Genomic DNA, 230,686 nt, shown 5'->3' on the forward strand with positions numbered 1-230,686 from the left:
CATCTGGGGGAGGCGGATGTGTCCGACCTGGACGTGCTCGTCGACAGGTTGTTGAGGAGGACCGCCTCCACCGGGTACCGGACCGACGACATCGCCCTGCTGGCGCTGCTGCACACGGCGGGCGGGGGGCCGTCCTGACCGCCGCGAGCCGCCCGGTCAGGCGTTCCGCTCGGGCCCGAGCACGCCGGGGGCGGTGGTTCCGGGTGGCAGGCTCCCGGTGCCGGGGGTCCGGTCGGCCTCGGCGGCGTCCGCGAGAGCCTCCGCGGCGGCCTCCGCCGCCTCGGCGGAGTCACTGGCGGCCCGGGCCGCGGTGTCGTCCTCGGACACCTCGCGGGTGGCGGGCGATCGGGGCAGTGACTCGGTGAAAGCCCGCGACACACCCTGGAGAGCGGAGGTGATCTCGCTGGGGATCACCCAGAAGTTGTTCCCGGAGCCCTGGGCCAGCTGCGGCAGCGCCTGCAGGTACTGGTAGGCGAGGAGCTTGGGGTCGGGGTCGTTGCGGTGCACGGCCTGGAACACCTCGTCGATGGCGCGGGACTGCCCCTCGGCCTCCAGGATGGCGGCGGTCCGGTTGCCCTCGGCACGGAGGACGGCGGCCTGCTTGTCGCCCTCGGCGGTGAGGATCTGGGACTGGCGTTGGCCCTCGGCCCCGAGGACGGCGGCGCGCTTGTCCCGTTCGGCGCGCATCTGCTTCTGCATCGCGTCCTTGATCGTCTGGGGCGGGTCGATGGCCTTGATCTCCACGCGGTTCACGCGCAGTCCCCACTTGCCGGTGGCTCCGTCGAGCACGCCGCGCAGCTGGCTGTTGATGGTGTCCCGGGAAGTCAACGTCTTCTCCAGGTCCATCGACCCGACCACGTTGCGCAAGGTGGTGACGGTCAGCTGTTCGACGGCCTGGAGGAAGTTGGCGATCTCGTAGAAGGCGGCTCGGGCGTCGGTCACCTGGAAGTACAGCACGGTGTCGATCTCGACGACCAGGTTGTCCTCGGTGATCACCGGCTGCGGCCGGAACGACACCACCTGCTCCCGGAGATCGATCACGGGGTGCACCCGGTCGATGTAGGGGATGACCAGGTTGAGCCCGGGTGTCAGGGTCCGGTGGTACCGACCCAGGCGCTCGACGTTGCGGGCGCGGGCCTGGGGAACGATCCGGACAGCGCGTACCACGGTGAAGATCGCGAACAGTGCCACGATCAGACCGGCAAGGAAGAACGCCGAGAATTCCATGTCCTCAGTCCCGGGGGTAGACGAACGCGGTGGTGCCGCTGATCTCGATGACGTCGACGGTCGCGCCGGCCGGTATCACCAGCGTCTCGTCGTACGCGCGGGCCGTCCACTCCTCGCCGTCGATCCTGACCAGCCCCTCGTTTCCGGAGACCTCCGACAGGACGAGGGCGGAGCGGCCGACGAGGGCCTCGATCCCGAACCTCGTCCCGGAAGGTCTCAGCGCGCGCACGGCCGCGGGGCGGACGAACAGCACGGTCACGGTGGCCACGGCGGCATAGACCACCAGTTGCAGCGGCAACGGCAGTCCGACGGCCGCGAAGACGGCGGTGACGAGGGCCGCCACGCTCAGCATGCCCATGGCGGCCGTAAGCGTGAAGACCTCCGCCACGGCGAGCACCGCCGCGACGATCAGCCAGATCACCCACAGGTCCATGACATGCCTTTCCTCACCGGAGCCGGTGAGCAAGCGGGGCCCGTCCCTCCATGATGCGGCGACCGGCGCCGGGCGTCCAACGGCGGCGACTCCGGGCAGGGTCCGCGGGCGCGGTCATCCGCTCCGCCGGTGGTCGGCCCGCTCGCCTTCCGTTCCGCCCTTGTCCTCCGCCCGGCGCACCGAGCAGTGCAGCGAGTCCTTCCGCACGTCGACGACGACGGTGTCCCCGGGGCCCGCCTCGCCGCCGAGCAGCAGGTCGGCCACCCGGTTGTCGAGTTCCGCCTGGATGGTCCGGCGCAGCGGACGGGCGCCGAACTCGGGACGGTGGCCGTGTGCCAAGAGGAGCTTCCTCGCGTCGTCTCCGACCTCCAGCGCGACCCCCTGCGCCCGCACCCGGTGCTCGCTCCCGACCAGAAGGTGGTCCAGGATCGCGGAGAGGTCGTCCTCCGTGAGGGCGTGGAAGACGATGACGTCGTCCACACGATTGAGGAACTCGGGCAAAAAACGCCGCCCCAACAGCTCCTTCAGTTCGTCCTCGATCGCGGAGGTGTCGCCGCGGTGGTCGAGGATCAGACGGGCGCCGATGTTGGACGTCATGACGACGACGCAGTGCCGGAAGTCCACCGCGCGGCCCTGGGCGTCGGTGAGGCGACCGTCGTCGAGGATCTGCAACAACGTGTTGAAGACGTCCGGATGGGCCTTCTCGATCTCGTCGAACAGCACCACGCTGTAGGGCTGCCGGCGGACCCTCTCGGTCAGCTGACCGGCCTCCTCGTGGCCGACGTACCCGGGAGGGGCCCCGACGAGTCTGGCGACGGTGTGCCTCTCCTGGAACTCGCTCATGTCGAACCGGACCACGCGGTCCTCCTCGCCGAACAACACATCCGCGAGGGTCTTGGCGAGTTCGGTCTTCCCGACCCCGGTGGGGCCGAGGAAGAGGAAGGACCCCACCGGCCGACCGGGATCGCCCATGCCCGCCCTGTTGCGGCGGACCGCCCGCGCCACCGCCGTCACCGCCTCGTCCTGGCCGACGATCCGGGTGTGCATCTCCTCCTCCAGTCGCAGCAGCCGCTCCCGCTCCCCCTCGGTCAGCTGGGCGACCGGAATGCCGGTGCGCCGGGAGACGACGTCCGCGACGTCGGCGGCGGTCACCGCCACCACGCCCTCGCGTCGCTCCTCGATTCCGGCCAGTTCGCCCTCCGTCTCGGCGATGTCCCGCTTGATCCGGGCCGCCTCCTCGAAGTCCTCCGCGCGCACGGCCTGCTCCTGCTCCCTCCGGAGCATCGCCACCCGGTCCTGTCGACGCACGACCTCCGTCGAGCGGCCCGCGCCGCGCAGCCGCACCCTGGCACCGGCCTGGTCCATCACGTCGATGGCCTTGTCCGGCAGGAAACGGTCGCCGATGTACCGGTCGGCCAGCCTCGCGGCGGCTGCCAGGGCGTCGTCGGCGAAACGGACTTGGTGGTGGGCCTCGTAGGCGTCGCGCAGCCCTTCGAGGATGGACACGGTCTCCTCGACCGTCGGCTCCGGCACCAGCACCGGTTGGAAGCGACGCTCCAGGGCGGCGTCCTTCTCCACGTGCCTGCGGTACTCGTCGATCGTCGTCGCCCCGACCACGTGGAGTTCGCCACGCGCGAGCGCCGGCTTGAGCATATTGCCCGCGTCCATCGACCCCTCGCCGGTGGCGCCGGCGCCGACGACGGTGTGGAGTTCGTCGATGAACAGGACGATGTCGCCCTCGGCCCGCCGGACGTCCTCGATGACCCGTTTCAGGCGCTCCTCGAACTGCCCCCGGTACTGTGCCCCGGCCACCATGGCGGAGAGGTCCAGGGAGATCACCCGCTTGCCCTTGAGGGTCTGGGGAACCTCCTCCGCGACGACGCGCTGGGCCAGGCCCTCGACGATGGAGGTCTTGCCCACCCCGGGCTCGCCGATGAGCACCGGGTTGTTCTTGGAACGCCGGGACAGGATCTCCACGGTCTGTTCGATCTCCGCCGCCCGACCGACGACCGGATCGAGTCCTCCCGCCCTGGCCTCCTCCGTCAGGTCCCGACCGAATTCCTCCAGCGCGGTGGCCGGCTCGTCCCCGGTCGTGGCGCGGTCGTCCGCGCGGGGTGAACGGTCCGCGGCGGCGGCCAGCAGCGCGGGGTCCTGACCCTCGGCCCGCAGCAGCCGCGCGGCCCCGGATTCCTCGGCCGCCAGCAGCGCCCCCAGGATATGCTCCGGGCCGATGTAGGAGGCCCCCGCCGCCCTGGAGCGGGCGTAGGCGGCGCGGAGGATCCGTTTGGCGGCCGGTGTGAGACCCGGTTCCGCCGAGGGCTCGATCGCCTCGCGTGGGAGCACGCCGGTGATCCGCGAGGCGAGCGCGTCGGGATCGACGCCGGCGCGGGCGAGCAGGCCCCGGGACGGCTCGACTCGGGTCGCGGCCCACAGCAGATGCTCGGTGTCGAGATCGGTCGTGCCGTCTTCGACCGCGCGTCCCGCCGCCTGGCCGAGCAGTGCCTGCGCCGAGTCGGTCAGCAGCCGCCCGATGGGGACCCGCTGCACGGCCGGCGGGGAGGATGCCGGCGACATTCCGAAGAAACGATTCAGCATCTCGCTGAACGGATCCGAGGAGCCGAATCCGAGCGGCGGCATCGACATGGGTTCTCCCGGTCCGAGTACGTGTCTTCCACGACACCTCCGGGAACGGTCGCCCGCAAGCCGGGCGGCGGTGGCGGCGCCGCGGCCCGGGGGCGAGCACGGCGGGGCCTCGTGGGCACTCACCGCTCCGCGTGGTGGAAAGGGGTCTCCGCGTCCCGATCCCGGACCAGGGGGCGAGGCTGCGCGCGCAATTCCGGCAGCAGTCGACGCAGGTCCCCGAGGAGCAGGTCGGCCAGGTCGATCGAGAAGCCGTTCCGGCAGACGATCCGGCACACCGCGAGGTCCTCCCGGTGTGGCGGGAAGGTGTACGCCGGGACCAGCCAGCCGTGCTCGCGCAGTCCCCGGGACACGTCGAAGACGTCGAAGGCGGTGACGTCCGCTGCGGTGGTGAAGGTCAGGACCGGCAGTGCGTCGCCCCGGGTGAGCACCCGGAATTCTCCCAGGGCCGCGATGCCGTCGGCCAAGGCGCCCGCCACGTCCCGCGAGGCCTGTTGGACGTCGCGATAGCCCTGGCGGCCGAGCCGCAGGAAGGTGTAGTACTGCGCGACGACCTGCGCGCCCGGTCGGGAGAAGTTCAAGGCGAACGTCGGCATGTCGCCGCCGAGGTAGTTCACCCGGAAGACCAGTTCCTCGGGGAGGGACCGCCGGTCGCGCCAGAGGACCCAGCCGACTCCGGGGTAGACCAAGCCGAACTTGTGGCCGGAGGTGTTGATCGACGCCACGCGCGGGAGGCGGAAGTCCCAGCACAGGTCGGTGTCGAGGAACGGCGCGACCATGGCCCCCGAGGCCCCGTCGACGTGCACGGGGATGTCGAGGCCAGTGCGCTCCCGCAGGGCGTCGAGTCGGTCGCAGAGATCGGCGATCGGCTCGTAGGAGCCGTCGAAGGTGGAACCCAGCACCCCGACCACGCCGATGGTGTTCTCGTCGCACAATCGTGCGGCGGCCTCCGGGTCGATGTGGAACCGATCCCCCTCCATCGGCACGGTCCGAGCCTCCACCTCCCAGTACGTGCAGAACTTGTCCCAGCAGACCTGCACGTTCACCCCCATGACGATGTTCGGGCGTGCCTCACGCGAGGGATAGCGGTGGGAGTTGCGCGCGACCCAGCGCCGTTTCAAGGCCATGCCGGCCAGCATGCACGCCTCGCTGGAACCGGTGGTCGAGCAGCCGACGGCCTCGGCGGGGTCGGGGGCGTTCCACAGATCGGCGAGCATGGAGACGCATCTCCGCTCGAGTTCGGCAGTGCGGGGGTACTCGTCCTTGTCGATCATATTCTTGTCACGGCATTCGGCCATCAGGGTGTCGGCCTGGGGCTCCATCCAAGTCGTGACGAAGGTCGCCAGGTTCAGCCGCGCGTTTCCGTCCAGCATGAGTTCGTCGTGCACCAGCCGGTAGGCGGTCTCGGGTGCCACCGGCGCGTCGGGCAACCGGTGCGCCGGTGGGGCCTCGGTCATCCCGGCGGCTGGGTTCGCCACCGTGTGAAAGGGGTTCGCGGCGAGCCCGCGCCCGGCGCTGCCCTCGGGAGTGCCGTGAAACAGAGGTGACATGGTGACGTCTCCCCGATACTCGTCGGAGCCGACCGTCGGCCGGCCGCACTTCCGCCTGGCGGCGGCAAGCCCGTCCCCGGGGCCGACCGGGCGCCCCGCCCGGCCCGGTCACGGACGGCCGCCGCCACGCGCGGCTTTCGCCTCACCATCGTCGGGCATCCGCCGGCCGGCCGCTCGCGCACGGACCCCGTCCCAGGCACCGTCGACGCCAGGGGAGGGAGGCGGCTGAGCACGACCGCCACCCGGTTTCACCGTCGCCGGGGGTGCGAGTCCGGCGGCCAACAGCGCGATCAGGGCCAGGCCGAAACCGAGAATCTGCGAGAGGCCGAGGGTCTCACCCAGGAACAGTCCGCCGAGGGCCGCCACGAGCGGGGAGAGGAGCACCAACGGGGCCGACGCGCCGATCGGCAGCCTGCCCACCCCGCGGAACCAGAGGACGTAGGCGAGCAGTCCGCCCACGCCTCCCAGCCAGAGATAGCCGAGCGTCGCCCCGAGGTCGATCCCGGACGGCACCCCCTCGACGATCGATACCAGGGGAAGCAACAGCACACCTCCGAAGGAGAGTTGCCACCCGGCGAGAGTGAGCGCGCCCACCCCGGGGGGTCTGCCCCAGCGCTTGGTGAGCACCACTCCGGCGGCCATCGCGGCGGTACCGGCGAGCCCCGCCGACACCCCCACCGCGTCCAACCGGGCCTCCGGGCCGAGGACGACGAGCCCGACGCCACCCGCTCCGAGTACCCCCCATCCGAGGTGTCGAGCGGCAGGACGTTCGCCGAGGAGCACGACGCCCATGCCGGCCACCAGAAGGGGCTGGATCGCCCCCAGGGTCGCCGCGACACCGCCTGGCAGTCGCTCGGCGGCGATGAACAGGAATGGGAAGAAGGCGCCGATGTTGAGCGCGCCGAGTACGGCGGCCTTCCACCACCAGGCTCCTCGGGGCGGTGTTCGCGTGATGGCGAGAGCGAGGAGTCCGGCCGGAAGAGAACGCAGCAGCGCCGTGAACAACGGTCCGGGCGGGAGGAGTTCGGTGGTCACCGCGTAGGTCGTTCCCCAGGAGAGGGGGGCTACTGCCGTGGCGGCGAGGAGGGTCGCCCGCTTGGGCAGGGAGGCGCGCTCGGTGTCCGGAGCGCCGTGGGGATTCGAGGTCCGCATGCCGCGAGTCTCGCGGCACGGATTCATGCACACAACACATGCTTGCGATGGCAACCATGAACAAGAACGATGGGCGGATGGATCTCCAACAGATGCGCTACGCCGTGGCCCTCGCCGAGACCGGGAACTTCACCCGGGCCGCCGAACGCTGCGCCGTGGTGCAGTCGTCGCTGAGTCACCGGATCGCCGCACTGGAGAAGGAACTGGGAGTCCGCTTGTTCGCCCGGTCCAGCAGGCGCACCGAGCCGACGAAGGCGGGTGAGGTGTTCGTCTTCCGGGCGCGTGAATGCCTCGCCGCCGCCGAGCGGGCCGCGTCCGACACCGCCGAGGCCGCCGGGGTGGTTCGTGGCCGGCTGGTCGTCGGGGTGATCGTGACGACGGCGGCGGTCGACGTGCCGGACCTGCTCCAGAGATACCGCGCGCGCCACCCGGACGTGCGGATCGTCCTGCGCTCCGCCCCCAGCGACACGTTGGTCGCCGCCGTCCGTCGGGGCGAGCTGGACATCGCCTTCGTCGGTCTCCCCGAGGGCGAAAGGCCCTCCGGGGTGGAGACGGTGGTGCTCGACCGGGACGCGCACGCCCTCGTGGTACCGACCGGGCATCGATTGGCGGAGGCCGATCGGGTGACCCTACGGGAGATCGCCGGGGAGACGTTCGTGGACTTCGTGGACGGCACCCCGGCACGGGTCCAGTCGGACCGCGCCTTCGCATCGGCGGGTCTGACCCGGCAGGTGGCGTTCGAGGCCGGCGCGGTCGATCTGATCGTCCGACTCGTCGAGCGCGGTATGGGTGTGGCGTTGCTGCCGTCGGCGTTCGTACGTCCGCCTGACAGAGGGCGGTCGGGTCTGGGACTCGTCCGCCTCGCCGACGGTCCTCGTCGTGTCGAGTACCTGGCGTGGAGCGGTTTCAACCTCAGTCCCGCCGCCCGCGCGATGCTCGGGGTGCTCGGTGTGCGTCGGGCGAGCGCCGGCAACGAGGGGGGTGACGTCCACTCCTCCTCTCCGGAGGGTGTCGACGTCAGTCGGGCAGGTGGGCCTCGGGATCGTCGGGACGGTGGTCGGGGAGCGACGACTGGGCGGTCGCCTCGTGGTGCAGGCGAAGGAACTCCAGATGCCGCTCGTACTGGTCGAGGGCGTCGGCGATGAGTTGCTCGCGGGTGTAGCCCATCACGTCATAGCCCTGGTTGCCTTCGGCGAGTTGGATCTCGAAGCGGACGTAGGAGTCGTGGGTGCTGACCGACTTGGTGGCGAAGCCGGGGGTCGGCGTCTCGACCGGCCACACCCGGTACACGAACGTGTCCGCCGGGCCGATGGGGGCCTTGAGCCCGACGTGTGGGAGGCCGTTCTCCTCGTCGGTTCCCTCCAGCAGTTCCGCGGCGGCTCCTTGAGCCCGCAGTTCCTGCACGACGTCCTCGAAGGCGGGGCGACAGACATCGTCGACGAAGCGCGTGGCCGCCCGCCGCCCGGGGAAGGCCATGGCGCGCGCCAACCGGGTTCGCCAGTTGCGGGTGCCGGCGGGGCCCGCGTGCGGTGTGCGTCCGGACAGGGAGGCCGGCAGCGTGGTGGCGAGGGCCTCCTCGCGCATCCGCTCGGTGCGCAAGGCCAGGTAGAGACCCGCCATGATGAGGAACATCACGAAGGAGAACGGCAGCCCCATGATGATCGTGGCGTCGGTGAGCGCCTGCACCCCGCCGACGATGAGCATGGCGAGGGTGAGCAAGCCGGTCGTCAGTGCCCAGAAGATGCGCAGCCACGGTTTGGCGTCGGTGACCGGGGTGGGGAGGTCGGAGCTGAGGTTTCCCATCACCAGGGCGCCGGAGTCGGCGGAGGTGACGTAGAGCAACAGACCGACGAAGGTGGCGAGCCCGGCGCTGAACAACGCCCCCGGGTACTGTTCGAGCAGCCCGTAGAAGCCCTGTTCGGGAGAGGTCATGGCGGTCTCCCCGAACCCGATGTCGCCGTCCTGCACGACGAAGAGGGCGCTGTTGCCGAAGACGGCGAGGAACACCCCGGTGAACAGGAAGGGGATCACGAGCGTGGCCGCCACGAACTCCCGCAGCGTTCGACCTCGGGAGATCCGGGCCAGGAACAGCCCGACGAACGGGGCCCAGGCGATCCACCAGGCCCAGAAGAACAACGTCCAGGCGTCCAGCCACTCGGTCGGCTGGTCGTAGGCGAAGGTGTTCAGGGTCATGGAGGGGAAGCGGCTGATGTAGTCCCCGATGTTCTGGACGAGAGCGTTGAGCAGCCGGAACGGCTCGCCGACGACCAGGATGAAGAGCATCAGCAGGACGGCCAGCAGGACGTTGAGCTGGGACAGGCGTCTGATTCCCTTGTCCACGCCCGCGACCGCCGACACGGTCGCCATGACCACGGCTACGGCGATCAGGCCGATCTGGGCGGGGAGCCCCTCGGGTACGTCGAAGAGGACGTTCAGACCGTAGTTGAGCTGGACCACGCCGATGCCGAGGGACACCGAGATCCCGAACACGGTACCGATGATGGCCGCCAGGTCCACGGCGTCCCCGATCCGGCCGTGCACCCGTCGCCCGATGATGGGGTACAGGGCGGACCTGATGGCGAGGGGCAGACGGTAGCGGAAGGCGAAGTAACCGAGGACCATGCCCATGAGCGCGTACATCGCCCAGCCGGTGATGCCGTAGTGGAACAGGGTCCAGACCACCGCCTGCCGTGCGGCCTCGACGGTGGCCGGGTCGCCCTCGGGTGGCGCGAGGTAGTGGCTCACCGGGCCGGCCACGGAGAAGAACATCAGGTCGATGCCGATGCCCGCGGCGAACAACATGGCGGCCCACGCGAACAGGCCGTAGTCCGGCTTGTAGTGCTTGGGGCCGAGCTTGACGGTGCCGTACTTGGAGACGCCGATGAACAGGACGAAGACCAGGTACAGGGTGGCCGCGAGGAAGTAGTACCAGCCGAACCAGTAGGAGATCTTGTCCACGGCCACGCCGATGGCGTCCTCCGCGCCCGCGGGTGTGACGATCGCCCAGACCGAGATCGCCAGGATGAGCACGGCCGAGCCGATGAACACCACCGGCTTGAGGGTGCCCGAACCCGTCGGGGCGGCGATGTCCTCCGGCACCGCCTCCGGCTCCGCCTCGCCGCCCTGGCCGCCTGCAGTCGACAATGCCATGCTCCTTGTTCGCCGGGACGAGGGCGTCGGCCCGCCCGGCTGCGACGGGTCGGAAGGGTCCGTCATCGGGCCCGGGACACCGGGCGCGGTGATACGGCAGTCTCCTGGGGATCTCCCGACCCGTCCAGCACCCGCCCGGGATGGGGCCGGCGTGTCGGAGCCGGTTCGGCCGGTGACCGGGAGCCGCGGCCCGGACTCCGGGGCCCCGGGTCCGCCTCCCGGGTCGCGCGCGTACTCGGGGACGGCGACGATGGTGAAGTCGCCGTCCACGTCCCGTCGCGTGGGACGAGCGCGGCGGACCGACCTCGCACACCGGACAGGGAGCAGCCTTGGTGAACGTCGTCGTCGGCGTCGACGGCTCCGCGTCGAGCCTCACGGCAGTGGACCAGGCCGCCCGGGAGGCCCGGATACGGCGGGCGGGACTGCGGGTGGTGCACGCCGCGGGTCGCCGGCCCACCGAGGACGCCGACCGGATGGTGGGCGACGCGGCCCGTCACGCGCGGAGCGTCGCCCCGGAGGTGGAGGTCTTCGAGGTCGTCGTGGTGGGCTCGCCGGTGGAGGTCCTGGAGGCCGAGTCGCGGACGGCGCGGTTGGTCGTGATCGGTTCCCGGGGCGCCGGGGGCTTCATCGGCATGGTGCTGGGCTCGACGGCGGTGTCGCTGGCCGCCCACAGCCGTTGTCCCGTCCTCGTGGCGCGAGGGGATCCGACCGGTTCCGGGCCGGTGGTCCTCGGTGTGGACGGCTCCCCCGTCGGCGAGCCGGCGGTGGACTTCGCCTTCACCGAGGCCTCCCTGCGCGGATCGGCGATGACGGCCGTGCACGCCTGGTTGCCGGAGTACGCGCCGGTCGGTTCCGGGGTGGAGAGCGCCGAGAGGCTGCTCGCCGAGTCCCTCGTGGGACATGGGCAGGAGCACCCGGACGTGCAGGTCCGGCGCGAGGTGGCCAGTGGTGAGACTCGGGAGGTGCTGATCGACAGGAGTCGGGAGGCTCAGCTCGTGGTCGTCGGAGCACGGGGGCGCGGTGGCTTCGCCGGGATGCTGCTGGGCTCGGTGAGTCAGGCGCTGTTGCTCCACGCGCACTGCCCCGTCGTGGTCGTGCGGGGGCGGGAGGGCGGACACGGCTGACCCGGTCGGGGGGCTCGCTCGACGGCGCGCGGCACCCGACGCGCCGTCGCCGGAGTGCGGCGCCGGAACCGCTTCCCGCGCTCCGTCGGGAGGCGAGATTCGGTGACGGCGCCGCGTCGACCGCCGTCTTCAGGACTGCGGTCGCTTGCCGTGGTTGGCCGCGTGCTTGCGGCGGGCCTTCTTCTTGCGGCGTCGTTTCGAGGACACGAGGGCCTCCGGATTCTCTCGCCTTTCCGTACCGCTTCCACGTAATCGCCGCGCGCACTCGGGCGCAAGCCGAAGCGGCGGGGGGTCGTCGGATCCCGGAGTCGGGGCGCCCGGCGGGCCGAGCCCGAAAGGCCCGTGTCCGGGTACGAAGGCTCCGGGCGGACCCCCGCGCGGCATGGGGCCCCGGTCTCGGGGACGGGTGCGAAGCGCGTGACGCGAGACCTCCCCCGGACCGGGAAGCGCTACCGAGGGGAGTCCGACCCGTGATCGGGGCGCGTCACGAAGAGCCGGAGGCGAGGTCGCCGTCCGCCTTGCCGATGGTGCCCCCGAGCACGTCGCGCAACTCGGGAAGACGCTCGCGCTCGGCGCTGACCACCCAGCGCGGACCGACCAGATAGGTGGCGTCGTAGACGGCGGCCTCGGCCAACCAGGCCCGCTGATAGCGCTCCTCCGGAAAGGTGGTGATCAGGTAGTCGCCCTCGGGGTCGTGGCACACGCCCTCGCGCAGTTGCTCCGCCTCCACCCGGACGGTGGCCTCGCAGCCCGCGAGCCCGGCGATCACTTCGATCCTCGCGGGCGCGACGACCCCGCCCGACGCCCCGGCAGGAGCCGAGGACGAGGGAGAGGCCGCGGCGGACGGATCCCGCTCGCCTCCCCCGCACGCGGCGACCGACGCTGCCAGAACCGGCACCGCCGCCACGGCGAGGACGTGGCGGAGGGACGCGAGGGCCCTGCCCGGGGCCGGAGATCCGGAGGGTCGGGAGGGCGGCTCCCGGAACATGTCACTCCTTCGCGGGTCGGGACGGCGGGTGCTCCGCCGAGGGGGACGACCGGCCGCCGTCGGTCGAGGGCGCGGGGCCGCCGGGCTCGGTGGTGCTCGATGGCACGTCCGGCTCCCTCGGGGGGCTTCGGTCGTCCGCGCGGGGGCCACGAAGGGCGCGCAGCACGACGAATCCGGCGGCCACCGCGAGCAGGACCACCCCCACGAGGAGGGCCAGGGTCGCGGTTCGACCGACCCCCGCCGCCTCTCCGACGGCCCCCGGCGGAGGCAGGTCCCGCCCCCGGCAGTCGGCCGCGGGTTCGGTCTCGGCCGCGTCCTCGGAGACGGCGAACCGGAAGGCGCTGTCCTGCCGATCGCCGTCCACCGAAGTGACGGTGTACGCCAGCGTGACCACCCCGGCGCTCAGCGGGTCGACGGAGGCGCAGACCACGGAATCGCCCACCACGACGGGGCGACCCACCCGTATCGGGGCTCCGTCGGCCCCCGTCAGTGTGACCTCGGGCGTGCTGCCGGACGCCAGACGGCCGAAGGTCAGGGAAAGGACGTCCGTTCCCACGGCGGACCGCGCGCCGGGACCGGGGGCCGCGTCCTCGAGAGAGGTGTGGGCGGCGGCCGGTGCGCCGCCCAGGAGCAGCGCGCCCGAACACCCCAAGGCGACGAGCGCGGCCCTCAGAACTCGAAGTCCGCGCATGCCAGGCGGTTGTCCATCGCGGCGTGAGGGTGAACGACGAGTGCGACCGCGTCATCGCCGGTGCGTCGGGCGTTGTTCACCGTGGTCGTGGCCGCGCCGGACTCGTCGGCGGTGAACATCAGGTGCACCTCGTTGGGCGGCGTGGTGGCGCCGCCCTTCTCGAACTGGAAGTGGTCCCCGCCGTTGTCGGTGGAGCAAGACCTCTCGTGCAGATGCGCCATGTACGCCTCACCCGGTTCGAGGCCGGTGAGGGAGACCGTCACTGTGGTGCCCTCCGTGCTCTGGGCCAGCCACGCGGTGCCCGCCACGTCGTCCATGCCGGGCGGTCGGGTGTCGAGCGGTTCGAGGGTGGCCTCGACGAGTTCGGCGTCGGGGAGGCGGTTCGCGGGGGTGGCCGAGGGGTCGCCCATCGCCGCGCCGTCCATGCCGTCCATGTCCCCGCTGTGCCCGGAGTGCGGGGAGGACGAGGCGGTGGCCGTCCGGTCCTCGGAGGACGACGCTGATTCGGCGGAGTCTCCGCCGCAACCGGCGAGAAGCGCGGCGGTCGCCGCCGTGGCGCAGGCGACGGCCAGGCGCGTCCGGGACGGCACGCGGCGCATCGGGGGAGGGATCGGTGAATGGCGAGACATGGAGAGAACTCCCGATCGGTGGGACGGATAAGCGTGTCGGCCTGCCTCGGGGCGGACCGGTGGTCGCCCGCTTCGCTTCGGAAAGCCGGGATCCGGGTCCGCTGGGACACCGGAAGGAGACCGCGTCGACGAGGCAGGACGACTCGCTGGAGCCAGACGCCTCCGAGGCGGCCCTCTACGGACCACGACGTGGCCGATCGGGGGGCGACGGTGGCCACCCGTCCCGTCGTCTCCGGGCGTTCCGGGCATCGGGCGACTCCTCAGGACCTGCGTGCTTCCCGTCCCTTACGGACGGAGGCGCGGACGTGTTCACGGTCGCGCGGACCGATCGCGGCCCACGCCGACCCTCTCGCCGTCACGATGTCACCTCCACGGTCTCCTCCACGGTGACCTGGTTCCCCTCGGAGACCAGTACCGTCGCCCGCATCGTCCAGGTACCGGCGAACGGGAGGTCGAGTGTATCGCCGCCCCAGTAGCCGCGTTGGTCGACGAGTTCGGCGTCGAGCGGACCGACCCCACGCCCGGGATGGGTGAATTCCAGGCGGAGTCGGGGCACGGCCACCAGGCTTCCGTCCCCGCCGAAGACCACGGCCTCCACCACGTTCCTGCCGACCCGTCCGGGCTCCAGCGTGACCTGGACTCGGCCTCGCCCCTCGACCGAGCCCGTGTCGAAGGGGATCACCGTCAGATCGACGTCCGGCCTGCCGGGTACCGCGGACGGCACGAGGGCCGACTCCGCCGACCGGCCCGGCTGCGTACCGGTCAGGACCGCCGTCACGGCCAGCACCAGGAGTCCGATCACCGACTCGACCAGTACCGACCGACGCAACTCCCGCGCGACGTCCCCCCGTGGCCCGCTCTCGCTCGGGACGCCCGTCGGCTCGGGAGACGCCCCGTGCGAGCCGCGCTCCCCCGCCACCCGCCCTCCGCCGGCCCCGACGAAGGCGGGTGACGGCGCCGGTCGCGCGGTCCGACGCAACCGCTCGGACCAGCTCCGGGACGCGGACGCCACGACCAGCATCAGCGCGACGGCGGCGGTCTTGAGGGCGAGGAGCCGACCGTAAGGGGAGGCGAAGGCGTCCCAGGAACCGAGACCACGCCAGGCCTGATAGACCCCCGTGACGGCCAACACGGTCACGGATCCCAGGGCGATCCGCGAGAAGCGTCCCACCGCCTCGGGTCGGAGACGATCGGACGGCGCGCCCGGACGCAGCGTGTACCACAGAGCGACCAGACCACCGGTCCAGACGGCCGCCGCGACCAAGTGGACCACGGTCGACACCACGGCGGCCGGCACCTGGATCCCGGCCGCCGCGTGGTCGGTTGCCGCCCAGGTCGAGGCCAGGGCCACGCCGAGCAGGGTCGGCGGCGCGACCGCGGCCGGCAGTCCCGTGCGCCATGTCGGCGCGAATCTGGCCAGGGCGGCGATCGACAGCAGCAGGGCCAGCCGACACGCCAAGGCGATCCCCGGCCGGCCCTCCAGAGCCCGGCCCAGGGACGTCGGGTCGAGGATGCCGGTCACACCGGTCCCGTCGGTGTAGGGACCGCGAAGCGACAACCGCGCCACCGCCGCCGCCGCCGACACCCACCAGCCGACCACGGCGAGCCGCCGAAGCGAACGGACCGCCGACGCTCCCGGTCGACAGGCCGACACGAACACCACCGGTCCGAGTAGCAGCGAGAGGCCGACGTACCCTCCGTGGCGCGCCACCGTGTCCAGGAAAGCCACGGTCCCGTCGACCGCCGGTACCGCGTCGGCCGGGCCCGACGGGGCGGATGGCGCGCCGACGGAGAAGGAGAAGAGCCCCGAGATGGCGTGTCCGTCCGCCGACAGAACTCGCCAAGAGACCGTGTACGTACCGTCCTGGAGCCCCCCCGTCAGGGGAACTCGCGCGGTGTCCGGCGCTCCGGCCACGTGCGCCGGGTCGCCGGCGGTGACCGGTCGGCCGTCGGGGTCGAGTACCCGGACCGAGTCCTCGGCCAACTCGACGGGCTCGTCGAACTCGACGGTCACCTGCCGTGGAGCCGACTCCACCACCTCGCTCTCCCGCGGCTGGCTGCCCGTCGGAACCGCGTGCGCCAGGGCGGTCCCCGCGCCGACGGGCAGCCAGGCGAGGAGGAGGGCCACCACCGTCAGGACCCGGCCGGGCCACCCACGGCCGGGGGGCCGGCGTCGTCGCCCGTGCGGCGCCCGCCTCCCGGCCGGTGGGACCGGCGCCTCCGGGCGGGGTCGACGGGGCGCGGCCCGGCCGACGGTCGCCCGCGTCTCCGGACCGCGTCGGCCGTCGGGCCGCCGTGGTGGTGTCTCGCGACGGTGGTGGATCTCGCTCTCCTCGTCTCTCACCCGCTCGTTGATACGGCCGCCGGGGACTCCGTGTTCAGCGACAGGAACGCCCCGTGTCCTGGCGGGGTGTCGGTGCGGCAGGATGACCCCCATGAGCGTAGTCAAGATCAACGTACTGACCGTTCCCGCGGAGCAGCGGGAGATTCTGGAGCGTCGCTTCGCCTCGCGCGCGCACGCCGTGGAGGGTTCCGACGGCTTCGAGTGGTTCGAACTGCTCCGGCCGGTCGAGGGCACCGACACCTATCTCGTCTACACCCGTTGGCGGGACGAGGAGTCCTTCCGGGCCTGGATGGAAGGGCCGATGAAGTCGGCGCACCAGGGGACCGGGGAGCGTGGCGGCGAGCGACCGGCCCCGGCGGCGAGCGACTCGCGGCTGTGGTCCTTCGAGGTGGTGCAGCAGGCCGCGCCCAAGAGCGCCTGAGGTCCCGCCGTCGGGGTGCCCGGGTTCGGCGGGAAGAGCCCTCCTCCCGGGTCCCCGGGAGGCGCCGACGCGGGCTCGGGCTCTTCGGCGGTCGCGTGTCGCCGCCGATTCGGGTCCCGCCGTCGGGGACTCCGGCGTCGCGCGGGTCGCGTGGCCGCCGACGCGCCGGGGGCCGCCGGACGGGGAACCCGCGGGACGGAGGCGTAGCGTCTTCGACACGGTCGGTCTCCCGGGAGCGGTCCGAGGAGTTCGACGCGCGCGGATCGGCGAGGACGGCGGGCACGGCGACCGAAGGGTGACCAGCATGTCGGTGAGGGAGGTCCCCGGTCTTCCGGGCGCGACGGGGAACCCCGGGTGCCCCGTCGCTTCCCACAACGAGTGGGATCCGCTGGAGGAGATCATCGTCGGTCGGCTCGAAGGCGCGACGATTCCGGCGAGTCACCCCGTGGTGTCCTGCAACATCCCGCCGTGGGCGGCTCGGCTCCAAGGGCTGGCGGCGGGTTTCAAGTATCCGCGCCCTCTCGTCGAGCGAGCCCGGCGGGAACTCGATGGGTTCGTCGCGCTGCTGGAATCCGCGGGGGTGACGGTACGACGGCCGGACGCGGTGGATCACGGGAGGCGCTTCGCGACCCCGGACTGGAAGTCGCGGGGTTTCTGCAACACCTGTCCGCGCGACAGCATGCTGGTGATCGGCGACGAGATCATCGAGACCCCGATGGCCTGGCCGTGCCGGTATTTCGAGACGCACTCCTACCGTTCGGTGCTCAAGGACTACTTCCGGCGGGGGGCTCGCTGGTCCGCCGCCCCGAAGCCGCAACTCACCGACGCCCTCTACGATCCTGAGTTCACGGTTCCCGGTGAGGGAGAGGAGATGCGTTACATCCTCACCGAGTTCGAACCGGTCTTCGACGCGGCGGACTTCGTGCGGGCGGGGCGAGACCTGTTCGTCACCCGAAGCAACGTCACCAACGCCATGGGGATCGAGTGGGTGCGTCGGCACCTCGGTCCCGGCTACCGCGTCCACGAGGTCGAGAGTCGCTGCCGCACCCCGATGCACATCGACACGACCCTCGTGCTGCTGGCGCCGGGCAAGGCTCTGGTCAATCCCGAGTACGTGGATGTCGATCGCCTGCCGGAGGTCCTCCGATCCTGGGACCTGCTGATCGCCCCCGAGCCCGATCCGATCGACGACAGACTGCTCAGACTGGCCTCGCTGTGCGGGAAGTGGCTCAGCATGAATCTGCTCGTGCTCGACGAGCGGCGCGTGATCGTGGAACGCCATCACACGGGCATGATGCGCGCACTGGAGAAGTGGGGATTCGAGCCCATCCCGTGCGACCTTCTCCACTATGCCCCGTTCGGCGGATCCTTCCACTGCGCGACGCTGGACGTCCGGCGCCGGGGGACACTGGAGTCCTACTTCGACTGACGCCTCCTCCCGTTCTCCGGGGCACTCTCGGCGCACTCTCGGCACGCTCTCGTGGGCGGGGCGGGCCCGGCGATCGGATTTCGCCAATCGGGCTGACGAACACCGGTCTTGACGTTCATTCACCAGTTCGACCGGTGATACGATCAGCGCGTTTGCGGAGCGGGCGGACGACTGAACGACGACCTGTCCGACTTCAGGGGCAGCCCGGACGGCGATCCCGGTGCGGGCGGTCCGCGACCGCCCGCATTTGACGGGAAGACAGAAAGCCGGCCGTCAGTCGCCTGAAGAGAGTCTTATGACGGAATACATAGAGAACCCCCTGCCCTGGGTTCTCCTCTTCGCCCTCGTTGCCACCACCGCCCTCGTCGTCCGCCAGCGCCGGGCGGCGCGCACGTTGGAGCACGAAATCCACCGCCTCAGGGAGCACTACACAGAGCTTGAGAACGACTACGGAAAGTCCGTGCGTTCGGCACAGGAGCGGGCCGAGGAGGAGACCAAGACGGTTCTGAAGTCCGCCATGCGGACCCTCCAGGGCCTCGCCGCCGAACAACAGTTGGTGCTCTCACGACTTCAGAACAAATACGGTGATTCGGCGATGCTCCAGGATCTCCTGGACATCGACCACACCAACTCGCAGTTCGGGCGGCGCGCCCAGTCCATCGCCGTGTTGTGCGATGGTTGGCTGGGTGGAAGGCGTGACACCGCTTCGGTCTACGACGTGGTCCGCAGCGCGCAGGGCCGAATCCGCCATTTCCACCGAGTGGACATCCTGTCGCAGGTCGACTTCGGCATCACCAGCCGCGCGGTCGAACCGGTCGCGCTCACCCTGGCCGAACTCCTCGACAACGCCACCAGTTACTCCAGCCCGGACACGATCGTCGAGATCAACATCCGGACGGTGCCGAAGGGCATCTGCGTCGTGGTCGACGACGCCGGTGTGGGCATGAGCGAGGAGGAGCGGGTCCGAGCCCAGCGGTTGCTCTCCAGCGAGCGCGCCTCGGGCGTCGCGGGCCTCGGCAACCCTCCGCAATTCGGCTTCGCCGTCATCGGCATCCTCTGCGAGCGCTTCGGCTTCGAAGTGTCCGTGGACACCTCCTCCCCCTACGGGGGCGTGCGCGCGGTCGTGCTGCTGCCGCACGAACTGCTCACCGCGATGCCCGAGGCGAAGGCTCCCGCGCCCTCCGCCCCGGCAGCCGTCCCGCACGGGCCCGAGAGCGGTCCGGAGCCCGCCACGGTGACGACCACGACCGCCGACGGCCTGCCGCGACGGCGCCGCAAGCGGCCGATGGCCATCGTGCCCGGGACCGGTCCCGCCCCACGTTCCACCAGTCGCTCGGGATCGGAACAGGCGCAGGTCATGGCTGCTTTCCAACGCGGCACGCAGTCCGGCCGGACGGCCCCGGCACACGACGCGGATCAGACGAGCAGCACCCCCGGTGCAAGCAGCGAAGGACATGAGGTCTCGTGAACGACGATCTGTCATGGATGCTCGACAGCGCCTTGGAGATCCCCGGCGCCCTGCACGCGGTCCTGATCTCCGCGGACGGGCTGTTGATGGCCCGGACCAAGGACTTCGGCAAGGACGACGCCGACCGGGTGGCCGCCGCGATGAGCGGGGTCCAGTCCCTCAGTCGCACGCTCGGGTTCTTCTGCGAGGACCCGACACAACGGTGGCGCCAGACACTGGTCGAGTTCGACGGCGGCTGGGTCTTCCTCATCTCCGCCGGAGACGGCGCCTACCTCGGAGTGTCCGCCTCGCAGGAGGTCGACATGGCCGACATCACCTTCCGGATGCAGCAGTTGGTCGCGCAGCTCGGCAAGGAACTGACCACACCGCCCCGCGAGAACCTCGGCGCCCGCTCATGACCGGCCAGGACGCCTGGGACCCCGAGGCCACGGAATTAGTCCGCCCGTACGTCATCACCCGGGGACGCGACCTGCCCGACGAGGCACAACTGTCGTTGATCACGCTGGTGACGGCGGCTCCGGAGCCCTCACGGCGGCCGACCAGACTCTCCCCCGAGGAGCGCGAGCTGCTGGAGCTGTGCTCGGCCGGCTACCTCTCGGTCGCCGAGATCGCCGGGCACACCCGGCTGCCCCTGGGCGTGGTGCGGATCCTGCTCGCCTCTCTGACGGAGGGCGGCCATCTCGTCACCCGTCCGCCCGTGGCGCGTGCCCGCCTCGCCGACAAGGAAATCCTGGAGGAGGTACTCAATGGTCTCCGCGCCAAGTTTGGGTGAGCGGGCCTACGTCCGCGGCGGGGCGACGCAGACCGCTGTGAAGATCCTCGTCGTCGGACACTTCGCGGTGGGCAAGACGACGTTCATCGGCTCGATCTCGGAAATCGAACCGCTGTCCACCGAGGAGACGATGACGCGCGCCGCGGAGTCGGTCGACGACCTCAAGGGCGTCCGCGGCAAGACCACCACGACGGTGGCCATGGACTTCGGACGACTGACCATCAGCGACCGAGTGGTCCTCTACCTGTTCGGAACACCCGGCCAGCAACGCTTCGTCCAGATGTGGGAGGACATGGCTCGCGGAGCCCTCGGGGCCTTGGTCCTGGTGGACCCCGATCGGTTGGCGGACTCCTTCCCGGTGATCGATCTCATCGAGCACTACGGCCTGGACTACGCCATCGCGGTCAACCAGTTCGCCGACTCCCCGCCTCGGGACGAAGGCGCCCTGCGCGAAGCGCTGGACCTCCTCGAGGACACCCCCGTCGTCACCTGCGACGCGCGTGACGAGGCGTCCTCGGCCACCGCCCTCACCACGCTCGTCCGCTACCTGCTGGACCGCGCCCACTAGGAACTGAGAACAGACATGGACGCACACGACAACTCCCCCGCTCCACCTCCCGGATGTCCGGCCCACGGGCCGGGCGTCAGGGTGCCCCTGCACGGGCCGGAGTTCGCCGCCGACCCGCAGGCGTACTACGCGTACCTGCGCGAGTACGGTCCCGCGGCCCCGGTGGAACTCGCCCCCGGAGTGGAGGCGACCCTGGTCACGGACTACGCCTCGGCATTGCAGTTGCTGCAGGACTCCTCCTCCTTCCGCAAGGACGCCCGTCGCTGGCGGGCCTTCCAGGAGGGCAAGATCGGCGCCGACAGCGCCGTGGCACCGCTGCTGGCGTACCGGCAGAACTGCATGTTCTCGGACGGGGCCGAGCATCTGCGCCTCCGGCAGGCGGTGACCGACAGCATGGCGCGGGTGGACGCCCGCCGGCTGAGCCGGAGCACGGAGCAGATCTCCGGCTACCTGATCTCGCAGTTCCGCGCCAGGGGGTCGGCTGACCTGCTGGGCGACTACGCCAAGCAGCTCCCGCTGTTCGTCTTCAACGAACTCTTCGGCTGCCCGGCGGGCATCGGGGACCGTGTGCTGTTCGGCATCTCCGGCATGTTCGACGGAGTCAACGCCGACAAGGCGACGGAGGTCCTCTTCGATGCCGTCCGGGAGTTGGTGGCGCTCAAGCGCCGGCAACCCGGAGAGGACGTCACGTCGTGGATGATGCAGCATCAGGCCAAACTCAGCGACGAGGAGATGGCCCATCAGCTGGCGCTTCTCCTCGGCGCGGGGGCGGAGCCGCTGCGCAACCTCATCGGCAACACCCTGCACCGACTGCTGACCCACGACCGGTACGCGCGCGAGGGCGGCCTGATCGACGAGGCACTGGACGACACCCTCTGGGAGAACCCGCCGATATCCAACTACGCACCCCACTACCCGGCGAGCGACATGGAGTTCGCCGGACAACGGCTCCAGGCCGGCGACCTGTTGCTGGTCAGCTTCGCGGCGGCCAACACCGGTCCGGTGCTGAGTGCCTCACGCGAGGCCGGGAGCAACCGCGCTCACCTCGCCTGGAGCGCCGGCCCGCACGCCTGCCCCTCCAAGGAACCCGCACGGCACATCTGTGTCACCGCGATCGAGAACCTGCTCAACGAGCTGCCCGATATCGAACTCGCGGTTCCCGAAGACAGCCTGACGTGGCGTCCGGGGCCCTTCAACCGGGCCCTGTCCATGCTGCCGGCCAGGTTCACACCGTTGCAGCCCTCGCGCGGGCAGCGACAGGAACAGGACACCGCCGGGGCACAGCGGAGCCGGAGCGCGGAGACGCCGACGGCTGCGGGCCGCGGGGGGATGTGGAGCTCGTTCCTCAACTGGCTGACCCGCTGAGATCCACGACACCCTCCCGACTGGACCGCCTCCACACGGCGGTGGGCCGCGGAGGGTGATCGGCACAGCGGATTTCGAGTTGCTACCCGACACGAGGAGGTGTCGTGGACCACATATCCACGAACGCTGCCATCCGGGCGCGGAGTTCATCGGCGTCCGATCCTTCACGCCGTCGTCCCTCGCCCGGCGCCGCCCGATGAACGGGGCGGCCCGCCGAGCGGGGGCCGAAGCCGTGACTCTCGGCGATCACACCGGTGGTCAGTTGCGACGGTTGTGCGAGGTGGCCGGGCTCTCCGCCGACGACGCCGGGAGCTACGCCCGGCTCCTTGTCGACGTCCTGGGTCCCGTCGCGGATCGGCCGCTGACCATGCCGCCGCCGAACCGGACGTTCCTCTCCGACGACCACACGCCGGTCGAGTTCTCCCTGTCGTTCCGGCCTGACGCCGATCCGACCGTGCGCGTCCTGGTCGAACCCGGATGCGGTGCGGACCACCTGCTCGAAGCGGGTCGGGTCGGTCTCGCCCAGGTACAGGCGATGGCGAGACGCTGGGGATTCTCGACGGCGCCACTGGACGAGGTCGGCGACCTCTTCCTGCCGGACACGCCACAGGGTGCGTTGGCCCTCTGGTGCGCACTGGAGTTGCCACCCGGCGGTGTGCCGCGGGTCAAGGTCTACCTCGACCCGGCCGCCTCGGGGGCTGAGCACTCCGGCGCCACTCTGCGCGAGGCGCTCCGCAGGCTCGGACACCTGCGGGCGTTCGAGAGCCTCCCCGAGGCGGACGGCTACCCGTTCTTCGCCCTCGACTTGGGAGAGTGGAGCGAACCGCGGGCGAAGGTCTACCTGCGTCACGAGGGCCTGACGGCAGGTCGCTTGGGCCCGTTGGTGCGGTGTGCCGGGGGGGGTGAGGAGCGGGCGATGGTGGAGTTCTTCCGCGCGGCCTCGGGTATCGAGGAGCCCGACGCCGGTCTCACCGGACGGCCCGGCCTGTCCTGCCACGCCTTCACCGACGCGGGCTCGGCGGGGCCGAGCGGATTCACGCTCCACGTCCCGGTGCGGGACTACGCCCCGCACGACTCCGAGGCGCTGGCGCGGGCGGAAGGCGTCCTTCGCGACCAGGGGATCGACGGCGACCCGCTCGCCCGGGCCCTGGGTGCCCTGACCCCTCGGCGGCCGGAGGACGGGGTGGGGCTGATCGCCTATCTCGCGCTGGCCCACCAGCGGGGCCGGACACCTCGGGTGACCGCCTACGTGTCCTCGGAGGCGTACGCGGTGACGCCCCCGACCGAGAGAGCATCGCTCGCCGCAGCTGCGGGCTGAACGAGAGGGCCACACCCGAGGGGCTCCCGGCGAACGCGCCGGGAGCCCCTCGGCGTCAGACGACCGGCACCTCGTCCAACTCGGCCAGGTAGGGGCGCACGTCGACCTGGATGGAGGAGTTCGGCGACCGACCGTACCGCTCGGTCACGCCCGCCAGGTAGGCCGCGATCTCCTCCCGCATCTCCGCTTCCTCGGGCAGTTCGGCCTCGCCCGACACGACACCGGCCAGCCAACGCGCCTGGGCCTCGACCAGACGGGTGATGGCACCGACCGGCCTGACCAGGCCGGCGAAGAAGAGCCCGGGGTGCCCGGGGGAAACGACTCGCCGGTACAGCTCCACCCGGCCGTCCTCGCCCAGGGGACGGGCGTCGGGCAGGAAGGGGAAGGAAAGACGGAAGCCGGTGCAGTAGACGACCGCGTCGGCCTCGACGGCGCTCCCGTCGGTGAACACCACGCGGTCGCCGTCGAAGGAGGCGATGCCGGGGCGGGGGGTGACAGCGCCGTGCCTGACGCGACTGAGAATCTCGTCCGAGATGGTCACGGCGGAGGAGAAGATCGGGTGATCCGGCTCCGGCAGGCCGTAGTCCGCGAGCCGGCCGCGCGCGACGAGCAGCGCCTGTTCGACGAACTCGCGCTGCTCCGCGATGGACATCGTCGCCCACCAAGGCGCGTCGGCGATCTCGTCGAGGGACATCCCGAACAGTTGCTTGGGGACGATGTGCAGGCCCCGGCGGACCGAGAGGACCGTGCGCTCCGCATGCCTGGAGAGGTCGGCGGCGATGTCGACGGCCGAAGCGCCGAGCCCGACCACGACCACGCGCCGGCCGGCGAACTCCGCCCCGTCGTGGTAGTCGAGCGAGTGCAGGATCCTCCCGGTGAAGCCGTCGGCCCCCGGGGGCAACGGGTCGGGAAGCGCGGGCTCGGAGTGGTGGCCCGCCGCCACGATCACGAACTCGAACCGGCGCGACCGTTCGTCGCCGTCGGGGCCGCGGCTGACGACCGTCCACACGCCATCGGGCTCCCGCCGTACCGAGACGACCTCGGTACCCAATTCGACTCGGTCGGCTACCCCCGCCCATCGGGCGAAGGAGCCCAGGTACGCGGCGAACTGATCGTGTCTCGGGTAGAGCGGGTAGTCCTCCGGCATCGGGTAGCCGCTGTAACCGGTCAGCTGGCGGGCGGTGTTCAGGTGGAGCGTGCGGTAGCCCGGCCCTCTCTCGCCGGCCGCGGGTTGTCGCCAGATGCCTCCCACATCGGGGGCCTTCTCCAGACACAGGTAGTCGATTCCGCGCTCTCCGAGCGCACGGCCCACGGCCAGCCCCGACAACCCCGCACCGATCACACACACACGCACAGCTTCTCCCGGGCACACACGCGATCATCCCCCGTCAGGCAGGTCCCTGCCCATCGGCACACCCTCGCACACCAGTTCCGGCATCGTACCGATGTCTCACACCTCACCGGCGCGCCGCCCGGGCGAAGAGCCGCGGCCCCGCCTGCCTCCGTCGTCGGAGCCGGGTCCGCGGCAGGCGGTGTCAGCCGATCTCGACCAAGAGGTCGCCCCCCTCCACCTGTTGCACCCGATGAACGGCCACGCGCCGCACGGTGCCGGAGACCGGAGCGGTGATGGCCGCCTCCATCTTCATCGCCTCGATCGTGGCCACCGGGACCCCCGCCTCGACCGTGTCCCCCTCGGTCGCCGTCACCGTCACCACACCGGCGAAGGGCGCCGCCACATGACCGGGGTCGGCCCGGTCCGCCTTCTCGGCGACCGGCACGTCCGAGGCAACGGAGCGGTCCCGAACCTGGATCGGCCGCAACTGGCCGTTCAACGAGGCCATCACCGTCCGAACCCCCCTCTCGTCGGCCTCTCCGACGGCCTGAAGCTCGATCAGCAGCCTTACGCCCGCCTCCAGGTCGACGGCGTACTCGACGCCCGGCCGCAGCCCGTAGAAGAAGTCCTTGCTGTCCAACACGCTGGTGTCTCCGAAAGCCTGCCGGTGGCCCTCGAACTCGCGGGTGGGGCCCGGGAAGAGCAGTCGGTTCAGGGTGAGTCTCCGCTCCTTGGCGAGCCCCGCGCGCTCCTCCGCCGTCAGATCGGGCACGGGGGCGGGCTCCGCCCGACCACGCAGCGCCCGGTCCCGCAGTGGCTCGGGCCAGCCACCCGGCGGCGTGCCCAACTCGCCCCGCAGGAAGCCGATGACCGAGTCGGGGATGTCGTACCGTTCCGGCGCGGCCTCGAAGTCCTCCGGGGAGACACCCGCGCCCACAAGGTGGAGGGCGAGATCACCGACCACCTTGGAGGACGGCGTGACCTTCACCGGACGACCGAGCATCCTGTCCGCCGCCGCGTACATGGCCTCGATGTCCTCGAAACGGTCGCCGAGGCCGAGGGCCACCGCCTGGGTTCGCAGGTTGGACAGCTGACCCCCCGGGATCTCGTGGTGGTAGACCCGGCCCGTCGGCGAGGCCAGGCCCGCCTCGAACGGCGCGTACACCTTGCGCACGGCCTCCCAGTACGGTTCCAGATCGCCGACCGCCTTCAACGACAGACCGGTGGAACGCTCGGAGTGGTCGGTGGCGGCGACGATCGCCGAGAGGGACGGCTGCGAGGTGGTTCCCGCCATGGAGGCCACCGCGCCGTCCACCGCGTCGACGCCCGCCCGGGCCGCCGCCAGGTAGGTGGCGAGTTGCCCGCCCGCGGTGTCGTGGGTGTGCAGGTGCACCGGAAGGTCGAACTCGCGGCGCAACGCGGAGATCAGGGTCTCCGCGGCGGGGGCGCGGAGCAGTCCCGCCATGTCCTTGACCGCGAGGACGTGAGCGCCCGCCTCGACGATTCGCTCCGCCAGACGAAGGTAGTAGTCCAGGGTGTAGAGCCGCTCGGAAGGGTCGGACAGGTCGGAGGTGTAGCAGAGGGCCACCTCCGCGACGGCCGACCCGGTCTCCCGGACCGCGTCGATGGCCGGGCGCATCCGGTCGACGTCGTTCAGGGCGTCGAAGACACGGAAGACGTCGATTCCGGTGGCCGCGGCCTCCTGGACGAAGGCGTCGGTGACCTCCGTCGGGTAGGGGGTGTACCCCACCGTGTTCCGGCCGCGCAGCAACATCTGGAGACAGATGTTGGGCACGGCCTCACGCAGCGCGGCGAGGCGCTCCCAGGGGTCCTCGGCGAGGAAGCGCAACGCGACGTCGTAGGTGGCGCCGCCCCAGCATTCGAGCGAGAGCAGCCCGGGCAGCGTGTGGGCGACGACCGGGGCCACGGCGAGCATGTCCTTGGTGCGCACCCGGGTCGCGAGGAGAGACTGGTGCGCGTCGCGAAAGGTGGTGTCGGTGACGGCGAGGTCCGGCGACTCGCGCAGCCACCGGGCGAATCCCTCGGGTCCGAGTTCGGCGAGCCGCCGGCGCGATCCCACCGGCGGCTCGCCGTCCGGCACGGTGGGCATCTTCTCGGTCGGGTCGACCGACCGAGGGCGTTCCCCGTGGGGTCGGTTGACCGTGACGTCCGCGAGATAGGTGAGCAGCTTCGTTCCGCGGTCGGCCGAATGACGGGCCGTCAACAGCTCGGGGCGTTGCTCGATGAACGCCGTGGTGACCCGTCCGGCCCGGAAGTCCGGATCGTCGAGGACCGCTTGAAGGAAGGGGATGTTGGTCGCCACCCCGCGGATGCGGAACTCCGCCACCGCCCGTCGGGCGCGCCCCACTGCGGTGTCGAAGTCCCTTCCCCGACAAGTCAGTTTGACGAGCATCGAGTCGAAGTGCGCCCCGATCTCGGATCCGGCGTGTGTGGTCCCCCCGTCCAGCCGGATGCCGGAACCGCCGGGCGAGCGGTAGGCGCTGATCAGCCCGGTGTCCGGGCGGAAGCCGTTGGCGGGGTCCTCGGTGGTGATGCGGCACTGCAGCGCCGCGCCTCGCAGGGTGATGCGGTCCTGGGCCAGACCGAGATCGGCGAGGGTCTCCCCGGCGGCGACGCGCAGTTGCGCCTGGACCAGATCGACGTCGGTGACCTCCTCCGTCACCGTGTGTTCGACCTGGATGCGGGGGTTCATCTCGATGAAGACGTGGTTTCCCTCGCGATCGACGAGGAACTCCACGGTGCCGGCGTTGCGGTAGCCGATGTGGCGGGCGAACCTCACCGCGTCGGCGCAGATGCGGTCCCGCAGCGCCGGGTCGAGTCCGGGCGCGGGCGCCAGTTCGATGACCTTCTGGTGCCTGCGCTGCACCGAGCAGTCCCGCTCGAAGAGGTGGATTACCTCCCCCTCTCCGTCCGCGAGGATCTGCACCTCGATGTGCCGGGGCTCGACGACGGCCTTCTCCAGGAACACGGTGGCGTCCCCGAAGGCCGAGGCGGCCTCCCGGGAGGCCGCCTCCACGGCCTCCCGCAGTCGGGCGGGCTCCTCCACCCGGCGCATGCCGCGCCCGCCGCCGCCGGCGACGGCCTTCACGAACACGGGGTAGCCGATCTCTTCGGCGGCCCGCGCGAGTTCGTCGGGGTCGGTGGAGGGCGCCGAGGATCCGAGGACCGGGACACCGGCGTCCCGTGCCGCCGCGACGGCTCGGGCCTTGTTCCCGGTCAGCTCCAAGGTGTCGGCGTCGGGGCCCACGAAGGTGAGACCCGCCTCGGCGCAGGCGCGCGCCAGGTCGGGGTTCTCGGACAGGAAGCCGTACCCCGGGTACACCGCGTCCGCTCCGGCCCGCAGGGCCGCCCCGACGATCTCCTCGACGGAGAGGTAGGCCCGCACGGGGTGCCCAGGGCTACCGATCTCGTACGCCTCGTCGGCCTTCATCCGATGCAGTGAGTTGCGGTCCTCGTGGGGAAAGACCGCGACGGTTCGGGCGCCCAGCTCGTACCCGGCCCGGAACGCGCGAATCGCGATCTCCCCGCGATTGGCTACCAACACCTTGCGGAACATCGGTTGATCCCTTCGGCCTGCGGCTGACGGAAGCACCATCGTGTCGGTGCCGCCGCGACTCCGCCATGTGAGTCGGGCCACTCTTCGCGTACCGGTACGCGACCGCGTCGCCTCTGCCGTCCGGGGGACACGGGCGGCGCTTCCGAGAGTCGCGGAGTCCGGCACGGAAGCCATGGGGTATCGGCGGGACGAGACGGAGGTACCGATGGCCGTCGGCAAATCGCTTGGCCCGATGCTCGGCGCACTCCTGTGCGTCGGGGTGTCGGCGGTGGGATGCGCCCCGGCTCCCGGTGCCGGCACGGACTCGACCACGACGGGGAGGGTCCTCGGGGCTCCCGGCCCCCCGGGCCCCGGGACGCGCGCGCCGTCCGGCACCGGGGCACTGCCCGGGGTGGGGCCGTTCACCCGTTCCCGACTGCCCGCGGACACCCGACAGGTGTTCGTGGTGGCGGGGGCGACGGTCGACTCCTCGCGCTCGCACGGCGTGCTCTACGAACGCGACGACCGGTCGCGCTGGCGCGCGCGAGGCGGTCCGTGGCCCGTCCACAACGGTCTGCGCGGGTGGACTCACCGACACCATGCGGGTGACCTGCGCAGCCCGATCGGCGTCTTCGGGCTGCGCGACGCCGGCGGCAGACTGCCGAATCCCGGTGGACGCCTCCCCTACGACCAGGACCCCGCCTTCACCATCTCCGGCACCGGGCATCTCGGCGAACCCCTCGCCGGCTCCTTCGACCACGTGGTGGCCATCGACTACAACCGTGTGCCGGGACGCTCGCCGCTGGACGGGGCGCGCCCGATGGGCACGGACCGGGGCGGGGGAATCTGGATCCACGTCGATCACGAAGGCCCCACCAGTGGCTGCCTGTCGTTGCGTCCGCGGGACATGCGGGAGCTGTTGCGGGCGCTGGACCCGGTCGCGCGCCCGGTCGTCCTGATGGGACCCGGCACGGAGCTCGCCCGGTAGCGGGGCGCGACATGGCGGTCCGGGCACGCGCCCGGCGCGGTCACCCGCCCGTCGGGCGGACGATCGCCACCGGGCAGTGCGCGTGGCGCAACAGGGCCTGGCCGACCGACCCGAGCACGAGCCCGGCGAGCCCGCCGCGACCTCGCGTCCCCACCACGACGAGACCCGCCGCCGCGCTCTCCTCGACGAGCGTCGTCCGGACCCGCCCGCGCAGCAGCCGGCTGCGGGGTGCCACGTCCGGATGGCGCCTGGCGGGCGCCGCGAGCGCACGCTCCAGGACCCGCTCCTCCTCGTCGCGGAGTCGAGCCTCGTCGTAGGTCACGAACGGGGGGTCCGCCGGCCCGTCGTAGACGCGCGAGGTGCGGGTGTTCCACACATGCGCGGCGACCAGGTCGGCGCCGCGCAGGGAGGCCTCGTCGAAGGCGAACTCGACGGCGGCTCGTCCCTCCGGGGAGCCGTCCACGGCCAGGAGCACCGTCCCGTCCGGTTCTCCCTCCTCTCCCTCGTCGCGCACCACGAGGAGCGGGCCGCTTCCGCGGGTGGCCAGTCGGAGGGTCGTCGAGCCGAGCAGCAGACCCGCGACGGCGTTGCGACCGCGGGTGCCGGTGACGGTGAGGGCCGCCTCTCGGGACTCGCTCTCCAGCACGGCCCGGGCCTCTCCGGCCACGGTCTCGCCTACGGTCGCCACGCCGGGCGCGGCGACCCGGGCACGCCGTTCGGCCGCCGCGAGGCTCGCGTCGGGCGCCCGGCGCGGCGCGTCGGAGGGCGGGCGCCGGAGTCGGGGACGGGCGGCCGAGCCAGGCTCACCGACCGCGTGGACGAGCCGCAGGGCCGTGCCACGCAGCCGGGCCTCGCGCGCGCCCACCTCCGTGGCGGCCAGGCTGGAGAGCGAGCCGTCCACGCCGACGACCACCGGCTCCGTCACGACGACACCTCCGGATCGCGCGGGGCCGAGCGACGATCCCGGTGGGCGGCGCGCCCCGCCGCCCCTCCAGGGTCCCTCTTCCGGGCCAGGGTCGCACGGCCGCCACCCTCCCGCCGGTGGACAGACCCCGTCGGGACCGGGCCGAGCGACGTGGTCGACCGGTCAGGAGATGTCGAACCGGTCCAGGTCCATGACCTTCGCCCAAGCCGCGACGAAGTCCCTTACGAACTTCTCCCTCGCGTCGTCGCCCGCGTAGACCTCCGCGATCGCCCGCAGCTCCGAGTTGGAGCCGAAGACGAGGTCGGCGCGGGTGGCGGTCCAGCGGACCTCTCCTGTGGCGTCGTCCCTGCCCTCGAACGTCGTCCGGTCCTCGGAGGTCGCCTTCCAGGTCGTGCCGAGGTCCAGGAGGTTGACGAAGAAGTCGTTGGTGAGCCTGCCCGGGGTGGTCGTGAGCACGCCGTGGCGCGACCCGCGGTGGTTGACCCCCAGCACTCGCAGCCCTCCGACGAGCACGGTCGTCTCCGGGGCGCTGAGCGTGAGGAGATTGGCCCGGTCCAGGAGGAGGTACTCGGCGGGGAGGCGGTTGCCCTTGCCGAGGTAGTTGCGGAAACCGTCGGACGTCGGCTCCAACGCGGCGAAGGACTCCACGTCGGTCTGGTCCTGCGCGGCGTCGACCCGCCCCGGGGTGAAGGGCACCTCCACCTCGACGCCCCCGTCGCGGGCGGCCTTCTCCACGGCCGCGCAGCCGGCCAGCACCAAGAGGTCTGCCAGCGAGATCCTGCCGGGGCCCGTGTCCGCCTCGTCCCGGAGGTTCTCCAGCGTCCGCAGCACGTTCGCCAGTTCCTCCGGGTCGTTCGCCTCCCAGCCGCGCTGCGGCTCCAGACGGATCCGGGCGCCGTTGGCGCCGCCACGCTTGTCGCTCCCCCGGAAGGTCGACGCCGACGCCCAGGCCACGCCGACCAGCTGCGCCACGGTGAGACCGGAGTCGAGGATCCTCGTCTTCAGCGCGGCGATCGTGGCGGCGTCCATCGGCCGGCCCTCGGGCTCGGGCAGCGGGTCCTGCCAGAGGAGGGTCTCCTCGGGAACCTCGGGTCCGAGGTACAGGGACTTCGGACCCATGTCCCGATGCGTCAGCTTGTACCAGGCGCGAGCGAAGGCGTCCGCGAACGCCTCGGGATCGGCGTGGAAGCGGCGGGCGATCGGTTCGTAGATCGGGTCGTAGCGCAGCGAGAGATCAGTGGTGAGCATGGTCGGACGGTGCTTTCGGGCGGGATCGAAGGCGTCCGGGACGATCTCCGGGGCGTCCTTGGCGATCCACTGGTGGGCGCCGGCGGGACTCCGCGTGAGTTCGTACTCGTACTCGAAGAGGTTCTTGAAGAAGCCGTCGCTCCAGCGAGTGGGCGTGGCGCTCCAAGTGACTTCCAGACCGCTGGTGATGGCGTCCTTGCCGGCCCCCGTCCCGTGGGTGCTGCGCCACCCGAGCCCCATCTGCTCCATCGGGGCGGCCTCCGGGTCGGGTCCCACGGCGTCGGCCGGCCCCGCCCCGTGGGTCTTGCCGAACGTGTGGCCGCCGGCGATGAGGGCCACCGTCTCCTCGTCGTCCATGGCCATGCGGCGGAACGTCTCCCGGATGTCGCGGGCAGCGGCCACCGGGTCCGGGTCGCCGTTGGGTCCTTCCGGGTTGACGTAGATCAGGCCCATCTGGACCGCGCCGAGCGGGTTCTCCAGCTCCCGGTCGCCGCTGTAGCGTCGGTCGTCCAGCCAGGCGGTCTCCGGGCCCCAGTAGACGTCCTCTTCGGGCTCCCAGACGTCCTCGCGGCCACCTCCGAAGCCGAACGTGCGAAAGCCCATCCCCTCCAGGGCCACGTTGCCCGTGAGGATCATCAGGTCGGCCCAGGAGATGCTCCTGCCGTACTTCTTCTTGACCGGCCACAGCAGCCGCCGGGCCTTGTCCAGACTCGCGTTGTCCGGCCAGCTGTTGAGCGGTGCGAAACGCTGCTGCCCGGACCCCGCTCCGCCGCGACCGTCGCTGACGCGGTAGGTGCCGGCGCTGTGCCAGGCCATCCGGATCATCAGGGGACCATAGGTGCCGAAGTCGGCGGGCCACCAGTCCTGCGAGGTCGTCAGCACCTCTGCGATGTCCCGCTTGACGGCCGCGAGGTCGAGTGCCAGGAACGCCTCGGCGTAGTCGAAGTCCGCGCCCAACGGGTTGGCGACGGCCGGGTTCTTGGCGAGGATCTTCAGATTGAGCCGATCCGGCCACCATTGGTGGTTGCCACCGCCCTGTGTGGGGTGGGGGGCGCGGCCGGGCGCGACCGGGCATGGCCCGTTCGCACCGTCGTCCTTGGCATCGGTGACGATGGCGTCGTGGTTCTCTGACATGGTGTTCCGTTCCTTCCGGGGTGGTACCGGGACGCCACGCTGGGCGACACCGGCTGGTCGCTCCGCTCAGGTGCCGCGATCGGTGGAACAGACGGGGCGGGGGGAAGGGCCGGCGCGGCGGATCCGTGACCCCGCTTCCCCGGGATCGTCCTCGGCCCGGTCGGATGGCCTCACTGCCCTCATGACAGCGAACCTAGTGTGTGGAACCGGTCGACTCAAGGAAACCGGCGCCCCACCGGGATGTCCCCGCGGCGCGGCCACCGATCGCGCCGGCCGTCAGGCCTCGAAGACGGCGACCCGGTCGAGACCGGCCTGGCGCAGTGTCCGGTGGACGCCGCGGTCGGCGCCCCTCACGACCAGGGCGACGGGGCGAGGGGTCGTGGTGACGGCGCGCAGTACGGCGTAGGCGCAGGCGAGGTCGAGGCGGTCGACGCGGGCGGTGTCCAGGACCCATGAGGGGGAGCAGGCCAGTCGCGGGTCGAGCAGGAGTTCCTCCAGCTCGCGCAGGACGGAGGGACCACTCAGGTCGCCCGCCAGCATGAGGACGGCGCGCTCCCCGCCCGCCTCGGCGATCCAGGCCGTGCCGGCACCCGCGGGCATGTCCTGAGTCATCGTGGTCTCCTCGGTGCGCGCCGGGCGACGCGATACGCGCGGCCCGAGCCCCATTGTGGCCGTGCCCGGCGCCGAAGGCACGGCGAGGACGGCCGAGTGCCATGGGCGCGGCACTCGAGAGGCGACGGCTCCGGAGAGGTACGAAGTCGCGCCGCCGCCGGTCCGGCACCTCTCCAGGGGGCGTGGCGTGCCGCTCCGACGGGAGCCGCGGAGCCCGGAGTCGGGGGGAGGCGTGTGTGCCCCGGGCTGGTCAACTACCGTTCTCCGCAGAGGATCACGCCCGGTAGTGGAGGACGACGCATGGCGGACGGAACGGTGTCGAGCGAGCTGCGCGACAGGATCAGGACGGATCAGGCACACACGGCCCGGATCTGGAACTACTGGCTCGGGGGGAAGGACCACTACCGCGTCGACCAGGAGGCGGGAGACCGGATCCGGGAACTGCACCCCGGTATCGGCGAGTACGCGCTCGCCGATCGGAAGTTCCTGGGTCGCGCGGTGCGGCACCTGGCGGGCGAGCGCGGAATCCGCCAGTTCCTCGACGTCGGCACCGGCCTGCCCACCGCGGACAACACGCACGAGGTGGCACAGCGCATCGCCCCGGACTCACGCGTCGTGTACGTCGACAACGACCCGATCGTCCTCGCCCACGCCGAGGCCCTCCTCACCAGCAGTCCGGAGGGCAGGACCGACTACCTGGACGAGGACCTGCGGAACACCGACGCGATTCTCGCGCACGCCGGACGTACGCTGGACCTCGACCGGCCGGTGGCCCTGATCCTGCTCGGCGTGGTCATCTTCGTGGACGACGACTCCGAGGCCCGAGGCGTCGTCCGGCGTCTCCTGGACGCGCTGCCCGCCGGCAGCCACCTCGTCCTGTCGCACACCGTCACCCGACCGGACATGCCGGACGTGGACGCGGCCGTCTCCTTCTGGAACGAGCACGGCACTCCCCGCCTCACCCAGCGCACGCCGCAGGCCGTCGAGCGGTTCTTCGACGGCCTGGAGCTCCTCTCCCCCGGCGTCGTCTCCTGCAACCGCTGGCGCCCCGAACCGGGCGACGATCCGATGCCGGCCGAGGTCGCGATGTTCGGAGGGGTGGGCCGCAAGCCGGGCGGGGAGCCACTGGGGTGAACCGGCCGTGCGGGGGCTCCGTCCCCGCACGGCCCGGCGGCCACCGCTTGGAGGTCAGTCGACGAGCGCCGCGAGCACGACCTCCCGCGCCTCCTCCCGCACCCGTCGGAGGTGGTCGGGGCCCAGGAAGGACTCCGCGTAGATCTTGTACACGTCCTCGGTTCCTGAGGGCCGCGCGGCGAACCAGGCGTTCTCGGTGCACACCTTGATGCCGCCGAGGGGCTCGCCGTTCCCGGGCGCACGACCGAGCACGGAGGTGACCGGCTCTCCGGCCAGGACGGTGGCGGTGACGTGCTCCGGGGAGAGCCGCGCCAGTCGGGCCTTCTCCTCACGGGACGCGGGGGCGTCGGTGCGAGCGTAGGCCGGGGTCCCGAACCGCTCGGTCAGGGCGGCGTAGTGGCTGCTGGGCGTCCGACCGGTGACGGCCGTGATCTCCGCCGCGAGCAGGGCCAGAACGATACCGTCCTTGTCGGTGGTCCAGACCTGCCCGTCCTTGCGCAGGAACGACGCCCCGGCGGACTCCTCACCGCCGAACCCCAGCGTCCCGTCGGCGAGCCCGTCCACGAACCACTTGAATCCGACCGGCACCTCGACCAGTCGACGGTCCAGGTCGGCGGCGACGCGGTCGATCATGCCGGACGAGACCACGGTCTTGCCGACGGCGGCGTCGGCAGGCCAGCCCGCCCGGTGGGAGTACAGGTAGGAGATGGCGACGGCGAGGTAGTGGTTGGGGTTCATCAGGCCCGCGTCGGGGGTGACGATGCCGTGACGGTCGGCGTCCGCGTCGTTGCCCGTCGCGATGTCGAACCGCTCGCGCCGGGCGATGAGCGAGGCCATCGCGTGCGACGAGGAGCAGTCCATGCGGATCTTCCCGTCCCAGTCCAGGGTCATGAACCGCCAGGTCGGGTCGGTGAGCGGGTTCACCACGGTCAGGTCGAGCCGATACCGCTCGGCGATCCTGGCCCAGTAGGCGACGGACGCCCCTCCCATCGGGTCGGCCCCGATCCGCACCCCGGCCGATCGGACGGCCTCCAGATCCAGCACCTCGTCCAGCCTGCCGACGTAGCCGTCGAGGAAGTCGTGTCGCCCGGTCGTGGGCGCCGCGAGCGCCCTGGGGTACGGCACCCGCCGCACGTCCTTCAGACCGCCCGCGATGATCTCGTTGGCCCGGTCCTGGATCCAGGAGGTCGCCGCCGAGCCCGCCGGGCCGCCGCTGGGCGGGTTGTACTTGAATCCGCCGTCGGCCGGAGGGTTGTGGGAGGGAGTCACGACCACTCCGTCGGCCAGGCCCCGGTCGCGTCCGCGATTGTGGTCGAGGACGGCGAGGGAGACCGCCGGTGTGGGGGTGTAGCCGTCGGCGGCGTCGATCAGCACCGTGACCTCGTTGGCGGCGAACACCTCCAGCGCCGTGACCCGGGCGGGCTCGGACAGCGCGTGGGTGTCGGCGCCGAGGAAGAGCGGACCATCGGTGCCCCGCGCGCTCCGGTACTCGCAGATCGCCTGGCTGGTCGCCGCGATGTGGTCGTCGTTGAACGCGGCGGCGAGCGACGAGCCGCGGTGGCCCGATGTCCCGAAGGCGACTCTCTGCGCGGGCTCGGCGGGGTCGGGACGCAGCGTGTAGTACGCCGTCACGAGCCGGGCGACGTCGATCAAGTCCTCGGGTCCGGCCGGCTTGCCGGCGCGCTCGTGGTGCATGGGCCAGCTCCTCCTCGTCGATGGTCCGGTGGCGGGCGATCCCATCTTCCCCCGATCCGGGGGCGGGGTCGCCCCGCCCCGGACGATCGACGTGGGCGAGGGCGTCGCTCGAGCGTGGGCGCCGTCGCTCAGTGGGCGCAGGCACTGCCGCGCGGGTGTGACGCGCCGCCCGGCGCCCCGTCCCTCGGGTCCCGGTGGGCGGGCGACTGTCGGACCGCCTCCCAGTACGCCTCCCGCAGCGAAGGGAAGACCGCGTCCAGCTCCGCCGGGGTCCGCGTGGCGACCAGGAGGCGCACACCGATGGGGTCGCCGTGCAGCCGGCGGACCGCGACGTCGGGTCGGGGCGGCGGGCCGGGGCGGCACACGGTCACGGCCTCCCCGGCGGCCACCAGGGACGCGGCCGTGTGAGGGTCGCCGTACAGGACGCGCGGGGCGATACCGGCCGAACGGAGGACGCGCTGGAGTCCCTCCCACTCGCCGTCGACGGTGGGGTCCACCATCCAACGGTCCGCGGCCAGGTCGACCAGGCGGACCGTCCTCCGGGCGGCGGTCGGATGACCGACGGGGACCATCACGGACCGCGGTTCCCTGTCGACCAGCACCCGCACGCACAGGCCTTCGGGGACGCGCAGCGGGAAGCCCTCGACCTCGTGTACGAAGGCCACGTCGAGCCGACCCTCGGCGACGCCGCCGAGCAACGCGCCGCCGGACACGTCCATCCGGAGGGTGGGGTCCTCTCCGCGTTCCCTGAGCCGACGCAGCCAGCCGGCCAGGGCATCGCTCGCCGTGGCACCGACGCGAGGTGCCACCTCCCCGCCGTTCGAGGCGGCTCGTGCCTCGTGGACCAGGTCCCGTAGGTCGGCCAGCAGGGGCCGGGCCCGACCCACGACCGTCCGCCCGAGCGGTGTGGGTCGGCAACCGGTTCGCTCCCGGATGAACAACGCTCCGCCCAGCGCTCGTTCGATCCGGCCCAACTGGTGGCTCAACGTCGGCTGCGAGACGCCCAGGAGACGAGCCGCACGGTGCAGGCTCCCGGCCTCGGCGATGGCGCAGAGCGCGCGCAGATGCCTCACCTCCAGCTCCATGCCGGGAGCGTAGGACCGAACACACCTTCGCGCCAGATGAACAAAAGGCGGCGGAACAGAGCGAGTTGAGCACTCCGGACGAACCTCCGCCACGAGTGATCGGTGATCCCGATCCCCGTTCGCCATCATCCCGGAGGCCGGACAGGCCCTTCACACTCACCGGTGACGACTTCTCTCTCCCCCCCCACACCCAAGGAGTCATCGATGCGTCTTCCCCTGCCCGCGTTCGCCGCGGCCCTCGGACTCGGCCTGGCCGCTACCACTCTGGGCACCGCTCCGGCCGCGACCGCTCCCGAGACGGCGGCACCCGGAAGCCCGACCCAGTACGCGGCCTACAGCCCCTCCGCCGTTCCTTCGGACCCGGAGGCCCGGGACACCGAGGCGTTCTTCGAGGCGGTGCTGGAGTCGGTCGCCGAGAAGCGGGCCGCCGCACCCACGTCGGACGCCTCCGTCACCGTGTACTACAGCGCGAGATACGCGCCGAGTTTCCGCACTCAGATAGCGCGCAGCACCCAGATCTGGAACGGCTCGGTGACGAACGTGCGGCTCCAGGAAACCACCTCGGGGGCCGACTTCGCGTACTACGAGGGCAATGACCCCCGGGGCTCCTACGCGGCCACCGACGGTCGAGGCAACGGCTACATCTTCCTCGACCACCAGCAGAACCAGGTGTACGACTCGACCCGGGTCACCGCCCACGAGACCGGACACGTCCTGGGGCTGCCCGACCACTACAGCGGCCCCTGCAGCGAACTGATGTCCGGGGGCGGCCCCGGAACCTCCTGCACCAATCCCTACCCGGACGCCGCCGAACGGGCCCGGGTGAACCAGCTGTGGTCCGCCGGATTCACCGAGGCACTGGACAAGGCACTGGAGAAGTCCGAGCGCCGCTAGGGACCGGGACGCTCGGGGCGCGAGACGGCCGGAGGGTCGCCTCGCGCCCCATGCGCCACCGCTTCCGGCAGGGCCCCTCTCCGCGGCGGGTGCCCGCCGGTAGCGCGCTTGGCGGACCCTCCCACCGGTCGCGGCGCGCGGTCCACGACACGACGGGCTACGTTGGTGCCACACGGCCCGGGGGCCGCCGCACTCCTCGCAGCCGTCCCAGGACCGCCACCGAGGAGCGCTTCCGTGACCCGGTATCCCCACCGTCCGCGCGCCGCGTGGCGGCGGCTCGCGGGAACCGCCCTGGTCCGACACGGACGCGAGCTGGAACTGCTGCACCGGGCGATGGGTTTCGCCACGCTCGCGCTGGTCACCCTGGCCCCGCTGCTGATCGTCGTGGCCGCCGCGGACCCCCTCGGACGCGGCGGCTTCGCCTCCTGGCTCGCCGACGGGATGGGCCTGTCCGGGCGTTCCGCTCAGGTTCTGACCGACATCATCAGCCCGCCCCCGGACGTCATCGGGACCACCAGCGTGTGGGGCGGGCTGGCGCTCGGGGTGTTCGGGGTCGCCTTCGCCGCGAGCGTACAGAACGGCTACGAACGGATCTGGGGCCTGCCCTCGGGTCCCTGGCACCGTGTGTGGCGGCAGTTGACCTGGGTGGCGGCCCTCACGGCCTACCTCTATCAAGAGGTGCAGACTCGTACGGCGTTGGACGGATCGGCCCGCATCGCCCTGTCCACGGCGACCGGTCTGCTGTTCTTCTGGTGGGCGCAGCACTTCCTGCTGGGTGGACAGGTCCGCTGGCTCGACCTCCTGCCCGGTGCGCTGGCCACCATGGTGGGGCTGGTCGGCCTGCGCGGCTTCTCCTACCTGGTCTTCACCCCGCTCATCCTGGACAACGCGATCAGCTACGGAGCGGTGGGCATCGTGCTGGTGGTGGAGTCGTGGTTCATCGGGGTCGGTTTCGTGGTCTACGGGGGCGCCCTCGCGGGGCGGTGGTTCTGTGAGCACCACTGGTGGCCGCGCGCCCGGACCGGATGAGCGCGACGCGGTCGCCGGAAACCCCGACCCTCGCGCCGACTCCGTTGGGCACGGCGACACATGACGCCGTACCATGAGCCGGCACCACTCGGTTGACCGACCGCCCCGGACGCTGGAGCCCGCCTTGACCACGGACCCTTCCCGGCCCCCCAGGATCGACACCGGAAAGGCCCATCCGGCACGCGTGTACGACTGGCTCCTCGGCGGCAAGGACAACTACCCGGTCGACGAGGAGGTGGGGCGGAGGCTGCCGCCGGAGGCCCGTACCGGTGCGCGGCAGAATCGCGCCTTCATGCGGCGCGCCGCCGCACACCTGGCGGAGCGAGGCATCGACCAGTTCCTGGACGTCGGGGCGGGCATCCCCACCGAGCCGAACCTGCACCAGGTCGTCCAGCGCGCCGTCCCCGCCTCCCGGGTGGTATACGTCGACAACGACCCCATCGTGCTCCGTCACGCCGAGGCCCTGCTGGTCAGCCATCCCGACGGGGCCACCGAGTACGTCCTCGCGGACGCCCAGGCACCCGACGAGATCATCCGTCAGGCCGGACGGGTCCTCGACCTGCGGCGCCCGGTGGCGCTCTCCCTGATCGCGCTGCTGCACTTCCTGCCGGACGACGAACGGGCCGGCGCCGTCGTACGCGAGTTGGTCGGGGCCCTGGCGCCGGGCAGCCACCTGGTCCTGACCCACGGGGCGTCCGATCTGAATCCGGAACTCGCCGGGCGTGCCACCGCCCAGTACGCGCGGGCGGGCATCCGCCTGGGTCTGCGCGCCCGGGATGAGGTGGCCTGCTTCTTCGACGGGCTCGACCTGCTGCCTCCGGGGCTGGTGACGACGACGGAATGGCCCACGCCGGAGGAACGTTCCGCCGCACCGGAGAACAGCGGTGTCTACGCGGGAGTGGCCCGCAAGCCCTGAGCCTCCGCCCCGCGCGCCTCGCCGACGCGTGACGGCGAGGCAGTCACGCGGGGCCCGTCCCCCTTCCCCGGGGCGAGGACCGGAGCCGGCCACCTGGGGCGGGCTCCGACTCGGCCCTGCCGCGCGGGGGCGGCTTGTGGCGGGACCGACCGGTCGCGGCCGGTGTCCGAACGGCCGACCGGGCCGTCCGCCCGGGTCGGCCCGCCACACCTGACCGACGGGTCCGTTCGACGCCGCCGAGGCCTCGACCCGGCTACCGGCGTCGCCACACGGTCCGGCGGGCGCGTCGACGACGGCGGCGGGAAGGCCGGATCTCCTCCGTCCGTCGGCGCGCGGCGGGCCCCGAGTCAGGGGGCGGGACCGGGGCGGGACGTACGGAGGGACATCGGCCCTGGACGGTACGTCAAGTTACTCAACCGTAATCCGCTCGACGCTACCCACGGTAACTCCTGTGCGGTTACGGTCCCGTAGCCCCCACAAGAACGACCCACCCCACCCCCATGGACCGTGGACGACGGTCCGCACCTCCCCAGGAGCTCCCCCATGCCCGCACGCTCTCGTCTGCTCGCCTCGGCGGTCGCCGCGACCCTCGCCGTCGGCGCTTTGGCCGTCCCGGCGACCGCGGCCGACGGTACGGCCGCCGTGGTCTCCCGCGGCGTCGAGATCCCCGCCTTCTACACCCCGCCGGCCACCCTGCCCGCCGACGACGGCACCCTGGTCCGCACCGAGCCGCTCACCCTGGCCTTGTCCGGCCTGAGCGGGGTCCTGCCGGGCGAGGCGACGCGGTTGATGTACAAGTCGACGAACTCCAACGGCGACCCGGTCGCCGTGACCGGCGCCTACCTCGAGCCGACCGAGCGGTGGACCGAAGGCGGCCCGCGTCCGCTGGTGGCCGTCGCGCCGGGCACCATGGGGCAGGGCGACCAGTGTGCCGCCTCGATGGGACTGGAACGTCCGCTCACGATGAACGGCCAGACGATGTCCGTCGGTTACGAGGACGTCGTGATCCACCGGCTGCTGTCCGACGGGATCGCGGTCGTCCTCACCGACTACGTCGGTCTCGGCGCCACCGACCGCCTGCACACCTACGTCAACCGCGTCGACGGCGCACACGCGGTCCTCGACGCCGTGCGCGCGGCCCGCTCCCTGGAGTCGGCGTCGGTCACCGACGCCTCGCCCGTGGGCCTGTTCGGCTACAGCGAGGGAGGGGGGGCCACCGCCGCGGCGGCGGAGCTCCAGCCGTCCTACGCCCCGGACGTCGAACTGGCCGGAACCTATGCCGGCGCCCCGCCCGCCGACCTGGCGGAGGTGACCGAGGGGATCGACGGCGGCAACCTGGCCGGCGCGCTCGCCTGGGCCTTCAACGGCTTCCTGGAGAGCGACCCCACCCTCCGGGAGGTAGCCGACCGTCAGTTCAACGCCACGGGGATCGCCGCGCTGGAGGACCTCGCCGGGATGTGCGTCGGCGACGCCGTGCTGGGGTATCGCTCCACGCGAAGCTCCGAGTGGACGACGTCCGGGCAGCCGGTGAGCGAGGTCATCCGCGACGAACCCGCCCTGCGGGCCTTCGTGGAAGAGCAGCGACTGGGAACCCTGAAGCCCGCCGGCCCCGTCCGGGTGGCCACCGGCATCGCGGACGACCTCGTCCCGCACGCGCAGTCACGCGACCTGGCCGTGGACTGGTGCGACAAGGGCGCCCAGGTGACCTACAAGGCGATCCTCGTCCCCGGTGTCGGCAACGACCTCCTCGACCACGTCTCGCCGCTCCTCGCCGACCAGGGTTCCGCGCTGGACTGGCTCTCCGACCGGCTCGCGGGCGAGAAGGCCGGCTCCAACTGCTGGACGATGCGCTTCCAGCCGTGACCCGGCCGCCGGGGCTTCTCTCCCCGGCGGCTCGGCGGGTCCGCGCCGGCCAGGACACGGACCTCGCCACCGGGTCTCCCCGGCGCCGGCCGCTCCTTCGCCACCCCACAGGAGGAAGGGGCGGCCGGCACCGGGTCGTGGCACGCTGTGCGGAGTCACGATCACGTCGCGAGGGCACCCGCCCCCGCGCCTGGCGGTCCGCTCCCAGGGCAGCCACGACCGACCGTGGCGTCCCGCCGTCGTGCCAAGGCCCGGCACGGACAAGACCAGGAGAGCCCGCCCTTGACCGACGAGAAGTCTCCCGCCGCACCGGGCGACGCGTTCTGGAGGGAGCGCCGCCTCTGCTTCCTGACGACCCTTCGGCCCGACGGCACACCGCATCTGACGCCGGTAGGCGCCACCTACGACCCCGACGAGGACCTGGTTCGCGTCATCACCGACGGCCGAAGCCGCAAGGTCGGGCACATCCGCTCGGCGTCGGCCGCCGGCCGCCCGGCTCACGTCGCCGTCGGCCAGGTGGACGGCCGACACTGGTGCACCCTGGAGGGAACGGCGGTCGTCCGGGACGACGCCGCGTCCGTCGCCGAGGCGGAGCGCCGCTACCGCGAGCGGTACCGGCAGCCGAGGGTCAATCCCGATCGCGTCGTCATCGAGATCAGCGTCACACGCGCCCTGGGAACCCTCGTCCCCTCGGGTTGGTGACGCTCAACGTCAGGGTCTCGGCGACCGTCCCTCCTCGATCCGCCTCGGCGTGGTCGGGTGCCGGGGGGTGCGGCACGGCCGGGGCGCCCTTCGCCTCGGGCGGAGGGCGCCCCGGCCGTGGGCGGCCCGTCAGCACGGCGACGTGGCCATGATCTCCTCGAAGGACGCCATGCAGTCCGGACAGTGCCGGGCCCGCTCGCCGTCGGTCGCCGCGATCCTTTCCCGAAGCATCTGCCCACACAAGGTGGCCGCGGCCTGTTTGGCCATCACGTGCCACACCAACGCTCCGCCCGACTTTTCCGGGCCCACGCACATCTCGTACATTCCGGCCTCCCGGACTGGACGCCGCTGCCACTCCCCAGGAGACACCGGCGCGGCCGTTCACCCGTACCGCTCGACGGCCATTCGGGTGACCGCCGCCCCGCCGCGCGAACGGGGTCGCCGCCGGATCGGCCCGGATCGCCCCGTCGGGCGGCCCGGCGCCGAGGCGGGGTGGTCACCAGGCCGGGCTTGGGGTCGTCGGCCGCCGGACGGTCTCCGCCGCGTCCCTCAGATGGAGGGCCACGGCGACAAGGGCTCGGAGCGCCGAGGGGCGCAGGCTCTGAGCGGTGTCGGCGGCCAGTACCAGCAGGCAGGAGGCGGCCTGTTCCACGACGGCCACGGGAAGCGCGAAGTCGTGCGCGTCCGCGCGGCGAAAGGCGCGCCAAGGAGCGCCGGCGCCGTCGATGGCGCGCTGTACGGCGCGCTCCAGATGCTCGGCGGCCTGCTCGCACACGGCGGCGGGCAAGGTGATGGTGGGATGGAAGGCGGAAGCGGTCATGTCCTGATGCGTCCCCCGCCGCCGCGTGTCCGCCACGGCGGCCGTCCGGTTTCACCGGGTCGGCGGGGTGGTCGCGCCGGAACCGGCGGGTGCCGCCGTCCGCGGCGACCGGACGCCGTGCCGGACCCGCCGTCGCCGCCGTGGGCGGTGGGTCAGCCGCCGTCGAGGCGCGACCGGAGCAGTCCCTTGCCCATCTCGGCTCCCTTGCGACTGTCCGCCTGCGCCTTGCGGAACAGCTCCACGACCTCGGTGTCCCGTTCGCGTTCGGCGTCCTCGATGTAGGTCTCCAGGCGCAGGGCGTTGTCCAGACACGCCTCGACGTACCAGATGAGGTCGTAGTCCCTGTCCCGGGTTCCGGTGACGTCGCCGGTCTCGGTGGCGCTGGCCATGCGGGCCTCCTCGGATCGCTGTCCTCGCTGGCTTCGGAGCGATCGGGTACCCGCCGCGCGGACGGGCCACACACCTCTCGTTCCCGAGGCACTCCGTCCGGAGGCGGGCGGTCCGGGACGCTCCCGGGCCTGCCGTCGCCGGCCGCCCGACGGCGCGACGGGAGGGCGGGTACGGGCCGATGCGCCGCCGACCCGGGGTGGGCATAGGCTCGGGCGATGGCCAAGTACTTCGACGTGCACCCCGACAACCCTCAACCGCGACGCGTGGCGCAGATCGTCGCCGGTGTCCGTGACGACGCGTTGATCGCGTATCCGACGGACTCCTGCTACGCCCTGGGCTGCCGGCTGGGCAGCAGGGACGGTGTCGACCGCATCCGGACGATCAGACAGTTGGACGACCGGCACCACTTCACATTGGTTTGTCAGGACTTCGCGCAGCTCGGCCAGTTCGTCCGCGTCGACAACGACGTCTTCCGAGCGATCAAGGCCGCCACGCCGGGCCGCTACACCTTCATCCTGCCCGCGACCCGTGAGGTGCCGCGGATGCTGCAGCACCCGAAGAAGAAGACCGTCGGCGTGCGCATCCCCGACCACGTCCTCGTCCAGACGCTGTTGGCCGAGTTGGGCGAGCCACTGCTGTCCAGCACGCTGCTGCTGCCCGGCGAGGAGGAACCGATGACCCAAGGCTGGGAGATCAAGGATCGCCTCGATCACCTGCTCGACATCGTGGTCGACTCGGGGGACTGCGGCACGGAGCCGACCACCGTGGTCGACTTCTCCGGGGGGGAAGCGGAGGTGGTCCGACACGGCGCGGGAGACCCGGCGCGCTTCGGGTAGTCGCCCCGGGAACCACACGCCCCCCTCCGCCGTTCGGGCGAACATCACCGGCCGGACGCGTGCCACGTGGCCGGGCTGTCGACACGTCACCCGTGGAGCTGCCGCTTGTCGCACCGATGCTCGCCACGCCCGGCCGTCTTCCCCCGACCGCCCAGGACGCGCGCTGGGCCTACGAGACCAAGCAGGACGGCATCCGGGCAGTGGTCTACCTGCCGGGTGACGGCACGGTCCGCCTGCGCTCGCGCTCGGGGCGGGATATCACGGCGGCGTATCCGGAGCTGGGCGCGCTGGGCGCCGCCCTCGGCCCGCTCGACGCCGTTCTCGATGGGGAGATCGTGGTCCTCGACGTGCGTGGGCGAGCCGACTTCCAGGCGCTCCAGTCCCGAGCGGGCCTCGGCCGGGACCTCGCCAGGGTCGCGCGGAGAGCGGCCGAGACCCCGGTCCACCTGGTGCTCTTCGACGTGATGTTCCTGGCGGGCCGCTCGCGGATCCACCACTCCCACACGCGAAGGCGGGGGCTGCTGGAGGAACTCGACCTGCGCGGGCCGTTCTGGTCCACTCCGGCGGCGTTGGTGGGCCACGGCGCGGAGGCCTTGCGCGTCACCCGCGAACACGGTCTGGAGGGCCTGGTCTGCAAGCGCCTCGACTCGCCCTACGAACCGGGGGTGCGATCGCGTTCCTGGATCAAGATCAGGAACACGCGCACCGAGGACGTGGTGATCGGCGGCTGGCTGCCGGGCGGAGGGAGTCCGTCCGGACGACCGGGCGCCGTCCTCGTGGGCCGACGCGAGTCGGGACGGCTCCGCTACGCCGGAAGCGTGGGTACCGGCTGGAGCGACGCCGAGCGGGCCGAACTCGGGGCGCTGCTGCGAGCCGCCTCCACCCACTCCTGCCCCTTCGATCCGGCCCCGACCGTGCCGGGCGCTCGCTGGGTGGTGCCCCGGCTGCTCGCCGAGGTCCGCTTCGTCTCCCACACCCGGGCGGGGCTGCTCCGTCAGCCGTCCTGGCTGCGACTGCGTCCCGACCTGGCGCCGGAGGATTCGGAGCGCCGCGCGCCGCGCGCGTCCGAGTGACGCCCGTCACCACCGGGGACGCCGAACGCCGGCGCCCCCGAGGCCACGCTCCCCTCCTCCACGCGGACGCTTCAGCGGCCACCGTCGGCCCGGTCCCGGAGAAAGGCGCTCACCTGGTCGACCAGCCCGCTGTCCCTGGCCGGGCCGCCGGCGGTGCCCGGGAGGGGAAGATCCAGTCCGACACCCCCCACCCACAGCCATCGTCCGGTCCACACATCGTCGACGCGCAGTTGCACCTGAACGTCGAGCCGACGCAGTCCCTCGTCGGGACCGGCCGCGTAGAGCACAGCCGTGGCGCGACGGAGTGGATGGACCTCGAAACCCTCGATGAACCTGGAGTTCCGCCAGTCGACGAACGCGCTCTCGCCGTCGGCGCCCACCCGGACGTCCACCTGCCCGTCCTCCAAGTGGACACAGGCGCGCCGCGCGGCCCGGTTCTCGACCGTGACCCGGAGACGGAAGTACCGGAGACCCTCGGCGGCGTCGTCGCGGCCGTGTGGAGGATCGCCCAGGTCGACGCCGTGCACACGGAGCCGTAGACCCGGGTGCTCGTCGCACTCCTGCCAGTCCCCGACCACGTTCGGCTCGTACACCCCGCACCTCTCGCCCTCTCGACGCCGTTCCTATCGGCGCCTTCGGCGCACTGTCAAACGCCCGAGAGGCGCCCCATGGGAACGCCGGGCGACGATCAAGCGATGCCCAGCGGAAACCCGCGGCATCCCTCCGATCGACCTCCGGGAGCGTGCCGCACATCACGCGCCCCACCGTGACCGCGCGGCCCCTCCCGGTCGGCGCGGACGGCGGGGCCACGCGCGGGGGCCGGACGGACGGCGAGTGGTGCCTCAGGGGGGCGGGGCCGCCGCGGTCGAGAGCCGGGGCACGGCCGCCACGCCCGTGGGTCGCACGGTCCGCACTGGTCCGTCCGTGCAGTTCCGACGCCGTTTCGCTGGTGCCGTCGGGGTACTCGCCAGGCGCTCGGGGCCCTGGGGACCGGACACTGGTGGGGTACCGGTGGACGCCGGTGGACGCGACCAGGACACGCAGGCGACGAACGGAGATGACCGACAACATGAACTCACCCGCCGGCCCGAGGACGAAGCATCTGGTCTCCACGCGGTCCGTCTACGGCGCCCCCTGCTGGGTGAGCCTGACCAGCCGCGACCTGGCGGCGACGGAGGAGTTCTACTCGGCGGTGCTGGGGTGGAGGTGGCGACCCGCCCGGCTCGGCGACCGGTTCCGGATCGCGCTGGCCGGCGACACCCCCGTGGCCGGGATCGCCGCCGTCGCGACGATGTGGCACATGGCCGTGGCCTGGACCCCGTACTTCGCCGTGAACAGCGCGGACCAGGCGGCCGCCCGGGTCTCGGAGCGGGGTGGCACGGCGGCGGTGGGGCCGATCTCCCTACCTCCCGGAAGGGCGGCGCTGCTGGCGGACCGGGACGGGGCCGCGTTCGGGGTCTGGGAGGGTGAGCTGTTCACCGATTGGGAGACCTGGCGGCACGCCCAGCCGGCGTTCTTCCGGCTCCACACCCGTGACGCCCTCGCCGCCGCGATCTTCTACGGCGAGGTGCTGGAGTGGGCGACGGACACACCGGGCTGCTGCGAGGTCCACTACGAGGGGAGCGAGGTGGTCCTCCGCAGCCGCGGCGAGGTGGTCGCGCGCATCGACTCGGGCGCACTGGAATCGGCCCCGGACCCGGCGGTTCGCCCCCATTGGCAGGTCCACTTCCACGTCGAGGACATCGAGTCCTGCGCCCGCGCGGCCGAGGCGAACGGCGGCAGCGTGCTGGTCGAGGACGACCTGGAGGTCGTCCTCCGCGACAGGGACGGCGCGCAGTTCACCGTGACCGGTCGGGGCGCCTGAACGGCCCCTCGGTGTCGGCGCGCCCGCTCGTTGGACGGCCGAGGAGGGTCAGACCGCGCGCCTCGACGGTGAGCGAGGCGCCGGCCTTGTGTTCGCTCCCGTCCCCGGCCCCGTCTCCGTCCGCCGCCGTGTCCAGCAGCGCTGTCCAGCACTCGCCGTAGAGAGGGTCGGGCAGCCGGAACTCCACCGGCTCCCAGTGTCCGTTGAACAGGAGCAGGAAGGAGTCGTCGACCACGGGGCGCCCCCGGGCGTCGGGCTCGGTGATGGCGTCGCCGTTGAGGAAGGCGGCCACCGCCCGCGCGTCCCCCCGCTGCCAGTCGGCGTCGCTCATCTCCCGCGCGTCGGGCCGCAGCCACACCAGATCGGCGAGCGGCCCCCCGGCACGGGGGACGGACTCCCCGCGGAAGTGGCGTCGGCGGCGGAACACGGGGTGAGCGGCGCGCAGCGCGATCAGTCGACGGGTGAATTCGAGGAGTCGGCGCCGTTCTTCGGTCGACGTCCAGTCGACCCAGGACGTCTCGTTGTCCTGGCAGTAGGCGTTGTTGTTGCCACGCTGGGTGCGCCCCAGCTCGTCGCCGTGGCAGAGCATGGGGATGCCCTGCGACAGCAGGAGGGTGGCCAGGAAGTTCTTGTGCTGTCGCTCTCTCAGGAGGAGGACTTCCGGATCGGTCGTGGGCCCCTCCGTGCCGCAGTTCCATGATCGGTTGTGGGTCTCTCCGTCCCGGTTGTCCTCACCGTTGGCGTGATTGTGCTTGTCGTCGTACGACACGAGGTCGCGCAGCGTGAACCCGTCGTGAGCGGTGACGAAGTTGACGCTGGCGCGGGGGCGACGTCGACTGTGCTCGTACAGGTCGGAGGAGCCGGTCAACCGGGAGGCGAACTCCCCGAGCGTGTGCTCGGTCCCGCGCCAGAAGTCGCGCACGGCGTCGCGGTAGCGGCCGTTCCACTCCGACCAGAGCGGCGGGAAATTGCCGACCTGGTATCCCCCCTCGCCCACGTCCCAGGGCTCCGCGATCAGCTTGACCCCGCTGATCACCGGGTCCTGCTGGATGAGGTCGAAGAACGCCGACAGGCGGTCCACCTCGTGGAATTGCCGGGCCAGGGTGGCCGCCAGGTCGAAGCGGAAGCCGTCCACGTGCATCTCGGTGACCCAGTAGCGCAGCGAATCCATGATCAATTGGAGGACGTAGGGGTGCCGCATCAACAGGCTGTTGCCGGTGCCGGTGGTGTCGTAGTAGTGCTGCCAGTCGCCGTCGACCAGTCGGTAGTACGAGGCGTTGTCGATGCCCCGGAACGACAGGGTGGGACCGTGTTCGTTGCCCTCCGCCGTGTGGTTGTAGACGACGTCGAGGATCACCTCCAACCCGGCCGCGTGGAGGGTCTTGACCATCGCCTTGAACTCGGCGACCTGCCGACCCGGGGTCCGCTGCGCGGCGTACCCGTCGTGAGGGGCGAAGTAGCCGATGGTGTTGTAGCCCCAGTAGTTCGACAGACCCCGGTCCAGCAGCGCCCCGTCGTGCACGAACTGGTGCACCGGCATCAGTTCGACGGCGGTCACCCCGAGCGAGGTCAGGTGATCCACCACGGCGGGGTGGGCCAGACCCGCGTAGGTCCCGCGCAGTTCCGCGGGCACGGCCGGGTGGGTGCGGGTCAGGCCGCGCACGTGCGCCTCGTAGACGACGGTCTCCGCGTAGGGACGACGGGGAGGGCGGTCGTCTCCCCAATCGAAGAACGGGTCGGTGACCACCCCCAGCATGGTGTGCCCGGCGCTGTCGGCCGGGTCGGGGCCGCCCGGCGTCCGCTCGTACAGGGACGGATGGTTGTCCACCCGGCCGTCCGTGGCACGGGCGTAGGGGTCCAGCAACAGCTTGGCGGGGTTGCAGCGATGCCCGGCGGAGGGGTCCCACGGACCGTGAACCCGGTAGCCGTAGCGCCGACCGGGGCCGACCCCGGGCAGGTAGCCGTGCCACACGAACCCGTCGACCTCCGGAAGGGGCACGCGGGTGTGGGTGCCGCCGTCACCGACCAGGATCAGGTCCACCCGCTCGGCCACCTCGCTGAACAGGGCGAAGTTGGTGCCCTGGCCGTCGAAGGTGGCACCCAGCGGGTAGGGGTGACCACGCCATACGGACGCGACCCCACCGTCGGACCGGTCCACCGTCATCGGGCCTCCCCCGACGCTCCCCCGCCCGCGCGCACGGTCGGACCGGTGCCCGCGAGTTCGGCCATCGGACCGGACCCTCGGGGCACGGTGAGGCCTTCCCGGGCGATGGGCCCCGGCGCCGCGCAGACCAGCGGGACACGCTCGCCGGACCGGGCACGCTGGGAGAACCAGACGACCCGGCAACCCGCGCCGGTGGCACAGCACCCCCACCCGTCGCAGGTCGCGGCCAGGTGGCGGAGGCACTCCCGCAGACCGGGATCGGGCCGCAGCACGTGGTCCTTGCCGCCGAAGGCGGTGATGAGATGCTGGCCGCTCCACCACATCTCCACGGACGTGCTCTTGTCGCGAGCGTGCTCGTCGATGGCTCGGAGCAGCATCTCCGCGCCGCCGCACACGGTGTCGACCAGATTGTCCAGGCCCCAGAACCTGAGGCGAGCCGCCAGAATGCGCCTGACCTGGGAGACCCGGTCCGGACTGACTTCCACGTCGAGGTGGTAGTAGCAGGGCACTGCGGTCTTCATCGTCCTGTGCTCCTCACCGCGCCGCCCCGTTCCGTATGCGCCCGTCACTCTCTCGAGACCGGACACGGAACGTGAGCACTCGTTGATCCTGAGTGACTCCAGCGTGAGAGCGGTAGCCCATTCGTGCAACACGAGCCCCGGGGCAACCGTTCATTGAAAACCCAACAGGACGCTCCGTGTCCGACTGTGCACCATGAGTGCAGGAGTCGATCGTTCGGATCGCGTCCCGCAAGGGACCGCCGCGTGCCTCGGGCCTCCGGACCGGTCGGTGGGGTCCGACCTCCCGGCGACGCACCGGCGCCCATCGCCGGAGGCCGAGCCCCCGCGGCGTGGCGTGATCCGCCGGCCGGGCCTCGACGCCCGGCCCCGAGCACGTGCGGAGGTGGGTGGCGATGGGCGGCACCGAGGAGATCGGGCGTGTGGTGGTGGTGGATGTGGCTCCGGTGGTGTTGGGGGGGCGGCGGCCGGCGAAGGCGGTGGTGGGGGAGGACTTCGAGGTGTCGGCGACGGTGTTTCGGGAGGGTCCGGACGTGGTCGGGGCGGGGGTGGTGTTGACCGATCCGGAGGGTCGGCCGGGTCGGTGGGTTGCGATGCGGGAGGTGGGGGCGGGCTCGGACCGGTTCTCGGCCTGGGTGTCGGCCGGGGTGGTGGGGGACTGGTCGTTTCGGGTGGAGGGGTGGAGTGATCCGGTGGCGTCGTGGTGGCGGTCGGCCGGGGCGCGGTTGGGGGCGTGTCCGGGGGAGGCGTGGTTGGTGTGGGAGGAGGGGGCGCGGTTGTTGGAGCGGGCGGCGGTGGGGGTGCCGGAGGGGGAGGGGCGGGGGCGGGTGCGGGCGGTGGCGGAGGCGTTGCGTGCGAGGGCGGGGGGCGGTGCCGGGGATGGGGGTGGGGTGGGTGGGTGTCTGGAGGCGGTGGAGGAGTTGTTGGTGGGGGTGTTGGGGTCGTATCCGTTGCGGGAGTTGGTGTCGTGTTCGGAGTCGTTGCCGTTGCGGGTGGAGCGGGAGCGGGCGTTGTACGGGGCGTGGTACGAGTTCTTCCCTCGTTCGGAGGGGACGCGGGGGTGTGCGCACGGGACGTTGCGTTCGGCGCGTCGGCGTCTGCCGTGGATCGCGCGGATGGGTTTCGACGTGGTGTATCTGCCGCCGATTCATCCGATCGGGCTCACGTGTCGCAAGGGGCGGGGGAACACGTTGACGGCGGGCGAGGGGGACGTGGGGGTGCCCTGGGCGGTGGGGGGCCTCGAGGGCGGGCACGACGCGGTGCACCCGTCGTTGGGAACTCTGGAGGACTTCGAGGGTTTCGTGGCGTGTGCCGAGAAGTTGGGGTTGGAGGTGGCGTTGGACTTCGCGTTGCAGTGTTCGCCGGACCATCCCTGGGTTCGTCAGCGCCCGGGGTGGTTTCGCAGGCGGGTGGACGGGTCGGTGGCGTTCGCGGAGAATCCGCCGAAGCGGTACGAGGACATTTTTCCGTTGGATTTCGATGCGGATCCGGAAGGGATCGTGGCGGAGTCCTTGCGGGTTCTGCGGTTTTGGATGGCCCGGGGGGTGCGGATCTTTCGGGTGGACAATCCGCATACCAAACCGGTGGTGTTCTGGGAGCGGGTACTGGAGGGGATCCGTCGGACGGATCCCGATGTGGTGTTTCTTGCGGAGGCGTTCACGCGGCCGGCGATGATGCGGATTCTGGCGCAGATCGGTTTTCAGCAGTCGTACACATATTTCACCTGGCGTGACAGCAAGGCGGAGTTGACCGAGTACGCGACGGAGTTGGCTCGCGACAGTGCACACTATCTGCGGCCGAACTTTTTCGCCAACACTCCCGACATTCTTTCGTCGTACTTGCAGCGCGGTGGTCGGCATGCCTTCGAGGTGCGGGCGGTGTTGGCGGCGACATTGTCGCCGAGTTGGGGAATCTACAGTGGTTTCGAACTGTGTGAGAACATTCCCGCCGGGCCGGATTCCGAGGAGTATCTGGACTCGGAGAAGTATCGACTCGTCGCTCGTGATTGGGAGGCCGCCCGGCGTGAGGGGCGGGACATCGTCGACTTGATCGCCCGGTTGAACGCGCTGCGTCGGGCGCATCCGGCTCTGCGTCACCTGCGCAACCTGCGTTTCCATCACACCGACAACGACCGGATCATCGCCTACAGCAAGCGCCGCGGCGACGACACCGTTCTCGTGGTGGTCAACCTCGACCCCCACCACGCCCAGGAGGCCACCCTCGCGCTGGACCTGCCCGCTCTCGGCCTGCCCCACCCCCACCCCCAGCCCGGGCATCGGGAGGCCGGGGCGCCGCACGAGGCGACGTCGGCGAGGGGCTTCACCGTCCACGACCGGCTGACCGAGCAGACCTTCCACTGGCACGGCGACGACTACGTCCGCCTCGACCCGGAGCACACCCCCGCCCACATCCTCCACATCCCCCCACCCACCGACCACGACCACGGCCACGACCACGGCCTCACCGGCCGCCACGACGCCCGGGACGTCACCCCCACCCGCGGCGACACCGCGGGCAGCCAGAGCGGAGCGGAGCGCCCATGACCGTCAACGACCCCGTGCCCGACACCTTCGAGGACACCCCCGCACACGACCGGGACCCGGACTGGTTCAAACGCGCCGTGTTCTACGAAGTCCTGGTCCGTTCCTTCCAGGACAGCGACGGCGACGGTATCGGCGACCTGAAGGGGCTCACCTCCCGCCTGGACTACCTCCAATGGCTGGGGATCGACTGCCTGTGGTTGCCTCCCTTCTTCACCTCCCCCCTGCGCGACGGAGGCTACGACGTCGCCGACCACACCGCCGTCCTGCCCGAGTTCGGTGACCTCGCCGATTTCGTGGACTTCGTCGACGCCGCCCATCAACGCGGCATCCGCGTCATCATCGATTTCGTCATGAACCACACCAGCGACCAACACCCCTGGTTCCAGGAATCACGACGCGATCCGACCGGCCCCTACGGCGACTACTACGTCTGGGCCGACGACGATCACCGCTACCCCGAAGCCCGCGTCATCTTCGTCGACACCGAGGCATCGAACTGGACCTACGACCCCCAACGCGGCCAATACTACTGGCACCGATTCTTCTCCCACCAACCCGACCTCAACTACGACAACCCCGCCGTCAGGGAAGAAATCACCGCCGCACTCAAATTCTGGCTCGACCTCGGCATCGACGGATTCCGCCTCGACGCCGTCCCCTACCTCTACCAACAAGACGGCACCAACTGCGAGAACCTGCCCGCCACCCACCACTTCCTCAAACACATCAGAAAAGAAATCGACACCCACTACCCCGACACCGTCCTCCTCGCCGAGGCCAACCAATGGCCCGAAGACGTCGTCGACTACTTCGGCGACTACCCCAGCGGCGGCGACGAATGCCACATGGCCTTCCACTTCCCCGTCATGCCCCGCATCTTCATGGCCGTCCGTCAGGAATCCCGCCACCCAGTCTCCGAGATCCTCGCCAAGACCCCCACCATCCCCACCCGCTGCCAATGGGGCATCTTCCTCCGCAACCACGACGAACTCACCCTCGAAATGGTCACCGACGAAGAACGCGACTACATGTGGGCCGAATACGCCAAAGACCCCCGCATGCGCGCCAACATCGGAATCCGCCGCCGCCTCGCCCCCCTCCTGGACAACGACCGCAACCAAATCGAACTCTTCACCGCCCTCCTCCTCGCCCTCCCCGGCTCCCCCATCCTCTACTACGGCGACGAGATCGGCATGGGCGACAACATCTGGCTCGGCGACCGCGACGCCGTCCGCACCCCCATGCAATGGACCCCCGACCGCAACGCCGGATTCTCCTCCAGCGACCCCGGCCGACTCTTCCTCCCCACCATCATGGACCCCGTCCACGGCTACCAGGTCACCAACGTCGAAGCCGCCATGTCCTCCCCCGCCTCCCTCCTCCACTGGACCCGCCGGATGATCCAGATCCGCAAACAACACCCCGCCTTCGGCCTCGGCACCTACACCGAACTCCCCTCCACCAACCCCGCCGTCCTCGCCTTCCTCCGCGAACACGACGACGACCTCGTCCTCAGCGTCAACAACTTCTCCCGCTTCGCCCAACCCACCCAACTCGACCTCACCCCCTACACCACCCGCCACCCCATCGAACTCTCCGGCGGCGTCCGCTTCCCCCCCATCGGCGAACTCCCCTACCTCCTCACCCTCGCAGGCCACGGCTTCTACTGGTTCCGGCTCGCACGAGCGGCCTCCCCCGCGGACCGCAGGGCGTAGGCGGCACCGGCCGAGGAAAGGACGCGCGTCACCATGCCGAAGACCGTTTCCCCTCGCCCGAGGCCCACGCCGTCCCACGACCCGATGGAGTCGCTCGACGGCCTGCTGCGCGAGTGGCTGCCCCGGCAGCGCTGGTTCGCGGGGAAGGACCGACCCGTCACGGACCTCTCTCTCCTGTCGACGACGGAGCTGTTCCCGGGCTGTCTGCACCTCCTGGTCCAGTCGGGGCCCGGTCCGGTACCCGACAGCGGGCTCCCCACCGGGGACTGCTACCAGCTTCTGCTCGGCATACGCGAGCGGCCCTCGCCCCGCCTCGATCGCGCGCTCGTCGGAGAGGCACGGCGAGGACCGCTGTCCGGTCTCACCGTCTACGACGCCCTGCACGACCCACGTTCGGCACGGTCGCTTCTGGAGCGCCTGCGACACGCCGGCAGCGCCGGCCCGCTGCGCTTCGAGAACGATCCGTCGCTGACGATCCCCACCGCGCTGCCCCCCCGGCTGCTCGACGCCGAGCAATCCAACTCCTCCCTGGTCTACGGGGACCGGCTCATCCTGAAGCTCTTCCGCCGTGTCCAACCCGGCGTCAATCCCGAACTCGAGGTCACCGGCGCGCTGGCGCGGCAGGGCTGCTCCCGGGTACCGGCGCCGGTGGCCTGGTTCCGCACCACCCACCCCTACGGGGCGACGCTCGGAGTACTCCAGCCGTTCCTCAGCGGAGCCGCCGACGGGTGGGCACTGGCCCTGGAGGCCCTGGCCGCCGGAGACGACTTCACCTCCCAGGCGGAGGAGTTGGGGAGGGCGACCGCCGACGTGCACCTGGCTCTCGCGTCGGCCTTCCCCGGGGGTGCCCGCGCGGCCCACGAGCCCACCGCGCGAGCGATGTCCGAGCGGCTGACCGCGGCCTCGCACTGTGTTCCGGCCCTCAAGCCGTTCGTGCCCGGCCTCCGCTCGGCGTTCGCTTCCCTCGAACGTGGCGAGCCGGGGCCGCCGGCCCAGCGCGTCCACGGGGACCTGCACCTGGGTCAGGTACTGCGTGCCGGGCGCGACTGGTTCGTCATCGACTTCGAGGGCGAGCCGTCGCGACCTCTGACCGAACGTCGTAGCGCCCACTCCCCTGTGCGGGACATCGCCGGCATGCTGAGGTCCTTCGACTACGCCGCCCGGCAGCGCCGCCCGTGGCGCCCGGAATGGGCGCGCCGCTGCCGCGAGGCCTACTGCGCCGGGTACGCCGGCCGAGCCGGCTGGGACCCTCGGCGTGAAGACGGCCTGCTGCGCGCGTACGAGACGGATCGGGCCGTGTACGAGGTGTTGTACGAGGCCAGACACCGGCCCGACTGGCTTCCCGTACCCATGGCGGCGATCGAACGACTCGCCGAGAGAGGAGAGTGACCCCGTGGCGCTCCACGACACCTCGTCCACCGAGCCGTCGGGTCCCGTGTCGGCGGAGCCTTCCGGGCGCAGTCCGGCACCCCCGCTCGCGCCGGAGGACCGGGAACGGCTGCTGACGGGGGCTCACCATGACCCTCACGCACTGCTGGGCGCCCATCCGGTGCCGGGCGGGGTCGTCTTCCGGGCTCTTCGCCCCTTCGCCGAGGCCGTGTCGGTGCGGACGGAGGACGCGAGGCACGACCTGGTGTCGGAGGGGGACGGACTCTTCTCGGCCCTGGTCCCCCTCGACGGGGTGCCCGTCTACACGCATCTCGTCGTCTACGGCGAGGACCGACGGGAGCTGCACGATCCGTACCGCTTCCTCCCCTCGCTGGGCGATCGGGATCTGCGCCTGATCGGCGAGGGCCGTCACGAGGAGCTGTGGCGGGCGCTCGGCGCACGTCCCCTGACCCACCAGGGCGTGGCCGGGACCCGCTTCACCGTGTGGGCGCCGAACGCCCTGGGGGTGCGGGTGGCCGGGGACCTCAACTTCTGGGACGGCACAGCTCACCCCATGCGTTCCCTCGGTGCCACGGGGGTGTGGGAGCTGTTCCTCCCGGGCGTCGAGGAGGGTGCGGTCTACAAGTTCGAGATCACGGCGCGCGACGGCCGTCGGTTCCTCAAGGCCGATCCCATGGCCCGCGCCGCGGAGCCGCCGCCGCGCACGGCCTCCGTCGTCACCACCGGCCACCACCGGTGGCGCGACCAGGACTGGATGCGCCACCGCGCCGACACCCCCGCCCACGAGGCGCCGTTCTCCGTCTACGAGGTCCACCTTCCCTCCTGGCGTCCGGGCCTGGACTACCGACGGCTCGCCGAGGTCCTGCCCGCCTACGTCCGGGATCTCGGCTTCACCCACGTGGAGTTGATGCCCGTCTCCGAGCATCCCTACGACCCGTCGTGGGGCTACCAGGTCACCGGATACTACGCTCCCACGGCCCGGCTCGGCGGCCCCGACGACTTCCGCCACCTCGTCGACGCCTTCCACCGGGACGGCATCGGCGTCATCCTCGACTGGGTGCCCGCCCACTTCCCCAAGGACGAGTGGGCCCTGGCCCGCTTCGACGGGGAACCCCTCTACGAGCCCGCCGACCCGCTGATGGCGGAACACCCCGACTGGGGCACGCTGGAGTTCGACCTCTCCCGCACCGAGGTGCGCAACTTCCTGACCGCCAACGCCGTCTACTGGTGCCGGGAGTTCCACATCGACGGCCTCCGGGTCGACGCCGTGGCGTCCATGCTCTACCTCGACTACTCGCGTGCTTCCCACCAGTGGCGCCCCAACGAAAACGGCGGCAACCAGAACCTCGCCGCCGTCTCCTTCCTCCAGGAGATGAACAGCACCGTCTACCGGTGTTGCCCCGGGGTCGTCACCATCGCCGAGGAGTCGACCGCCTGGGACGGGGTCACCCGGCCCGCCCACGTGGGCGGTCTCGGTTTCGGCCTCAAGTGGAACATGGGCTGGATGCACGACACCCTCCAGTACCTCGCCCGGGACCCGGTGTACCGCGCGCACCACCACCACGACATGACCTTCTCCATGGTCTACGCCCACACGGAGAACTACCTGCTGCCGATCTCCCACGACGAGGTGGTCCACGGCAAGCGCTCCCTGGTCTCCAAGATGCCCGGCGACTGGTGGCAGCGCCGCGCCCATCACCGGGCGTACCTCGCCTACATGTGGGCCCATCCGGGCAAGAAGCTCCTCTTCATGGGACAGGAGTTCGCCCAGGGGGCCGAGTGGTCGCACGAGGCGGGACCGGACTGGTGGCTGCTGGACCCGGCCTACCCCGCGGAGCCCGACCATCGAGGGGTCCAGGACCTGGTGCGGGACCTGAACGCCCACTACCGCCGCGCGCCCGCGCTCTGGCGGCGGGACACCGACCCCGCCGGATTCCGTTGGGTCGCGGCCGACGCCGCCGACGACAACGTCCTCGCCTTCCTCCGCCTCGACACGCACGGCGCCCCCGTGCTTGCCGTCTCCCACTTCTCCCCCGTCGTCCGCGACGACTACCGGCTCGACGTTCCCGCGGAGCACCCTTCCTGGCGCGAGGTGCTGAACACCGACGACGCACGGTACGGCGGCACGGGCGCCACGCGTCCGCACACCCTGCGTGCCGAGGACGGCCGTCTCCGCCTCACCCTGCCTCCCCTCGCGACGATCTGGCTCACGCCCGCCGACGAGTGACGACGGGGACGTCGACGCGTCGATCGGTGCCACTCGGCCGACATCCGGGCCTCGGGCCGGCCGTGCGGCGGGCCGTCCCGGCGCGCGGAGCCGGCCACGACCGCGGCGACTTCTCCCGTCCGTGCCCCCGAACCCGCTCCTTCGGCTACATTCGAGCCCCGCCGATGACGCTGCTCATCGGATCCGTCACTCCCCGTACCCGTCAGGAGCCGCGTATGCGCGACGCCGCACCGGCCACGCCGGCCGTCCCGCCCCTGACCGGAGGGCTCGCGGACAAGTTGTTCGAGACCGGTGCTCGGCGGCCCGAGCTGGCCCTCCTGGCTCGTCGCACCGGTGGCCCCGACGGTCCCTGGCGGGAGATCGCCGCCCGCGAGGTCCGGGATCAGGTGGTGGGGCTGGCGCGGGGCCTGATGGCGCACTCCATCGCGCCGGGGGACAGGGTCGCCGTCATGGCCCGGACTCGGTACGAGTGGACGGTGTTCAGCCACGCCCTCTGGGCCGTGGGTGCCGAACTGGTGCCGGTCTACCCGACCTCCTCGCGCGAGCAGGTCGAGTGGATCCTGCGGGACGCCGGCTGCGCGGCGGCGCTCGTCGAGGACGAGCGGGGTGTGATGACCGTCGGGTCGGTGTGCGGGTCGCTCCCGGCCCTGCGACACATCTGGCAGATGGACGCGGGTGCGATGGAGGAGCTGGTGGCGCGGGGGGAGCGCGTTCCACCGGCGGCCGTGGAGTCGATGCGTCGCCTGGTGCTTCCCGACTCCACCGCCGTGGTGGCCTACACCTCGGGCACCGGCGGGCGGGCCCGGGGCTGCGCGTTGAGCCATCGCGGCCTGGCCGATCCGTGCGACACCCTGCTGGCGGGCTGGGGCCACACAGCCGCGGAGCCGGGTGGGCAGGGCGCGGTCCTGGCCTTCCTGCCCTTCGCGCACGTCTACGGGCTGATGGTGCAGAGCCTGTGCGTCCGGGGCGGCCTGTTGTTGGCGCACGAACCGGAGATGACCGACCAGGCGCTGTCCGGCGCGCTGCGAACCTTCCGACCGACATACCTCTACGCCGTGCCCTCGCTCCTGGAACGGATTTACAAGAACTTCCTGGGCGCCGCGCGTCGGTCCGGTCGCGAGGCGCTGTTCGAGCGCGCGGCGGAGACCGCCAGGGAGTTCGCGGCCGCTCGGGAGGGGTCGCGGCTCACGGGCGGAGCGGGGCCGGGTCTGGACCTCAGAGTTCGGCATTCCCTGTACGAACGGACGGTCTACCGGCGGCTGCGGTCGACGTTGGGCGGCAGGGTGCGCCGGGCGACCTGCGGGGGGTCGGCACTCAGCCGGGAGCTGTCGCTCTTCTTCGAGGGGATCGGCATCTACGTCCACGACGGGTACGGCCTCACCGAGACCGGCGGCGGGGTCACGATGCAACCGCTGGGCCGGGAAAAGTCGGGAACCGTCGGGCGACCGTTGCCGGGCACGGAGGTGCGGGTGGCCGACGACGGCGAGGTCCTGCTCCGGGGGCCGTCGGTGTTCCAGGGGTACACGGGTCACAGCGCGGGGACGACGGGGACCGTGCTGCGGGACGGCTGGCTGGCCACCGGGGACCTCGGCCGAGTGGACGAGGAGGGATACCTGACGATCACCGGGCGCAAGAAGGACGTGATCGTCACCAGTGGCGGCAAGAGCGTGGCGCCGGCTGCCCTGGAACAGCGGCTGCGGATGCATCCGCTGGTCCACCAGGCGGTGCTGGTGGGAGACGACCGGCCGTGTGTCGGGGCCCTGATCACCCTCGACCCCGAGTTCCTGAAGCACTGGAGGGCGGGGCAGACCCTGCCGGGCGATGCCCCGGCGCGGGAGGCCCGAGAGGAGAGCGCCCTGCGCGAAGAGGTCGCCCGTGCGGTCGCCGCCGCCAACAGCATCGTGTCACGCGCCGAGTCCATCCGCGTGTTCCGGATCCTGCCGCGCCCTTTCGACATCGCCGGGGGGCTGCTGACCCCGTCGCTGAAGCCGCGTCGTGACGCGATCGCGCACACATACGCCACCGAGATCGACGCGATGTACGCCGCCCGTTCGCGTGGCCGCCCGGGTGTGGCACACGACGATCCGCGACGGTGGGAGGACACGGGGAGCCTGTTCCGGCCGTGACACCGGGTGGCCGCCCCCTGCCGGCGGCCCGGGCCGGGGCGCTCTCGACTGGCGCGAACCGCGTCGGCACGATGGGATCGAGGGGGTGCCGGGCCGCGGCCCCGGGGCACACGGAGGGTGTGTGAAGCTCCCGTGGCCGCAGCGAGGGAAGGACACGCCGTGACACGACCCAGGATTCTGGTGGTCGGCGCCGGTTTCGCCGGCGTGGAGTGCGTCCGCCGTCTGGAGCGTCGGCTCTCCCCGCACGAAGCCGACATCATGCTGGTCACCCCGGTCTCGTACCAGCTCTATCTGCCGTTGTTGCCGCAGGTCGCCTCTGGCGTGCTGACCCCCCAGTCGATCGCCCTCTCGCTGCGACGCAGCCGGCGGTACCGGACCAGGATCGTCCCAGGTGGCGCGATCGGTGTCGACCTGGAGGCGCGAGTCTGCGTCGTGCGGACCATCACCGACCGCACGATCGACGTCCCCTACGACTACATCGTGCTGGCTCCGGGCAGCGTGACCCGCACCTTCGACATCCCCGGCCTCGGCGAACACGCATACGGCATGAAGACCCTGGCCGAGGCCGCGTACATCCGCGATCACGTCATCACCCAACTGGACCTGGCCGACGCCAGCCAGGACCCAGAGGAACGGGCCTCCCGGCTGCGGTTCGTCGTCGTCGGCGCGGGCTACGCGGGAACGGAGACCGCCGCCTGCCTCCAGCGGCTCACCCACGCCGCGGTCAAGCGCTACCCGCGTTTGGACCCACGGTTGATCAAGTGGCATCTGATCGACATCGCCCCCAAGCTCATGCCCGAACTGGGCGAGAAGCTCGGGACGAGCGCCCACGAGATCCTGAGCCGACGCGGCATCGAGATCTCCCTCGGGGTCACGGTCGACCGGGTCGGGGACGAGGAGGTCGTGCTCACCGACGGGCGGGTGGTCCCGACCCGGACGCTCATCTGGACCGCCGGTGTGGTCGCCAGCCCGCTGATCGCCACCCTGGGAGCGGAGACCGTGCGAGGGCGCCTGGTGGTCACCCCGGAGCTGGTCGTGCCGGGCCACCACGGGGTGTTCGCCCTCGGCGACTCCGCCGCGGTGCCCGATCTGGCCAAGGGCGCCGAGAGCGCCGTCTGTCCGCCGACCGCGCAGCACGCCATGCGCCAAGGGCGGGTCGCCGCGGCCAACATCATCGCGACCTTGCGCCACCAGCCCCTGCGTCCCTACGAGCACCGGGATCTGGGACTCGTCGTCGACCTGGGTGGCACGGACGCGGTCTCCAGGCCGCTGGGGGTGGAACTGCACGGCCTGCCCGCCCAGGCGGTGGCCCGGGGCTACCACTGGTCCGCGCTGCGGACCGGGGTCGCCAAGGCCCGGGTGATGACCAACTGGGTGCTCAACGCCATGGCCGGCGACGACTTCGTCCGCACCGGCTTCCAGGCCCGCCGCCCGACGCGGCTGAAGGACTTCGAGTACACCGACGCGTACCTGACCCCCGAGCAGGTGCGGGAGCGTGTGGAGAGGGCCGGTCGCGCCGCCCCGTGACCCGGACTCACGGCTCGGCCGACGCCGTGACATGCTGGGACGTGGATCTCTGCGGCTGACGGAGCGGACGGAAGCGAGCAAGACGGCGTGAGGGCAGGCAGGCGCCCGGGGCGGACCCGGCTGCGGGACCGCGTCGCCGCGTCGGATCCCGGTCTGCTCCGGCTGATAGCCGGGCTCCGCACGGTCGGTGCCATCGCCCTGACGCTGGCCGTACTGGCCCCGTTCGGGGTCGGCGTGGCTCTCCTGGTTGCCGGGGCCATGACGGCGATGACGGCGACGTTCGCCATCAAGGACAAGCAACGACGGGCGCAGGCGGCGACCCTGGCCCTCGGTCTGCCGGTGGCACTGGTCTCGGTGACGCTCGGGGCGGTGCTCTCCGCGCGAAACGTAGTGGGCGGCGTCTTCTTCGTCGTCCTCATCTTCTTCGCCGTATACGGACGCCGCTTCGGCGACCGGGGCACCGCGCTCGGGTTGATCTGCTTCCAGGTCTACTTCGTGTCCCTCTTCGTCGAGGCGTCGGTGGCGGACCTGCCCGGGTTGTACGCGGCGATCACCGCCGCGTTCGCCGCCGGCGCGTTGATGCGGTTCGGCTTCGTGCCGGCCACCCCCACGGGTGTGCTGCGACGCCTGCGGCAGGCCTTCCGGGCCCGGCTGGCGCAGTTGATCGAGGCACAGATGCACCTCCTGGAAGCCGACGCCGACGACATCGACGCGGTCCTCGAGGAAGTACGGGACGGGAACGCGCGGCTGCACGAGACCGCGTTGATGATCCAGTCCCGGCTGGAGGAGGGGACTCGCGACCCGGCCGCCGCCCGGTTGGTGCAGCGACGGATCGCCGATGCCGAGATCGCCGCGGAGCGGCTGGGGCTCCTGCTGCTGAGGGCCCGCAGCGCCGAACGCGCGGACACCCTGACGCTGCACCTGCCGGGGGCTCCCGCACCCTCCATCGCCCTGCCGGCGGCGGGGGACGAGGCGACGGCACTGCTCCGCCGCGAGTTCGGCGCCTTGCGGGCCCTGGTGGTCGTCCCGCCCACACAGGCTCGCGGAACGGCGCTCTCCCAACTGCGCAACCGACTCCTCGGCTACCGTGACGAGGAGAATCTGCCCGTCGCGCTCCCCGCCGTCCAGGACGTCCTGCGCGGGTTGGGAGAGGCCGCGCGGGCCGTCATGGGGCTGCGGATCGCGTTGGAGGGGCCGCAGGACGAATCGGACGACTCCCCCTCCACGGCCCGCTCGCGCGAGGAACTGGACGCCGAGGACGCGGCGATCGACGCCGAGGCCGACACGCCCGAGGACGAGCCGACCGGGTTGCGACGACCGACCACGCGCGCGGCGATCCAGGTGACGATCGGGTCGTCGCTCGCGATCGTCGGCGGCGAGATGCTCTCCGCCCAGCGGTGGTACTGGGCGGTCATGGCCTGCTGGATCGTGTTCCTGAACACGGCCTCCACCGGCGAGATCCTGGTCAAGGGCTACCGGCGTGTCCTGGGAACCCTGTTCGGGGTGGTGGCGGGCATCGTGTTGGCCGGGCTGGTCGGCAATCGGGCCTGGCTGGCCTTCGCCCTGGTCCTGGTGTTCGTCTTCGCGGCCTTCTACACCGCGCCGCTGTCGTACACGCTGATGTCCTTCTTCGTGACGGCCATGCTGGGGCTGCTCTACACCCTGCTGCACACGTACAGCCTCGACGTGCTGCTGCTGCGGATCGAGGAGACGGTGCTGGGGGCGGCCTGCGGGATCCTCGCGGCGGCGGTGGTGCTTCCGGTGCGCACCGACAGGCGCACCGACGAGTTGCTGGTGACGGCCCTGGAACGCCTGGGCGAGGTCACCGAGGCCGCTGTCGACCAGCTCAGCGGCGACCCGGCGACGGACTTGTTGGATCGGGCCCGCGACCTGGACCAGGCGCTCGGCGACTTCCGCGCGGCCACGCGTCCCCTGACCCACCCGATCACGCCGCTGCGAACCCGGCGCGACACGGCGCGCTACGTGGTCGCGCTGTTGGAGACCTGCGCCTACCACGCACGGGCCCTCGCCGCCACCGCCGAGTTGCTCCCCACGCACCCCTCGATCGCCGCGGACCCGCGCCTTCGCGGCGCGGTCCAGCGAACCGTGCGCAACATCGAGACCATCGCGGCGCGCCTCGACGGCGGCTCCTCTCGGGCCGAGGTCGAGACCGGGCCCAGCATCGCCTCGCTCCTCCGACCGGAGGTGTCGGGGACACCACGCTACGGCAGGGTCACCGGTCGGGTGCTTCGCCACTTGGAGCGCCTCGACGAGGCCGTGGTGGGCCTGGCCCGACCCCTGCGGGTGCCGGTGGCGGCACCCGAGCGCTGAGAAGAGGGACCCGATGTCCGGACGGCGGGCGTCCGGTGGCGCCGGGCGTGCTCGCCGACCCGGGGTCGGGGGTGGAGGCATTGGCCCCGGGCCCTAGAAGTCCGTCGGCAGTCCGCTCGCCGCGGCGATCCCCCGGAGCTCCTCGTTCCTCCGGTGCCGCTCGCGGAGGCAGTCCGCGATGGCGCCGAGCCGGTCCGGGTCGGCGGCCGTGGCCGCGTCGGTGACCACCCTGACGGGGCCGGTCTCCTCCGTGTCGATCTCGACGACCTCGTTGTCGAGTCGGCCGGTCACGGCAGTGGCGACGACGAGCGCCGCCTCGTCGCGGACCACCTGGGGCAGCGCGTCGGTGTCCGCGCCGTCCAGCGAGAAGTCGATGGTGGGCAGCCGGTCCTCGTCGAGGGCCCGCAATACGGGCTCCACGACCCTGAGCAGGAGCCCGTAGTCCTCGGTCTCCATGCGGATCCGCAGCAGACCCAGGTAGACGTCCACGGGACGGCCGTCGGGCGGGATCTCGTGTGCGTTCATCGTGGGCGTGTTCCCCTCCCGTCGTGGATCAGGCCTCCTCGACGTCACGTGGACGAGGATCGGGCCCCATCGCCTCGTCGCGCACCAGGGCGCAGCTGCGGTTGATGAGCCGGGACACGTGCATCTGCGAGATGCCCAGCCGCTCCGCAATGCGGCTCTGTGTCATGTCCTCGAAGAAGCGTAGGTAGAGGATGGTGCGTTCGCGCTCGGGCAGGCGGCGCAGCCCCTCCTTCGCGGACTCGCGGTCGACGACGACGTCGTAGGCGGCGTCGGCCCCCCCGAGGGTGTCGGCGAGGTTGTACCCGTCGTCGCCGGTCGACAGTTCGGCGTCGAGCGACAGGGTGCTGAAGCTCTCCAGGGCTTCGAGGCCGGCGGCGACCTCTTCCTCGCTCAGCCCGGTCCTCTCGGCCAGGTCGGCCGGCGAGGGCTCGGGGCTCCCCGGGGTCTGGGCGAGCTCGCGGCGAGCCACCCGCACCTTGTTGCGCAGTTCCTGCACGCGGCGGGGCACCCGGAGCGCCCACATGCGGTCCCGGAAGTGCCGCTTGACTTCTCCGGTGATGGTGGGCACCGCGTAGCTCTCGAACGCCCCCCGGGCCGGGTCGAACCGGTCGACGGCCTTGACCAGCCCCAGCGCCGCCACCTGACGCAGATCCTCGACGCTCTCCCCCCGATCCCGGAACCGACCTGCGATGCGATGGGCCATGGGCAGCCAGGCGGTGACCAGCTCGTCACGGACGGCGTCGTACTCGGGGCCTTCGGCCAGCCCCGCCAGCCGGTCGAAGAGCGCGGCGGTGTCCGGGGCGTCGTCGTGCCTGCGTCGACCGGCCCTCGGGGGTGGAGGGGTCCCGGTCGAGGCGTCGCGAGTCGCGGGTGTGTCGATCAGCATGCGGATTCGCCTCCCATGAACGGTGGCGTCTCAGGACACTCCGCGGGAGCGGCCGACCGGTGCGCTTGGCCGCCGAGCGGCGCCGCCGCTCCCGCTCCCGCGCTTCAAGCCTGGTCGCGAGGTGTGAAGACCCCGCGCGACCACGGCGAACCGGACTTCGCCTCACCCGCCGGAGGCACTCCGGCGGTACCACCACCGTCCTTCGGCGGCGGCCGGACGGCAAGTCGAGCCCCCCGCGGCGCGGCGCCCCGGGCGGGACGTCCCCGCGCCGAGGTGCCCCAGACCGCCACTGCCGTTGAAATGGAGGGAGGGGAAGCCCCGGCACCGAATCCTCGGCTTCGTTCCCCCCGACCGGGGTCGGGGCAGCCGCGAAGGAAAGCCACGATGACCAAACCGATCAAGCTGCTCACGGCGCTGCCTCCGCACCAGCGTCACCGGCTGACGGACCTGGCCCGCGAGGTGGCCTTCCCCGAGGACGCCCACATCTTCGAGGCGGGCGAGCCTGCCGACCGCTTCTGGGTGATCCGCTCAGGCGCGGTCTCCTTGACCCAGCGGACCGGAACGCCGCGCCCAGTCACCGTCGCGGGCCTGGGACCCGGCGATCTGCTCGGCTGGTCCTGGCTCTTCCCGCCCTACCGATGGGACTTCGGCGCGGAGGCGTTCAGCCCGGTGCGAGCCCACGAGTTCGACGCCGAACGGGTCCTGGCACTCTGCGAGGCGGAACCGGACGTCGGCCTGGTGCTCGTGCGTTCCGTCGCCGAGATCCTCGCACACCGGCTGGAGGCGACCCGGGGCAAGCTCATCGAGCAGTACGCGCTGCACCGGCACGACCCGGCGTGAGGTCCCACGCCGACGACCGAACGTGCCGCGGGTCCCGTTCGACGGCGTCTTCGCGCCACGGGCACCGGGCTCGGGCGTCCCGGGGGTGACCTCTCACGCGGTCAGCCGAGCCGCCGCGCGGCCCGCCGCACGGCCGGAGAAGAGACAGCCACCGAGGAAGGTGCCCTCCAGCGCGTTGTAGCCGTGTACTCCACCACCCCCGAAACCCGCCGCCTCCCCTGCCGCGTAGAGCCCCTCCACCGGGTCGCCGTCGACGTCGAGGGCCCGGGATTCCAGGTCGGTCTGGATCCCGCCGAGCGACTTCCGGGTGAGCACGTGCAGCTTGACACCGACGAGGGGCCCGGCGTCGGGGTCCAGGATTCGGTGCGGGGCGGCGACTCGGCCCAGGCGGTCGCCGATGTACCGACGGGCGTTGCGGATGCCCTGGATCTGCGCGTCCTTGCTGTAGGGGTTGGCCAGTTGGGTGTCACGTGCCTGGATCTGTCTCCGGATCGAGGCTGCGTCCAGGAGTGGCTCGTCGGTCAGTGTGTTCATCCGGCCGACCAGTTCGTCCAGGTCGGGCGCGGTGACGAAGTCCGCTCCGCGGCGGAGGAAGGCCTCCACCGGCGCTGGAGCACCCCCGCCCAGGATCCGATCGCGGAGGAACGCGATCCGGTCCTTGCCGGTGATGTCCGGGTTCTGCTCCGATCCGGAGAGGGCGAACTCCTTCTCGATGATCCGTCGGGTGAGGACGAACCACGAGTGGTCGTGCCCGGCCAGGTCCTGCCGGGTCCGAAGGTGACGCAGCGTGCCGAGCGTGTCGTAGCCCGGCAGGCAGGGATCCGGCAGGCGGCGACCGAGGGCGTCGAACCACATGGAGGAAGGCCCCGGCAGGATGCGGATGCCGTGTCCGGGCCAGATCGGGTCCCAGTTGCGCAGGCCCTCCGTGTAATGCCACATGCGATCGCGGTTGACCAGCCGGGCGCCCGCGGCCTCGCTGATGTCCAGCATCCGTCCGTCGACGTAGGCGGGCACACCGGTGACCATCTCCCGCGGGGGCGTGCCGAGTCTCTCGGGCCACAAGCGCCGGATGGTGTCGTGGTCGGCGCCGATGCCCCCCGAGGCGACGATCACCGCCTGCGCGGTCAACTCGAACGAGCCGATCACGACGCGACCGGAGGCGACGCCGCGCGGCGAGTGATCCTCGGCGAGCACGCTGCCGCGGACGCCCCGTGTGGCGCCCTGGTCGACGACGATCTCGTCCACCCGGTGGCGGTGGTGGAAGGTCAACAGACCGTCCACCACCGCCTGCCGGGCGGAACGCGCGAAGGGGGCGACGATGCCGGTGCCCGTGCCCCAGGCGATGTGGAAGCGGGGCACGGAGTTGCCGTGCCCCGCCGCGCGGAGATCGCCGCGTTCGGCCCAGCCGACGGTGGGGAGCAGGGTGATGCCGTGCTCACGCAGCCACGAACGCTTCTCCCCGGCCGCGAAGTCCACGTACGCGCGTGCCCAGCGAACCGCCCACGAGTCCTCGTCCCGGAGTCGGTCGAACCCGGCGCTCCCTCGCCAGTCGTTCCAGGCCAGCTCGGGGGAATCGCGGACGCCCAGGCGTCGCTGCTCCGGGGAGTCGACCAAGAACAGCCCGCCGAACGACCAGAACGCCTGCCCTCCCAGGTTCGCCGGGTTCTCCTGTTCGACCAGCGCCACACGGCGGCCCCGGCGGGTCAGCTCGTGAGCGGCGACGAGGCCCGCGAGGCCTGCTCCCACCACGATGACGTCGGCATCCATGGCGACGGTTCCTTCCTCGTCTGGCGACCGCTCCCCGGCGAGGCGCCGCGGGGCGGACCGCTCGGCGCGTGGCGAGAGGCCGTGTCGACGGGACGGCGCCGGCTGTCCGAGGCGAACGGGAGAACGCCTCGTCGGATGGTCACGGTCCTGCTCCTTGGGCAGGGAACGTAGCCGATGGTGGGCCCCGGGAGGAAGAGCCGCCCCGTGCCGGCCACCCTCGACCATCCTTAATCAAACGTTTTTTCGAATAGCGGGTACGCTGTCCCCATGTCCACGCACCACCTCCAGGGCTCCCTGTTCGACCAGTCCGACGACCCGCGTCCGACCTCCCTGGCCGGTATACGCCGCACGTCGCTCGGCGCGGGTGCCTGGATCGACGTGCTACCGGCCTGGCTCAGCGGCTCCGACCGGCTGTTCACCACGCTCGCCGAGGAGGTGCCGTGGCGGGCCGAGCGGCGCGCCATGTACGAGAGGGTCGTCGACGTGCCCAGGCTTCTCGCCTACTACGGCGCGGGCGAACCGCTGCCTCATCCGGTACTCGACGAGGCCCGCGAAGCGCTGACGGCGCACTACGCCGGGGAGTCGGGCGAGGCCTTCGCCACCGCCGGGCTGTGCCTGTACCGCGACGGGCGGGACAGCGTCGCCTGGCACGGTGACCGGATCGGCAGGGGCGCCCGGGAGGACACCATGGTGGCCATCCTGTCCGTGGGCGCCCCCCGTGACCTGCTGCTCCGCCCCTCGCGGGGAGGGGCGTCGCCGGTCCGACGGTCGCTGGGCCACGGCGACCTGATCGTCATGGGCGGCTCGTGCCAACGCACGTGGGAGCACTGCGTGCCCAAGACCGCGCGCGCCACGGGCCCGCGGATCAGCGTACAGTTCCGGCCGCGCGGCGTGCGCTGAGCCGGCGACGGCCCCCGGGAGGGGGACCGACACGTCGGTCCCGCCGCCGGGCCACCGAGACCGACGCGATCAGACATGCGGAACCACGGCGACCGGACAATCCGCGTGGTGCAGGACCCCGTGGGCGACCGAGCCGACACGGGCTCCGAGCGCCGTCCGGCGCGCCCGCCGACCGACCACCAGGAGTTGCGCCCGGCCCGACACCGAGAGCAGGACCTGGCCGGCACTGCCCATCTCCACGTGTTCCACGACCGGCACGTCGGGGAAGCGCTCGCGCCACGGCCGCAGCGCCGCGGCCAGCGCCCGCTCCTCAAGAGGCTCCAGGCCCCCCGCCTCGTCGAGCAGCTTCAAAGTGGCCTGGTTGTAGGCGTAGAGCGGTGGCAGCGTCCAGGCACGGACCGCCCTGACCGCGGCGCCTCGCGAGGCGGCGGTCTCGAAGGCGAACCGCAGGACGTCCGCGCTGTCCTCGGGCTCGCCGTGCTGCCCGACGACGATCTCGTGGCCGGCCACCTCCCCCTGGGCCCTGTCCCCCGCCCTCACCAGGACGACGGGACGCGAGGTCTCCGCGATCACCTGCCGGCCTACGGAGCCGAGCAGGAAGCCGACGAGGCCGCCGTGCCCCCGGGAACCGAGCACCAACGCGGCGGAGGCGGACGCCGCGGTCACCAGGGTGTCGACGGTTTCCCCTTCCAGGACGTCCACCGACACCTCGAGACCGGTGTGGCGCTCGACGACCGCCCGGACCGACTCCGTCACGACCCCCAGCACCCACTCCTCCTGGGCGTCCCGATCTCCGAGGCCGGCCTGGTCGAGTGGCTCGAATCGCCAGGCGTGCACCACGCGCAGGGGCGTGTCACGCCGAACGGCTTCCCTGGCGGCCCAGGCCAGCGCGGCCAGACTCTCCTTCGAACCGTCCCACCCAGCCGTGATCGGGCGCGTCATGGAGATCCTCCCTGTGTACGGTCGATGCTGCCCCGACAGTCTTCCCCACACCGTCCCCGCGGTTGCCGGAGGGTGCGGGTCGTCGCGGGATCCGCGTCGACGCCGGGATCGAGAGCGGGACCGCGTTGAACGCTCCCCGGACGGCCCGCCGTACACCTGGAGGAACCGGAGACGACGGTCGCGAGCAAGGGATGGCCATGGACAGGGCGCGTGCCTCGGCAGACAGGTGGGTCGCGGGACGGTATCGGCGCCTCCAGGTGATCCACCAGGAGGACAACCTCGTCTCGTGGTCCGGTGAGGACGCCGAGACGGACCGTCCGTGCCTCGTCCAGCGAATCGAGTTGGCGGAGCACTTGGGCGCGCGAGGGGCACGGGAGGCGGCGGAGCGGGTCGTGGAGGCGCACCGGAGGGTGGGTGCGCTGTGCCCGAGCGGAGTGGCCACGGTGATCGACGCCATGGTGGAGGACGGCTCCCTGTGGGTGGTGACCGAGTGGGTACGCGGCACGCCGCTGAGTGAACTCCTTCTGGAACGAGGCAGACTCGATCGCCCCAGAGCCGCCCGGATCGGACTCGGCGTCCTCGACGTGTTGGAAGCGGCCCACGAGGCGGGCGTCACCCATGGGGAGCTGAGTCCGGGGCAGGTCTTCGTCCAGGACGGGGACCGCGTGGTGCTCACCGGCTTCGGGACGGCCGGGACCGGGTCCCGCCCCCGCCTCACCGCCCCGTCCTATGCCGCCCCCGAACAGGTCAGGGGCGAAGTACCGGGACCGGCTGCCGACTTGTGGGCGTTGGGCGCGATCCTGCACGCGACGGCACGAGGACGTCCGCCCGCCTCCGAACGGAGCGGGCCCGGCGGCTTCGACCGGCCGAGGCCGAGCGTGTGGCCCGGGGCGTGGGGCAGGGCGGTTCGGCGGACGCTCCGCCCGGACCCGCGTGACCGGCCGGACCACGAGACGGTCCGCGCAACCCTCCGGCGGGTGGCGATCGGGGATGGCCCCGGTCCCTCGACCACCCGGTCCCGGGCGCACGACCCCTGTGCTCGGGCGATCCCGGCGGACGGTCGACGCGGCGGCCGGGCGATGCTCGCCGGCACCGCGTTGGCCGCGGGCACGGTGACCGTGGTGGTGTTGGCCACGGCCCACGGCCTGCCACGCTCCGATGGCCCCGCCGCACCCCTCCCGCCTCGATCGTCCGCGCCGGCCTCGCCCGAGGTGCCCGGCACTCCCGGTCCGGATTCCGCGGCGCCTTCGCCCGGGGCCGAGTCGTCCCCGGGGGTTCCCGCCGGTTTTCGGACGTACACGGCCCGGGAGGGCTTCTCGGTGGCCCTGCCCGAGGGGTGGCGGCGAATCGACACGCGGCGGGTGTCCGACCTCGCGTACCGGATCGTGTTCGGGACCCGAGGGGACCCACGCACCCTGGCCGTCACCCACAGCACTCGTGTGGGTCCCGACCCGGTGGCCGTCTGGCGCGACGACGTGGAGCCGGGACTGATGAGCGCGTCCGGCTACGACAGGCTGGGCGAGATTCGGGCAACGACCCACCAGGGCCGACGGGCCGCCGACATGGAGTGGCTCGCGGAGGTCGACGGCTCGCGGTTCCGGACCTTCGGCCGCGGTTTCCTGATCGGCGAGGGCCGCGGCTTCTCGCTTCGCTTCACCGCGCCGGCCGGCGACTGGCGGGAACCGGCCAACGAGGGGGCGCTCGCCACCTTCCTTCGGACCTTCCGGGAGCCGGGCGGCGGCCCGAGGTGAGGCACGTCGTCGTCCGGCCCGGCGAGCGCCGGCCCGGACGTGGCCTTACCAGCGGGCTTCGACCTGCTCGCGGATCCGCCGGTCGTAGAGATCGCCGATGGCGGTGACGGTTCGCTCGGGCAACGCGGGCAACAGGGCCGCCCGCGCGTTGGCCCGGGCCTGTTCCGCGTTGCGCGCGCCGGGGATCACGGTGGTGACGCCGGGCTGCCCGACGATCCAGCGCAGCGCCAGTTGGGCCGGGGTGTAGCCCTCCGGAGCGAGGGAGGAGAACTCCGCCGCGGCCCGGACGCCGGTCGCGTAGTCGACGCCCGAGAAGGTCTCCCCTTGGTCGAAGGCCTCGCCCTTCCGGTTGAAGGCCCGGTGGTCGTCGGCGGCGAAGACGGTGTCCTCGGTGTACTTCCCCGAGAGGAGGCCGGAGGCCAACGGCACCCGGGCGATGACGCCCACCCCGGCCTCGACGGCGGCGGGCAGCACCTCTCGCAACGGCTTCATCCGGAACGGGTTGAGGATGATCTGCACGGAGGACACATGAGGCCGGGCGATGGCGGTCAAGGCCTCGGCACACGTCTCGACGCTGACACCGTAGGCGGCGATCCGCCCCTCTTCGACGAGGGTGTCGAGCGCGTCGTACACCTCGTTTCGGGAGTAGACCGGGGTGGGCGGGCAGTGCAGTTGCACCAGGTCGAGGGTGTCGACGCCCAGGTTCCGGCGCGAGCGGTCGGTCCAGGGGCGGAAGTTGTCCAGGACGTAGTTCCCGGGGATCTGCTCGACGCGCCGCCCCATCTTGGTGGCCACCGTCACGTCCGAGCCCCGATGGTCGCGCAGGAACGTCCCGATGGTCTCCTCGCTGCGCCCGTCGCCGTAGACGTCCGCCGTGTCGAAGAACGTCACGCCGGCGTCGGCGGCTGCCCTCAGGACTCCCAGGGCCTGCTTCTCGTCGACGGCGCCCCAGTCCGCCCCCAGTTGCCAGGTGCCCAGGCCGATGACCGACGCCCGCCTACCCGACCGTTCGAATACTCGTTGTTCCATGGGGCGCAGTCTGCCACCCGCCGCCGCCGGCCTCCGGTGCCGACTCGCGAGTCGGTGCGCGGCGGCGAAGCGGCCGGACCGCGTGTCGACCCTGCAGCGCGCCGGGAGCCACCTCGTTCCCGGGCTTTCGAAGCGCGCCCTATTCGACGGCGACGCGCCGACAGGCCGGGTGGCCCCACCCCACGTCGTTCCTCGCGATGAGCTCGCCCGCGCCGTAGCCGCTCCCGCACGCGCAGCGCCCCGGGAACTTCGCCTTGATCGTCCGCGACGATCCGCCGCTCTTTTCCCCTCCGCCCCGTCGGCGCTCTCCGCCCTTGGGCGGGTTCTCCGAGGCGGGGGGCGGCGGCGATTCGAGCGCGCTGCCCGCCGGCTCCTGCGTGACGGCGGCCCGGCCGGCGGCCCGGTCGGCGAAGTCGTTGAGTCGATCACCGTCGACCTGGTGGGCTCGGACATAGCGGAACTCGACGGCCCGGTCGGCGAGCAGCCCGTCGATGGCCACCACCAGTTCCCGATTGGCGACGGGTTTGCCCGCGGCGGTCCGCCAGCCGTTGCGTTTCCAGTTGGGCAACCACGTGGTGACGGCCTTCATGGCGTACTGGGAATCCATCCGGACCTCCAGCGGCACCATGGGGTCGGTCGACGCCAGCAGCCGCTCCAACGCCGTCAACTCGGCGACGTTGTTGGTGGCGGAGCCGAGGGGACCGGAGTCCCAACGGACCGGATGCTCGTTCTCGTCCGCCACGACCCAGGCCCATCCGGCCGGCCCGGGATTGCCCTTCGAGGCCCCGTCGCAGGCGGCCACCACACGTTCGCGCATGGCGCCGATGATGCCACGGAGGAGGATGCGTCCCCGACCCGGACGGACATCGGCGGGGAGAGTGAGTACGGCGGACCACGACGGGCCGCTGTCCCAAGAGCCGCCCGCGCGAGATCTGCGTGGGCTGTCGCCGCGAGAACATGGTCACCTACCGCACGGCCGGCGGCGAGGCGCTCCGCTCCTCCTGCGGCGCCACGCACCACCCTGTCCCGAATGCGGACGGACCCAGCGCCCGCCGCCGGCGCGTCACACAGGCCCGGGTAGACGGCGTTCGCGCGTACGTCATCCAGGTGGTCCGGCTGCTCAACTGGCTCCACGCGCGAGGAGTCGCACTCAGCTCGTGCACCCAGGACCTTCAGGACGTGTGGTTGGACGACCACCCCGCCCGCAGCCCCCGCGTCAACGGCTTCCTCGTCTGGACCAGCCGCAAGGGTCACACCCGGAAGCTGACCGTCGAGATCTCCGCCTCGGTTCACCGGGCAGCTCATCGCCCAGGACACCCGGTGGCGCCTGGTCGACCGGCTTGTTCACGACGAGGAGATCCCCGTGGCCGACAAGGCGGCCGGACTCCTTGCCCTGCTGTTCGCCCAGGAGCCGTCCCGCATCATCGCCCTCGCCACCGGCCACATGGACATCAACGGTGACGAGGTGACCCTTCGGCTCGGCAGGGTCCCCGTCCGGATGCCACCGCCTTTGGACGGCTACCTCCGTACGCTCCACTCCGAAACGATGGCCCGGGACACCGCCGCCGAGCGCCGGCTGTTCCCTGGGCGCCTCCCCGCACAGCACCTCAGCTCCAAGCGGCTGGCCAGCCGCCTCCGGCCCCCCGGCGTCCGACCGCGGGGCCCGGAACACCGCCCTGATCGAGCTAGCCTCCGAGCCGCCAGCGGTCGTCGTCAGCTGCCTGCTCGGCACCACCAGAACACCGCCGGCACCTGGCACCGTCTCGCCGGCCAGGACCATACCTACGCCGCGGACATCACCCGCCGACAACAATCCACACTTCTCTGAATTCAGGATTCTATGTACTGTCGTGGCGTGCTCACACTCGCCGCTGACATCGAGGTGCCGGCGCGGTTCGGCCGCGCCCTCGCCGACCCCATCTTCTGCCACATCCCGCTCACCCTGCACGAGGCACCGGCCTACCCCGCCGACCTCGCCGACGCCCTGGAGATCTCCCGGACCCGGCTGTCGAACCACCTGGCCCGCCTGCGCGACCGCGGCCTGGTCGTCACCGTTCCCGACGGCCGGCGTACCCGCTACGAACTCGCCGACGAACGTCTCGGCCACGCGCTCGCCGCCCTGCGCACGGCTGTGGTCGCCGTCGAGGACGACAAGACCTGCCCAGACGCCACCGAGAAGGGCTGCTGCTGAATGACCGCGATATCCCTCGGCCCCAGCCCCGCCCGCCGTGACACCCTCACCCGGCGCATACGCCTCCTCGTCGCCGCGACCATTGCCTACAACGTCATTGAAGCGATCGTCGCCATCACCGCCGGCGCCCTCGCCTCCTCCACCGCACTGATCGGTTTCGGCCTCGACTCGGTCATCGAGGTCTCCTCCGCCGCGGCCGTCGCCTGGCAGTTCTCCGCCCGCGACCACGCCGTCCGCGAAGGCCGCGAACAGCGCACCCTGCGGATCATCGCCGTCTCGTTCTTCGCGCTCGCCGCCTACGTCAGCATCGACTCCGCCCGCGCACTGACAGGCACCGGCGAAGCCGACCACTCCATCCCGGGTATCGTCCTCGCCGCGCTTTCCCTGGCGATCATGCCGTTCCTCTCCGCGGCCCAGCGCAAAACCGGCCGTGAACTCGGCTCCGCCTCCGCCATCGCCGACTCCAAGCAGACCCTGCTGTGCACCTACCTCTCCGCCGTGCTCTTGGTCGGCCTGCTGGCCAACCTCCTGCTTGGATGGTCCTGGGCCGACCCGGTCGCCGCCCTCGTCATCGCCGCCATCGCCGTCAAGGAAGGCCGCGACGCCTGGCAGGGCAAGGGCTGCTGCGCGCCTACCGCTCACGCCCCTGCCGCGACGACCGAAGGAACCTGCGGTTGCGCAGAGGGCTGCAGCCGCTGACGACCTTTCCCGAGGTCGGTCCGGGTGCTTCGGGCCGACCTCGGCGCGTCTATCGCACAACTTCCGATAGCCGGAACCACCAGCGTCTACGTCCACAGCCCGGGCGGGTCCGCGCACGCGGGGCTCGCCGTCTACGACACCATGCGGTTGATCCCCCACGACGTGTCCACGCTGGCCCTGGGGTTCGCGGCGAGCATGGGGCAGTTCCTGGTCACCTGTGGCACACCGGGCAAACGCCACGCGTTGCCGCACGCGCGGCTGATGATGCACCAACCCTCGGCGGGCATCGGGGGCACGGCCTCGGACGTCGAGATCCAGGCGGTCCATCCGGAGTTCACCAAGCGGACGATCGAGCGGATCACGGCCGATCACACCGGTCGTTCTCCGGAGACCATCGCGCGGGGCGGGGACAGGGACCGCTGGTTCACCGCCGAGCAGGCCGTGGAATACGGGCTCGTCGACAAGGTGACGGACTCCCTCGCGGACCTGCGCCCCGCGGCGTCGCGCCGGCGGATGTGACTGTGACGATGTCCTACACGATTCCGCACGTCGTGGAGCGGACCCCGCGAGGCGAGCGCTCCTACGACGTGTTCAGCCGGCTGCTGTCCGAGCGGACCGTCTTCCTCGGCACGGAAATCGACGACGTGGCCGACGTCGTCGTCGCCCAGCTCCTCCACCTGGAGTCGGCGGCCCCGGAGACGCTGCGCGCGGACATGGACCGGGACAAGGTCCTGACCGCGCCGGAGGCGGTGGCCTACGGACTGGCCGACGAGATCCTCGAATCGCGACAGACGGGAGGCTGATCACGTCGTCGCCCCGGCCGGGCCGGCCGGGGCGACGACGGCGTCAGGCAGCCAGGCAGAGCGCCTCGGGGCGACCACGCGAGGCGACGGGGCGGGAAGCCCGGAGAGGGGCGACACGCGGAACGAGCTCGACGTGGGCCCGGAGCAACAGGTCACCCAGGTTCAACCCGAGCCCTCGGGCGGCGGCGGCGAGCACCTCCGAAGACGCCTCCTTGCGTCCCCGCTCGACCTCGGAGAGGTACGGCATCGAGATCCGGGCGGCCTCCGCGACGTCCTTCAGCGTCCGCCCTTGGGCGAGGCGCTCCCGGCGCAACACGCCGCCGACGAGGTCGCGCCAGAGCGGCTCTCTCGTCCCGGGCGATTCGCTCGGCTCGCGGGGACCGGGAGCCGCGGGCGACCGGGGGGCGGATCGAAACGGCGTGGTGGTGGACACCGGTGGGGACTCGGCTGGTTTCACGGTTCGACTGGTCACCTCCTCAGCCTAGGAGCGTCGCCGCGCCCCGCACCGCGCACCGCGTTTCGCCGTCGGAAGAACACGTCGGTTCGCCTGAAACAGGCGCACGAAGCCGAGAGAATTCGCGGACATAAACAGTCATAACGGAATTCTCGTTCTCAATCTCCGCACGTTTTCGGCCAGTCGGGAGTTTCGCGGGCATGCGGCGCCCGGGTCGGGGTATCCGGACCGCGAAGGACCTCGTGAGACCGAATCGTGACGTAGCGTGGGAGAGGGAGTGGACACCGCCGTGATCCAGTCGCAGGTACAGGTTGTCGGGGAGACCGCCGAGGCCGGCACGGGCGGCGGTCCCCTCCCGGACGTCCGGGACGCCCGGGCCGTGGCACCCCGCGACGCGCGGGAGTTGTCGCGTCACTTCTTCCGGCGGTTGACGGAGCTGGAGGAGGGCACGCACGAGTACCAGTACGCGCGCAACACCCTGATCGAGATGAACATGTCGCTCGTCCGGTTCGCGGCCGGACGCTTCCGCGAGCGCGGGAACGACATGGAGGACATCGTCCAGACCGGGATGATCGGCCTGATCAAGGCCATCGACCGGTTCGACCTCTCTCGGGAGGTCGAGTTCACCTCCTTCGCACTGCCGTACATCATGGGCGAGATCAAGAGGTTCTTCCGGGACACCACCTGGGCGGTTCACGTACCGCGTCGACTGCAGGAGCTGCGCGTGGACCTCGCGAAGGCCCGTGAGGAGCTGGCAGGTCGGCTGGACCGGGAGCCGACGGTGTCCGAGCTGGCCACCTTGATGGACATTTCCGAGGACGAGGTGATCGAGGGGCAGATCGCCTCCAACGGCTACAACTCCTCCTCGCTGGACGCGGCGCTGACCGGGGACGGCCCCGAGGGTGGGGAAGCCGTGCTCGCCGACTTCATCGGCGTGGAGGAGGACGGGCTGCGGCTGGTCGAGGACTTCCACGCGCTGGCCCCGCTCATGGCGGAGTTGAGCGACCGAGATCGCCGCATCCTCCATCTGCGCTTCGTCGAGGAAGCCACACAGGCGGAGATCGGCGCGCGGCTGGGCTGCTCGCAGATGCACGTGTCCCGGCTGATCCGCCGCATCATCGGTCGGCTGCGCGAGGGGATGCTCGGCGAGTTGGGCGCCGCCTGACGGTCCGACGGGTGTCGGGTGGCGGCCGGTCCGGGCCGCCACCCGTCACCCGTCGAGCGTCATGACCGCGCGCACCCGCTTCCCCACGGGCACCCGCTCCACCGCCATGTCCGCGACCAGAGCCCGCACGATCTCCAGGCCGTGCCCGCCGATCCGCTCGGGATCGCGAGGGTAGACCTGCGGCACGACCCCGCTGCTGTCGTAGACGCACACCGAGACGGCGGCGTCGGTTCCCTCGAGCTCCAGGATGTACGGTCCCTCGCTGTGCCGGTCGGCATTGGTGACGAGCTCGCTGACCACCAGCAGCACCGCTCCGTCGACCCGCGGACCGATGGCGGCGCACCACTCCGTCCTGAGCTGGTCCAGGAACGCGGAGGCGAAGGCGCGCGCCTCGGCGATGCTGCCGGGCTCGCCGGTGTAGTGTGCCGCCCGCCGTAGCGGTTCCACGGGCACGTCGAAGCCAGTCGATGTCACTGCCCCGTCCAAGTGCTCGATCACTGCTCTTCTCTCTCGGTACCGACCGACCGGAGTCCGTCGCATCACTCTGGTACCCCGGGCTCGGTCGGTCAGTCCCCCGCTGCCACAGTGCGGGGAGCGTCACACTCCGGGAGTGCGTCCGCGAGGGCCGCCGGAGCGGAAGAGTACTGGCCCGCGAGGATCTCGGGCGGTCCACCCGGGGCACGGCTTCGGGTGCGGAACCGGGCGGAGCGCGCCGGGTCGCCGCGGTCGGAGGGGGTCCGCGAGGACCGGCGACCCGCCGCTCGATTCCCCAGTGGGGGCCACACGGACGGCCCTGTCGGCGGGCGGGGCGCGCCCGCCGTGCTTAGCGTGGCCCCGTGAGCCCACCGACCTCGCCGGCGACCGCCGCTCCGCGCTCCCCCGGCCGCGGCTGGCCACAAGCCGTCGGGGCGGTCCTCGCCGGGTTGTTGGCCATGGCCGTCGTCGCCGGCCTCGGCCTGTGGGCGGCCGGCGCGACGGACCTCCCCGACAACGCCTTTCCCCGGGTGGTCACGGCGACCATGGTGGCCTCCGTGGGCGGAGTGGTGAACGGATCGGGGGAGGCGGGCGGCCTGGTCGACACCGAGGCGTCCCTGACCGTGATCCCCCTCTCCGTCACGTTGACCGGAGCGCTGGTGATCGGCTGGGGTTTCCTGCGACCGCTGCGCCACCGGACCCGGGCCGAACCGGGCGTGGCGGCGGTGTGGGCGGCACGGCTCGGTGCTCTGTGGTTGATCGCGCTGATCGGCTTGTCCTTGGCCGCCCGACAGACCTTCGACGTGCCGTTGGAGGAGGCCGGGCCCGCCGACCTCGCCGACTTCTTCGGCATCGAGCCGACAGTGGGATTCGCGGCCGACGTCCCCCTGTCGGTGCTGTTCGGACTGCTGTGGCTCGCCGGGGTGCTGGTTCTCGCCCTGTTGGTCTCCCGCCGGGCACCTCTGCCGGCGTCCCTGGCGCGTCTGGAGACGACGGTGCGGCCCGTCGCCTACGCGATGGTGGCGCTTCTCCTTGCCTGCGTGGCCATCGGCGTGGTGATCGGGTTGGTCGTGGCGGGGACGCGGGGCCATCCGACGCGGACCCTCGCCGTGCTGCTCCTGGGATTGCCCAACGTGGTGTGGCCCGCGCTGACGATCGGCATGGGCGCTGCCTGGGACGGGCACGTGGACGGGCCCTTCGCGCTGCCGCTGCCGCACATCCTGGACGAGGCGCTGCGCGGTCCGGGTACCTCCACGCTCGACCTGGGCACGCTGGCGCAACAGGACGGCCGGGCCTGGTGGCTGCTGGTGGTCACCGCGGTGCTGCTGCCGGCGGCCGGGGCGGTCACGGCCGCCCGTACCCCGGGCCGGCCGTCGGCCTGGCGAAACGCCGTCCGCATGGCGGTGGCACTGTTCCTCACCGTACTGATGATCTGCTTGATGGGGCGGATCAGCGCCGACTACGGGTTGTCGGTGTGGGGCATCGGGGACCTGGAAGGAGCCCTGTCCGGGGACGTCTTCCTGAGCCCTCGGGTCTGGCGGGCGCTCGGCCTGGCCGTGGTGTGGGGGCTGGTGGCCGGCTTCGTGGGGGCGCTGCTCGTGCGGGCACGGCTGCGGCGGAGCCGCGACGGGATCGCCGAAGGCCGACCCGACTGACGGCGCCGGGATCACGGAACGGGGCGACGGGAGCCGAGGCGCCGCCGGCCGCCGAGGTCACCGCCGCATCACCTCGGGCTCGTGCCGGCGGAGCAGCCGGGACACGACGAAGGCGAAGACCGCGGACAGCGCGACGAGCATGCCGACGTCGAGCAGCCAGGTGCCGGCGGCGTGCTCGAACAGCGGGTCGGCGGTCCGCTCCCCCGGGGAGATGCTGCCCAGTCCGATGGTGCCGGCCATCGCCCCCAACGCCCACCGGGCGGGCACCAGCCAGGACAGTTGCTCCAGGCCGGGCACTCCGTCGAGTTTGAGCAGGGCACCGCAGAAGACCACCTGGACGATGGCCAGCAGGACCAGCAGCGGCATGGTCACCTCCTCCTTGCGCACCAGGGCGGAGACGAGGAGGCCGAGCGTCATCGCGCTGAAGGCCAACAGGGCGACCGCGATGGTGATCTCCAGAAGGGGCGGCAGCAGGACCCCCCGACCGTCCGGCGCGCTGAGATCGACGCCGAGAAGGGCGACCAGGGTGAGGACGACCGCCTGGACGACGGTGATGCCGCCCAGGACGATGATCTTCGACATCAGGTACGCCGATCTGGACAGGCCCACCGCCCGCTCTCGCTGGTAGATCACCCGCTCCTTCACCAGTTCCCGGACCGCGTTGGCCGCGCCGGTGAGCACGGCGCCGACGCAGAGGATCAGCAGCGCGTTGATGGCGGTCTGCTGGGTGAGCCGCTCGCCGGCGAGCGCGCGACCCATCGCGCCCATCACGAAGGGCAGCGCGATCATCACCGCGAGGAAGGTGCGGTCCGCCGCGAGCACGGAGGTGTAGCGGCGCACCAGAGTGCGTACCTGGCACAACCTGCTGTGCGGCCTGGGCGGTGGGTCGATCTCGACCGGGCCGGCGCGCGGGCGGTGCGGCTGTCCGTCCTCGTCGGCGACGTAGCGACGGTGCAGCGCCGACTTCGCGAACGTGCCCGCCCAGTCGCGTTCCCGGTCGGTCTCGAACGCCTCGAAGGCCTCCGGCCAGTGCGCGAAACCGAGGAACGGCAGGGCCCGGTCCGGAGGGCCGTAGTAGGCCACCCGGCCTCCGGGTGCGAGGACCAGCAACCGGTCGCAGACGTCCAGGTTGAGCACGCTGTGGGTGACGACGATGACGGTGTGTCCGTCGTCCGCCAGGCTCCGCAGCATGTGCATCACCGAGCGGTCCATGCCGGGGTCGAGGCCGGAGGTGGGCTCGTCGAGGAAGAGGAGGGACGGTTTGGTCAGCAGTTCCAGGGCGACGCTGACCCGCTTGCGCTGCCCTCCGGACAGGCTGTGCACGGGTTGCTCGGCACGTTGGTCCAGCCCCAGTTCGCGCATCACCTCATCGACCCGCGCCAGTCTCTCGGCCTTCGCCGTGTCCTGGGGGAAGCGGAGTTCCGCCGCGTAGGAGAGGGCGCCGCGGACGGTCAACTGCGTGTGCAGGATGTCGTCCTGCGGTACCAGCCCGATGCGCTGACGCAGTTCCGGGTAGTCGTGGTAGAGGTCCCGACCGTCGTACAACACGGTGCCCCGGTCGGCCGGTCGTTGACCGGTGAGGGCGTTCAGCAGGGTCGACTTCCCGGCCCCGCTGGGCCCGACGACGGCGAGCAGGCAGTCGACGCCCACGGGGAAGGAGACGCCGTCGATCAGTGTGGTGACGCCGCCGTCGACGGCGACCGTGAGGTCCTGCACGTCCAGGGAGATGTCGCCGGTGTCGACGTACTCCCTGAGCACCTCCCCGACCAGGCTGAAGTCCGAGTGCCCGATGCCGACGATGTCACCGGGCCCGACCAGCCCCGCGGCGACGCGGAGTCCGTTGAGATAGGTGCCGTTGTGACTGTCGAGGTCGAGGATCTCGAACGTGCCGTCGTCGAGCGCCCGGAGTTCCGCGTGGTGTCGCGAGACGGTCAGATCGTCGACGACGAGGTCGTTGTCGGCGGTGCGACCGATGCGCACGGTACGGCTGGGCAATGGTCGCACATGGGCGGGGCGCCGGTAGGTCGAGGTGAGCGCGGGCCTGGACACGGCGGCGAGAGGTGGCTGATCGGGGGGATCGGCCAAGGCGATCCGCGGCCCGTCGGCGGGGCTGCCCAGGCGCAGAACGCTTCCGGGGCCCACGTCCCCCACGTCGATCCGGCGCCCGTCGGCGTAGGTGCCGTGGGCGCTGTGCTGGTCCCGGACCGTCCAACGGTCCCCCTCGGCGCGCAACACGGCGTGATGCCAGGAGACCCTGTCGTCGTCGATGACGACGTCGCCCTTCGGATCACGCCCGACGCGGTAGTCACGACTCGGACTCAGCACGGTGGATCCGGTGTCGGTCTCGAGGACGAGTTCGGGCGCGGAAGGCGCGCCCGGTAGCTCAGCCATGGGGAGATTCTACCGATCCGCACCCCTGTGCGCCCCCGCGCTCTGGCCGACGACCCGGAGGTGGACCCGACAGCGCGGAGCGGACGGCCGCCCTCGCGCCGGCCGGAGGGGCGCGAGACCGCCCCTCCGTCTACGTCCCGAGGAGGGCGTCGATCCGGGCCAGTTCCTCGGCCTCGAAGTCGAGGTGGCGGACGGCCCTCACGCTGTCCTCAAGCTGGTCGGGACTGCTGGCGCCGACCAGGGCGGACGTCACGCGACCGCCGCGGAGCACCCAGGCCAGGGCCAACTGCGCAAGCGACTGTCCGCGCGACCGGGCGAGCTCGTCCAGCTCTCGCAGTCGCGGGACCAGATCGGTGGTGAGGGCCTCGGGCGTGAGGGAGGGACTGTCGCCGGCGGCTCGCGAGCCCGGTGAGACCCCGTGCAGGTAGCGGTCGGTGAGCAGCCCCTGCTCCAGCGGCGAGTAGGCCACGGAGCCGATCCGGAGTTCGTCGAGGGCGTCGAGCAGGCCCTCCCGCTCGGGGCGCCGGTCCAGCATCGAGTAGCGCGGCTGGTGGACCAGGAGGGGGGTGCCCAGGTCCGCGAGGATCCGGGCGGCCTCGCGGGTCCGCGCCGCGGAGTAGTTGGAGATCCCCACGTACAGCGCCTTGCCACTACGGACCGCCGAGTGCAGCGCGCCCATCGTCTCCTCCAGCGGAGTCTCCGGGTCGGGTCGGTGGGAGTAGAAGACGTCGACGTACTCCAGGCCCAGACGGCGCAGGCTCTGGTCGAGAGAGGCCAGCAGGTACTTCCGCGACCCGCCGTCGCCGTACGGGCCCGGCCACATCGGATGGCCCGCCTTGGTGGAGATCACCAGTTCGTCGCGGTACGCGGCGAAGTCCGTCCGTAGCGCGTCGCCCAGAACGGACTCGGCCGCCCCGGGCGGCGGGCCGTAGTTGTTGGCGAGATCGAAGTGGGTGACACCCAGGTCGAAGGCCCGGCGCAGGATGGCCCGCTGGGTCTCGGCGGGGCGGTCCGGGCCGAAGTTGTGCCACAGACCGAGGGAGAGCGCGGGGAGTCGCAGACCGCTGTGCCCGGCACGCCGGTAGGGCAGTCTCGTGTGTCGGTCGGGGTGGGCGGAGTACAACGCTGCTCCCTGGGAGTCACGAGCTGGACGGTGATCGGCGGCGACGCGGAGGCGGTCGCACCGCGCGGAACGGTCGGCAGGACCGGCCGGCGACGGCCCAGTGTGCCTCGTCCGGCGGGCGTGGGTCCACCGGTGATCGAATCGGATCGCGGACGGACCTCGCCCGCCGGAGCGAGGCGCGGCGCCCCCTCCGTGCTCTCGGACGGGAGGGGCGCCGGCGGGGCGGGCTCAGAGCACGGTGGCGTATCCCGGCAGGACGACGTCGCGGATGAGTGCGTTGCGCTCGTCGAAGGGGGCGAAGGCGCTCTTGAGCGCGTTGACGGTGACCGTCCGGAGGTCCTCCGCGGTCCAGCCCGCCTCGTCGACCAGGAGCGACATCTCGCGGGTCATCGTGGTGCCGGAGACCAGTCGGTTGTCCGTGTTGAGGGTGACCCGGAAGCCGAGATCCTTCAGAGCGGTGATCGGGTGCTCCGCCACGGAGGTCGCGGCGCCGGTCTGAAGGTTCGACGTGGGGCACATCTCCAGGGCGATCCGGCGGTCGCGGACCCAGCCGGCCAGCCGGCCGAGCTTGCCGGCGGTCAGGTCGGGAATGTCGTCCGTGATCCGCACGCCGTGGCCGATGCGTTGGGCCCCGCACACCTGGAGCGCCTGATGGATGCTGGGCAGGCCGTGGGCCTCCCCGGCGTGGATGGTGAAGGGCACGTTCGCCCGGCGCAGGTGCTCGAACGCGGCGAGGTGGTCGGCGGGGGGATAGCCGTCCTCGGCGCCCGCGATGTCGAAGCCGACAACGCCCGCGTCACGGAACGCCACCGCCAGATCGGCCGCCTCGCGGACGCGGTCGAACATCCGCATGCCGCACAGCAGGGTGCCGACCCGCACGGGCGTGCCCGCCGCCGCCGCCTTCGCCATGCCCGAGGCCAGTCCCTCCTGGACCGTCTCGACGACCTCGGCCAGGGTCAGCCCGCCCTTGAGCATCAGTTCGGGGGCATAGCGGACCTCTCCGTAGACGACGCCGTCGGCGGCGAGGTCCAGGACGTACTCCTCCGCGGTCCGCAGCAGGCCCTCACGGGTCTGCATCACGGCGAGAGTGTGCTCGAAGGTCGCTATGTAGCGGACGAGGTCTCCGGAGTTGGCTGCCTCGTAGAACCAGGCGGCGAGTTCGTCGGCGTCGGAGGTCGGCAGAGTGTGGCCGACGGCCGAGGCCAGTTCCACCACGGTGGCGGGGCGCAGGCCGCCGTCGAGGTGGTCGTGGAGCACGGCCTTGGGCAGGCGGCGCAGAGTCTCGGTGTCGATGCGGGCGTCGGTCGTCATCAGCGGGGCGTTCCTCGTGTGGGTCGGGTGGCGGAGGGTCAACGGGCGGGCTGGAGGAGATCCCAGCGGTTTCCGTACGGGTCCTGGAAGACGGCGACGACGCCGTAGGCCTCGTGGCGGGGCGCCTCCAGGAAGGTCACACCGGCGTCGGTCATCCGGGCGTGGTCGCGGGCGAAGTCCTCGGTGTGCAGGAAGAAGCCCACGCGCCCGCCCGTCTGGTCGCCGATCCGGGCACGCTGTCGCTCGTCGCCGGCGCGGGCGAGCAGCAGCGAGGTGCCGTTCGCCCGACCCTCGGGTCGCACGACGACCCAGCGGGACCCGTCCGGTCGGGGGGTGTCCTCGGCCAGCCTGAAGCCGAGGGCCTCCGTGTAGAAGCGGATGGCCGCGTCGTAGTCGTCCACGACGAGGGTGATCAGGGCGATATGGGACATCGATACCTTCCGGGACGGGTGGTTGACCGGAGAGGTTATACGTAAAACTTGCGCGATGCCAGTCCCGCCCCGTCCATGCCTCCCGCCTCGGCGTTCACCCGCCCCCGGCCCACGGGGCGGCGACCCCGCGCGACTCCCCCGGCGAGGCCGCGCAAGGATCGGCCGCGCCGCGCGTCGACACCCCCGCCTGTCCGGACGCACGGGGGCGATGGGTGAACCCTCACCCTGAACCTCAGCTTGAGCCCACTTCGAAATAAGGGGCGAATAAGCGCATACTGGTCATGTGCGGCCTTCGTCGCACGCGTCCTCAGGGCGGTGGGCCCTGCCTTTCCGAAGGAGACGACTCATGGCCAACGTCTCGCACTCCAAGGGAGATCTCTCCAACCATCCCGACGCCCGCGAGATGCGGGCGCGCTACGCCCGCATGGTTCGCGGGCGCGACGTGGCGTTCGTGGACGGGCCGGTGTTCCTGCTCGGCCTGTACTGCGCCGTGTCCCCCTGGATCCTCCACTACACGGCCAGTCAACCCGCGCTGGTCACCCACAACCTGATCATCGGTATCGCGATCGGGTTGATGGCCCTGGGCTTCACCAGGGCACCGGAGCGCATGTACGGCCTGAGCTGGGCCATGAGCGCGATCGGTGTGTGGATGATCATCTCGCCCTGGATCGTCGGCACGAGTCCGGACGCCGGGGTCGTGTGGAACAACGTCGTGATCGGAGCCTTGGCCGTACTGTTCGGCCTGGTCTGCGCCGCGACGGCGGCGAGAAGCACCCGGGAGACTTGACATCCTCTCCCCCCGAGGGGGTGGATGCCCGCCTACCGGTCCTTCGCTTCGTCACCGGACCGAGGCCCGGCGCACCGCGGACGGACACCGGTAGCGGCTCCGGGAAACGACCGGGCGAGCGGCCGGCCGCCCACAGGGCACGGCACGCTCGCCCGGTCACTCGTCTCCCGCCCTTCCCTGGCACCGCGCCGCCGGGGGTCCGTGAAGCTCCCGGAGGCAGGCATCCCGGGTGGCCCTTATGGTGGCGGGGCGCCGATCTCCCGTCCGGGACGGGGCGGCGCACTGGAGGCGTCGATGCGACTCAAGCCGCCGTTTCGGTCCACTCTCAGCCCTCTCCCCGTGACCGTCGCGCTCCTTTCGCTCCTCCTCGCGACCGGGCCTCCCTCGCTCGTCGCGGCTCATGGGAAGACCTCCGATCCGCCACCGGACCTCTCCCGCTTCTACGCGCAGGGGATCGACTGGGTCGAGTGCCGCAGCCCGGACATGCCGGACGACATGCGGTGCGGCACGGTCACCGTGCCCCTGGACTACGCCCGACCCGGTGCCGGGTCCCTGAAGCTCGCCCTGGCCCGACAGCGGGCGACCGGACCGTCGCGCGGGTCGCTGCTGCTGAACTTCGGCGGGCCCGGCGGCTCGGGTGTCAGCGCGCTCGCCGTCTCGTCGGACGCCTTCATGCACCTCACCAAGGGCTACGACGTGGTGAGTTTCGATCCCCGAGGCGTGGGACGGTCGTCGCCGGTGAGCTGCGGGCCCGCGTCCGCGCGGATTCTGGAGGCGACCGCCGGGGACGCCGAGCTGGACGATCCGGAGGACACGATGCGGCGGCTTCGGAGCGCCACCGCCGAGTGCGAGCGGCACTCCGGGCCCGTGCTGCCGCACGTCGGCACGGTGAACGCCGCGCGAGACCTCGACGTCATCCGTGCCGCCCTCGGCCACGACAAACTCGACTACCTCGGCTTCTCCTACGGGACCCGACTCGGCGCGGTATACGCCAAGCGGTTCCCCGACCGTGTGGGCCGGATGGTATTGGACGGGGTGGACACGCTCACGGAGTCACTCGCCGAACAGGGGCTGACCGGAGCCCGAGGGCAACAACGCGCCCTGGAGCACTTCCTCACCTGGTGTGTGCGGGAGGTCGGCTGCGCGTTCGGTCGGGACGCCCGGGAGGCGCGTCGGCAGGTGGTCCGCCTTGTCGAAGCCCTGGACGAGGACCCCCTGACGACCACCTTCGGCGGACGGTTCACCGGGCAGGACCTGGTCGGCGCCCTGGGACAGGCACTGTACGGCCGGGAGCTGTGGCCCCTGCTCTCGCGGGCCCTGGCCCACTTGATCGAGCGCGGCGACCCGAGCGCGCTGGAGGGCTTCGTCCCCGGCGGTGTCGCCCTGCCCGGTCGCGTCGACCCGGGGAACGACGGCGAGCTGACCGAGCCCGAGGAGATCCCCCGCGACAACCTGCCCGCCGCCCTGATGGCGATCAATTGCGCGGACGACCCCGACCGGCCGAGTGCCGAGCGGGTCGCGCGCTCCCTGGACGGACTCCGCGACCGATACCGGAAAGCGTCGCCCGTCTTCGGCCCGTACCGCCTGGCCCAGGTGCTGATGTGCCACGGCCGCCCTCGGGGGACCGACTACATCCGGGAAGAGGTCAAGGATCTGGACACCCCGCCGATGTTGTTGGTGGGCACCCGAGGCGATCCGGCGACACCCTACCGGTGGACCGTGCAGACGGCCCGACGCCTGGGTCCGTCCGCGGTGGTGCTGGACAACCGGGGCGAGGGTCACACCGGCTACTTCTCCTCCGAGTGCGTGCACAGGAAGGTCGACGACTTCCTGCTCTACGGCTCGCTGCCGCCCGACGGAAGCTCCTGCGGAACGCCAGAGGCGGCGGAGGACGGGTCCGGCGACGGCGCGTGAGCGGCGTCCGTCCCTCCCCGGGCCGGGCACACCGGCCCGGGGGCCCGTCGTCCGCGCCACGGACGCGACCGCGCGCTACTCCACATGCCTGACGGACCCATCGGACCTATCGTGCTGACATGGAGCACGACTTCACTCCCGCGGCCCTCACCGACCTGCGGCGCCCCCGCCCCTACCCGGCGGTGACCGTGCTGACGCCGACCCACCGGCGCGGACGCGACGCCACCCAGGACCGACTCCGACTGCGTCACGCGGTCTCCGAGGCCAAGAGACGGATAGCGACCGACCCCGCGGTCGACCGGGAGCGGCGCGTAGACGTGACGCGCCGGCTCGACCGGGCGCTGGCCGAGGTCGACCCCGCTCTCGCGGAGGACGGCCTGGCGCTCTTCGCCGCCCCCGGGGAGCACCATGTGTGGGCTCTGTCACGCACCGTGCCCGAGCGCGTGGTGGTGTCGGACACCTTCCTGACGCGCAACCTGGTGGCCGCGCACACCGCGGACCGGCCCTACTGGGTGTTGGCCGTCTCCGCGGCCCGGGTCAGCCTCTGGAGCGGCACGCCGGACCGGGTCGTCGAGGCACGCGTGGCGGGCTTCCCGGCGACCCGGCCCCGGGAGGACTTCGACCCCGAGCGGCGGGAACGCATCGGCGACGCGCCCAGCACCTTCCGGGAGGAGGGGACCCGCCGGTTCCTCCGGGAGGCGGACGCCGCGCTCGGCGGGGTGCTCCGACGCCATCCGCGTCCGCTGTACGTCACGGGCCCGCGAGCGGCGCTCGCGCAGCTCGACGGGGCGGGCGTCTCGGCCCGGGGCGCGGTCCACATACCGCACGGTGGGCTGGCCCAGGGGCCGGCGGAGGCGGTGTGGCAGGCGGTCCGCCCGCTGATCGCCGCCGAGGAATCGCGGTCCGCCGACGCCGTGGCGAGGGAGTTGGAGTCCGCGCGTGGGCGGAGGGACTTCGCGGCCGGCGTCGACGAACTCTGGCAGAGCGCGCGATCGGGCCGGGTCCGACTGCTGGCGGTGGAGGAGAACTACCGGGCCACGGTGGTCGACGCCGGCGACCACCTGGAGCCCGCCGAGGCGGACGACCCCGGTGTCCGTGAGGACATCGTGGACGAGATCGTGGAGCGGTGTTTCGACACGGGTGCCGACATCCGCTTCGTCCCCGACGGCACGCTCGGCGAGAACCACGGCATCGCCGGCGTGCTGCGGTACTGAGTCCCGGACACGGGTACCGGGCCGTGCGGCCGGCGCACGGCCTCCGCCCCGCGCACACGACCCGGCGCCCCTCCACCGGCCGCGGACGGGGACCGCCGGCGCGCGGTCGGGTCACGCGGTGGCGGTGCCCGTCGGCCCCCTGTCCTCGGGAAGGGCGAGCCTGATCTCGTCACGCAGTTCCCGAATCCTCGGGTAGTCGGCGTACTCGGCGGTGAGTCGGTACATCTGGCGAAGCCGGTCCCAGGTTCGGTGGGAGGAGTTGGAGCCCATCGACATCAGGGCCAAGCGGGCGTAGCGGTCGGCCTGTTCGGGGTCGTCGGCGATGAAGCAGGCCGAGGCCATGGAGAGGTGGTCGAAGATCTTCGACCGCTCGCGTCCGTCGACCCGCAGCGCCAGGGCCTTCTCCGCGTAGTGCCTGGCCTGCGTGGCGGCTGCCGGGTCGTGCTCGGCCAGGGTGCGGTAGGCGAGCGCCTGCATGCCGTACAGATCCTCGTCCTTGAAGGTCTGCATCCAGTCCGGCGGCTCGCCCTCGCCCCGGTCCGAGACGAACAGGTCCTCGGCCCGGCCCAGGGTGCGCCGCATGGCCTGGCCCTTGCCCATCGAGGCCTGGGCCCAGGCCTCGATGGTGTGGAACATCGCCTCGGTGCGCGGCAGCAGCACTCCCGATCCGGACACGGCGAGCTTCATCAGGTGCAGGGCGTCGTCGGGGCGTCCGAGGTGCACCATCTGGCGGGCCGCGCGGGAGAGAGCCTCCCCGGCGCGCGGTCGGTCCCCTCCCTCGCGGGCGGCGTGGGCGGCGATCAGGAAGTACTTCTGGGCCGTGGGTTCCAGGCCGACGTCGTGGGACATCCAACCCGCCAGGACGGCGAGGTTGGCCGCGACACCCCAGAGACGGCGCTGGAGATGGCCGGGGTGGTGGTAGGCGAGCATGCCGCCCACCTCGTTCAGCTGGCCCACCACCGCCTTGCGTTGGAGTCCGCCACCGCGGGCCGCGTCCCAGGCGCGGAACACCTCGACGGAGTGTTCCAGTTCCTCGATCTCCTGCGCCCCGACTGGCGCGGCCTCGTAGCGGTCGAACCCGACGTGGTCGGCCGCCTGCGCGGATCGGTGAGGGTGTGTGGTGTCGACGGCCCGAGTCGGATCGGCGTGGAGCCAGTCGTGCATGGCGTTGCTGAGTGCTGAGCCCGCGGCGAGCGCGGCGCCCGCGCCCACCAAGCCGCGTCGGTTGAGCATGAGGTCCATTCCCGTGAATTCGGTGAGGACCGCGGCGGTCCGCTCGGGCGCCCAAGGCACTCCGTCGGGATGCTCGTTGCCGGCTCCCCGCCGGTTTCCCGGGCGCCCGTGCCTGACCAGACCGAGATCCTCGATGGTCACGACACGGCCGAGACGCTCGGTGAACAGGGCCGCCAGCACCCTCGGCACCGGATCTCGCGGGATCTCTCCCATGTCGATCCACCGCCGTACCCGTGAGGTGTCGGTCGCCAGCTGGGGGTGGCCGATGGCCGCCGCCTGCCGGTTGACCATCCTCGCGAGCTCGCCCTTGGACCAGCCGGCCAGGCCGAACAGGTCCGCCAGGCGGGTGTTTGGTCGTCTGCTCACGTCAAGCCCCCAGGTTCTCGGCTGGGTTGACAGTAGCCCGGCCGTGGGGGGCCGGGGACTATTCGCCAGGGTTCGCCAGGGTTCGCCAGATGGTGTGCCACGGCGGGAGGGGTGTCGGGTAGGAACGCGCCACCCCGACCCGGTCGCCGCGGAGCATTCCCCAGGATGCGTCGGCGGGGACAGGGTCCGGGGCGCGCGCCGCACGTCACCACCGCAGGCACACGAAGGGATCCGCCCCGCCCATGTACGCAACCTCGTCCCCCGTGTCCGCCCCGTCCCGGTCGTCGCACGCCCGTCCGGCGGGCAGCGGTCCCTATCTCGCCCCGGCCCGTCCGGCCGCCCCGGTGATCGGGACGGGGCGCCCTCGGAACAACGGAGCCGTCCCCGGCGACCCCTCGCTCGGCGGCAGGATCGACCTGTCGGGGCCGCAGGGCGCCCAGGTACGCGCCGCGGTCGCCTCGGTGCAGCGTGTCTGCCCCGAGTTCACGCCGGTGCAGGTGTTGCGGCGCAGTGGGCGGTCCGTCCTGCTGGTCGGCACCACCGGGCGCGGCACGGCCGTCGCCAAGTGCTTATCGGACCACTCGCCCGCCTGGGCCGACCGGATCCGCCACGAGATAGCGGCCTACCGTTCGTTCGTCCGGCACCGGCCCCCGGTGCGCGTACCGAGGCTGATCGCGGCGGATCCGGAGGACTGCGCACTCGTCGTGGAACGCATGCCCGGCCGGGTGGCGGCCCTCCACCGGCATCCGGCGGAGGCACCGCCACGCCCGGACATCCGGACGGCGCTCGGCGCGATCTGCCGGCTGAACGCCTGGCGCCCCCCGGCGGGGACCTTCGGGGCGCCCCTCGACTACGCGGAGCGGATCTCCCGCGACCACGAACGGGGCCTGCTCACCGATCGGGACCTCGGCGATCTCCAGAAGCTGCTGCGCGGCATCGCGCGGGCGGGTGGTCGCCACGGCATGGGGCAGTTCTGCCACGGCGACGCCTTGCTGTCCAACATCCTGCTCTCCCCCGCGGGCCCGGTGCTGTTGGACTGGGAACACGCCGGTTGGTACCTCCCCGGCTACGACCTGGCCACGCTCTGGTCGGTGCTCGGGGACGCGCCCTTGGCGCGCCGTCAGATCAGCCAGATCGCACAGGCGTCCGGTCCCGCAGCCCGAGACGGGTTCCTGGTGAACCTGATGCTGGTGCTGACCAGGGAGATCCGGACGTACGAGATGGCGGTGCAGCGAGCCTCGCGGGAGTCGGTGGCTTCGGCGCCGCCCGGGGCGTTGCCCTCCGGAGAGGAACAGAGGTTGCTGCTGCGTCGGTTGCACGACGACTGCCAGACGGCCCGTAGCGCGGTACGGGCGGCGGTCGGCACCCGCTGACGTCGCGAGCGGCCAAGCGATCGCATCCACTGGCAGGGAGCCGGCGAGAAGGGACACCGATCGGTCCGGGTCTCCCCGCCCGTGCGACGCGGGGCCTTCCTCCCGGCCGCGCCTGGCCGGACCGCTCACGCCGGGGGCGTTTCGTCCCTCACACCTGCTGGAACAAGTCCGCGGGGAGCGGCTTCAACAGGGTGTACAGGTCGTCGGTGATGGGGCGGTCCCAGGCGGCGATGGTCACCAGCACGCCGTCGCTTCGGTCGAACTGCACGCAGGAGATCCGCCCCTCGGAGAGTTTGATCTTGCGGACGACCAGGAGGTTGTCCCCCTGCATCACGGGAACGTCCTCGGTGTCCACGACCGTGATCTCCTCGTCGTTCTCCAGCGCCGACAGAAGCTGGAACACCTCGAACGGAGGTTCCCCCTCGGACAGGTCCCGGGCGGGAGAGCCCTCCGGCAGGTTTCCGATGATCATCGCGGGGCCGCGCCCGCCGAAGAGGTCGTAGCGCAGGAAGACGCCCTGGCAGCTGCCGTCGGGGGCGGGGAGCAACCCGGCACCCAGGTTTCCGGGCCAGTCCCCCGGGTCCATGGCCAGGACATCGAAGTCGGGCCCGGCGGGGGTGGCACTGCGGCGGCGGAGGAACGACATGCCGCCATGGTACGTGGGCGAAGCGGCACGCCGGCGTGCGGGCGGCGCACTCACCGGCAGCCCTGCGGGGCGCATGCGCCCCCAAGACGCCGAGTGCGCCTCCCCGAACGAGTGAGCCTCGTCCCAGGGCTGTCACTCCTCCGCCGGCGCGAGCGGGACCACGGCGGCGGGGCAGGCCGCGTGCAGCACGACGGCCTGGGTGACCGAACCCATCATGCGAGCGGGTGCGAGGAACCGACGGCGGTGCCGCCCCACGACGACCAGGGCCGCCCCTCGCGACGCGGCGACCAGGTGCCCGGCCGCGCCCCCGGGGGCGGCGTGAACCTCGACACGGACGTCGGGACGGCCCGCGCGGTGGGAACTCAGAAAGCCGTCGACCAGGGCTCGCGTCTCGTCCTCGGCGACGGTCTCGTCGATCATGGGCGGGATCATCTGTCCCGGCGCCACCCAGGGCTGCACCGGTGCGGGATAGGCACTGACGACGTGCAGTGCCGCGCCCAGCATGTCGGCCTCGGCGAAGGCGAAGTCGAGGACGGCGTCGTCCGGGCCGTCCGTCGGCAGGCCGACGACCACCCTCGGCCCGGCGCCCGGGGAAGACTCCTCGGGCTCCTCCTCGGAGGGGCGGGGGACGACGACGACCGGGCAATCGGCGGCCCGCGCCGCGGCCAGCGAGGTGGACCCCAGCAGCAGACTGGCGAAACCCCCGCGCCCTCGGGACCCGAGCACCAGGAGGCCGGCCCCCGCCCCCAGCGCGGGCAGCACGGTCGAGGCGGGACCGTCCATGCCGACGTACTCGACGGCAAGGCCCCGCGACGATCGGGCCGACCGGTCGCGCGCCTCCTCCAGCACCGGGTCCGCGTAGGTCTCGGGCGGGGCGACGGCGAGGATCTCGGGACGTCCCCCGCCGGGGTACTGGCGCACGTGGACGACGCGCAGCGGGGCCGTGCGCCGACGGGCCGCATCGCGGGCCCAGTCGAGGGCGCGCAGACTGTCGTCCGAACCGTCCACCGCGGCGATGACCGGCAGGGTGCTCATGAGTTCCTCGCTTTCGGAAGGGACCGTTCCCTCACGGCACCAGCGTCGCCCAGACAGCGTCACGAGGGGGGCGCGGGGATCGCGTGTCCGGGAATCCGGCGCCGACAACGCCCGGTTCAGGCGAGGTCCTCCCGCCGCACCCGCACTACACGGCAGGGGCGACTCGGGCGAGCGCGCACGCCGGCCCTCGCGGCCGGCCGGGGACGCGGGCGAGCGCGCTCCGAGGCGTCGGCGGATCGTGCGTCAGCTCGTCGGGGGCCTGTCGCCGACCAGCCAGACGGCGAAGAACTGGGACCCGCCGCCGTAGGCGTGCCCCAGGACCCTCCTGGCCCCGTCGACCTGGTGCGCCCCGGCCAGCCCCCTCACCTGGAGGGCGGCCTCGGCGAACCGGATCAGGCCGGAGGCGCCGATGGGGTTGCTGGAGAGCACCCCGCCGGACATGTCGACCGGCAGTTCCCCCTCCAGGGCGGTGGCCCCCGACTCGACGAGTCGCCAGCCGTCCCCCGGATCGGCGAAGCCGAGGTTCTCCAACCACATCGGCTCGTACCAGGAGAAGGGGACGTACATCTCGACGGCGTCGATCTCGCGCCGTGGGTCCGTGATCCCCGCCTGCCGGTACACGTCCGCCGCGCAATCGCGTCCGGCCCTCGGCGAGACGAAGTCCTTGCCGGCGAAGAGGGTGGGCTCGCTGCGCATCGCGCCGCCGAGCAACCACGCGGGGCGCCGAGGCGACCGACGCGCGCCGAGGCGGTCGGTCAGGAGCAACGCGCAGGCGCCGTCGGAGGAGGGGCAGGTCTCCGAGTAGCGGATCGGGTCCCACAGCATGGGCGAGGCCCGCACCCGCTCCAGAGTGAGCCCGGGCTCGCGGATGTGGGCGAAGGGGTTGCGGAGGGCGTTGACCCTGTCCTTGTGGGCGACCAGGGTGCCCACGGTCGGCGGGGCCCCGCTGCGGCGGATGTAGGCGCGCACGTGGGGGGCGAAGAACCCGCCGGCTCCCGCCAGCAGGGGTTGTTGGAAGGGAACGGGCAGGGACAGTCCCCACATGGCGTTGGACTCCGACTGCTTTTCGAAGGCGACCGCGAGGACGGTGCGGTGCGCCCGCGCCGCCACGAGATCGGCGGCGACGAGAGCGGTGGAACCGCCGACCGACCCGGCCGTGTGGACCCGGGTCACGGGTTTGCCCACCGCGCCGAGGGCCTCGGCGAGGTACAGCTCGGGCATCATCACGCCCTCGAAGAAGTCCGGCGCCTTCCCGATGACGACCGCCTCGACGTCGGCCCAGGTCAGCTCTGCGTCGGCCAGGGCACGCCCGGCGGCCTCGCGGACGAGCCCGGCGATCGACACGTCCTGGCGGGCCGCGGCGTGCCGGGTCTGACCGATGCCGACCACGGCGACGGGCTCCTTGCTCATCGGAGGTCCCCCTCGACGACGGCGACCAGGTTCTGCTGAAGGCAGGGGCCGGACGTGGCGTGGGCGAGGGCGCGGTCGGACCGGCCGCGGTGGACCCGCGTGGCGGCCTCGCCGATCCTGATCAGCCCGGCCGCCATCAGAGGATGGGCGGCGAGGGCGCCCCCCGAGGGGTTCAGGAGGACGTCGTCGCCCAGCCGGAGGGCTCGTCTCAGCACGATCTCCTGGTGGGAGAAGGGGGCATGCAGCTCCGCCGTGTCCACGGGGCGGTCGAAGGCGCCGGCGCGTTCCGCCGCTAGTCGGGTGGACGGGGAGTCGGTGAGGTCGCGGAGCCCGAGGGCGTGGGCCTCGACACGGTGGTCCACCCCACGGATCCAGGCCGGCCGTTCGCACAGCTCGCGCGCCCGGTCGCCGGCGGCCAGGATCAACGCGGCGGCTCCGTCGCCGACGGGCGGACAGTCACCGGTGCGCAGTGGGCGGACGACATAGTCGCCCCGGGGCACGTCGCCGGAGAGCTGGGCGTGAGGGTTGGCGACGGCGGCGGCACGGTTGCGGGTCGCGACGGCGGCGAGCCCCCGCTCGTCGACCACGCCGGCGTCGATCAGGGCCCGTGCCTGGAGGGCCGCCAGGGAGACGGAGTCCGGCCAGAGCGGAGCGAGGTAGTACGGGTCGAGTTGGCGGGTCAGGATGTCGCGAGGCGATCCGGCGGAGGACTTGCCCCAGGCGTACACGAGCGCGGTGTCGGCGGCTCCGGTGATCAGCTTGATCCACGCCTCGTGGAACGCCCAGGCGCCGTCGGTCTCCACATGGGACTCGGCGATGGGCGGCCAGGCGCCGACTCCGTCGAGGGCGAGGGTGAAGGAGAAGGGTCTGCCGGCGAGATAGTCGCTGGAACCGGAGCAGGTGAACCCGATGTCCGCGGTGCGCAGTCCGGTGCGCGCCAGCACGGCGTGCAGCACGGGCATGAGCATCTCGACCTCGGAGACCTCCTCGGTGGCGCGTCGGTGCGGGGTCTGCGCGAAGGCGACGACGGCGACGTCCCGGGCGGGGCGCCGGGCCCCGGTCACCGGCGGTCCCGGTGGGGGTCGTGGTCGGCGTCGGGTTCGCCGGTGGGCCGGTAGTGGTCGGGGTGGAGGCTGCCCGGGGTCCACACCGGCTCGACGCGCATGCCCATGCGCACCCGGTCGTGGGGGACGCCGCCGACCCTGCCGTGCAGAGGGAGATCGGCGCCGTCCAGCGCGATGTGCGCGTAGACGTAGGGCACCTCGATGTCGGAGTTCGCCGTGTGCGTGGCCTTGATGTTGACGACGCAGAAGGTGGTGACCGTGCCACGCGGACCCACGTCGACCTGTTCGGCGGTGGCGATGCCGCAGGTGGGGCAGGCCCCGCGGGGCGGGACGTACACCTTGCGGCAGGAGGGACAGCGTTCCCCGACGACCCGCCGCTCGGCGAGGGCGGCTAGGTGGGCGCCCAGTGCCCGGCCGGGAGTGTAGGTGTAGTCGAGCCGGGCGGGCGCGAGGATGCCGGTCACGGGATCGGCGAACACCCCGCTGTGTCCCGTGGTCGGCGCGGGCGGCCCGTCGTGCGGTACGAAACAGGCGATGTCGGTGATGGCTCCGCGGCGTTCTACGGCCCAACGGACGCGGACGCGCAGGCCGGTGCGGACGGCCTCCGGTCCGGGCGCGTCCAGGGCGTGCAGCAGCCCGGTGTCGGCGCCGTCGAGGCGGACGAGCACCCAGGCGAAGGGTGTGGCGAGGGGCTGGCCCCGGCGGGGATCGGGGTTCCACGCCCAGGTGGTGACGGTGCCGGTGGGTGCGACCTCGACCAGGTCGCGGATCTCTTCGGCGGATTCGGGGTCGTACTCGGCGGGCGGCACCAGGACCCGTCCGTTCGCCGCGCGGGCGCCGAGCAGGACGCGGTCGCGCAGGCCCGTCAGGAAGGCGCTCTGGACGGGGCCGAGGGAGCGGGTGAAGGGGAACTCCACGGTGAGCGGGGCCTTGAGGATCTCGGGCATGCGGAACCCTCCTGGCGGGTCAGGCGCGCCGGTAGACGGGCGGGCGTTTCTCCGCGAACGCGAGGGCTCCCTCACGGGCGTCCGCCGAGGCCAGGACCGTGCGGCCCCGAGCCAACTCCATCGCGAGGGCGGCGGACTCGGTGAGCTCGGCGGCCTCGTAGACGGACGCCTTGACCGCCTCGACGGCGAGCGGCCCACAGGAGTTGATCCGCTCGGCGATCTCCATGGCCCGGTCGAGCGCGGTGCCGTCCGGCACGACGTGCCCGATCAGACCGATGGCGGCGGCCTCCCGAGCCGAGTAGGGGCGTCCGGTCAGCAGCATCTCCAGGGCGTGGGTCCGAGGGATCTGGCGTGGCAGCCTGACGGTCGAACCGCCCAACGGGAACAGTCCGCGCCGGACCTCGTACAGACCGAGGACCGAGGACTCCCCCGCGACCCGGATGTCGGTGCCCTGGAGGATCTCGGTACCGCCGGCGACGCAGACGCCCTCGACGGCGGCGACGACCGGTTTGCGCGGGCGGTGGTGGCGCAGAAGGGCCTTCCAGTACAGGTCCGGGTCGGCGGTGAGGCGTTCGCGGTGGTGATCCTCGGCCGGAACCCCGCCGGCGAGCGCCTTGAGGTCCATCCCGGAGCAGAAGTCGCCCCCGGCTCCGGTCAACACGACGGACCGGACGCCGTCGTCCGCGTCCGCCGCCAGCCATCCGTCGTGGAGACCGATCAGCATGGGCACGGACAGGGCGTTCTTCGCCTCCGGTCGGTCGAGTGTCAGGACCAAAGTGGCCCCCTCTCTCCGCACGGTGAGGTGTCGCGTCCCGCCCATCGGCGTCTCCCGTCCGTCGTGCGCCGGCCCGAACGACAACAGGGTGCAGGAGTCCCGGTCGGGGTTCAAGAGTTTGCTGACAGGTAGTCAGATTTCTGGTGGTCGACTCTTCCCTCTTGCGCCGCCGTTTGCTCAGATGGCCCCGACCGGGATCGGCCGAGGAGGGAGGAACGGTGGAGTACAACCTTGCCGACCTGTTCGAGTCGGTCGCCGACGTCGTGCCGGACCGCGAGGCCCTGGTGTACGCCGACCGACCGGGCACGGGCACCGAGCGGCGACTCACCTATGCCGAGCTCGACCGGGCGGCGGACCGCCTGGGACACCACCTCCTCGACAGCGGGGTACGCCCGGGGGAACACGTCGGGCTCCAGCTCCACAACGGGGTGGAATACCTGCAGAGCCTGCTGGGCTGCCTCAAGGCCCGGATCGTGCCGGTCAACGTCAACTACCGATATGTGGAGGACGAGCTGGCCCACCTGTACCGCGACGCGGATCTCGCCGCCCTCGTCTTCGACGGGGAGTTCGCGGGCCGGGTGGCGGGCGCGGCGGCGCGAGCGTCACGCCCGCGGCACCTGATCCGCGTCGGGGCGCCCCCGTCGGGCGAGGACGGCCCATCCGCGGTCGCCTTCGAGCGGGCCGAGGCGGGGGCCGGCACCGATCGCGGGTTCGCGCCGCGCACGGGCGACGACCCGTTCATCGTGTACACCGGCGGCACCACCGGGATGCCGAAGGGCGTGGTGTGGCGGCAGGAGGACCTGTTCTTCGCCGGGCTCGGCGGCGGCGCGCCCACCGGGACGCCCGTGGCGCGGCCCGAGGAGGTCGCGGAACGCGTCGCGGCGGGCGCGCCGGGACTGACGTTCCTCCCGGCCGCGCCGCTGATGCACGGGACGTCGACGCTGACCGTCTTCGTCGCCTTCCACCTCGGGCAGCGGGTCGTGCTACGACCCCGCTTCTCGGCCGGGGAGACCTGGCGGGCGGTCGAGAGGGAGCGGGTCACCAGCGTCTCCCTGGTGGGCGACGCGATGCTGCGTCCCCTCCTGGACGAACTGGAGGGCGGGTCGCGGGGAGTCGACACCTCGACGCTGCTCGGCGTCTCGTCCTCGGGGGCGATCCTCTCCGAGACCGTGCGGCGGCAGTTCGGGAGGCTGCTCCCCCACGTGTCGCTGCTGAACAACTTCGGGTCGTCCGAATCGGGTTTCAACGGCACGGCGATCGAGGGCACCGGGGCCGACTTCCGGATCCGGGTCAACGCCCGTACCCACGTCCTGGACCCGGTGACCCGACAGCCGGTGGTGCCGGGCGCCGTCGGCCGGATCGCCCAGCGAGGACACGTGCCGGTCGGCTACTACAACGACCCGGCGAAGACCGCGGAGACCTGTTTCGAGCGGGACGGCGAACGGTGGGTCCTGCTGGGCGACCTCGCCACGGTGGACGACGAGGGGGTGGTGACCGTCCTCGGCCGAGGGTCCCAGTGCATCAACACCGGCGGCGAGAAGGTCTTCCCGGAGGAGGTCGAACAGACGCTCAAGGCCCACCCGGACGTGTACGACACACTGGTCGTCGGCGTCCCCGACCCCCGGTGGGGCCATCGCGTGGCGGCGGTCGTGCAACTGCGCGAGGGCGCCGCCCCGCTCTCCCTGGCGGAGGCGCAGCGGCACTGCCGAACCCGACTCGCCGGGTACAAGGTCCCCCGGCTCTTGGTCGTCACCGGTGTCGTCCGACGCTCGCCCAGCGGCAAGGCGGACTACCGGTGGGCACGTGAGACCGCGGTGGCCGCGGAGGAGTGAACGACTCCTCCGTGCCGCCGAGTAGCGCCCCGGCGTGTGGGAGCGGGTGCTCCAGGCGGCCGACCTCCTCTACACGCCGATCCTGGGGATTCTCTTCGCCGTCACGCCCCGCCCTCGTCCGGACGACGACGCCCGCACCCGCCCTGTCGACCACGCGATCGGCGGTACGCCGCTTGCCGGAGCCGTTCTGTTGATCAGCGTTCAGCGGGCCCGGATGGCCGGACCCAGGCCCCCGGACCGGACGCGCGTCTCGTGTTCGCCATCCTGGCGCCTCCGCTCGTCGCCCGCGGCGCGCGGCTGGAACGCCGGCGCGAGAACTCCCCTCCTCGGGATGGATCGCCCGCCGCGACGTGGCGATCGGCCTGCCGGGAAGGAGAGGCGCAACTGCGACGGCCGGCTGCTCGACCGGCGCCGTACCGACATGCCGTTTCCGGCCGGTCGCGGTGGTCCTCGACGAGGATTCTCGACAGGCCGCGTCGACGAACGCCGGCGGCGACGCCGGTCGTGCTTCGGCATGACGTCACGCCCGCGCCCGGGCCCGGATCGCGCGCGCCACCCGGTTCACAGCTTCACCAAGGCGGTTCACAGCGGATCCGCAGCCTGGCTGACTACGTTTCGCGGCCATGGCACGGCATCGAGCACCGGCACGCTCCCACGCGCGCAGTACCCTGGCCGCGACCCTCACCGTGGTTCTGATCATCGTCGCGGCGGCGGTCGTGGCCACGCGCCGGGCGTGGCCGGAGGAGGCACGGGTGGGCACGGAGGAGACGGTCGGCCGCAGCCAACCGGCCTCGGCGACCCCCACGCCCTCCGGCCCCACCCCGGACGAGCGGTTGGCCGAGGCGCTCTCGTCGGTGACCTCGGACGCCCCGGGTCGTGTGGCGGTGTCGGCCGTGGACGTCGAGACGGGTGAGGGCGCCGCTGTCGGCGACGAGGTGGTGTTCGCGACCGCGAGCATCGTCAAGGTGGACATTCTGGCGGCGTTGTTGTTGCGGGCCCAGGACGACGGGCGGTCTCTGACGCCGCAGGAGGAACAGTGGGCCCAGGACATGATCCGCTCCAGCGACAACGCGGCGGCGAGCGCGCTGTGGGACGTGATCGGCGGCGCCGAGGGGCTGACGGCGGCGAACGAGCGGTTCGGGCTCACCCGGACCACGGCCGGTGCCGAGGGGTTGTGGGGACTGACCGAGACCACCGTCGAGGATCGTCTGCTCCTGCTGCGGGTCGTCCTGACCGACTCGTCCGAGCTGAACGCGTCCTCGCGTGCCTACGCGCGGGAGCTGATGGGCACCGTGGTGGACGGGCAGGACTGGGGGGTCTCGGCTGCCTGCGACGAGGCGGGCGAGGCGCTGCTGAAGAACGGCTGGCTGCCTAGGACCGAGACGGGACTCTGGGTCGTCAACAGCTTCGGCCTGGTGGAGCGGGACGGCCGTCGGTTGCTCGTGGCCGTCCTCAGCGACGGACAACCCGACCAGGAGGTCGGCATCGACCTCGTCGAGACCGTCGCCGAGCGGGCGGCTTCCGTGGTCGTGGCGCTCTGAGGCGCAGTGGCCGGCGGTCACCCCGGGCGGAAGCGCTCGCGCAACCGGCGCTTGTACAGCTTGCCGTTGGGGTCGCGGGGCAGCCGCGCCACGAACTCGACCGCTCGGGGCCTCTTGTAGCCGGCGAGGCGGGCGGCGCAGTGCCGGAGGATGTCCTCGGCCAGTGCCGGGTCGGCCGCGTGTCCCTCCTCGGGTTCCACGAAGGCTCGGACCTCCTCTCCCCGATCCTCGTCGGGGGCGCCGACGACGGCGGCGTCGGCGACGGCCGGATGCGCGAGCAACACGGCCTCGATCTCGGCCGGGTAGACGTTGACCCCGCCCGAGATGATCAGATCGATCTTGCGGTCACGCAGGAAGAGGTACCCCTCCTCGTCGAGGTACCCGAGGTCGCCGACCGTGAAGTAGTCGCCGACCCGGCCGTCGCGGGTCTTCTCCGCGTCCTTGTGGTAGGCGAAACCGCCGGTGGTCATCCTCATGTAAACGGTGCCCACGCGTCCCGGGGGGAGCGGCTCGCCCTCGTCGTCGAGGACGGCGATCTCGCTGATCGGCCAGGCCCGCCCCACGGTGCCGGGCTTCCTCAGCCAGTCGCGCGCCGTGGCGAAGGTCCCGCCGCCCTCGCTGGCGGCGTAGTACTCCTCCACACACGGACCCCACCAGTCGATCATAGCCCGTTTCACGTGTTCCGGGCAGGGGGCGGCGCCGTGGACGGCGTGCCGCATGGAGGACAGGTCGTGACGTTCCTTGACCTCGTCGGGCAGAGCCAGGAGGCGGTGGAACTGGGTGGGGACCATGTGGGTGTGGGTGCAGCGGTACCGCTCCACGAGACGGAGCGTCTCCCGCGGGGTCCACTTGTCCATCACCACCACACGGTGCCCCAGGTGCAGCGAGGCCGCGGCGAACTGCAGCACCGCCGTGTGGTAGAGCGGCGAGCAGACGAGGTGGACGTTGTCCTCGTGGGGGCGGATGCCGAAGATGCCGAGGAATCCCCCCAGGTGGGTGTCCTCGGGCACCGCGCCCGGCAGCGGGCGGCGGACGCCTCGGGGACGGCCGGTGGTCCCGGAGGTGTAGTTCATCACCCAACCCAGGGTGCGGTCCGGCGGCGGGGCGTCGGACCGCCCGGCCCCCAGGTCGCCGTAGGGGCGAAACCCCTCGGCCTCGCCGCCGACGAGGTGGCGGCGCGCCGGGGGAAGCCCCGCGGCGTCGGCCGCCTCCCGCGCGGTGTCGGCGTACCGCGCGTGGGCGACGAGGAGCCCGGCTCCGGAGTCGGCCAGGATCCAGGCGACCTCCGCGCCCACGAGGTGGTGGTTGATCGGGACGAGATACAGCCCGGCCTGGGTGGCGGCCAGGTGCGCGGTGAGGAACTCGACCCCGTTGGGCAGGATCACTGCGAAGGCGTCGCCGCGACGCACTCCGGCGGCCCGCAGGCCGCCCACCAGACGGTTGGCCTCCGCGTGCAGGCGACCGGCCGTCACCTCGGTGCCGTCGGGCGCGACGAGTACGACACGCCCCGGGTCCTCGGTCGCCTGAGCCCAGAATCCCACCGTCACGAGGGCTCACCCCTTCCCGCCGCGCGGTCGACGCGTGCCACCGCCCGCTCGAAGCCCCGGGTGAGGTCGTCGAAGACGGCCCGGACGCTCCGCTCCTCGGTCATGCGACCGACGATCTGCCCGACGGGCGTGCCAAGCAGGGCGTCGACCTCGTATCGCTGGACGCGTGAGACGGCGTCGGCGACGAGCAGCCCCTGCAGGGGCATCGGCAGCGTGCCGGGCCCACCCGGGTCGTCCCACGCCTCGGTCCACGCGGTCCGTAGCTGGCGAGCCGGTTTGCCGGTGAGCGCGCGGGAGCGGACGGTGTCCCCGGAGCCCGCCGCGAGGAGCTTGCGAGTGAGTGCGGGCGAACCGAGGGTGGCCTCCGTTGTCGTGAGCCACAGCGAACCGAGCCACACCCCTTGGGCGCCCAGCGCCAGGGCGGCGGCGATCTGTTCGCCCCCGCCGACTCCGCCGGCGGTGAGGACGGGCAGCGGGGCGACCGCCTCGACCACCTCCGGGGTGAGCACCATGGAGGCGATCTCGCCGGTGTGTCCGCCCGCCTCGTAGCCTTGGGCGACCACGATGTCGATGCCCGCGTCGCGGTGCTTGCGGGCGTGCCGGGCGCTCCCGGCGAGTGCCGCGACGCGCACGCCGCGCTCGTGGGCGCGGGAGACGACGTCCGGGGGCGGGGCTCCCAGGGCGTTGGCGAGGAGGCGGACGGGGTAGTCGAAGGCGACGTCCACGTGGCCCCGGGCCACGTGCTCCATCCAGCCGGTGATCCGCCACCCGGGGGCCTGACCCGGGGGTGCCTCGGGCACGTCGTGGCGGGCCAACAGGTCCTCGACGAAGCGCCGATGCCGCTCCGGGATCATGGCTTCCACCTCCGCCTCGGTCACCCCCTCGACGCGGGCGGCCGGCATCACGACGTCCAGTCCGTAGGGGGCACCCCCGGTGTGCGCGTCGATCCAGTCCAGGGCGCGTCGGAGCTCGTCCTGACGGGTGTAGCGGACCGCACCGAGCACTCCGAGGCCACCCGCGCGGCTGATGGCGGCGGCGACGGCCGGGAAGGGCGTGAACCCGAGGACGGCGTGCCGGATTCCGAGTGTGTCGCTCAGTTCCGTCTGCATGGCGGCAGGATGCCGCAGCCCACCGGACGACGGAAGACCGATGCTGACACCTCATCAGATGATCTAGGGTGCGTCCGGTGGACCGAGCCTCCGACACGCGACTCCCCGGGGGCGGTCCCACCGTGAGGGGGCGTTCCGGGCGATACTCACACCCCCGACCTGGAGGCACCTCGATGGCGGACGACGCGGCGCGTGGGCCCAGTCGCCGGAACCTGGGGGCGCTGGCGCTGGGCGGTGCCCTCTGCCTCGCCCCCCTCACGGCTCTCCCGGCCGCGGCCGATCCCGGTCCGCCACGCCGGACGACACTCCGCTACGGCTCGGCCCGCCGCGCCGGTCTGCTCGACACGCGGTTGCGGGAACTGGTCGCCGCGGCGGTCTCGTTCCTGGGCCCCTCCCCCGAACATCCCTGGTACGCCGGGGCCGTCCTGCTCGCCGGCCGCGGCGGCACCGTGGCGTTGCACCGGCCGATCGGGATGGCGGTGCGCTATCGGGCGTACGACGAGAAGACCGACAGCGGGATCGAGTTCCCGCCCGGAGAGCGGATCCCGACCGCCCGGGACACCGTGTTCGACCTGGCGTCGCTCACCAAGCTCTTCACCTCGCTCCTGGCGGTGCAGCAGATCGAACGGGGTCGGCTCCGGCTCACGTCGCCGGTAGCCGCGTACCTCCCGGAGTTCGCCCGGGGGGGCAAGTCGGACGTCACCGTCCTCCATCTGCTGACCCACACCTCCGGGCTGCGCCCCTGGATCCCGCTGTACTCGGCCCCCACTCGCGAGAAGCGGATCGGGATGGTCCTCGACGAGGAGCCGACCGACCCCCCGGGCGCCGTCTACCGGTACTCCGACCTCAATCTCGTCGCGCTCCAACTGGTGCTGGAGCGCACGACCGGGCGAGGACTGGACGTTCTGCTGCGCGAGGGGATCACCGGCCCCCTCGGCATGGGGACGACGCGCTACAATCCGCCGGCCTCCTGGCGGCCGAGGATCGCCGCGACGGAGGACGCCCGCGGCCCCTGGTCCGGACTGGAACGCGGACTGGTCTGGGGCGAGGTCCACGACGAGAACGCCTTCTCCCTGGGCGGAGTGGCGGGCCACGCCGGGATCTTCTCCTGCGCCCGGGACCTGGCCGTGCTCTGTCGGACACTGCTCAACGGCGGATCCTACGGCCGCGCCCGCATCCTCGCTCCCGCCTCGGTGGCACAGCTGTTCACCGACTTCACCACGGAGTTCCCCGGGCACGGCCACGGCCTCGGCTTCGAGCTCTACCAGCACTGGTACATGGGGGCGATGGCCACCCCTCGCACCGCCGGGCACACCGGGTTCACCGGCACCTCGCTGGTCCTGGACCCGACCACCGACACCTTCCTGGTAGTGCTGGGCAACTCGGTCCACCCGGTCCGCTCCTGGCGTTCCGGGTCCGCGCCGCGAGTGGCCGCCGCCGACCGGCTGGCCCGCGCCGTCGCCGTGCGCCCGCCGGGGGGAGGGGCCGCCTGGTTCTCCGGGATGGCCGGCCCGGCGACGCTGGCCCTGCCCCCGCTGGACACCTCCGGGGGCGGGGCCACCCTGCGGTGCGCCCTGTGGTGGGACACCGAACCGGACTTCGACTTCGTCCTGGTGGAGTCGAGCTCCGACGGCGGAACGTCGTGGCGGGCGGTGCCGTTCACGACCGAGCGCCCGGGGTCGGCGCCCCGGGAACACCCCGACGGTACGGCCGGCGGGTACGCCGGCCGGGTGTGGCACCGGCTCGCCGCTCGGCTCCCCTCGGCCTCCGGTCTGGCCCTGAGGTGGAGGTACGTCACCGACCGGCGGCTCCACGGGCGCGGTGTCTACGTGGACGCCGTCCGGGTGGACACCTCCGGGCGCACGCTCTTCGACGAGACCCGGCCGGCGGACGCCGCCCGCGTCACGGCGGCCGGTTGGGTCCGCTCGATCGACTGAAGCCAGGCTTCCGCCCGCGCGGAACCCGGGCGATGCGGCTCTCGCCGCGTCAACTCCCGGTGCGTTCGAGGACGGCCATCGCCGCGTTGTGTCCCGGCACCCCGCTGACCCCGCCGCCGCGGACCGCTCCCGCGCCGCACAACAGCACGTTGGGGTCGTCGGTCTCCACACCCCAGCGTCCCATGCCGGGCTCCGCGTAGGGCCAGGACAGGTCTCGGTGGAAGATGTGACCACCGGGCAACCCCAGATCGCGCTCCAGATCAAGGGGGGTACGGGCCTCGACGCAGGGACGGCCCAGCGCGTCCGTGGCCAGACAGTCCGCCAGCGGTTCGGCCAAGTGGGCGTCGAGTTGGGCGAGGGTCGCCCGCAACAGGTCTTCGCGCACGGCGTCGTTGTCAGAGACGAACAGTCGGGCGGGCGTGTGGAGGCCGAACAGAGTCAGGGTGTGGTGGCCCCGCAGGGCGGGGTCGGGACCGATCACGCTCGGATCGGTGAGCGAGTGACAGTAGAGCTCCGAGGGCGGTCGCGTCGGCGGCTCGCCCGCCGACGCCCGGGCGTGGGCCTCGGCCAGTTGCGCGTATCCCTCGGCGACATGGAGGGTTCCGGCGAAGGCCTCGTGTGGGGCGACGGAGTGGTCGCGCGGCCGAGGGAGCCGGGTGAGGAGCATGTTCACCTTCAGCTGCGCGCCCTCGGCGGGTTCGGGCGCGGGGCGGCCGGTCAGCGCGGCCAGCTCCCGGGGCGAAGCGTTCACCAGGACGTGTTCCGCCGCCACGACCCCGTCGGCGTCCGCCGTGCGGTAGGCCACCTCCGCGGTCCGGCCGTCGGTGTCCACCCGCACCACCTCGTGGCCGGTGGCGATCACGGCCCCCGCGGAGCGGGCCGCCTCGGCCAACGCGTCGGTGAGCGCGCCCATGCCCCCGACCGGCACCTGCCAGGCGCCGGTGCCGCCGCCGATGACGTGGTAGAGGAAGCACCGGTTCTGCCGGAGCGACGGGTCGTGGGCGTCGGCGAAGGTGCCGATCAACGCGTCGGTGAGGACGACGCCCCGGACGAGGTCGTCGTCGAAGTGCTCCTCGATCGCGGCTCCGAGCGGCTCCTCGAAGAAGGCCCGCCACGCCGTCTCGTCGTCGACGCGCCGCCGAAGCTCCGCCCGGGAGCGAAGCGGCTCGGTCAGGGTCGGGAAGACCCGCTCCGCGAGCCTCCCGGTGCGGGCGTGGAACCCTCGCCAGGCCGCGTACTCGCGGTCGGAGCCGGTCAGGAGGGCGAAGGACTCGCGGGTCCGCGCCTCGCCTCCGCCGACCAGCAGGCCGGTGGGACGGCCCCGCCGCACGACCGGGGTGTAGGAGGAGACGGCTCGCGGCCTCACCCGGAAGTCGAGGGAGAGGTCCCGTACGATCTTGTCCGGCAACAGACTCACCAGGTAGGCGTATCGCGACAGGCGCGCGTCCACACCGGCGAAGGGGCGGGTCGAGACGGCGGCGCCGCCGGTCCGCCCCGAGCGCTCCAGCACCAGCACGGCCCGCCCCGCGCGGGCCAGGTAGGCGGCTGCCACCAGGCCGTTGTGACCGCCACCGACGATCACGACGTCATAGCCACGGGTGCCCGGGTCCTCGGCCATGGCCCTTGATAGCACGCGGCGAGACGACGCCGCCAGAACGCCTTCGCCGCCGGGTCGCCCCTCCCCGGAGCCCGGCGACCGCGACGGCGGACGCCCCCGGCCCCGGGCGGGCGGCGGCCCGCCGGGCCGACGAGACACACCCCGGGTGCGGGATGCGCGACCGGGTCGGCGCCGGGGGCTAGATTCCCGCCATGGACGGAGCCACCTGCGTCGTGGACGCCCTCGCGGCCGAGGGAGTCGATCGTCTCTTCATGGTCCCCGGGGGCTTGAACGATCCGTTCATGCCACCGATGACCGGGACCCGGGGTGTCCGCACCCTCGTCGCCGCCCACGAGGGTGGAGCGGCGTACATGGCCGACGGCTACGCCCGGGCGTCCGGGCGGCTCGGAGTCGCCTTCGGCATCGGTGGGCCGGGGGTCACCAACATGGTCACGGCACTCGCGGCGGCCAAGGCCGACCGATCCCCGCTCCTCGTCGTCAGCGGCGAGGTCGCGACCGGGACCGAGGGGCGTGGCACCTTCCAGGACGCCAGCGGGGCCGCCTTGGACGACATCTCCGTGCTGCGCCCGGTGACGGCGCGCAGCCTGGGTGTGAACGCCCCGGAGAACCTCCGCCCCCACCTTCGGGCCGCGGTGCTCACCGCCTTGCGCGAACGGGCCCCGGTGCACCTGTCGCTTCCGCTGGACGTGCAGCGGAGCCGCCAGTCGGGGGCGTGGACGCCGCTTCCCGAGGCCGCGTACCGGCCGCGGGTGATCGACCGGGCGGCCGCGGACGCCGCTCTCTCGGTGTTCTCGTCGGACACCACCGGTACCCCCGTCGCGAACGTGGTCTTCCTCGCGGGTCCGGGGGTGGGCCACTCGGGCGCGGAGGCGGCGTTGATCGCCGCGGCGGAGCGCTTCGAGATCCCGATCGCGACCACCCTCGGCGGGAAGGGACTGGTTCCGGAAGACCATCCGCTCGCGCTGGGGGTCTTCGGCTACGGCGGCTCTCGCTGGGCGACGGAGGCGATCCTCGATCCCGCGGTCGCGGTCCTGATCGTCGTCGGTTCGGGGCTGACCCAGCGGGACACCCTGAACTGGGACCCGAAGATGCTGCCGTCGTCCGAGCTCATCCACGTCGAGTCCGATCCGGCCCTCATCGGGCGCACCTGGCCGTCGAGTCGTCCGGTGACCGCCGGCCCGGCGGTCTTCCTCGATCGGCTGGCCCGCGTCGATGGGCCGACCGCCGTCGGGCTGGAGGCGGGGCGCGGCGAACGCAGGGCCTTCCTGCGTGAGGTGCGTGCCCGCGGACCCCGGACCTACGGGACCGCGGACACCGGCAGCGACGCCGAGCCGATGCACCCGGCCCGCCTCCTGACGGAGGCCCGCGCCGCCAGCCCCCGGGGCACCGTCCTCGCCGTGGACTCCGGCGCGCACCGCGCCTGGTGCTCGCAGTACTGGCCCAGCCATGGCGGCGGCGACTACGTGTCGCTGACGAACCTGGCCCCGATGGGCGGGGCCATCCCCCTGGGGATCGGCGCGAAGATCGCGCGTCCCGAGCGTCCGCTGGTCGTCGCCACGGGTGACGGCTGCATGTTGATGCACGGGATGGAGTTGCACACGGCGGCCCGCTACGGTGTCCCCCTCGTGGTGCTCGTCTTCGACAACCACGCCTACGGGAACATCTGGTACCGGGCCGAGCGGATGGGTGCCGGTCCGGAGGAGCTGACCGACATCCCGGGCCTGTCGTGGCCGGAGTTCGCCCGCTCGATGGGCGCCTCGGGGGTCGCCGTCACCACGCCCGGGGAGGTGGGCGAAGCGGTGGCCCACGGCCTGACGCTGGACGGCCCGTTCCTGATCTCGGCCCGGATCGACAAGCGGTTCCCCACGCCCGTCGCCCCGTGGCGCGAGGCCGTGGCGGAATGGGAGGACAGCCACTGATGGCCGTGCTCCCCGACCCCGTTCCGCACGCCTCCGCCGAGGTCCGGGCCGAGATGGCACGGATGGCCGGCGTGCGCGGCCACGCGGACGGCCGCACCCGGCTCGCCGAGGTCTACGTGGCGATGTTCAACAATCCCCCGGTCGCCCGGGCCGTCGGCGGGCTCGGGGAGCTGCTGCGGTTCGGCGGCGTACTGCCGGACGACCTCCGCGAGACGGCGATCCTGCGCCTGTCCGCGCGGCGTCGTTCGGACTACGAGTGGGCGCACCATGTGCGCCCCGCCCGCCAGGCGGGTCTGACTCCGGCCCAGATCGAGGCGCTCGCCGACGCGGGCGTGCCGCCGGGGCTGGGTCCGCGACGGCGCCGGGTCGTCGAGACGGTCGACCACGTGGTGGAGGACCGGGAGATCCCGGAGGACCTCCAGTCGGCGCTGGTCGAGGACATCGGGGTCGCGGGGGTCGTGGAGGTCGTCGCCCTCTGCGGGGTCTACGCGCTCATGGGCTACATGACGACCGCCTTCGCCGTGGCGGTCGAGCCCGGTCTCCCGACACCTCCCTGGCGGGCGGGGGAATCGTCCGCCTGATGCCGGGGACGGCCGACGGGTAGGGGGTGCCCCGGCGCGGTCTCGTGGCCTACCCGCCGGCCGCCGCTCACCCGGCGGCGGTCCTGCGGGCCTCGCGTCGGTCCGCGACGAGCAGGGCCAGGGCGGGGATGAGGGTGAATCCGTAGATGGCGAGCAGCCAGCCGAAGGAGTAGGCGAAGGCGTCGGGGGTCAGGCCGTCGAACCGTTGCGCTGCCCGGGTCAGGACCACCGTGCCCACGGCCAGTGCCACGGACCCCCCGATGCGCTGGATGAGGTTGAGTTGCGAGGAGGCGTCGGGGATGGACTCCGCGCGGATGGACTGGAAGGCCCTGGTCATCGCGGGGACGATGGTCAATCCGGTGCCCAGGCCCCGGACCGCGAGACTCACGCAGAGCAGGAGATAGGGCGTGGTCGAGGTCAGGCCGGTGAGCGGCACGGTGGCGACCATGGTGAGCACGACGCCCACGATGACGGTGCCGCCCCCGCCGATCCGCCGCATCAGGACCCGGCACAGCCAGGACGCCGTGACCACGCCGATGCCGCCCGCGGACATCAGGAGTCCGGTCGTCACGGGCGTCTCGCCCCTGGCCGCCTGGAAGTACAGCGGGATGAGCATCATCGGCGAGTACAGGACGAAACCCAGGCAGAAGATGTTGACGGCGGCCGTGCGATAGACGTGGTGGGCGAACAGGCGCACGTCCAGCAGGGGGAAGGGCGCGCGCAGTTCGCGGACGACGAAGACCACGCCGCTGACCGCGGCGAGCGCCAGGGGGACGAGCAGGTTCGGCCGCAGGCTCCACGCGATCCCGGCGAAGGCGTGGACGGCGAGGACCGTGGAGACCGTGAAGGTGGCGGAGGAGAGCAACCCGACGACGTCCAAGGGCTTGGCCCGCCCGGCCCGCCGAGGATCGTCGGCGACTCTCCGCAGGGTCACGATCAGGAGGGCGAGGCAGATCGGGACGCTGACCGCGTAGACCGCGCGCCAGCCTCCCGCCTGGACCAGCAGTCCTCCGATGGTCGGTCCCAGCAGCGGACTGATCAGCATGACGCTGCCGTTGAGACTTTGGACGCGGCCCAGTCGCTCACGGGGAACGCCCCGGGTGAGGAGGATGGTCGACGCGGGGACGAGCACGCCGGCGGCGGCTCCCGACACGGCGCGGGCGGCGATCAGCTCGGGCAGCCCCTGGCTGAGCGCGCAGGCCACCGAGCCCAGCATGAACAGCCCGGTGGCCGCCGCGAAGACGCGTTTGACGCCGAAGCGGGTGGCCAGCCAGCCCGTCGCCGGCATCAACGCGGCGAGCGCGATGAGGTAGGTGGTGACCACCCACTGGACCTGGCTGATGCTGCCCAGGTGGGCGGCTGTGTCGTGGAGGGACACGTTCACGATCGTGGTGTCGAGCAGGGCCAGGAAGTTGCCGGTGATCGCCACGGCGAAGGTCAGGCGGTTGGGGGCGGGCGGCGGCGGGGACGTCTCGGGTTCTCCCGTAGCCGAGGGGGCGCCGTCCTCGTCGGGCGGGGCGGGCCCGGTCGGCGACGGCTCCGGTCGCTCTGCTTCCGCACCCGCCACCGGACCGGCACCGGACTCGGGGGGCGCCGAGGGGGAGCCGGTCTCGGGGTGGGTGGAGGAGCCGGGCGCGAGGGGGGGACCGGGGGTCGCGGGGGACGCGGCCGAGCCGTTGGGCTCGGCGTCGCTCTGTTCGGTCGTCGACATACGGGGACGTCCTTCGGGGTCCGCGGGGGCCTGGGCGGGGTCAGTTCGCACGGCCCAGCTCGTCCTCGACGGCGTCCAGGAGGGCTTGCGCCGCCGTGCGCGCGCCGGGTCGGTCTCGGCACGCCAGGGTGAGTTCGGTCGCTTCGCCCACCTGGCAGGCGCTCAAGAACATCTCGACGTAGGGCACGAGCATGGGCAGGGTGTAGAAGGTGGTGGTCCGGAACGCCTCGGTGCGCAACGCGTCGATGTCGATCGTGCCGTGATCGGAGACGATGGCCGTCCCGGGGAAGCGGGAGCCGTCCGGCGCCCGGGCCTCGCCGATGGTGTTGGCGAAGGGGTTGTTCCTTCGGAAGTCCCGGCTGAGGGAGGCGACCTCGCGTTTGCGGACCAGGGCCCGGAGCAGCTCTCCGTGGAGTCGCCTCCAGTCGTCGTCGCGGTGGAAGTCCACCACCAGTTGGGCGGTGAGGTTGGCGCTGGAGCGCACCGAGGGGTCGTGCCGCCGCAGGTCGACGGGGACGATCAGTCTGCCCCCGTCGCCCGCGACGTGCCGGGAGAGGACGGCCGCCACTCGGGCCGTGACCGCGGGAGGGTGCCCCGCCGTCCGCCGTCGGATCCAGAGGGGGGTCCGCCCCGGCGGGCCGGTGCCGAGCAGGGCGGGCTGTGGTGCCAGCCGTCGTGGCGGGGCGACGGCGGCCACCGGCCCGGCGGCGGTGCGGAAGTGGCCGTCGTCGGTCTCCGAGGGGGCGCCGAGGGGCTCTTGGCCGCGCAGGACGCGGAAGACGTCCTCGATCCACTGACGGAGTCCGCGCCCGTCGGTGACGATGTGGCTGGCACGTACGACGAGGCGGGAAGGGGTTCCCGAAACGATTCCGACCTCGCAGACCGGGCCGGTCACGACGTTCAGGTCCCGATGGAAGAACGGGTCGTCGAGGTCCGTGGACGCGGGGAGTTCCACCACCGGGGGGTAGGGGCCGTCGGCGCGCCAGGCCGCGGCCCGTCGGCGGACGGCCAGTCCCGGGTTGGCCTGTGTGGCGAGGCGCACGGCCGCGCGCAGGGTGTCGAGACCGATGCGGCCCTCTCCCTCCACGACCATCTGGATGAGTTGGGGGCACCCGGCCGCGCCGGCGGTGAGGTAGCCGCGTTCGATCTGGGAGATGCGGCGGGTGTAGGGCCGTCGGGCCGGGGGGGCGGTGGTGGCGTTCATCGTGGGTCCAGGGTGGTCGGGTCTTCGGTGCGGGTGACCGGCGCGGTGGGGGACGGCCGCCACCACCACCGGATCCGCGCGCGCCGGGCGCAGACCAGAGCCAGGTGCGTGCCGGAGGCGAGGGTGGTGGAGCACACCAGGTAGGGGTGGGTGTCGATGGGGCGCCATCCGGGTGTGCGCTTGGGCAGGCGCACCCCCGCGAAGGTCTCCTTGGTGAGCGCGGAGGCCTTGATCAGTGCCTCGCACTCGCCGAAGTCCCGCAGGTCGGCGGGGCCCGGCCGGTCGAGCAGGGCGCCCAGCCACCGCAGTGCGCCGGGCCGGTCGCGTTCGTCCTGGAGGTCCACTCCGACGTGCGGGCCGGTGGACCTGGCCACGACGGCGAGGGCGCCGCAGTGCGACACCGAGAGCCGGGTGCCGAGCGCGGGCACTTCCCAACGCAGATGGCGGTCGCGTACGAGGTCTCGGGGGTTGACGGTCGCGTCGTCGAGCACCTCCAACGCGTCGATGATCAGTGAACGGCCGGAGGGGGTCGTGGGGCGTCCCATCCGGTCGCGTGGCGCGTGGGGGTGACGGGTGATCAGGCAGTCGATCACCGGCTCCGCGCGGCGGGTGCCGGGTCGGGCCGCGCGTGGGGCGGCGCCTTGTCGCGGGCTCACGCCTGCCGGGCGCGCCGGGTGTGCTGTCGAGTGGTGCACGCTGTACCTCCGTGGCCGGTCGCTTCGGCTCCGGCTCGGTGCCCTCGGTGCCGGGCCGAGGGCACCGGTCAGGACGCCGGGTCCAGGACGGCCGCCGCGTAGCTGCCGCCGTAGGCGAAGCTGGAGAGCAGGATCGGTCCGGGCAGGGGGGCGCCTCCCAGGGCGGCCACCAGGCCCAGCGCGGCGGCGCTGCCGTAGGTCTCGCCCAGGAGTGCCTTGGGGGTGGCCACCGGGCGGTCGGCGAGGCCGGCCAGGCGCAGGGCACGCGCCTCGGCCGTGTCGACGAGACCGAAGCCGGAGGCCGCCGAGACGACGGTGCCGATGTCCTCGGCGGCGGCGCCCGCCTCGCGCATCGCCGCGCGGAGCGCGCGCGCCCATGCCTCGCCGTCACGGCCGATCCTGCCGATGCCGACCGGTTCCCCTGCCGCGCCGAACCCTCGCACCCTGGCGAGGGTGTCCGCGCCGCGCGCGGCGGCGGCCTCCGCGCTCTCCAGCAGGATCGCTGCGGCTCCCTCGGTGAGGACGGTGCCGGTACGGCCTCCGGGGACGACCCGCGGGCCGCCGGCGTATCCGGGAAGATGGGCCTGGGCGGCGAGGACCTTGTGGGGGAACTCGTCGGCGACCACCACCATGATCCGCTCCGCGGCCCCCCGGGCGACGACCCGGGCCGCCAGGTGCAGGGCGAGGAGGGAACTCGTCCCGCCGTTGGCGATGGTGGCGGTGTAGCCGCGGTACCGGTGCAGCATCGCCACGTGTCCGGCCGCCGCGTTGACCACGGTGTTGGCGAAGAGCGCGGGGTTGGCTCCGGCGATGCCGTGGCGCAGCACGCCCTCGTGGAACTGGAGCACCGAGGTGTAGGGGCCGTAGCCGGTGGCGAAGACGATGCCGGTCGCCTCCGCCTCGGCCCGGGAGGGTTTGCCGTGCCTGCCGTACAGGTCGGCGACCGCGGCGGCGGCGAGCAGGCTCAGGGGGTCCATCCGACGGGCACGGCTCGGGTTGATCGCGCGAGCCGCGGCCGAGGCGTCGACCCGCCCGATCGGCACGTCGCCGACGCCGTCGACGTGTTCTCGTCCGGTGTAGCAGGGGCGTCGGTCGCCCAGGGTGGCGATCAGGCCCGCGGTGTCGGCGGCGTCGCCGGCCAGTCCCGCCACGCCCGTGACCACGACCTCGTGGCGCGGTTCCCGCCTGGGGGTCCCCGCGCCGACGCGACCGGGACGGTTCAGGACCACCGAGGCGTTGTTCCCGCCGAACGCGAAGGAGTTGGACAGCACGACGTCGGCCGTGCCCTCTCTTCCGGCGTCCGGCACGATGTCGAGGCCGGAAGGGGCATCCAGTCCACGGGTGTTGATGGTCGGCGGCAGGACGCCGCGGTCGATCGCCAGGGTGCTGACGACCGCCTCCACGGCACCGGCGGCGCCGAGGGTGTGTCCGACGATCGACTTGGTGGAGCTGACCGGCGGGATGTCGGGGCCGAACAGCTTCTTGACCGCCTTGGGTTCCGAGGAGTCGTTGGCCGGGGTCCCGGTCCCGTGCAGGTTCAGGTAGTCGACGTCCTCGGGGCCGAGTCCCGCGGTCCGGAGCGCCTGGTCCATGGCGGCGCAGGCGCCCTTGCCGCTCGGGTCGGGCGCGGTCTGGTGGTGGCCGTCGCAGGTCAGCCCGTAGCCGCCCAGTTCGGCCAGGACGCGTGCCCCGCGCCGCGCGGCGCCCTCGGCGGGTTCGAGCAGCACGAAGGCGGCTCCCTCCCCGAGGGTCAGGCCGGTGGAGGCCGACATCGGGGAGCAGGGTTCGGGGTCGAGGGCGCCGAGTGAGCTGAACCCGTAGGCGGACAGGGAGGCGAGCGGGTCCACCCCGCCGCACAGGACGTAGTCGACGTCCTCCCGCCACAGGAGTTCGGCGGCGTAGCCGAGGGCCACGGCGCTGGCCGCGCAGGCGTTGGAGAGCACCACGCGGGGGCCGCGGAGATCGAATTCGGCGGCGATGTGGTCTCCCACGCAGGGCAGCACGGAGGCGGCGGCCCGGGGGGCGTCGACCTCGCCCGCCCGGACGAAGTCGGCGTGGACACCCTCCAGCGTGGGCATCGCGCCCAGGCTGGAGCCGACGACGACGGCGACGCGTTCCCGGTCGACCGTGGACAGGTCGAGGCCGCTGGTCCGCAGGGTCTCGCGGATCGCGGTGGTCGCCAGGGCGTAGCAGCGGTCCAGGTGCTCCGGCTGCTCCCCGGTGATCATGCCCGCCCAGTCGGTGAGCAGTTCGGAGGTGTCGAACAGCGTGTTGGCGCGGATGCCGGGGACCCCGGCCACGATGGAGGACCAGCACTTCTCCAGGTTCTCCCCGGCCCCGGTGATCAGGCCCAGGCCGGTCAGGGCGATGGTGGGGGCGGCCATCACGAGATCCTCGTCGTCAGGGAGCGGGCGACGACGCGCGGGAGGGTCACGGTGGCGAGAGGACGCTCGTCGCCCCGCTCGTCGACGGCGGCCAGGTCCAGGCCGGGAACCCAGAACGGCGCGTCCAGGAGGGCGTACACGAGTTCCTCGTCCCGGTCGGCGGAAGGGGCCTGCCACAGGACGGTGCCCACGGTCTCACCGGCCGCGCGGACGGCGGTGCCGGCCGCGAACCGGCCACCGGCCGGCGAGACCAACGCGGTCAGTCGCGTCCCCTCGGTGGTCGGTCGTTCCAGTCCGTTCGAGCCGCGGAAGTCGCCCAGGCGGCCCCAGTCGACCATCCACGAGAGGTCGGCCCGGTCCACCGTCAGTCCGGGGAATCCCTCGGCGCACTGCGCCATGCCCGCCTCGGCGCGCACCCGGTCGAGCCCGTCGCGGCCGACCTCGTTGCCGCCCTGTTCGGCGACCGCAGCCGAGACCGCCTCGTGGGCGGCCTCGGGAGCGTCCGAGAGCAGCAGGTATCCGTACTCTCCGGTGGATCCCACCCGCGCCATGTGGGCGACGGCGTCGGGCGCGCCCGGCACGGTGGCCTCCGTGACCGCGTGCAGGGGCAGGCCCGAGATGTCGAAGTCGACGAAACCGGCGGCCACCGCCCACGCGGCGGGGCCCTCGAAGGCGACGGCGCCACGCCCCTCGGGCTCGACCTCGACGGTGACGCCAGGCGGCACCTCGGCGCCTTCCAGGTGGGCGCGGATCTCCTCGGCGGTGACGCCGGTTCGCGGTATCAGCCAGGAGTCCTCGCCGACCTCGCAGTGCAGCAGGATCGCGAACGGCGTCCCGTCGTCGCCCAGTGCCAGCGCCTCGCGGACGGTGTCGGGCTCCACGAAGTCCGCGGACTTGGTCAGCAGGGTGTCCAGCAGGGACAGCCTGTCGTCTCCGGTCAGACGCACCAGCGGCGCGTCGATCCGGTAGGCGCCCACGGAATTCCGGACGGTGGCGTAGTCGTCCGCGGCGGTGCGGGGGGTGGCGTCGATGGTGGTCATGGGGTTTCCCTTCGGAACGGGGGTGTGGGGGCGGGTCGGACGACGGGTTCGTCGTGGACGGACAGGTGCCAGGTGCTCTCCCGGCCCACCGGGGACACGCAGCCGATGAGGAGGCCGGAAGGGGTGGAGCGGATGGTGATCTCGCTGCCGTCGGGCAGACCGGGCGAGGGGCGGCAGTCCAACCAGCCGCCGTCGGAGAGACGGACGGCGGCGGTCGTGGCCCACACCTGCCGGAAGTCCGACGAGGGCAATTCCCACCGCGCGCCCGCCGAGTCGAGCACGACGGAGGTGCGGCGGGGGGTGTTGGGGGTGATCCACAGGACGACGTCCGCGTCCTCCTCCCCGTCGCGGTGCCCGGGGGTGCGCACATCGACCCGGAGGGGTTCGGCGGGGTCCTCGGGCGCGTCGATCTCCCAACCCGCGCCCGATCGCGGGCAGCGCAGGCCCAGGGGTCGGGTCTGCTCCCAGGCGGCCCGGGACACTCCCCAGCCGAGCCCGGTGGACCGGTCGAACCGCGGACGCTCGGTGGTCACCCACATGCTCGCGGACCAGTGGGGGTTGCAGGCGAACGCGCGGGCGCGCGGGCCGGGCCCGCGCAGGACCCTCGTCGTGCCCTCCGTCCAACGGGTCACGCCGCCGACGGACGCCGCGACGTCGACCCCGCGGCGCCCGGGCCGGGCGGAGGCGCGGGCGGCGGGTGGCGCGGGGGCGACACGAGTGGCCGGGGCCGGCGTCGCCGGGACCGGGCGAAGGACCGTGCGCAGCCGGGCCACCCCGTCCGCGCCCGGTTCCAGGGACCGCTCCAGCAGGGTGCTGTGGACCAGCCGCACCGGCTCGCTCACCGGAAGCCGGATCTCCGTCCTCGCTCCCCGCCACACCAGTTCGCCGCCCGGCGCGACCTCCTGCGACGCCGCCGGCACCTCGGAGGCGTCGCGGACTCCGACGCCGAGGCCCAAGGGGTGTCGGCGTCCGTCGGGATGGGCGAAGACACCCTGGCGGAGACCGACCGTCTGGAAGAGCCGCCCCGGCGGGGTGGCGAAGTAGAAGTCCTGCCGCAGGACCCCCTCGTCGTCGAGGCCGACCGTGCCGACCAGGCGCTCGTCGCCGGATCCCTCGGTCACGCGGACCCCGCCCGGCACCCGGACGACGTCCAGGTCCCGCGGCGCTCCCTCGCGCCACCCGGCCCGACGACCGGGCCAGGTGGAGACGAACACGGGGCCGCGGTGCCCGTCGTGCCACACCCGGACCGTCGCGTCCTCGGTGTCCACGTCGCAGACCAACTCGCCGGCCGCGAACCGGTACGGAGCGGACCGTCGCGGCGCGCGGACCCGGTACGGGGGTTCCGCCGGGCGCAGGGCCCGGGCGGTGCCGTCGGGACGGACCAACACGGCCTCGCGGACCGCCCCGCGGTCGACGTCCACGCTCGCCTCGATCCGGAACTCCCCGAGCAGGAGGGCGTAACGGACGGTGCGAACTCCGTCGACCGGGCGGACGTCGGAGAGCAGGTCGCCCTCGCCGGACTCCACGAGCGTCGCGAAGCTGGTGACCTGTCGCAGGGCCGCCCGTGCCTCCTCGTCGAGGTCGGGGACCACGCTGCGCAGGACGAGCGGAATGTAGTTGTGCAACTCGACGTTGCCGTCCTCCCCCGGGGTGGTCGGGCCGACGGAGACACATCCGACCCGCCGGTAGAGGCGGAAGGCGACGGCGTTGGCCGGATCGACGGTGAGGCGGAGGACGAGGCAGCCGGAGCGCATCATCCACTCGACCGCCTCGGTGAAGAGTCGGCCGGTGAGGACCCCGTTGCGATAGGCCGGTGCGACGAAGAACATGTCGGCGATCAGCTCGCCGGCGCGGGCGGACCTGCGTCCGGTGTTCCCGAACAGTCCGAAGGTGCCCACCACGCGTCCCTCGTCGACGGCGACGAGGAACGTGCCCGTGTCGCGGTCGGCGAGTTCGCGCGCCAGTTGCTCGCCGGTCACGCCGCCCGCCACGGGGTTGGGGTTGTCGCGGTGGCGGTTGAAGAGGTCGGCGATGCCGGTCGCGTCGCCCTCCTGGTACGGGCGGATCGTCGGGGACATCCCACACCTTCCTGTCGTCGTTCGGATGCGTCCGGGTGGACCTTCCGGGCGGGGCTCTCCCGCGCCCCGGTCCGGCGTCGGAGGGGTCCGGGCGACCGGGGTCCGGTCGCCGGAACGCCCCCCTTCGCGATGGGCGGAGCCCTCGCGGACGGCCCTCAGCCGCGTCCCGTGGTGACCACCAGCGAGCCGGAGGCCGCCGTTTCCCGGTCGACGCTCGCGCGGACGGTGACGCGGCGAAGTCCGCCGAGCCGTTCACCGAGCGTGGCCTCCAGGGTCAGCCGGTCCCCGGGCACGACGAGCCGGGAGAAGCGCATCCGGCTGATCGAACCCAGGTAGCCGACGTTCCGCGAGACGTCGGACGAGTCGGTGTCCGACCCCGCCGACTCGATGATCTCGGCGACGTAGACGACCGCCACCAGTTGGGCCATCGCCTCGACGATCATGACTCCGGGCATCACCGCGTGGTCCGGGTAGTGCCCCGCGAAGTACGGCTCGTTCACCGAGACGCTCTTGACCCCTCGGCCGGACACCCCGGGGACCACGTCGTAGGCGCGGTCGATCATCAACATCGGCCAGCGGTGCGGCAGCATCCGCTTGATGTCGTCGCAGGAGTAGTCGCGCGTCCTCGCTTTCGGCGCCTCGCGCGCGGGTCCGCCCGGCGCGGAGGCGACGACCGTCACGGCCGCGCCTCGCGCGCCTCGACGAAGTCGACCAACGCGTTGACGGAGCCGAACGCCTCGAAGTCGTCGTCACTGATCAGGACGGCGTACTCGCTGTTGACCATGACGACGATCTCCAGGGTGTCCAGCGAGTCCATCTCCAGGCCCCGCCCGAAGAGCGGTTGGTTGTCCGAGACGACGGCCGGCTCCACGTCCAACCCCAGACGATCGATGATCATCGACTTGATCCTCATGTTCTTCTCCAGGCGCGCCTGTGCGCGGGCGCGGACTTCGTCGAAGGTGGCTACGGACACGGGAGGCTCCCTCTGTTCGGATGTGATGGGACGTCAGTGCGGTCTGGGGTGGGCTAGACGGGGATCATTCCGCCGTCGACGGTGAGCACCTTTCCGGTGATGTAGGAGGCGCCGGCACCGGCAAGGAAGGCGGCGGCCTGGGCGACCTCCTCCGGCGTCCCCATGCGCCCCATGGGGATGTCCTGCTGGGCCCGGGCCCGATGGGCGGGCGAGAGCCCCTTCACCATGTCGGTGTCGACGAACCCCGGCGCCACGACGTTCACCCGGATTCCGCGGGCGGCCACCTCGTAGGCCAGGGTCCGGCCGAGGGCGATCACACCCGCCTTGCTGGCGGCGTAGTTGGCCTGCCCCGCGCGACCGGCGATGCCGCTGGTGGAGGAGACGAGGACGATCGCCCCGCCGCCGACGTACATCAGCTTGGTCGCCTCGCGCGCGGTGAGGAACGAGCCGGTGAGGTTGGTGTCGACGACCTGCCGCCACTTGGCGCCGCTCATGGCGGCCAGGTGGCCGTCGGCGGTCACTCCGGAGTTGAGGACGGCCACGTCGAGCGTTCCCCAGGCGGCCCTCAGCTCCTGGTACATCGCGGTGACCTGCGCCTCGTCGGAGACGTCGGCCCGGAGCAGCAGGCAGTCCCGGCCGAGGCCCCGGATCCGGTCCGCCACCTCGCCTGCCTTGTCGGCGTGGGAACGGTAGTTGACGGCCACGTCGCACCCCTGTTCGGCCAGGGTCACGGCGACGGCGGCGCCGATGCCCCGTGATCCGCCGGTCACCAGGGCCTTCGCACCCTCGACGAAGGGGCTCCGCACGGCGCTCACGTCGTCTCCCCCGTCAGCGTCGAGGTGACTCGGTGTGGCCCGGGGGCGAATCCGTCGACCTCGACGCCCAGCCCCTCCCGTACGGCGTGGTCGAGAACCGACCGCGCCACGGCGAGGTCGAGGACGCCCAGGCCGAAGGGGGAGAAGACGATGGTTCCGCCGGTCGGCGGAGTAACGGCCCCCTCCAGGACGGAGGCGATCTCGGTCCGGACGAAGTCCCTTGACCCGCGCAGCTGTTCGGCCCGATGGAGGGAGGTCTGTTCCCGGACTGCGTGGTCGATGTCGTCGACCACGTTGTGGGAGGCGAGCACGGATTCCGCGGCGAGATCCCGCAGCGACAGGTGGAGGATCACCTGACCCTCCGGGCGGTCCGGGTGGGCGGCCAGATCGAGCCAGTAGGTCGAGTCGGTCGTGGCGACGCTCACCGTGGCGGCGCGAAGCGCGGCGGAGACGTCGCCGGTGCGGAAGCGGATGCCCGGGTGCGTTCGGCGCAGCTGAGTGGCGAGCACCTCGGCGCGCTCCGGGACGACGTCCTGCAACAGCACCGTCTCCAGGTCCGGATGGGTCACGGCCAGGAAGGTCATCACGCGCTGGTTGATCGTCCCGCATCCGACGAGCGCCGCGGTACGGGCCTCCCGATCCCCCCGGAGGGCCGCTCCGGCGAGGGCCGCGCTCGCCGCGGTCCGCGAGGCGGAGATCCGGCTCGCCTCCAGCAGCGCGACCGGGTACCCCGTGTCCAGGTCGTTGAGGACCTGGACGGAGGAGGCCCGTTGCAGCCCCCGGTCCACGTTGCCGGGGAAGGACGAGATCCACTTCAGGCCCATCACGGGCTCGGGGCCGCCCAGGTAGGCGGGCAGGGAGATGACGCGGGAGCCGGTCGGCTCGGGCGGGCGCAGGAACCCGGAGAACGGAACTCGCGAACGGCCCTCGCCGTGCAGGAGGTAGGCGGTGCGCACCGCTTCGAGGACGGCGGACTCACGGCCCGTCAGAGCCGCCTCGACGTCGTCGCGGTTGAGAATCCTCATGCCTGGTTCACTTCCTGTTCGGGGTGGAGCGGGCGGCCGTCGGCGGACCGGAGGTGGGTGTCCACCCAGGAGTCGGAGTAGATGGTGTCGAGGTAGCGGTCCCCCCCGTCGGGCAGCACCGCGACGCACCTCGCGCCCGGTTCCATCCAGGACGCGGAGCGCTCCAGGGCGCTCACCACGGCCCCGGAGGAGCCTCCGGCGAGAATGGACTCGCGGGCGAGGAGTCGACGACAGCCGCGCACGCAGTCGTCGTCGCCGACCCGGATCACCCGGTCCGCGAGGTCGGGTCGCAGCAACGGCGGCACGATCGCCGCCCCGTGCCCGGGGATGAGCCGCCGGTGGCGGGGGTCCCCCTGACCGGTCGGACCGAAGATCACGCTTCCCACGGCGTCGACCGCCACCACCTTGGTGGTCAGACCGTTCTCCCGGCAGTAGTCGGCGCAACCCCTGAGCGTGCCGGTGGTGCTGGTGGCGAGGAAGAGGTAGTCGGGTGCGCCGTGCAGCGCCTCGCAGATCTCGCGCATCGTGTGGTGGTGCGCGAGGGCGTTGCACTCGTTGGCGTACTGGTTGGGCCAGTAGGCGTCGGGAAGGTCACGCAGCAGCGCGCGGACCCTGGCGATGCGGGCCGGGAGGAACTGGCCCGTGACGGGGTCGGGGTCGACGACTTCGACCCGTGCGCCGTAGGCCCGCATGATGGCGATGTTCTGCCTGGTGGCGTTCGGGTCCACCACGCAGGTGAAGTCGATCGAGTGGAAGTTGCAGAGTTGTGCGAGCGCGATCCCCAGGTTTCCGGAGGACGACTCGACGACCGTGGAGACCCCGGGTAGGACCTTCGCCGTCCGGATGGCCTCCTCCAGCATGGACTTGGCGGCGCGGTCCTTGATGCTCCCGCCGGGGTTGAACCGCTCGCACTTGCCGTACACCTGGAAGCGGTCGGGTGGGAAGAGTCGGTCGAGGGCGACGAGCGGTGTCCCGCCGATCGTCTCGGTGATGTCGCCGATCGTCGCGGTGACGTCGCCGATCGTCGCGGTGGTCTCAGGCTCCAGGGGGCCGCGCGCGGCGGGGACGGCCGATTCACCTCGGGTTGCCAGGCTCATTCCGACACCTTCCTGCTGATCTGCAGACGCAGTTCGCTGACGTAGCGCTCACCGTGGGAGTCCGCCAACCAGGAGTCGTCCGGGTCCGGCAGAGGTTCGCTCAGGACGACGGTCGCCTCCGGGTCCTGCCGGAGGGCGGCGCGGACGGTCGTCGCGAAGGACCGCACCAACGTCGGGCTGGTGAGGTCGACGAGATAGGGCTTGGTCTCCGCCTGGAACTTCACGAAGAGGCGGTCCGGCAGGGAGGCACGGGCGCGCCAGTCGCGGACGGCCAGGTAGTCGCGCTCGGCGTCCGCCTTCTCCGGCAGGCCGACGTCCGCGAGCCGCGGGCGCCAGGTCTCCCGGAAGAGCACCAGGTCGTCGAGGGTGACCCGGGGAGCGTGCGCCCGGTCGAGTCCGATCTTGAAGGCGTCCGCGGCGATGATCGAGATCGGCACTCCGAGGAGTTCGGCGATGTCGCGCTCGCGGCCGTCGGGCGTGGTCGCGGTGACCGTGCCCTCGCTCTCGCGCAGAGTGATGGACGCGGCGGGGTCCACCCGGGCACGGTCGTCGAACGGGGCCCGGGTGAAGCCGATCAGTCGATCGGTCGTCCCGACGTGCGCGGGCACCACCCGCCCGCTGTTGCGGATCCAGTCCACGGGCAGGAGCGGCACCAGGCGCCCGCCACCAAGGGCGGAGTTGACCTTGTCGCGGAGCGGGGGATCGTCGGTGGTCCAGGCCAGCGAGCTCGGGTCGAGGGTGGCCAGGCAGGCGTGGAGTTCACCCAGAACGGTGATGTAGGAACCCTCGTTGACGGCCGCGACGGACGGCGCCGCGATCTGCAGGTCCGGGCTGTGCAGGGCGAGGTGAGGGGAGCGCACCGGTCCGGTGGCGAAGGCCACCCGGGCCCGCCCCTGGATCTCCGCCACCGAGAACCGCATCCGCGTGGGCAGTTCCGCCGCCGGGTCCACCCCCAGTGTCTCCTGCCACTTGCGGGCCAGCTCGGCGGTGGCGACGCGCACCGGCGTCGGGTGGTCCCCCCAGAACAGGTTGAGCACCCGCGGCCACACGTCGGCGAGTGTCACGACGCCGACGGCGGAGCGGGGCGCGGCGGCACGGACGAGACCCGCCACCTCCGCCTCGACCAGCTCCGCCAGCCGGTTGCCGAACCAGTCGGCCGCGTCGGCCACGAGGGCCAGGGGGCGGGCGATGCCGTCGATGAAGTCGCGCCCCAGGTCCATGCGGCAGTCCCGCAGGGAGTCCTGGTAGCAGAGGGTGCGCCCGGCGTACATCTTGCCCTGCTCCCGGGAGGCGGCCCGCCCCGTGGTCCGGTGGAAGTAGGCGTCGAGTCGGTCGAGGGACTCGGCCAACTCCTCCGCGGTGGAAGAGCCGTCGATGGCCTCGCGCAGCCCGTCGAGCTCGGCCAGGACCTCGCGGAAGCGGGCGAGGAGAGTGGGGTCGCCGACACCCGCCACGCGCCTGCGCAGCACCGCCTCGGCGCGGACGTCGACGGGGATGTTGGCGTCCCAGGTGACCACGCGCTGCCGCACGAGCCTGGCCAGGGCCTTCTCCACCCGTTCCCGCGCCGATGCGGCGTCCCAGCCCGTCTCCTGGGCGATGGCGTCGGCGCTGCGGTCTCCGTCGGCGAGACCCAGGACACGGGCGTCGTCGTCCCGGAGGCGGATCGTCCGCCCGCCCGCCAGGACGAGCCGGTCGCCGTCGAGGTGCACGTCGGCCCGGAGCATCGGGGGGAACCACCAGCGGGCGCCCGGCTGGGCGACCATCCAGTCGCCGAGGGCGGCCACGGCCCAGCGCTCGAAGGACGTGTGGCGCTCCCGCGTCAGCGCGGGACCGTGCTCGACGTCCACGGCGCGCCGGCCCTGTCCGACGGTCATCCACGCGCCGGGGCCGAAGAACCCGATCATGTCGGCCTTGGCGCAGTAGCGGAGCCAGTACATGGCGATGCCGCGTTCTCGCCGGCGCCGCCTGCTCGCGCTGCCGCGTCCCTCGACGACCGAGTCCAACACACGGTAGATCGTGCGGTTCTGCCAGGCGACGGCACGGCGGAAGTCGCCGTCGGCCGCCAGATCGGCCAAGGCCCGCGACTCGGCGTCGCTGTCGGCCCGGTAGGCGGCGTGGAAGGCCTCCGTTCCGTCGGTCCCGACCCGATCGGCCGACCGCGCGGCGCGTGGACCGCCGAGGATTCCCAGGCCGGACACGGGGAAGCCGGCACCGCGCAGCAACCCGACGTCCCAGACCCGCCAGTCGCTGTCGCCCAGCGGATGGGCGGGGGCGAAGTCCACTCGGTCGACCGTGCGGGCCGGGGAGACTCCATCGGTCATGACGCCACCTCCCTCAGGGCGGAGGACAGCCGGGCGACGCCCGTCGCGATCCGCTCCCTGGGCACGTGGCTGAAGCAGAGCCGCAGGCGATCGGAGGGACCGCCGTCGACCTCGAAGTGGGTGCCGGGGACGAAGGAGACGCCCCGCTCCTCGGCCGTCGCGAGGAGGCGGGCGGTGTCCAGGCCGCCGCGGTGACGCAGCCACAGGTAGAAGCCGCCCCGGGGCCGTCGCCACGTCCAGTCCTCGCACGAGCCGAGCTCGCGCTCCAGGGCGTCCGACATCAGCGCGCAGCGCTCGCGGTAGCGGGCACGGTAGCGGTCGATCAGCTCGGTCCAACCGTGTCCGGTGTGGAAGGCGGCGATGGTGGCCTGTGCGAGCGCCGAGGGCGAGAGCGTCATGACCTCCGCGGTGCGCCGCAGCGCGGAGACCCACGCGGTCGGCGCGGCGATCCACCCGCAGCGCAGCCCCGGCGCGAAGACCTTGGAGAAAGTGCCGAGGTAGACGACGCGTTCGGGGGCGATTCCCCGCAGGGCCGGGGTGGTCTCGCCGTCGAAGCCGAGCAGCCCGTACGGATTGTCCTCGATCACCAGCAGGTCGAGTTCCTCGGCGACCGCCAGCAGTTCGCGACGCCGGTCGAGGGGCAGGGTGGCACCCGTCGGGTTCTGGAACGTGGGGTTGCAGTAGACCAGTCGCGCCGTGTGGCCGTCGCGCCGGAGTTGAAGAATCGTTTCTCTAAGGCCGTCCGGCGACAGGCCTCCCGCGTCCTCCGGTATCGCGCGCGGTCGCAGGCCCGCCGTGCGGAAGGCGGCCGATGCCCCGGGGTACACGGGGGCCTGCACCAGCACCGTCTCCCCCGGCGTCCCCAGCGCCAGCCCCGCCGCCATCAGTCCCATCTGCGAACCGCTGGTGGGGATCAGGTCGTCGGCCTCGGCGCCCGCGCCCTCCCGGGCCATCAGGTCGACGATCGCCGGCACCAGCGCCCGGGCCACGTGTGGCGTGCTGTACTGAAGGGCGACCTTGCCGCCGAGCCGCACCAGCCGGGACAGCCGCCCGGAGATCGCGTCCACGGGCAACACGTCCAGATCGGGCAATCCGCCGGCGAAGGGGATCAGGTCCCCTCCGCGCTCGAACAGCCGCGGCATCTCGACCGAGGGGCGCGCTTCGGTCCACATCGCCCTCAGCGCCCCGTCCCCGCGGCCACGCGCTCCTGGACCGCGCGCCACAGACCCTCCGGCGTGGCCTGGGCGGGGTCCGCCAGCACGCGCGGGTCCAGTTCCACCTCGAACTCGTCCTCGACCGCCATCAGGAGGGCGACGGTCCTCAGCGAGTCCACGCCCAGCAGCGCGAGGGGGGTGTCGCGATCGGTCACCGTGACGGAGCAGGTCCGCTCCACGAGGCGGTCAAACTGTGACTGGTTCATGGGAAGTCCCGGTCTGTGCGGAAGGGGCGATGTCGTGTTCTCCGGCCGTCGCGGCACACAGGCGCCGCACGGCCTCGCGATCCGGCTTGCCGTTCGCGGTCAACGGAACGTCCTCGATCAGGACGATCCGATCGGGCATCCGGGCCCGGTCGAGGAAGCGCGCGAGCCTCTCGCGGACCTCCTCCGGTCTCAGGGCGGTCAGCACCGCCAGCCGCAGCGGCGCGTCCTCGTCCTCCGGTCGGAGCGCCACGGCGGCGGTCACCCCGGAGATCCGTTCGGCGGCGTCCTCGATCTCGGTGAGACCGATACGGACACCACGACGCTTGATCATGTCGTCGTCGCGACCCACGAAATAGAGCAGGCCCTCCTCGTCTAGGTAGCCGCGATCGCCGGTGCGCAGTTCGAGCGAGCCGTCGTCGCGGCGCGCGTAGCGGTTCTGGCGTTCCAGGGGCAGTCCCCAGTAACCGTCCATCACCGTGCTCCCCCACACGACGATCTCTCCGACCTCCCCTGGGCCGAGGGCGCTCCCGTCCGCCGCGACGACGCGCACGTGGTCGCCGGGGATGGCCCGGCCGACGGACCCCGGATGGGTGGCGTACTCGGCCGGGTCGAGGATGGAGATGCGCTGGCACTCCGTCATGCCGTACATGGAGGCGAACACCGACCCGGGAAAGAGTTCCAGGAGTTCGGCGACGACCGCCTGCCCGGGGCGCGCCCCCGTGTTGGTGAACAGTCGCACGGCGGTGGGCCGGCGCGACCTGCGGCGCAGCAATGTCAGCATCTGGGCCAGGGACGGCACCAACGGCACCACCGTGACGCCGTGTCGCTCGATCGTGCTCAGCAGTCCCCGGTCGCCCTCCCGGTCCGCGAGCACCAGGGTGGCACCGTTCAGCGCGCACAGGAGCGCCTGGTAGAGCCCGTAGTCGAAGGAGAGCGGCAGCCGGCACAACACCACGTCGTCGGCGCGGTAGCCCAGGCGGGCGTCGACGGCGCGGGTCGCCGCGAGCATCTGCCGGTGAGGGCAGACCACGCCCTTCGGCCGCCCCGTCGTTCCGGAGGTGTAGATCAGCACGGCGATGTCGTCGTCCGTGACGGAGCCGACGTGGTCGTCGGCCGGGAAGCCCCCGATCTCCCGCCGGGCGCGATCGACCTCGACGGTGCGTGTCGCCCGGCTCCCGGCCGCGGAGCCGCAGATCGCGAGCCCGGCCGAGCAGTCGCGGACGACGTGGGCGACCTGGTCGTCGGTCAGTTCCGGATGCACCGGGACGAAGACCGCGCCGAGGCGCAGGGCGGCGTGGAAGACCGAGAGGAAGGTGGCGTCGTTTCCTCCCGCGTACACCACCCGGGCTCCACCGGAGACACCCTGGGCACGCAGCCATCCCACCGCCCGGTCGACCCGCTCTCCCAGGTCGCGGTAGGTCACGACGCCGCCGTCGGGGTCCACCACGGCGGGGTGGTCGGCTCGGTCGATCCTCGCGCGCGCGAACAGGTCACAGACCGGCATGGGTCGCTCCTTCCGTCGGGCGGGCCCCGTTGAGCCGCGCGCGGACCCTCCGCAGGTCGCCGGAGGTGTTGACGGGCACCACGCGCAACTCGGGGAAATGGCGCCGCACGATGTTGCCGAGCGTGCGGGAAGGAGGAAGAGCCACGGTCGTCTCCGGGGCCGTCCGCGCCAGCGCCGACAGGCACAGGTCCCACCGCACCGGACGCACGACCTGGTCCACCAGGCGCCGTCGGATCGTCTCCGGGTCGACGACGGACTCGCCGTCGGCGTTGGACAGGTACACGCCCCGGGGGCGTCGGAACGGCATCGCCGCCGCCGCCTCGGCCACACGCCGTCGGGCGGACTCCATGTGGTGGGTGTGGAAGGCCCCCGCCACCTTCAGTGGCGCGACCGTGCTGCCAGGCGGTGGTTCCGCCGCCAACAGCCGGAGATCCTCGGTCCGTCCGGCGGCCACGATCTGACCGGCCCCGTTGAACGTGGCCGCGGTGAGACCGCGTTCGGAGATCGCCCGGACCACGGCCGCCTCCTCCCCGCCGACCACCGCCGCCATCGACGTCGGGGCCGCGTCACAGGCGTCCGCCATGGCACGCCCGCGGATGGCTGCCAGCCGGACGGCGTCGGTGGGTTCGAGGACGCCCGCGTACACGGCGGCGGTGATCTCGCCGACGGAGTGGCCCACCGAGAGCGTCGCCTCGTCGACGACACCGTCGTGGGCGAGCAGTCCGACGGCCACCAGCAGGGGTTGGGTGTTCTCCGTCCGATCGATCTCCGCGGGCGAGGCCCGGGTCCCCAGGTGCGCCAAGTCGAGGTCGGCGGCCTCGGACCACACGCGGATCCGATCGGCCGACTCCGGGTCACGCAGGCGTCCGGCCAGCATCCCGGGGGTCTGGGAGCCCTGTCCCGGGGCGATGAAGGCAATCACCAGCTCTACACCCTCTCGGTGGGGGTCTGTGAGGGACCCGTCGCGCGGTCGGCGAACGGTTCCGCGCGGGGCGGCGGTCCTCGTGGCGGTGGGGAAGGGGCTACGCGCGGCTCGTGCTCCGGGCGAAGCGTCGGATGGCGATGAAGGAGAAGGCGGCGAGCCAGGCGAACAGGTTGAACACGGCCCCGGCCAGGCTCATGTGCTCGCCGCTGAAGGCATAGCCGTCGGTGAGGGCGTAGCGGGCGAGCGTCGACACCCCGTACATGGGGGTGTAGCTGGAGATCTGGAGCATCGTCCCGCTCAGCGGGATGAAGAGGTTGCCGAGGAAGGCGAGGGCGGTCATCGTCAGACCCGGTACGTGCGTGACGGTGTCGGGCTTGAGGGCGAGGCCCATGGCGATGCCGAGCGCGGCGAAGACGGCGGAGCCGAGCCAGGCGACGAGCAGCGCCGTCACCCACACACCGGCGTCGGCGCGCGCTCCGGTCAGGAAACCCAGCACACCGATGATCGCCACCGGCACGGCGGCCATCACCACCGAGCAGAACACCTTGACGAAGAGGTACCCGGGTGGGGCGAGCGGGCTCAGGGCGATCGTGCGCATCCAGCCGGTGGACTTCTCGATGGAGATCGTCGCCGAGGAGCTGATGGCGGCCATGGCCGCCCCGTACACGGCCAGCCCTGTCATCATCCAGGCGGCGAAGTTGCCGTGCGCGAGGGTGCCTCCCTCCGGCCCCGTACGGAACAGCGCCAGGTACAGGACGGCGGGCAGCAGGATGGTGAAGATCGTGGTCTGCCGGCTGAACCGCCTGCGGAGCTCGAAGAGGACGAAGGTGAGGTTCACGCCGCCCAGCGGGGAGGCCGGTGCTTCGGGGGCGGATGTGTCGAGGGTGGTCATCGCCGGTCTCCTCGGGCGGTGCGATCGTGTTCGGTGATGGCCAGGAAGGCGTCCTCGAGGCTGCGCGGTACCACCTCGATCTCCCTGGCGGACGTGCGGTGGACGAGCAGCCGCACGACGGCGTCGGAGTCGGCGCAGTCGAAGACGTACCGGTCGCCTCGCACGGTGTGGGAGCGGACCTCGGGGGAACCGGCGACCAGGGCCGCGTCCGGGCCGGTCATCACGGCCGAGACCGTGCGTCCGCTGATGGCCGACCTGATGGTGGCCACGGAGCCGTCGGCCACGACCCGACCTCGGTCGATCATCACGACCCGGTCGGCGAACTGTTCGGCCTCCTCCACGTAGTGGGTGGCGAACATGACGGTCGTGCCGCGCGCGGCGTCCTCCCTGACCGCCTCCCAGAACTCCCGGCGTGCCACGACGTCCATCCCGGCCGTCGGCTCGTCCAACACCAGGAACTCGGGGTCGGAGAGCAGAGCGAGGGCGAAGCGCAGCCGCTGCTGCTCTCCCCCGGAGCACTCGGCGACCCGTCGACGTCGCAGCCGGGCGATGCCCGCCCTGCGGATGGCACGCTCCGGATCGGCGTCGGGGTGGAGCGAGCCCAGCATCCGCACCGTGGCCTCCACGGTGAGGTCGGGCAGGAGCCCACCCGTCTGAAGGACCGCGCCGACCCTTCCCGAGCGCACGGCCTGGCGGGGGGCCTCGCCGAAGAGCCGGGCCTGTCCGGAGTCCGGCGGCACGAGCCCGAGCAGGATGTCGATGCTGGTGCTCTTGCCCGCGCCGTTCGGCCCGAGGAAGGCCACGACCTCGCCTCGTAGAACGCGCAGGTCGAGACCGTCCACGGCGGTGACCTTCGCGCCCTTGGTGTCGATGTAGCGCTTCGCTATCGCGCTCAGGACGGCGACCTCGGACGCGGTCGTCCGCCGCGGTTCGGGGCGAGACTGGGTATGGGCCGTCATCAAAGTCTCCAAAACTGGGTAGAGTTGCCTCGCGGCGATTCGCCATGGACCTTTGCTTCAGCGATCTACCCGGCGCCGGTCCGGCGAAGTTCCTGGATCACGTGCGACACGGCGGGCGGAAGCGACGACTCCTCCCGCGCCCCTCTCGCCCCCGAGGCGGTGGGGATCGAGGATCGGGGGGCTCCCGCCCCTGTCGGCCCCCCGGCGGGACACACCACGCCGTCGGAATGCTGGACTCTCATGGGCACCTCACCTCGCGCTCCGTCTTCCTCGGACGCCGCCCCGCCGTCGCCCGGACCCGCGACCGGCCGGAGCCGAGGACCCCCGAAGACCCTCGCGTCTCGCGACCCGCCGGAGCCGGGCGGGCGCCACAAGGGGACTCACCTCGACGTTGGCGGCTGCGAAGGTCGACCGTCACTCTCTCGGATGACCTCGCGTTGACGAACGTATCCGGGAAATTCGGCCATATCGACAAGGGAAAGGTGCGGAGATGGCAAAGCGCTTGCCTGTTCGCTCCGTGTAGGGACCGGGACGCGACAACGGTCGCCCCGTGGCCGAACCCGCGGGACGGCACGCGGCGCGCCGGGAATCTCCACCGAGGGGCCCAAAGATCCGACCCCGCCGAGGGCACGGCGCTCACCGGCGGCCCCCTCCGGTGAGGTTCACGCCTGGTTCACGGCACTCCCCTCATCGACCTCACGAGGCCGCCCGGACACATGTGACAGACGGGAGCCATGCGCATGATGTCCGTATTCCGCGGGGCGCGGTCGCCTGCCAGGCACGGTGGAAGGGCGTCTCGGGCATGGACGCGTGGCGTCCGTCGCCGCGGATGGCTGTCGCCTCGGGAGAGGGGCGGCTCACGGTGAGTGGGCCGGTCGTGGTCGGTCGATGCGGTGGCCTGCGCCGCGTCGTCGGCTTCGCCGTTCGACCGGGCGCCGAGTCGGGCCGGCCCCGGCCGGGTGCCAGGGGCGGTCCCGAGGCCGGCAGAGCCGGCCGACCCCGCCTGTACGGCTTCGCGGGGCGGGCGGGGTCCAGCCCCCGGCGGCGATCTCGGCGTCCGGCCGCGCCGGGGGGCGGGCCCGCCCGTGTCGGCCTCGCGATCGGCCCGTTGGATCACCCTCGCCGCGTCCGGCCGGCGTCTGCCACCGGAATCGCCGACCCGGGCGCGAGGAGGAACCGCCTCGATGCGCTCACCCCGCCCACGCCCGGATCGGGAGCCTCAGCTGTAGTCGCCGGCCGAGTAGGTGAGTTCGTAGGAGTGGCTGTACAGCTCGATGATGTTGCCGAAGGGGTCCTCGCAGTAGACCATCCGGTAGGGCTTCTCACCCGGGTAGTAGTACCGCACCGGCATGCGCTGCTTGCCTCCCGCCTCCACGATCCTGGCGGCCAGGCCCTCGACGTCCGGGTCTTGTACGCAGAAGTGGAAGACCCCGGTCTTCCAGTACTCGAAGTTGTTCTCCGGGTCCTCGGAGTTGGGGAACTGGAAGAGTTCCACCCCTACCCGGTCGCCGGTCGACAGGTGAGCGATACGGAACGACCCCCATCCGGCACCGAAGACGTCGGTGCACATCACCCCGATGGGAGAGTCGTCCTCCTCGACGAGCGTCGGAGGCATGATGACGTACCAGCCGAGGACTTCGGTGTAGAAGGAGACAGCACGCTCCAGGTCGGGCACGCTGATGCCGATGTGGGAAAAGGTGCGGGGGTAGACGGATCCCTGCAAGGCGACCTCCGTGGTACGTGGTTTCGGTCCCCTCGCCCTCCGCTTCCGGGGAGGGCGCACGGGCGACCGCCTTCACTGTACCCACGGCTAGCGCCGGACGGCCGAGCCACGCCCCCCGTCGGCGTCGGGAGCGCGTCGGCGGCGGGCCACGAGGGTGCGGGGGCGACCGGCGCGGCGGTGAACGGCGTCGACGACGCGACCCACCCGCCCGACGGGGCGGCTTGCCTCCCGACCTCCTACTCGCCGCCGGACGGCCGCCGGCCTCGTCGGACACCCGACCCGGGAGGAGCCCTCCCACGCCGGAACGCGCTCACGCGGGTGGCGAAGTCGGTCACCCGGGCCCCGGACCCCGCGACCCACCGAGGTGGGTCGACCGCCACCGCCCAGGACGGACGAGGTCACCTCCTGGGGGCCGAGCACGGGCCGAGCCGCGTGGGTCACCTTCGCACGCGCGGCATGCCCAGGCCGATCCACGCGATGATCTCCCGCTGGATCTCGTTGTTGCCGCCACCGAAGGTGAAGATGACCGCGGAGCGGTAGCCGCGCTCCAACTCGCCGCCGAGGACCTCCCCGGCGGAGCCCTCCTTGAGAGGACCCGCCGCGGCGAGGATCTCCATGAGCCACGCGTACGCGTCGCGGCGCGCCTCGGAGCCGTACACCTTGACGGCGGACGCGTCCTGCGGGGTCAGGGTGCCGTCCTCGACCGCCCCGACCATACGCCAGTTCAGCAGCCGCAGCGCCTCCAGCCGGGTGTGCGTGCGCGCCAGGAGACGGCGGACCCAGGGCAGGTCGACGACCCGCCGCCCGTCGGAGAGCACGGTCTCCGAGGCCCACCGTCGCACGTCGCGCAGGGCGCGGACGGCCATGGTGCCGTGGGCGGCGAGGGTGACCCGCTCGTGGTTGAGCTGGTTGGTGATCATGCGCCAGCCGGCGTTCTCCTCCCCGACCCGGTTGCCTACGGGGACCCGGACGCGGTCGTAGTAGGTCGCGGCGGTGTCGTGTCCGGCGAGGGTGCGGATGACGGTGTACGAGTAGCCGGGGGCGCTGGTCGGCACCAGGAGCAGGGTGATGCCGCGGTGGGCGGGCGCGGCGGGGTCGGTCCGCACGGCGAGCCACACCCAGTCCGCGGTGTCGCCGTTGGTGGTCCAGACCTTCTGCCCGTCGACCACGTAGGTGGCGCCGTCGCGGACGGCACGAGTGCGCAGCGAGGCCAGGTCCGTGCCGGCGCCGGGTTCGCTGTAGCCGATGGCGAAGTCGATCTCGCCGGAGAGGATTCGTGGCAGGAAGAACGACTTCTGCTCCTCGGTGCCGTATCGCATGAGCGTGGGACCGACCGTGTTGAGCGCCATCAGCGGCAGGGGGACGCCCGCCTGGGCGGCCTCGTCGAAGAAGACGTACTGCTCGCCGGCGCTCAGCCCGCGACCGCCGTACTCCGTCGGCCAGCCCACGCCGAGCCAGCCGTCCGCGCCGAGTCGACGGATCGTCTCGCGGTAGTACCTCTTCCGGCGCGCCGGGTCCGGCGGTAGGTCCGCCGGCTCCGGCGCCAGGTCGGCGAAGTAGGACCGCAGTTCGCCGCGCAGCCTTCGCTGCTCGGGCGTGTGGGAGAGATGCACGGCACAGCCTCCAGGTCCCCGGCACCGGTCACGTCGGGCGCACACGGTAGGGCGCGGCGCGACAAGGGGGAAGGGACGCGCGGTGGTCCGTCGCCGGCGGAACGGGGATCGGTGGCGAACGGGAGGGGCGGGGCGCGTGGGCGGAAGGAGACGGGGAACCGATGCCCACGGGCGCGGCGCGCGGGTGACCGGCGCGGCCCCAGGGCCGATACTGCTGGTGTGGGAGTACCGTCGGCGGCCGGGCGACGGCGCTGCCGGGTTTGATGTCGTCGCGCGTGGGCCCGGGAGGCACCCGTGAAGATGTTGATCAATGTCCCCGAGACCGTCGTGGCGGACGCCCTGCGCGGGATGTCGGCCGCCTATCCGGAGCTGACGGTGGATGTCGCCAACCGGGTGATCGTGCGACGCGACGCCCCGGTCGCCGGCAAGGTCGGGCTGGTGTCCGGTGGGGGGTCGGGGCACGAGCCGTTGCACTGCGGGTTCGTCGGCCCGGGCATGCTCTCGGCGGCCTGTCCCGGGGAGGTGTTCACCTCGCCCGTGCCCGACCAGATGGTGCGCGCGGCGGCGGCCGTCGACAGCGGGGCCGGCGTGTTGTTCGTGGTCAAGAACTACACCGGGGACGTGTTGAACTTCGGCATGGCCGCCGAACTGGCCGAGGACGAGGGCGTCCGGGTCGCGACGGTGCTCGTCGACGACGACGTGGCCGTGGAGGACGGTCTCCACACGGCCGGGCGGCGCGGCACCGGGGCCACGCTCTTCGTGGAGAAGATCGCGGGGGCGGCGGCCGACGAGGGGCAGCCACTGGAACGGGTGGAGGCCACGGCCCGTCGGGTCAACGAGGTCTCGCGCAGCTTCGGGGTCGCGCTGAGCGCGTGCAGCACACCGGCCCGGGGCGGCCCCGCCTTCGACCTGCCCGCCGGATCGCTGGAGATGGGGGTGGGAATCCACGGCGAGCCCGGCCGCGAGCGGCGGCCGATGATGACGTCCGGGGAGATCGCCGAGACCGCCGTCGACGCCGTCCTGGCGGATCTCGACCCCCGCGGCCCGGTGCTGCTCCTGGTCAACGGCATGGGAGGCACGCCACTGCTGGAACTCCACGGCTTCCACGCCGAGGTACGGCGAGTCCTGGAGCAGCGCGGGGTCCCCGTCGCCCGCGTCCTGATCGGGAACTACGTCACCTCGCTGGACATGGCGGGCGCTTCGGTGTCGCTGTGCCGACTCGACGAGGAGCTGCTCCGGCTCTGGGACGCTCCGGTGAGCACCCCCGCCCTCCGCTGGGGCAGATGACCTCCGGCCCCGTGCCGAGCGCCGTGAAGCCCGCCCGCCACGCCGTCCGACCCCTACCGCACAGGAGTCCCCGTTGTTGGACGCAGCCTTCTTCCGCCGTTGGATGACGGCGACCGCCACCGCCGTGGAAAGGGAGGCCGATCGGCTCACGGCGCTCGACGCCCCCATCGGCGACGCCGACCACGGCACCAATCTCCGGCGGGGCTTTCGGTCCGTCGCCGCGACACTCGACGAGCGGGCACCCGACACGCCGGGAGCCGTTCTGGTGCTGTGCGGTGGGCGCCTCCTCGCCACCGTCGGGGGTGCCGCCGGGCCGCTGTACGGGACACTGCTGCGCCGCGCCGGAAGGGCGCTCGGGGACGCGCCCGAGGTGGACTCCGAGGAACTGCGGGTGGCGCTGGGCGCGGGGGTGGAGGCGGTGCGGGCGCTGGGCGGTGCCGCCCCCGGCGACAAGACGATGGTGGACGCGCTCGAACCCGCCTTGGAGGTCATCGGCGAGTCGTTCGCCGAGGCGGGGCGGGCGGCCGAGGCGGGGGCACGGGCCACGATCGGGATGCGCGCCCGCAAGGGCCGGGCGAGCTACCTGGGCGAGCGCAGCGTCGGCCACCAGGATCCGGGGGCCACCTCGGCGGCTCTGCTCGTGGTCGCCCTCCGGGACGCCGTGGAGGCGGGCGATGAGTGAGGCCCCACCGGTCGGGGTGGTCCTGGTGTCGCACAGCGCCGAGGTGGCGCGCTCCGTCGCCGATCTGGCGCGCGCCCTGTCGGGCGGCGGGGCCGACGTCCCGGTGGCGGCGGCGGGCGGTGCGCCCGGTGGCGGCTTCGGCACCAGCGCGGACCTCGTGACGGCCGCCGCGGCGGAGGTGGACCGGGGGGCGGGGGTGGCGGTCCTCGTCGATCTGGGCAGCGCGGTGTTGATCGTGAAGGCGCTTCTGGCCGAGGAAGGCGAGTTGCCCAGGGGAACCCGTCTCGTGGACGCCCCCTTCGTGGAGGGAGCCGTCGCGGCGGTGGTCACGGCGAGCGCCGGCGCCGACATCGACGCGGTGGAGGCGGCGGCACGCGAGGCGCACTCCTACCGGAAGCACTGAGCGGCGGAGGGGAAGCGCACCCGACCGGGCGCGGTGCCGATGCCCCGGGGTCCGTCGGGCGCGGTCGGCCAGGGGTCAGTCCGGGGGCGACGGATCCACCCGAGCGGGACCGGACAGATCCGCGACCTCGCCCAGGGCGTGCCGCAGCCACTCCGTCCAGAAGGTCTCCAGGTCGATGCCCGCGCGCAGCACGAGATGGCGCAACCGGTCCTCGGCGCCGTCCCGACCGGGCGGGAAGTCCCGGTCCTCGATCTCCCGGTACTCGGCCAGGCGGCTCTCGTGCAGTTCCAGATGGCGGCGAAGATCGGACTCGATGCCTCGGGTCCCGACGACGGCGGAGGCCCTCAACCGGAGCAGCATCGGGTCCCGGAGGGGCTTGGGTTCCTGCGCGGCGGCGGTCCAGCGGGCGAGTTCGGCGCGACCGGCGGGCAGGACCTCGTAGGCCTTCTTCTGGCCGCGCGCCGGCTGTTCCGGGGAGAGCGCCCGGATCAGGCCGTCCGCCTCCAGCTTTCCCAGCTCGCGATAGATCTGCTGGTGGGTCGCCGACCAGAAGTAGCCGATCGACCGGTCGAAGCGGCGGGTGAGTTCGAGTCCCGAGGAAGGCCGCTCCAGCAGGGCGGTCAGGATCGCGTGCGGGAGTGACATGGGCTCATCCTAGGGACGGGCGGCTCCGGGGGCGGGCCGGCGAGAAGGGCCGGCCCGCCCCCGGCGGGCGGTGCGGCTACAGCGCCGCGGCCACCTCGGTGCCCTGCTTGATCGCGCGCTTGGCGTCCAGTTCGGCGGCGACGTCGGCACCGCCGATCAGGTGGACCCGGCGGCCGGCGGACCGCAGCTCCTCGTACAGCTCGCGGCGAGGCTCCTGCCCGGTGCACAGCACGATCGTGTCCACCTCCAGCACCCCGCTCTCGCCGTCGACGGTGAGGTGGAGTCCCGCGTCGTCGATCCGGTCGTAGGCGACGCCGGCGACCATGGTGACGCCCCGTTGCCTGAGTTCGGCCCGGTGGATCCAGCCGGTGGTCTTGCCGAGTCCGGCGCCGACCTTGGTCGTCTTGCGTTGCAGCAGATGGACGGAGCGCGGCGACGCCGGCCGCTCGGGCGGGGTGAGCCCGCCCGGGCCGCGGTGTTCCATGTCCACGCCCCAGTTTCTGAAGTACGTCGGCGGGTCCTCGTGGGCCCGGTCGCCGACGTCGGTGAGGTACTCGGCGACGTCGAACCCGATGCCGCCCGCGCCCAGCACGGCCACCCGGTCGCCGACGGGTGCCTCGCCGCGCAGGACGTCCAGGTAGCCGACGACCCGGGGGTGGTCGACCCCCGGGATCTCGGGGACCCGGGGGGTGACGCCGGTGGCGACGACCACCTCGTCGTATCCGTCCAGGTCGGCGGCGGTCACCTCCTGGCCCAGACACAGCCGGACGCCGTGGGCGTCGAGCCGGTCGCGGAAGTAGCGCAACGTCTCGTCGAACTCCTGCTTGCCGGGGACGAGGCGCGCCACGTTGAGCTGGCCGCCGATCTCGCCGGCGGCGTCGAAGAGGGTGACGTCGTGGCCACGCTCGCCCGCTCCGACCGCGCAGGCGAGCCCGGCCGGCCCCGCCCCGACGATCGCGACGCGCTTGCGCGTGCGAGTCGGGGACAGCACCAGCTCGGTCTCGTGGCAGGCGCGGGGATTGACCAGGCAGGAGGTGATCAGGCCGCTGAAGGTGTGGTCCAGGCAGGCCTGGTTGCAGCCGATGCAGGTGTTGATGGCCTCCGGGCGCCCGGCGGCGGCCTTGGCCACGAAGTCGGGGTCGGCGAGCATCGGGCGTGCCATCGAGACCATGTCGGCCGCGCCCTCGGCGAGCAGGCTCTCGGCCAGTTCGGGGGTGTTGATGCGGTTCGTGGTGACCAGCGGCACCGAGACCTGGCCCATCAGCCGCCGGGTGACCCAGGTGTAAGCCCCTCGGGGCACCGAGGTGGCGATGGTGGGGATGCGGGCCTCGTGCCAGCCGATACCGGTGTTGATGATGGTGGCGCCGGCCGCCTCGACGGCCTTCGCCAGCGTGATCACCTCGTCCAGCGTGGAACCGTCCGGCACCAGGTCGAGCATGGAGAGCCGGTAGATCAGGATGAAGTCCTGCCCGACGGCCTCGCGTACCCGCCGGACGATCTCCACGGGGAGGCGCATCCGGTTCTCGTACGGGCCTCCCCAGCGGTCGGTGCGGCGGTTGGTGCGCGCCGCGATGAACTCGTTGATCAGGTAGCCCTCGGAGCCCATGATCTCCACGCCGTCGTATCCGGCGTCGCGGGCGAGGCGGGCGGTTCGCGCGTAGTCGTCGATGGTGCGTTCGATCTCGGCGTCGCTGAGTTCACGCGGGGGGAAGGGGCTGATCGGCGCCTGGAGCGGGCTCGGGGCCACCAGGTCGGGATGGTAGGCGTAGCGGCCGAAGTGCAGGATCTGCATCGCTATGCGACCGCCCTCGGCGTGTACGGCGTCGGTGACGACGCGGTGCCGGGTCGCCTCGGCCTCGTCGGTGAGCTTGGCGCCGCCCTCGTAGGGCCGACCCTCGTCGTTGGGTGCGATGCCACCGGTGACGATCAGTCCCACGCCGCCCCGGGCCCGGGCGGCGTAGAAGGCCGCCATGCGCTCGAACCCGCGCTCGGCCTCCTCCAACCCGACGTGCATGGAGCCCATCAGGACCCGGTTGGGCAGCGTGGTGAAGCCCAGGTCGAGCGGGCTCATCAGGTGGGGGTATCGACTCATCTGGCCCTCCGTGCGCGGTGTCGTTCCTCTGTTGTAGAGGACCGAACCCTGTTTTGCAACTAGTTGCAAAACAGGGTTCGCGCAGATCCGGAGCGGTGCTCAGCGATTCTCCAACCGCACGTGCAGCTCGCGCTCCTGATCCCCGGAGACCGAACCCACGTCACGCACCGTGAACAACCCGTCGAGGGTGCTGCGAAACCTCTCGATGGCCCAGCAGCCCCCCTGGGCGTCGGCCTCCACCGAGGCGGCGAGCGGCGACGGCCGCGCCGCTTCCGGTCGGGCGTCGGTGACGTCGAAGGTGCCGAGCCAGACCGTCGGCCGCACCTCGTGGAACTCCCGAGGCACGTCCTCGGGCCGGCGGTCGCAGGAGTAGCGCGCCCGCAGCGCGTCGAACACGATCCGCGCGTCCTCCTTGCTGCATCCGCTGAGTTCGACGGAGACGGACTCCGGGCGCAGTCGCTCGCCGTCCATGGTGATCGCTCCTCTCCGGGCCGCCAACGCGGCACCGCGGGCACCCCGCGGACCGCCTCCCCCACTCAGAAAAGCACCACGGCGGGCACCTCACTACCGCGCGCGACCCCGGCCACGCGACGCCGCGCCCGACTCAGCCCCGGCGCCACCGCCACCGTGCCCCGCCCGAGCCCCACGCCGGCGGGGACCGGCGGCTCGCCACCCCGGGGCGGCGGGGACGAGGGGCTGCGCGCGGGAGAACGCGGTAGAACGGAAAGGTCGGCATCGACCAGGGTGCCGCGCGGATTGAAGGCGGGCCCCGATGAGCACAGCCGGACCTCCCGGCTCCGAGGACGACGAGCCGTCCCTCGGTCCCGTGCGGCCGAGCGGGCTGCTCGACGTGCTGGGCGTGGCGTCCGTGGTGCTCGACGTCGAGGGACGCGTGGTGCTCTGGAGCCCGCAGGCCGAGGACCTCTTCGGCTACTCCGCCGAGGAGGCACTGGGCCGGCACGCCGCCCGGATCCTGGTCCACGAACGACACCACGGTCTGGTCCTGAAGCTGTTCGAGGACGTGCTCCGCACCGGGGAGGTCTGGGCCGGGGCCTTTCCCGTGCGCCACAAGGACGGAACCACCCGGATGGTGGAATTCCGCAACATGCGGTTGCAGGACGACCGGGGTCGGGTCTACGCACTGGGACTCGCCGCCGACCAGGCCACCGTACGCCGTATGGAGCGCGACATGGCGCTGTCCTCGCGCGTGATCGAGCAGTCCCCGATCGGCCTCGCCATCCTGGACAAGAGTCTGCGCTACGTCTCGGTCAACCCGACCCTGGAACAGATCAACGGGGTTCCGGCCGAGGACCACGTCGGACGCACCGTGCGTCAGGTGCTGCCACAGCTGGATCCCGAGGCCCTGGAGAGGGCGGCGCGCCAGGTCCTGGAGACCGGGTCGCCGATCGTCGACCAACCGACCGTGGGCCGCACCCCGGCCGACCCGGGCGAGGACCACGCGTGGTCGGTCTCGATGTACCGGCTCGAAGACGCCTCCGGAACCGTCCTCGGCGTGGCGGCGTCGATCGTCGACATCACCGAGCAGTACTGGGCGGAGGTGGCCGCGGAGGCCGCCAGACGCCGACTGGCCCTCGTCGCCGACGCGTCGGCGAGGATCGGCACCACCCTGGAGCTTGACCGTACCGCCCGCGAACTGGCGGACGTGGCGGTGCCGGAGGTGGCCGACTTCGCGGCCGTCGACCTGCTGGACGCGGTGGTGGACGGTCGCCGCACCGTCCTGGGGCCGGGCGAGGCCGCCGTGATGCGGTCTCTGGCCGTCCGGGCCGACGACGAGCCCGAGGTGCTCGCCGCGGCCGATCCGGCCGGACGGGTGGCCGCCTACGCCCCCGAACGGTTGATCACCGAGTGCGTGCGCACCGGGCGCCCGGTGCTGGTGCCGCGCGTCGGACGGGAGGACCTGCTCCGCATCGCCCGTTCGCCGCGGGCGGCGGAGTCGCTGCGCCGGGCGGGCGTGCACTCGTACCTGGTCGTTCCCTTGATCGCACGTGGCGAGGTGCTGGGCTCGTTGGACCTGAGACGGACGCGAAACCCGATGCCCTTCGGCGAGGACGACCTGTTGCTGGCCCGGGAACTGGCCGCCCGCGCCGCTCTGCAGATCGACAACGCCCGTTGGTACCAGAACGCTCGCAACAGCGCGCTCATGTTGCAACGCAGCATGCTGCCCAGCCATCCCCGGGTGACCGGCGGCCTGGAGGTGGCCTCCCGGTACCAGCCGGCGGAGGCGACCAGTGAGGTCGGCGGCGACTGGTTCGACGTCATCCCTCTGGAGGAGTCCAGGACCGCGCTCGTGGTGGGGGACGTGATGGGCAGCGGGATCGCGGCGGCGGCGTCGATGGGCCGACTGCGGACCGCCACCAACACCCTGGCCTCCCTGGACCTGGACCCGGCCCGGCTGCTGGAGCATCTGGAGCGCACCACCGCCGGACTCGACCAGGCCATCGCCACGTGCGTCTACGCCGTCCACGACCCGCGCGAGCACCAGGTACTGGTGGCCAACGCGGGTCACCTCCCGCCGATTCGGGTCCGCTCCGGCCGGCCGCCGGAACTGCTCGCCCTGCCCACCGGCGTGCCCCTGGGCGTCGGAGGCATCCCCTTCACGACCACCGCGGTGGACTTGGACCCCGGAGACCTGCTGGTGCTGTACACCGACGGGCTCGTGGAGACCCGCAGGGACCAGCTCGACGAACGCCTGGAGGCGCTGCTGAGCCTCCTGGAGGGGCCGGAGCGCCCGTTGGAGGAGATCTGCGACCTGCTGCTGCGCAGGCTCCACGAGCCCGAGAACGCCGACGACGTGGCCCTGCTCGTCGCGCGCGCCACCCGTGTGGCCGCCTGACCCGGGCCGTCACCCGGCGAGCGACGCGGCCAAGGGCCGGAGACGCCCGAGCGGGCAGGAGCCCGGCGCGGGCCCGGGTCCCGGGAGACCACCGGCGGCGCGTACCGTGGACCACGGCCGCGCCCCTGCCGGGGGCGGCCGTGACCCGAAGCCCGCACGCCCCCGGAAGACCGGCCCATGAACATCACCCGAGGCTTCACCGGCCTGCGGCGCGGCGAGCGCGCCGGACTGCCGCCCGGGCAGTACGACGCACGGGAGGAGTGGCCCGTGCTGTCGGCGGAGGTGACCCCCGAACTGTCGCCGTCCGACTGGTCCTTCCGCCTGGGCGGACTGGTCGCCGAACCACGGGAATGGGACTGGGAGGCGGCCCACCGGCTGCCCTCGGACACCTTCGAGGGCGATATCCACTGTGTCACCGGATGGTCCCGGTCGGGCATGCGATTCGGCGGGGTATGCCTGGACGTCTTCCTGCGGGCCTGCCGGCCGCTGGCGTCGGCCACCCACGCCGTCGCGTACGCCCACACCGGCTATACGGCCGGGCTCCCCCTCGCCGACCTCACCGACGGTCGGGCCTGGATCGTCTGGGAGTGCGACGGGGAGCCGTTGACCCCCGAGCACGGCGGCCCGGCCCGGCTCGTCGTGCCGCACTTGTACTTCTGGAAGAGCGTCAAGTGGGTGGCGGGCCTGGAATTGCTCGACCACGACTCGCCCGGCTTCTGGGAGCGGAACGGGTACCACGCGCGTGGCAATCCGTGGGAGGAGCAGCGGTACTCCGGTGACTGAGCCCACGACGCGCACCTCTCGCCCATTCTCCCCGCCGACGCGGTTCGCCGTGCCCGCGCGCGTGCCGGTGGACACTCCGGAGGCGACGCGCTGGAGGACCGCGACACTGACCGAGATCCGCCGCGAGACCGCCCGCGCCGCCACCTTCCGCCTCGCCGTGCCCGGCTGGCCCGGGCACCTGCCCGGACAGCACCTGCACCTGCGGCTCACGGCCCCGGACGGGTACACCGCCCAGCGGCACTACTCCCTGGCGTCCGCTCCCGACGACCGGGGCCACGTCGAGGTGACCCTGGACCATGTCGAGGGCGGCGAGGTGTCCGGCTGGTTCCACACACGGGCCCGCCCCGGCGACACGGTCGAGGTACGAGGGCCGCTCAGCGGCTTCTTCGCCTGGGCCGGGGACCGACCCGCGTTGCTGCTCGGCGGCGGTTCCGGAGTCGTTCCCCTGATGTCGATGGTCCGCCATCACCGGGCGCGCGACCTGACCGTGCCACTGCGGCTGTTCGTCTCGGCGCGCCGCCCCGAGGAGCTGATCTACGCCGGGGAGTACGGCGCCGAGACGACCGCGGTCTTCACCCGGTCGGCCCCCGCCGGGGTACCGGTGGGACGACTGACCGCGGCGCGGCTGGCGCCGTCGCTGTCCGATCCGCCGGCGGGCGGCTGGGAGGCCTACGTCTGCGGCTCGAACGCGTTCGCCGAGCACGCCTCGCGGCTGCTGGCGGCCGGCGGACAGCCGGTCGAGCGGATCCGCGTGGAGCGTTTCGGCTGACCATGGGAACGCTCCTCGTCCAGGAGGGCATCAAGAGCCCGGGAGGCCGCGGAGGAGCCGCCCGCGTGTCGCGGAGCGGAGCCGGGACCGACGACGGGGGGTCAGAAGACGGACAGGCCGGTCAGCGTGGTGAAGCGGTCCAGGGCGGCGACCCCCGCCACGGAGTTGCCGTGCCCGTCCAGGCCCGGCCCCCACACACAGAGCGTGCAGTGGCCCGGCACGACGGCAATGATGCCGCCCCCCACCCCGCTCTTGCCGGGCAGACCGACCCGGTAGGCGAACTCGCCCGCCGCGTCGTACGTCCCGCACGTCAACATCACCGCGTTGACCTGCTTGGCCTGGCTTCGGGTCAGCAGCCGGGTGCCGTCGGCGCGTATTCCGTGCCGGGCGAGGAACCCGGTGGCCAGGGCCAGGTCGGCGCAGGACGCGCTGAGGGAGCACTGGCGGAAGTACTGGTCGAGCAGGTCCGGTACGGCGTTGTCGATGTTGCCGTAGGAGGCCATGAAGTGCGCCAGAGCGGCGTTTCGGTCGCCGTTCGCGGTCTCCGAGGCGGCGACCTCCTCGTCGAACTCCAGCGAGGGATTGCCGCTCTCGGTCCGGAGGAACTCCAGCAGTTCCCCCGCGGCGTCGCCGGTTCTGGTCAACAGGCGGTCGGTGACGACCAACGCTCCCGCGTTGATGAACGGGTTGCGCGGAATGCCGTTCTCGTATTCGAGTTGGACCAGCGAGTTGAAGGGGTTGCCCGAGGGTTCGCGCCCGACGTGCTCCCACAGTTCGTCGCCCTCGCGGGCCAGGTCTAGCGCGAGCGTGAAGACCTTGGTGATGGACTGCGCCGAGAACGGCCGCCGCCACTCCCCCACCCCGTGGACCGTGCCGTCCGGTTCCGCCACGGCCATGCCGAAGCTGCGCGGATCGAGGGCGGCGAGCGCCGGGATGTAGTCGGCGGACCGGCCTCGGCCGGGGGTACGTTCGATCTCCTCGGCGATGCGTTCCAGCGCCGAGGAGAAGGTGATCGACGGACTCATGATCGTCATTTTGCCTCCGGTCGGCACCGGCCGCTCAGGCGAGGGCGGGGGCCGGGTTCGCCTCGGGTCCCTCTCCGGGGTCCAGAGCGGGAACCGGTCGGACGCTGCCGACCGGACGCCCGCCGCCCAGCAGGGCCTCCCCGGCGAACGGGGCCAGCGCCGCCGGGTCGACCCCGGCGCGGGCGAGGGCGGCGGCGGCCACGGGAACCCGGGCCCGGTCCGCTCCGTCGGCGATCTTCACCGCCACGGCCCTGCCGTCGGGCAGGGCGGCCACCTGAACCCCCTCGAACCCGTCCTTGGTCAGCAGGCCGGGCACCGCCCGCATGAGCGCGGCCACGTCCCGGGTCGACCCGGAGGCGGCCTCGGCGTGGGCACGGACGGCGTCGGCGACGCGTGCTTCCGGGGATCCGGTGGGGGCGGTGGTGAGACGGGCGGCGGCACGGGCAAGACCCCGCAGCGAGACCGCGAAGAGCGGTGCTCCGCAACCGTCCACGGTGACCGCGGCGACGCGCTGCCCGGTGAGGTCCTCCACCGTCTCGGCGACCGCGCGCTGCAACGGGTGGCCGGGGTCGAGATAGTTCTCCAAGGGCCAGTCGTTGAGCACGCAGGTGTGGAGCATGGCCGCGTGCTTGCCGGAGCAGTTCTGGGCGAGCCGGGACGGAGCCCTGCCCTCCCGGATCCACCGCTCGCGCGTCTCCCGGCCGAAGGGCAGGTCGCGCACGTTGCCCAACCGCTCCTCGGTGAGCCCGGCCAGCCGCAGGATGCGTACCGCTGCGCTCAGGTGCCGCTCCTCCCCGGAGTGGCTGGCCGCGGCGAGCGACAGCAGCTCGCCCTCCAGCGGGAGCCCGGCGCGCACCATGGCGACCGCCTGTACCGGCTTGAGCGCGGAGCGAGGGTAGAAGGCCGCGTCGACGTCGCCGAGCCCGAGACGCGTCCGCCCGCCCGCGTCGAGGACGACGACGGAACCGTGGTGGACACCCTCGACGACGCCGCCGCGCACGAGCCGCGCGACGGGGACGTGACGGGGTTCGCGTATGGGTGGCGCGTCCGCGCGCAGAACGGGGTCCATCACTTGCCTCGGTTTCCTGGCGGCGGAGCGGAGGACGCGGCCTCGTCCGCGGTGGCGGTGGTGGTCGGGCGCACGACGCGGGCCAGGGTCTGCTCGACCCGGTCCAGGTGGTGGTTCATGGCGTGCCGGGCGTCGCGGGGGGACCGGTCGGCCAGGGCGAACAGGACGGCCCGGTGCTCCCGATCGGCCTGGGCTCTCCGCCCGTCCAGCCCGTCGAGGAAGGCGGACTGTCGGGCCAGGGCGTCACGGATCTCCTCGACGACCCGACGGAAGACCGGGTTGCGGGCCGCCTCGGCGACCGTGAGGTGGAACCGGGTGTCCAGGGCGGCCCAGGTCACGGTGTCGTACTCCCGTTCCATGCGGTCCAGCAGCCGGGACAGGCCGTCGAGTTGCTCTCCCGTGCGACGCTCGGCCGCGTAGCCGGCCACCGGGACCTCGACGTGGCGGCGGACCTCCATCAGATCGCTCGCCGCGTAGTCGCCGAAGGTCGGGTCGGCGACGGCGTCGGCCACGACGTAGGTGCCGCTTCCGGTGCGGGACACTGTCAGCCCCAGCGTCTGCAGGGCCCGCAGTGCCTCCCGGAGCACCGGACGGGAGACCGCCAGACCGCGGCAGAGCTCCGCCTCGGAGGGCAGCCGGTCACCGACGCCGTACTCGCCTCGCTCGATGGAGCCGCGCAGATGGGCGAGCGCCGACTCCATGGCGCTCGCGCGACGCGGTGGTCCGGGGACACCCGACCGGCTGTCTGACAGGTTCACGGAGCGATGATCGGGCCCCTGAGAAGCGCTGTCAAGCCGCTCTCGCCCGCACCTCGGCGACTCGTTCCCTGCGCGTGCCGACGCCCGGGGCGGTCAGCCCCAGAGCGCACCGGCCAGACCCGCCCCGGCGAACGCCCCGCCGACACCCACGGTGACACTGGTCACGACGTTGGCGGCGGCGAGTCGACCGGCGCCGGTCTCGACCAGCCGGAGCGTTTCGTAGGAGAAGGTCGAGTAGGTGGTCAGAGCCCCGCACAGCCCGGTACCGAGCAGGAGGATCGGGCCCTGTCCCGCCGCGCCGGAGAGGGCGGCGCCGGCGAGCACGCCCATGGCGAGGCAGCCGACGGCGTTCACCACGAGGGTCCCCCAGGGGAAGGCCGAGTCGTGCCGGGCCTGGACGGCACGGTCCACCAGGTAGCGCAGCGGGGCGCCCACAGCGGCCCCGACGACGACCAGCAGCCAGCTCACGACGTTCCCCCCGCACCGCACGTCCGGCGGACGACCTCGCACGCGTCCGGCACGATCGGACTGTCCTCCACCGGATCGTCCGGTCGCGGGAGGAAGGCCCGCACCCTCGCCTCGTCGTCGACCACGACGATCGCCACGGGGAGGTCCTCGCTCGGCGACAGCGGTCGATTCGTGCGGATCAGGGAGGAGGCGGCCAAGCCTTCCACCCCCCCGAACACGCTCGCGCCCGCGAGTCCGGCGGCCCTCGCCCTGTGGACGATCTCCGCGTGGACAGGCCGGTGGTGCCAGGTGTCCCGCTCGCGGACGACGACGGTGAGGCGGAGCGCCGGTTCGGTGCGCGGGGTCACGTCCGCCTCCCGCTCGGCCCGGTGACCCGGCGGGCCGCCCGACCGCCCGACCACACTCCCGCCAACGCCGCCGGCGGGGTCACCGCCAGCAGGGCGAGCGCGGTTCCGATCCGCCCGGAGTCCGCCAATCGCTGCACGTCCACGGCGTAGGCGGAGAAGGTGGTGAAGCCGCCGAGCACACCGGTGCCGAGGAACGGCCGCAGCAGTCGCGGGGAGAGGCCGCGTTCGGAGAGGGTAGCCATGAGCGCGCCGATCAGGGCGCACCCGATCACGTTGATCCAGAAGGCGGTCCAGGGAAAACGGTCGGGCGCCATGGGCCAGGCGACCTCGGCGGCGTGGCGCGCGGTCGCGCCGATCGCCCCGCCCGAGGCGACGGCGGCGAGGATCGGCCCCTGGTTCCCCACACGGGGACGTCGGAGCGAACGGGCGCCGGTGCGTGGGTCGCCCGCGTCTTCGGGGGTCACTGCCGAGCCTCTCCCTCGCCTCCGTCGAAACCCGACGCGACGTGCCCGGCGGGCGTGACCGCGGACCGGGTGCGGCGACGACCTCGCGGGCCTGGCCGGCGTACGACGCGCCCCGGTGCCCCGCCACCCCTCGCGGCAGGGTCCTGGGCATCCTAGCGCCGTGTCACACGACATCACGACGAGCCCGCGCACGACACCGGTCGCCGATCGGGCGCCCGGCCACGCCACAAGGGCGCGCGGGGAAACGCGCCGGGCGCGCCCGGTCGGCGTGGGGGTCGGGGCGCGGGTCGGTCGGCACCCGGCCGGCGCCGACCGGGCGGTGGATTCAGCCGACGGCGTTGACGACCGCGGCGGCGGCGAGAGTGCCGAGTCCGGTCACGAACGCGCCCGCTCCCACTGTGGCGACCACGGCGGAGACGACGGCGAAGGCCACCGGTTCGCTCGCGGCTTCTACGAACCCGGGGTGATCCTCGCGCAACCGCCCCAGGTCGGACGGCATCGCGGCATTGACGTTGGCCTCCAGCATGGTTTTCCCTTCGCGTACTTCGTTGTCGACGCCCGTTCCGGGCGCGCTCGCGGGTGTCTCAGCCGAGGGCGGCGGCCAAGGTGAAGCCGCCCGCGACGCATACGCCCACGCCGACGACGCTGAGCGCGCCCGCGGTCACCAAGGACGACGGGGTGACGGTGGCGACCGGGGCGGGCTTGTCGTCGACGAAGCCCGGGTGCGTCTCGTCGAGTGGCCCCGTCAGCGCCTCGTGTACGAGGGCGGTTCGACTGCCAAGCATGTGCGGACCCTTCTTCGAGTGGACCGGACCGTCGACCCGGACGGCCTTGGACGACCTTCACGGGCTCTCGCGCGCCCCCGGGTTCCCCGCACCCGGTCGCGCGCCTGACGGACTGACGGTGGTATGCCAACGAATCTAGGGGGCCCGCGGGCGCCCGCACCTCCCCCGTTCATGCCGCGGACGGGTCGACACCGCCTCCCCCGTCCGGCCGACACGCGGCGAGGACTGCGGGTCGCGGGCAGCGCCGTCCGTCCGGGCACCGGGGTCGCACCGCCGCGATGTCGCATCGGCCGGTGGCGACGGCAAACCCCGCCGGACGGCCTGGTGGGGCCATCGCGCGACGGAGCACTCCCCGACACGGAGCGGCGACGGAACGCCCCGAAGGCCGCTCGCGTCGGGAAGCGGCCTTCGGGGTGTGCGGCGAGCGGCCCGCGCGGGTCCCGGGCCCGCGCGGGCGGCGCGTCAGGATCGCACCAGGAGAGTGCGGACCCCCTCCGAAGTCAGCGTGAGGCGGTGGTCGGAGCCGGCGTCGATGGACAGCGAGAGGTCACCCGCGGGCCACTGCGCGGCGAGCGCGCCCAGCGGGACCATGCGGTAGCGGGAGACGTACGGGAGCAGGCCCGCCATCTCCACCTCCGAGGTGAACACCGGTACGACCTGTCCGCCGCCCGTCTGTTCCAGCACCGGAAGGGCCAGGGTGGTGGCGTCCGCGGACTCCTCGGCTTCGGTGTCGTCGGGCACCGGCACCAGGACGTCACTGCCCGCCAGTGTGTCAAGCGCCGCGGCGTCCTCGGTGTTGTCGGCCAGGGTGTCCAGCGCCCGCTGGGCGGCCGTGGGGATGGGGTCGTTCGCAGGTGTGTCCATGGCGGTGTCCCAGGTAGGAGCGTCGTTCCGGCCCACCCGGCCGAGGTCGGGCACGGGTGGTCTCGCGTCGCGTACCCCGGCACGCTCCCGGCAATCCTCCTCGCGGGACGGGCTCCCCGCCCTCCGGAGCGCGGGGAGCGCGCGGACGCCAGGGGGGCGGACGCCTTGGGCGTACGGATGTCGACGCCCCGCGCACCCGCGGGTGTCGCGGTCGCCACAGCCCCCTCCCCGCCCGCAGAGGCCCTACCCGCAGAGGCCCCACCCGCATGTGGTTAACATATGAGCGCCTCCTAGCTCGAAAGATGCGGACTGTGACTGTCAACGACGACTCGTTCACCGACTGGAAGAACCGCGAAGAGATCGCGGAATCGATGATCCCGATGATCGGGAAGCTGCACCGGGAGCGGGACGTCACCGTCCTGCTGCACAGCCGTTCCTTGGTGAACAAGTCGGTGGTCAGCATCCTCAAGACGCACAGGTTCGCCCGGCAGATCGCCGGCGCCGAACTGTCCGTCACGGACACCCTGCCCTTCCTCCGGGCGCTGACCGCCCTGGAACTCGGTCCGTCGCAGATCGACCTCGGGATGCTCGCCGCCACCTACCGGGCGGACGACCGGGGACTGTCGGTGGAACGGTTCACCGCCGAGGCGGTGGCGGGCGCCATCGACCGCGACTCCGCCCGCCGGGAACGCCGTGAGCCGCGTGACGTGGTGCTCTACGGATTCGGTCGGATCGGCCGGCTGGTCGCCCGACTGCTGATCGAGAAGGCCGGGTCCGGGAACGGTCTGCGGTTGCGCGCCATCGTGGTGCGAGGCGGAGGCGGAAGGGCCGGCGAGGATCTCGTCAAACGGGCCTCGCTGCTGCGCCGCGACTCCATCCACGGCCAGTTCCACGGCACGATCACCGTCGACGAAACGGAGCGGACGATCATCGCCAACGGCAACGCCGTCAAGGTGATCCACGCCGACGACCCCGCCGAGGTCGACTACACCTCCTACGGGATCAAGAACGCCATCCTCATCGACAACACCGGCAAGTGGCGGGACCGCGAGGGACTCTCCCGGCACCTGCGTCCCGGGATCGACAAGGTGGTGCTGACCGCCCCCGGCAAGGGCGACGTCCCCAACATCGTGCACGGCGTCAACCACGACATGATCAAGCCGGACGAGTCGATCCTGTCCTGCGCGTCGTGCACCACCAACGCGATCGTGCCGCCGCTGAAGGCGATGGACGACGAGTTCGGCGTGGTCCGGGGGCACGTGGAGACCGTGCACTCCTTCACCAACGACCAGAACCTGCTGGACAACTACCACAAGGCCGACCGCCGCGGTCGCTCCGCCCCGCTCAACATGGTGATCACCGAGACCGGCGCCGCCTCCGCCGTCGCGAAGGCCCTGCCGGACCTCCAGGCGAAGATCACCGGCAGTTCCATCCGGGTGCCCGTGCCGGACGTGTCCATCGCCATCCTCAACCTGCAGTTGACCCGGGCCACCACCCGCGAGGAGGTCCTCGACCACCTCCGCGACGTGTCGCTCACCTCCCCGCTCAAGCGACAGATCGACTTCACCAACGCACCCGACGCGGTCTCCAGCGACTTCATCGGATCGCGACACGCCTCGATCGTCGACGCCGGAGCGACGAAGGTCGAGGGTGACAACGCGATCCTGTACCTCTGGTACGACAACGAGTTCGGCTACTCCTGCCAGGTCGTCCGGGTGGTCCAGCACGTGTCCGGGGTGGAGTACCCGACCTACCCCGGCCCGGCGGCCTGACGAGATCGCGCACCTCGGCTGCGCGGGTACGGCCGGAGCCGCCTCAGGGCCCCTGAGGATGGCTATTTACCTGCGCTGATGGGCATCGTCGACATAATCGAGAGGAGGGACGGGTCACCCGTCCCTCCTCTCACACCACCGGACATGCGGGCCACGCATCCGGCGGTTCATCAAGCTGATCTCAACCGTTGCCAGGTCGGCTTGAGCATGCGCAGGCCAAGGTCTTCCCAGTGAGAGTTGGGCAGTGCCCGATGGAGGACGACCGATCCCGCGATCCGCCAGTAGCCCTTGCTACTGGCCGCCCATTCCCGAGCAGCGCGCTCACCGCCCCCGAGCGCGGCACGAGCACCTGCGCGATGGCCTGCTGGATCAAGCGGTCCAGCACCCGCGGCACCCCCAGCATCCGCTCGCCGCCGCCAGGCTTCGGGATGATCACCTGACGGACCGGCGCCGGCCGGTAGATGCCCGCATCGAGTTCGGCCCTCACCTCAGGCCAGCGCACCGCGACCCACGGTCTGAGTTCGGCCGTGGTCATACCGTCCACTCCGGGAGCACCCCGGTTCACCTCGACACGGTTGAGCGCCACGAGCAGGTTCTCCTTCGAGAGCATCAACTCCCAAAGCGAGCAACACTGTTCGCGGTGAACGTCCTCCATGGAGTGCGCCGACCGGCCACTACGCTCCGCCGAGGGCTCCGCCGGATGCACCGGCTCCTCCCCCTGCGGCACAGCCGAAGCAGTGTTCCCGCGGTCCCTGTGACCGGCACGAGCAACCACCACATCATCCGTTCCGGGCCTGGACGGCCTACCGATGGGATGCCCGCCCGGGCCGACGGCCCTGACCTACCCGCGCGAACTCTAAGCGACTTCGAGCAGCTGGTCCCAGGCGAGTCCGTCCGACGACTCGTTACCGAGAACACCTCGCTCAAGCACCGTGTGCGCCAGCTGACCCAAGGACCTCGGTGGTGTCATTCCTCGACGGCATCGGCTTCTCGACCATGACCACTCCCGCCCTCGTGGTCGCGGACGACAAGGACGACCCCGACTACTTCACCGACATGGGTCCCGACTGGCACGTCGACCCCTACACGCTCGCCCCCTCGCCCAAGACCCTGATCACCCTGTTCGATGCCGAACACCTCCTTGGCGGTGTCTCCGGCTACGACGCCGACGAGACGACCGACGAGAACCCCGCACGCGTCGCCGCCCTGGCCGAACTCACCGCGGCCTACCTCCGCACCCGGTTCAGCCCCGGCGACGACGCCTGGTCCACGGCGACCACCGCGCTGACCACCGGCTCCGACGCCGTGGGGCGGGCCGAGGGGAAGTAGGCCCATCCCGGCCGTCACCGAACCGGAAGAGGACGTGTGCTGCACGGCCGGCAGCATACGCCGCTGCGTGTGGCGGAAGTGCAGCTGGCGGGCGGCCGGGGCCGGGCCTCACGGAGGCCCGGCCCCCTCCTCCTGTGTGTCGAAGCCTTGGCGGGCGCGTTCGATGGCGGGCATGTTCTGTGCGGCCCAGGCCAGTAGTACGTCGACGGGGTGCCGGAGGGTCTTACCGAGGGGGGTGATCCGGTACCTGACTGCCACGGGGCGGGTGGAGACGACCTCACGCTCGATGACTCCGTTGCGTTCGAGCCGGCGGAGCGTTGCGGTCAGCGATTTCTGCGTGACCTGTGGGATGGCCCGGCGTAGTTCGTTGAAGCGGCAGGGGTGTTCGCAGAGCTCGTTGAGGACGCCGAGCGACCACTTGTCGAGGATCTGGTCGAGCAGTTCGCGGTGCGGAGGGTCGATGTGGAGTTCGCCGTCGGTAACCATGGTGAAACCTGGTCTCGTTGAAGTGTCTTCCTACGACTAGGTAGCTTACGGATACCTACTTCGGAGGAGAGAGTCCATGACCGTCCAGCACTTCACCCCGGAAGGCATGCTGCAGCCGGCCCCGTACCACCACGTCGCCGTGGGCACCGGGTCAAAGCACGTCCACGTCAGCGGCCAGGTCGCGCGCCAGGCCGACGGCGTCCCCGTCGCACCCGGCGATCTGGCCGGGCAGGTCGCCCAGGCCCTGCGCAACACCGCCATCGGTCTCGCAGGTACGGGGGCGTCGTTCACGGACGTACTGCGTCTGACGTTCTACGTGACCCAGTGGAGCCCCGAGAAGATCAGCGACTTCATGACCGGCGTGGAGGCGGTCGCCGACGAGATCGGCCTCCGGCTTCCCATGCCTCCGGCCTCCCTCATCGGCGTCGAGCACCTCTTCGAGCCGGACGTGCTCGTCGAGGTTGAGGCGACCGCGCTCCTGGACTGATCCCTTCAGGCACATGCCATCCGGACTCGGCTCCTCACGGCCGAGTGAACGGAGCCGAGTGTCTGTTTGATCATCCAGTAGGTGTGTGCCAGGTCGATGCGGCGAAGGAACACCTGCCATCGCAGGTCAACGTCCGCGCCGTTCACGCCGGTCTTCGAGGACCACAGCCAGTCCGGGAGGGGGTCCTGGCCGCCGGGCAGGTGGTCGACGGAGAGACGGATCCGGGTGCCCTCGATGACGGGGAGTTCGCCGGTGTGGTCGATCCAGGCACAGCGGGTGGTCAGCTTGGGGTGGAGGCGGTCCCAGGCCATGGCCGTCGCGGTGCCGTAGCGGTCGGTGACCTGCACCGTCTCCGCGTCGGGCTCGCCCCGGGTCTCGGGCTTGGCGAAGCGGAACTCCTTGCCGTGCTTCGGCGGCCTCCCGCCCTGGGGATAGGTCTGGGCGTACTCCTAGAGGGACGGGGTCGGGCGGCGCATCACCCGGTCCGTGCGCATCCGCCCCAGCACTTCGACCGGCAGGCCGGCCAGGAGGTATGCCATGCGCGGGGCGCCGTAGCTCGCCCGCACCGCCGAGCGGCTGGCGCAGTCGCCCGACACCGAACGGGCCGTCGCGCTCCGGGGAGTACTGCACAGCTGGCATGACGTCAGCAGCCGGCTCGGTACGGACCCCGGCGTGGCGGCCGAGCTGGCGAAGCTGACGGAGGGGGTGCGCGATCAACTGGCGAAACACGCCGGGGACGAGGAGCACGAGCTGTCTGGTCGGCTGGCGCCGGTGCTGGGCAAGCAGGTCTGGAAGGGGTTCGCGACGCACATGCGCAAGACGGCACCGAGCTGGACCCTGAAGTTCATGCCGGCCTGGCTGTCCTCCGTGGCGGGCGCAGGCGAGCGGGGCGGAGTGCCCGCCCCGCCGGTGGCGGCGCTGTTCAAGGGCTGGCTGGAGAAGCGACAGCGGGCCGCGTTCGGCGAGAACTACTGAACGGACCCCCGTGAGGGCATCACCGCTTCCCGTCCGTCTTGACCATCCCCTCGTCTGACTGGGTCCGGTACAACCAGCTCACCTCCTGTACGGCTGGCAGGCCACGTCGCCTGGTGCGCGTACTGTCGGGCGGTCGGCATGTGCTGGGTCTCCCACGGCCGCTGGACCGCGCACGAGGAAGCCACCACCGACGCCGGTCAGCCCGAACTTCTACCGACGGTGCGGGCCGTGCCGCACCTGTGGGAAGGCGAGGCGGCACCATACCCCCCGCCAAGGCGGGAGGAACTCCCCTGCGTCGCCATATGACGCGGAGGGCCTACTGTTTTCGCAGCTCACAGCCCTATCAGGGAGGATGATCCGAGGGAGTTCTCAGGGGGTTCCCGCTGCCACAGGGGGTTCCGAGGGGGTTTAGGCGCGAAAGATCGCGGAACATCGAGAAACACCCCGGTAACGCTAGACGCCAGGTGGCAGCCGCTTTTGGCTCACTCGACGCGGGTCAGGCCCGCTCCGGGGTGGAGTACCCGACCCACCCCGGCCCGGCGGCCTGAGGCCCGCCGCGGACGCACGCCGCCCCCACCTGTGGTCGGGGCGGCGCGGGGTCCCCCGATGGGGTCCGTCCGGTCTACGCTGGAAGTGGGCCGTGAGCGGGCTTCACGTGCCTTCGCCGAGGGCTCCCGACACGCGGCCGGAAACAGAGTATGGCTCTTCCTCGCGTGGCCGTCGTCCACGCACCGCACGGCAGCGCCCACCTCTCCGACATCGAACGGTCCGCCTCCGGCCTCTGCCGGCCGGTGCTCCTGTTCACCGAGGAGGCGGCGGAGGCCCACCCCTGGGTCGTGAACGCCGCCGACCGTCGATTCCCGGTCGCGGTGGCCGGGGCGGGGCGACTCGTGGCGACCGCCGCCGCGCTCGGCCTCGACGGCGTCACCACCTTCCACGACGCCCACGTCGACGACGCGGACACGGTGGCGCGCGCCCTGGGACTTCCCGGAGCACCGGCGACACCGTCTCCCTGGGACAAGCTCCGACAGCGAGCCACCCTGTGGAAGGCCGGTCTCACCGACGTCCGGTGCCGGCGGGTGGACTCACGCCAGGACTTCGACCGCGCCGTCGGGGAGTTGCCGCCGCCCTGCGTTCTCAAGCCCCGCCGTGGGGCGGGCGGCTCCGGCATCGCCTTCCTGCGCGACGCTGAGGACGTACGACACCAGCGAACGACCAGAACGCACTGGACGGGCCTCACTCTGGAGACCGTGCTGCGGCGCGGCGCGCACCCCGTGCGGCCGGACTGGCTGGCCGACTTCGTCTCGGTGGAGACGGTGAGCGGCGAGACCGACCACGAGACGGTGGCCGTGTTCGACAAGCTCCCGGTGGAGGTGTCGCCGCACGCCGGCCCGGACGGGGCGGACGCCGTGGGGGTGACCGGGGACGTGCTGCCCTCACAGCTGCCCCGGGACGGCGAGGAGCAGGTCCGGTCCTACGTCCGGGCGTGCCTGGAGGCCCTCGGCGTCCGGTGGCGCGTCACCCACACCGAGGTCCGCGTCACCCCCGAGGGGCCGGACCTCATCGAGATCAACGGCCGGGTCGGTGGCCACCTCGACCGGCTGCTTCGACTCGTCGGCGGCCCGGACCTCCTGCGATCCGCCTTCCTCGTGGCACTCGGCTCGTGTCCTCCCCACGCCGCCCCCGATTCCCCCCACGACTGCGTCATGGGGTACTTCCCCCCCTTCCCCGAGCGCGCCGGAGCGGTCCGGTCCCGGGTGACCGCGGACGACCTGCTGTCGCTCGACGGAGTCTGCGCGGTCGAGGAGGTGGCCGCCGCAGGCGAGGCCCGGGAGGCGACCGGCTACCGGATGGCGAATCTGATGCTGCGCGCCGACACCCCCGAGGTCCTGCGCAGGCGCTCGACCGAGGCGGCGCGGGCGGTGCGACACCTCTTCGCCGCCGACACCGGGGGCTGAGTGGATCCTGCCGCCGTCGCGGCCCGGGCTCCAGGGCGCCGCGACGGCGGCAGGACGGCGCCCGGGGACCCGCGGGTCGGCCCCCGGGCGGCTACCGTGGGAGGTGGGGATGTCCCGACAGGGCGGTGGTTCGACATGTACTCGTCCACACAGGGCAGCTGGCCCGACTGGCGCATCGACCGGATCCACGCCGTCACTTCCACGCACGGTGCGTTGGCGCTGGTCTCCGCCCAGTGCGTCGACGCTCGCCCGACCTCGATCGAGGCGCTGTCGGGAGCGGCGGCCTGGCACCCCGACGGCGCACCCGGGCTCGTCGTCTCGGCCGACGCCTCGCTGGGGGTCCGCGTGGACGGCCGCCTGGTCGACGGGGAGGAGTTCGTCGACGCGTCGCGCCCGGACGGTGGGCCGGTCATCGAGTGCGGGCCCTACCTGCTCGATGTCTTCTCGCTCGACAGGATCGACTACGAACTGCGCGTCTACCGTTCCGGGGCACCGGGCCTGAGGTCCTTCCGGGGGATCGAGACTTACCCTTACGACGAGTCCTGGGTCACGATCGGCGAGATCTCGCCCTCAGGGGGCGGGGAGGCCGTGCCCTGGTCCTTCACGCGCGCCGCCGACTCCGGCCGCACGAAGATCGTTCCCTTCACGGTGACCGTGGACGTCATGGGCTCGCCGTACGAGTTGCTGCCCTTCGAGGACGGCGACGACGTCGTCCTCGTCGTGGCGGACGCCACCACCGGCGAGGAGTCCTCCCCGCAGGGTCGCTTCCTCCGCCTTGCCCGCCCCGCCGCCGGCGAGCCCTCGGTCTTGGACTTCAACTACCTCTACATCCCCCCGTGCGCCTTCTCCGACGCCTTCAGCTGTCCCCTCCCGCCACTGCGGAACGAGATCGCCGCACCGATCCGCGCCGGGGAGAAGCGCGTCCTGTGGACGACGGAAGCGCCCGGTCCGCTCTCCGGCCGCTGATCCCGCCGCCGGGGCCACCGGTGGGCCACGCCGGCCCCCGAGAGGCCGTGGGACGCCCTCTCGGGGCGGGCTCTACCGTTTCCCCGAACGGCGCCGCGCCGCGGCGGCGAGGGCCCAGCCGATTCCGGCGACGGCGAGCGCGGCGAGCACGGCCTCCGGGAGCGGTCCGAACCGTGTGGCGGGGGTCTGCGAGGAGCGCAGCGGGACCTCCGCCACCAGGGAGTCGGCGACGAACATCCCCGTCCTCCGGGCGACGGTTCCGTCCGGCATGATGATCGCGCTGACTCCGCTGGTCACGGGCACGGCGACGGCACGGCTGTGCTCGACGGCGCGAATCCTGGACATGGCCAGCTGCTGGTGGGTCATCTCGCTCCGGCCGAAGGTGGCGTTGTTGCTCGGCACGGAGATCATCCGGGCTCCGTCCCGCACCTCCGAACGAACGGCCCAGTCGAAGGCCGCCTCGTAGCAGGTGACCAGGCCGACCCGGGTTCCGGCCATGGCGAACACGCCGGACTCGTCGCCCCTGCTGAAGTCCTGGCGGACCATCGCGGTCCACTCGGGGTTCAACGCCCCGATCAGCGAGCGCAGGGGCAGGTACTCCCCGAACGGCTGGATCTGACGCTTGTCGTAGGTGTCCACGGGCCCCTCCGCGGGGTCCCACAGGATCTGCTCGTTGTAGAGCCGGCCGTCGCGCTCGACCACCCCGCCGACGGAGATCGGCACGCCGATCGACCGTGCCGCGCGGTCGATCACCTCACGGGCGTCGGCGTTGCGGAACGGGTCGATGTCGGAGGAGTTCTCCGGCCACAGGACGAAGTCGGGCGGGGCGACGTCGCCCGCCCTCACCAGAGCGGCCAGCCGTTCGGTCTCCCGGGCGTGGTAGTCCAGCACCGCGCGCCGCTGGGCGTTGAAGTCGAGACCGGCGCGGGGGACGTTGCCCTGGACGACCGCCACCGTCGCGGTGCCCTCCTCCGCCGCGTCGGTCACCAGAGGCCGGGCGGCCCACGCGCCGAGCGGAGGCACGACCAGGCAGAGCGACGCAGTGACGGCGGCACCCCGACGCGCCGCCCCGGTCCGACGATCGCGCCCGAACAGGGACACCGCCTGGCAGAGGCCGAACCCGCAGAGCGCCGCGGCGAAGCCGAGCAGGGGCGTGCCGCCCAGCGCGGCGAGGGGGAGGAAGACCCCGTCCGCCTGACCGAAGGCGATCTTGCCCCAGGGGAAGCCGTCGAAGGGCAGTCGGGCGCGGAGCCCTTCCGCCGCGACCCACACCGCCGCCGCCCACACGGGCCACGCGGGCAGGCGCGACACGGCGGCGATGCCCGCGCCGGCGAGGGCGAGGAACAGGGCCTCGACCGTCGCCAGCGCCAGCCAGGGGCCGGGCCCGACCTCCACGCCCGTCCAGCGCAGCAGCGGGAGCAGGAAGCCGAGGCCGAAGAGCCAGCCCAGACCCAGCCCGGCCAGCGGGCCACGTCCGCGCAGCACCGCGCCCAGGATCGCCAGCGCGGGCAACGCCAGCCACCAGACGGTGCGGGGCGGGAAGCTGAGGTAGAGGAGGAGGCCGGCGATCCCGGCCGCGACCGGCGGCACGAGGCCGCGCGAGCGTCGGACGACGCGCGACGGTGCTCCCGTCCGCCGCTGCTTACGGTCCGACCCGCCCTCCGACATGGCGATGAGGGTCATCCGGGGAGTCTACGGCGGGCCCCGCGCACCGGGAGAGCGGGGCCGGACTCGGGGGTCGAGGCCGCCGTCAGGGCGCGGGGTCGGGTTCCCGGGGTCGCAACCGGTCGGTGATGACGTGGGCCGCGGTGGCGGCGTCGTCCACGGTGACGGTCAAGGTGTGACCGTCCCGCATCCTCAGGATCACGCCCTCGCCGCGCCGGACGACGACGGCGGTGCCCATCTCCGGGCGCCAGCGGTAGCCCCAGCCACCCCAGTGGCGGGGGGTGACCATCGGGGTGAACTCCGCCCCGGCCACCTGGGCGAGCGGAATGCGCCGGCGGGGCAGTCCGACGTGGCCGCACCTCACCTCCAAGGACTCCTCGTCGACGCGGAGCGCGACGTGGACGAAGGCGAGGGTCCCGAAGAGGACGAGGAGGCCCACCGCGACACAGCCCACCACGGCCATCACCAAGGCCACGAGCTGGGGACCCCCGGTGGAGCCGACGGCGAGGACGATACCGAGGGCCACGCACGCGGCCCCGGACAGGGCCGGCAGCCACTGCATCCGGTTCGTGGCCCGACCGGTCCACACGGCGGGGCGGGGGGGCTGGGCGCCGGGACGGTCCCTCATGGCTACGAGCGTACCCAGCCTCCCCCCACCCGGGTGGTCGACGAAGACGCGAAAGGGGGCCGGTCGGGTGTCGTCGGGCTCGGCGACCGCGTCACCCCGCGGGCGCGACCTCGGTCAGGTCTCGCCCCTCCGGGTAGGCGAGGGCCGGGAGCGGCAGGACACCCGGCCGCCCGCTGAGCAGCACGGTGACGGCACCGCCGGGCGTCACGCCCGGCGTGGGGGACGCCCCGATCCGGCGCAGTGCCTGGGCGGCGACCGCGCCCGCCGAGCCGTGCAGGACCGGCGGCGGTCGATCCCGTCGGGCGAGCGCCTCCCGGATCCGTCCGGCGACCAGCTCGTAGTGGGTGCAGCCGAGGACCAGGGCGGCGACGTCGTCCGGTGTCCGGGCCGCCGCGGCGGCGACGGCGGTGTCGATCGCCCGCTCGTCGGCACGCTCGACGGCCTCGGCGAGCCCTGGGCAGGGCACCTCCGCGACCACCACGCCGTCGGCGTAGTCCTCGATCAGCCGACGCTGGTACGGGCTGCCGGTGGTGGCGGGCGTGGCCCAGATGGCGATGGGCTCACCGCCCGCGGCGGCGGGTCTGATCGCCGGGACGGTGCCGATCACGGGCAGACGTGGTTCGAGACGGGCCCGCAGCGCGGGCAGGGCGTGCACCGTGGCGGTGTTGCAGGCGACGACGAGGGCGTCGGGCCGGTGGGCGGCGGCGGCCTCCGCGACGGACAGGGCCCGCGACGTCAGCTTCTCGGGCGTCCGCGCGCCCCAGGGCATCCCCTCGGGGTCCAGGGAAAGCACGAGCTCGGCGTCCGGGCGGAGCCGCCGCACCGCGGCGGTGGCGGCCAACAGGCCGATTCCGGAGTCCATGAGCGCGATCTTCACCCGGTCACGATAGACGATGTACGTTCCGCTCCCGCTTCCGTGGTGCAGACTGCGGCCGTGAGCGTCGCCCTGTGGACATCCGCCGTCTCCGTCCTGTCCCTCGCCGTCTGGCTCTGGCTGCTGCTCGGCCGGGGCATGTTCTGGCGCACCGACGTCGGCCTGCCGCCCTCGGCCGCTCCCAGGACCTGGCCTTCCGTCTGCGTCGTGGTGCCCGCCCGCGACGAGGCGGCCGTGCTGCCGCGGAGCCTGCCCTGCCTGCTCGGGCAGGACTACCCGGGGCGGGCGGAGGTCTTCCTCGTCGACGACGGCAGCACGGACGGCACGGGCGAGCTGGCGCGCGGGATCGCCCACAGCCGACACGGCCTGCCCCTGACCGTGACCTCTCCGGGCCCGCCGCCGCCCGGCTGGACGGGCAAGCTGTGGGCGGTGCGGCACGGCATCGAGCTGGCCCAGGACCGGGCACCGGATCACCTGCTCCTGACGGACGCCGACATCGCGCACGCCCCGGACAGTCTGCGCCGGCTGGTCGCCGCGGCCGAGACGGGCGGGTACGACGTCGTGTCGCAGATGGCCCGGCTCAGGACGGCGAGCGCGTGGGAGCGGCTGCTGGTTCCGGCCTTCGTGTACTTCTTCGCGCAGCTCTACCCCTTCCGCCTGATCGGGCGGGAGGGGACCCGGACGGCCGCCGCGGCGGGCGGGTGCGTCCTGCTGAGGTCACGGGCCGCCGAGCGGGCGCGGATCCCGGAGGCCATCCGCTCCTCGGTGATCGACGACGTGGCGCTGGCCCGCGCCGTCAAGAACGCGGGCGGCCGGGTCTGGCTGGGGCTGGCGGACGGCGTGGTCAGCGTGCGCGCCTACCCGCGGTTGGGCGACCTGTGGGACATGGTCGCGCGCAGCGCCTACGCACAGCTGAGGCACCGGCCGACGCTGCTGGCGGGGACCGTGCTCGGGCTGGCGCTGGTCTACCTGGTGCCGCCGACGGCTCTGGTCGTGGGCCTCGTGGCGACCGGGGCCGCGACGGCGCTCCCCGGCGGCCTGGCGTGGCTGGTGATGTCGGCGACGTATCTGCCGATGCTCCGCCACCACGGACGGCCCGCCCTCTCGGCTCCTCTGCTGCCCTTCACCGCCTCGCTGTACCTGCTGATGACGGTGTCCTCGGCGGTGCGACACCGCCGAGGACGGGGAGCGGCCTGGAAGGGCCGCACCTACCCGCGCCCCGAGGCGGTGCCCGAGAAGAGCTGAGGTCGGGGGTCACTTTCTGCCCGGTGTCCAGTTCATGCCCCAGCCGTAGGCGCGGTCGACGGCACGCTGCGGGCTGACGCCCCGATCGGGGACCAGGTAACGGGCCTCCCGACGGACCACCAGGTCCTGGCCGGTGTTGGTGATCAGCGCCAGGGCGCACACGGTGGACGGGACGGTGCACTCGTCGAGCGAGAAGTCGACGGGGGCGCCGTGCTCGGGGCGCAGGGTCACGGTGGCGTGCAGGTCGGCGAAGGACCGGGCGCCCTCGTAGATCGTGACGAAGACCAGGATGCGCCGGAACCGCTGTCGGTGGTCCAGGCTGACCGTGAGGTTCTCGCCGGTGGTGACGGCCCCCGTGCGGTCGTCGCCGTCGAGGCGGATGTAGGGGGGTCGGCCGAGGTCCCCGAAGGCGTTCCCGAGGGCTTGGACGACGCCCTTGCGGCCGTCGGTGAGCTCGTACAGCGCGCACAGGTCGAGGTCGAGGTCGCGCGCCGAGGCGGCGCGCGCCAGTCTGCGGGCCCAGCCGGAGGAGGAGGTCTCCTCGCGCGACCGCCAGTTCAGGTTCACCCGGAGCGCGCCGGCGGAGCCACCCTGTTTGGTCAGCGAGACCGACGGCGCCGCCTTGGTCAACGTCACCTTGGCGGGGCGGGGCGCCGGCGACTCGGGCGAGGGGGTCGGGGGAGGCGGGGCGGCGGGTGCGGGAGTGTTTCCGACGGGCGGGGCGGCGGGAGGGGTCTGCCCGGGGTCATCGACGGAGATGCCGTAGTCGGTGGCGAGCCCCGCGAGCCCGGCCCGGTACCCCTGGCCGACGGCGCGGAACTTCCACGCCCCCTGCCTGCGGTAGAACTCTCCGAGCACGAAGGCCGTCTCGACGGTGGCGCCCGGATCGTCGAAGCGGGCGACGACCTCGCCCCGCGCCGCGTCGCGGACCTCCACCCGGAGGTCGGGCACCTCCCCGAAGGCACCTCCGTCTGCCGAGGCGACCACGATCACGCTCGTGACGGAGGGCTCGACCCGCGCCAGGTCCACGAGGAGAGTGTCGGTGGCGCGACCCGCCTCCACCCGCTTGCCCTCGTGACGGACGGCCCGCGAGGGGTGTTCGGTCTGGTTGTAGAAGACGAGGTCGTCGTCGGAGCGGACCCTGCCCTCCACGAGCAGGAGCGCCGAGGCGTCCGCGTCGGGTACGCCGGGCCCGGTCCGCCAGCCCAACTCCACCCTCAGCGACGCCGTCGGCACGGGGGTGTTGGACCCCTTGGGCATCGACATGTCCCTCCCCCCATCGGCACCCCGTCGCCGGGCGGACCCCGGCGCACGGTCCATTCTGGTTTCCCCACCCTGTCACCCCGGGACGCCTGGCAGAAACCCCGTCGCGGGACCACCGAGGTCGAACGGCCGGCGGCAAGCGGGAGGAAGCGCCCCCGACCGGAAGATCGTCACGCAAGATGCACCTTTTGGCCAACTTCACTCGCATAGGTGATCAGGGGGTGCGACGGGCACGGAAAACCAACCTTCCTGTCAGTCTCCCCAACCGGCACATCGTGGGCTTTACTTGTGTGCCATGACCTCCCCCCGCTCCGCCTACGGCGGCGGCCACTACTCCGCCGTTTTCCCGGAGACCCCGATCTACGACTCGCTCGTGGCCGAGCGAGGCACCCCGCAGATCGCGCCCATCCGGGTTCCCGCCGCCTACGAGGCACCGGTCGGCCACGTGCCGGCGCTGCCCGGCACTGTGCCCGCCCTCCCGGCGCCCCCCGTCCAGCCGTCGTACGGCTACCCGCAGGCTCCCATCCCGCAGCACGCCCCGCCGCAGCAGGCGCCCGCGCCCCACTTCCCCGCACAGGCGCCGCCGCCACGCGGCTACCCCGGCCCGCAGCGGCCGATGGCGCCGAACCCGGCGGGGTTCGAGTCGATGCGCCCGGCGGCGCCCCGCCCGGCCCCGGCGCCCTACCAGCAGCAGTATCCGGACCAGCAGTACCGCGCCTACTGAGCGGGGCACGGGCCCCGAAGGCTCCTGACAGGATGGGTCGATGACGAACGCGCGTCTGGAGTCGATCCACGTCCATCCGGTCAAGTCCCTGCGAGGTCGGTCACCCGACGAGGCCACCGTGGAGCCCTGGGGGCTGGCCGGGGACCGGCGCTGGGCGCTGATCGACGCCACCGGGCGCGTCGTGACGCAGCGCCAGCGCCCGGAGTTGGCCCTGGCCTCGGCCGAGGAGGTCCCCGGTGGGGTGCGGCTCTCGGCGCCCGGGGCGGCGCCCCTCACGGTGGCGACACCGCGGTCGGGGGCGACTGTCGGGGTGACGATCTTCCGGGACGAGGTGAAGGCCCTGCCCGCCGAGGACCCGGCCGCGCACGCCTGGTGCGGCTCGCTCGTGGGGGCCGGGGCGCGCCTGGTCCACCTGGACGAACCGGCCACGCGGCGCCCCGTCGACCCCGAGTACGCGCGGCCGGGCGAGACCGTCTCCCTCGCCGACGGCTTCCCCCTGCTGCTGGCGACGTCCGGTTCGCTCGACGCCCTGAACACGATGATCGGGCAGGGGCGGCACGCGGACCAAGGGCCGCTTCCGATGAACCGCTTCCGGCCCAACGTGGTCGTCTCCGGCACCGAACCCTGGGCCGAGGACGCCTGGAGACGTGTGGCGATCGGCGAGGTGGAGTTCCGTGTGGCCAAGCCGTGCGGCCGGTGTGTGGTCACCACCACGGACCAGTCGACGGCCGCGCGCGGCCGGGAACCGCTGCACACCCTGGGGCGCCATCGCAAGCGCGAGGGCAGGCTGGTGTTCGGACAGAATCTGGTGCCGTTGGGCACGGGAACGGTCAGGGTCGGCGACCCGGTCGTCGTGGTCGCGTAGTCCGCCGCCGGGTCGGCCTTGTCGAGTCCCGCGCGGGCTCCGCACGACGACGGGTCGCGCCGTCGGTTCGCCCCGCCCGGGGTCTTCCCCCGCCCGGCCGGTCCGGGGCGCCCGCGGCGACGGCGTGCGGACCCTCTGAGTCGGTCGAACGGCATTGCGCCTACCGTCAACCCCGTTGGCGCGCGCACGCTACGGTGGAGCCGCCGAGGGCCTCGGTACGGATCCGCGCGGCGAGGACGCCGCGCCGCCGCGCCCCGGGAGCGAACGAACCGTCAGCTACGACGAGGTGGGGGCAGAGCAGCACCATGGCACAGGGCACGGTCCAGGTGACGCACACCGGCACGTCGCGGTGGCGGCGCCGAACGGGGGAATACGCTTCGCTCGCCGCCGCCTTGGAGGCGGCGGCCGACGGCGACGTGCTCACCGTTGCCCCCGGCACCTACCGGGAGAACCTCGTGGTCCACCAGGCCGTCACGTTGCGCGGGCCGGTGGGGACGGGCGGCTCGGTCCGGATCGCCCCGAGCGACGGGGTGCCCCTCGTGCTGCGGGCGTCGGCGATCGTGGAGGACCTGCACGTGGAGGGGCAGGACACCACGGCGCCCGCCCTGCTCGTGGAGGACGGCACGCCCGAGTTGTCCAACATCCGCGTGGTCACCCGCTCCGCGGTGGGCATCGAGGTCCGCGGCGGGGCCCGGCCCACCGTCCGGCGCTGCACGGTCGACAACCCCGCCGGAATCGGCATCGCCGTCGTCGACGGGGCCGGTGGCTCCTTCGAGGACTGCGAGGTCCTGGCGGCGGGGCAGGCGGGGGTGGCGGTGCGATCCGGCGCCCGGCCTCGCCTCGCGCGGTGTCGCGTCCACCACTCCGGGGGCTCGGGGCTGTCCGCCACGGGCGAGGGCACCGGGTTGGAGGCGGTCGGATGCGAGGTGTACGAGGTCCGGGGCAACGGCGTGCAGGTGACGACGCGTGCGACGGCGCATCTGACCGACTGCGAGGTGCGCCGCACCACCTCCGACGGCGTCACCCTGGACACCGACGCCGTGCTGACCCTCGCGGACTGTCGGATCCACGACATCCCGGAGAACGCCGTGGATCTTCGGTCCCGTTCGGTGCTGACGCTGACGCGGACCAGCGTGCGGCAGTTCGGGCGCAACGGCCTGTCGGTGTGGGACCCGGGCACGCGGGTGGACGCCGACCAGTGCGAGATCTCGGACAGCACCGGCGACTATCCCGCGGTCTGGGTGAGCGACGGCGCGACGGCGGTGCTGGACTCGTGCCGGGTGCGGGACGTGCCCGACGCGTTGTTCGTCCTGGACCGGGGATCCCGCGCCGATGTCGTCGACAGCGAGTTCTCCCGCGTGCGCAACACCGCCGTGTCGGTGAGCGACGGTGCCACAGCCCAGTTGGACGATTGCCGGGTCCGCGAGGCCTCTACGGGCGCGTGGTTCCGTGACCACGGCAGCGGGGGCACCCTGAGCAACTGCGCGTTGGACGACACCCGCACCGGCGTGATCGTCACCAAGGGCGCGGACCCGACCGTCGAGCGCTGCACCGTGGGGTCCCCCTCCGAGGCCGGGTTCTACGTCTCGGCGGGCGGACGCGGTAGCTTCGTCGGCTGCCGGGTGACGGACAGCGACGGCTACGGCTTCCATGTCATCGACGGTTGCCGGACCACCCTGCGGGGGTGCCGTACGGAGCGCTGCGCGCGGGGCGGCTACGAGTTCGCGGGAGCGGAGCCCGCCGGTTCCGTCGCGGAGGCGGGCCCACTCGTGGAGGAGTGCACCGGCGACGAGAGCGCGGAGTCGCTTCTCGCGCCCCCGGTGCCGTCCCCGACGGTACGGCCCACGACGGGAACCACGGGACTGCTCGGCATGATCCCGGTGCAGCGCTCCGGCGAACAGGAGCCCGCCGTACGGGTCGCCGAGCCCGAACGCCCCTCGCGCACCGCGCGGACGGTGATGGGCGAACTGGACGCCTTGGTCGGCCTGGACAGCGTCAAGCGGGAGGTCCGGGCGCTCACCGACATGATCGAGGTGGGTCGACGGCGCCAACGAGCCGGGCTGAAGGCGGCCTCCGTCAAGCGCCATCTCGTCTTCACCGGTTCGCCGGGGACCGGAAAGACGACGGTGGCCCGCCTGTACGGCGAGATCCTCGCCTCTCTCGGGGTCCTGGAACGGGGGCACCTCGTCGAGGTCTCCCGCGTGGACCTCGTCGGCGAGCACATCGGCTCCACGGCGATACGCACCCAGGAGGCGTTCGAACGCGCCCACGGCGGTGTGCTCTTCATCGACGAGGCGTACGCTCTGTCTCCGGAGGACGCGGGCCGCGACTTCGGCAAGGAGGCCATCGACACCCTGGTGAAACTCATGGAGGACCACCGGGACTCGGTGGTGGTCATCGTCGCCGGATACACCGCCGAGATGGAACGCTTCCTGTCGGTCAATCCCGGTGTGGCCTCCCGTTTCTCCCGGACGGTCACCTTCGGCGACTACGGTCCCGGGGAGCTGCTGAGGATCGTGGAGCAGCAGGCCGAGGAGCACGAGTACCATCTCGCGCCCGGCACCCGCGAGAACCTGTTGGCGTACTTCGCGGCACTGCCCAAGGGTCCCGCCTTCGGCAACGGCCGGACCGCGCGACAGACGTTCGAGGCCATGGTGGAACGCCACGCCAGTCGGGTCGCCCAGCACGCCGACCCCAGCACCGACGACCTCACCCTTCTGCACGTGGAGGATCTGCCGGTTCTCCCCTGACGGCCCGCGCCCCACCGGTCGGCTCGGCCTCGCGCGGCCCGGGCACCTCGGTGGCCAGGCGGCGGAGAATTTCTCGACGCTCCTCGGCGAACACCGGGTCGGCCTGATAGTCGGAGTGGCCGAGCACCGGCGAGGGCAACGGGTGGCGGTCGGTCCGCCGGAACGACAGGGGGTCCGCGAGAGGCTCGCGGTCGACCTCGACCAGGCCCACCGGCCCCCCGATCGGGTCGGTGAGCCGGTGGAGGTTCCGCCAACAGGCCACCTGGGTCCGCAGGGATCGGAGCGCGGCGGGACCGAAGTGCGCCGGGAACCAGCGCCCGTAGAGGCGCTCCAGGGGTGAGCCGTAGGTGAGCAGCCCGACCCGGCCGCGCGTCACGGGGTCCAGTTGCCAGGCCGCCGCCGCCGCCAGCACACTGCCCTGGGAGTGCCCGGAGAGGACCAGGTTTCCCCCGGTGGCACGCGTCCAGGTCACGATCCGCCAGGTCAGGTCCGGCACGGCACGTTCGGCATAGCAGGGCGGGGCGAACGGATGCGTGGCGCGCGGCCAGAAGGTGCCGACGTCCCAGAGGATGCCGACGGTGCGGCGAGCTCCGGTGTCCCGGTAGGCACGGCGTCCCCAGGCGAGGAACGCCGCCAGCCCGAGGCCCACCAGCCAGGACCCCAACGCCTGGGAGGTCCGCACGGCCCCGCGCACCAGGTCGGGGGCGGAGTTCGCCGCGTCGGCCGGGGCCCGGTCCGTGGCCAGGGCGCACGCGAGGGCGCAGGCGCCGCAGAGGAAGGCCGCGACGGCGGTGACCGCGACCACCAGGGAGGCGCGGTCGGTCAGCGTCGCCATGGCGCGGATCGTGGCGACCCGGCGGGCGCGAGCGGTGTCCGGTCCCCGGGCTCCGGTGACCGGGCCGCCGTCGGCAGAGCGAGGGGCCGCTCCGGGGAAGCCGGACCGGGCCCGCGCCCAGGCGCCCAGGGCGAGCGCACCGCACAGCCCCGGCACCAGCGTGAGCAGCGGAGGGATCGCGGAGGTCTGCCACGTCGTCAGCGCGGGCGCCTCGGCCCCGTCAAGCCAGTCCGAGACCCGTTGGACGAGGCCCGCGGACATCACCGCGCCGAGGGCGCAGGCCAGCACGGCGACCGCGGGACCTCCGAAGCCGCGCAGGGCGGCACGCGGGTCGTCCCCGGATCGACGGAGCGCGGCCGTCACCCCGACGAGCGAGCAGATCAGAAGGCCCTGGGCCAGCGCGATCCCGCCGAAGACCGGGCCGCCGGGCAACCGCCCGACGCTCTCCCAACCCGGGCGTGCCCAGCAGGCGTAGACGAGGGCCAGGACGAGCAGCGACAGCGCGGCCGTCGGAAGGCGTCGTACCAGGTGACCGTCCAGGGCGCGGTCCAGCCGGATCTCGCTCCGGCCGCGGCGACAGACCACGTACGTCACGACCACGAATCCCCCGGCGAGCGCCGCCATCAACACCCATCCCAGGACGTCGAGAAGGGCGGAGCCCGTCCGCGCCCGGTCGAACGCCGCGGCGGGTGCGCCGACCGCCGCGGCGACGGTGAACAGGCCCGCCGCCGTGTGCGCGGAACGCAGCCGGGCCACGAGGCGGCGCCCGTACCAGAAGCCCGGTCGGCCCAGGGCGGTGAATCCGGAGTCGCCGGGCTCCTTGGACGGCCGGTCCAATGGTTCCTGGGCCTCGTAGTCGCGCCAGGTGCGCAGGGACAGGTACCACAGCAGTGCGGTGAGCCCGGCGGGCACCAGCGCCGCCGCCGCGAGCCTCCGCCCGGGAACGCCCCACCAGCCGGCGTCCCGGCCGGCGAGGGAGGACGAGTCCGTGACCGGCAATCGGGTCGCGCAGGTCGGCGAGCCGGCGCACTGCCAGGCCCCCAGGTCGAGGGCGACCTCGCAGGCGGTGGCGACGAACAGCACCGTCAGCGTGAGCCCGAGGAGCCGTAGCAGCAAGCCGTACAGGCGGGCCGCGCGCTCGCCACCCGTCGCCGGTGGGCGCATCCAGTGGGCCAGGTTGACCACCATGAACGGCAGCAGGAGCAGCCACAGGGCGCGGCCGGCGTCGCCGGAGGTGAGATTGCACCACACGTAGGCCTCGGGGACGGGGCGCCGGCGCTCGGGGTCGGACTCGGCGTCCGCGTCGGCCCTTCGCCGGAAGAGGGCCGCCGTCCCGTCGCCGGAGACGCGGACGGTCCTCGGGTCGTCGAGCATCCGCTGCGGTGTCGCGCCTCCCACACCGTGCACCAGGAGTTCCAGGGCGGCGCGTTCGGTCCCGCCACGTCGGGCGGGGGAGCCGGGGCCCACCGCCAGGTCCCCCGTCCTTGTCGTGTCCACTCGCGCCCCCAGCCGACGCCTCGTCGAATCTCGACACACCGAACGTTGTCGGGGATCCCCGACGGCGGCGTCCTCGGGGGCGCCGCGCTTCCGCTCGGGGGCGCACCCGGCCCGCCACCCGACGGCCGGACGGTCGTCGAGGACATCCGGTCCACGTGCTGGCAGGATCGCCGCCGGAGGGCCCTCGCACACCTTTCGACACGAACTCTCCCCGAGGCCGGCCGGATCGCCGTCGCCGGCGCGGGGCCGACCGCCGGGCCCCGTGGGTGTGGTCGATCGACGGCGGCGACGGGAGGTTCGCCTCCGTGTCGGCCGGGGTCGGGTGGGGGACGGGGTCAGTCGGACCAGACGCCCGAGCGCAGCAGGCTTTCGATCGCCCTCGTGTACGGAGCGATGTCCAGACCCCGCTCGTCCAGCCACGTGTCCGAGTAGTACTTGTCGAGATAGCGCTCCCCCGGGTCGCACAACAGGGTGACCACGCTGCCGCGCTCCCCCGCCGCCACCATCTCGGCGACTATCTTGAGAGCGCTCCACAACCCGGTGCCGGTGGAGCCGCCCGCCTTGCGGCCTATCGCTCGTTCCAGAGCCCGTACGGAGGCGACACTCGCGGCGTCCGGCACCTTCATCATCCGGTCGATGGCACCGGGGACGAAACTGGGCTCCATGCGGGGACGACCGATGCCCTCGATGCGGGAGCCGCTCTCGCAGACCACGTCCTGGTCACCGGTGGTCCAACCCTCGAAGAAGCAGGAGTTGTCCGGGTCCGCGACGCAGACACGCGTGTCGTACTGCATGTAGTGCACGTAGCGGGCGAGGGTCGCGGAGGTGCCGCCGGTGCCTGCGGTCGCCACGATCCAGGCCGGCTCGGGGAACCGCTCCAGCCGCAACTGTCGGAAGATGGACTCGGCGATGTTGTTGTTGCCGCGCCAGTCCGTGGCCCGCTCGGCGTAGGTGAACTGGTCCATGTAGTGGCCGCCCGTCTCGGCCGCCAGACGGGCGGATTCCTCGTACAACCGGCGGGAGTCGTCCACGAAGTGACACCGGCCACCGTGGAACTCGATCAGGCGGATCTTCTCGGCGCTCGTGCCACGCGGCATGACCGCGATGAACGGCACGCCGATCAGGTTGGCGAAGTAGGCCTCGGAGACGGCCGTCGAACCGCTGGAGGCCTCGATCACCGGGCGGTCCGGACGGATCCAGCCATTGCACAGGCCGTAGAGGAAGAGCGAGCGGGCGAGTCGGTGCTTGAGGCTGCCGGTCGGATGGGTCGACTCGTCCTTGAGGTACAGGTCGATCCCCCAGTGCTCGGGGAGCGGGAAGAGCAGGAGGTGGGTGTCGGCCGAACGGTTGCTGTCGGCCTGCACCTTGCGTACGGCGTCTTTCAGCCACGCTCGGTAGTCCGGGTCGCTGCGGTCCACGTCGAGGGTGGCACGGGCGGCTCGGATCGATGCTGGTGTGGTCACGGCGGGGGCTCCTTACACTGCGCCGGGACGACGGGGCGCGCGCCCGACACTCCGATGATAACGCCCTCAACACCCCTCTCACCTGCATAAACACATCTTTGGGGACCTCCAAGCGCGGTTGCGGACGCCGCCGGGTGGTCAGAGCCGGCTCACCGTCGCACATCGGGGGCGCGTGACCCGCGCACGGCCCGGCGCAGACGAGATCTCGCACGAATCCGGGCGGAGCACGTACTGGTGTGCGGCACCGGCGGCGGGCAGACTGCATCAGGCGGGCAGGTCCCGCCGCGGGCAGAGGGGAACACGGTGCGCGCCGGAACCGCCGCACGGGGCCGGTCCGGCGCACCGACGCGCTATGAGGGGCGGCCATGACGGAGCCGGAGTACACGGCCACGGGGGTGCGGATCGACAGGCGACTGCGGTCGCTCACCCGCGCGGGGAAGGTGCGGATCAGCGGCGGCAGGCTGGAGTTGCTGACCAGCTACGACACCGAGATCGACAGCGCCCCGGTGCGGGCCGTGCGGGCCTCGCGCCCCTGGTTCTCCGGTGGCGACCGCGCGCTGGCGGACCTGGGCGGCAACCGCTACCGGCTGACACTGGACAGCGACCCCTCGGGGGGCGGGCCGGAGGCTCCCGCCGCCCGTCGCTTCATCGAGGCCGTGCGGCGGGCCGCCGGGCGGGACGACTGACCCCGACGTGAGTTGCGGCACTCCATCCCTTGCGTCACGCTGTTCTCACGTCACTCTGGGTTCACCGGCGACAACGCTGCGAACCAGCCCGCCGGTCGTGACGGCAGGCGGCGAGGCCCGCAAGGGCGCCTGCCGGATCCATCCGTCGTGTTCTTCCGGACCTCTACGTCGGGGAGTCGCAGCCGTGATCAGTCATCCGAGCAGGCACTGCACGGTGGAGCTCCAGGCCCTGCCGTCGCGGATCGGCCAGGTCCGCAGAATCGTCTCCGCGCAGTTGCGCTACTGGCATCTGGATTCCCTGATCGACCGGGCGGCGCTGGGTGTGACGGAGTTGCTCACCAACGTCCACCTCCACGCCCACCCCGACAAGACGTGCACGGTGGCGATGGAGCTGCTGCTCGACCGGGTCACCGTCTCGGTACACGACCGCGACCCGCGGTTGCCGGTGCCGGGCGAGGCCGACCCGCTGGCCACCCACGGCCGGGGCCTCGCCCTGGTCGCCTCGCTGAGCGAGAGTTGGGGGGCGACCCCGGAGGGAGACGGCGGGAAGGTCGTCTGGTTCGCGCTGCCGCGCCCCGAGGACGCCGCCGCCGTCGCCACGCGACCGGCACGGCACCTGGTCGAGAGCGTGAGCGCGGAGGCGTCGACCGATGGCGCGGTGATCGAGGTCTGTCCGCCTCCCGGCGCCCCCGCGCCGTCCGCCGTGCCGGGCTGACCGGGACGGAGGACGACCTGCCCGCGGCCGGCCGGCACCGATCGACGAGATCGCCGCGACATCACACCCCCTCCTCCCGGCGCAGCAGGCCCCTGCCGCCCGCCAGCACCCCCGCGAACAACAGGGCGGAGGAGATGAGGAAGACCCCACGCTGTCCGAGGGCGTGGGCGACGAGTCCGCCCACGCCGGCTCCCAGGGTCGCCGCGGCGCGCACCAGGGTCTTGTGCGTCATGGTGACGCGCCCCATGTAATCGCCGGGCACGCACGCCTGACGCACCGTGTTGACCGTGGCCGTCCAGAGGGTCATCGCGAGGCCGTAGACGGCGATGAACACCCAGGCCTGCACCGCGGAACCGGCGAGTCCGATCCCCAGGGCGGCGATGCCACCGGCGACCATGGCCCCGTACAACACCCCTCCCCTGCCCAGGAAACCGACCAGCCGACCCTCCAGCAGGGAGCCGAGCAGGCTGCCCACCCCGAAGGCGGCCACCAGCACCCCGAACCCCGTGCTGCTCAGCCCGAGGTCGTCCCGGGCGAACAGCACACCGATGGCGATCTGAGCGGCGCCGACGAAGTTGCAGAGCGCGGCGAGCACCACGATGCGGCGCAGCAGCGGGTGATGCCACAACATGCCGAATCCGGCGGCGGCCTGCCGGTAGAGCGTGGTCCGGGCGCCGGGACCGGGCTCCGAGCGCTGCCGGAACCGCCCACGCAGCAGAGCCACCAGGAGGGCCGAGATCAGGAACGACGCGGCGTCGAACGCGAACGGCAACGCCTGGTCGATGTCGAACAGAACCGCGCCCACCGGGTTTCCCACCGTCAGCGTCGCCGCCACCGAGCCACCCTGGAGCGCGGCGTTGCCCCGGTCCCGCGCGGCCGGCGGCACGATCACGGGAACGGTTCCCGCCCAGGCCCCGAGGTAGAAGCGTTGGCCGAGATCGAGTACGGCGGCCGCCGCCATGAGAAGCAGCAGGGTTCCGTCCCCCATCGCGATGGCGACGGCCAGCAGACCGGCCACCGCGGCCCGCGCCAGGTTCACGGAGTACATCAGGCGGCGCCGATCGAAGCGGTCGGCCACCACTCCGGCGGTCACCATGACAAGCGGCCACGGCAGTTGTCCGGCGAGGAACACCAGGGAGACCTTGCGCGGGTCGGAGGTCAACTCCGCGGCGAGCAGCGGAAGGGCGACGTAGCGCATCCCGCTCCCCAACCCGGAGACGACCACGGACGCCCAGAGCAGGCCGAAGCCACGTCCGTACCGAAGAGACGGTCGCCCGAGCACGGATCGGTGCCCCCTCTCTTCGGTGCTGACAGGGGACGGTACTGCGTCGACCGGAGGGGGTCGTCGTGGCGCGCCGAGAAGTCCGGGCCCGCCGGCGTCGCTCGGCACGAGACTCGACCGGACCGAGGGGGTCGGCCGCGCCCGTCGCGACGATCGACGCGACGGACTGGAGGGGCGTCGCGAGGGGGATCGGTGATCCCGGCACGTCCCCCGGTGGCCCCAGGGGTGCGGGTCCGGGTCAGCGCGACCGGGCCTGATCTGCGGTTCCGCTAGCCTGGACGCACGATGAGCGACCTCAGCGACCCTATGAAGACCCCGTGGGGCGAGTTCCGACCGACCCGCTACCCGGAGGACCCCCGGGACCGGCTGCGTGCCTGGGACGCCGCGGACACCTACCTTCTTCGGCATCTCGCGGAGCGGGAGGTCCCGCCGTCCGGGCCTCTGGTCGTCGTCGGCGACCGCTGGGGCGCGCTGGTGACGGCGCTGGCGGAGTTCGAGCCGACGCAGATCACCGAGTCCCATCTCACTCGGGAGGCGACCCGCGCCAACCTCGCGCGGGCGGGCGTCGCGCCCGGGACGGTGCGGCTGTCGACCACCAGGGACACGCCCCCCGCCAGGATCGACACGCTCCTGGTGCGGGTGCCCAAGAGCCTGGCGCTGTTGGAGGACCAGCTGCTGCGGCTGGCACCGGCGGTGCACGCCGACACGGTGATCGTCGGCACCGGCATGGTGAAGGAGATACACACCTCGACGTTGGCGCTCTTCGAGCGGATCCTCGGCCCGACCCGCACCTCGCCGGCCGAACGAAAGGCCCGGTTGATCTTCTGTGCGCCCGATCCCACGCTGAGGCGCCCCGCCAACCGATGGCCGTCGAGCTACTCGCTTCCCGACGACGTCGGCGCGGTGTCGGGACGGACCGTGGTGAACCACGCGGGCGTCTTCTGCGCCGACCGACTCGACGTCGGGACCCGGCTGCTGCTGCGGCACCTCCCGCCGACGCGCGCGGGTCGCGTCGTGGACCTGGGATGCGGCAACGGTGTGGTGGGAACCGCCGTGGCCCTGGCCGACCCGGGCGCGGAGGTGCTCTTCACCGACGAGTCCTTCCAGGCCGTCGCCTCCGCCGAGGAGACCTACAAGGCGAACGGGGTGCCCGGGCACGCGGAGTTCCGGGTCGGTGACGGCCTCTCCGGGGTCCCGGACGCCAGCGTGGACCTCGTCCTGAACAACCCGCCGTTCCACTCCCACCAGGCGACGACCGACGCGACGGCCCGCCGGATGTTCGCCGACGCGCGCCGGGCGCTGCGCCCCGGGGGCGAGTTGTGGGTCGTGGGCAACCGGCACCTCGGCTACCACGTCCGGCTGCGTCGGCTGTTCGGCGACAGCCGGGTGGTGGCGAGCGACCCCAGGTTCGTGGTCCTGCGAGCCGTCCGGCGACGGTAGGGCCGCCGCCCGCCCTTCCCGGCACCGCCCCTCCCGGCACCGCCGGGGCCGTCTCGGCACCGGGCGCCGCCGAGACCGCCGCCCTCGGGCGCGCGAACGCGGCGCCGGGCGGTGGCCTCGCGCTGCCTCATGGCGTGACCGGGACGGCGCGGCTCCCCTCCGCGGCTCCGGCGCGTCCGCGAACGCGGCCCGCGGAGCGCTTGTCGGTTCCGCGGCGCCGAGCGCACCGTCACAGCAGCTCAACATACCCCCTACCGGTATGTGCTCCCTGATCGATCCAGGCTTGCCTTTCATACGGGGTGGGGGTATACATGAGCGAAAGCCGATGGATACCCCCCACCGGTATAAGACCCCAGGTGGTCCGGGCAGTCCGAACGAAGAGACACGCGGCCGGCCACGAATGTCTTCACCACCACCCCCCATCCCATCCGCCCCGGGAGCCAACCTTGACTTCCTCCCCCGCCTAAAGGCGGGGGATTCCAGCGGTCGCCCGCTGGGGTTCCTGCTTCATCGACGACCGCCCCGTCCGGGAGGACTCCCGTTGAGGTCTTACACCGTCTCCACAGGCAGACGCCGCCAGCCCGGCGGCCAGGATGTTGCGTGCCGCGTTCACATCGCGGTCATGCACCGTGCCGCAGTCGCACGTCCACTCGCGGACGTTCAGCGGCATTTTCGCCGCGACCGTGCCGCAGGCCCCGCACAGCTTGGAGCTGGGGAACCAGCGGTCGATCACGACGAGTTCGCGCCCGTACCAGGCGCATTTGTACTCCAGCATCGACCGGAGTTCCGTCCACGACGCGTCGGAGATGGCGCGCGCGAGCTTGCCGTTCTTCAGCAGGTTGCGGACGGTGAGGTCCTCGATCACGACCGTTTGGTTCTCACGGACGAGCCGAGTCGACAGCTTGTGCAGGAAGTCCCGGCGCCGGTCGGCGATCCGCGCGTGGACCTTGGCGACCCGCTTCCGGGCTTTCTCCCGGTTCGCGGAGCCCTTCGCCTTCCGCGACAGCTCACGCTGCGCCTTGGCGAGACGGGTACGGTCACGGCGTTCGTGCCGAGGGTTGGCGATCTTCTCCCCGGTGGACAGGGTCACGAGGGAGGTGATCCCGGCGTCGATGCCGACCGCGTTCGTTGTGGCCGGGGCCGAAGTGATGCGGTCGTCACACAGCAGGGACACGAACCAGCGCCCGGCGCTGTCGCGGGACACGGTCGCCGTCGTCGGTACCGTGCCCTCCGGCAGGGGGCGCGACCAGCGGATGTCCAACGGCTCGGCCATCTTGGCCAGGGTCAGTTGCCCTTCGCGCCACTTGAAAGCGGAGCGGGTGTACTCAGCCGAGGCGCGGGACTTCTTCCGGCTCTTGTACCGGGGGTACTTGGCGCGCTTGGCGAAGAAGTTCCCGAACGCCGTCTGAAGGTGGCGCAGGGCCTGTTGGAGCGGGACGGAGGACACCTCTGCCAGGAAGGCGAGTTCCTCGGTCTTCTTCCACTGAGTCAGCGCGGCCGACGACTGCACGTAGGAGACACGGCGCTGCTCGCCGTACCAAGCCCGAGTTCGTTCCTCCAGCGCCTTGTTGTACACGAGGCGGACGCAGCCGAACGTGCGCGACAGCTCAGCCGCCTGCTCGCCCGTGGGGTAAAAGCGGTACTTGAAAGCCCGCTTGACCTGCTGCGTCATGCCTCACATTGTATCAGATTTGGTGTGAGAGGCGGCGGTTGGCCGGTGGTCGGTGGACGCCGGTCCGCCCTGGCGGCGAACCGGCTTTCCCTGCCCTGCTCCGCAGGAGCTTCGTTTCCTCCCCGGCTGAAGCCGGGGGTATCCACGAAGGAGAACCCCGATGACCACCAGTCCAGAGACGGCCGCCGAGGCCGAGGTGCGACTCGCCGTCGGCGGGATGACCTGCGCCTCGTGCGCCGCCCGGATCGAGCGGAAGCTGAACCGGCTGGACGGCGTGTCCGCCACGGTCAACTACGCCACGGAGAGGGCCACGGTCCGCTTCGCCTCCGACCGGGTCACCGTCGCCGACCTGATCGCCACCATCGAGGCCACCGGGTACTCGGCCGAGGCGCCCGAGGTCCGCGAGACCGCGCCGTCCACGACCGACCCCCGGGCGGACACCGACGCGGAGAGCGATCAGTCGACGGCACTGCGACAACGGCTGATCACCGCGGTCGCCCTGGCCGTTCCGGTGATCGCGATTGCGATGATCCCGCCCCTCCAGTTCACGTACTGGCAGTGGCTTTCCCTGACCCTCGCGGCCCCGGTGGTGGTCTACGCCGGATGGCCGTTCCATCGTGCCGCCCTGGTCAACGCCCGGCACGGCACCGCCACCATGGACACCCTGATCTCGCTCGGCACGTCCGCCGCCTTCCTCTGGTCCGTGTGGGCACTGTTCTTCGGCACCGCGGGCATGCCGGGCATGTCGCATCCGTTCGAGCTGACCATCGCCCGGTCGGACGGCTCCGGGAACATCTACCTGGAGGCCGCCGCGGGGGTGACCGCGTTCGTCCTCGCCGGGCGCTACTTCGAGAACCGGTCCAAGCGCAGGGCGGGCGCCGCGCTCCGGGCACTGCTGGAACTGGGTGCCAAGGACGTGACCGTCGTCGGGCCGGACCACGGCGAGCGTTCCGTACCCGTCGAACGACTGGCGGTGGGCGACCGCTTCCTGGTACGACCGGGAGAGAAGGTGGCCACGGACGGGACCGTGGTCCAGGGCCACTCGGCCGTGGACGTCTCGATGCTCACCGGGGAGTCGCTGCCGGTCGAGGTCTCGGTGGGCGACGCGGTGACCGGCGCCAGCGTCAACACGGGCGGGCGGCTGGTGGTCGAGGCCACCCGGGTGGGCGCCGACACCCAGCTGGCACGGATGGCGAAGTCGGTCGAGGAGGCCCAGAGCGGCAAGGCGGCGGCACAACGTCTGGCCGACCGGATATCCGGGGTCTTCGTCCCGGTGGTGATCCTGCTGGCCCTGGCCACGCTGTCGCTCTGGCTCGGCCGGGGGGCGGGTCCGACGGCGGCCTTCACCGCCGCCGTCGCCGTACTGATCATCGCCTGCCCGTGCGCCCTCGGGCTGGCCACCCCGATGGCCCTGCTGGTGGGCACCGGTCGCGGCGCCCAACTCGGCGTCCTGATCAAGGGGCCGGAGGCGCTGGAGGCGACGCGTGGACTCGACACCGTGGTGCTGGACAAGACCGGCACCGTGACCACGGGGCGCACCACTCTGCTGGCCGTCCACCCCGGCGAGGGCGTTTCCGAGGACGAGGTCCTGCGACTGGCCGGCTCCGCGGAGCACGCCTCCGAACACCCGCTTGCGCGGGCTGTCGCCGACGCGGCCTCGGAACGGGTGGGCCCGCTCGCGACCCCGGAGGACTTCACCGGCTTCCCCGGTCTCGGTGTGCGGGCGGTGGTGGAGGGCCGGACGGTGTTGATCGGAAACGAACGGCTCCTGCGCGAGAGGCGCGTGAAGGTGCCCGCCGAACTGGAGCGGGTCCGTGCGGCGGCGGAGGCCGAGGGCCGTACGGCGGTGCTCGTCGCCTGGGACGACTCCGCCCGCGCCGTCCTGGAGGTCGCCGACGCGGTGAAGGAGTCCAGCGCCGAGGCGATCTCGCGCCTGCGGCGAATGGGGCTCCGACCCGTCCTGCTCACCGGTGACAACAGCGCGGTGGCGCGGTCGGTCGCCCGACAGGTCGGCATCGACGAGGAGGACGTCGTCGCCGAGGTCCTGCCGCAGGACAAGGTAGACGTGGTCCGAGAGTTGCAGGAGCGGGGGCACACGGTCGCCATGGTGGGCGACGGTGTCAACGACGCCGCCGCCCTGGCCCGCGCGGACCTCGGTCTGGCGATGGGCACCGGCACCGACTCCGCGATCGAGGCCGCCGACCTGACCCTGGTCCGGAGCGACCTGCTCGCGGCGGTGGACGCGATCCGGCTCTCACGGCGCACCCTCACGATCATCCGGTCGAACCTTTTCTGGGCGTTCGCCTACAACACCGCCGCGCTGCCACTGGCCGCCGCCGGCCTGCTCGACCCGATGATCGCGGGCGGCGCCATGGCGCTCTCCTCCGTGTTCGTCGTCGGCAACTCCATGCGGCTGCGTGCCTTTCGCGCCACGACCTGAGCCCCACCCGGCCGAACCACCCCCGGCCCGCGCCCGACCGCCGGTGCGGGCCGGGGCGCCACGCTATCCGACCACCTCGGTGGCGTCGTCCCCACCGAGGTAGAACGCGATGGCCCGGTCCGCCGCGCTCCGCGCCACCACCGGCTCCGTGCCGCCCGCCACGTCCGCGGCACACCACCGCTCGCCGCTCTCCCGCACGAAGCGTCGCCCCTCCTCCGACACCGACCAGGCCGACGCCGCCTCCGTGTCCACCGGTGCGCCCCCGCCACCCAGATACAGCGTCAGGCCGACGAGCAGGAGGTCGTATCCGACGCCGAGCGCCCCCGGCCCGTACCGGCCCCAGGTATCGGTGTCGACCCGGGCGACGTGCCGCAGGTCGAGGCGGGCCCCGCGGTCCTCGCCGGCCAGGTCTACTTCGATCCGACTGGTGTCACCGTCGTATTCCCAGGTCGCGGAGAAGCCCTTGGGCGGGTCACAGGTCTCGATCGTGCCCTCCGCGTGGCCCTCCAAGCGGTACCGTCCGCCGGGACGCAACTCGCCGCTGATCGGGAGGAACCAGTGGGGGATGCGCTCGGCCCGGGTGCACGCCGCCCAGACGTCGGTGGGAGGGACGCCGAAGGAACGCCGCACCTCGACCACGCGGGCCTCGCCCGCGCTCGTGGTCCGCGCGGCGACCCGACGCCAGACGGAGGTGATCTGCCGGGGCACGTCGATCATGCGGCTGCTCCTCGTGGTCTGGTTTCGGCGGGGTGCCGCCCGGTGGGCTCCACCCCGCACCGCACGTCCGGCGTACACCGCCGCGGCCTCGGAGCGGGCGGGACGCGCCGGGCCGCCGGCCGGAAACCATGGGAACGGCGGGGCGGGCCGCCCTCGGCCGCGCCCGGGCCGGGGGGGCGACGCCTCGAACGCCGCGTCAGCGGGGCAGCATCCGGGTGAGGACCGCCCGCTGCACCGGCAGCGTCCGCCCGTGCACGGCGCGGCCCTTGGCCGTGAGCGCGACCCGGACGCCACGTCGATCCTCCACGCACATGGCGCGCCGCACGAGACCGTCCTTCTCCAGTCTGGCGATCAGCCGGGACAGGGCGCTCTGGCTCAGATGCACGCGCTCGGAGATCTCCTGCACGCGAAAGGCCCGACGGTGGCCGACCCCACGTCCGGCGGCGAGCACGTCGAGCACCTCGAAGTCGCTGGCACACAGGCCGTGTCGGTGCAGCGCGCGGTCCAACTCGCACTGGGTGCGGGCGTGCACCGCGAGGATGCCGCGCCATTGCCGCACGAGTTCCAGATCCGTCTCGGTACCGGCCATGCGCGGCACCGTAGCAGAGCGGTGACGGTGCGTGTGAGTCGGATCGCGCCGGGTGCGCGGGACGCTGGGGCGGGCGCCCGGCGGGCCCGGGACGGGCGGACGGCGCGGCGCGGGTGAGTCGCCGCGCGGGGCCCCGGGTGGCACGGGTCTCCGGCGACGGCGCGGGACGTGGGCGCGGGACGGCCGAGTTCACGTGGGCTGCGAACAGAGTTCACCCGGTCGATCCGCGCAGGACACCGGCCCCCCGAGGCCGCCGGCTAGCCTGTTTCGATCCCGAACCTCGAACGTGAGAGGCCCGTGTGCCGAAACTGTCCGTCGTCGTCCCCCTGCACAACGTGGAAGCGTTCGCCGAGAACACGTTGCGGAGTCTCGCTCGCAACGCGGACCCGGACTTCGAGTTCGTCCTGGTTGACGACCATTCGACCGACTCGACGGCGACCGTGCTCGACCGCTGGTCCGGGAGACTTCCCGGGGCCCGGGTGATCCGACACGAGAGGAACTCCGGGATCGCGCGGGCACGCAACACCGGAATCGACGCGGCACGGGGCGAGTTCCTGACCTTCCTCGACGGCGACGACTGGTACGGGCCCGGGCACCTGGCACGGTTGGTCGAGGCCGTCGAGGAGTTGGGCTGCGACTTCGCGCGGACCGACCACGTGCGGGTGAACGGGGTGCAACGGGTGATCCGGCGGCCGGCCGCCCGGCTGAGGAACGCGGTGATGGATCCACGGGACGGCATCGCGCCGGCCGACCGGGAGACGATGGTCGACTACCCCTTCGTCTGGGCCGGAATCTACCGGCGGCGGCTCTTCGACGACGGTGGCATGCGCTTCGACGGGGAGCTGCGCACGGCGGAGGACAGGCTGTGGACGTGGCGCCTGCACCTGCGGGCGAGGACGTACGCCTCGCTGGGGCTGCACGGGGTGTTCTACCGACGGGGCGTGACCACGTCCCTCACCCAGATCAGGGACGACCGCCAACTCGACTTCATCCCGGCGTACGACGCGGTGTTGCGGGACGTGCTCGCGGACACGGAGGCCGAGCGCTTCCTCCCGAAGGCGGTGCGGACCTACTGCGCCATGATCGCCTTCCACCTCGGCAAGATGGGCGAGTACGAGACCTCGGCCGCCCGCCGGCTCCGCCGTGAGGCCGCCGCCGCGCTTCACCGGATGCCCGCGGCGGCCCTCGACGAGACGCTCGACACCATCGACCGGACCCGAAGCAGGCTGCTGCGCCGCCTGCGCGACGGGCGGAAGGCTGCCTGAACCATGCCCCACAAGACCCAGATCTTCCAGGTCTCGACCCTGTACGGAGCGGCCACGGTCGCCGCCGCGCTCGACGCGGGCCTGTTCGGGCCCGCGTCGGACACCCGACGGATCCTTCTGGTCTCCGACAACGCGTCGGTGCCGGAGACCGCCCCGCGGCTGAACGAGATGCGCGGCTACCCCGAGATCGCCCGCCGGTTCGACTCGGCGATCGACTGGAACGAGGCCATCAGCCCGCACCACCCGAGTTCGTGGGGCCCCCGGGCCCAGGACACCACGCTGTGGCAGAGGGCGCTCCGCCTCGCCTGGGGCATCGACGCCCGTGAGCCGGTCGAGTTGGCGGTCGAGTCGATCCAGGCCGACCCCGCGCGGGCGCTGGCCGCGATCTTCTCCGAGAGCGCCCTCCACGTGTACGCGGACGGCCTGATGAGCTACGGGCCGACCCGGGTGAGGCTGCCGCTCACCATCGGCTGCCGCATCCGGCGGTTGCTCCACCTCGACCTGCTGCCGGGCCTGCGGCCCCTCCTTCTGTCCGAGTTCGGGGTCGAGCCCGAGATCGTCCCCGACGCCTCCTTCCTCGCGGTGCTCGACGAGATCTCACGGGGCGCCGACGCCGAGCCGGCGCTGGCCCCGGTGCTCCGGGAGCGGCCCACGGCCGTCCTCCTGGGCCAGTACCTCGCCGCGATCGACGTCCTCACCGTCGACGAGGAGGAGGACCTGCACGTGCGGATGCTCACCGGAGCCGCTCGGGCCGGCCACCGGTCGGTGGTCTTCAAGCCCCATCCGACGGCCCCGGCGAGCTACTCCGCGGCGCTGGCCAAGTCGGCCGCGGAGGAGGGGGTCCGCCTGACGGTGCTCGACGCTCCCCTGCTCGCGGAGACGCTCTACCGGCACTGCCGTCCCGAACTGGTCGTGGGCTGCTTCTCCACCGCGCTGATCACCGCTTCCGTCTACTACGACGTGCCGGTGGCCCGGGTCGGCACCGCTTCGGTGATGGGACGCCTCAAGCCGTATCCGAACAGCAACCGGGTCCCGCTCACGGTGGTCGACCATCTCCTCCCCGACCTGGAGAGGGGGCAGGCACCGGCGCGGGTCGGCGACGTTCCCGCGACCCTGACCCCTCTGGTGCGTGCCGTCGGCTTCTGTATGCAGCCCAAGCTCCACCCCATGCTGCGCCGACCCACGATCGAGTGGCTGGAAGGGCATCCCGAGTCGGCCCCCGGCGCCTGCTTCCCGGAGTCCCGGCTGGCCGAACTGGGGCTTCCGGGCAGCGGCCGACAGGCTCGGGCCAAGCTCCGGGCCCGACGCGCGCGACGCGCGGTGGGGCGGGCCGTGCGGCGTCGCACGGGACACTGACGCCTTTCGCCGACGGCGAGTTCCCCGGTGCGCCGGGACGCGTGGACGGGGTCCCCTCCCCCGCGGTGGAGGGTCCCGGTCGCCCCGATCCGGCCTTCCCGGGCCCGCCACGCCAGGGCCGCGGGACCTCGTACCCTGGGCGATCCGGACGCCGCCGCCCCTTTCCGGCCAGATCCCGACGCACGCCCACGCGCCCGGCCTTCTCCCCTCATGATGGGAGAAGCACCGAGCACAGCACCGAGCACCAAGCGACACGCATCGGGTGCACGACGCGCCGTCCCCGCGGGCCGCGTCTCTCCCGTACGTGTCGTGCCCCCACGCCCACCGGACCCCGGCCGGCACACCGCTCGTGCCCCGGGGCAGTGAGTGGAGGACCGCTCCCTTGACGGCTGCATGTCGCCGCGCACCATTCGGCCGGGAAGTCGGCGTGATCCGCCGGCGGCCGGCGCCGCCCGCTCCCCGTCCCCGAGGCGCGCCCGTCGACGGCTCGCACGCCGGGCTCGGCATACCTTTCCCCTCCACTCCCCGCCCAGGGGCCGGGTGTTCGTGTCGCGTCCGAGAGCCGCTGCCTCCGGGCCGACCTTCGGTGCGTCGTTCCCTCGACGGGACACGTCCGGGACGACACTCGTCGGCGCACCTCGCCCTCTTCCCGGGCGATCCCCGTCCCCGGCGGGAGCGGATCGGCCGCCGTCGAGGTCGGACCACCACGACGGGCGGAGTCGTGCGGGACCGGACGCCTGGGCCAGGCGACCGCTACCCGGAGCCCGTCGGGGGGCGGCGATGAGCCCCGACGCGGGGCGCCCCCTTCGGCTGCGGGGCAGGGAGCGGCAACTGGCACAGGTGCGGGCGGGACTGCGCGAGGTGTGCGCCGCCAGGTCCGGCAGGGTCCTGATCATGGAGGCCCCGGCGGGCGCCGGGAAGACCCGCCTGCTGTTGGAAGCGGTCCGGATCGCGGAGGCGTCGGGGCCGCGGGTGATCGACGCAGGGGCGGCGGCCGGTGTCGAGGGACTCGGCGAACCCGCCGCGGAGGCGGCGATCGACGCCGCCCGCAGGAGGATGCGCGGCGCCCCGGAGGACATGCGCGCCCTGGTGGTGCTCGACGACCTGCACCTGGCCGGACCGGCCGCCCTGACGGCGCTGTGCGACACGGTGGTGGCCCTTCGGTCCCGACCGATCCTGTGGCTGCTCTCCTGCACCCCGGTGGGCGATCCGGCGGGCACCCGGCCGGCGCCGACCTGGCCGGCGCGTCTGCGAGGGCGGCTGCCCGTGGAGGCGGTAGGGGAGTTGGAACCGCTCACCGGGGACGCCTTGCACGATCTGGTGGCCGACTGCGCCGGCGCCCCGCCCGGTCGGGACCTCCTCGACCTGGCGGAGAGCGTGGACGCCACGCCGCGCGCGGTCATCGAGACAGTGCGCGGACTGGTGGACGACGGTGTGGTCCGGGTCGTCGACGGACGCGCGCGGGTGTTCCCCGATCCGGCGGGCGGCCCGGTCCAGGCGGGCGAGGCGGATGTGCCCGCACGGGTGCCGGACCGCTTCGCCAGGGTCGTCCTGCGGGACCTGCGGTCCTTGTCCGGGCCCACCCTGAAGGGTCTGAGGCTGGCGGCCGTGCTCGGTTCGCCGTTCGCCCCGGAGGAGTTGTCGGCGATGCTCGGCGAGGGGCCGGGCGGGCTGCTCGCCGCGGTGGACGAGGCGGTCGAGCGGAGACTGCTGGTCTGCGAGGAACGCCACCTGGCGTTCCGCACGCAGCCCATCTGGCGGGTCCTGCTCGATTCCGTGCCGCCCCCGGTCTGCGCGATGCTGCGCCGGCAGGCGGCGGAGGCCCTCCTGTCCCGCCCCGACGGCGTGGCGCGGGCGGCGCTGCAACTCGTGCGCGTCGCCCGGCCCGGCGACACGGAGGATCTGCGGGTCATCGCCGAGGGGTCCCGAAGGCTGCTCTCGGGCGACCCGTCCACCGCCGCGGCCCTGGCCTCGCGGTGCCTGGAGCTCGCCACGGAGTCGGCCGAGCGAGTACGGCTCGCCCGGACGGCGGTCGACGCCTTCACGCGGGCCGGCGAACTCACCCGTGCCATCGCGGTGGCCCGCGACACGCTGGACGAGGTGGTCCGGGCACGCGACGCGGGGGCCGGGGCGTCGGCGCGGGACGTCGCCGCGCTCCAGGCGTCGTTGTCGACGGCCTCGCTGTTGCTGGGCGACGCGCAGCAGGCCCGCAGGGCGGCACGCGGCGCCCTGGCCGCGGGGGAGGCGGGGCCCCCGGACCACACGGCCGTGGTCGCCCAGTTGGCCACGGCCTATCTGACCGGCGACCGCCCCTCCGCCGAGCGGGCCCGGCGGATCCTCGCGGCTCCGGACCGTCACGCACGGGCCGTTCGGGCCGGGGCGTTGACATTCCGGGCGTTCGGCCAGTGGCGCGAGGGACACGTCGGAGCGGCCCTGGGCACCCTTCGGGAGGCCGCCGCGCTCGGCAGCGGCGAGGAGCGGGCGGGCTTTCTCGATCCCCGCTGGTTCCTCGCCTTCGCGCTCACCCGGACGGGCGAGTTCGAGGAAGCGGGAGAGGTCGTGGAGCGCGTCGGTGGGCGCGGCGCGGAGGCGGGCACGCTGTCGTCCGCCGTCGGTGCCGTGCTGCGCGGACCGCTCCACCTCGCCGAGGGCAGGCTCGACGAAGCCGAGGCCTCGGCGGGGATCGGCGCCGGGGCGGGCGGCCCGTCCGTGCCCATGCTCGCGCCGCAGGCATGGCTGGTGTCGGCCCATGTGGCGCTGCGACGAGGGGCGTTGACCCGGGCGAGGGAGCATGTGCGGGTCCTGGAGAGCGATTTCCCTCAGCCGGTGTCGAGCCCGTGGTGGGCCGCCCGGATGCTGTTGAGCGCGCAACTGTCGGAGGCCCTGGAGGACGTGCGCGGGGCCTCGGACGTGTTGGCCCGGGTCGCCGCGCGGCCCGGGGCCCTGCGCCTTCTGCTCCTGGAGGACCCGGCCGCCGCTGCCTGGTGTGTCCGGTGTGCGCGCGCGGCCCGACTGGAGGATCTCGTCCGTGAGGTCGTGGCCACCGCCGAGCTACTCCGCCACCACAACCGCCGGGTACCCGCCGTCGTTGCCGCGGCCACGCATGCCCGGGGTCTCGCCGACGGCGACCCGGACGCCTTGGCCCGAGCCGACCTGCTGCACCGCAACCCCTGGGCCGGAGCCGCCGCCGCCGAGGACCGCGCCGCCGTCCTGCTCGACCTGGGCGAGCGCGACGCCGCCGTCGCGGAGCTGGACCGCGCGCTGAGCGCCTACGGCGGTCTGGGCGGCGACCGCGACTCCGCCAGGGTACGGGCCCGGCTGCGGGAGCTCGGGGTGCGGCGTCGGCACTGGAACCACGCCAAGCGCCCGGACTCGGGCTGGGACAGCCTCACCGACACCGAGCGCAGGGTCGCGGAGCTGGTGGCCGACGGTCTCACCAACCAGCAGACCGCACGCCGTCTGTTCGTCTCCCCGCACACCGTCGGCTTCCACCTGCGACAGATCTACCGCAAGCTCGGCATCCGGTCCCGGACGGCGCTGATCCGCACCAGGCCCTGACCGAGGGGCGCGCGGAGCGCCGGTGCCGGCCGGGGTCACGAGCGCCGTCGCAGCGGTTCCCACCAGGAGCGGTTGGCGCGGTACCACCGGACGGTCTCGGCCAACCCGCGCTCGAAGTCGACCCGGGGGACGTGACCGAGGTCCCGGATTCTGCCGTCGTCCAACGAGTACCGCCGATCGTGACCCTTGCGGTCCGCCACGTGGTCGACGCGGCGCCAGTCGGCGTCCACCGACGCCAAAAGCCGGGCGGTCAGCTCGCGGTTGGTCAGCTCGGCGGTTCCCGCGACGTGGTAGACCTCGCCGGCCGCTCCGCGTTCGGCGACCAGTCGTACCGCGCGGCAGTGGTCGTCGACGTGGATCCAGTCGCGGGTCTGCCCCCCGTCGCCGTAGAGGGGGACGTTCAGCCCGTCCAGGAGGTTGGTGACGAACAGCGGGACGATCTTCTCCGGGTACTGGTGGGGCCCGTAGTTGTTGCCGCACCGTGTGACGCTGACCGACAACCCGTGAGTGCGCGCGTAGGCGAGCGCGATCAGGTCGCCGCCCGCCTTGGTCGCGGCGTAGGGGGAGTTCGGCGCGAGGGGCGCCGACTCGTCCCAGGAGCCCTTCTCGATACTGCCGTAGACCTCGTCGGTGGAGACGTGGACCACCCTGGGGGTGCCCGCGCGCAGACACGCCGCCATGAGGGTGTCCACTCCCAGGACGTTGCTGCGCGCGAACGCCTCCGCGTCGGCGATCGACCGGTCGACGTGGGTCTCGGCGGCGAAGTTGACGACGACGTCGTGGCCCGGCACCACCTCCGCCAGCAACCGCGCGTCGCAGATGTCCCCGCGCACGAAGCGGAACCGTCCCGCGACGGGCTCCAGATTGGCCGGGTTTCCGGCGTACGTCAGCTTGTCGAGGACGGTGAGCCGGTCCCGGGCGGCGTACGAACGCACGAAGTGCGAGCCGATGAAGCCCGCGCCACCGGTGACGAGGATCCTCACGATGTCACCCGCACCCGGCTGTGGTCCCCCAGGACGAGACTGTGGGCCCTCAGGATCCGGGGGGACGAACTGACCTCCACCTCGCGTCCGATCAGGGACCGCTCCACGCGGCGCACCCCGACGATCGAGGCACCGCGCAGCACGATGGAGTACTCGACCTCGCTGTCGACGACGGTGCAGTCACTGTCGATGGACGTGAAGGGACCGATGTAGGAGTCGCGGACACGGGTGCCGGCCGCCACCACCGCCGGCCCGACGATGCGGGAACCGACGACGGTGGCACCCTCCTCGACGACCACCCGACCGATCAGCTCGCTGGAGCGGACCTCGCCGGAGCAGTCCGCCTCGATCCCGTCGAGGACGAGTCGGTTGACCTCCAGCATGTCGGCGACGTTGCCGGTGTCCTTCCAGTACCCGGACACCGGCGTTGCCTCCACGCGACAGCCGTCGTCGATCAGGGCCTGGATGGCGTCGGTGATCTCCAGCTCGCCCCGCCAGGAGGGCTTGAGCCGGCCGACCACATCGTGCACGCGCGCGCCGAACAGGTAGACGCCGACCAGCGCCAGGTCGCTCCTGGGATGCTCGGGCTTCTCCTCCAGACCGGTCACGCGACCCTCCGCGTCCAACTCCACCACGCCGAAGGCGCGAGGGTCCGACACTCGCGTCAGCAGGATCTGGGCATCGGGACGGTGCCGCTCGAACCTCCGGACCAGCGCGCTGATTCCGCCGACGATGAAGTTGTCGCCGAGGTACATGACGAAGTCGTCGTCTCCCAGGTAGTCCCGCGCGACGCCCACGGCGTGGGCCAGGCCGAGGGGAGCTTCCTGTGGCAGGTAGGTGACGTCCAGGCCGAAACGCGAACCGTCGCCGACCGCCGCCTCGATCTCCGCCGCGGTGTCGCCCACGACGATACCCACCTCGTGGATCCCGGCCTCGGCGATCGATTCCAGACCGTAGAAGAGCACCGGCTTGTTGGCGACGGGCACGAGCTGCTTGGCCGACGTGTGCGTGATCGGCCGTAGCCGGGACCCCGACCCCCCGGCGAGCACCAGGGCCTTCACCGGGCGACCCTCGCCGGCCGGGAGCGGGGCCCCACCGGATCGGGAACCGGGCCGGTGGGGCCCTCTCGGCGGGGTCGCGTCGTCCGAGGAGTCCGGTCTGCGGCCGGGGTGTCGAGGGGATGTGCAGCCATCGTCGTCTCCGCAACGTCGGTCTGGCGGGTGGGGGCGGGCTCGGTCCCGCCGCTCCGGGCGCGACCGTGTGGGGCGGCGCCCGGGCCACGCCGAACGGCGGTCTCGGGACGGCGCGGGGGCCTCAGGACAGCACCGCGGGCAGGACGCTGAGCCTGCGGATCATCCACTCCGACTCCCAGGAGACGGGCGTGTCGGTGCCGAGCCGCGCCCGGGGGAAGCGACTCAGGAAGCCGCGCACCGCGAGTCGCGCCTCCAGCCGGACCAGGGTGGCGCCGATGCAGTAGTGGGCCCCCAGCCCGAAGGAGAGGTGACCACGACCCGGCTCCCCCGCGGCGAAGCAGTCGGCGTCCTCCCCCGGCCCCCGGTTCGCGGCCGCGATGCTGACCTGCACCGGGGCGCCCTCGGGGATCAGGTAGCCGCCCAGGTCGATGTCCTCCGTGGCGAACCGCCAGGTCGGGTGCGGGAACGGAGGGTGGACGCGGAGGGCCTCCTCGACCCACCGATTGATCTCCTCGTCGGTGCGGGGGCGCTCCTCGGGCGGCCGTCGCAGGGCCTCGAAGAGCGAGGCGGAGATCAGGCTGCCGGTCGTCTCGTACCCGGTGATGATCATGCCGACGGTCCAGACGACGACCTCGCCCTCGCTGACCGCCGCGTCGGGACCCTCCGCCGAGCCGAGCAGCCCGGTGATCACCCCCTCGGCGAGCGGCGCGGGGTCGCGGACCCAGTCCCGGACGGCGCCGAAGAGCGCGCCGACCGCCTCGGTGCGCGCCGGGTAGTCGGAGGAGTAGAGCATCACGTCGGTGATCGCGCGCAGTCGGCGCTCCGCCGCCGGGGGCAGGCCCAGCATCTCGGAGATGAAGGCCAACGGGATCCGGTGCGTGTAGTCCGTCACCACGTTGATCTCGCCGGGCCGTTCCGACGCCGCCTTCTCCAGTTCGTCGAGGAAGCCCTCGACCTTGACGGCGACGCGGGCGCCCCACCGCTCGGTGTTGCGGGGACTGAGCACCGGCGTGTGCAGCCGGCGGATCCGCGCGTGGTCGTCACCGTCGCTCATGATCATCGCACGGGCGTACTTCGGGTCCGGCTGGGACCCCACCATCAGGCCCGGGCGGCGCATCCAGTCGGGCACTCTGCCGATGTCCTTGGCCAACTTGGGGTGGGTGAGCGCGGCCCGGACCAGGTCGGGGTCGCAGACAACCCAGGCGTGCCGGCCCAGGTAGGGGATCCGGACGACGGGCGCCACCCGGGCGGCGGCCAGCAGGTCGGGCATGCAGTCGAACAACCCCGGGTCCGTCGGCATGCTCGCCTCGGGGGGCAGGGTGGGTCCGGGGTGCGTTCTGGCGTTCACGGAGTGACACCTCCACTGGGGATCCGGCCGTGGGACTCGGCCGTGGCTTCGATGAGATCGGCCGCTCGCCGCGCGGCGTCGCGACCCTCGTGCTCCCGGGCCAACGCGCGCGCCCGCAGCCGGTAGCGCTCCTCGCGCAGCACCGACCGCACCGCCTGACGCAGAGCGGACTCCGACACGGCGCGCCGCTTGAGGACGATGCCCGTGCCACTCCACGCGATCCGGGCGGCGACGTCGGGGTTCTCCTCCGATCCGGGCGCCGCCACCAGCGGAACGCCGCGGGCGAGAGCCGCGTTGACCCCGTTGTACCCGCCGTTGGTGACCATCACGTCGACTCGGGGCAACAGATGGTGATACGGCACGAAGCGTTCCACCCGGACGTTGTCGGGCAGCGGGCGAAGAAGGTCGACGTCCGGGGTGCTGCCGGTGGTGACGACGACGAGGACGTCCTCGCCGGCCAACGCGCGGACGGCGGGGACGAGCAGCCGTCCCACGTCGTTGGCGGTCGTCCCCTGGGTGACCAGGACCACGGGGAGCCCGGCGTCCAACTCTCCCCACCAGTCCGGTGGTTCGAAACCCTCCGGCGGCGCCCCGAACAGCCCGCCCACGAAATGGGTGCCCGGCAGGAGGTCGCCGCGGGGGAACTCGAAGGAGGGGACGGTGGCCATGAGGTAGAGGACCGGCGGGCGGGCGATGTTCTCCATGGCCGGCGTCGAGAGCCGATCCAACCCCGCGCGGACTCGCGCCCGGTCGGCCTCCCGCCGCAGCTCCCGCATCAGCAGGTGGTCCGCCGCCCATCTGAGCATCGCGTCGCGGACCCGTCCCGGCCACGAGGTGCCCGGCGGCAGCCCGCCACCGAGTGGCGCGGTGTCCCGACTCCCCAAAATGTAGACCGAGTTGTTCAACCAGGCCAGGGGGGTGCCGGAGCGTTCGGCCGCGAAGCAGGCCCCGTAGCACATGTCGTCGGCGAGAAGACAGTCGGCCGGGAAGCGCGCGAGGATCGCCGTCAGGTCCCGCGCCTGACCCGGGGCGGTCCGGTAGAAGATGTCGCGCACTCCGACCCGGAAGCTCTCGATCCCGGTGAGGCCGGCATGGTCGGGGAACGCCTCCTCGCGGCTCAGCCCGCCGAAGTCCAGCCCGGCGGTCATGGGTTCGAAGACGGCGCCGGTCCGCTCCACGCGGTCCCGGAAGGCGCGCCCGGTGTACCAGCGCACCTCGTGCCCGCGCCGGGTCAGTTCCCGGGAGACCTCGACCATGCTCACGATGTGTCCGGGCGCCGGTGTGGTGGCGATCAGCACTCGCGTCAACGTTGCCTCCGTCGGGTCGCGCGTCGGGTCCCCGGGCGGAGGGGGCACCCGACGGGCGCGCCCGTCCGGGCACACAGGCCAGCATGTCCGCCGCGGCGGTCGACGTGGGGGGACCGGACGGAAGCCCACGCGTCCGCGTGGGGTGACGGCGCCGCTCCGCCCGGGCCCGGCGCTTCCGCGGGGGTCGAACCACCCGAGTCGGGGCTCGGCGAGGGATACGGGCGGGTGACCGGTCCCCGGAGAATGGCCGCCAGGCGCTCACCGGCGCCGTCCCGGCCTGGTCGGGCGAGTCGCCGGTGTTCTTCCAGGACCCGCCCCCGGCCTTGGACATCGCGTACTGGAGGAGATCCGTGACCGCACCCCCGCAGGAGTTCGACGGACCAGGCGGCGTCAACGGTGGTCCGAAGAGGATCACCGTCGTCGGCGCGGGCGTCGCCGGCTTGGTGACGGCGTACGAGCTGGAGCGTCTCGGGCACCAGGTCGAGGTCGTCGAAGGCAGCCACGAGATCGGCGGACGCGTCCGCACCCACCGCTTCGCCGCGGGCGGCCGGGCCGGGCCGTACGCCGAGTTGGGGGCGATGCGGATACCCGCGGGACATCGGCTGACCATGCACTACATCGCCGAACTCGGCTTGCAGGAAAGGGTCCGCGAATTCCGGACGCTCTTCTCCGACGACGCCACCTACCTGCCCGACTCCGCCTCGGGTCACCTGCGGGTGCGGGAGGCCCGCGAGGATCTCGTCACCTCGTTCGCCGCGGGTCTGCCCGACCACCGCTACCGGGACGACACCCTCTTGTTCGGGGCCTGGTTGGACGCGAGCATACGGGCCATCGCCCCGCGTCGGTTCTACGAGGAGCTACGCCACGACACGGTCGTGGAACTCCTCGACCGTGTCGACCCCATCGACCTGGCGCCGTACCGGCGCGGTGGCGCTCGGACCCGGGTCGACCTGCACGCCTTCTTCTCCGACCACCCCCAGGTCCGGTCCTCGTGCCCACCCGACCTGGAGCGCTTCCTCGACGACGTGCTGGATGAGACCAGTTCCAACATCGTGCGGCTGCGGGGCGGGATGGACGCCCTGCCCCGGAAACTCGCGAGGCGGATCCGCGGGAGGATCTCCACCGGCATGGAGGTCGTGGGGATCGACGTCCGGGACGACACCGTGGTATTGAGGGTGCGGCAGGGCGCGCGGACCCTCACGCTGCGACGCGACTACGTGGTCTGCACCATCCCCTTCACGGTGCTCCGGCGCATGCCGCTGACCGGGTTCGACCAGGACAAGTTGGACATCGTCCATCACACGAAGTACTGGTCGGCCACCAAGGTGGCCTTCCACTGCCGCGAGGCGTTCTGGGAGAAGGACGGCATCAACGGGGGCGCGTCCTTCACCGGTGGCCACGTACGGCAGACCTACTATCCCCCGGTGGAGGGCGATCCGACGCTGGGAGCGGTCCTCCTCGCCAGCTACAGCATCGGCCCGGACGCCGACGCCCTGGGGAGGCTGGGCGAGCGCGAGCGCGACGCGGTCATCGTGGAGGAGTTGAGCGCCGTGCACGAGGAGTTGCGCGAGCCCTCGATGATCCTGGACACGGTGGGGCTCGCCTGGGGCTCGCGCAGATGGTCGAGGGGGGCGGCGACGGTGCGCTGGGGCCAGGAGTCGGCCGTCCGCGAGGCGGAGCGGCGGGCGGCGGCCCGACCGCAGCGGGGGCTGTTCTTCGCCGGCGAACACTGTTCGTCCAAACCCGCGTGGATCGAGGGCGCCATCGAATCGGGCATCGACGCGGCGCATGAGATCGAGTGGTACGAGCCGCGCGCCAGCAGGGTGTTCGCCGTCGCCCGGCCGATTCGCGCGGACGGGCCGGCATGAGCGTCTTCGACCTGCCGCGACTGCACTTCGCCGGCGTCGCCACGACCCACCTGCCGACCGGTCCGCGCGGCGGTCTGGTCGACCTGGCGGCGAACACCGCGCTCACGGCAGACGGGCGCGCCTTCCCCGCGGACCGCCCGGCGCAGGAGTACCGCGACCATCTGGACCGTCTGGGGCCGCGGTGCGACGGCCACGGCCGCCCGACCCCCGACGGCCGCTTCAGCGCGGCCACCGGTACGCACTTCTCGGGCAACGGGCACTTCTCGGTCGACGCGCGCGTCCTCGGCGTCGAGGTGCGCGCCGGTGAGGTCGACACCGCTGATCCGGTGGTGGGCCGGTCCGTGGACCTGTGGGGCCACTACAACGACTACCTGGCGACCACGGTCAATCGGGCCCGGGTCTTCGACGTCGACCCGACCTGCGATCGGACCACGACCCTGATGGTCGGGCGTTTCTGCTTCGGCCGGCGGGGGCGGTCGCACGACGTCGGGTACATGGCCACCGGGGGTGTTCGGGGCTTCCATCCCCCCCGGTGGCACCGGTTCGACACCGTCGGGGGGAACGGGGGCGGTCGGGCGGCGCGGCGCCTCCCGCGCTCCGTGGTCCACCAGTTCGTCGTGGCCGAGGAGGACGGACCGGACTGGTTCGAGGAGGCCGGCCTGTCTCCCGTCGTGTCGCGACTGCGGGAGGTGACGCGGTCCGCCGGGGTGGGCGGCCTGGTGGTCCAGTTCGCGCTCGTCGCCCCGGACCCGCCGCGTGAACCCGACGGTCCGACGCGGTGGCGGTTGCGGGGGACGGTCGCGCCCTGGCGGGGCGACGAGGCACGCACCTGTCCGGCCGGCCGGCTCATGCTGCCCGCCCGGGACGGCGACCCCGGCGGGCTGCACCACCTCACCGTGGCGCTCACGGACGAGCACGTCACCCTGAACATGATCACCGCGTGGCCGGTGGACGACGCGGGGGCGGGCCTGGGCGACCTGGAGCTGCGGACGGCGCGCGGGGGGCGGCTGATGGCCCGGGTGCCCCGGGAGGCGTACGCGAGCGCCGCGGACGACTCGACGGGTGGGCTGGTCACCGTGGCGGCCCGGTCCCCGGCCGCCGCCGCGGCCGGGGAGGGGCTTCGTCTGGTGAGCGTGGGGGCGCAGGGTCCGGTGGTGCGCATGCGGGAGCGCGAGGTCGACGTCCAGGCCGACGAGGCGTGTCCGGTCCTGGAACACCCCCGGGCTCCGGGTGACGCGGAGCACGACGTCGTCGTCCTGGTGCGGTCCTTCGTGCGGGGGCGCCCCGAGCGCGTCGAGGGGATCGCCGTCCGGCAGTTCTTCAATCCGCGCTCGCTGCCCCGCCACCCCGTGGCCACCGACCCCGGTGCGCGGTGCTCGGACCTGGAGACGGTCAGGATCCGTCCCGGTGGGCAGGACGGTCGGGGGCGGTGGTCGGGCGACTGCGCCTTGGACACCGACGAGCACGGCCGGGGCCGGTTCACCCTGCGCGGGGCGACGGCGGGAACCACCCGGATCCTGCTCGCCACCGGGGAGGACGACCTGCCCTGCGAGCGGGACCGTCCGGGCTCCGCGCACCGGGCTCTCGACCACGCCGAGGCGTCCGGCCACTGGTCCGGTGTCGGGTATCTGTCGGTGCGGGTCCTGCCCGACGACTGGCGACTGGAGTCCGTCCCGGCGGAGGAGGTGACGTTCGACCTCGTACACCGGGAGGTGCTGGCCTACTACGAGCACCTGTACGCGTTCATGCGGGCGGAGGTCTTCAGCCTGGCGGACCGGTGCAAGGTCGAGACGTACGCGAAGCTGATCTGGCAGATGTGCGACCCCCGGAACAAGGCGAAGACCTACTACATGCCGCCGACGCGTGAGCTGTCCGAGCCGAAGGCCCGATTGCTGCTGAGGTTCCTGCGGGCCCGGCAGGCGCCGGACGCGGTGCTGACGACGGTTCCGCCGTCCGGTCGCCGGCACCGGGAGATCACCACCCGGGACGAGCTGGTCCGGTTGCTGCGCGAGGCGGTGAGCCTCGAACTGGCCGTCATGCTCCAGTACTTGTACGCGGCCTACTCCGTCCCCACCCACGGTGTCGGCCTGGAGTACCTGCGCCGGGGTCTGTGGACACCGTCCCAGCTCCGCCTGGCCTGCGGCGACGGCGGCGAGACCCGTGAGGAGGGCCTCAGGGGGACGTTGCTCGGCATCGCCCGCGAGGAGATGATCCACTTCCTGCTCGTCAACAACATCCTCATGGCGGTGGGCGAGCCCTTCCACGTGCCCCGGATCGACTTCGCCACCGTCAACCACGAGATCCCGGTGCCGTTGGACTTCGCGCTGGAGCGGCTGGGGCCCGGCAGTCTGGAGCGGTTCACCCTGATCGAACGGCCGTCGAGCCTCGTCGAGGACGTCCGGCGGGGCGAGCCGACCACGGGCCCGCCCATTCTCCACGAACGCGCCTACGGGTCGCTGAGCGAGCTGTACGCCGCGATCCGGGAGGGCCTGCGGCGGATACCGGACCTCTTCCTGGTCGAGCGGGGCAGAGGAGGCGGGGAGCACCACCTCTTCCTGCGCGGATCGTTGGAGCGTCGCCACCCGGACTACCAGTTGGAGGTCGACGACCTGGCCGGGGCTCTCTTCGCGGTCGACGTGATCACCGAGCAGGGAGAGGGCGGAGTGCGCGACCCCGGCGACGGTGAGGAGTCGCACTACACGGCGTTCCTGCGGATGCGCGAGTTCCTCGGGGGGGCCGGGGGCACCGCGCGGGGCCGGGAACCGTGGAATCCGTCCTATCCCGTCCTGCGCAATCCCGTGCTGGAGAGTCGGGACGCGGCGACGCGGCGGGTCACCGACCCGGACGCCCGCGAGGTCATGCGGCTTTTCAACCGCGCCTACCACCTGTCGCTGCGTCTCATGGCCCAGCACTTCGGCGAAGGGCCGGACCGGAGCCTGCGGCGGTCGGACCTGATGAACGCGGCGATCGACATGATGACCGGGCTGATGCGACCGCTGGCGGAGTCGCTCGTGACCATGCCCTCGGGTCTCGCCGGAGCCACCGCCGGGCCCTCCTTCGAACTGCCCGCTTACCCCGCCCCGGTGGCCCGCCCGGACGTGGCCCGGCGAGGTCTGGCGCGAGACCTCGACGAGCTGGCGACGTCCTGCGCCAAGCATCCGCTGGTCCCCGACCACGTCGGGGCGATGAGCGCCTCCTGGGCCGACCGCTTCCGACCGGATCGCCGATAGGGGGCGACGGCCGCGTCGAGACAGGGTCACGCTCGGACCGAAGGAGTCCTCATGCCCTCCGCGACACTGCCCCGGTTCGCCCTCACCGGCTGGGCCGAGCAGGACATCGCCGACCCTTACCCGGTGTACCGGCGCTACCGGGAGACGGCCCCGGTGCACCGGGGGGCGTCCCTCCCGGGCGAGCCGGATACGTTCTACGTCTTCTCCCACGACGAGGTGGTACGGGTCCTCACCGACCGGAGGTTCGGCAGAGGCGCTCCGGCGGAAACGGCCGGCTCGCGCGAGTCGGCGAGTCCGGTGCCCGCCGAGTACGGCGCGACGCGCCGCGTCGTCGACGACTGGCTGGTCTTCATGGACCCGCCCCGGCACACACGACTGCGCTCCCTGCTCGCCCGGGAGTTCTCCCCTTCCGTCGTCGCCGGACTCCGTCCGCGCGTCGAACGCATCGCCCACACCCTCCTGCTGCGGCTCGCCGGCCGCCGGAAGGTCGATCTGGTGGCGGAGTTCGCGGCTCCGCTCCCGATCCTGGTGATCTGCGAGCTCCTCGGCGTCCCGGGTGAGGACCACCGCATGCTCCGCGCCAACGCCCTGGCCCTGCAAGGCGCGGGCACCGGCCGCTCGGGCGGCCGCGCCGACCGTCACGCCCGCGCGGAGGCCGCCGCCGAGGAGTTCACCGCCTACTTCCGGCGGGAGGCGGAGCGGCGACGGGATCCCGAGTGGGACGACCGCGACGACCTCCTCACCCTCCTGGTGCGCGCCCGGGACGGAGAGGCGGCGTTGAGCACGGAACTCATCGTGGCCACCTGCGTGCACCTGCTCACCGCCGGACACGAGACCACGACCAACCTCCTGGCCAAGGCGGTGCTGGCATTGCGCGCGCACCCCTCGGCGCTGCGGGAGCTGCGGAAGAGCCCCGCCCTGATCCCGGGAGCGATCGAGGAGTTGCTGCGCTACGACCCGCCCGTGCAGGCGATCACCCGCAGGGCTTCCGACGAAGCGGTCCTCGGCGGCCTCCGGGTGGCGCGGGGCAGTCGGGTGGTGGCGCTGCTGGGCTCGGCGAACCGGGATCCGGACCGCTTCGCCGACCCGGACGTGCTGGACGTGCGTCGGCCGGCCGACCGTCATCTGGGTTTCGGCCTCGGCATCCACTACTGCCTCGGCGCCGCCCTGGCCCGGGCCGAGGGCGAGTTGGGTCTCCGCGCGCTCCTGGACGCGCTGCCGGGGCTGGAGAGGGCGCGACACCGTGTGGCGTACGCGGACGACATGGTCTTCCACGGCCCGGCCCGGCTCCGCCTCGACCTGCCGTCCCCCCTGTCCCCGACCCCTTCGAACGCGACGCTTCGATCCCGCCCGACGGACGAGAGGTGAGAAGGACGATGACACCGCAGCCCGACACCACGGAATCGGTGGGCCGGACCTACGAGCGCTTCGCGGAGGCCGGCGCCTCCGACGCGCTGGGCGGGAACATCCACGCCGGGTACTGGGACGACGACCCCGACGTCCCCGTGGCCGAGGCGACGGACCGTCTCACGGACGTGGTCGCCGCCCGCCTCGCGCCCGGACCGGACGCGCGTCTGCTGGACGTGGGGTGCGGCACCGGGGTGCCGGCGGTGCGGATCGCGACGACCCACCGATCGCGGGTCACGGGGATCGACGCGAGCGAACGGCAGGTGGCCGAGGCGTCCGCACGGGCGCGCCGGTCCGGTGTCGGCGATCGGATCTCCTTCCGGCTCGCGGACGCCGGGGAACGGCTCCCCTTCGACGACGGCCACTTCGACGGGGCGTGGGCGATCGAGTCGCTGCTCCATCTGACCGACCCGGGAGCGGCCCTGGCGGAGATCCATCGGGTGGTGCGTCCCGACGGACGCCTGGTCGTCGCCGATCTGTGTCGGCGGGAGCGGTCCGCCGACGACGAGGCGGTCTGGGACGGCATGCTGCGGATGTACGAGATCGCCACCATCGCCACCCCCGAGGAACACCGGGAGCGCCTCGCCGCGTCCGGCTGGCGGGTGTCGGACCTGTCCGAGGTCGGCGAGCGGGTCCGCCCCAGCTACGGGCACGCGGCGGCGGCCTTCCGCGAGCTGGCGGACGGCCTCGCTCCGGCCGCGCGCCAGGAGATCAGCGCCGCGGCCCGGCTGATGGAGTCCTTCGGCCGGCATCCCCACGCCGGCTATGTGCTGATCACCGCGGTTCGCGACTGAGCCGTCCCGGCTGCCCGCTCGGCCGAGGCGAACCACCGGCCGCCCAGGGCGTGTCACGAGAGCCCCGCCCGCCCCCGGACAGACGGCCCGCGTCCCCACCGCGGCAAGTCCGTGCCACCGCGGATCAAGGAGAGCCCATGCCCACCCGCCCGGATCCACCAGCAGCCGCCCTGTGCCCGCGCGAGGATCTCGAACTGGCCGAGCGACTCGCCCTGTCGGCGGCCACCTCGCGGGGAGCTCACCTCGCCACCGAGGACGTGACGGACTGGCTCGACGAGCGTCACGCGGCCGGGGCCTTCCACGCCCGGCGCATTCCGCTGACCGAGTTGGTCGAGCGCGGCGAATGGAGGTTCGAGCCGGGCACCGGCAACCTGGCCCACCGCAGCGGCGGATTCTTCACCGTCGAGGGCATGCGCGTCGCCGAGGGGACCGGCGAGGGCGTACCGCGCCGGGAGTGGGAGCAGCCGGTCATCAGCCAGCCCGAGGTGGGCGTTCTGGGGTTGCTGGCCAAGGAGTTCGGCGGGGTGCTGCACTTTCTCATGCAGGCCAAGGCCGAACCGGGCAACCCTCGGCCCACGCAGCTCTCCCCCACCGTGCAGGCGACCCGAAGCAACTACACCCGGGCGCACCGGGGCGCGGACGTGCGGCTCCTCGATCACTTCGTCGGGCCGGGCGCCGGCCGGGTCCTCGTCGACGTGCTGCAGTCGGAGCAGGGCTCGTGGTTCTTCCGCAAGTCGAACCGGAACGTGATCGTCGAGACCGACGACGAGGTCGACGCGCCGGAGGACTTCCGCTGGCTCACCCTCGGTCAGATAGCCGAGCTGCTGCACCGGGACGAGGTGGTCAACATGGACGCGCGGAGCGTCCTGTCCTGTGTTCCCCACGGGGACCCCACGCCCAGCGCGCTCCTGTCAGACGCGGCTCTGTTGTCATGGTTCACCGGCGAGCGCGGTGGTCGCGCCGTGCGCGCCCGGCGCATACCGCTCTCGACGGTGCGTGGCTGGAAGCACGGCGTGGAGGCGATCGAGCACGAGGACGGCCGGTACTTCCGGGTGGTCGCCGTCTCGGTACGGGCCGGGAACCGCGAGGTGAGCGGCTGGACCCAGCCCCTGATCGAACCGGTGGGGACCGGGGTGGCGGCGTTCCTGCTGCGGGAGATCGACTCGATCCCCCACGTCCTGGTGCACGCCCGGACCGAGGGCGGCTTCCTGGACACCGTCGAGCTGGGCCCGACGGTCCAGTGCACCCCCGGCAACCACGCGCACCTGCCGCTCGCCGAGCGACCGCGCTACCTGGAGGAGGTGTTGACGGCGCCACCCTCCCGCGTGCGCTACGGGGCCGTCCACTCCGAGGAAGGAGGACGCTTCCTGAACGCCCGCTGCCGCTACCTGGTGATCGACGCGGACCCGCGCTCCGCGCGGCTCGACCCGCCGCCCGGTTTCGCCTGGGCCACGCCCGCCCAGCTCACGGCGCTCACTCGGCACGGCCACTACCTCAACGTCGAGGCCAGGACCCTCCTGGCGTGTCTGCACGCCATGGCCGCTCGCTCGTGAAAGGACGCGCGAATTGAACCGCTCCGGGGAACGGACCCCCCTGATCACCGTGCTGGGCGCCTCCGGCTTCGTCGGATCGACGGTCGTACGGGCACTGGCGACCCACCCCGTCGGGCTGCGCCTGGTGGCGCGCCGGGCCGCAGTCGCTCCCCCCGGCGCGGCCGAGATCGACGTCGTGCGGGCCGACCTCACCGACCGGTCGGCGCTGGCCGAGGCGGTCGCCGGCTCCGATGCCGTGGTGCACCTGCTGCTCGGGGACGGCGGCTGGCGGGCCGCCGAAAAGGATCCCGAGGCGGAACGGGTGAACGTCGGCGTGATGCGGGACCTGGTGGCCGTGGCGCGGCCGAGAAGCGCGGGCGACGCCGGGCCGGTGGTGGTGTACGCGGGGGCGGCCTCCCAGGTCGGCCCGGTCCCGAGGGAACCCGTCGACGGCAGCGAGCCCGACCGGCCGGGGACGGCCTACGACCGTCAGAAACTGGAGGCGGAGCGGGTCCTGAAACGCGCGACGGCCGAGGGGAGGATCCGCGGCGTCAGTCTGCGGCTGCCGACGGTGTTCGGTGAGAGCGCGGCGGCGGGGGCCGAGGATCGCGGGGTGGTTTCCGCCATGGTCCGGCGTGCTCTGGACGGCCGGCCGATCACGATGTGGCACGACGGCACCGTGCGGCGCGACCTGGTCCACGTGGAGGACGTCGCGGGGGCGTTCGCGAAGGCCCTTCGGCGTCCCGGGCCGCTGGTCGGCCGGCACTGGACGATCGGCGCCGGGAGGGGCGACGCGCTGGGCGACGTGTTCCGGCTCGTCGCCGAGACCGCCGCCGAGCTGACCGGACGCCCTCGGGTCCCGGTGTTGACCGTCCCGCCGCCCGACCACGCACCGGACACCGACTTCCTCAGCGTGACCATCGACTCCGGCGCCTTCCGCCGTGCCGTCGGCTGGCGCCCTCTGATCCCCCTGCCGGAGGGCGTGCGGCGCACCGTCGCCGCGCTCGCCGCCCGGCGCCAGGCGGCTCGTCCGTGAGCCGGGACCGCCCGGAGCGACGCTCCCCGCGGCACCGGGCGCACCGCCGGGGTTTCCGGCGGCCCGTTCCCGGGCGGGCGTCGCCCCGTTCTCACCCCGGCGCGCGGGCCGGGGCCGTCACGAAGGAGCCACGATGACCACACGAGTATGGGACTACCTGGCCGAGTACGACACGGAACGCGCGGACATCCTGGACGCCGTGGAGACGGTGTTCTCCTCGGGCCGGCTCGTGCTGGGCTCCGGGGTGCGGGGTTTCGAGGAGGAGTTCGCCGCCTATCACGGCGTCGACCACTGTGTCGGCGTCGACAACGGGACCAACGCCGTCAAGCTCGGTCTCCAGGCGCTCGGCGTGGGGCCCGGCGACGAGGTGATCACGGTGTCCAACACGGCCGCGCCGACGGTGGTGGCCATCGACTCGACCGGGGCCAGGCCCGTCTTCGTCGACGTCCGCGAGGAGGACTTCCTCATGGACACCGAGCAGGTGGCCGGCGCGATCACCGACCGCACCCGATGCCTGCTCCCGGTGCACCTGTACGGCCAATGCGTGGACATGACACCGCTCGGGGGGCTCGCCGAACGACACGGCCTCGCCGTCCTGGAGGACTGCGCCCAGGCCCACGGCGCGCGACGGGACGGCGTCGTCGCCGGCACCCGGGGGGACGTCGCGGCCTTCTCCTTCTACCCGACCAAGGTCCTCGGGGCCTACGGCGACGCCGGAGCGGTCCTCACCTCGGACCCCGACCTCGCGCGCGAACTGCGCCGCTCGCGCTACTACGGCATGGAGGACCGCTACTACACCGTGCGGACCCCGGCCCACAACAGCCGACTCGACGAAGTCCAGGCGGAGATCCTGCGCCGCAAGCTCCGCAGGCTGGACGGCTACATCGCGGGTCGCCGCGCCGTGGCCCGCCGCTATGCCGAGGGGTTGTCCGGCACCGGACTCGTCCTGCCGCGGACCACGGCGGGCAACGAGCACGTGTACTACGTCTACGTGGTACGCCACCCGCGGCGCGACGACATCCTGAAGCGACTCCGGGAGTACGACATCCACCTGAACGTCAGCTACCCCTGGCCGGTGCACACCATGAGCGGCTTCGCCCATCTCGGTTACGCCTCAGGGTCGCTGCCGGTCACCGAGGCGGCGGCGTCCGAGATCTTCTCCCTGCCGATGTACCCGTCGCTGTCCGAGGACCTCCAGGACAAGGTCATCGAGGCCCTGCGCGACGTGGTCTCGACGCTGTGAACCCGCCCGTGCCGACCCACGACCGAACGAGTGCCCCGATCGAACAGAAGGAGCGACGTTGAAGGCACGCAGACTCGCCGTCCGGGGAGCGATCGAGTTCGCCCCGCGGGTCCACCCCGACGAACGGGGCCGATTCCTGTCCCCCTTCCAGGAGAAGGCGTTCACCGAGGCCCACGGGGCGCCGCTCTTCGCCGTGGCGCAGACCAACCACAGCGTCTCCCGGCGCGGCGTGGTCCGGGGGATCCACTACACGGCCACGCCCCCGGGCACCGCCAAGTACGTGTACTGCGCGCGAGGGGCGGCGGTGGACTTCGTGGTGGACATCCGGGTGGGGTCGCCCACCTTCGGCCGGTGGGACTCGGTGGTGATGGACCAGCGCGACCACCGCGCCACCTACGTCCCGGTGGGCGTGGGACACGCCTTCGTGGCCCTCCAGGACGACACCGTGATGTCCTACATGCTCTCCGGGAGCTACGTCCCGGAACACGAACTCGCGCTGTCCTTCCTCGACCCCGCGCTCGCCCTGCCCCTGCCCTCCGACATGGAGCCGATCCTGTCCGAACGCGACCGCGCCGCCGTCACGCTGGCGGTGGCACGGGACAAGGGCCTGCTGCCGGAGTACGACCACTGCGTGCGCGTCGAGGGGGGCCGGCGGCCCCCGAACGCCCAGGCGGGAGCGGACGCCTGAGATCCCGACCGTCCCCCGGGCCCCGGGGGACAAGACCCACGCGCGGGACAGCGCCGCGCGACCGACGACCGAAAGGCCCTGCCGTGACCGAAACCGTCTCCCAGACCCCGCCGGTGCCCCGAGCCGTCGGCGAACTGTACGACCGGCTGACGCTCAACGCCATGCGCGACGGCTCCTTCAACCCCAACGTGCACATCGGCTACTGGGACGAACCCGACACCCCGGCCTCCATCGACGAGGCGATGGACCGTCTGACCGACGTGTTCATCGAGTCGATGGCCGTGGACGCCGGGAGCCACGTCCTGGACCTCGGTTGCGGGGTGGGCGGCCCCGCGCTGCGCCTCGTCGCGCGGACCGGGGCCCGGGTCACCGGTGTCAGTGTCAGCGAGGAACAGGTCAAGACCGCCAACCGGTTGGCGGCCGAAGCGGGGGTCGCGGACCGGGCCGTCTTCGCACACGGCGACGCCATGGACCTGCCCTTCTCCGACGCGTCGTTCGACGCGGTCATGGCCCTGGAGTCGATCTGTCACATGCCCGACCGGCAACGAGCGCTCACCGAGGCCTCCCGGGTGTTGGCGCCCGGGGGCAGGATCGTCCTGACCGACGTGTTCGAGCGGGCTCCCCGCAAGGCGGAGCGCCATCCGGGCATCGACAAGTTCTGCCGCAGCCTGATGGCGACCACCGCGGACATCGACGACTACGTGGCGCTGCTCCACCGCTCGGGCCTGCGGCTTCGCGCGCTCACGGACGTCACGGAACAGACGACGCTGCGCCTGGCCGACGAGTTGGCGCGGCTCGCGGCCCGGGAGGATCGCCCCGTCGCGATGGAGGAGGGCAACTTCGGCTTCGACGAGGATGCCTTCCGCCCCTCCGACCTGGCGGGCGCCGACGACTTCGGCTGCCTGCTCGCCGTCGCCGTGCGCCCCTGAGACGCCGGGGTCCCGGAAGGACACCCCACACCGGGCCCGGGACCCCACTCGGCTCTCGGCGCGGACGAGGAGGGCCGAGGAGCCCGTACCCCTCTCGGCGGGGACGGGAGGAGTCGCCTTCCTCGCCTCCGGCGTTCCCCGCCCCGTTTCCCGGGGTCTTGGCACCCTCCCCCGGCCCGAGGCCGGAGTGATCACGAAGGAGAGACACCATGGCGCGTTCAGGCGAGTGCACCGACGTCCTGATCGTCGGCGGCGGGCCGGTCGGCATGGCGCTGGCCCTCGATCTCGCCTACCGGGGGATCAGCTGCGTGGTCGCGGACGCGGGCGACGGACGGGTCCGACATCCCAAGGTGAGCACCATCGGTCCCCGCTCGATGGAATTGTTCCGCCGCTGGGGGGTGGCGCGGGCCATCCGAGACGCCGGGTGGCCCGCGGACCACACGCTGGACATCGCCTGGGTCACCCGGGTCGGCGGCCACGAACTCCACCGTTGTCACCGAGGGACCGCTCGCGAGCGGGGGCCGTTCGCCCACACCCCGGAACCCGACCAGATCTGCCCGGCCCACTGGCTGAACCCGGTCCTGACGCGGGCGGTCGGCGTCCACCCGGATGGACCGCTGCGGCTGGGAACGACGGTCGACCGGGTACGGCAGAGGGACGACCACGTCGAGGCCCGGCTCCGCGACCACCGCACCGGGTCGTCCGGCACCGTCCGCGCGCGCTTCCTGGTCGCCTGCGACGGAGCCGCCTCCCCCGTGCGCCGGGCCTGCGGGATCGAGGCTCCGGCCCGCCGGCCACCCCGCACCTTCCGCAACGTACTCTTCCGCGCGCCGGACTTGAGGGAGCGCTTGGGCGACCGGGCGGCGATGGTGTACTTCCTGATGGCGTCTCCCACGCTGCGCTTCCCGCTGCGTTCCCTGAACGGCACGGACCTGTACAACCTGGTGGTCGGCGCCGACGACGTGGGACGGGTCGACGGCCTGGCCCTCATCCGGGAAGCCCTCGCCTTCGACACCCCGGTGGAGTTGCTGAGCGACGGCGAGTGGCACCTGACGCATCGTGTCGCCGACCGCTACCGGGCCGGGCGCGTCCTCCTCGCCGGGGACGCCGCCCACACCCTCTCTCCCTCGGGTGGCTTCGGGCTGGCCACCGGCATCGGCGACGCCGCCGACCTGGGGTGGAAACTCGACGCCGTCCTGCGCGGGTGGGCCGGAAGGCACTTGCTCGACACCTACGAGAGCGAGCGCAGGCCGGTCGCGGTGGACAGCCTGGAAGAGGCCGACAGAAACCTGCGGCGCACCACACGCCGGCCCCTGCCCCACGAGATCCACCAGGACGGTCCGGCCGGCGAACGGGCCCGCGCGGAGACGTCCCGGCTGCTGAAGGAGAGCGACGCGCACCGGGAGTTCGACGCTCCGGAGATCCACTTCGGGTTGCGCTACCGCTCGCACGCCATCGTCGAGGACCCCCACGTGCCGGTCAGGCACGGCAGGCCACCGGGCGACTGGCGACCGGGCAGCGAGCCCGGCTACCGGGCCGCACACGCCTGGTGGGACGCCACGACCTCGACGCTCGACCTGTTCGGGCACGGGTTCGTCCTGCTGTGCTTCGCCGAGCACCCGGGGGTGGACGGGGTGCGACGTGCCTTCGCCGACCGAGGCGTCCCCCTGACGCCGCACCGTCGCGCCGGCGGCGAGGTGGCCGCCCTGTACGAGCGGGCCTTCGTCCTGGTCCGTCCGGACGGCCACGTGGCGTGGCGGGGCGACGCACCGCCACACGATCCCGTCGCGCTGGTGGACACGGTGCGCGGCGAGCGGGGCGAGCACCCGTCGAAGGGGCGCGACGGGACGGGCTGACCCTCCGCGCCGTGCCCGCCGAACCGGTGGGCACGCCGAGGTCAGGACTCGGCGTCGCGGCGGGCGCCGGCCCCGGTGCGGCCGTCGAGCAGGGCCAGTCCGCGCCGCGCCATCGGGTGACCCCGCAGCAACGCGGCGAGTGTGGTGGCCCCCTGGGTGATGTCCTTGAAGGCCCTCCAGGCAGGCCGAAGGCCGGTCAGGAGGGCGTGGAACACGGCCGGCCGTCGCTCGAAGGCCGCGAGCATCGTGGTACCGGCGGCCATCTCGGCGCCGAGCCCGGTCTCGACGGCCCGCGTGTAGTCGAGCGTATGTCGGCGGGTCTCGGCGACATCGGCGGCCCCGGCGACGCGCACCGCCGCCTCGCCCGCCAGCCGACCCGAGCGGAGTGCGAAGGAGATGCCCTCGCGCGTCCATGGCTCCAGGAGTCCGGCGGCGTCGCCGCACACCAGGACCCGGCCGCGGGACAGGGGGGAGTCAGCGGACCGGCAGCGGGTCAGGTGACCCGAGGAGAGGCTCGGTTCGAAGCCGGCGAGCCCCAGTCGTCCCACGAAGTCCTCCAGGTAGCGCTTGGTCGCCGCGCCCTCGCCACGCCGGGCGATCACGCCGACGGTGAGCGTGTCGCCCTTGGGGAAGACCCAGCCGTAACTGCCCGGAATCGGACCCCAGTCGATGAGGACACGCCCCTTCCAGTCCTCGGCGACCGTGGGGGGAACCGGGATCTCCGACTCCAACCCGAGGTCGACCCGGTCGAGTCCGACCCCGACGTGCGCTCCCGTCCTACCGGCGCTCCCGTCCGCGCCGACCACCGCCCGGGCCAGCACGGTCTCGCCGTCCTGGAGGACGACGGCGACGCTGCGACGGTCGGGCACGCCCGGACCGTGCTGCTCGATCCGGGTCACCGACGCCCGCGTGCGCAGTTCGGCGCCCGCCTTCTGCGCGTGCTCGACGAGCCGCCGGTCGAACTCGGGCCGGTCGACCAGGCCGAACAGCATGTGCCGGGAACGACGGGTGCGGGCGAGACGCCCGTTGTGGGAGAAGGTCACCGCGTGCACCCGGTCCTGGAGCGGGAGGTCGAATCCGGGCGGCAGGCAGTCGCGAGAGGGGCCGATGATGCCGCCACCACACGTCTTGTAGCGCGGCAGTTCGGCCTTCTCCAGCAGCAGTACGCGACGGCCGGCCACGGCCGCCGCGTAGGCGGCGGACGCGCCCGCCGGCCCCGCGCCGACCACCACCACGTCCCATACCCGAGCCGTGTCGTCCGCCGAGGAGTTCTCGCTGCTCACGATGGTGTACCGCTCCGATCCCGCCGCCGTCTCCGCTGTCCCCCCGCATCCTACGGTGATCGCGCTCGGCAGCCCTGTGCGAGGATCGCTCACCGTAGGACGCCTGGAACCCAAGGAGCGTGCCCCATGCCCTCGCAGCCGATCGCCGAGACCGTCGCCTCGCTGATGCCCCGGGCACGGGAGGAACTCGCCGAACTGGTGGCGTTCCGGTCGGTGGCGGACTTCGACCGGTATCCCCGCTCCGAGAGCGAGGGCGCTGCGCGTTGGGCCGCGGACGCCCTGCGCGCCGAGGGGTTCGAGGACGTCGCGGTACTGGACACCCCGGACGGCACCCAGTCGGTCTACGGTCGACTGGCCGGACCGGAGGGCGCCAGGACCGTCCTGCTGTACGCGCACTACGACGTCCAGCCGCCGTTGGACGAGGCCGGTTGGGACAGCCCTCCGTTCGAACTGACCGAGCGCGACGGCCGCTGGTACGGGCGGGGCGCCGCCGACTGCAAGGGCGGGCTGGTGATGCACCTGCTGGCGTTGCGCGCGCTGCGCGCGGCGGGAGGCGTGCCCGTCACCGTCAAGGTGATCGTCGAGGGCTCGGAGGAACAGGGCACGGGGGGGCTGGAGCGGTACGCGGAGGCACACCCCGAACTGTTGGAGGCCGACGCGATCGTCATCGGCGACACCGGCAACTTCCGTGTGGGGCTCCCGACCGTCACCACCGTGCTGAGGGGCATGACCATGCTCCGCGTCCGGGTCGACACCCTGGAGGGGAACCTGCACTCCGGGCAGTTCGGAGGCGCCGCCCCGGACGCGCTGGCCGCGCTGATCCGGGTCCTGGACTCGCTGCGCGCCGAGGACGGCTCGACGACGGTGGACGGGTTGGCCGCCGACGGCGGTTGGGAGGGTGTCGACTACGCGGAGGACCGGTTCCGGCAGGACGCGAGGGTTCTGGACGGGGTCGACCTGACCGGCTCGGGCACGGTCGGCGACCGCCTGTGGGCGCGGCCGGCCGTCACGGTCGTCGGCATCGACTGCCCCTCGGTGTCCGAGGCGACGCCGTCGGTGCAGGCGAGCGCCCAGGCCCTGGTGAGCCTCCGGGTGCCGCCGGGGGTGGACGCCGGCGAGGCCACCCGCCTGCTCCGCGCGCACTTGGAGTCCCGTACGCCGTGGGGCGCCCGCGTCCGGATCGAGCAGGTCGGTCAGGGCCGGGCCTTCCGGGCCGACACGACGAGTCCCGCCTATCGGGCGATGGCCGAGGCGATGGCCGTCGCCTACCCCGGTGAGGAGATGCGCTACGCGGGCCAGGGCGGCTCCATCCCGTTGTGCGGCACCCTGGCGGCACTGTATCCGCGAGCGGAGATCCTGCTGATCGGCCTCAGCGAGCCCGAGGCGAGGATCCACGCGGTGAACGAGAGCGTCTCGCCGGAGGAGTTGGAGCGGCTGTCCGTGGCGGAGGCGCTCTTCCTGCGGGGGTACGCCGCCGGGTGAGAACGCGGGGCGGCGTCCGGGAGGCGCCGCCGTCAGTCGACGGGGACTCCGGCCTCCAGGTAGTGCGCGGCCCCGCGCTCCCTGGCCCGGAGGGCCCAGCGCAGTCTGTTGTGGCGGACGGGCGGGAGGAGGGCGGCGGCCTGTTCCTCCGTCACGAAGCGCCAGTCGCGCAGTTCGTCGCGTGGCAGCAGGAGTCCGTCCTCCGTCGTGGGTGACACACGGCCTCCGTCGAAGAGGAGTCGGAGTCCGCCGAAGCGAGGCGGCGCGGGACGCTCCCAGTCGACGAGCAGGAGGGCGGGTACGCGGTCCAGACGGATACCGGTCTCCTCGGCGACCTCGCGGATGCCGGCGCGGGCGGGCGACTCGCCCGGCTCGACGATGCCGCCGGGGAACTCCCAACCGGGCTTGTAGGTGGGGTCGACGAGGAGCACCCGGTCCCGTTCGTCGAAGAGCAGCACCCCCGCCGCGAGTGTCTCGGCGGTCGGGTGCGGGGTCTGCACGATGCCGCAGGGGGCCGCCTCGCCACCCACGACCGCCTCGGCGACCCGCGACGCGGTCTCGTGAGGGGTGAGATCCGTGGTGTCGACGAGATGGGCGTCGGCGGCCAGCCAGGCGTCGAATGCCACCCGGTAGGGGGCGACGCGGTCGTGGGACCACCGCCGAGGTCGGGACTCGGCGTCGCCCGCCGCGGGGAGCCTCCCGCCGGCGATCCGCTCCCGCAGGATCGTTTCCCCGGATGTGAGGAGGACATGCCTGACGGGGATCCGGCGAGCGGCGAGCCCACCGAAGATCTCGTCCCGATGCTCCTGTCGGAGCAAGGTCATGGGGACGACGAGCGTGCCCCCGAGCTCGGCGAGCATCGCCGCCACCGTGTCGATCACCACACGACGCCAGATCGGAAGCTCCTGGAGGTCCTCGACCTCGGCGAGACGCTTGGGCGGCAGCATCCGGGCGAGCGCGGCCCCGACGGTCTCGGGTTCGAAGAGCGTGCTGTTCGGGAGCAGTTCGATCAGCTCCCGTGCCGCGGTGGTCTTGCCCACGCCGAACGCGCCGTTGATCCAGACGACGGTCACAGGTCCCCCTCTTCTGTCGGCCCCCTGGGGCTTGCCCGCTCCACCCTGTCACGAAAACGCCTCACGGGAGAGGGCGGCGCCGGAGGGTCGACGAGGGGCAAGCGGGCCCCGACCGACCGCGGTCGCACGACCGAGGCGCCGACGCCCGCGTGGGGGCATCGGCGCCTCGGAGAGCCGGGAGAGGCCGTCAGTCCTCCTGCGCGGGCGCGTCGTGCGGCATCAGGCTGTCGGAGGCGATGTCGACGGAGCTGAGGGTGTCCTCCACATCGAGACCGAGCGGAAGGGCGCCGACGGCGTGGGACGGGGTGACGGCGGCCACGACGAAGCCGGTGGCGAGGGAGGCGATGGCGAGCATGCTGCGCTTCTTCATACCCGTTCAACTCCGCGGCCGGCGGGAGGTTACTGCCGGAGTCCGCGCCCGCGCCCCCCTACGCCCGTCACCGTACGTCGGACTCGCTCGGTGAGACGAGCGCTCCCGGCGCCCTCGAGGACCGGCGATCACGGCCGGCGCGGGGGCGAGGCGGCGCGGTCCTCCGGGGCCGGAGGCGGGGTGGCGGGGCGGACGTCGGGCGGCAGGTGGGCCAGAGCCGCCGCCGCGGCCCCCACCAGCCCGGCGTCGGTGCCCATCCGGGCCGGGGTCACGGACAGCCCCCGGACGAAGGACAGAGCGGCGTACGCGTCGAGTGCCTCGCGCAACGGCGCGAAGAGCACCTCGCCCGCCTTGCCCACACCGCCCCCCACCACCGCGACGTCGATCTCGACGAGCGTGGCGGTCGCGGCGATCCCGGCGGCCAGCGCCCGGGCCGCCCGGTCGAAGGAGGCGCGGGCCACCGGGTCCCCTCGGCGGGCGGCCTCGGCGACGGCGACGGCGGAGGCGTCCCCGTCCGCCCCGGGCCGCCACCCTCGCTCCAACGCGCGTCGCGCGATGTTGGGGCCGCTCGCGATGCGCTCGACGCAGCCCCGGGAGCCGCAAGGACAGGGATCTCCGTCCAGATCGACGCTGATGTGGCCGATGTGACCCGCGTTGCCGGTGGGCCCCGTGTGCAGCCGACCGTTCAGCACCAGCCCGCCCCCCACCCCCGTGGAGACGACCATGCACAGGGCGTTGTCGTGGCCTCGGGCGGCGCCCTGCCAGTGCTCCGCCGCCGCGATGGCCACGCCGTCCCCGATCAGCTCGGCGGGGAGCCCACCGGTCGCCTCCCGGACCCGCCGGACCAGAGGGTAGTCCCGCCACGCCGGGACGTTGACCGGGCTGACGGTACCGGCGCCGGCGTCCACCGGACCGGCACTGCCGATGCCGACGGCCGCGACACGCCCCCACCGCGGCGAGGCCCTCAGCTCGCCGAGGACCTCCTCCACGGCTCCCATCACGGTCTCGCCGTCCCGCCGGGCAGGGGTCGGCCGTTGCGCCCGGGAGCCGATTCGGCCCGCCCGGTCCACCAGGGCGCCGGCGATCTTGGTGCCGCCGATGTCGAGGGCGGCCACGAGGTCGGTGTGCATCGGAATGGATTCTCCCCGTCGGACCGCGGACCACGACTGTCGGACACCCGTGCGCGTCCACGCACGGGCGCGGCGATGCCTGGCCCGCGGCGGGAGCGCGGACCGAGGATCGCCGGCCATCAGTCTCTCCCGCCCCTGACAACGTTGTCCAGCGCCTATGCTCGACGCCACGTGCTCATACAAGCGCATGACCGACCTCGCCCGCCCCGGCCGACAGGAGCAAGAGCAGTTCGTGGACGACAGGACAGGACACCACGCCGTGCCCGCACCACCCTCGGCACGGGACCGCCGGGCCGCACCGGTGCGGCGCTACGGCAACCGTCCGACCATGAAGGACGTGGCCGCTCGGGCGGGGGTCGGCCTGAAGACCGTCTCCCGGGTGGTCAATCAGGAGGCGGGCGTCACCCCCGAGACCGAGCGCCGTGTGCGGGAGTCGATCGAGGCGCTGGGGTTCCGCCGCAACGACAGCGCGCGGGTGCTGCGCAAGGGCCGCACCTCCACGATCGGCCTGGTACTGGAGGACCTGGCCGACCCGTTCTACGGCCCGCTCAGTCGGTCCGTCGAGGAGGTGGCCCGCGCCCACGGCGCCCTGCTGATCAACGGCTCCAGCGCGGAGGATCCCGACCGCGAGCGGGAACTCGTGCTCGCGCTGTGCGCCCGACGGGTGGACGGCCTGGTGGTCGTCCCCGCCGGTGACGACCACCGCTACCTGGAGCCGGAGCTCAAGGCGGGGGTGGCCGTGGTGTTCGTGGACCGCCCGGCGGGCCTCATCGACGCCGACGTGGTGCTCTGCGACAACTTCGGCGGTGCCCGGGACGGCGTGGCCCGACTGATCGCCCACGGACACCGGCGGATCGGCTTCATCGGCGACATGCCGCGCATCCACACGGCCGCGGAGCGACTGCGGGGGTACCGGGCGGCGATGGAGGACGCCGGCCTGTCTCCCGAGGACGCCTGGATGTCCCTCGGCGCCACCGACCCCGATCGGGTGGGTCGCGCGGCCCGGCGGATGCTGTCCGGCCCCCGCCCGGTCACCGCCATCTTCGGCGCCAACAACCGCGTGACGGTCACCGTCGTCCGTGTCCTGGCCGGCCACGAGCGGCGGGTCGCCCTGGTCGGATTCGACGACATCGAACTCGGCGATCTACTGCGGCCGGGGATCACGGTGGTGGCACAGGACGCCGCCGCCTTGGGCCGAACCGCCGCCGAACGTCTCTTCCGGCAGTTGGACGGAACGCCTCCCCCGCCGGAACGGGTCGAGCTGCCGACCCGGTTGATCCCCCGAGGGTCGGGGGAACTGGCCCCCGAGGACTGACGGCGAGCGCGCGACGCTCTTCTCCGCGGAGCCTCCCGGCGCGGGGCCACCCGACAGGCGTGAGGCCCCGGTCCGAGGGAGCGGACCGGGGCCTCGACGGCTCCGCGCGAGGACGGTTGCGCGGGCTCAGCCCTTGCGGGCCACGATCTCCTCGGTGAGCTGCGGTACGACGTCGAAGAGGTCGCCGACGACGCCGTAGTCGACCAGCTCGAAGATCGGCGCCTCGGCGTCCTTGTTGATCGCCACGATCGTCTTGGACGTCTGCATGCCGGCCCGGTGCTGGATCGCGCCGGAGATGCCGGCGGCGACGTACAACTGCGGCGAGACCGACTTGCCGGTCTGGCCGACCTGGTTGGTGTGCGGGTACCAACCGGCGTCGACGGCGGCGCGCGAGGCGCCCACGGCCGCGCCGAGCGAGTCGGCGAGCGCCTCGATGACGGCGAAGTTCTCGGCGCCGTTGACGCCGCGACCGCCGGAGACCACGATCGCGGCCTCCGTCAGCTCCGGACGACCGGTCGACTCGCGCGGCGTGCGCGCGGTGACCTTGGTACCGGTGGCCTGCTCGGAGAAGGTCACGTCGAGGGCCTCGACCGCGCCGGCGGCGGGGGCGGGCTCGACGGCGGCGCTGTTCGGCTTGACGGTGATGACCGGGGTGCCCTTGGAGACCCTGGACTTCGTCGTGTAGGCGGCGGCGAAGACCGACTGGGTGGCGACCGGGCCTTGGTCGCCCGCTTCGAGGTCGATGGCGTCGGTGATGACGCCCGACCCGATGCGGAGCGCCAGACGGGCGGCGATCTCCTTGCCCTCCGCCGAGGACGGCACGAGCACGGCGGCCGGGGAGACGATGTCGTGGGCCGCCCGAAGCGCGTCGACCTTCGGGACCACGAGGTAGTCGGCGTACTCGGCGGCCTCGTGGGTCAGCACCCTGACGGCGCCGTGCTCGGCCAGTGTGGCGGCGGTGTCGCCGGCTCCCGCGCCGAGGGCGACGGCCACCGGGTCGCCGATGCGGCGGGCCAACGTCAGCAGTTCCAGGGTGGGCTTGCGGACGGCGCCGTCCGCGTGGTCGACGTAGACGAGAACTTCAGCCATGGGACTTCTTCACTCCTGCTCGCGAAAGGTGAGGGACGGACAGCGGGGCGGGCTCAGACGAACTTCTGGCCCGCGAGGAACTCGGCGAGTTGCCTGCCGCCCTCGCCCTCGTCCTTGACGATCGTGCCCGCCGTGCGCGCCGGGCGCTCCGTGGCACCGTCCACGGTCGTCCAGGCGTTCTCCAGACCGACCTCGTCCGCGTCGACGTCCAGGTCGGACAGGTCCCAGGACTCCACGGGCTTCTTCTTCGCCGCCATGATGCCCTTGAAGGACGGGTAGCGGGCCTCGCCCGACTGGTCGGTGACGGACACGACGGCCGGCAGCGCGGCCTCCAGTCGCTCCGTCGCGGCGTCTCCGTCGCGGCGGCCCTTGACGGTGCCGTCCTCGACCGAGACCTCCGACAGCAGGGTCACCTGGGGGACCCCCAGGCGCTCGGCCAGCAGCGCGGGGACGACGCCCATGGTGCCGTCGGTGGAGGCCATGCCGGAGATCACCAGGTCGTATCCGGCCTTCTCGACGGCCTTGGCCAGGACCAGGGAGGTGCCGATGGCGTCGGTGCCGTGCAGGTCGTCGTCCTCGACGTGGATCGCCTTGTCGGCACCCATGGACAGCGCCTTGCGCAGCGCGTCCTTGGCGTCCTCGGGGCCCACCGTCAGGACGGTGATCTCCACGTCGTCGTCGGAGTTCTCCGAGATCCGCAGCGCCTGCTCCACCGCGTACTCGTCCAACTCGGAGAGCAGGCCGTCCACATCGTCGCGGTCGACGGTCAGGTCATCGGCGAAATGCCGGTCGCCGGTGGCGTCGGGCACGTACTTCACGGTGACAACGATCCTCAAGCTCACGCCGGCTCTCCTACTGCATCGTCATTTCAGTGCTGCCTGCTTGCAGGCAGCATAGGCGCCTCAAGCGGCGGTTCCGGGGCGGAGCGGGCTCCCGCGCCGTCCGAGATATTACTCGTCAGTACATCCAGCTCATGCCCACTGAGCAAGCGCCCCGAACTGTGACCTTCGCAACGCAGCGTAACCGGAACCCGACGAGGTCATCGAGCCGTTCGCTCGGGCCGGTCGCGCAGACCGGTGAACCGTCCCTGGTGGTAGACCAGCGGACCGGCGAGCCCGTCGGTGTCGCCCGCCACCGGCTCGGCCGACACCAGCTCGGCCACCACGATGCGGTGATCACCGGCCGGCACCCGGCCCACGACACGGCAGACCACGGCGGCCAGGACTCCCTCCAGTACCGGCACGCCCTCGGCCCCTACGTGCCACGCCGTCGGGGGAGCGAAGCGGTCGACCCCGCCGCGGGCGAAGGTCGCGGCCAGCTCGCGCTGCCCCTCCGCCAGGAGGTGCACCCCCACGTGATCGGCCTCCGCGAGGGCGGGCCACGTGGACGAGGCGACGCCGACACCGAAGGAGAGCAGGGCGGGCTCGGCCGACACCGAGGTGAGGGAGGTCGCGGTGAAGCCCCTCGGACCACCCTTGCCCGGCACGGTGATCACGGCGACCCCGGCGGCATGCCGACGAAAGACCGCGCGCAGCAGGGCCGAGCCTGCGAGGCGGGGAGAACCGACCAGGTCGGATGGGGCCGTCATGCGGGAAGTCCTTCTGCGGTTCGCCCGGGCCGGAGGGTGCGGGCACGGCCGGCGGGCACGGTTTCCAGGCTGACGATCACCGGTTCGCCCCGTCAAGCGGGTGCCGGAATTGTGGAGGAGGTCTCATGGCCGCGGTGACGACGGTCACAGGGCGGCCCCCAGGGCGGCGATCACGTCGGCCTTGCGCGGAGCGCCCGTCGCCCGCCGCACGATGCGACCGCCGGCGTCCAGGACCAACACCGTGGGCGTACGCGCGATGCCCAGTTCGCGTACCAGATCGAGGCGCGCCTCGGCGTCGATCTCGATGTGGACGACCCCTTCGACCATGGCCGCCACCTCGCCCAGCACCCGTCGGGTCGCGCGGCAGGGGGCGCAGAAAGCGCTGGAGAACTGCGCGAGCGTCGCGCGCGCGCCCAGCGGTGCCCCGAGTTGTGCGTCACCGAGCCGCCTGCCCTCGTCCGCCGCGCCCACTGTGTTCCTCCGATCCCGCCGGTCCGGCGGTGTACGGTCCTCGCTGTCCGACCGTCCACCCGGGCGGTCCCGGCCGGGCCCGGGAACCCGCCCGCCGGTACAGCGTGTCGCCCCGCGTGTCGATTCCCCGACCTCCCCCGACGGGCGGGGACGTGACGAGAATCTCGCGCCCCGCGACCCCCGGGGCTGGTCCCCGGGCCCTTCATACGGCACGATCTGCGACAAGCCGCAAACCTACGGCCGCGTAACTTCGGCTGGGATACCCCTTCCCAGGCAGAGCAGGAGGGCCCTCCCGCCCATGGCAGAACTCGTCTACCGCCCGGTCATCGGACTCGCCCGCACGCTGTTCAAGGTGTGGGACCTCAGGATCGACTGCCAGGGATCGCACAACATCCCCCGCTCGGGCGGTGCCGTTCTGGTCAGCAACCACATCAGCTACCTGGACTTCGTCTTCAACGGGCTGGCGGCGCTGCCGCAGAAGCGACTGGTGCGCTTCATGGCGAAGGAGTCCGTCTTCCGGCACCGGATCTCCGGTCCACTCATGCGCGGGATGAAGCACATCCCGGTCGACCGCGCGCAGGGCGACGCCGCGTACGCGCACGCGCTGGACTCGCTCCGCTCCGGGGAGATCATCGGCGTCTTCCCCGAGGCGACCATCTCGCAGTCGTTCACCCTGAAGACCTTCAAGTCCGGTGCCGCGCGGCTGGCCCAGGAAGCCGGGGTACCGCTGGTACCGATGGCCGTCTGGGGGACGCAGCGCCTGTGGACCAAGGGACACCCGCGCAACTTCGGGCGAAGCCACCTGCCGATCACCATGCGGGTCGGCGAGGCGCTGGAGGCTCCCCGCGACAAGTACGCCGGCGCCGTCACCCGTCAGCTGCGCCAGCGGGTCCAGGAGATGCTGGAGGCGGCCCAGCGGGCCTACCCGGTGCGCCCCAAGGCATCCGAGGAAACCTGGTGGATGCCCGCCCATCTGGGCGGCACGGCTCCGACGGCGGAGCAGATCCGGGCAGCGGAGACCGGCTGACCCGGCCCTTCGCTCCGCGGCGCGGGGGCAGGAGGTCGGGCGCCCCGGAGAGGTCCCGCGATCGCCTCGCGGGACCTCTCCGGGGCGCCGGTCAGCGCCCGGCCATCTCCTCCTTGAGCGCGGCCAGGAAGGCGTCCACGTCGTCCTCCGCGGTGTCGAAGGAGCACATCCAGCGGACGTCCCCGGTGGACTCGTCCCAGAAGTAGAAGCGGAACCGCCGCTGAAGCCGCTCGGTGACCTCTCGGGGGAGCCGGGCGAAGACCGCGTTCGCCTGCACGGGGTACAGGATCTCCACGCCGTCGACGGCGCGCACTCCCTCGGCCAGCCGTCGGGCCATCTCGTTGGCGTGGCGTGCGTTGCGCAGCCAGAGGTCCTTGGCGAGCAGGGCCTCCATCTGCACGGAGACGAAGCGCATCTTGGACGCCAGCTGCATGGACAGTTTCCGCAGGTGCCTCATGTGGCGCACGGCGTCGGGATCGATCACGACGACCGCCTCCCCGAACACGGCGCCGTTCTTGGTCCCGCCGAGCGAGAGCAGGTCGACCCCGACGGCGTTGGTGAAGGCTCGCATGGGCACGTTCAGCGAGGCCGCGGCGTTGGCCAGCCGGGAGCCGTCCAGGTGCACCCGCATCCCGCGGGCGTGGGCGTGCTCGCAGATCGCCCGGATCTCGTCCGGCGTGTAGAGCGTGCCCAGCTCGGTGCTCTGGGTGATCGAGACGACCTGCGGCATGGCGCGGTGTTCGTCGTCCCAGCCGTACGCCTGCCGGTCGATCAGCTCGGGGGTGAGCTTCCCGTCCGGGGTGGGCACCGTCAGCAGCTTCAGCCCGCCGACTCGTTCCGGGGCACCGCACTCGTCGACGTTGATGTGCGCGCTCTCGGCGCAGATCACCGCTCCCCAGCGGTCGGTGACCGCCTGGAGGGCGACGACGTTGGCACCCGTGCCGTTGAAGACCGGGAACGCCTCGGCGGTGGGCCCGAAGTGCCCGCGGATCACCCGCTGGAGGTTGCCGGTGTACACGTCCTCGCCATAGGCCACCTGGTGCCCGCCGTTGGCGAGGGACATCGCGGCGAGCACCTCGGGGTGCGCGCCCGCGTAGTTGTCGCTGGCGAAACCCCGGGTCTCGGGGTCGTGCCGCCGGCGGGCGTCGGTCTTGGGAGGGTTCACGGCTTGTCGGTCAGCCACAGACGGTTTCCGTTCACTTCCGCGGCGGGCTTCCCCCAGACGCCGACCACGGCGTCCGCCAGGTCCGCGACGTCCGTGAAGCCCGCGAACTTCGCATGGGGCCGCTCGGCGCGCATCGCCTCGTGCACCAGTGCCTTGACGACCAGGATCGCAGCCGCGGAACTCGGCCCTCCGTCGCCCCCCGCCTTGCGGAAGTAGTCGGCCATCGCCAGGGTCCAGGCCTCCGCGGCGGCCTTGGCGGCGCCGTAGGCCGCGTTGCCCGCCGTGGGCCGGGTCGCGCCGGAAGCGCTGATCAGGAGGTACCGTCCTCGGTCGCTGCGCTGGAGAGCCTCGTGGAAGGCGAGGGAGGTGTGCTGGACGGTGCGGATCAGCAGCTTCTCCAGCAGCTCCCAGTCGTCGAGGTCGGTCTTGGTGAACGTCTGGCTGCCGCGCCAGCCGCCGACCAGGTGGACGAGGCCGTCGACGTGCCCGTACTCCCGTTCGACGCGGTCGGCCCAGGCCCGTGCGGAATCCAGGTCGAGAAGGTCGACCGTCTCGCCGGTGACGGTGGCCCCGCCGTGGGCGTACCGGGCGGCGTCCACGGCCTCGGCCAGACGTTGCGGGTCGTTGTCCGAGCCGACGACGGTCGCGCCCGCCTCGGCCAGTCGGAGAAGCGTCGCCCGCCCCGCCGGTCCACCCGCGCCGGCCACCGCGACCACCGCGCCTTCAAGAGCCCCGTTGCCCATGTTCCTCGCCTCCCGAGCCTGTTCCCGTCCGTGGCCGTGGTCGCTCACGCGGCCGTCCGTCCGATGTCGTCCCTGGCGATGCCCCGGGTCGCGGCGATCACCTTCTTGAGCTTCTTGGACAGGGCCTCGTAGAACATGCTCAGCGGAAACTCGTCCGGCAGCACGTCGTCGACCAGCTTGCGCGGCGGCAGGGTCAGATCCAGCGCCTCGGGTCCCTTGGCCCACGTGGAGCCGGGGTGGGGTGCGAGATAGGTGGAGACCAGCTCGTAGCCGGCGAACCAGTGCACGAGCTTGGGACGGTCGATCCCCTCGCGGTACAACCGCTCGATCTCGCCGCACAGCCGGTTGGTGACCCGGGGCGCGTTCTCCCAGTCGATCGAGAGCTTGTTGTCGACCCAGCGAACGACGTCGTGCTTGTGCAGGTAGGCGAAGAGCAGCTGGCCACCGAGCCCGTCGTAGTTGCGCACTCTCTCGCCGGTGACCGGGAAGCGGAACATCCGGTCGAACAGGACCGCGATCTGCACGTCCCGTGCCTGGGGGACACCCTCGCTCGCCAGTTTCACGGCCTCCTTGAAGGCCGTGAGGTCACAGCGCAGCTCCTCCAGACCGTACATCCAGAACGGCTGGCGCTGCTTGATCATGAAGGGGTCGAAAGGCAGGTCGCCATGGCTGTGGGTGCGGTCGTGGATCATGTCCCACAGGACGAACGCCTCCTCGCAGCGCTTCTGGTCGTGCACCAGGGCGGCGACGTCCTCGGGCAGTTCCAGCCCAAGGATGTCGACGGCTGCGGCGGTGACGCGACGAAAGCGCGCCGCCTCCCGGTCGCAGAAGATCCCGCCCCAGGAGAAGCGCTCCGGAGCCTCGCGGACGGCGATGGTCTCCGGGAAGAGCACGGCGGAGTTGGTGTCGTAGCCCGAGGTGAAGCCCTCGAAGGTGATTCCGCAGAACAGCGGGTTGTCGTAGCGGGTCCGCTCCAGCTCGGCCAGCCAGTCGGGCCAGACCATACGCAGGGCGACCGCCTCCAGGTTGCGGTCCGGGTTGCCGTTCTGCGTGTACATCGGGAACACCACGAGATGCTGGAGGCCGTCCCGCCTGTCGGCCGCGGGCTGGAAGGCCAGCAGCGAGTCCAGGAAATCGGGAACGGGGAAGCCCTCTCCCGCCCAGCGTTCGAGGTCCGCGACGAGAGCCTCGTGGTAGGCGAGATCGTGCGGCAGGAGCGGGGACAGCTCTCGGACCGCGGCGACGACACGGCCTACGACGGCCCGGGCCTCGGCGGGTTCCGGGGCGCCCTCGGCTTCGAAATCGATCGACCCGTCCCCGGACTGCCATGGCCGGATCCGCTCCACGGCATCCTTGAGCACGGGCCAGGCAGGGTGCTCGACCAGCCTGCCCGACGAAGGAACCTCCTTCGCGGCCCCCTGTTGCACAAGAATTTCCGTCATGTCTCACCCTCCACGGGAGAACCTCGCATCAGCGACCACCGTACGCAGACAGCGTTTCGGCCAGCAAGAGGGCCCTCGGGAAATTATCCTGCCGCTCCCCACTCTTCACCACATTTCTTCCTGCCGGAAGGCCGGGGTGTGGGCGACGACACAGATGCGGAATCATGGACGCCGCACAGCCGACGACACGGCACGGGACAGGAGCCGGCGACCGGCCGGCCTCCCGACGAGAAAGAGTGGACCGTGGACCTTCTGACCATCGGACATCGGGGCATGGCGGGCGTCGAACCGGAGAACACCCTGCGTTCCTTCGTCGCCGCCGAGCGGGCCGGTCTGGACGCCGTCGAGCTGGACCTGCACCTGAGCAAGGACGGCGCGCTGATCGTGATCCACGACGCCGAGGTTGACCGCACGACGGACGGCAGCGGCCCCGTGGCCGAGAAGACCCTGGCCGAACTCCGCGCCCTGGACGCCGGGGGCGGCGAGAGAGTCCCGGTGTTCGAGGAGGTCCTGGAGGCCGTGTCACTGCCGATCCAAGCCGAGATCAAGGACGTCGCGGCGGCACGGACCCTGGCCGGGACGATGCTCCGACTCGACCTCGCCGACCGTGTCGAGGTGATCTCCTTCCACGACGAGGCGATCGTCGAGCTGGCCCGGCTGGTTCCCGGCGCGCGGACGGCGCTGGTCGCCCAGTACTACGGCCCCGAGGTGGTGGATCGGGCCGTCGCGGCGGGCGCGCGGACACTCTGCCTGGACGTGCGCCGACTGACGCTGGAGACGGTCGCACGGGCCCGCGCCGCGCGGCTGCGGGTGCTGTCCTGGACGGTCAACACGGATCAGGAACTGCGTCTGGTGCGGACCCTGGAACTGGACGGCGCGACCACCGATCGTCCGGAGATCCACCGCGCCGCCCGCGCGGCGTCCTGATGCACGCTGCCGGCGGCGCCCGGTGGACACGGTTCAGACAAGCGGCTTGTCCAGGAGCTCGAATCGCAGATCCGGGCGGCGCGGGATACCGAAGCGCTCGTCCCCGTAGGGGAAGGGACTCATCCGCCCCGTTCGCCGGTAGCCCCGGCGCTCGTACCACGCGATGAGGTCCTCACGGACGGAGATGACCGTCATCCGCATCTCGGGCAGGCCCCAGTCCTCCCGGGCGCGACGTTCCGCCTCGGCCAGCACCACGCGCCCCAGCCCGGCGCCCTGGAGCCCCGGACAGACCGCGAACATCCCGAAGTAGGCGTGGTCCGAGCGGCGCTCCAGCCGGCAACAGGCGACGATCCTTCCGTTCAGCTCGCCGGTCAACAACCCCCCGTCGGGGGAGTCGATCACCCGCAGTACGCCGTCTACGTCGGTGCGCCGCCCTCCCAGTAGGTCCGCCTCGGTCGTCCAGCCCGCCCTGCTGGCCTCTCCCCGGTACGCCGACTCGATCAACGCCACCAGATCGACGGCGTCGGCGGCGACGGCGTCGCGGAAGGCGAGGCGATTGGCGACGGTGTCCATGGCTCTGTTCTCCGGTCCGGGTGTGCGCGGACACCCGATTTCTCGGCGGCGGGGCTCCGCAGAGGGTAACCCCACCGCTAGTGTCGCCCGCATGGTGCATGTACTCAGCAGCCGCATCCTGCTCCGCCCCTCCGACCCGGACCGGTCCCGGGAGTTCTACGGCGAACGGCTCGGGCTGGCCGTCCACCGAGAGTTCGGCACCGGGGTGGAACGCGGCACGGTCTACTTCCTCGGTGGCGGCTTCCTGGAGGTCTCCGGGCGCGCCGAGCGACCACCGAGCCCGGGTCCGTGCCTGTGGTTGCAGGTCGAGGACGTCTCGGCCGCCCGGGACGAACTGATCGCCAGAGGCGTGGAGATCGTCCGGCCGCCGGTGCGGGAGCCCTGGGGACTCGTGGAGATGTGGATCACGGACCCCGACGGTGTCCGGATCGTCGTGGTCGAGGTCCCGGCCGACCATCCGCTGCGCTACCGACCGGGCGTGTGAGCCGCGCCGAGGCCACCGTCACGTGCGCCGGACGGGGCCCGTTGCCTGGGTCACTTCACGGCGACTTCGGGTGCGTGGGGGGCCGTGCCCCTCTAACCTGCCCCCCATGACCCTCCCCGCGGCCCTGTTGCTGCTCGGCGCCGTCGTCGCGATCGCCGCTCCCCGCCTCCTCGCACGCGTGGACTGGACCGACCGGGAACCGGTGATCGCCCTGTGGGCCTGGCAGTGCGTCGTGGCGGCCGTCCTGCTGTGCTGCGCCCTGTCCATGACGCTCAGCGCCGCCGCGGCCTGGCACGAGGTGGGCGGCCCGGTGTTCGCGACGGCCCCGCGCGCCGTGGTCGAGGCGTACGCGCCCGGGTCGGCGGGCGGAGCCGCCGCGGCCACGGCGACGGCACTGGCCTGCGGTGGGCTGTGGACCGCCGCCACGTGGGCACGGGAGGTGCTGGGGGCCAGGGCGCGCCGGCGACTCCGCCGCGCCGAACTGCGCGACCTCGCCCCGCTGCTGCCCGGCGAAGTCCCCGGCCCCGAGCGGTTGGTGGTCGTGGAGAGCGAGCGCGCCGACGTCTCCTGGCTGCCCGGTGCTCCTCCTCAACTGGTCGTCACCACGGCCGCGTTGCGCCGACTGGAGGGGCCGCGCCTGGACGCGGTCCTGGCCCACGAGCACGGACACGCCCGAGCCAGACACGACTGGCTGCTGCACTGCTCGGCGGCGCTCGCCGAGGGGTTCCCGCAGGTTCCGGTGTTCGCCGCGTTCCGCGACGAGATGCACCGCTTGGTGGAGCTGGCCGCCGACGACGTGGCCTCCCGGCGTTTCGGGCGCCTGACGACCGCCCGCGCACTGGTGGAACTCAACCGGGACCGGGGCGTGTTCGGGCCGTGCCCCTCCACCGGGGCCCAGGTGCCCCAACGGGTGCGCCGGCTGCTGACGGCACAGGACCGCCTGTCGTCCGGTCGGCGTCTTCGGCTGACGGCGGCGGCCTCCCTGATCCCGGTCGTACCAGTGCTCGTGGCGCTCATTCCCGGCCTGCGCGCGCTGAGCGGCTGAGGCAGCCGGTCGAGCCGCCGCAGCGGTTGCGGGGTGACCGGCCGTGCGGAGGCGGCGCGCCGCCTCGTCCAGGGGGCTTCGCGGGGGGCGCGGACCGTCCGTTCGGCCCACCACCGGTGGGTGAGCGTGCCGGAGCCCGTCCGGTCGGCGAACATCGCGGGATGCCGACGTCGCCGGGTTCCTCGTCCCGTCCGTTTCGAACGAGCGTCACCGCGGCTCGGGCCGCCTGGGCGCTGGGAGCGGCGTCGGCGCTGCTGCTGACGCTGGTGGTGACGCGCTGGGGACCGTTGCTCGCGGTCGACGAGGCCGTGGCTCGGGCCACTCATGGATGGGCGGTCGGCGCGCCGGGGCCGACCAGCGCCGCGCGGATCCTGTCCGACTGGGTGTGGGACCCCTGGACGATGCGGTTGATCTGCGCGGTGGTGGTGGTGTGGTCGTTGCTGCGGTGGCGGGACCGCCGGCTCGCGGTGTGGCTGACCCTCGCGTGCGTGCTGGGTTCCCTGGCGCAGTTGGGCCTGAAGGCGGCGGTGGGACGCGCGCGCCCGGTGTGGACCGACCCGGTGGACAGCGCCGAGTTCGCCGCCTTCCCGTCGGGTCACGCCATGACCGCCACCTTCGTGTGCGGCCTGCTGCTCCGGGTCCTGCGCCGTCGTGGCGCGCGGCCCGGCGTACGGCGGGCCGCGCTCGCGGTGGCCTCGGTCTCCGTGGTGGGCGTCGGGCTGACACGAGTGTGGCTCGGCGTGCACTGGGCCTCGGACGTGGTGGCGGGGTGGTCCTTCGGCGCCCTGGTGGTGGCGGTGGCGGTGCTCGTGGACCGGCGGCGCGCCATTCGGCCCGGTTGGCGTCTTCGGTGGCGCCCGCCGCCCCGAGCCTGGCCCGGGGCGGCCTTTCGAAGAGGTCGCCCCGGGCGCGCCGACACACGGGGCGGCGGGAGCACGCCCGAGGTTCGGCGGAAGCGGCGACGGCTGCGGACCCCGCCGGGCGGTCCCACGCCTCCGCCTCTCCCGCGGCGGACTCAGCGCCGGTAGTCGGGCTGGGTCTGGACGTTCAGCTCGCGCAGCCGGACCCGGTCGGCGGCGTCGGTGCGCGCGTCGTCGAGTCGCAGGACGTCCAGGCCCTTGACGATGTCGTTGGAGTAGATGTGGCCGTTGTAGTAGTACGCCGACCAGGAGCCACCGGTGGTGACCCGGTCGGTCGTGAGCGGCCCGCGCTCGAAGTAGGCGATCTCGACGGGGTTGTCGGAGTCGGTGAACTCCCACACCGAGACGCCGCCTTGGTACCAGGCCTGCACCATGACGTCACGGCCCTCGACCGGGATCAGCGAACCGTTGTGGGCCACGCAGTTCTCGGTCTCCGCCTGGTGGCGCGGGATCTTGAAGTAGCTGCGGAAGACCAGTTCGGCGGACCGGCCCTCTCCCACGATGTCGTAGACGCCGTCGGCGCCGCGGTTGGGGCCGATCTCCGCGTTGCAGGTGGCGCCGCCGCCACCGCCGAGTTCGTCGGTGAACACGACCTTGTCCGCGCCCTGGTTGAAGGTGGCCGAGTGCCAGAAGGCGAAGTTGACGTTGTCCTGGACTCGGTCGATCACCCGGGGCCGCTCCGGGTCCTTGATGGAGAAGAGGATGCCGTCGCCCATGCAGGCCCCGGCCGCCAGGTCCCGTGAGGGCAGCACGGTGATGTCGTGGCAGCCGGTGGTCTTGGAGACCCCGGGATTGGTGGGACCACCGGGGTTTCCGCCGCCGTCGGGGCCGTCGCCCGGGAAGAGCACCGGGAATCCGACGACCTTCGCCCGCTCGGGCGCCTTGCGCGGCACCTTGATCACGGAGATGCCGTCGTGCGGCGGCCGGCAGTCGGGGTAGGCGTCGTTCGGGCCGTAGGAGGAGACGTAGACGTATACGTCGCGTCGCTCGGGCACGAGGGTGTGGGTGTGGGAACCGCAGGCGGTCTCGACGGCGGCGACGTACTTCGGGTCGCGCTTGTCGCTGATGTCGAAGATCTTCACGCCCTCCCACGAGTCCTTCTCGGTCGCGGGCTGGGTGGTGCTCTGACAGCTGCTGTCGCTGCGCGAGGAGTCGGTGGAGAGGAACAGCAGGTCACCGGAGACGGAGATGTCGTTCTGTGAGCCCGGACAGAGCACCTGGGCCACCGTGCTGGGGGCCGCGGGGTCGCCGATGTCGAGGACGCGGAACCCGTCGTAGTTGCCGGCGAAGGCGTAGTCGCCCTGGAAGGCGAGGTCCGAGTTGGTGCCGGGCAAGGCGTCGTTGGGGATGTTGGCCAGGTGCCGGATGTTGTCGGAGTGGTCGATCTCGTCCTGGCCCGGTATCTCCCCGTTCTCGATGGCCTCCCGTACGGCGGCGCGTTCCGTCCCCAGGACCTCCCGTGAGACGGACGGGCCGTCCCCGGGGTCGGGGGTCGCGCCCGCCGGGGACGCGGTGAGCAGGGCGGCCAGCAGGCCCGCGGCGGTCGCGGCGACGCCCAGGAGTCTGCGTCGGTTCGGCGGGTGGTTCGACAGGATCACTGCATTCCTCCCTCGGTCCGTTCTCTCGGGAACGGGACTTCCTCGCAGTATGGTCTTGAGCATGCACATATCAACAGGGGGTTCCCGGGCACGTGCGGACGCCCGCCGTCCGGCCACGCGCCGCACGCCCCCCGCGACGTGCCAGCCTCGACCGTCACAGGAGGTCACCGTGCCCTTCCGTCCCGCGCCCCGCTCACCGCGCGTCGTCGCGGTCGCCGCCCTGGCCGCTCTCCTTCTCGCCGGTTGCGAGGGAGACGCCGACACCGACGCGGCGACGTCGGGCGAACCGGCCGTCGTCGCGCCCGGCCTCCCCGGCGAGGGCAACCGCACGCTCTCCGCCGAGGAGGCCCGGGAATCGCGCGTCGACGACGACTCGCCCAACTCGGCGGACGTGACGTACGCGAGGGACATGATCGTCCACCACGAACAGGCTCTGGTGATGACGGCGTTGGTGCCGGAGCGCGCCACGTCCGAGGCGGTGACGCGGATCGCCGAGCGGATCGCCGCGGCTCAAGGGCCGGAAATCGACGCCATGCGGGGCTGGCTCTCCGAGCACGGCGAGAAGGAGACGGAAGCGCACGGACACGACCACCACGCCGCGATGCCGGGGATGGCCACCGAGTCTCAACTGGACGACCTCCGGGACGCCCGCGGCGAGTCCTTCGATCGGCTGTTCCTGCGGCTGATGATCACTCACCACGAGGGCGCGCTGACCATGGTCGCCGACGTCAAGGCCCAGGGGAACAACGTGCGGATCGAGGAGATGGCGGACGACGTGGTGGCGACCCAGACGAGCGAGATCGGCCGGATGCGCGCCATGCTGTGACCCCCGGACGCGGCGCCGTCGCGCGCGGATCGTCCGGATGCGCTTCGCTCACACCGGCCGCGACCGTGCCCGGCACGACCGGACGGGGAAGGCGCCCGACGCGTCACGCCCCGGCCGGGACGCTCTCCGTCCGCGCGGGGGACGCGGTCGCGCGGCGGCGCGCGGCACCCTGTCGAGCTGAGCGGCGCGGTGCCATGCTGGAGGAATCCCCGGGAAGGGAGTGCCGTCGTGCTGCGTGTGGCCGTGGTGGGTTCGGGCCCGAGCGGGTGTTACACCGCGCTGGGCATCGTGGAGCGCGATCCCACGGCCCGGGTCGACGTCCTGGACCGACTCCCCTGCCCGTACGGTCTGGTGCGCTACGGGGTCGCCCCGGACCACGAGAAGATCAAATCGTTGCAGCACACGCTGCGCGCGGTGCTGGAGCACGAACGGGTCCGGTTCCTGGGTGCCGTCCCGGTCGGGGCCGACGGTGTGTCGCCCTCCCGCGTCCGCGAGCTCTACCACGCGGTCGTGTACTGCGTGGGCGCCGCAGCGGACCGGCGCCTCGGCGTCCCCGGGGAGGATCTGCCGGGCAGTTGGTCCGCCACGGAGTTCGTCTCCTGGTACAGCGCCCATCCGGACGCGGTGGACGAGGGGTTCCTGAGGGACGTCCGCTCGGCCGTGGTGATCGGCATGGGAAACGTGGCCGTCGACGTCGCCCGGATGCTGGCGCGGCATCGGGCAGAGCTGCGCCGGACCGACATCCCCGAGGAAGCGCTCGCCATCCTGGGCGACGCGCGCGTGCGGGACATCCACGTGGTGGGCAGGCGCGGCCCGTCGCAGGCCCGGTTCACCACCAAGGAACTGCGCGAACTCGGCACCCTGCCCGACACAGGCGTCGTCGTGGACCCCGCGGAGGCCCGCCTCGATCCGGCCTACCGGGATCCCATCGGGTTGCCCGGCCCCGTCGCGCGGAACATGGCGGTCCTTCACGGGTGGACCACCCCGGCGAAGGCCCCCTCCCGGATCCGCCTGCGGTTCTTCCTACGCCCAGTGGAGGTGGTGGCCGTCCACGGGAGAGTGGGCGCGGTGCGGTTCGAACGCACCGTGCCCGACGGCGACGGCGGGGTGCGGGGCACGGGCCGCCATGTGGAGATCGAGGCACGGCTGGTCCTGCGATCGGTCGGGTACCGAGGAGTGCCACAGGCCGGACTGCCGTTCGACCCGGGACCCGGCACCGTGCCCCACCGGGCCGGACGTGTCCTGGAGGACGGGGCCGTCCTCCCGGGCGTGTACGTGGCGGGGTGGATCAAGCGTGGCCCCACCGGCGTGATCGGGAGCAACCGCCCCTGTGCGAAGGAGACGGTGCTCTCGCTGCTGGCCGACGCCGACTCGCCGACCCGGCGCGCGCTGCCCGACGATCCACTGCCCGCGTTGCGCGCCGCGGGAGCGCGACCGGTGGAGTGGGAGGGGTGGCGTGCCATCATGCGGGCCGAGTCCCGGCTCGGCGACAGCCTGGGGCGAGGCTCCGTGAAGCTCCAGGACTGGAAGTCGCTCCTGGCCGCCGCCCGCACCACCGGCTGACTCGTCCGCGCGGCTCCGTGACGGCCTCGACGTGCCGAGACGCGCCCCACGACCTGCGAGGACGGTGAGCCTCTCGGTGGCGGCGCCGGGCCCGGGGCACACTGACCGCGGGCGGCCAGGGGCGTCGCCGAAGGCTGTGGAGGTGATCGGCATGCCCGAGGTGGTACTCGCCGTGGGCACCCGCAAGGGGTTGTTCCTGGCGCGCCGTCGGAACGGCTCCTGGGAGTTCGACGAGGAGCCCCGATTCCCCGCCCAGGCCGTGTACTCGGTGGCCCTGGACACACGCGGAGAGCGTCCTCGGATGTGGGCGGGCGGGGACAGCGCGCACTGGGGCCCCTCGGTGTTCCACTCCGACGACCTGGGCCGGACGTGGAAGGAACCCGACCGGCCGCCGGTCAGGTTTCCCGAGGACACCGGGGCCTCCCTTGAACGGGTCTGGCAGCTACACCCGTCCGCGACCGACCCCGACGTGGTGTACGCGGGCACGGAACCCGCCGCGCTCTACCGGTCGGAGGACCGCGGGGAGACCTTCGAACTGGTCCGGGCCCTGTGGGAGCACCCGACGCGGTCACGGTGGACACCGGGGGGTGGCGGCGAGGGACTGCACACCGTGCTGACGGACCCCCGCGACGAGCGGGAGGTCACCGTCGCGGTCTCGGCGGCGGGCGTCTTCCGCAGCTCGGACGGCGGTACGAGTTGGTCGCCCTCCAACGCCGGGGTCTCGGCGGTGTTCCTCCCCGATCCCGACCCCGAGTTCGGGCAGTGCGTCCACAAGGTGGCCCGTGACGCGGTCGACCCCGACCGCCTGTACCTGCAGAACCACTGGGGCGTGTACCGCAGCGACGACGCGGGCGCGCACTGGTCGGACATCGGCGGCGGGCTCCCGTCCACCTTCGGCTTCGCCGCCGCCGCGCACCCTCGGAGGGGCGGGACGGCGTACGTCTTCCCGATCAACGCGGACTCCGACCGCGTGCCGGCCGACCGCCGGTGCCGTGTCTTTCGCACGTCGGACGCCGGAGCGACCTGGGAGCCGCTGACGGCGGGGCTGCCACGCGAGCACCACTACGGCACGGTGCTGCGCGACGCGCTCTGTCTGGACGACCGGGACCGACCGGGCGTGTACTTCGGCAACCGCAACGGCGAGTTGTTCGCCTCGGACGACGAGGGCGACAGTTGGCGGCGGTTGGCCGCGCACCTGCCGGACGTTCTCTGCGTCCGGGCCGGCGTGGTCGCCTGAGGCGACCGGACCTCTCGGCCTCCCGGGGGCCCGCGCCTCGACGCGGTCGCGCCGGGTCCGTCGGCCTAGGGAAGGCGCCAGTCGATCGGCCGGGCGCCCTGCCGCGTCAGCAGGTCGTTGGCCCGGCTGAAGGGACGGGAGCCGAAGAAGCCGCGGTCCGCCGACATCGGGGACGGATGCGCGGACTCGACGGCCGGCAGCTCGCCGAGCAACGGTCGCAGGTTGCGCGCGTCCCGCCCCCAGAGGATCGAGACCAAGGGTTCGTCCCGCGCGACGAGAGCGCGGATGGCCTGCTCGGTGACCTCCTCCCACCCCTTGCCGCGATGCGCGGCCGGACGGCGTGGGGCGGTGGTCAGCGCCCTGTTCAGCAGCAGCACCCCCTGCTCGGTCCACGGTGTCAGATCCCCGGTCGACGGTCGGGGGGCTCCGAGGTCGGTGCGCATCTCGCGGAAGATGTTCTCCAGGCTTCCCGGGAGCGTGCGTACCTCCGGGGCGACCGAGAAGCTCAGACCCACGGCCATCCCCGGCGTCGGGTAGGGGTCCTGACCGACGATCAGCACACGCACGTCGTCGAAGGGCCGCTGGAAGGCCCGCAGGACGTTCGCCCCGGACGGCAGATAGGTGCGACCGGCGGCCACCTCGGCTCGGAGGAAG

General features: G+C 72.5%; 193 protein-coding genes and 5 pseudogenes (2 of these 198 running past the window's edge). 90 read left to right on the plus strand and 108 right to left on the minus strand.

Annotated elements, in window-relative coordinates:
* Positions 1-138: the 3' end of a SpoIIE family protein phosphatase gene (locus JEK78_RS00825; protein WP_200262160.1), read on the plus strand. 1,980 nt of this gene lie to the left of the window's left edge; the window shows 138 of its 2,118 coding nt (coding positions 1,981-2,118); its start codon lies off the left edge, out of view; its stop codon occupies positions 136-138.
* Positions 139-156: 18 nt separating this feature from the next.
* On the opposite strand, the gene JEK78_RS00830 is transcribed toward JEK78_RS00825, so the two are convergent.
* The 5 genes from JEK78_RS00830 to JEK78_RS00850 form a co-directional block, all read right to left on the minus strand.
* Positions 157-1,227: an SPFH domain-containing protein gene (locus JEK78_RS00830; protein ID WP_200262161.1), complete on the minus strand. Its 1,071-nt coding sequence runs from the start codon at positions 1,225-1,227 to the stop codon at positions 157-159.
* A gap of 4 nt (positions 1,228-1,231) precedes the next feature.
* Positions 1,232-1,660 (minus strand): NfeD family protein, encoded by a 429-nt coding sequence (locus JEK78_RS00835; RefSeq protein WP_200262162.1) that lies wholly within the window; start codon positions 1,658-1,660, stop codon positions 1,232-1,234.
* 114 nt (positions 1,661-1,774) lie between these two features.
* On the minus strand, positions 1,775-4,303 hold the full coding sequence (locus tag JEK78_RS00840) for an ATP-dependent Clp protease ATP-binding subunit (protein WP_200262163.1): 2,529 nt from the start codon (positions 4,301-4,303) through the stop codon (positions 1,775-1,777).
* 119 nt (positions 4,304-4,422) lie between these two features.
* The gene (locus JEK78_RS00845; protein ID WP_200262164.1) at positions 4,423-5,850 is read right to left on the minus strand and encodes a glutamate decarboxylase; all 1,428 of its coding nucleotides are present in this window, start codon (positions 5,848-5,850) and stop codon (positions 4,423-4,425) included.
* Positions 5,851-5,958: 108 nt separating this feature from the next.
* Positions 5,959-7,002, minus strand: a complete 1,044-nt coding sequence (locus JEK78_RS00850; protein ID WP_200262165.1) for an EamA family transporter — start codon at positions 7,000-7,002, stop codon at positions 5,959-5,961.
* A gap of 77 nt (positions 7,003-7,079) precedes the next feature.
* Between JEK78_RS00850 and JEK78_RS00855 the strand changes: the two are divergent.
* A pseudogene (locus JEK78_RS00855) lies at positions 7,080-7,958 on the plus strand (LysR family transcriptional regulator); the annotation flags it as partial.
* A gap of 61 nt (positions 7,959-8,019) precedes the next feature.
* On the opposite strand, the gene betT reads toward JEK78_RS00855, so the two are convergent.
* On the minus strand, positions 8,020-10,101 hold the full coding sequence (betT, locus tag JEK78_RS00860) for a choline BCCT transporter BetT (protein WP_347341211.1): 2,082 nt from the start codon (positions 10,099-10,101) through the stop codon (positions 8,020-8,022).
* A gap of 383 nt (positions 10,102-10,484) precedes the next feature.
* Here betT and JEK78_RS00865 point away from each other — a divergent pair, with 383 nt between their 5' ends.
* Positions 10,485-11,276 carry a universal stress protein gene (locus JEK78_RS00865; protein WP_200263926.1) on the plus strand — a complete coding sequence of 264 codons (792 nt, stop codon included), beginning with the start codon at positions 10,485-10,487 and terminating at the stop codon, positions 11,274-11,276.
* 484 nt (positions 11,277-11,760) lie between these two features.
* On the opposite strand, the gene JEK78_RS00870 is transcribed toward JEK78_RS00865, so the two are convergent.
* The 4 genes from JEK78_RS00870 to JEK78_RS00885 form a co-directional block, all read right to left on the minus strand.
* Positions 11,761-12,264 carry a hypothetical protein gene (locus tag JEK78_RS00870; protein ID WP_242483219.1) on the minus strand — a complete coding sequence of 168 codons (504 nt, stop codon included), beginning with the start codon at positions 12,262-12,264 and terminating at the stop codon, positions 11,761-11,763.
* A 1-nt stretch (position 12,265) separates the two neighbouring features.
* On the minus strand, positions 12,266-12,955 hold the full coding sequence (locus tag JEK78_RS00875) for a copper resistance protein CopC (protein WP_200262167.1): 690 nt from the start codon (positions 12,953-12,955) through the stop codon (positions 12,266-12,268).
* Positions 12,934-13,554 (minus strand): superoxide dismutase family protein, encoded by a 621-nt coding sequence (locus tag JEK78_RS00880; protein WP_200262168.1) that lies wholly within the window; start codon positions 13,552-13,554, stop codon positions 12,934-12,936. Before JEK78_RS00880 ends, JEK78_RS00875 begins: the two co-directional genes overlap by 22 nt.
* Before the next feature lie 385 nt (positions 13,555-13,939).
* Positions 13,940-15,712: a copper resistance protein CopC gene (locus JEK78_RS00885; protein WP_347341197.1), complete on the minus strand. Its 1,773-nt coding sequence runs from the start codon at positions 15,710-15,712 to the stop codon at positions 13,940-13,942.
* A 307-nt stretch (positions 15,713-16,019) separates the two neighbouring features.
* On the opposite strand from JEK78_RS00885, the gene JEK78_RS00890 reads away from it, so the two are divergent.
* The 8 genes from JEK78_RS00890 (at position 16,020) to JEK78_RS00925 (ending at position 23,269) form a co-directional block, all read left to right on the plus strand.
* The gene (locus JEK78_RS00890) at positions 16,020-16,349 is read left to right on the plus strand and encodes an antibiotic biosynthesis monooxygenase (protein ID WP_200262169.1); all 330 of its coding nucleotides are present in this window, start codon (positions 16,020-16,022) and stop codon (positions 16,347-16,349) included.
* Positions 16,350-16,653: 304 nt separating this feature from the next.
* Positions 16,654-17,778, plus strand: a complete 1,125-nt coding sequence (locus JEK78_RS00895) for an amidinotransferase (RefSeq protein ID WP_200262170.1) — start codon at positions 16,654-16,656, stop codon at positions 17,776-17,778.
* A 295-nt stretch (positions 17,779-18,073) separates the two neighbouring features.
* A complete protein-coding gene (locus JEK78_RS00900) occupies positions 18,074-19,246 on the plus strand; it encodes a sensor histidine kinase (RefSeq protein ID WP_200262171.1) in 1,173 nt (390 codons plus the stop codon).
* On the plus strand, positions 19,243-19,644 hold the full coding sequence (locus tag JEK78_RS00905) for a roadblock/LC7 domain-containing protein (RefSeq protein ID WP_200262172.1): 402 nt from the start codon (positions 19,243-19,245) through the stop codon (positions 19,642-19,644). The genes JEK78_RS00900 and JEK78_RS00905 overlap by 4 nt, the downstream gene beginning before the upstream one ends.
* The gene (locus JEK78_RS00910) at positions 19,641-20,018 is read left to right on the plus strand and encodes a DUF742 domain-containing protein (protein WP_200262173.1); all 378 of its coding nucleotides are present in this window, start codon (positions 19,641-19,643) and stop codon (positions 20,016-20,018) included. Before JEK78_RS00905 ends, JEK78_RS00910 begins: the two co-directional genes overlap by 4 nt.
* Positions 19,993-20,586: an ATP/GTP-binding protein gene (locus JEK78_RS00915; protein ID WP_200262174.1), complete on the plus strand. Its 594-nt coding sequence runs from the start codon at positions 19,993-19,995 to the stop codon at positions 20,584-20,586. The genes JEK78_RS00910 and JEK78_RS00915 overlap by 26 nt, the downstream gene beginning before the upstream one ends.
* Before the next feature lie 15 nt (positions 20,587-20,601).
* Positions 20,602-21,951: a cytochrome P450 gene (locus tag JEK78_RS00920; RefSeq protein ID WP_200262175.1), complete on the plus strand. Its 1,350-nt coding sequence runs from the start codon at positions 20,602-20,604 to the stop codon at positions 21,949-21,951.
* Between the two features lie 232 nt (positions 21,952-22,183).
* Entirely contained in the window at positions 22,184-23,269 is a 1,086-nt protein-coding gene (locus JEK78_RS00925; RefSeq protein WP_242483220.1) for a tryptophan dimethylallyltransferase family protein, read from the plus strand.
* A gap of 55 nt (positions 23,270-23,324) precedes the next feature.
* Here JEK78_RS00925 and JEK78_RS00930 read toward each other — a convergent pair whose 3' ends face one another.
* Together JEK78_RS00930 and JEK78_RS00935 are read right to left on the minus strand one after the other, a co-directional pair.
* Complete coding sequence (locus JEK78_RS00930) at positions 23,325-24,623, minus strand: NAD(P)-binding domain-containing protein (protein ID WP_200262177.1); 1,299 nt, start codon at positions 24,621-24,623, stop codon at positions 23,325-23,327.
* Positions 24,624-24,804: 181 nt separating this feature from the next.
* A complete protein-coding gene (locus JEK78_RS00935; RefSeq protein WP_200262178.1) occupies positions 24,805-28,179 on the minus strand; it encodes a pyruvate carboxylase in 3,375 nt (1,124 codons plus the stop codon).
* A 205-nt stretch (positions 28,180-28,384) separates the two neighbouring features.
* Between JEK78_RS00935 and JEK78_RS00940 the strand changes: the two genes are divergently transcribed.
* Entirely contained in the window at positions 28,385-29,146 is a 762-nt protein-coding gene (locus JEK78_RS00940) for a L,D-transpeptidase family protein (RefSeq protein ID WP_200262179.1), read from the plus strand.
* A 40-nt stretch (positions 29,147-29,186) separates the two neighbouring features.
* On the opposite strand, the gene JEK78_RS00945 is transcribed toward JEK78_RS00940, so the two are convergent.
* The 3 genes from JEK78_RS00945 to JEK78_RS00955 form a co-directional block, all read right to left on the minus strand.
* Entirely contained in the window at positions 29,187-30,071 is an 885-nt protein-coding gene (locus JEK78_RS00945) for a universal stress protein (protein WP_200262180.1), read from the minus strand.
* Positions 30,072-30,233: 162 nt separating this feature from the next.
* On the minus strand, positions 30,234-32,453 hold the full coding sequence (katG, locus tag JEK78_RS00950; protein ID WP_200262181.1) for a catalase/peroxidase HPI: 2,220 nt from the start codon (positions 32,451-32,453) through the stop codon (positions 30,234-30,236).
* A gap of 276 nt (positions 32,454-32,729) precedes the next feature.
* Positions 32,730-33,065 carry an STAS domain-containing protein gene (locus JEK78_RS00955; RefSeq protein ID WP_242483221.1) on the minus strand — a complete coding sequence of 112 codons (336 nt, stop codon included), beginning with the start codon at positions 33,063-33,065 and terminating at the stop codon, positions 32,730-32,732.
* A 300-nt stretch (positions 33,066-33,365) separates the two neighbouring features.
* On the opposite strand from JEK78_RS00955, the gene JEK78_RS00960 reads away from it, so the two are divergent.
* Positions 33,366-34,199 carry an SAM-dependent methyltransferase gene (locus JEK78_RS00960; RefSeq protein WP_200262182.1) on the plus strand — a complete coding sequence of 278 codons (834 nt, stop codon included), beginning with the start codon at positions 33,366-33,368 and terminating at the stop codon, positions 34,197-34,199.
* Between the two features lie 54 nt (positions 34,200-34,253).
* On the opposite strand, the gene pgm is transcribed toward JEK78_RS00960, so the two are convergent.
* Complete coding sequence (gene pgm, locus JEK78_RS00965; RefSeq protein WP_200262183.1) at positions 34,254-35,894, minus strand: phosphoglucomutase (alpha-D-glucose-1,6-bisphosphate-dependent); 1,641 nt, start codon at positions 35,892-35,894, stop codon at positions 34,254-34,256.
* Positions 35,895-36,022: 128 nt separating this feature from the next.
* On the minus strand, positions 36,023-36,979 hold the full coding sequence (locus JEK78_RS00970; RefSeq protein ID WP_200262184.1) for a LysR family transcriptional regulator: 957 nt from the start codon (positions 36,977-36,979) through the stop codon (positions 36,023-36,025).
* Positions 36,980-37,183: 204 nt separating this feature from the next.
* Here JEK78_RS00970 and snpA point away from each other — a divergent pair, with 204 nt between their 5' ends.
* The 5 genes from snpA (at position 37,184) to JEK78_RS00995 (ending at position 42,383) form a co-directional block, all read left to right on the plus strand.
* Positions 37,184-37,873 carry a snapalysin gene (gene snpA / locus JEK78_RS00975; RefSeq protein WP_200262185.1) on the plus strand — a complete coding sequence of 230 codons (690 nt, stop codon included), beginning with the start codon at positions 37,184-37,186 and terminating at the stop codon, positions 37,871-37,873.
* Between the two features lie 234 nt (positions 37,874-38,107).
* Positions 38,108-38,902: a ribonuclease BN gene (locus JEK78_RS00980; RefSeq protein WP_200262186.1), complete on the plus strand. Its 795-nt coding sequence runs from the start codon at positions 38,108-38,110 to the stop codon at positions 38,900-38,902.
* Between the two features lie 124 nt (positions 38,903-39,026).
* Complete coding sequence (locus tag JEK78_RS00985) at positions 39,027-39,818, plus strand: SAM-dependent methyltransferase (RefSeq protein WP_200262187.1); 792 nt, start codon at positions 39,027-39,029, stop codon at positions 39,816-39,818.
* A 543-nt stretch (positions 39,819-40,361) separates the two neighbouring features.
* Positions 40,362-41,681, plus strand: a complete 1,320-nt coding sequence (locus tag JEK78_RS00990; protein ID WP_200262188.1) for a lipase family protein — start codon at positions 40,362-40,364, stop codon at positions 41,679-41,681.
* Positions 41,682-41,963: 282 nt separating this feature from the next.
* Positions 41,964-42,383 carry a TIGR03618 family F420-dependent PPOX class oxidoreductase gene (locus tag JEK78_RS00995; RefSeq protein WP_242483222.1) on the plus strand — a complete coding sequence of 140 codons (420 nt, stop codon included), beginning with the start codon at positions 41,964-41,966 and terminating at the stop codon, positions 42,381-42,383.
* Positions 42,384-42,512: 129 nt separating this feature from the next.
* Here the strand turns inward: JEK78_RS00995 and JEK78_RS01000 are convergent, their stop codons facing one another.
* The 3 genes from JEK78_RS01000 to JEK78_RS01010 form a co-directional block, all read right to left on the minus strand.
* On the minus strand, positions 42,513-42,707 hold the full coding sequence (locus tag JEK78_RS01000) for a hypothetical protein (RefSeq protein WP_200262190.1): 195 nt from the start codon (positions 42,705-42,707) through the stop codon (positions 42,513-42,515).
* A gap of 172 nt (positions 42,708-42,879) precedes the next feature.
* A complete protein-coding gene (locus tag JEK78_RS01005; protein WP_200262191.1) occupies positions 42,880-43,203 on the minus strand; it encodes a hypothetical protein in 324 nt (107 codons plus the stop codon).
* A 152-nt stretch (positions 43,204-43,355) separates the two neighbouring features.
* Entirely contained in the window at positions 43,356-43,592 is a 237-nt protein-coding gene (locus JEK78_RS01010) for a hypothetical protein (protein WP_200262192.1), read from the minus strand.
* Between the two features lie 216 nt (positions 43,593-43,808).
* Between JEK78_RS01010 and JEK78_RS01015 the strand changes: the two genes are divergently transcribed.
* Positions 43,809-44,429 carry an L-threonylcarbamoyladenylate synthase gene (locus tag JEK78_RS01015; protein ID WP_200262193.1) on the plus strand — a complete coding sequence of 207 codons (621 nt, stop codon included), beginning with the start codon at positions 43,809-43,811 and terminating at the stop codon, positions 44,427-44,429.
* A gap of 92 nt (positions 44,430-44,521) precedes the next feature.
* On the plus strand, positions 44,522-45,502 hold the full coding sequence (gene ligD / locus JEK78_RS01020; protein ID WP_200262194.1) for a non-homologous end-joining DNA ligase: 981 nt from the start codon (positions 44,522-44,524) through the stop codon (positions 45,500-45,502).
* A 71-nt stretch (positions 45,503-45,573) separates the two neighbouring features.
* On the opposite strand, the gene JEK78_RS01025 is transcribed toward ligD, so the two are convergent.
* Positions 45,574-46,095, minus strand: coding sequence for a hypothetical protein (locus tag JEK78_RS01025; RefSeq protein ID WP_200262195.1), 522 nt, complete (start codon positions 46,093-46,095; stop codon positions 45,574-45,576).
* A 464-nt stretch (positions 46,096-46,559) separates the two neighbouring features.
* Here JEK78_RS01025 and JEK78_RS01030 point away from each other — a divergent pair, with 464 nt between their 5' ends.
* Positions 46,560-47,366, plus strand: a complete 807-nt coding sequence (locus tag JEK78_RS01030; RefSeq protein ID WP_200262196.1) for a VOC family protein — start codon at positions 46,560-46,562, stop codon at positions 47,364-47,366.
* On the opposite strand, the gene glgX is transcribed toward JEK78_RS01030, so the two are convergent.
* The gene (glgX, locus tag JEK78_RS01035) at positions 47,341-49,530 is read right to left on the minus strand and encodes a glycogen debranching protein GlgX (protein WP_200262197.1); all 2,190 of its coding nucleotides are present in this window, start codon (positions 49,528-49,530) and stop codon (positions 47,341-47,343) included. The two genes, JEK78_RS01030 and glgX, sit on opposite strands and share 26 nt — an antisense overlap.
* Entirely contained in the window at positions 49,527-50,051 is a 525-nt protein-coding gene (locus tag JEK78_RS01040) for a pep a2 (protein ID WP_200262198.1), read from the minus strand. Before JEK78_RS01040 ends, glgX begins: the two co-directional genes overlap by 4 nt.
* A gap of 392 nt (positions 50,052-50,443) precedes the next feature.
* Here JEK78_RS01040 and JEK78_RS01045 point away from each other — a divergent pair, with 392 nt between their 5' ends.
* The 7 genes from JEK78_RS01045 to JEK78_RS01075 all read left to right on the plus strand — a co-directional run bounded on the left by JEK78_RS01045 (position 50,444) and on the right by JEK78_RS01075 (position 63,906).
* Positions 50,444-52,591: an alpha-1,4-glucan--maltose-1-phosphate maltosyltransferase gene (locus JEK78_RS01045; RefSeq protein ID WP_200262199.1), complete on the plus strand. Its 2,148-nt coding sequence runs from the start codon at positions 50,444-50,446 to the stop codon at positions 52,589-52,591.
* On the plus strand, positions 52,588-54,306 hold the full coding sequence (gene treS / locus JEK78_RS01050) for a maltose alpha-D-glucosyltransferase (protein WP_200262200.1): 1,719 nt from the start codon (positions 52,588-52,590) through the stop codon (positions 54,304-54,306). Before JEK78_RS01045 ends, treS begins: the two co-directional genes overlap by 4 nt.
* 33 nt (positions 54,307-54,339) lie before the next feature.
* A complete protein-coding gene (locus tag JEK78_RS01055) occupies positions 54,340-55,695 on the plus strand; it encodes a maltokinase (protein ID WP_200262201.1) in 1,356 nt (451 codons plus the stop codon).
* Positions 55,696-55,699: 4 nt separating this feature from the next.
* Complete coding sequence (gene glgB, locus JEK78_RS01060; RefSeq protein ID WP_200262202.1) at positions 55,700-57,922, plus strand: 1,4-alpha-glucan branching protein GlgB; 2,223 nt, start codon at positions 55,700-55,702, stop codon at positions 57,920-57,922.
* A 215-nt stretch (positions 57,923-58,137) separates the two neighbouring features.
* Entirely contained in the window at positions 58,138-60,048 is a 1,911-nt protein-coding gene (locus JEK78_RS01065; protein ID WP_200262203.1) for an AMP-dependent synthetase/ligase, read from the plus strand.
* A 159-nt stretch (positions 60,049-60,207) separates the two neighbouring features.
* A complete protein-coding gene (locus JEK78_RS01070; RefSeq protein WP_200262204.1) occupies positions 60,208-61,575 on the plus strand; it encodes an NAD(P)/FAD-dependent oxidoreductase in 1,368 nt (455 codons plus the stop codon).
* Between the two features lie 87 nt (positions 61,576-61,662).
* Positions 61,663-63,906 carry an FUSC family protein gene (locus JEK78_RS01075; RefSeq protein ID WP_200262205.1) on the plus strand — a complete coding sequence of 748 codons (2,244 nt, stop codon included), beginning with the start codon at positions 61,663-61,665 and terminating at the stop codon, positions 63,904-63,906.
* Between the two features lie 93 nt (positions 63,907-63,999).
* Here the strand turns inward: JEK78_RS01075 and JEK78_RS01080 are convergent, their stop codons facing one another.
* On the minus strand, positions 64,000-64,431 hold the full coding sequence (locus tag JEK78_RS01080; RefSeq protein ID WP_200262206.1) for a hypothetical protein: 432 nt from the start codon (positions 64,429-64,431) through the stop codon (positions 64,000-64,002).
* 28 nt (positions 64,432-64,459) lie between these two features.
* Positions 64,460-65,317, minus strand: coding sequence for a SigB/SigF/SigG family RNA polymerase sigma factor (locus JEK78_RS01085; protein WP_200262207.1), 858 nt, complete (start codon positions 65,315-65,317; stop codon positions 64,460-64,462).
* A 384-nt stretch (positions 65,318-65,701) separates the two neighbouring features.
* Here JEK78_RS01085 and JEK78_RS01090 point away from each other — a divergent pair, with 384 nt between their 5' ends.
* Entirely contained in the window at positions 65,702-66,157 is a 456-nt protein-coding gene (locus tag JEK78_RS01090; RefSeq protein ID WP_200262208.1) for a cyclic nucleotide-binding domain-containing protein, read from the plus strand.
* A 93-nt stretch (positions 66,158-66,250) separates the two neighbouring features.
* Here JEK78_RS01090 and JEK78_RS01095 read toward each other — a convergent pair whose 3' ends face one another.
* Positions 66,251-67,924, minus strand: a complete 1,674-nt coding sequence (locus JEK78_RS01095) for an FAD-binding dehydrogenase (protein WP_200262209.1) — start codon at positions 67,922-67,924, stop codon at positions 66,251-66,253.
* Positions 67,925-68,191: 267 nt separating this feature from the next.
* On the opposite strand from JEK78_RS01095, the gene JEK78_RS01100 reads away from it, so the two are divergent.
* Positions 68,192-68,824 carry an alpha-ketoglutarate-dependent dioxygenase AlkB gene (locus JEK78_RS01100; protein WP_200262210.1) on the plus strand — a complete coding sequence of 211 codons (633 nt, stop codon included), beginning with the start codon at positions 68,192-68,194 and terminating at the stop codon, positions 68,822-68,824.
* A 69-nt stretch (positions 68,825-68,893) separates the two neighbouring features.
* Here JEK78_RS01100 and JEK78_RS01105 read toward each other — a convergent pair whose 3' ends face one another.
* The gene (locus JEK78_RS01105; protein WP_200262211.1) at positions 68,894-69,766 is read right to left on the minus strand and encodes a universal stress protein; all 873 of its coding nucleotides are present in this window, start codon (positions 69,764-69,766) and stop codon (positions 68,894-68,896) included.
* Positions 69,767-69,963: 197 nt separating this feature from the next.
* Here JEK78_RS01105 and JEK78_RS01110 point away from each other — a divergent pair, with 197 nt between their 5' ends.
* Complete coding sequence (locus JEK78_RS01110) at positions 69,964-71,517, plus strand: serine/threonine protein kinase (RefSeq protein WP_347341198.1); 1,554 nt, start codon at positions 69,964-69,966, stop codon at positions 71,515-71,517.
* A gap of 45 nt (positions 71,518-71,562) precedes the next feature.
* Here the strand turns inward: JEK78_RS01110 and JEK78_RS01115 are convergent, their stop codons facing one another.
* Entirely contained in the window at positions 71,563-72,546 is a 984-nt protein-coding gene (locus JEK78_RS01115; protein WP_200262213.1) for an aldo/keto reductase, read from the minus strand.
* A 139-nt stretch (positions 72,547-72,685) separates the two neighbouring features.
* Positions 72,686-73,363 carry a ribonuclease H gene (locus tag JEK78_RS01120; protein WP_200262214.1) on the minus strand — a complete coding sequence of 226 codons (678 nt, stop codon included), beginning with the start codon at positions 73,361-73,363 and terminating at the stop codon, positions 72,686-72,688.
* Between the two features lie 546 nt (positions 73,364-73,909).
* Between JEK78_RS01120 and JEK78_RS01125 the strand changes: the two genes are divergently transcribed.
* From JEK78_RS01125 to JEK78_RS01145, 5 genes and pseudogenes are all read left to right on the plus strand, one after another.
* On the plus strand, positions 73,910-74,374 hold the full coding sequence (locus JEK78_RS01125; protein WP_200262215.1) for a hypothetical protein: 465 nt from the start codon (positions 73,910-73,912) through the stop codon (positions 74,372-74,374).
* 27 nt (positions 74,375-74,401) lie between these two features.
* Positions 74,402-74,737, plus strand: a complete 336-nt coding sequence (locus JEK78_RS01130; RefSeq protein ID WP_200262216.1) for a metalloregulator ArsR/SmtB family transcription factor — start codon at positions 74,402-74,404, stop codon at positions 74,735-74,737.
* Entirely contained in the window at positions 74,738-75,436 is a 699-nt protein-coding gene (locus JEK78_RS01135; protein ID WP_200262217.1) for a cation transporter, read from the plus strand.
* Between the two features lie 81 nt (positions 75,437-75,517).
* A pseudogene (locus JEK78_RS01140) lies at positions 75,518-75,955 on the plus strand (ATP-dependent Clp protease proteolytic subunit); the annotation flags it as partial.
* Positions 75,956-75,963: 8 nt separating this feature from the next.
* On the plus strand, positions 75,964-76,239 hold the full coding sequence (locus tag JEK78_RS01145; protein ID WP_200262219.1) for an ATP-dependent Clp protease proteolytic subunit: 276 nt from the start codon (positions 75,964-75,966) through the stop codon (positions 76,237-76,239).
* Positions 76,240-76,282: 43 nt separating this feature from the next.
* Here the strand turns inward: JEK78_RS01145 and JEK78_RS23640 are convergent, their stop codons facing one another.
* On the minus strand, positions 76,283-76,711 hold the full coding sequence (locus JEK78_RS23640) for a helix-turn-helix transcriptional regulator (RefSeq protein WP_277953058.1): 429 nt from the start codon (positions 76,709-76,711) through the stop codon (positions 76,283-76,285).
* A 259-nt stretch (positions 76,712-76,970) separates the two neighbouring features.
* Here JEK78_RS23640 and JEK78_RS01155 point away from each other — a divergent pair, with 259 nt between their 5' ends.
* Positions 76,971-77,858: an RNA polymerase sigma factor SigF gene (locus JEK78_RS01155; RefSeq protein WP_200262220.1), complete on the plus strand. Its 888-nt coding sequence runs from the start codon at positions 76,971-76,973 to the stop codon at positions 77,856-77,858.
* A gap of 45 nt (positions 77,859-77,903) precedes the next feature.
* Here JEK78_RS01155 and JEK78_RS01160 read toward each other — a convergent pair whose 3' ends face one another.
* A complete protein-coding gene (locus JEK78_RS01160; RefSeq protein ID WP_200262221.1) occupies positions 77,904-78,356 on the minus strand; it encodes an ATP-binding protein in 453 nt (150 codons plus the stop codon).
* 434 nt (positions 78,357-78,790) lie between these two features.
* On the opposite strand from JEK78_RS01160, the gene JEK78_RS01165 reads away from it, so the two are divergent.
* Positions 78,791-79,987, plus strand: a complete 1,197-nt coding sequence (locus JEK78_RS01165; RefSeq protein WP_242483453.1) for a streptophobe family protein — start codon at positions 78,791-78,793, stop codon at positions 79,985-79,987.
* A 57-nt stretch (positions 79,988-80,044) separates the two neighbouring features.
* Here the strand turns inward: JEK78_RS01165 and JEK78_RS01170 are convergent, their stop codons facing one another.
* The 4 genes from JEK78_RS01170 to JEK78_RS01185 all read right to left on the minus strand — a co-directional run bounded on the left by JEK78_RS01170 (position 80,045) and on the right by JEK78_RS01185 (position 85,243).
* Positions 80,045-82,378: an ATP-binding cassette domain-containing protein gene (locus JEK78_RS01170; protein ID WP_200262223.1), complete on the minus strand. Its 2,334-nt coding sequence runs from the start codon at positions 82,376-82,378 to the stop codon at positions 80,045-80,047.
* Positions 82,379-82,508: 130 nt separating this feature from the next.
* A complete protein-coding gene (gene mgrA, locus JEK78_RS01175; protein WP_200262224.1) occupies positions 82,509-83,501 on the minus strand; it encodes an L-glyceraldehyde 3-phosphate reductase in 993 nt (330 codons plus the stop codon).
* Between the two features lie 228 nt (positions 83,502-83,729).
* Positions 83,730-84,812: an adenosine deaminase gene (locus tag JEK78_RS01180; protein WP_200262225.1), complete on the minus strand. Its 1,083-nt coding sequence runs from the start codon at positions 84,810-84,812 to the stop codon at positions 83,730-83,732.
* 38 nt (positions 84,813-84,850) lie between these two features.
* A complete protein-coding gene (locus tag JEK78_RS01185) occupies positions 84,851-85,243 on the minus strand; it encodes a VOC family protein (RefSeq protein WP_200262226.1) in 393 nt (130 codons plus the stop codon).
* A gap of 346 nt (positions 85,244-85,589) precedes the next feature.
* Between JEK78_RS01185 and JEK78_RS01190 the strand changes: the two genes are divergently transcribed.
* From JEK78_RS01190 to JEK78_RS01200, 3 genes are all read left to right on the plus strand, one after another.
* Positions 85,590-86,030 carry an SPW repeat protein gene (locus JEK78_RS01190; RefSeq protein WP_200262227.1) on the plus strand — a complete coding sequence of 147 codons (441 nt, stop codon included), beginning with the start codon at positions 85,590-85,592 and terminating at the stop codon, positions 86,028-86,030.
* Between the two features lie 294 nt (positions 86,031-86,324).
* On the plus strand, positions 86,325-87,944 hold the full coding sequence (locus JEK78_RS01195; protein ID WP_200262228.1) for an alpha/beta hydrolase: 1,620 nt from the start codon (positions 86,325-86,327) through the stop codon (positions 87,942-87,944).
* 119 nt (positions 87,945-88,063) lie between these two features.
* A complete protein-coding gene (locus JEK78_RS01200) occupies positions 88,064-89,158 on the plus strand; it encodes a chemotaxis protein (protein WP_200262229.1) in 1,095 nt (364 codons plus the stop codon).
* 111 nt (positions 89,159-89,269) lie between these two features.
* Here JEK78_RS01200 and JEK78_RS01205 read toward each other — a convergent pair whose 3' ends face one another.
* A complete protein-coding gene (locus tag JEK78_RS01205) occupies positions 89,270-90,757 on the minus strand; it encodes a hypothetical protein (RefSeq protein ID WP_200262230.1) in 1,488 nt (495 codons plus the stop codon).
* 242 nt (positions 90,758-90,999) lie between these two features.
* On the opposite strand from JEK78_RS01205, the gene JEK78_RS01210 reads away from it, so the two are divergent.
* A complete protein-coding gene (locus tag JEK78_RS01210) occupies positions 91,000-92,130 on the plus strand; it encodes an aminoglycoside phosphotransferase family protein (RefSeq protein WP_200262231.1) in 1,131 nt (376 codons plus the stop codon).
* 148 nt (positions 92,131-92,278) lie between these two features.
* Here the strand turns inward: JEK78_RS01210 and JEK78_RS01215 are convergent, their stop codons facing one another.
* The 6 genes from JEK78_RS01215 to JEK78_RS01240 form a co-directional block, all read right to left on the minus strand.
* The gene (locus JEK78_RS01215; protein WP_200262232.1) at positions 92,279-92,776 is read right to left on the minus strand and encodes a hypothetical protein; all 498 of its coding nucleotides are present in this window, start codon (positions 92,774-92,776) and stop codon (positions 92,279-92,281) included.
* Between the two features lie 132 nt (positions 92,777-92,908).
* Positions 92,909-93,811, minus strand: coding sequence for a universal stress protein (locus JEK78_RS01220; RefSeq protein ID WP_200262233.1), 903 nt, complete (start codon positions 93,809-93,811; stop codon positions 92,909-92,911).
* Positions 93,812-94,054: 243 nt separating this feature from the next.
* Positions 94,055-95,221 carry a thiolase domain-containing protein gene (locus tag JEK78_RS01225; protein ID WP_200262234.1) on the minus strand — a complete coding sequence of 389 codons (1,167 nt, stop codon included), beginning with the start codon at positions 95,219-95,221 and terminating at the stop codon, positions 94,055-94,057.
* Entirely contained in the window at positions 95,218-96,285 is a 1,068-nt protein-coding gene (locus tag JEK78_RS01230) for a thiolase domain-containing protein (protein WP_200262235.1), read from the minus strand. The genes JEK78_RS01225 and JEK78_RS01230 overlap by 4 nt, the downstream gene beginning before the upstream one ends.
* Positions 96,282-97,232 (minus strand): OB-fold domain-containing protein, encoded by a 951-nt coding sequence (locus JEK78_RS01235; RefSeq protein WP_200262236.1) that lies wholly within the window; start codon positions 97,230-97,232, stop codon positions 96,282-96,284. The genes JEK78_RS01230 and JEK78_RS01235 overlap by 4 nt, the downstream gene beginning before the upstream one ends.
* Positions 97,233-97,251: 19 nt before the next feature.
* A complete protein-coding gene (locus JEK78_RS01240; RefSeq protein ID WP_200262237.1) occupies positions 97,252-98,052 on the minus strand; it encodes a crotonase/enoyl-CoA hydratase family protein in 801 nt (266 codons plus the stop codon).
* A gap of 173 nt (positions 98,053-98,225) precedes the next feature.
* Here JEK78_RS01240 and JEK78_RS01245 point away from each other — a divergent pair, with 173 nt between their 5' ends.
* The gene (locus tag JEK78_RS01245; protein WP_200262238.1) at positions 98,226-99,839 is read left to right on the plus strand and encodes an acyl-CoA synthetase; all 1,614 of its coding nucleotides are present in this window, start codon (positions 98,226-98,228) and stop codon (positions 99,837-99,839) included.
* Between the two features lie 623 nt (positions 99,840-100,462).
* Positions 100,463-101,380, plus strand: a complete 918-nt coding sequence (locus JEK78_RS01250; RefSeq protein WP_200262239.1) for a serine hydrolase — start codon at positions 100,463-100,465, stop codon at positions 101,378-101,380.
* A 17-nt stretch (positions 101,381-101,397) separates the two neighbouring features.
* On the opposite strand, the gene JEK78_RS01255 is transcribed toward JEK78_RS01250, so the two are convergent.
* A complete protein-coding gene (locus JEK78_RS01255; RefSeq protein ID WP_200262240.1) occupies positions 101,398-102,927 on the minus strand; it encodes an acyl-CoA synthetase in 1,530 nt (509 codons plus the stop codon).
* Entirely contained in the window at positions 102,924-104,036 is a 1,113-nt protein-coding gene (locus tag JEK78_RS01260; protein ID WP_200262241.1) for a nitronate monooxygenase, read from the minus strand. Before JEK78_RS01260 ends, JEK78_RS01255 begins: the two co-directional genes overlap by 4 nt.
* A 173-nt stretch (positions 104,037-104,209) precedes the next feature.
* Between JEK78_RS01260 and JEK78_RS01265 the strand changes: the two genes are divergently transcribed.
* Complete coding sequence (locus JEK78_RS01265) at positions 104,210-105,973, plus strand: serine hydrolase domain-containing protein (protein ID WP_200262242.1); 1,764 nt, start codon at positions 104,210-104,212, stop codon at positions 105,971-105,973.
* A 49-nt stretch (positions 105,974-106,022) separates the two neighbouring features.
* Here JEK78_RS01265 and JEK78_RS01270 read toward each other — a convergent pair whose 3' ends face one another.
* Positions 106,023-107,591 (minus strand): NAD(P)/FAD-dependent oxidoreductase, encoded by a 1,569-nt coding sequence (locus JEK78_RS01270; protein ID WP_200262243.1) that lies wholly within the window; start codon positions 107,589-107,591, stop codon positions 106,023-106,025.
* Between the two features lie 191 nt (positions 107,592-107,782).
* Here JEK78_RS01270 and JEK78_RS01275 point away from each other — a divergent pair, with 191 nt between their 5' ends.
* Together JEK78_RS01275 and JEK78_RS01280 are read left to right on the plus strand one after the other, a co-directional pair.
* Positions 107,783-109,510: a thiamine pyrophosphate-binding protein gene (locus JEK78_RS01275; protein ID WP_200262244.1), complete on the plus strand. Its 1,728-nt coding sequence runs from the start codon at positions 107,783-107,785 to the stop codon at positions 109,508-109,510.
* Positions 109,510-110,091: a carboxymuconolactone decarboxylase family protein gene (locus JEK78_RS01280; protein ID WP_200262245.1), complete on the plus strand. Its 582-nt coding sequence runs from the start codon at positions 109,510-109,512 to the stop codon at positions 110,089-110,091. Before JEK78_RS01275 ends, JEK78_RS01280 begins: the two co-directional genes overlap by 1 nt.
* A gap of 67 nt (positions 110,092-110,158) precedes the next feature.
* On the opposite strand, the gene JEK78_RS01285 is transcribed toward JEK78_RS01280, so the two are convergent.
* From JEK78_RS01285 to JEK78_RS01380, 20 genes are all read right to left on the minus strand, one after another.
* The gene (locus JEK78_RS01285) at positions 110,159-111,802 is read right to left on the minus strand and encodes a DHA2 family efflux MFS transporter permease subunit (protein ID WP_242483223.1); all 1,644 of its coding nucleotides are present in this window, start codon (positions 111,800-111,802) and stop codon (positions 110,159-110,161) included.
* Between the two features lie 40 nt (positions 111,803-111,842).
* Complete coding sequence (locus JEK78_RS01290) at positions 111,843-113,006, minus strand: hypothetical protein (protein WP_200262246.1); 1,164 nt, start codon at positions 113,004-113,006, stop codon at positions 111,843-111,845.
* Positions 113,003-113,599: a hypothetical protein gene (locus JEK78_RS01295; RefSeq protein ID WP_207187883.1), complete on the minus strand. Its 597-nt coding sequence runs from the start codon at positions 113,597-113,599 to the stop codon at positions 113,003-113,005. The genes JEK78_RS01290 and JEK78_RS01295 overlap by 4 nt, the downstream gene beginning before the upstream one ends.
* A 170-nt stretch (positions 113,600-113,769) precedes the next feature.
* Complete coding sequence (locus JEK78_RS01300) at positions 113,770-116,085, minus strand: beta-ketoacyl-[acyl-carrier-protein] synthase family protein (protein WP_200262248.1); 2,316 nt, start codon at positions 116,083-116,085, stop codon at positions 113,770-113,772.
* Positions 116,085-117,125 carry an aminomethyltransferase family protein gene (locus JEK78_RS01305; protein ID WP_200262249.1) on the minus strand — a complete coding sequence of 347 codons (1,041 nt, stop codon included), beginning with the start codon at positions 117,123-117,125 and terminating at the stop codon, positions 116,085-116,087. Before JEK78_RS01305 ends, JEK78_RS01300 begins: the two co-directional genes overlap by 1 nt.
* The gene (locus tag JEK78_RS01310; protein ID WP_200262250.1) at positions 117,122-119,203 is read right to left on the minus strand and encodes a GNAT family N-acetyltransferase; all 2,082 of its coding nucleotides are present in this window, start codon (positions 119,201-119,203) and stop codon (positions 117,122-117,124) included. Before JEK78_RS01310 ends, JEK78_RS01305 begins: the two co-directional genes overlap by 4 nt.
* A 155-nt stretch (positions 119,204-119,358) precedes the next feature.
* Complete coding sequence (fabZ, locus tag JEK78_RS01315) at positions 119,359-119,883, minus strand: 3-hydroxyacyl-ACP dehydratase FabZ (RefSeq protein ID WP_242483224.1); 525 nt, start codon at positions 119,881-119,883, stop codon at positions 119,359-119,361.
* Positions 119,880-120,176, minus strand: a complete 297-nt coding sequence (locus JEK78_RS01320) for an acyl carrier protein (protein WP_200262251.1) — start codon at positions 120,174-120,176, stop codon at positions 119,880-119,882. Before JEK78_RS01320 ends, fabZ begins: the two co-directional genes overlap by 4 nt.
* Before the next feature lie 53 nt (positions 120,177-120,229).
* Entirely contained in the window at positions 120,230-120,991 is a 762-nt protein-coding gene (locus JEK78_RS01325; protein WP_242483225.1) for an SDR family NAD(P)-dependent oxidoreductase, read from the minus strand.
* Entirely contained in the window at positions 120,988-122,016 is a 1,029-nt protein-coding gene (gene sbnB, locus JEK78_RS01330) for a 2,3-diaminopropionate biosynthesis protein SbnB (RefSeq protein ID WP_200262252.1), read from the minus strand. The genes JEK78_RS01325 and sbnB overlap by 4 nt, the downstream gene beginning before the upstream one ends.
* A complete protein-coding gene (sbnA, locus tag JEK78_RS01335) occupies positions 122,013-123,113 on the minus strand; it encodes a 2,3-diaminopropionate biosynthesis protein SbnA (protein WP_200262253.1) in 1,101 nt (366 codons plus the stop codon). Before sbnA ends, sbnB begins: the two co-directional genes overlap by 4 nt.
* A complete protein-coding gene (locus JEK78_RS01340; RefSeq protein WP_200262254.1) occupies positions 123,110-125,434 on the minus strand; it encodes a lantibiotic dehydratase in 2,325 nt (774 codons plus the stop codon). The genes sbnA and JEK78_RS01340 overlap by 4 nt, the downstream gene beginning before the upstream one ends.
* Positions 125,431-126,606: a PLP-dependent aminotransferase family protein gene (locus JEK78_RS01345; RefSeq protein WP_200262255.1), complete on the minus strand. Its 1,176-nt coding sequence runs from the start codon at positions 126,604-126,606 to the stop codon at positions 125,431-125,433. The genes JEK78_RS01340 and JEK78_RS01345 overlap by 4 nt, the downstream gene beginning before the upstream one ends.
* Positions 126,607-126,611: 5 nt before the next feature.
* Positions 126,612-126,854 carry an acyl carrier protein gene (locus tag JEK78_RS01350; RefSeq protein ID WP_200262256.1) on the minus strand — a complete coding sequence of 81 codons (243 nt, stop codon included), beginning with the start codon at positions 126,852-126,854 and terminating at the stop codon, positions 126,612-126,614.
* Entirely contained in the window at positions 126,835-128,358 is a 1,524-nt protein-coding gene (locus JEK78_RS01355) for an AMP-binding protein (protein WP_200262257.1), read from the minus strand. The genes JEK78_RS01350 and JEK78_RS01355 overlap by 20 nt, the downstream gene beginning before the upstream one ends.
* Positions 128,345-129,280: an ACP S-malonyltransferase gene (locus JEK78_RS01360; RefSeq protein ID WP_200262258.1), complete on the minus strand. Its 936-nt coding sequence runs from the start codon at positions 129,278-129,280 to the stop codon at positions 128,345-128,347. Before JEK78_RS01360 ends, JEK78_RS01355 begins: the two co-directional genes overlap by 14 nt.
* A 100-nt stretch (positions 129,281-129,380) precedes the next feature.
* Complete coding sequence (locus JEK78_RS01365; RefSeq protein ID WP_200262259.1) at positions 129,381-130,175, minus strand: ABC transporter permease; 795 nt, start codon at positions 130,173-130,175, stop codon at positions 129,381-129,383.
* Entirely contained in the window at positions 130,172-131,134 is a 963-nt protein-coding gene (locus JEK78_RS01370) for an ABC transporter ATP-binding protein (protein ID WP_200262260.1), read from the minus strand. Before JEK78_RS01370 ends, JEK78_RS01365 begins: the two co-directional genes overlap by 4 nt.
* A 1,219-nt stretch (positions 131,135-132,353) precedes the next feature.
* Complete coding sequence (locus tag JEK78_RS01375; RefSeq protein ID WP_200262261.1) at positions 132,354-132,857, minus strand: lactoylglutathione lyase family protein; 504 nt, start codon at positions 132,855-132,857, stop codon at positions 132,354-132,356.
* A 437-nt stretch (positions 132,858-133,294) separates the two neighbouring features.
* Positions 133,295-134,470, minus strand: coding sequence for an acyl-CoA dehydrogenase family protein (locus JEK78_RS01380; RefSeq protein WP_200262262.1), 1,176 nt, complete (start codon positions 134,468-134,470; stop codon positions 133,295-133,297).
* Positions 134,471-134,764: 294 nt separating this feature from the next.
* Between JEK78_RS01380 and dhaK the strand changes: the two genes are divergently transcribed.
* The 3 genes from dhaK (at position 134,765) to JEK78_RS01395 (ending at position 136,842) form a co-directional block, all read left to right on the plus strand.
* The gene (gene dhaK / locus JEK78_RS01385) at positions 134,765-135,757 is read left to right on the plus strand and encodes a dihydroxyacetone kinase subunit DhaK (protein WP_200262263.1); all 993 of its coding nucleotides are present in this window, start codon (positions 134,765-134,767) and stop codon (positions 135,755-135,757) included.
* Positions 135,758-135,830: 73 nt separating this feature from the next.
* Positions 135,831-136,439, plus strand: coding sequence for a dihydroxyacetone kinase subunit DhaL (gene dhaL, locus JEK78_RS01390; RefSeq protein WP_200262264.1), 609 nt, complete (start codon positions 135,831-135,833; stop codon positions 136,437-136,439).
* The gene (locus JEK78_RS01395) at positions 136,432-136,842 is read left to right on the plus strand and encodes a PTS fructose transporter subunit IIA (protein WP_200262265.1); all 411 of its coding nucleotides are present in this window, start codon (positions 136,432-136,434) and stop codon (positions 136,840-136,842) included. Before dhaL ends, JEK78_RS01395 begins: the two co-directional genes overlap by 8 nt.
* 75 nt (positions 136,843-136,917) lie before the next feature.
* Here JEK78_RS01395 and JEK78_RS01400 read toward each other — a convergent pair whose 3' ends face one another.
* The 3 genes from JEK78_RS01400 to JEK78_RS01410 form a co-directional block, all read right to left on the minus strand.
* Entirely contained in the window at positions 136,918-137,487 is a 570-nt protein-coding gene (locus JEK78_RS01400) for a PadR family transcriptional regulator (RefSeq protein ID WP_200262266.1), read from the minus strand.
* 76 nt (positions 137,488-137,563) lie between these two features.
* Positions 137,564-139,579, minus strand: coding sequence for an NADPH-dependent 2,4-dienoyl-CoA reductase (locus tag JEK78_RS01405; protein ID WP_200262267.1), 2,016 nt, complete (start codon positions 139,577-139,579; stop codon positions 137,564-137,566).
* Positions 139,580-139,678: 99 nt separating this feature from the next.
* Positions 139,679-140,050 (minus strand): hypothetical protein, encoded by a 372-nt coding sequence (locus JEK78_RS01410; protein ID WP_200262268.1) that lies wholly within the window; start codon positions 140,048-140,050, stop codon positions 139,679-139,681.
* Between the two features lie 301 nt (positions 140,051-140,351).
* On the opposite strand from JEK78_RS01410, the gene JEK78_RS01415 reads away from it, so the two are divergent.
* The 3 genes from JEK78_RS01415 to JEK78_RS01425 all read left to right on the plus strand — a co-directional run bounded on the left by JEK78_RS01415 (position 140,352) and on the right by JEK78_RS01425 (position 143,985).
* Positions 140,352-142,433, plus strand: coding sequence for a SpoIIE family protein phosphatase (locus JEK78_RS01415; RefSeq protein WP_200262269.1), 2,082 nt, complete (start codon positions 140,352-140,354; stop codon positions 142,431-142,433).
* Positions 142,434-142,610: 177 nt separating this feature from the next.
* On the plus strand, positions 142,611-143,216 hold the full coding sequence (locus JEK78_RS01420) for a sulfite oxidase-like oxidoreductase (protein ID WP_200262270.1): 606 nt from the start codon (positions 142,611-142,613) through the stop codon (positions 143,214-143,216).
* The gene (locus JEK78_RS01425) at positions 143,209-143,985 is read left to right on the plus strand and encodes a ferredoxin reductase (RefSeq protein WP_200262271.1); all 777 of its coding nucleotides are present in this window, start codon (positions 143,209-143,211) and stop codon (positions 143,983-143,985) included. Before JEK78_RS01420 ends, JEK78_RS01425 begins: the two co-directional genes overlap by 8 nt.
* Before the next feature lie 101 nt (positions 143,986-144,086).
* Here JEK78_RS01425 and JEK78_RS01430 read toward each other — a convergent pair whose 3' ends face one another.
* From JEK78_RS01430 to JEK78_RS01470, 9 genes are all read right to left on the minus strand, one after another.
* A complete protein-coding gene (locus JEK78_RS01430) occupies positions 144,087-145,019 on the minus strand; it encodes a glutaminase (RefSeq protein ID WP_200262272.1) in 933 nt (310 codons plus the stop codon).
* A gap of 25 nt (positions 145,020-145,044) precedes the next feature.
* Complete coding sequence (locus JEK78_RS01435) at positions 145,045-146,079, minus strand: asparaginase (protein ID WP_200262273.1); 1,035 nt, start codon at positions 146,077-146,079, stop codon at positions 145,045-145,047.
* Positions 146,079-146,780 carry a FadR/GntR family transcriptional regulator gene (locus JEK78_RS01440; RefSeq protein ID WP_200263934.1) on the minus strand — a complete coding sequence of 234 codons (702 nt, stop codon included), beginning with the start codon at positions 146,778-146,780 and terminating at the stop codon, positions 146,079-146,081. Before JEK78_RS01440 ends, JEK78_RS01435 begins: the two co-directional genes overlap by 1 nt.
* A 150-nt stretch (positions 146,781-146,930) precedes the next feature.
* A complete protein-coding gene (gene crcB / locus JEK78_RS01445; protein WP_200262274.1) occupies positions 146,931-147,305 on the minus strand; it encodes a fluoride efflux transporter CrcB in 375 nt (124 codons plus the stop codon).
* Positions 147,302-147,652, minus strand: a complete 351-nt coding sequence (locus JEK78_RS01450; protein ID WP_200262275.1) for a DUF190 domain-containing protein — start codon at positions 147,650-147,652, stop codon at positions 147,302-147,304. Before JEK78_RS01450 ends, crcB begins: the two co-directional genes overlap by 4 nt.
* On the minus strand, positions 147,649-148,116 hold the full coding sequence (locus JEK78_RS01455) for a CrcB family protein (RefSeq protein WP_242483226.1): 468 nt from the start codon (positions 148,114-148,116) through the stop codon (positions 147,649-147,651). Before JEK78_RS01455 ends, JEK78_RS01450 begins: the two co-directional genes overlap by 4 nt.
* A 325-nt stretch (positions 148,117-148,441) precedes the next feature.
* Positions 148,442-148,642: a hypothetical protein gene (locus JEK78_RS01460; RefSeq protein ID WP_200262277.1), complete on the minus strand. Its 201-nt coding sequence runs from the start codon at positions 148,640-148,642 to the stop codon at positions 148,442-148,444.
* 58 nt (positions 148,643-148,700) lie between these two features.
* On the minus strand, positions 148,701-148,901 hold the full coding sequence (locus JEK78_RS01465) for a hypothetical protein (RefSeq protein ID WP_200262278.1): 201 nt from the start codon (positions 148,899-148,901) through the stop codon (positions 148,701-148,703).
* 462 nt (positions 148,902-149,363) lie between these two features.
* Positions 149,364-149,765, minus strand: coding sequence for an SseB family protein (locus tag JEK78_RS01470; RefSeq protein ID WP_200262279.1), 402 nt, complete (start codon positions 149,763-149,765; stop codon positions 149,364-149,366).
* A 311-nt stretch (positions 149,766-150,076) separates the two neighbouring features.
* Here JEK78_RS01470 and JEK78_RS01475 point away from each other — a divergent pair, with 311 nt between their 5' ends.
* Positions 150,077-151,537 (plus strand): glyceraldehyde-3-phosphate dehydrogenase, encoded by a 1,461-nt coding sequence (locus JEK78_RS01475; protein WP_200262280.1) that lies wholly within the window; start codon positions 150,077-150,079, stop codon positions 151,535-151,537.
* Positions 151,538-151,718: 181 nt separating this feature from the next.
* Here JEK78_RS01475 and JEK78_RS01480 read toward each other — a convergent pair whose 3' ends face one another.
* The gene (locus JEK78_RS01480; RefSeq protein WP_200262281.1) at positions 151,719-152,192 is read right to left on the minus strand and encodes a hypothetical protein; all 474 of its coding nucleotides are present in this window, start codon (positions 152,190-152,192) and stop codon (positions 151,719-151,721) included.
* A gap of 326 nt (positions 152,193-152,518) precedes the next feature.
* Between JEK78_RS01480 and JEK78_RS01485 the strand changes: the two are divergent.
* A pseudogene (locus tag JEK78_RS01485) lies at positions 152,519-152,866 on the plus strand (chlorophyllase); the annotation flags it as partial.
* A 108-nt stretch (positions 152,867-152,974) separates the two neighbouring features.
* On the opposite strand, the gene JEK78_RS01490 reads toward JEK78_RS01485, so the two are convergent.
* The gene (locus JEK78_RS01490) at positions 152,975-153,352 is read right to left on the minus strand and encodes a helix-turn-helix domain-containing protein (RefSeq protein ID WP_200262282.1); all 378 of its coding nucleotides are present in this window, start codon (positions 153,350-153,352) and stop codon (positions 152,975-152,977) included.
* Positions 153,353-153,428: 76 nt separating this feature from the next.
* On the opposite strand from JEK78_RS01490, the gene JEK78_RS01495 reads away from it, so the two are divergent.
* A complete protein-coding gene (locus tag JEK78_RS01495) occupies positions 153,429-153,839 on the plus strand; it encodes a RidA family protein (RefSeq protein WP_200262283.1) in 411 nt (136 codons plus the stop codon).
* 53 nt (positions 153,840-153,892) lie between these two features.
* On the opposite strand, the pseudogene JEK78_RS01500 reads toward JEK78_RS01495, so the two are convergent.
* Positions 153,893-154,387, minus strand: a pseudogene (locus JEK78_RS01500) (transposase); the annotation flags it as partial.
* 124 nt (positions 154,388-154,511) lie between these two features.
* Here JEK78_RS01500 and JEK78_RS01505 point away from each other — a divergent pair.
* From JEK78_RS01505 to JEK78_RS01515, 3 genes are all read left to right on the plus strand, one after another.
* Positions 154,512-154,814: a hypothetical protein gene (locus JEK78_RS01505; RefSeq protein ID WP_200262284.1), complete on the plus strand. Its 303-nt coding sequence runs from the start codon at positions 154,512-154,514 to the stop codon at positions 154,812-154,814.
* Between the two features lie 698 nt (positions 154,815-155,512).
* Entirely contained in the window at positions 155,513-156,772 is a 1,260-nt protein-coding gene (locus JEK78_RS01510; protein ID WP_200262285.1) for an ATP-grasp domain-containing protein, read from the plus strand.
* 135 nt (positions 156,773-156,907) lie between these two features.
* A complete protein-coding gene (locus JEK78_RS01515; RefSeq protein ID WP_200262286.1) occupies positions 156,908-157,738 on the plus strand; it encodes a DUF1684 domain-containing protein in 831 nt (276 codons plus the stop codon).
* A gap of 72 nt (positions 157,739-157,810) precedes the next feature.
* Here JEK78_RS01515 and lnt read toward each other — a convergent pair whose 3' ends face one another.
* From lnt to JEK78_RS23145, 3 genes are all read right to left on the minus strand, one after another.
* The gene (gene lnt, locus JEK78_RS01520) at positions 157,811-159,421 is read right to left on the minus strand and encodes an apolipoprotein N-acyltransferase (protein WP_200262287.1); all 1,611 of its coding nucleotides are present in this window, start codon (positions 159,419-159,421) and stop codon (positions 157,811-157,813) included.
* Positions 159,422-159,488: 67 nt separating this feature from the next.
* The gene (locus JEK78_RS01525) at positions 159,489-160,031 is read right to left on the minus strand and encodes a hypothetical protein (protein ID WP_200262288.1); all 543 of its coding nucleotides are present in this window, start codon (positions 160,029-160,031) and stop codon (positions 159,489-159,491) included.
* 91 nt (positions 160,032-160,122) lie between these two features.
* A complete protein-coding gene (locus JEK78_RS23145) occupies positions 160,123-160,908 on the minus strand; it encodes an aspartate/glutamate racemase family protein (protein ID WP_242483227.1) in 786 nt (261 codons plus the stop codon).
* Positions 160,909-160,947: 39 nt separating this feature from the next.
* Between JEK78_RS23145 and JEK78_RS23150 the strand changes: the two genes are divergently transcribed.
* Complete coding sequence (locus JEK78_RS23150) at positions 160,948-162,150, plus strand: glycosyltransferase (protein ID WP_242483228.1); 1,203 nt, start codon at positions 160,948-160,950, stop codon at positions 162,148-162,150.
* A 9-nt stretch (positions 162,151-162,159) separates the two neighbouring features.
* Here the strand turns inward: JEK78_RS23150 and JEK78_RS01535 are convergent, their stop codons facing one another.
* Positions 162,160-163,410, minus strand: a complete 1,251-nt coding sequence (locus tag JEK78_RS01535) for a TerD family protein (protein WP_200263935.1) — start codon at positions 163,408-163,410, stop codon at positions 162,160-162,162.
* A gap of 298 nt (positions 163,411-163,708) precedes the next feature.
* On the opposite strand from JEK78_RS01535, the gene JEK78_RS01540 reads away from it, so the two are divergent.
* The 3 genes from JEK78_RS01540 (at position 163,709) to JEK78_RS01550 (ending at position 167,752) form a co-directional block, all read left to right on the plus strand.
* The gene (locus JEK78_RS01540; RefSeq protein ID WP_200262290.1) at positions 163,709-164,137 is read left to right on the plus strand and encodes a DUF6643 family protein; all 429 of its coding nucleotides are present in this window, start codon (positions 163,709-163,711) and stop codon (positions 164,135-164,137) included.
* 40 nt (positions 164,138-164,177) lie between these two features.
* A complete protein-coding gene (locus JEK78_RS01545) occupies positions 164,178-165,002 on the plus strand; it encodes an MOSC N-terminal beta barrel domain-containing protein (RefSeq protein WP_200262291.1) in 825 nt (274 codons plus the stop codon).
* Positions 165,003-165,307: 305 nt separating this feature from the next.
* A complete protein-coding gene (locus tag JEK78_RS01550) occupies positions 165,308-167,752 on the plus strand; it encodes a right-handed parallel beta-helix repeat-containing protein (protein WP_200262292.1) in 2,445 nt (814 codons plus the stop codon).
* Here the strand turns inward: JEK78_RS01550 and JEK78_RS01555 are convergent.
* Entirely contained in the window at positions 167,712-169,961 is a 2,250-nt protein-coding gene (locus tag JEK78_RS01555) for a hypothetical protein (RefSeq protein ID WP_242483454.1), read from the minus strand. The genes JEK78_RS01550 and JEK78_RS01555 overlap by 41 nt on opposite strands.
* A 458-nt stretch (positions 169,962-170,419) precedes the next feature.
* Positions 170,420-171,547 carry a PLP-dependent cysteine synthase family protein gene (locus tag JEK78_RS01560; protein WP_200262293.1) on the minus strand — a complete coding sequence of 376 codons (1,128 nt, stop codon included), beginning with the start codon at positions 171,545-171,547 and terminating at the stop codon, positions 170,420-170,422.
* Positions 171,548-171,912: 365 nt separating this feature from the next.
* On the opposite strand from JEK78_RS01560, the gene JEK78_RS01565 reads away from it, so the two are divergent.
* Positions 171,913-172,233 (plus strand): hypothetical protein, encoded by a 321-nt coding sequence (locus JEK78_RS01565; protein WP_200262294.1) that lies wholly within the window; start codon positions 171,913-171,915, stop codon positions 172,231-172,233.
* A gap of 184 nt (positions 172,234-172,417) precedes the next feature.
* Complete coding sequence (locus JEK78_RS01570) at positions 172,418-172,948, plus strand: ATP-binding protein (RefSeq protein ID WP_200262295.1); 531 nt, start codon at positions 172,418-172,420, stop codon at positions 172,946-172,948.
* 61 nt (positions 172,949-173,009) lie between these two features.
* Here the strand turns inward: JEK78_RS01570 and JEK78_RS01575 are convergent, their stop codons facing one another.
* On the minus strand, positions 173,010-174,230 hold the full coding sequence (locus tag JEK78_RS01575; protein ID WP_200262296.1) for an MFS transporter: 1,221 nt from the start codon (positions 174,228-174,230) through the stop codon (positions 173,010-173,012).
* 306 nt (positions 174,231-174,536) lie between these two features.
* Between JEK78_RS01575 and JEK78_RS01580 the strand changes: the two genes are divergently transcribed.
* Positions 174,537-175,670, plus strand: a complete 1,134-nt coding sequence (locus tag JEK78_RS01580) for a methyltransferase (RefSeq protein WP_200263937.1) — start codon at positions 174,537-174,539, stop codon at positions 175,668-175,670.
* 463 nt (positions 175,671-176,133) lie between these two features.
* On the opposite strand, the gene JEK78_RS01585 is transcribed toward JEK78_RS01580, so the two are convergent.
* On the minus strand, positions 176,134-177,342 hold the full coding sequence (locus JEK78_RS01585) for an RNA-guided endonuclease TnpB family protein (protein WP_200262297.1): 1,209 nt from the start codon (positions 177,340-177,342) through the stop codon (positions 176,134-176,136).
* Positions 177,343-177,502: 160 nt separating this feature from the next.
* Here JEK78_RS01585 and JEK78_RS01590 point away from each other — a divergent pair, with 160 nt between their 5' ends.
* Positions 177,503-179,782, plus strand: a complete 2,280-nt coding sequence (locus tag JEK78_RS01590) for a heavy metal translocating P-type ATPase (RefSeq protein WP_200262298.1) — start codon at positions 177,503-177,505, stop codon at positions 179,780-179,782.
* Between the two features lie 63 nt (positions 179,783-179,845).
* On the opposite strand, the gene JEK78_RS01595 is transcribed toward JEK78_RS01590, so the two are convergent.
* Both JEK78_RS01595 and JEK78_RS01600 read right to left on the minus strand, forming a co-directional pair.
* Positions 179,846-180,499, minus strand: coding sequence for an SRPBCC domain-containing protein (locus JEK78_RS01595; protein WP_200262299.1), 654 nt, complete (start codon positions 180,497-180,499; stop codon positions 179,846-179,848).
* Between the two features lie 196 nt (positions 180,500-180,695).
* On the minus strand, positions 180,696-181,088 hold the full coding sequence (locus JEK78_RS01600; RefSeq protein WP_200262300.1) for a MarR family transcriptional regulator: 393 nt from the start codon (positions 181,086-181,088) through the stop codon (positions 180,696-180,698).
* Between the two features lie 299 nt (positions 181,089-181,387).
* Here JEK78_RS01600 and JEK78_RS01605 point away from each other — a divergent pair, with 299 nt between their 5' ends.
* The 3 genes from JEK78_RS01605 to JEK78_RS01615 all read left to right on the plus strand — a co-directional run bounded on the left by JEK78_RS01605 (position 181,388) and on the right by JEK78_RS01615 (position 187,267).
* Positions 181,388-182,353 carry a glycosyltransferase family 2 protein gene (locus tag JEK78_RS01605; protein ID WP_200262301.1) on the plus strand — a complete coding sequence of 322 codons (966 nt, stop codon included), beginning with the start codon at positions 181,388-181,390 and terminating at the stop codon, positions 182,351-182,353.
* Between the two features lie 3 nt (positions 182,354-182,356).
* Positions 182,357-183,709, plus strand: coding sequence for a polysialyltransferase family glycosyltransferase (locus tag JEK78_RS01610; RefSeq protein WP_200262302.1), 1,353 nt, complete (start codon positions 182,357-182,359; stop codon positions 183,707-183,709).
* Positions 183,710-184,489: 780 nt separating this feature from the next.
* A complete protein-coding gene (locus JEK78_RS01615; protein WP_200262303.1) occupies positions 184,490-187,267 on the plus strand; it encodes a LuxR family transcriptional regulator in 2,778 nt (925 codons plus the stop codon).
* 35 nt (positions 187,268-187,302) lie between these two features.
* On the opposite strand, the gene rfbB is transcribed toward JEK78_RS01615, so the two are convergent.
* The 4 genes from rfbB to JEK78_RS01635 all read right to left on the minus strand — a co-directional run bounded on the left by rfbB (position 187,303) and on the right by JEK78_RS01635 (position 192,089).
* Positions 187,303-188,250, minus strand: coding sequence for a dTDP-glucose 4,6-dehydratase (gene rfbB / locus JEK78_RS01620; protein ID WP_200262304.1), 948 nt, complete (start codon positions 188,248-188,250; stop codon positions 187,303-187,305).
* A complete protein-coding gene (locus JEK78_RS01625) occupies positions 188,247-189,311 on the minus strand; it encodes a glucose-1-phosphate thymidylyltransferase (protein WP_200262305.1) in 1,065 nt (354 codons plus the stop codon). The genes rfbB and JEK78_RS01625 overlap by 4 nt, the downstream gene beginning before the upstream one ends.
* A 253-nt stretch (positions 189,312-189,564) precedes the next feature.
* Positions 189,565-190,791, minus strand: coding sequence for a cytochrome P450 (locus tag JEK78_RS01630; RefSeq protein WP_242483229.1), 1,227 nt, complete (start codon positions 190,789-190,791; stop codon positions 189,565-189,567).
* Complete coding sequence (locus JEK78_RS01635) at positions 190,788-192,089, minus strand: glycosyltransferase (protein WP_200263939.1); 1,302 nt, start codon at positions 192,087-192,089, stop codon at positions 190,788-190,790. The genes JEK78_RS01630 and JEK78_RS01635 overlap by 4 nt, the downstream gene beginning before the upstream one ends.
* Positions 192,090-192,448: 359 nt before the next feature.
* On the opposite strand from JEK78_RS01635, the gene JEK78_RS01640 reads away from it, so the two are divergent.
* The 10 genes from JEK78_RS01640 (at position 192,449) to JEK78_RS01685 (ending at position 206,681) form a co-directional block, all read left to right on the plus strand.
* The gene (locus JEK78_RS01640; RefSeq protein WP_200262306.1) at positions 192,449-193,966 is read left to right on the plus strand and encodes an NAD(P)/FAD-dependent oxidoreductase; all 1,518 of its coding nucleotides are present in this window, start codon (positions 192,449-192,451) and stop codon (positions 193,964-193,966) included.
* Entirely contained in the window at positions 193,963-197,196 is a 3,234-nt protein-coding gene (locus JEK78_RS01645; RefSeq protein ID WP_200262307.1) for a ferritin-like domain-containing protein, read from the plus strand. The genes JEK78_RS01640 and JEK78_RS01645 overlap by 4 nt, the downstream gene beginning before the upstream one ends.
* A 51-nt stretch (positions 197,197-197,247) precedes the next feature.
* The gene (locus JEK78_RS01650) at positions 197,248-198,564 is read left to right on the plus strand and encodes a cytochrome P450 (RefSeq protein ID WP_200262308.1); all 1,317 of its coding nucleotides are present in this window, start codon (positions 197,248-197,250) and stop codon (positions 198,562-198,564) included.
* A gap of 8 nt (positions 198,565-198,572) precedes the next feature.
* Entirely contained in the window at positions 198,573-199,397 is an 825-nt protein-coding gene (locus JEK78_RS01655) for a class I SAM-dependent methyltransferase (protein ID WP_200262309.1), read from the plus strand.
* 137 nt (positions 199,398-199,534) lie between these two features.
* On the plus strand, positions 199,535-200,950 hold the full coding sequence (locus tag JEK78_RS01660) for an NDP-hexose 2,3-dehydratase family protein (protein ID WP_200262310.1): 1,416 nt from the start codon (positions 199,535-199,537) through the stop codon (positions 200,948-200,950).
* A gap of 13 nt (positions 200,951-200,963) precedes the next feature.
* A complete protein-coding gene (locus JEK78_RS01665) occupies positions 200,964-201,965 on the plus strand; it encodes an NAD-dependent epimerase/dehydratase (protein ID WP_200262311.1) in 1,002 nt (333 codons plus the stop codon).
* 133 nt (positions 201,966-202,098) lie between these two features.
* Positions 202,099-203,208 carry a DegT/DnrJ/EryC1/StrS family aminotransferase gene (locus JEK78_RS01670; RefSeq protein WP_200262312.1) on the plus strand — a complete coding sequence of 370 codons (1,110 nt, stop codon included), beginning with the start codon at positions 202,099-202,101 and terminating at the stop codon, positions 203,206-203,208.
* Positions 203,209-203,266: 58 nt separating this feature from the next.
* Positions 203,267-203,896 carry a dTDP-4-dehydrorhamnose 3,5-epimerase family protein gene (locus JEK78_RS01675; RefSeq protein ID WP_200262313.1) on the plus strand — a complete coding sequence of 210 codons (630 nt, stop codon included), beginning with the start codon at positions 203,267-203,269 and terminating at the stop codon, positions 203,894-203,896.
* An 83-nt stretch (positions 203,897-203,979) separates the two neighbouring features.
* Positions 203,980-204,825: a methyltransferase domain-containing protein gene (locus tag JEK78_RS01680; protein ID WP_200262314.1), complete on the plus strand. Its 846-nt coding sequence runs from the start codon at positions 203,980-203,982 to the stop codon at positions 204,823-204,825.
* 209 nt (positions 204,826-205,034) lie between these two features.
* Positions 205,035-206,681: an FAD-dependent monooxygenase gene (locus JEK78_RS01685; protein WP_200262315.1), complete on the plus strand. Its 1,647-nt coding sequence runs from the start codon at positions 205,035-205,037 to the stop codon at positions 206,679-206,681.
* Positions 206,682-206,722: 41 nt separating this feature from the next.
* Here the strand turns inward: JEK78_RS01685 and JEK78_RS01690 are convergent, their stop codons facing one another.
* Positions 206,723-207,964, minus strand: coding sequence for a geranylgeranyl reductase family protein (locus JEK78_RS01690; protein WP_200262316.1), 1,242 nt, complete (start codon positions 207,962-207,964; stop codon positions 206,723-206,725).
* Positions 207,965-208,090: 126 nt separating this feature from the next.
* Between JEK78_RS01690 and JEK78_RS01695 the strand changes: the two genes are divergently transcribed.
* The gene (locus JEK78_RS01695) at positions 208,091-209,446 is read left to right on the plus strand and encodes a dipeptidase (RefSeq protein ID WP_200262317.1); all 1,356 of its coding nucleotides are present in this window, start codon (positions 208,091-208,093) and stop codon (positions 209,444-209,446) included.
* Positions 209,447-209,478: 32 nt separating this feature from the next.
* Here JEK78_RS01695 and JEK78_RS01700 read toward each other — a convergent pair whose 3' ends face one another.
* The 3 genes from JEK78_RS01700 to JEK78_RS01710 form a co-directional block, all read right to left on the minus strand.
* On the minus strand, positions 209,479-210,519 hold the full coding sequence (locus JEK78_RS01700; RefSeq protein WP_200262318.1) for an NUDIX hydrolase: 1,041 nt from the start codon (positions 210,517-210,519) through the stop codon (positions 209,479-209,481).
* A 187-nt stretch (positions 210,520-210,706) separates the two neighbouring features.
* On the minus strand, positions 210,707-210,889 hold the full coding sequence (locus JEK78_RS01705) for a hypothetical protein (protein ID WP_200262319.1): 183 nt from the start codon (positions 210,887-210,889) through the stop codon (positions 210,707-210,709).
* A gap of 128 nt (positions 210,890-211,017) precedes the next feature.
* Positions 211,018-212,019, minus strand: a complete 1,002-nt coding sequence (locus JEK78_RS01710) for an ROK family protein (protein WP_200262320.1) — start codon at positions 212,017-212,019, stop codon at positions 211,018-211,020.
* A gap of 187 nt (positions 212,020-212,206) precedes the next feature.
* Here JEK78_RS01710 and JEK78_RS01715 point away from each other — a divergent pair, with 187 nt between their 5' ends.
* Entirely contained in the window at positions 212,207-213,334 is a 1,128-nt protein-coding gene (locus JEK78_RS01715; RefSeq protein WP_200262321.1) for a LacI family DNA-binding transcriptional regulator, read from the plus strand.
* 126 nt (positions 213,335-213,460) lie between these two features.
* On the opposite strand, the gene JEK78_RS01720 is transcribed toward JEK78_RS01715, so the two are convergent.
* From JEK78_RS01720 to JEK78_RS01735, 4 genes are all read right to left on the minus strand, one after another.
* The gene (locus JEK78_RS01720; RefSeq protein ID WP_200262322.1) at positions 213,461-214,423 is read right to left on the minus strand and encodes an electron transfer flavoprotein subunit alpha/FixB family protein; all 963 of its coding nucleotides are present in this window, start codon (positions 214,421-214,423) and stop codon (positions 213,461-213,463) included.
* Positions 214,424-214,476: 53 nt separating this feature from the next.
* Positions 214,477-215,265, minus strand: a complete 789-nt coding sequence (locus JEK78_RS01725; RefSeq protein ID WP_200262323.1) for an electron transfer flavoprotein subunit beta/FixA family protein — start codon at positions 215,263-215,265, stop codon at positions 214,477-214,479.
* A gap of 197 nt (positions 215,266-215,462) precedes the next feature.
* Complete coding sequence (locus JEK78_RS01730; RefSeq protein WP_200262324.1) at positions 215,463-216,011, minus strand: flavin reductase family protein; 549 nt, start codon at positions 216,009-216,011, stop codon at positions 215,463-215,465.
* Between the two features lie 144 nt (positions 216,012-216,155).
* Positions 216,156-216,482, minus strand: coding sequence for a thioredoxin family protein (locus JEK78_RS01735; RefSeq protein WP_200262325.1), 327 nt, complete (start codon positions 216,480-216,482; stop codon positions 216,156-216,158).
* A gap of 298 nt (positions 216,483-216,780) precedes the next feature.
* On the opposite strand from JEK78_RS01735, the gene JEK78_RS01740 reads away from it, so the two are divergent.
* Positions 216,781-217,509, plus strand: coding sequence for a lysophospholipid acyltransferase family protein (locus JEK78_RS01740; protein WP_200262326.1), 729 nt, complete (start codon positions 216,781-216,783; stop codon positions 217,507-217,509).
* Between the two features lie 91 nt (positions 217,510-217,600).
* On the opposite strand, the gene JEK78_RS01745 is transcribed toward JEK78_RS01740, so the two are convergent.
* From JEK78_RS01745 to JEK78_RS01755, 3 genes are read right to left on the minus strand one after another with little or no spacing between them, the layout of a single operon-like run.
* Positions 217,601-218,674, minus strand: coding sequence for a low specificity L-threonine aldolase (locus tag JEK78_RS01745; RefSeq protein WP_200262327.1), 1,074 nt, complete (start codon positions 218,672-218,674; stop codon positions 217,601-217,603).
* Positions 218,671-219,417 (minus strand): SDR family NAD(P)-dependent oxidoreductase, encoded by a 747-nt coding sequence (locus JEK78_RS01750; RefSeq protein WP_200263940.1) that lies wholly within the window; start codon positions 219,415-219,417, stop codon positions 218,671-218,673. Before JEK78_RS01750 ends, JEK78_RS01745 begins: the two co-directional genes overlap by 4 nt.
* A gap of 44 nt (positions 219,418-219,461) precedes the next feature.
* Entirely contained in the window at positions 219,462-220,859 is a 1,398-nt protein-coding gene (locus JEK78_RS01755; RefSeq protein WP_200262328.1) for a DUF6421 family protein, read from the minus strand.
* Positions 220,860-221,102: 243 nt separating this feature from the next.
* On the opposite strand from JEK78_RS01755, the gene JEK78_RS01760 reads away from it, so the two are divergent.
* Positions 221,103-221,786, plus strand: a complete 684-nt coding sequence (locus tag JEK78_RS01760) for a glycerophosphodiester phosphodiesterase family protein (RefSeq protein ID WP_200262329.1) — start codon at positions 221,103-221,105, stop codon at positions 221,784-221,786.
* A gap of 33 nt (positions 221,787-221,819) precedes the next feature.
* On the opposite strand, the gene JEK78_RS01765 is transcribed toward JEK78_RS01760, so the two are convergent.
* Positions 221,820-222,359 (minus strand): GNAT family N-acetyltransferase, encoded by a 540-nt coding sequence (locus tag JEK78_RS01765; protein ID WP_200262330.1) that lies wholly within the window; start codon positions 222,357-222,359, stop codon positions 221,820-221,822.
* A gap of 91 nt (positions 222,360-222,450) precedes the next feature.
* On the opposite strand from JEK78_RS01765, the gene JEK78_RS01770 reads away from it, so the two are divergent.
* From JEK78_RS01770 to JEK78_RS01780, 3 genes and pseudogenes are all read left to right on the plus strand, one after another.
* Positions 222,451-222,843, plus strand: a complete 393-nt coding sequence (locus JEK78_RS01770) for a VOC family protein (RefSeq protein WP_200262331.1) — start codon at positions 222,451-222,453, stop codon at positions 222,841-222,843.
* Between the two features lie 106 nt (positions 222,844-222,949).
* Positions 222,950-223,888, plus strand: a complete 939-nt coding sequence (locus JEK78_RS01775; RefSeq protein WP_200262332.1) for a M56 family metallopeptidase — start codon at positions 222,950-222,952, stop codon at positions 223,886-223,888.
* A gap of 161 nt (positions 223,889-224,049) precedes the next feature.
* Positions 224,050-224,709 (plus strand): annotated as a pseudogene (locus JEK78_RS01780) (phosphatase PAP2 family protein); the annotation flags it as partial.
* A 194-nt stretch (positions 224,710-224,903) separates the two neighbouring features.
* On the opposite strand, the gene JEK78_RS01785 reads toward JEK78_RS01780, so the two are convergent.
* Positions 224,904-226,406, minus strand: coding sequence for a hypothetical protein (locus JEK78_RS01785; RefSeq protein WP_242483230.1), 1,503 nt, complete (start codon positions 226,404-226,406; stop codon positions 224,904-224,906).
* A 169-nt stretch (positions 226,407-226,575) separates the two neighbouring features.
* Here JEK78_RS01785 and JEK78_RS01790 point away from each other — a divergent pair, with 169 nt between their 5' ends.
* The 3 genes from JEK78_RS01790 (at position 226,576) to JEK78_RS01800 (ending at position 230,032) form a co-directional block, all read left to right on the plus strand.
* Positions 226,576-227,232 carry a DUF305 domain-containing protein gene (locus tag JEK78_RS01790; RefSeq protein WP_242483231.1) on the plus strand — a complete coding sequence of 219 codons (657 nt, stop codon included), beginning with the start codon at positions 226,576-226,578 and terminating at the stop codon, positions 227,230-227,232.
* Positions 227,233-227,460: 228 nt separating this feature from the next.
* Entirely contained in the window at positions 227,461-228,795 is a 1,335-nt protein-coding gene (locus JEK78_RS01795) for an FAD-dependent oxidoreductase (protein WP_200262336.1), read from the plus strand.
* A 151-nt stretch (positions 228,796-228,946) separates the two neighbouring features.
* Positions 228,947-230,032 carry a sialidase family protein gene (locus JEK78_RS01800; RefSeq protein WP_200262337.1) on the plus strand — a complete coding sequence of 362 codons (1,086 nt, stop codon included), beginning with the start codon at positions 228,947-228,949 and terminating at the stop codon, positions 230,030-230,032.
* Between the two features lie 65 nt (positions 230,033-230,097).
* Here JEK78_RS01800 and JEK78_RS01805 read toward each other — a convergent pair whose 3' ends face one another.
* Positions 230,098-230,686 carry the 3' portion of a uracil-DNA glycosylase gene (locus JEK78_RS01805; RefSeq protein ID WP_200262338.1) on the minus strand. 89 nt of this gene lie beyond the right edge of the window, so 589 of the gene's 678 nt are visible here — the last part of the coding sequence; the start codon falls outside the window, past its right edge; the stop codon is at positions 230,098-230,100.

The organism is Streptomyces sp. HSG2, from assembly GCF_016598575.1.
GTDB lineage: Bacteria > Actinomycetota > Actinomycetes > Streptomycetales > Streptomycetaceae > Streptomyces.

What these genes read in the sequence shown, in the direction of transcription:
- JEK78_RS01435 (WP_200262273.1), bottom strand. Translation starts at nt 146,079, where the DNA reads ATGGACCCCGTTCTGCGCGCGGACGCGCCACCCATACGCGAACCCCGT.
- lnt (WP_200262287.1), bottom strand. Translation starts at nt 159,421, where the DNA reads ATGACCCTCATCGCCATGTCGGAGGGCGGGTCGGACCGTAAGCAGCGG.
- JEK78_RS01215 (WP_200262232.1), bottom strand. Translation starts at nt 92,776, where the DNA reads ATGTCGTTCCTCCGCCGCCGCAGTGCCACCCCCGCCGGGCCCGACTTC.
- JEK78_RS01580 (WP_200263937.1), top strand. Translation starts at nt 174,537, where the DNA reads ATGAAGACCCCGTGGGGCGAGTTCCGACCGACCCGCTACCCGGAGGAC.
- JEK78_RS01120 (WP_200262214.1), bottom strand. Translation starts at nt 73,363, where the DNA reads ATGCGCGAACGTGTGGTGGCCGCCTGCGACGGGGCCTCGAAGGGCAAT.
- JEK78_RS00935 (WP_200262178.1), bottom strand. Translation starts at nt 28,179, where the DNA reads ATGTTCCGCAAGGTGTTGGTAGCCAATCGCGGGGAGATCGCGATTCGC.
- JEK78_RS01750 (WP_200263940.1), bottom strand. Translation starts at nt 219,417, where the DNA reads ATGGGCAACGGGGCTCTTGAAGGCGCGGTGGTCGCGGTGGCCGGCGCG.
- JEK78_RS01740 (WP_200262326.1), top strand. Translation starts at nt 216,781, where the DNA reads ATGGCAGAACTCGTCTACCGCCCGGTCATCGGACTCGCCCGCACGCTG.
- JEK78_RS00940 (WP_200262179.1), top strand. Translation starts at nt 28,385, where the DNA reads ATGGCCGTCGGCAAATCGCTTGGCCCGATGCTCGGCGCACTCCTGTGC.
- JEK78_RS01305 (WP_200262249.1), bottom strand. Translation starts at nt 117,125, where the DNA reads ATGACCACCATCGACGCCACCCCCCGCACCGCCGCGGACGACTACGCC.
- JEK78_RS01265 (WP_200262242.1), top strand. Translation starts at nt 104,210, where the DNA reads ATGGCGGACGACGCGGCGCGTGGGCCCAGTCGCCGGAACCTGGGGGCG.
- JEK78_RS01400 (WP_200262266.1), bottom strand. Translation starts at nt 137,487, where the DNA reads ATGTCACTCCCGCACGCGATCCTGACCGCCCTGCTGGAGCGGCCTTCC.
- JEK78_RS01080 (WP_200262206.1), bottom strand. Translation starts at nt 64,431, where the DNA reads ATGAACGCACACGAGATCCCGCCCGACGGCCGTCCCGTGGACGTCTAC.
- JEK78_RS01440 (WP_200263934.1), bottom strand. Translation starts at nt 146,780, where the DNA reads ATGGAGTCGGCGCTCGCCCATCTGCGCGGCTCCATCGAGCGAGGCGAG.
- JEK78_RS01685 (WP_200262315.1), top strand. Translation starts at nt 205,035, where the DNA reads ATGGCGCGTTCAGGCGAGTGCACCGACGTCCTGATCGTCGGCGGCGGG.
- JEK78_RS01085 (WP_200262207.1), bottom strand. Translation starts at nt 65,317, where the DNA reads ATGCTGATCGACACACCCGCGACTCGCGACGCCTCGACCGGGACCCCT.
- pgm (WP_200262183.1), bottom strand. Translation starts at nt 35,894, where the DNA reads ATGCACCACGAGCGCGCCGGCAAGCCGGCCGGACCCGAGGACTTGATC.
- JEK78_RS01465 (WP_200262278.1), bottom strand. Translation starts at nt 148,901, where the DNA reads ATGCTTGGCAGTCGAACCGCCCTCGTACACGAGGCGCTGACGGGGCCA.
- JEK78_RS01115 (WP_200262213.1), bottom strand. Translation starts at nt 72,546, where the DNA reads ATGGAACAACGAGTATTCGAACGGTCGGGTAGGCGGGCGTCGGTCATC.
- JEK78_RS01170 (WP_200262223.1), bottom strand. Translation starts at nt 82,378, where the DNA reads ATGGCTGAGCTACCGGGCGCGCCTTCCGCGCCCGAACTCGTCCTCGAG.
- JEK78_RS01480 (WP_200262281.1), bottom strand. Translation starts at nt 152,192, where the DNA reads ATGGAGGACGTTCACCGCGAACAGTGTTGCTCGCTTTGGGAGTTGATG.
- JEK78_RS01090 (WP_200262208.1), top strand. Translation starts at nt 65,702, where the DNA reads ATGACCAAACCGATCAAGCTGCTCACGGCGCTGCCTCCGCACCAGCGT.
- JEK78_RS01100 (WP_200262210.1), top strand. Translation starts at nt 68,192, where the DNA reads ATGTCCACGCACCACCTCCAGGGCTCCCTGTTCGACCAGTCCGACGAC.
- JEK78_RS00850 (WP_200262165.1), bottom strand. Translation starts at nt 7,002, where the DNA reads ATGCGGACCTCGAATCCCCACGGCGCTCCGGACACCGAGCGCGCCTCC.
- JEK78_RS01135 (WP_200262217.1), top strand. Translation starts at nt 74,738, where the DNA reads ATGACCGCGATATCCCTCGGCCCCAGCCCCGCCCGCCGTGACACCCTC.
- JEK78_RS01710 (WP_200262320.1), bottom strand. Translation starts at nt 212,019, where the DNA reads ATGCACACCGACCTCGTGGCCGCCCTCGACATCGGCGGCACCAAGATC.
- JEK78_RS01220 (WP_200262233.1), bottom strand. Translation starts at nt 93,811, where the DNA reads ATGAGCACCCTGCCGGTCATCGCCGCGGTGGACGGTTCGGACGACAGT.
- JEK78_RS01250 (WP_200262239.1), top strand. Translation starts at nt 100,463, where the DNA reads ATGGCACGGCATCGAGCACCGGCACGCTCCCACGCGCGCAGTACCCTG.
- JEK78_RS01145 (WP_200262219.1), top strand. Translation starts at nt 75,964, where the DNA reads ATGTCCTACACGATTCCGCACGTCGTGGAGCGGACCCCGCGAGGCGAG.
- glgX (WP_200262197.1), bottom strand. Translation starts at nt 49,530, where the DNA reads ATGACGGTGGACCGGTCCGACGGTGGGGTCGCGTCCGTATGGCGTGGT.
- JEK78_RS01235 (WP_200262236.1), bottom strand. Translation starts at nt 97,232, where the DNA reads ATGCCCGAGATCCTCAAGGCCCCGCTCACCGTGGAGTTCCCCTTCACC.
- JEK78_RS01565 (WP_200262294.1), top strand. Translation starts at nt 171,913, where the DNA reads ATGACGGAGCCGGAGTACACGGCCACGGGGGTGCGGATCGACAGGCGA.
- JEK78_RS01470 (WP_200262279.1), bottom strand. Translation starts at nt 149,765, where the DNA reads ATGGACACACCTGCGAACGACCCCATCCCCACGGCCGCCCAGCGGGCG.
- JEK78_RS01005 (WP_200262191.1), bottom strand. Translation starts at nt 43,203, where the DNA reads ATGACCGCTTCCGCCTTCCATCCCACCATCACCTTGCCCGCCGCCGTG.
- JEK78_RS01240 (WP_200262237.1), bottom strand. Translation starts at nt 98,052, where the DNA reads ATGGGCGGGACGCGACACCTCACCGTGCGGAGAGAGGGGGCCACTTTG.
- JEK78_RS01370 (WP_200262260.1), bottom strand. Translation starts at nt 131,134, where the DNA reads ATGACGGCCCATACCCAGTCTCGCCCCGAACCGCGGCGGACGACCGCG.
- JEK78_RS01270 (WP_200262243.1), bottom strand. Translation starts at nt 107,591, where the DNA reads ATGGCCGAGGACCCGGGCACCCGTGGCTATGACGTCGTGATCGTCGGT.
- JEK78_RS01365 (WP_200262259.1), bottom strand. Translation starts at nt 130,175, where the DNA reads ATGACCACCCTCGACACATCCGCCCCCGAAGCACCGGCCTCCCCGCTG.
- JEK78_RS01195 (WP_200262228.1), top strand. Translation starts at nt 86,325, where the DNA reads ATGCGACTCAAGCCGCCGTTTCGGTCCACTCTCAGCCCTCTCCCCGTG.
- JEK78_RS01310 (WP_200262250.1), bottom strand. Translation starts at nt 119,203, where the DNA reads ATGTCCCCGACGATCCGCCCGTACCAGGAGGGCGACGCGACCGGCATC.
- JEK78_RS00880 (WP_200262168.1), bottom strand. Translation starts at nt 13,554, where the DNA reads ATGCGCCGCGTGCCGTCCCGGACGCGCCTGGCCGTCGCCTGCGCCACG.
- JEK78_RS01765 (WP_200262330.1), bottom strand. Translation starts at nt 222,359, where the DNA reads ATGGACACCGTCGCCAATCGCCTCGCCTTCCGCGACGCCGTCGCCGCC.
- JEK78_RS01300 (WP_200262248.1), bottom strand. Translation starts at nt 116,085, where the DNA reads ATGGCCGCCCCCACCATCGCCCTGACCGGCCTGGGCCTGATCACCGGG.
- JEK78_RS01420 (WP_200262270.1), top strand. Translation starts at nt 142,611, where the DNA reads ATGAACATCACCCGAGGCTTCACCGGCCTGCGGCGCGGCGAGCGCGCC.
- JEK78_RS00895 (WP_200262170.1), top strand. Translation starts at nt 16,654, where the DNA reads ATGTCGGTGAGGGAGGTCCCCGGTCTTCCGGGCGCGACGGGGAACCCC.
- JEK78_RS01535 (WP_200263935.1), bottom strand. Translation starts at nt 163,410, where the DNA reads ATGCCCAAGGGGTCCAACACCCCCGTGCCGACGGCGTCGCTGAGGGTG.
- JEK78_RS01190 (WP_200262227.1), top strand. Translation starts at nt 85,590, where the DNA reads ATGGCCAACGTCTCGCACTCCAAGGGAGATCTCTCCAACCATCCCGAC.
- JEK78_RS01275 (WP_200262244.1), top strand. Translation starts at nt 107,783, where the DNA reads ATGGACGGAGCCACCTGCGTCGTGGACGCCCTCGCGGCCGAGGGAGTC.
- JEK78_RS01410 (WP_200262268.1), bottom strand. Translation starts at nt 140,050, where the DNA reads ATGGACGGCGAGCGACTGCGCCCGGAGTCCGTCTCCGTCGAACTCAGC.
- sbnB (WP_200262252.1), bottom strand. Translation starts at nt 122,016, where the DNA reads ATGAGGATTCTCAACCGCGACGACGTCGAGGCGGCTCTGACGGGCCGT.
- JEK78_RS00920 (WP_200262175.1), top strand. Translation starts at nt 20,602, where the DNA reads ATGGACGCACACGACAACTCCCCCGCTCCACCTCCCGGATGTCCGGCC.
- JEK78_RS00890 (WP_200262169.1), top strand. Translation starts at nt 16,020, where the DNA reads ATGAGCGTAGTCAAGATCAACGTACTGACCGTTCCCGCGGAGCAGCGG.
- JEK78_RS01610 (WP_200262302.1), top strand. Translation starts at nt 182,357, where the DNA reads ATGCCCCACAAGACCCAGATCTTCCAGGTCTCGACCCTGTACGGAGCG.
- JEK78_RS01460 (WP_200262277.1), bottom strand. Translation starts at nt 148,642, where the DNA reads ATGCTGGAGGCCAACGTCAATGCCGCGATGCCGTCCGACCTGGGGCGG.
- JEK78_RS00830 (WP_200262161.1), bottom strand. Translation starts at nt 1,227, where the DNA reads ATGGAATTCTCGGCGTTCTTCCTTGCCGGTCTGATCGTGGCACTGTTC.
- JEK78_RS01705 (WP_200262319.1), bottom strand. Translation starts at nt 210,889, where the DNA reads ATGAAGAAGCGCAGCATGCTCGCCATCGCCTCCCTCGCCACCGGCTTC.
- JEK78_RS00835 (WP_200262162.1), bottom strand. Translation starts at nt 1,660, where the DNA reads ATGGACCTGTGGGTGATCTGGCTGATCGTCGCGGCGGTGCTCGCCGTG.
- JEK78_RS01110 (WP_347341198.1), top strand. Translation starts at nt 69,964, where the DNA reads ATGGACAGGGCGCGTGCCTCGGCAGACAGGTGGGTCGCGGGACGGTAT.
- JEK78_RS01000 (WP_200262190.1), bottom strand. Translation starts at nt 42,707, where the DNA reads ATGTACGAGATGTGCGTGGGCCCGGAAAAGTCGGGCGGAGCGTTGGTG.
- JEK78_RS01770 (WP_200262331.1), top strand. Translation starts at nt 222,451, where the DNA reads ATGGTGCATGTACTCAGCAGCCGCATCCTGCTCCGCCCCTCCGACCCG.
- JEK78_RS01600 (WP_200262300.1), bottom strand. Translation starts at nt 181,088, where the DNA reads ATGGCCGGTACCGAGACGGATCTGGAACTCGTGCGGCAATGGCGCGGC.
- JEK78_RS01065 (WP_200262203.1), top strand. Translation starts at nt 58,138, where the DNA reads ATGCGCGACGCCGCACCGGCCACGCCGGCCGTCCCGCCCCTGACCGGA.
- JEK78_RS01655 (WP_200262309.1), top strand. Translation starts at nt 198,573, where the DNA reads ATGACACCGCAGCCCGACACCACGGAATCGGTGGGCCGGACCTACGAG.
- JEK78_RS01280 (WP_200262245.1), top strand. Translation starts at nt 109,510, where the DNA reads ATGGCCGTGCTCCCCGACCCCGTTCCGCACGCCTCCGCCGAGGTCCGG.
- snpA (WP_200262185.1), top strand. Translation starts at nt 37,184, where the DNA reads ATGCGTCTTCCCCTGCCCGCGTTCGCCGCGGCCCTCGGACTCGGCCTG.
- JEK78_RS01095 (WP_200262209.1), bottom strand. Translation starts at nt 67,924, where the DNA reads ATGGATGCCGACGTCATCGTGGTGGGAGCAGGCCTCGCGGGCCTCGTC.
- JEK78_RS01260 (WP_200262241.1), bottom strand. Translation starts at nt 104,036, where the DNA reads ATGCAGACGGAACTGAGCGACACACTCGGAATCCGGCACGCCGTCCTC.
- JEK78_RS01345 (WP_200262255.1), bottom strand. Translation starts at nt 126,606, where the DNA reads ATGTGGACCGAAGCGCGCCCCTCGGTCGAGATGCCGCGGCTGTTCGAG.
- JEK78_RS01730 (WP_200262324.1), bottom strand. Translation starts at nt 216,011, where the DNA reads ATGACGGCCCCATCCGACCTGGTCGGTTCTCCCCGCCTCGCAGGCTCG.
- JEK78_RS01055 (WP_200262201.1), top strand. Translation starts at nt 54,340, where the DNA reads ATGCCGAAGACCGTTTCCCCTCGCCCGAGGCCCACGCCGTCCCACGAC.
- JEK78_RS01660 (WP_200262310.1), top strand. Translation starts at nt 199,535, where the DNA reads ATGCCCACCCGCCCGGATCCACCAGCAGCCGCCCTGTGCCCGCGCGAG.
- katG (WP_200262181.1), bottom strand. Translation starts at nt 32,453, where the DNA reads ATGTCAGAGAACCACGACGCCATCGTCACCGATGCCAAGGACGACGGT.
- JEK78_RS00900 (WP_200262171.1), top strand. Translation starts at nt 18,074, where the DNA reads ATGACGGAATACATAGAGAACCCCCTGCCCTGGGTTCTCCTCTTCGCC.
- JEK78_RS01720 (WP_200262322.1), bottom strand. Translation starts at nt 214,423, where the DNA reads ATGGCTGAAGTTCTCGTCTACGTCGACCACGCGGACGGCGCCGTCCGC.
- JEK78_RS00960 (WP_200262182.1), top strand. Translation starts at nt 33,366, where the DNA reads ATGGCGGACGGAACGGTGTCGAGCGAGCTGCGCGACAGGATCAGGACG.
- JEK78_RS01030 (WP_200262196.1), top strand. Translation starts at nt 46,560, where the DNA reads ATGACCGACAACATGAACTCACCCGCCGGCCCGAGGACGAAGCATCTG.
- JEK78_RS01800 (WP_200262337.1), top strand. Translation starts at nt 228,947, where the DNA reads ATGCCCGAGGTGGTACTCGCCGTGGGCACCCGCAAGGGGTTGTTCCTG.
- JEK78_RS01645 (WP_200262307.1), top strand. Translation starts at nt 193,963, where the DNA reads ATGAGCGTCTTCGACCTGCCGCGACTGCACTTCGCCGGCGTCGCCACG.
- JEK78_RS01355 (WP_200262257.1), bottom strand. Translation starts at nt 128,358, where the DNA reads ATGCCGGTCTGTGACCTGTTCGCGCGCGCGAGGATCGACCGAGCCGAC.
- JEK78_RS01595 (WP_200262299.1), bottom strand. Translation starts at nt 180,499, where the DNA reads ATGATCGACGTGCCCCGGCAGATCACCTCCGTCTGGCGTCGGGTCGCC.
- JEK78_RS01180 (WP_200262225.1), bottom strand. Translation starts at nt 84,812, where the DNA reads ATGACGACCGACGCCCGCATCGACACCGAGACTCTGCGCCGCCTGCCC.
- JEK78_RS00955 (WP_242483221.1), bottom strand. Translation starts at nt 33,065, where the DNA reads ATGACTCAGGACATGCCCGCGGGTGCCGGCACGGCCTGGATCGCCGAG.
- JEK78_RS01415 (WP_200262269.1), top strand. Translation starts at nt 140,352, where the DNA reads ATGAGCACAGCCGGACCTCCCGGCTCCGAGGACGACGAGCCGTCCCTC.
- JEK78_RS01490 (WP_200262282.1), bottom strand. Translation starts at nt 153,352, where the DNA reads ATGGTTACCGACGGCGAACTCCACATCGACCCTCCGCACCGCGAACTG.
- JEK78_RS00845 (WP_200262164.1), bottom strand. Translation starts at nt 5,850, where the DNA reads ATGTCACCTCTGTTTCACGGCACTCCCGAGGGCAGCGCCGGGCGCGGG.
- JEK78_RS01225 (WP_200262234.1), bottom strand. Translation starts at nt 95,221, where the DNA reads ATGAGCAAGGAGCCCGTCGCCGTGGTCGGCATCGGTCAGACCCGGCAC.
- JEK78_RS01715 (WP_200262321.1), top strand. Translation starts at nt 212,207, where the DNA reads ATGACCGACCTCGCCCGCCCCGGCCGACAGGAGCAAGAGCAGTTCGTG.
- JEK78_RS01545 (WP_200262291.1), top strand. Translation starts at nt 164,178, where the DNA reads ATGACGAACGCGCGTCTGGAGTCGATCCACGTCCATCCGGTCAAGTCC.
- JEK78_RS01395 (WP_200262265.1), top strand. Translation starts at nt 136,432, where the DNA reads ATGAGTGAGGCCCCACCGGTCGGGGTGGTCCTGGTGTCGCACAGCGCC.
- JEK78_RS01540 (WP_200262290.1), top strand. Translation starts at nt 163,709, where the DNA reads ATGACCTCCCCCCGCTCCGCCTACGGCGGCGGCCACTACTCCGCCGTT.
- JEK78_RS01525 (WP_200262288.1), bottom strand. Translation starts at nt 160,031, where the DNA reads ATGAGGGACCGTCCCGGCGCCCAGCCCCCCCGCCCCGCCGTGTGGACC.
- JEK78_RS01290 (WP_200262246.1), bottom strand. Translation starts at nt 113,006, where the DNA reads ATGAACGCCACCACCGCCCCCCCGGCCCGACGGCCCTACACCCGCCGC.
- JEK78_RS00875 (WP_200262167.1), bottom strand. Translation starts at nt 12,955, where the DNA reads ATGCGCGGACTTCGAGTTCTGAGGGCCGCGCTCGTCGCCTTGGGGTGT.
- JEK78_RS01590 (WP_200262298.1), top strand. Translation starts at nt 177,503, where the DNA reads ATGACCACCAGTCCAGAGACGGCCGCCGAGGCCGAGGTGCGACTCGCC.
- JEK78_RS01775 (WP_200262332.1), top strand. Translation starts at nt 222,950, where the DNA reads ATGACCCTCCCCGCGGCCCTGTTGCTGCTCGGCGCCGTCGTCGCGATC.
- JEK78_RS01550 (WP_200262292.1), top strand. Translation starts at nt 165,308, where the DNA reads ATGGCACAGGGCACGGTCCAGGTGACGCACACCGGCACGTCGCGGTGG.
- JEK78_RS01515 (WP_200262286.1), top strand. Translation starts at nt 156,908, where the DNA reads ATGTACTCGTCCACACAGGGCAGCTGGCCCGACTGGCGCATCGACCGG.
- JEK78_RS00970 (WP_200262184.1), bottom strand. Translation starts at nt 36,979, where the DNA reads ATGGAGCTGGAGGTGAGGCATCTGCGCGCGCTCTGCGCCATCGCCGAG.
- JEK78_RS01340 (WP_200262254.1), bottom strand. Translation starts at nt 125,434, where the DNA reads ATGACCGATGGAGTCTCCCCGGCCCGCACGGTCGACCGAGTGGACTTC.
- JEK78_RS00870 (WP_242483219.1), bottom strand. Translation starts at nt 12,264, where the DNA reads ATGTTCCGGGAGCCGCCCTCCCGACCCTCCGGATCTCCGGCCCCGGGC.
- JEK78_RS01350 (WP_200262256.1), bottom strand. Translation starts at nt 126,854, where the DNA reads ATGAACCAGTCACAGTTTGACCGCCTCGTGGAGCGGACCTGCTCCGTC.
- JEK78_RS00840 (WP_200262163.1), bottom strand. Translation starts at nt 4,303, where the DNA reads ATGTCGATGCCGCCGCTCGGATTCGGCTCCTCGGATCCGTTCAGCGAG.
- JEK78_RS01430 (WP_200262272.1), bottom strand. Translation starts at nt 145,019, where the DNA reads ATGACGATCATGAGTCCGTCGATCACCTTCTCCTCGGCGCTGGAACGC.
- JEK78_RS01585 (WP_200262297.1), bottom strand. Translation starts at nt 177,342, where the DNA reads ATGACGCAGCAGGTCAAGCGGGCTTTCAAGTACCGCTTTTACCCCACG.
- JEK78_RS00915 (WP_200262174.1), top strand. Translation starts at nt 19,993, where the DNA reads ATGGTCTCCGCGCCAAGTTTGGGTGAGCGGGCCTACGTCCGCGGCGGG.
- JEK78_RS01210 (WP_200262231.1), top strand. Translation starts at nt 91,000, where the DNA reads ATGTACGCAACCTCGTCCCCCGTGTCCGCCCCGTCCCGGTCGTCGCAC.
- JEK78_RS01185 (WP_200262226.1), bottom strand. Translation starts at nt 85,243, where the DNA reads ATGTCCCATATCGCCCTGATCACCCTCGTCGTGGACGACTACGACGCG.
- JEK78_RS01670 (WP_200262312.1), top strand. Translation starts at nt 202,099, where the DNA reads ATGACCACACGAGTATGGGACTACCTGGCCGAGTACGACACGGAACGC.
- JEK78_RS01405 (WP_200262267.1), bottom strand. Translation starts at nt 139,579, where the DNA reads ATGAGTCGATACCCCCACCTGATGAGCCCGCTCGACCTGGGCTTCACC.
- JEK78_RS01010 (WP_200262192.1), bottom strand. Translation starts at nt 43,592, where the DNA reads ATGGCCAGCGCCACCGAGACCGGCGACGTCACCGGAACCCGGGACAGG.
- JEK78_RS01200 (WP_200262229.1), top strand. Translation starts at nt 88,064, where the DNA reads ATGGAGCACGACTTCACTCCCGCGGCCCTCACCGACCTGCGGCGCCCC.
- treS (WP_200262200.1), top strand. Translation starts at nt 52,588, where the DNA reads ATGACCGTCAACGACCCCGTGCCCGACACCTTCGAGGACACCCCCGCA.
- JEK78_RS01045 (WP_200262199.1), top strand. Translation starts at nt 50,444, where the DNA reads ATGGGCGGCACCGAGGAGATCGGGCGTGTGGTGGTGGTGGATGTGGCT.
- JEK78_RS01105 (WP_200262211.1), bottom strand. Translation starts at nt 69,766, where the DNA reads ATGACGCGCCCGATCACGGCTGGGTGGGACGGTTCGAAGGAGAGTCTG.
- JEK78_RS01495 (WP_200262283.1), top strand. Translation starts at nt 153,429, where the DNA reads ATGACCGTCCAGCACTTCACCCCGGAAGGCATGCTGCAGCCGGCCCCG.
- JEK78_RS01040 (WP_200262198.1), bottom strand. Translation starts at nt 50,051, where the DNA reads ATGAAGACCGCAGTGCCCTGCTACTACCACCTCGACGTGGAAGTCAGT.
- JEK78_RS00910 (WP_200262173.1), top strand. Translation starts at nt 19,641, where the DNA reads ATGACCGGCCAGGACGCCTGGGACCCCGAGGCCACGGAATTAGTCCGC.
- JEK78_RS01755 (WP_200262328.1), bottom strand. Translation starts at nt 220,859, where the DNA reads ATGACGGAAATTCTTGTGCAACAGGGGGCCGCGAAGGAGGTTCCTTCG.
- JEK78_RS01015 (WP_200262193.1), top strand. Translation starts at nt 43,809, where the DNA reads ATGGCCAAGTACTTCGACGTGCACCCCGACAACCCTCAACCGCGACGC.
- JEK78_RS01650 (WP_200262308.1), top strand. Translation starts at nt 197,248, where the DNA reads ATGCCCTCCGCGACACTGCCCCGGTTCGCCCTCACCGGCTGGGCCGAG.
- JEK78_RS01510 (WP_200262285.1), top strand. Translation starts at nt 155,513, where the DNA reads ATGGCTCTTCCTCGCGTGGCCGTCGTCCACGCACCGCACGGCAGCGCC.
- JEK78_RS00990 (WP_200262188.1), top strand. Translation starts at nt 40,362, where the DNA reads ATGCCCGCACGCTCTCGTCTGCTCGCCTCGGCGGTCGCCGCGACCCTC.
- JEK78_RS01165 (WP_242483453.1), top strand. Translation starts at nt 78,791, where the DNA reads ATGGCCGTCGTCGCCGGCCTCGGCCTGTGGGCGGCCGGCGCGACGGAC.
- JEK78_RS01285 (WP_242483223.1), bottom strand. Translation starts at nt 111,802, where the DNA reads ATGTCGACGACCGAACAGAGCGACGCCGAGCCCAACGGCTCGGCCGCG.
- JEK78_RS01615 (WP_200262303.1), top strand. Translation starts at nt 184,490, where the DNA reads ATGAGCCCCGACGCGGGGCGCCCCCTTCGGCTGCGGGGCAGGGAGCGG.
- JEK78_RS01555 (WP_242483454.1), bottom strand. Translation starts at nt 169,961, where the DNA reads ATGCTCGACGACCCGAGGACCGTCCGCGTCTCCGGCGACGGGACGGCG.
- JEK78_RS01695 (WP_200262317.1), top strand. Translation starts at nt 208,091, where the DNA reads ATGCCCTCGCAGCCGATCGCCGAGACCGTCGCCTCGCTGATGCCCCGG.
- sbnA (WP_200262253.1), bottom strand. Translation starts at nt 123,113, where the DNA reads ATGAGCCTGGCAACCCGAGGTGAATCGGCCGTCCCCGCCGCGCGCGGC.